The 215,293-nt window shown below is 58.5% G+C and carries 192 protein-coding genes and 1 rRNA gene; 105 read left to right on the forward strand and 88 right to left on the reverse strand.

The window, feature by feature from the left end; all coding sequences use genetic code 11:
• Positions 1-99: 99 nt before the first annotated feature.
• Positions 100-2,934, reverse strand: coding sequence for a phosphoenolpyruvate carboxylase (gene ppc / locus QN370_RS02395; protein WP_322125542.1), 2,835 nt, complete (start codon positions 2,932-2,934; stop codon positions 100-102).
• Positions 2,935-3,086: 152 nt separating this feature from the next.
• On the opposite strand from ppc, the gene hemC reads away from it, so the two are divergent.
• The 13 genes from hemC (at position 3,087) to def (ending at position 15,986) form a co-directional block, all read left to right on the forward strand.
• Positions 3,087-4,061 carry a hydroxymethylbilane synthase gene (gene hemC, locus QN370_RS02400; RefSeq protein WP_322125543.1) on the forward strand — a complete coding sequence of 325 codons (975 nt, stop codon included), beginning with the start codon at positions 3,087-3,089 and terminating at the stop codon, positions 4,059-4,061.
• The gene (locus tag QN370_RS02405) at positions 4,061-4,831 is read left to right on the forward strand and encodes a uroporphyrinogen-III synthase (RefSeq protein ID WP_322125544.1); all 771 of its coding nucleotides are present in this window, start codon (positions 4,061-4,063) and stop codon (positions 4,829-4,831) included. The genes hemC and QN370_RS02405 overlap by 1 nt, the downstream gene beginning before the upstream one ends.
• The gene (locus QN370_RS02410) at positions 4,828-5,985 is read left to right on the forward strand and encodes a uroporphyrinogen-III C-methyltransferase (RefSeq protein WP_322125545.1); all 1,158 of its coding nucleotides are present in this window, start codon (positions 4,828-4,830) and stop codon (positions 5,983-5,985) included. The genes QN370_RS02405 and QN370_RS02410 overlap by 4 nt, the downstream gene beginning before the upstream one ends.
• Positions 5,985-7,214, forward strand: coding sequence for a heme biosynthesis protein HemY (locus QN370_RS02415; protein WP_322125546.1), 1,230 nt, complete (start codon positions 5,985-5,987; stop codon positions 7,212-7,214). Before QN370_RS02410 ends, QN370_RS02415 begins: the two co-directional genes overlap by 1 nt.
• Positions 7,215-7,263: 49 nt before the next feature.
• Positions 7,264-7,812, forward strand: a complete 549-nt coding sequence (gene ppa / locus QN370_RS02420) for an inorganic diphosphatase (protein WP_322125547.1) — start codon at positions 7,264-7,266, stop codon at positions 7,810-7,812.
• Between the two features lie 366 nt (positions 7,813-8,178).
• Positions 8,179-8,559, forward strand: a complete 381-nt coding sequence (locus tag QN370_RS02425; RefSeq protein WP_322125548.1) for a collagen-like protein — start codon at positions 8,179-8,181, stop codon at positions 8,557-8,559.
• Between the two features lie 300 nt (positions 8,560-8,859).
• Positions 8,860-9,579 (forward strand): MlaE family ABC transporter permease, encoded by a 720-nt coding sequence (locus QN370_RS02430; RefSeq protein WP_322125549.1) that lies wholly within the window; start codon positions 8,860-8,862, stop codon positions 9,577-9,579.
• Positions 9,580-9,597: 18 nt separating this feature from the next.
• A complete protein-coding gene (locus tag QN370_RS02435; protein ID WP_322125550.1) occupies positions 9,598-10,530 on the forward strand; it encodes a mammalian cell entry protein in 933 nt (310 codons plus the stop codon).
• The gene (locus QN370_RS02440; protein WP_322125551.1) at positions 10,527-11,165 is read left to right on the forward strand and encodes a hypothetical protein; all 639 of its coding nucleotides are present in this window, start codon (positions 10,527-10,529) and stop codon (positions 11,163-11,165) included. Before QN370_RS02435 ends, QN370_RS02440 begins: the two co-directional genes overlap by 4 nt.
• A 271-nt stretch (positions 11,166-11,436) precedes the next feature.
• A complete protein-coding gene (locus QN370_RS02445; RefSeq protein WP_322125552.1) occupies positions 11,437-12,543 on the forward strand; it encodes a cell division protein ZipA C-terminal FtsZ-binding domain-containing protein in 1,107 nt (368 codons plus the stop codon).
• Between the two features lie 2 nt (positions 12,544-12,545).
• Positions 12,546-14,585, forward strand: coding sequence for an NAD-dependent DNA ligase LigA (gene ligA, locus QN370_RS02450; RefSeq protein ID WP_322125553.1), 2,040 nt, complete (start codon positions 12,546-12,548; stop codon positions 14,583-14,585).
• Positions 14,578-15,453, forward strand: coding sequence for a UTP--glucose-1-phosphate uridylyltransferase GalU (galU, locus tag QN370_RS02455; protein WP_322125554.1), 876 nt, complete (start codon positions 14,578-14,580; stop codon positions 15,451-15,453). Before ligA ends, galU begins: the two co-directional genes overlap by 8 nt.
• Positions 15,450-15,986: a peptide deformylase gene (def, locus tag QN370_RS02460; RefSeq protein ID WP_322125555.1), complete on the forward strand. Its 537-nt coding sequence runs from the start codon at positions 15,450-15,452 to the stop codon at positions 15,984-15,986. The genes galU and def overlap by 4 nt, the downstream gene beginning before the upstream one ends.
• Before the next feature lie 85 nt (positions 15,987-16,071).
• On the opposite strand, the gene QN370_RS02465 is transcribed toward def, so the two are convergent.
• The 8 genes from QN370_RS02465 to map all read right to left on the reverse strand — a co-directional run bounded on the left by QN370_RS02465 (position 16,072) and on the right by map (position 25,549).
• Positions 16,072-16,944, reverse strand: coding sequence for an ADP-polyphosphate phosphotransferase (locus tag QN370_RS02465; RefSeq protein ID WP_322125556.1), 873 nt, complete (start codon positions 16,942-16,944; stop codon positions 16,072-16,074).
• A gap of 90 nt (positions 16,945-17,034) precedes the next feature.
• Positions 17,035-18,177, reverse strand: coding sequence for an alpha/beta fold hydrolase (locus tag QN370_RS02470; RefSeq protein ID WP_322125557.1), 1,143 nt, complete (start codon positions 18,175-18,177; stop codon positions 17,035-17,037).
• Between the two features lie 41 nt (positions 18,178-18,218).
• Positions 18,219-19,433, reverse strand: coding sequence for an acetate/propionate family kinase (locus QN370_RS02475; RefSeq protein WP_322125558.1), 1,215 nt, complete (start codon positions 19,431-19,433; stop codon positions 18,219-18,221).
• Complete coding sequence (locus QN370_RS02480) at positions 19,426-20,376, reverse strand: bifunctional enoyl-CoA hydratase/phosphate acetyltransferase (RefSeq protein WP_322125559.1); 951 nt, start codon at positions 20,374-20,376, stop codon at positions 19,426-19,428. Before QN370_RS02480 ends, QN370_RS02475 begins: the two co-directional genes overlap by 8 nt.
• A gap of 289 nt (positions 20,377-20,665) precedes the next feature.
• Complete coding sequence (locus QN370_RS02485) at positions 20,666-21,364, reverse strand: HAD-IA family hydrolase (protein ID WP_322125560.1); 699 nt, start codon at positions 21,362-21,364, stop codon at positions 20,666-20,668.
• Between the two features lie 24 nt (positions 21,365-21,388).
• Complete coding sequence (locus QN370_RS02490; RefSeq protein WP_322125561.1) at positions 21,389-22,135, reverse strand: pseudouridine synthase; 747 nt, start codon at positions 22,133-22,135, stop codon at positions 21,389-21,391.
• 28 nt (positions 22,136-22,163) lie between these two features.
• A complete protein-coding gene (locus QN370_RS02495) occupies positions 22,164-24,716 on the reverse strand; it encodes a [protein-PII] uridylyltransferase (RefSeq protein ID WP_322125562.1) in 2,553 nt (850 codons plus the stop codon).
• A 2-nt stretch (positions 24,717-24,718) separates the two neighbouring features.
• A complete protein-coding gene (gene map / locus QN370_RS02500) occupies positions 24,719-25,549 on the reverse strand; it encodes a type I methionyl aminopeptidase (RefSeq protein ID WP_322125563.1) in 831 nt (276 codons plus the stop codon).
• A 288-nt stretch (positions 25,550-25,837) separates the two neighbouring features.
• On the opposite strand from map, the gene rpsB reads away from it, so the two are divergent.
• From rpsB to QN370_RS02580, 16 genes are all read left to right on the forward strand, one after another.
• A complete protein-coding gene (rpsB, locus tag QN370_RS02505) occupies positions 25,838-26,584 on the forward strand; it encodes a 30S ribosomal protein S2 (protein ID WP_322125564.1) in 747 nt (248 codons plus the stop codon).
• A 126-nt stretch (positions 26,585-26,710) separates the two neighbouring features.
• Positions 26,711-27,595, forward strand: coding sequence for a translation elongation factor Ts (gene tsf / locus QN370_RS02510; protein ID WP_322125565.1), 885 nt, complete (start codon positions 26,711-26,713; stop codon positions 27,593-27,595).
• Between the two features lie 304 nt (positions 27,596-27,899).
• Positions 27,900-28,616 carry a UMP kinase gene (pyrH, locus tag QN370_RS02515; RefSeq protein WP_322125566.1) on the forward strand — a complete coding sequence of 239 codons (717 nt, stop codon included), beginning with the start codon at positions 27,900-27,902 and terminating at the stop codon, positions 28,614-28,616.
• Between the two features lie 57 nt (positions 28,617-28,673).
• Positions 28,674-29,234 carry a ribosome recycling factor gene (frr, locus tag QN370_RS02520; protein WP_322125567.1) on the forward strand — a complete coding sequence of 187 codons (561 nt, stop codon included), beginning with the start codon at positions 28,674-28,676 and terminating at the stop codon, positions 29,232-29,234.
• Between the two features lie 42 nt (positions 29,235-29,276).
• A complete protein-coding gene (gene uppS, locus QN370_RS02525; protein WP_322125568.1) occupies positions 29,277-30,038 on the forward strand; it encodes a polyprenyl diphosphate synthase in 762 nt (253 codons plus the stop codon).
• Entirely contained in the window at positions 30,038-30,856 is an 819-nt protein-coding gene (locus QN370_RS02530; protein WP_322125569.1) for a phosphatidate cytidylyltransferase, read from the forward strand. Before uppS ends, QN370_RS02530 begins: the two co-directional genes overlap by 1 nt.
• Positions 30,857-30,908: 52 nt before the next feature.
• Positions 30,909-32,081, forward strand: coding sequence for a 1-deoxy-D-xylulose-5-phosphate reductoisomerase (ispC, locus tag QN370_RS02535; RefSeq protein WP_322125570.1), 1,173 nt, complete (start codon positions 30,909-30,911; stop codon positions 32,079-32,081).
• Positions 32,078-33,445, forward strand: a complete 1,368-nt coding sequence (gene rseP / locus QN370_RS02540; RefSeq protein WP_322125571.1) for an RIP metalloprotease RseP — start codon at positions 32,078-32,080, stop codon at positions 33,443-33,445. Before ispC ends, rseP begins: the two co-directional genes overlap by 4 nt.
• Before the next feature lie 54 nt (positions 33,446-33,499).
• Complete coding sequence (bamA, locus tag QN370_RS02545) at positions 33,500-35,839, forward strand: outer membrane protein assembly factor BamA (protein WP_322125572.1); 2,340 nt, start codon at positions 33,500-33,502, stop codon at positions 35,837-35,839.
• Between the two features lie 43 nt (positions 35,840-35,882).
• Positions 35,883-36,395: an OmpH family outer membrane protein gene (locus tag QN370_RS02550; protein ID WP_416172091.1), complete on the forward strand. Its 513-nt coding sequence runs from the start codon at positions 35,883-35,885 to the stop codon at positions 36,393-36,395.
• A 51-nt stretch (positions 36,396-36,446) separates the two neighbouring features.
• The gene (gene lpxD / locus QN370_RS02555; protein WP_322125573.1) at positions 36,447-37,502 is read left to right on the forward strand and encodes a UDP-3-O-(3-hydroxymyristoyl)glucosamine N-acyltransferase; all 1,056 of its coding nucleotides are present in this window, start codon (positions 36,447-36,449) and stop codon (positions 37,500-37,502) included.
• Entirely contained in the window at positions 37,495-37,965 is a 471-nt protein-coding gene (gene fabZ / locus QN370_RS02560; RefSeq protein ID WP_322125574.1) for a 3-hydroxyacyl-ACP dehydratase FabZ, read from the forward strand. Before lpxD ends, fabZ begins: the two co-directional genes overlap by 8 nt.
• Before the next feature lie 2 nt (positions 37,966-37,967).
• Positions 37,968-38,759, forward strand: a complete 792-nt coding sequence (lpxA, locus tag QN370_RS02565) for an acyl-ACP--UDP-N-acetylglucosamine O-acyltransferase (RefSeq protein ID WP_322125857.1) — start codon at positions 37,968-37,970, stop codon at positions 38,757-38,759.
• The gene (gene lpxB, locus QN370_RS02570; protein ID WP_416172092.1) at positions 38,743-39,924 is read left to right on the forward strand and encodes a lipid-A-disaccharide synthase; all 1,182 of its coding nucleotides are present in this window, start codon (positions 38,743-38,745) and stop codon (positions 39,922-39,924) included. Before lpxA ends, lpxB begins: the two co-directional genes overlap by 17 nt.
• Positions 39,925-39,954: 30 nt before the next feature.
• Positions 39,955-40,572, forward strand: a complete 618-nt coding sequence (rnhB, locus tag QN370_RS02575) for a ribonuclease HII (protein ID WP_322125575.1) — start codon at positions 39,955-39,957, stop codon at positions 40,570-40,572.
• The gene (locus QN370_RS02580) at positions 40,569-41,357 is read left to right on the forward strand and encodes an RNA methyltransferase (protein ID WP_322125576.1); all 789 of its coding nucleotides are present in this window, start codon (positions 40,569-40,571) and stop codon (positions 41,355-41,357) included. Before rnhB ends, QN370_RS02580 begins: the two co-directional genes overlap by 4 nt.
• Positions 41,358-41,496: 139 nt before the next feature.
• On the opposite strand, the gene QN370_RS02585 is transcribed toward QN370_RS02580, so the two are convergent.
• The 3 genes from QN370_RS02585 to QN370_RS02595 all read right to left on the reverse strand — a co-directional run bounded on the left by QN370_RS02585 (position 41,497) and on the right by QN370_RS02595 (position 43,170).
• Positions 41,497-41,799, reverse strand: a complete 303-nt coding sequence (locus QN370_RS02585) for a type II toxin-antitoxin system RelE/ParE family toxin (RefSeq protein WP_322125577.1) — start codon at positions 41,797-41,799, stop codon at positions 41,497-41,499.
• Positions 41,799-42,077: a type II toxin-antitoxin system ParD family antitoxin gene (locus QN370_RS02590; RefSeq protein ID WP_322125578.1), complete on the reverse strand. Its 279-nt coding sequence runs from the start codon at positions 42,075-42,077 to the stop codon at positions 41,799-41,801. Before QN370_RS02590 ends, QN370_RS02585 begins: the two co-directional genes overlap by 1 nt.
• A gap of 238 nt (positions 42,078-42,315) precedes the next feature.
• Complete coding sequence (locus tag QN370_RS02595) at positions 42,316-43,170, reverse strand: pyruvate, water dikinase regulatory protein (protein WP_322125579.1); 855 nt, start codon at positions 43,168-43,170, stop codon at positions 42,316-42,318.
• A gap of 160 nt (positions 43,171-43,330) precedes the next feature.
• On the opposite strand from QN370_RS02595, the gene ppsA reads away from it, so the two are divergent.
• The 3 genes from ppsA (at position 43,331) to QN370_RS02610 (ending at position 47,289) form a co-directional block, all read left to right on the forward strand.
• Positions 43,331-45,766 (forward strand): phosphoenolpyruvate synthase, encoded by a 2,436-nt coding sequence (gene ppsA, locus QN370_RS02600; protein ID WP_322125580.1) that lies wholly within the window; start codon positions 43,331-43,333, stop codon positions 45,764-45,766.
• A gap of 113 nt (positions 45,767-45,879) precedes the next feature.
• Complete coding sequence (locus QN370_RS02605; protein WP_322125581.1) at positions 45,880-46,359, forward strand: NfeD family protein; 480 nt, start codon at positions 45,880-45,882, stop codon at positions 46,357-46,359.
• A gap of 3 nt (positions 46,360-46,362) precedes the next feature.
• On the forward strand, positions 46,363-47,289 hold the full coding sequence (locus tag QN370_RS02610) for a stomatin-like protein (RefSeq protein WP_322125582.1): 927 nt from the start codon (positions 46,363-46,365) through the stop codon (positions 47,287-47,289).
• Between the two features lie 83 nt (positions 47,290-47,372).
• On the opposite strand, the gene smpB is transcribed toward QN370_RS02610, so the two are convergent.
• Positions 47,373-47,822, reverse strand: coding sequence for an SsrA-binding protein SmpB (smpB, locus tag QN370_RS02615; RefSeq protein ID WP_322125583.1), 450 nt, complete (start codon positions 47,820-47,822; stop codon positions 47,373-47,375).
• Between the two features lie 64 nt (positions 47,823-47,886).
• Here smpB and QN370_RS02620 point away from each other — a divergent pair, with 64 nt between their 5' ends.
• Positions 47,887-48,318, forward strand: a complete 432-nt coding sequence (locus QN370_RS02620) for a type II toxin-antitoxin system RatA family toxin (protein WP_322125584.1) — start codon at positions 47,887-47,889, stop codon at positions 48,316-48,318.
• Complete coding sequence (locus QN370_RS02625; protein WP_322125585.1) at positions 48,311-48,580, forward strand: RnfH family protein; 270 nt, start codon at positions 48,311-48,313, stop codon at positions 48,578-48,580. The genes QN370_RS02620 and QN370_RS02625 overlap by 8 nt, the downstream gene beginning before the upstream one ends.
• A 14-nt stretch (positions 48,581-48,594) precedes the next feature.
• Here QN370_RS02625 and QN370_RS02630 read toward each other — a convergent pair whose 3' ends face one another.
• Positions 48,595-49,086, reverse strand: a complete 492-nt coding sequence (locus QN370_RS02630) for a DUF4124 domain-containing protein (protein WP_322125586.1) — start codon at positions 49,084-49,086, stop codon at positions 48,595-48,597.
• A gap of 160 nt (positions 49,087-49,246) precedes the next feature.
• Here QN370_RS02630 and guaB point away from each other — a divergent pair, with 160 nt between their 5' ends.
• The 3 genes from guaB (at position 49,247) to QN370_RS02645 (ending at position 53,977) form a co-directional block, all read left to right on the forward strand.
• The gene (gene guaB, locus QN370_RS02635) at positions 49,247-50,707 is read left to right on the forward strand and encodes an IMP dehydrogenase (protein WP_322125587.1); all 1,461 of its coding nucleotides are present in this window, start codon (positions 49,247-49,249) and stop codon (positions 50,705-50,707) included.
• Positions 50,708-50,822: 115 nt separating this feature from the next.
• Positions 50,823-52,427, forward strand: coding sequence for a glutamine-hydrolyzing GMP synthase (guaA, locus tag QN370_RS02640; RefSeq protein ID WP_322125588.1), 1,605 nt, complete (start codon positions 50,823-50,825; stop codon positions 52,425-52,427).
• Between the two features lie 293 nt (positions 52,428-52,720).
• Positions 52,721-53,977: a tyrosine-type recombinase/integrase gene (locus tag QN370_RS02645; RefSeq protein WP_322125589.1), complete on the forward strand. Its 1,257-nt coding sequence runs from the start codon at positions 52,721-52,723 to the stop codon at positions 53,975-53,977.
• Here the strand turns inward: QN370_RS02645 and QN370_RS02650 are convergent.
• From QN370_RS02650 to QN370_RS02715, 14 genes are all read right to left on the reverse strand, one after another.
• Positions 53,955-54,326 carry a helix-turn-helix transcriptional regulator gene (locus QN370_RS02650; protein ID WP_322125590.1) on the reverse strand — a complete coding sequence of 124 codons (372 nt, stop codon included), beginning with the start codon at positions 54,324-54,326 and terminating at the stop codon, positions 53,955-53,957. The two genes, QN370_RS02645 and QN370_RS02650, sit on opposite strands and share 23 nt — an antisense overlap.
• A 151-nt stretch (positions 54,327-54,477) precedes the next feature.
• Positions 54,478-54,705, reverse strand: a complete 228-nt coding sequence (locus tag QN370_RS02655) for a DUF2274 domain-containing protein (protein ID WP_322118365.1) — start codon at positions 54,703-54,705, stop codon at positions 54,478-54,480.
• Complete coding sequence (locus tag QN370_RS02660) at positions 54,702-55,955, reverse strand: TrbI/VirB10 family protein (RefSeq protein ID WP_322125591.1); 1,254 nt, start codon at positions 55,953-55,955, stop codon at positions 54,702-54,704. Before QN370_RS02660 ends, QN370_RS02655 begins: the two co-directional genes overlap by 4 nt.
• A 2-nt stretch (positions 55,956-55,957) precedes the next feature.
• Positions 55,958-56,971 (reverse strand): P-type conjugative transfer protein TrbG, encoded by a 1,014-nt coding sequence (gene trbG / locus QN370_RS02665; protein WP_322125592.1) that lies wholly within the window; start codon positions 56,969-56,971, stop codon positions 55,958-55,960.
• Positions 56,968-57,675 (reverse strand): conjugal transfer protein TrbF, encoded by a 708-nt coding sequence (gene trbF, locus QN370_RS02670; protein ID WP_322118368.1) that lies wholly within the window; start codon positions 57,673-57,675, stop codon positions 56,968-56,970. Before trbF ends, trbG begins: the two co-directional genes overlap by 4 nt.
• Positions 57,676-57,700: 25 nt before the next feature.
• Positions 57,701-59,062 (reverse strand): P-type conjugative transfer protein TrbL, encoded by a 1,362-nt coding sequence (trbL, locus tag QN370_RS02675; protein ID WP_322118369.1) that lies wholly within the window; start codon positions 59,060-59,062, stop codon positions 57,701-57,703.
• A 3-nt stretch (positions 59,063-59,065) separates the two neighbouring features.
• Positions 59,066-59,329, reverse strand: a complete 264-nt coding sequence (locus QN370_RS02680; RefSeq protein WP_322125593.1) for an EexN family lipoprotein — start codon at positions 59,327-59,329, stop codon at positions 59,066-59,068.
• Between the two features lie 10 nt (positions 59,330-59,339).
• Positions 59,340-60,068, reverse strand: coding sequence for a P-type conjugative transfer protein TrbJ (trbJ, locus tag QN370_RS02685; protein WP_322125594.1), 729 nt, complete (start codon positions 60,066-60,068; stop codon positions 59,340-59,342).
• Entirely contained in the window at positions 60,065-62,503 is a 2,439-nt protein-coding gene (gene trbE, locus QN370_RS02690; RefSeq protein ID WP_322125595.1) for a conjugal transfer protein TrbE, read from the reverse strand. Before trbE ends, trbJ begins: the two co-directional genes overlap by 4 nt.
• 19 nt (positions 62,504-62,522) lie before the next feature.
• Positions 62,523-62,795 carry a VirB3 family type IV secretion system protein gene (locus QN370_RS02695; protein ID WP_300060117.1) on the reverse strand — a complete coding sequence of 91 codons (273 nt, stop codon included), beginning with the start codon at positions 62,793-62,795 and terminating at the stop codon, positions 62,523-62,525.
• Positions 62,792-63,169 (reverse strand): TrbC/VirB2 family protein, encoded by a 378-nt coding sequence (locus tag QN370_RS02700; protein ID WP_322125596.1) that lies wholly within the window; start codon positions 63,167-63,169, stop codon positions 62,792-62,794. The genes QN370_RS02695 and QN370_RS02700 overlap by 4 nt, the downstream gene beginning before the upstream one ends.
• Entirely contained in the window at positions 63,166-64,182 is a 1,017-nt protein-coding gene (gene trbB / locus QN370_RS02705) for a P-type conjugative transfer ATPase TrbB (RefSeq protein ID WP_322125597.1), read from the reverse strand. Before trbB ends, QN370_RS02700 begins: the two co-directional genes overlap by 4 nt.
• Complete coding sequence (locus QN370_RS02710; protein ID WP_322125598.1) at positions 64,179-64,661, reverse strand: CopG family transcriptional regulator; 483 nt, start codon at positions 64,659-64,661, stop codon at positions 64,179-64,181. The genes trbB and QN370_RS02710 overlap by 4 nt, the downstream gene beginning before the upstream one ends.
• A complete protein-coding gene (locus tag QN370_RS02715; protein WP_322125599.1) occupies positions 64,658-66,649 on the reverse strand; it encodes a conjugal transfer protein TraG in 1,992 nt (663 codons plus the stop codon). The genes QN370_RS02710 and QN370_RS02715 overlap by 4 nt, the downstream gene beginning before the upstream one ends.
• Positions 66,650-67,075: 426 nt before the next feature.
• On the opposite strand from QN370_RS02715, the gene mads1 reads away from it, so the two are divergent.
• From mads1 to QN370_RS02750, 7 genes are read left to right on the forward strand one after another with little or no spacing between them, the layout of a single operon-like run.
• The gene (mads1, locus tag QN370_RS02720) at positions 67,076-67,279 is read left to right on the forward strand and encodes a methylation-associated defense system helix-turn-helix domain-containing protein MAD1 (RefSeq protein WP_322125600.1); all 204 of its coding nucleotides are present in this window, start codon (positions 67,076-67,078) and stop codon (positions 67,277-67,279) included.
• Positions 67,276-70,149 carry an SNF2-related protein gene (locus tag QN370_RS02725; RefSeq protein WP_322125601.1) on the forward strand — a complete coding sequence of 958 codons (2,874 nt, stop codon included), beginning with the start codon at positions 67,276-67,278 and terminating at the stop codon, positions 70,147-70,149. The genes mads1 and QN370_RS02725 overlap by 4 nt, the downstream gene beginning before the upstream one ends.
• Entirely contained in the window at positions 70,149-71,873 is a 1,725-nt protein-coding gene (locus QN370_RS02730) for an AIPR family protein (RefSeq protein ID WP_322125602.1), read from the forward strand. The genes QN370_RS02725 and QN370_RS02730 overlap by 1 nt, the downstream gene beginning before the upstream one ends.
• Before the next feature lie 10 nt (positions 71,874-71,883).
• Positions 71,884-73,590, forward strand: a complete 1,707-nt coding sequence (locus tag QN370_RS02735; RefSeq protein WP_322125603.1) for a site-specific DNA-methyltransferase — start codon at positions 71,884-71,886, stop codon at positions 73,588-73,590.
• A complete protein-coding gene (locus QN370_RS02740) occupies positions 73,590-76,439 on the forward strand; it encodes a TrlF family AAA-like ATPase (RefSeq protein ID WP_322125604.1) in 2,850 nt (949 codons plus the stop codon). Before QN370_RS02735 ends, QN370_RS02740 begins: the two co-directional genes overlap by 1 nt.
• A complete protein-coding gene (locus tag QN370_RS02745; RefSeq protein ID WP_322125605.1) occupies positions 76,436-77,689 on the forward strand; it encodes an ATP-binding protein in 1,254 nt (417 codons plus the stop codon). Before QN370_RS02740 ends, QN370_RS02745 begins: the two co-directional genes overlap by 4 nt.
• On the forward strand, positions 77,686-80,412 hold the full coding sequence (locus QN370_RS02750) for a DEAD/DEAH box helicase (RefSeq protein WP_322125606.1): 2,727 nt from the start codon (positions 77,686-77,688) through the stop codon (positions 80,410-80,412). Before QN370_RS02745 ends, QN370_RS02750 begins: the two co-directional genes overlap by 4 nt.
• Positions 80,413-80,464: 52 nt before the next feature.
• Here QN370_RS02750 and QN370_RS02755 read toward each other — a convergent pair whose 3' ends face one another.
• The 17 genes from QN370_RS02755 to QN370_RS02835 form a co-directional block, all read right to left on the reverse strand.
• Entirely contained in the window at positions 80,465-82,420 is a 1,956-nt protein-coding gene (locus QN370_RS02755) for a DUF3363 domain-containing protein (protein ID WP_322125607.1), read from the reverse strand.
• A gap of 336 nt (positions 82,421-82,756) precedes the next feature.
• Positions 82,757-83,266, reverse strand: coding sequence for a S26 family signal peptidase (locus QN370_RS02760; RefSeq protein WP_322125608.1), 510 nt, complete (start codon positions 83,264-83,266; stop codon positions 82,757-82,759).
• Positions 83,263-83,796 carry a DUF2840 domain-containing protein gene (locus QN370_RS02765; protein WP_322125609.1) on the reverse strand — a complete coding sequence of 178 codons (534 nt, stop codon included), beginning with the start codon at positions 83,794-83,796 and terminating at the stop codon, positions 83,263-83,265. The genes QN370_RS02760 and QN370_RS02765 overlap by 4 nt, the downstream gene beginning before the upstream one ends.
• Positions 83,793-84,038, reverse strand: coding sequence for a chromosome partitioning protein ParB (locus tag QN370_RS02770; RefSeq protein ID WP_322125610.1), 246 nt, complete (start codon positions 84,036-84,038; stop codon positions 83,793-83,795). The genes QN370_RS02765 and QN370_RS02770 overlap by 4 nt, the downstream gene beginning before the upstream one ends.
• Positions 84,035-84,673 carry a ParA family partition ATPase gene (parA, locus tag QN370_RS02775; RefSeq protein ID WP_322125611.1) on the reverse strand — a complete coding sequence of 213 codons (639 nt, stop codon included), beginning with the start codon at positions 84,671-84,673 and terminating at the stop codon, positions 84,035-84,037. The genes QN370_RS02770 and parA overlap by 4 nt, the downstream gene beginning before the upstream one ends.
• Positions 84,674-84,878: 205 nt before the next feature.
• On the reverse strand, positions 84,879-85,769 hold the full coding sequence (locus tag QN370_RS02780; RefSeq protein WP_322125612.1) for a replication initiator protein A: 891 nt from the start codon (positions 85,767-85,769) through the stop codon (positions 84,879-84,881).
• Positions 85,770-85,791: 22 nt separating this feature from the next.
• Positions 85,792-86,085 (reverse strand): helix-turn-helix domain-containing protein, encoded by a 294-nt coding sequence (locus tag QN370_RS02785; protein WP_322125613.1) that lies wholly within the window; start codon positions 86,083-86,085, stop codon positions 85,792-85,794.
• 134 nt (positions 86,086-86,219) lie between these two features.
• A complete protein-coding gene (locus QN370_RS02790) occupies positions 86,220-86,966 on the reverse strand; it encodes a DUF7011 domain-containing protein (RefSeq protein ID WP_322125614.1) in 747 nt (248 codons plus the stop codon).
• A gap of 359 nt (positions 86,967-87,325) precedes the next feature.
• Positions 87,326-87,673, reverse strand: a complete 348-nt coding sequence (locus tag QN370_RS02795) for a DUF2958 domain-containing protein (RefSeq protein WP_322125615.1) — start codon at positions 87,671-87,673, stop codon at positions 87,326-87,328.
• Positions 87,674-87,980: 307 nt separating this feature from the next.
• Positions 87,981-88,325: a DUF2958 domain-containing protein gene (locus QN370_RS02800; RefSeq protein ID WP_322125616.1), complete on the reverse strand. Its 345-nt coding sequence runs from the start codon at positions 88,323-88,325 to the stop codon at positions 87,981-87,983.
• 770 nt (positions 88,326-89,095) lie between these two features.
• Positions 89,096-89,401: a DUF736 domain-containing protein gene (locus tag QN370_RS02805; RefSeq protein WP_322125617.1), complete on the reverse strand. Its 306-nt coding sequence runs from the start codon at positions 89,399-89,401 to the stop codon at positions 89,096-89,098.
• A 666-nt stretch (positions 89,402-90,067) separates the two neighbouring features.
• The gene (locus QN370_RS02810; RefSeq protein ID WP_322125618.1) at positions 90,068-92,062 is read right to left on the reverse strand and encodes a ParB/RepB/Spo0J family partition protein; all 1,995 of its coding nucleotides are present in this window, start codon (positions 92,060-92,062) and stop codon (positions 90,068-90,070) included.
• Between the two features lie 910 nt (positions 92,063-92,972).
• Positions 92,973-93,800: a DUF932 domain-containing protein gene (locus QN370_RS02815; protein WP_322125619.1), complete on the reverse strand. Its 828-nt coding sequence runs from the start codon at positions 93,798-93,800 to the stop codon at positions 92,973-92,975.
• Positions 93,801-94,369: 569 nt separating this feature from the next.
• Positions 94,370-94,876, reverse strand: a complete 507-nt coding sequence (gene radC / locus QN370_RS02820; RefSeq protein WP_322125620.1) for a RadC family protein — start codon at positions 94,874-94,876, stop codon at positions 94,370-94,372.
• A gap of 360 nt (positions 94,877-95,236) precedes the next feature.
• Entirely contained in the window at positions 95,237-96,040 is an 804-nt protein-coding gene (locus QN370_RS02825; RefSeq protein WP_322125621.1) for a hypothetical protein, read from the reverse strand.
• 120 nt (positions 96,041-96,160) lie between these two features.
• Positions 96,161-98,416, reverse strand: coding sequence for a Mov34/MPN/PAD-1 family protein (locus QN370_RS02830; protein WP_322125622.1), 2,256 nt, complete (start codon positions 98,414-98,416; stop codon positions 96,161-96,163).
• The gene (locus tag QN370_RS02835; RefSeq protein WP_322125623.1) at positions 98,413-99,606 is read right to left on the reverse strand and encodes a metallohydrolase; all 1,194 of its coding nucleotides are present in this window, start codon (positions 99,604-99,606) and stop codon (positions 98,413-98,415) included. Before QN370_RS02835 ends, QN370_RS02830 begins: the two co-directional genes overlap by 4 nt.
• 91 nt (positions 99,607-99,697) lie before the next feature.
• Here QN370_RS02835 and QN370_RS02840 point away from each other — a divergent pair, with 91 nt between their 5' ends.
• From QN370_RS02840 to QN370_RS02850, 3 genes are all read left to right on the forward strand, one after another.
• Positions 99,698-100,600: a WYL domain-containing protein gene (locus QN370_RS02840; RefSeq protein ID WP_322125624.1), complete on the forward strand. Its 903-nt coding sequence runs from the start codon at positions 99,698-99,700 to the stop codon at positions 100,598-100,600.
• A 6-nt stretch (positions 100,601-100,606) separates the two neighbouring features.
• The gene (locus QN370_RS02845; RefSeq protein WP_322125625.1) at positions 100,607-101,398 is read left to right on the forward strand and encodes a hypothetical protein; all 792 of its coding nucleotides are present in this window, start codon (positions 100,607-100,609) and stop codon (positions 101,396-101,398) included.
• A 111-nt stretch (positions 101,399-101,509) separates the two neighbouring features.
• Positions 101,510-102,472 carry a restriction endonuclease gene (locus QN370_RS02850; RefSeq protein ID WP_322125626.1) on the forward strand — a complete coding sequence of 321 codons (963 nt, stop codon included), beginning with the start codon at positions 101,510-101,512 and terminating at the stop codon, positions 102,470-102,472.
• Between the two features lie 51 nt (positions 102,473-102,523).
• Here QN370_RS02850 and QN370_RS02855 read toward each other — a convergent pair whose 3' ends face one another.
• The 5 genes from QN370_RS02855 to QN370_RS02875 all read right to left on the reverse strand — a co-directional run bounded on the left by QN370_RS02855 (position 102,524) and on the right by QN370_RS02875 (position 106,536).
• A complete protein-coding gene (locus QN370_RS02855) occupies positions 102,524-103,546 on the reverse strand; it encodes a nucleotidyl transferase AbiEii/AbiGii toxin family protein (protein ID WP_322125627.1) in 1,023 nt (340 codons plus the stop codon).
• A complete protein-coding gene (locus tag QN370_RS02860; protein ID WP_322125628.1) occupies positions 103,539-104,135 on the reverse strand; it encodes a DUF6088 family protein in 597 nt (198 codons plus the stop codon). The genes QN370_RS02855 and QN370_RS02860 overlap by 8 nt, the downstream gene beginning before the upstream one ends.
• A 153-nt stretch (positions 104,136-104,288) precedes the next feature.
• Positions 104,289-105,125: a type IV toxin-antitoxin system AbiEi family antitoxin domain-containing protein gene (locus QN370_RS02865; protein WP_323581665.1), complete on the reverse strand. Its 837-nt coding sequence runs from the start codon at positions 105,123-105,125 to the stop codon at positions 104,289-104,291.
• Positions 105,126-105,212: 87 nt separating this feature from the next.
• On the reverse strand, positions 105,213-105,917 hold the full coding sequence (locus tag QN370_RS02870) for a hypothetical protein (RefSeq protein ID WP_322125630.1): 705 nt from the start codon (positions 105,915-105,917) through the stop codon (positions 105,213-105,215).
• Between the two features lie 4 nt (positions 105,918-105,921).
• Positions 105,922-106,536, reverse strand: a complete 615-nt coding sequence (locus QN370_RS02875) for a carboxymuconolactone decarboxylase family protein (RefSeq protein ID WP_322125631.1) — start codon at positions 106,534-106,536, stop codon at positions 105,922-105,924.
• A gap of 251 nt (positions 106,537-106,787) precedes the next feature.
• Here QN370_RS02875 and queE point away from each other — a divergent pair, with 251 nt between their 5' ends.
• The 5 genes from queE (at position 106,788) to QN370_RS02900 (ending at position 110,934) form a co-directional block, all read left to right on the forward strand.
• Positions 106,788-107,423 (forward strand): 7-carboxy-7-deazaguanine synthase, encoded by a 636-nt coding sequence (queE, locus tag QN370_RS02880; RefSeq protein ID WP_322125859.1) that lies wholly within the window; start codon positions 106,788-106,790, stop codon positions 107,421-107,423.
• 4 nt (positions 107,424-107,427) lie between these two features.
• On the forward strand, positions 107,428-107,874 hold the full coding sequence (gene queD, locus QN370_RS02885; protein ID WP_322125632.1) for a 6-carboxytetrahydropterin synthase QueD: 447 nt from the start codon (positions 107,428-107,430) through the stop codon (positions 107,872-107,874).
• A complete protein-coding gene (tadA, locus tag QN370_RS02890) occupies positions 107,867-108,352 on the forward strand; it encodes a tRNA adenosine(34) deaminase TadA (RefSeq protein ID WP_322125633.1) in 486 nt (161 codons plus the stop codon). The genes queD and tadA overlap by 8 nt, the downstream gene beginning before the upstream one ends.
• Positions 108,345-109,259 carry a muramoyltetrapeptide carboxypeptidase gene (ldcA, locus tag QN370_RS02895; RefSeq protein ID WP_322125634.1) on the forward strand — a complete coding sequence of 305 codons (915 nt, stop codon included), beginning with the start codon at positions 108,345-108,347 and terminating at the stop codon, positions 109,257-109,259. The genes tadA and ldcA overlap by 8 nt, the downstream gene beginning before the upstream one ends.
• A gap of 70 nt (positions 109,260-109,329) precedes the next feature.
• The gene (locus tag QN370_RS02900; protein WP_322125635.1) at positions 109,330-110,934 is read left to right on the forward strand and encodes an ABC-F family ATPase; all 1,605 of its coding nucleotides are present in this window, start codon (positions 109,330-109,332) and stop codon (positions 110,932-110,934) included.
• 79 nt (positions 110,935-111,013) lie between these two features.
• On the opposite strand, the gene QN370_RS02905 is transcribed toward QN370_RS02900, so the two are convergent.
• Positions 111,014-111,628 (reverse strand): alternative oxidase, encoded by a 615-nt coding sequence (locus QN370_RS02905; protein WP_322125636.1) that lies wholly within the window; start codon positions 111,626-111,628, stop codon positions 111,014-111,016.
• Between the two features lie 260 nt (positions 111,629-111,888).
• Between QN370_RS02905 and nadA the strand changes: the two genes are divergently transcribed.
• The 3 genes from nadA to QN370_RS02920 all read left to right on the forward strand — a co-directional run bounded on the left by nadA (position 111,889) and on the right by QN370_RS02920 (position 114,590).
• Positions 111,889-113,028: a quinolinate synthase NadA gene (gene nadA / locus QN370_RS02910; protein ID WP_322125637.1), complete on the forward strand. Its 1,140-nt coding sequence runs from the start codon at positions 111,889-111,891 to the stop codon at positions 113,026-113,028.
• Positions 113,025-113,888, forward strand: a complete 864-nt coding sequence (gene nadC / locus QN370_RS02915; protein WP_322125638.1) for a carboxylating nicotinate-nucleotide diphosphorylase — start codon at positions 113,025-113,027, stop codon at positions 113,886-113,888. Before nadA ends, nadC begins: the two co-directional genes overlap by 4 nt.
• Before the next feature lie 201 nt (positions 113,889-114,089).
• Positions 114,090-114,590 (forward strand): hypothetical protein, encoded by a 501-nt coding sequence (locus QN370_RS02920; protein WP_322125639.1) that lies wholly within the window; start codon positions 114,090-114,092, stop codon positions 114,588-114,590.
• A 513-nt stretch (positions 114,591-115,103) separates the two neighbouring features.
• On the opposite strand, the gene nadB is transcribed toward QN370_RS02920, so the two are convergent.
• The 3 genes from nadB to QN370_RS02935 form a co-directional block, all read right to left on the reverse strand.
• Positions 115,104-116,705: an L-aspartate oxidase gene (gene nadB, locus QN370_RS02925; protein ID WP_322125640.1), complete on the reverse strand. Its 1,602-nt coding sequence runs from the start codon at positions 116,703-116,705 to the stop codon at positions 115,104-115,106.
• 72 nt (positions 116,706-116,777) lie between these two features.
• Positions 116,778-117,992, reverse strand: coding sequence for a formate-dependent phosphoribosylglycinamide formyltransferase (gene purT / locus QN370_RS02930; RefSeq protein ID WP_322125641.1), 1,215 nt, complete (start codon positions 117,990-117,992; stop codon positions 116,778-116,780).
• Positions 117,993-118,625: 633 nt separating this feature from the next.
• Positions 118,626-120,290: an MFS transporter gene (locus QN370_RS02935; RefSeq protein ID WP_322125642.1), complete on the reverse strand. Its 1,665-nt coding sequence runs from the start codon at positions 120,288-120,290 to the stop codon at positions 118,626-118,628.
• Between the two features lie 241 nt (positions 120,291-120,531).
• Here QN370_RS02935 and QN370_RS02940 point away from each other — a divergent pair, with 241 nt between their 5' ends.
• The 9 genes from QN370_RS02940 to QN370_RS02980 all read left to right on the forward strand — a co-directional run bounded on the left by QN370_RS02940 (position 120,532) and on the right by QN370_RS02980 (position 129,422).
• On the forward strand, positions 120,532-121,710 hold the full coding sequence (locus QN370_RS02940) for an acetyl-CoA C-acyltransferase (protein WP_322125643.1): 1,179 nt from the start codon (positions 120,532-120,534) through the stop codon (positions 121,708-121,710).
• Positions 121,711-121,783: 73 nt separating this feature from the next.
• Positions 121,784-123,598, forward strand: coding sequence for an acyl-CoA dehydrogenase (locus QN370_RS02945; protein ID WP_322125644.1), 1,815 nt, complete (start codon positions 121,784-121,786; stop codon positions 123,596-123,598).
• An 11-nt stretch (positions 123,599-123,609) separates the two neighbouring features.
• On the forward strand, positions 123,610-123,936 hold the full coding sequence (locus QN370_RS02950) for a Dabb family protein (protein WP_322125645.1): 327 nt from the start codon (positions 123,610-123,612) through the stop codon (positions 123,934-123,936).
• Positions 123,937-123,979: 43 nt separating this feature from the next.
• A complete protein-coding gene (locus QN370_RS02955; protein WP_322125646.1) occupies positions 123,980-124,759 on the forward strand; it encodes an SDR family oxidoreductase in 780 nt (259 codons plus the stop codon).
• Positions 124,759-125,202, forward strand: coding sequence for a PaaI family thioesterase (locus QN370_RS02960; RefSeq protein WP_322125647.1), 444 nt, complete (start codon positions 124,759-124,761; stop codon positions 125,200-125,202). The genes QN370_RS02955 and QN370_RS02960 overlap by 1 nt, the downstream gene beginning before the upstream one ends.
• Positions 125,203-125,216: 14 nt before the next feature.
• Positions 125,217-126,233, forward strand: coding sequence for an NADP-dependent oxidoreductase (locus QN370_RS02965; protein ID WP_322125648.1), 1,017 nt, complete (start codon positions 125,217-125,219; stop codon positions 126,231-126,233).
• 37 nt (positions 126,234-126,270) lie between these two features.
• Positions 126,271-127,179 carry an SDR family oxidoreductase gene (locus QN370_RS02970; protein WP_322125649.1) on the forward strand — a complete coding sequence of 303 codons (909 nt, stop codon included), beginning with the start codon at positions 126,271-126,273 and terminating at the stop codon, positions 127,177-127,179.
• A gap of 2 nt (positions 127,180-127,181) precedes the next feature.
• Positions 127,182-128,081 (forward strand): alpha/beta hydrolase, encoded by a 900-nt coding sequence (locus tag QN370_RS02975; RefSeq protein ID WP_322125650.1) that lies wholly within the window; start codon positions 127,182-127,184, stop codon positions 128,079-128,081.
• A gap of 90 nt (positions 128,082-128,171) precedes the next feature.
• Positions 128,172-129,422 (forward strand): HD-GYP domain-containing protein, encoded by a 1,251-nt coding sequence (locus tag QN370_RS02980; RefSeq protein ID WP_322125651.1) that lies wholly within the window; start codon positions 128,172-128,174, stop codon positions 129,420-129,422.
• Between the two features lie 4 nt (positions 129,423-129,426).
• Here the strand turns inward: QN370_RS02980 and QN370_RS02985 are convergent, their stop codons facing one another.
• The 8 genes from QN370_RS02985 to QN370_RS03020 all read right to left on the reverse strand — a co-directional run bounded on the left by QN370_RS02985 (position 129,427) and on the right by QN370_RS03020 (position 138,998).
• On the reverse strand, positions 129,427-129,840 hold the full coding sequence (locus QN370_RS02985) for a hypothetical protein (protein WP_322125652.1): 414 nt from the start codon (positions 129,838-129,840) through the stop codon (positions 129,427-129,429).
• 83 nt (positions 129,841-129,923) lie between these two features.
• Entirely contained in the window at positions 129,924-130,664 is a 741-nt protein-coding gene (locus tag QN370_RS02990; protein WP_322125653.1) for a hypothetical protein, read from the reverse strand.
• A 194-nt stretch (positions 130,665-130,858) separates the two neighbouring features.
• The gene (locus QN370_RS02995) at positions 130,859-134,578 is read right to left on the reverse strand and encodes an AAA family ATPase (RefSeq protein WP_322125654.1); all 3,720 of its coding nucleotides are present in this window, start codon (positions 134,576-134,578) and stop codon (positions 130,859-130,861) included.
• A complete protein-coding gene (locus QN370_RS03000; protein WP_322125860.1) occupies positions 134,575-135,819 on the reverse strand; it encodes an exonuclease SbcCD subunit D C-terminal domain-containing protein in 1,245 nt (414 codons plus the stop codon). The genes QN370_RS02995 and QN370_RS03000 overlap by 4 nt, the downstream gene beginning before the upstream one ends.
• 112 nt (positions 135,820-135,931) lie before the next feature.
• Entirely contained in the window at positions 135,932-136,786 is an 855-nt protein-coding gene (locus tag QN370_RS03005) for a hypothetical protein (RefSeq protein ID WP_322125655.1), read from the reverse strand.
• A 170-nt stretch (positions 136,787-136,956) separates the two neighbouring features.
• Positions 136,957-137,682 carry an NRDE family protein gene (locus QN370_RS03010; RefSeq protein WP_322125656.1) on the reverse strand — a complete coding sequence of 242 codons (726 nt, stop codon included), beginning with the start codon at positions 137,680-137,682 and terminating at the stop codon, positions 136,957-136,959.
• Positions 137,673-137,960: a DUF4936 family protein gene (locus tag QN370_RS03015; protein ID WP_322125657.1), complete on the reverse strand. Its 288-nt coding sequence runs from the start codon at positions 137,958-137,960 to the stop codon at positions 137,673-137,675. The genes QN370_RS03010 and QN370_RS03015 overlap by 10 nt, the downstream gene beginning before the upstream one ends.
• A gap of 21 nt (positions 137,961-137,981) precedes the next feature.
• The gene (locus tag QN370_RS03020) at positions 137,982-138,998 is read right to left on the reverse strand and encodes a folate-binding protein (protein ID WP_322125658.1); all 1,017 of its coding nucleotides are present in this window, start codon (positions 138,996-138,998) and stop codon (positions 137,982-137,984) included.
• 99 nt (positions 138,999-139,097) lie between these two features.
• Here QN370_RS03020 and mltG point away from each other — a divergent pair, with 99 nt between their 5' ends.
• The 7 genes from mltG (at position 139,098) to QN370_RS03055 (ending at position 144,226) form a co-directional block, all read left to right on the forward strand.
• The gene (gene mltG / locus QN370_RS03025) at positions 139,098-140,087 is read left to right on the forward strand and encodes an endolytic transglycosylase MltG (protein ID WP_322125659.1); all 990 of its coding nucleotides are present in this window, start codon (positions 139,098-139,100) and stop codon (positions 140,085-140,087) included.
• A gap of 10 nt (positions 140,088-140,097) precedes the next feature.
• Complete coding sequence (gene tmk, locus QN370_RS03030) at positions 140,098-140,715, forward strand: dTMP kinase (RefSeq protein ID WP_322125660.1); 618 nt, start codon at positions 140,098-140,100, stop codon at positions 140,713-140,715.
• Between the two features lie 54 nt (positions 140,716-140,769).
• On the forward strand, positions 140,770-141,810 hold the full coding sequence (locus QN370_RS03035; RefSeq protein WP_322125661.1) for a DNA polymerase III subunit delta': 1,041 nt from the start codon (positions 140,770-140,772) through the stop codon (positions 141,808-141,810).
• A gap of 12 nt (positions 141,811-141,822) precedes the next feature.
• Positions 141,823-142,194 carry a PilZ domain-containing protein gene (locus QN370_RS03040; RefSeq protein WP_322125662.1) on the forward strand — a complete coding sequence of 124 codons (372 nt, stop codon included), beginning with the start codon at positions 141,823-141,825 and terminating at the stop codon, positions 142,192-142,194.
• 69 nt (positions 142,195-142,263) lie between these two features.
• Positions 142,264-142,764: an N-acetyltransferase family protein gene (locus QN370_RS03045; RefSeq protein WP_322125663.1), complete on the forward strand. Its 501-nt coding sequence runs from the start codon at positions 142,264-142,266 to the stop codon at positions 142,762-142,764.
• A gap of 29 nt (positions 142,765-142,793) precedes the next feature.
• Positions 142,794-143,573 (forward strand): TatD family hydrolase, encoded by a 780-nt coding sequence (locus QN370_RS03050; RefSeq protein WP_322125664.1) that lies wholly within the window; start codon positions 142,794-142,796, stop codon positions 143,571-143,573.
• Positions 143,570-144,226: an ankyrin repeat domain-containing protein gene (locus QN370_RS03055; protein WP_322125665.1), complete on the forward strand. Its 657-nt coding sequence runs from the start codon at positions 143,570-143,572 to the stop codon at positions 144,224-144,226. Before QN370_RS03050 ends, QN370_RS03055 begins: the two co-directional genes overlap by 4 nt.
• Positions 144,227-144,272: 46 nt before the next feature.
• Here the strand turns inward: QN370_RS03055 and QN370_RS03060 are convergent, their stop codons facing one another.
• A complete protein-coding gene (locus QN370_RS03060) occupies positions 144,273-145,886 on the reverse strand; it encodes an NAD(P)/FAD-dependent oxidoreductase (RefSeq protein WP_322125666.1) in 1,614 nt (537 codons plus the stop codon).
• 294 nt (positions 145,887-146,180) lie between these two features.
• On the opposite strand from QN370_RS03060, the gene QN370_RS03065 reads away from it, so the two are divergent.
• From QN370_RS03065 to QN370_RS03090, 6 genes are all read left to right on the forward strand, one after another.
• Positions 146,181-148,259, forward strand: coding sequence for a 3-hydroxyacyl-CoA dehydrogenase NAD-binding domain-containing protein (locus tag QN370_RS03065; RefSeq protein ID WP_322125667.1), 2,079 nt, complete (start codon positions 146,181-146,183; stop codon positions 148,257-148,259).
• 154 nt (positions 148,260-148,413) lie between these two features.
• Positions 148,414-148,614 carry a YjfB family protein gene (locus tag QN370_RS03070; protein ID WP_322125668.1) on the forward strand — a complete coding sequence of 67 codons (201 nt, stop codon included), beginning with the start codon at positions 148,414-148,416 and terminating at the stop codon, positions 148,612-148,614.
• A 578-nt stretch (positions 148,615-149,192) separates the two neighbouring features.
• Positions 149,193-150,560 carry a group II intron reverse transcriptase/maturase gene (ltrA, locus tag QN370_RS03075; RefSeq protein ID WP_322125669.1) on the forward strand — a complete coding sequence of 456 codons (1,368 nt, stop codon included), beginning with the start codon at positions 149,193-149,195 and terminating at the stop codon, positions 150,558-150,560.
• Between the two features lie 393 nt (positions 150,561-150,953).
• Positions 150,954-151,244: a nucleotidyltransferase family protein gene (locus QN370_RS03080; protein WP_322125670.1), complete on the forward strand. Its 291-nt coding sequence runs from the start codon at positions 150,954-150,956 to the stop codon at positions 151,242-151,244.
• Positions 151,241-151,609 carry a DUF86 domain-containing protein gene (locus tag QN370_RS03085; protein ID WP_322125671.1) on the forward strand — a complete coding sequence of 123 codons (369 nt, stop codon included), beginning with the start codon at positions 151,241-151,243 and terminating at the stop codon, positions 151,607-151,609. Before QN370_RS03080 ends, QN370_RS03085 begins: the two co-directional genes overlap by 4 nt.
• Before the next feature lie 531 nt (positions 151,610-152,140).
• The gene (locus tag QN370_RS03090; RefSeq protein ID WP_416172093.1) at positions 152,141-154,411 is read left to right on the forward strand and encodes a penicillin-binding protein 1A; all 2,271 of its coding nucleotides are present in this window, start codon (positions 152,141-152,143) and stop codon (positions 154,409-154,411) included.
• Here the strand turns inward: QN370_RS03090 and QN370_RS03095 are convergent.
• Complete coding sequence (locus QN370_RS03095) at positions 154,399-155,640, reverse strand: TIGR03862 family flavoprotein (RefSeq protein ID WP_322125672.1); 1,242 nt, start codon at positions 155,638-155,640, stop codon at positions 154,399-154,401. The genes QN370_RS03090 and QN370_RS03095 overlap by 13 nt on opposite strands.
• Position 155,641: 1 nt before the next feature.
• Positions 155,642-156,538, reverse strand: coding sequence for an EamA family transporter RarD (gene rarD / locus QN370_RS03100; protein WP_322125673.1), 897 nt, complete (start codon positions 156,536-156,538; stop codon positions 155,642-155,644).
• 156 nt (positions 156,539-156,694) lie between these two features.
• Between rarD and QN370_RS03105 the strand changes: the two genes are divergently transcribed.
• Positions 156,695-157,420, forward strand: a complete 726-nt coding sequence (locus QN370_RS03105; RefSeq protein ID WP_322125674.1) for an RNA pseudouridine synthase — start codon at positions 156,695-156,697, stop codon at positions 157,418-157,420.
• A 190-nt stretch (positions 157,421-157,610) separates the two neighbouring features.
• Here QN370_RS03105 and QN370_RS03110 read toward each other — a convergent pair whose 3' ends face one another.
• Positions 157,611-159,860 carry a YgiQ family radical SAM protein gene (locus tag QN370_RS03110; RefSeq protein WP_416172094.1) on the reverse strand — a complete coding sequence of 750 codons (2,250 nt, stop codon included), beginning with the start codon at positions 159,858-159,860 and terminating at the stop codon, positions 157,611-157,613.
• A gap of 240 nt (positions 159,861-160,100) precedes the next feature.
• On the opposite strand from QN370_RS03110, the gene QN370_RS03115 reads away from it, so the two are divergent.
• Positions 160,101-161,150, forward strand: a complete 1,050-nt coding sequence (locus QN370_RS03115; RefSeq protein ID WP_322125675.1) for an ABC transporter substrate-binding protein — start codon at positions 160,101-160,103, stop codon at positions 161,148-161,150.
• Positions 161,151-161,155: 5 nt separating this feature from the next.
• Positions 161,156-162,895, forward strand: a complete 1,740-nt coding sequence (locus QN370_RS03120; RefSeq protein WP_322125676.1) for a diguanylate cyclase domain-containing protein — start codon at positions 161,156-161,158, stop codon at positions 162,893-162,895.
• Between the two features lie 61 nt (positions 162,896-162,956).
• Here QN370_RS03120 and QN370_RS03125 read toward each other — a convergent pair whose 3' ends face one another.
• Positions 162,957-163,868: a Tim44 domain-containing protein gene (locus QN370_RS03125; RefSeq protein ID WP_322125677.1), complete on the reverse strand. Its 912-nt coding sequence runs from the start codon at positions 163,866-163,868 to the stop codon at positions 162,957-162,959.
• 577 nt (positions 163,869-164,445) lie between these two features.
• Here QN370_RS03125 and QN370_RS03130 point away from each other — a divergent pair.
• Positions 164,446-165,960, forward strand: coding sequence for a glycosyltransferase family 39 protein (locus tag QN370_RS03130; protein ID WP_322125678.1), 1,515 nt, complete (start codon positions 164,446-164,448; stop codon positions 165,958-165,960).
• Between the two features lie 130 nt (positions 165,961-166,090).
• Here the strand turns inward: QN370_RS03130 and lexA are convergent, their stop codons facing one another.
• Positions 166,091-166,753 carry a transcriptional repressor LexA gene (gene lexA / locus QN370_RS03135; RefSeq protein ID WP_322125679.1) on the reverse strand — a complete coding sequence of 221 codons (663 nt, stop codon included), beginning with the start codon at positions 166,751-166,753 and terminating at the stop codon, positions 166,091-166,093.
• Between the two features lie 220 nt (positions 166,754-166,973).
• Between lexA and rpsF the strand changes: the two genes are divergently transcribed.
• The 7 genes from rpsF to QN370_RS03170 all read left to right on the forward strand — a co-directional run bounded on the left by rpsF (position 166,974) and on the right by QN370_RS03170 (position 171,788).
• Positions 166,974-167,342, forward strand: a complete 369-nt coding sequence (rpsF, locus tag QN370_RS03140; protein WP_009667710.1) for a 30S ribosomal protein S6 — start codon at positions 166,974-166,976, stop codon at positions 167,340-167,342.
• 15 nt (positions 167,343-167,357) lie between these two features.
• Complete coding sequence (gene priB, locus QN370_RS03145) at positions 167,358-167,678, forward strand: primosomal replication protein N (protein ID WP_322125680.1); 321 nt, start codon at positions 167,358-167,360, stop codon at positions 167,676-167,678.
• Entirely contained in the window at positions 167,665-167,955 is a 291-nt protein-coding gene (gene rpsR, locus QN370_RS03150) for a 30S ribosomal protein S18 (protein ID WP_009667708.1), read from the forward strand. Before priB ends, rpsR begins: the two co-directional genes overlap by 14 nt.
• 37 nt (positions 167,956-167,992) lie before the next feature.
• A complete protein-coding gene (gene rplI / locus QN370_RS03155) occupies positions 167,993-168,445 on the forward strand; it encodes a 50S ribosomal protein L9 (protein ID WP_322125681.1) in 453 nt (150 codons plus the stop codon).
• Positions 168,446-168,576: 131 nt separating this feature from the next.
• Complete coding sequence (locus QN370_RS03160) at positions 168,577-170,088, forward strand: replicative DNA helicase (protein ID WP_416172095.1); 1,512 nt, start codon at positions 168,577-168,579, stop codon at positions 170,086-170,088.
• A gap of 21 nt (positions 170,089-170,109) precedes the next feature.
• Positions 170,110-170,736: a DUF47 domain-containing protein gene (locus QN370_RS03165; protein WP_322125682.1), complete on the forward strand. Its 627-nt coding sequence runs from the start codon at positions 170,110-170,112 to the stop codon at positions 170,734-170,736.
• 44 nt (positions 170,737-170,780) lie between these two features.
• Entirely contained in the window at positions 170,781-171,788 is a 1,008-nt protein-coding gene (locus tag QN370_RS03170; RefSeq protein ID WP_322125683.1) for an inorganic phosphate transporter, read from the forward strand.
• Between the two features lie 35 nt (positions 171,789-171,823).
• Here the strand turns inward: QN370_RS03170 and QN370_RS03175 are convergent, their stop codons facing one another.
• The 4 genes from QN370_RS03175 to QN370_RS03190 all read right to left on the reverse strand — a co-directional run bounded on the left by QN370_RS03175 (position 171,824) and on the right by QN370_RS03190 (position 178,732).
• Positions 171,824-172,987 carry an ice-binding family protein gene (locus QN370_RS03175; protein ID WP_322125684.1) on the reverse strand — a complete coding sequence of 388 codons (1,164 nt, stop codon included), beginning with the start codon at positions 172,985-172,987 and terminating at the stop codon, positions 171,824-171,826.
• A gap of 278 nt (positions 172,988-173,265) precedes the next feature.
• Positions 173,266-175,695 (reverse strand): ice-binding family protein, encoded by a 2,430-nt coding sequence (locus QN370_RS03180; RefSeq protein WP_322125685.1) that lies wholly within the window; start codon positions 175,693-175,695, stop codon positions 173,266-173,268.
• 101 nt (positions 175,696-175,796) lie between these two features.
• Entirely contained in the window at positions 175,797-177,026 is a 1,230-nt protein-coding gene (locus QN370_RS03185; protein ID WP_322125686.1) for a type II secretion system F family protein, read from the reverse strand.
• Positions 177,026-178,732 (reverse strand): GspE/PulE family protein, encoded by a 1,707-nt coding sequence (locus tag QN370_RS03190; protein WP_322125687.1) that lies wholly within the window; start codon positions 178,730-178,732, stop codon positions 177,026-177,028. Before QN370_RS03190 ends, QN370_RS03185 begins: the two co-directional genes overlap by 1 nt.
• 477 nt (positions 178,733-179,209) lie before the next feature.
• Between QN370_RS03190 and QN370_RS03195 the strand changes: the two genes are divergently transcribed.
• The 11 genes from QN370_RS03195 (at position 179,210) to QN370_RS03245 (ending at position 187,330) form a co-directional block, all read left to right on the forward strand.
• Positions 179,210-179,653: a type II secretion system protein gene (locus QN370_RS03195; RefSeq protein ID WP_322125688.1), complete on the forward strand. Its 444-nt coding sequence runs from the start codon at positions 179,210-179,212 to the stop codon at positions 179,651-179,653.
• A gap of 17 nt (positions 179,654-179,670) precedes the next feature.
• A complete protein-coding gene (locus tag QN370_RS03200) occupies positions 179,671-180,171 on the forward strand; it encodes a type II secretion system protein (RefSeq protein WP_322125689.1) in 501 nt (166 codons plus the stop codon).
• The gene (locus QN370_RS03205) at positions 180,161-180,748 is read left to right on the forward strand and encodes a type IV pilus modification PilV family protein (RefSeq protein ID WP_322125690.1); all 588 of its coding nucleotides are present in this window, start codon (positions 180,161-180,163) and stop codon (positions 180,746-180,748) included. The genes QN370_RS03200 and QN370_RS03205 overlap by 11 nt, the downstream gene beginning before the upstream one ends.
• Positions 180,735-181,571 carry a PilW family protein gene (locus tag QN370_RS03210; protein ID WP_322125691.1) on the forward strand — a complete coding sequence of 279 codons (837 nt, stop codon included), beginning with the start codon at positions 180,735-180,737 and terminating at the stop codon, positions 181,569-181,571. Before QN370_RS03205 ends, QN370_RS03210 begins: the two co-directional genes overlap by 14 nt.
• Positions 181,552-182,001: a PilX N-terminal domain-containing pilus assembly protein gene (locus QN370_RS03215; RefSeq protein WP_322125692.1), complete on the forward strand. Its 450-nt coding sequence runs from the start codon at positions 181,552-181,554 to the stop codon at positions 181,999-182,001. Before QN370_RS03210 ends, QN370_RS03215 begins: the two co-directional genes overlap by 20 nt.
• Positions 182,002-183,027, forward strand: a complete 1,026-nt coding sequence (locus QN370_RS03220; protein ID WP_322125693.1) for an agglutinin biogenesis protein MshI — start codon at positions 182,002-182,004, stop codon at positions 183,025-183,027. It begins immediately after the preceding gene.
• On the forward strand, positions 183,024-183,695 hold the full coding sequence (locus QN370_RS03225; RefSeq protein WP_322125694.1) for a PilN domain-containing protein: 672 nt from the start codon (positions 183,024-183,026) through the stop codon (positions 183,693-183,695). The genes QN370_RS03220 and QN370_RS03225 overlap by 4 nt, the downstream gene beginning before the upstream one ends.
• Positions 183,695-184,360 carry an MSHA biogenesis protein MshJ gene (locus tag QN370_RS03230; RefSeq protein ID WP_322125695.1) on the forward strand — a complete coding sequence of 222 codons (666 nt, stop codon included), beginning with the start codon at positions 183,695-183,697 and terminating at the stop codon, positions 184,358-184,360. Before QN370_RS03225 ends, QN370_RS03230 begins: the two co-directional genes overlap by 1 nt.
• Complete coding sequence (locus tag QN370_RS03235; protein WP_322125696.1) at positions 184,345-184,749, forward strand: MSHA biogenesis protein MshK; 405 nt, start codon at positions 184,345-184,347, stop codon at positions 184,747-184,749. Before QN370_RS03230 ends, QN370_RS03235 begins: the two co-directional genes overlap by 16 nt.
• On the forward strand, positions 184,746-186,476 hold the full coding sequence (gene mshL, locus QN370_RS03240) for a pilus (MSHA type) biogenesis protein MshL (protein WP_322125697.1): 1,731 nt from the start codon (positions 184,746-184,748) through the stop codon (positions 186,474-186,476). The genes QN370_RS03235 and mshL overlap by 4 nt, the downstream gene beginning before the upstream one ends.
• A gap of 179 nt (positions 186,477-186,655) precedes the next feature.
• Positions 186,656-187,330, forward strand: a complete 675-nt coding sequence (locus QN370_RS03245; protein WP_322125698.1) for a tetratricopeptide repeat protein — start codon at positions 186,656-186,658, stop codon at positions 187,328-187,330.
• A 61-nt stretch (positions 187,331-187,391) separates the two neighbouring features.
• Here QN370_RS03245 and QN370_RS03250 read toward each other — a convergent pair whose 3' ends face one another.
• The 10 genes from QN370_RS03250 to QN370_RS03295 form a co-directional block, all read right to left on the reverse strand.
• Positions 187,392-189,083: a PhoH family protein gene (locus tag QN370_RS03250; protein WP_322125699.1), complete on the reverse strand. Its 1,692-nt coding sequence runs from the start codon at positions 189,081-189,083 to the stop codon at positions 187,392-187,394.
• Positions 189,084-189,313: 230 nt separating this feature from the next.
• Complete coding sequence (locus tag QN370_RS03255; protein ID WP_322125700.1) at positions 189,314-189,790, reverse strand: peroxiredoxin; 477 nt, start codon at positions 189,788-189,790, stop codon at positions 189,314-189,316.
• A gap of 53 nt (positions 189,791-189,843) precedes the next feature.
• Positions 189,844-190,785 (reverse strand): polysaccharide deacetylase family protein, encoded by a 942-nt coding sequence (locus QN370_RS03260; protein ID WP_322125701.1) that lies wholly within the window; start codon positions 190,783-190,785, stop codon positions 189,844-189,846.
• 6 nt (positions 190,786-190,791) lie between these two features.
• A complete protein-coding gene (locus tag QN370_RS03265; RefSeq protein ID WP_322125702.1) occupies positions 190,792-191,844 on the reverse strand; it encodes a bifunctional UDP-4-keto-pentose/UDP-xylose synthase in 1,053 nt (350 codons plus the stop codon).
• 36 nt (positions 191,845-191,880) lie between these two features.
• Positions 191,881-192,789, reverse strand: coding sequence for a formyltransferase (locus tag QN370_RS03270; protein ID WP_322125703.1), 909 nt, complete (start codon positions 192,787-192,789; stop codon positions 191,881-191,883).
• A complete protein-coding gene (locus QN370_RS03275) occupies positions 192,789-193,766 on the reverse strand; it encodes a glycosyltransferase (protein ID WP_322125704.1) in 978 nt (325 codons plus the stop codon). The genes QN370_RS03270 and QN370_RS03275 overlap by 1 nt, the downstream gene beginning before the upstream one ends.
• Before the next feature lie 15 nt (positions 193,767-193,781).
• Positions 193,782-194,915: a DegT/DnrJ/EryC1/StrS family aminotransferase gene (locus tag QN370_RS03280; protein WP_416172096.1), complete on the reverse strand. Its 1,134-nt coding sequence runs from the start codon at positions 194,913-194,915 to the stop codon at positions 193,782-193,784.
• Between the two features lie 63 nt (positions 194,916-194,978).
• Positions 194,979-195,350, reverse strand: coding sequence for an EamA family transporter (locus tag QN370_RS03285; protein ID WP_322125865.1), 372 nt, complete (start codon positions 195,348-195,350; stop codon positions 194,979-194,981).
• Positions 195,351-195,363: 13 nt separating this feature from the next.
• Positions 195,364-197,022 carry a glycosyltransferase family 39 protein gene (locus QN370_RS03290; RefSeq protein WP_322125705.1) on the reverse strand — a complete coding sequence of 553 codons (1,659 nt, stop codon included), beginning with the start codon at positions 197,020-197,022 and terminating at the stop codon, positions 195,364-195,366.
• The gene (locus QN370_RS03295; RefSeq protein ID WP_322125706.1) at positions 197,022-197,405 is read right to left on the reverse strand and encodes an Mth938-like domain-containing protein; all 384 of its coding nucleotides are present in this window, start codon (positions 197,403-197,405) and stop codon (positions 197,022-197,024) included. Before QN370_RS03295 ends, QN370_RS03290 begins: the two co-directional genes overlap by 1 nt.
• Before the next feature lie 203 nt (positions 197,406-197,608).
• Here QN370_RS03295 and QN370_RS03300 point away from each other — a divergent pair, with 203 nt between their 5' ends.
• Both QN370_RS03300 and QN370_RS03305 read left to right on the forward strand, forming a co-directional pair.
• Positions 197,609-198,838, forward strand: a complete 1,230-nt coding sequence (locus QN370_RS03300) for a pyridoxal phosphate-dependent aminotransferase (RefSeq protein WP_322125707.1) — start codon at positions 197,609-197,611, stop codon at positions 198,836-198,838.
• A gap of 45 nt (positions 198,839-198,883) precedes the next feature.
• A complete protein-coding gene (locus QN370_RS03305) occupies positions 198,884-200,194 on the forward strand; it encodes a homoserine dehydrogenase (protein ID WP_322125708.1) in 1,311 nt (436 codons plus the stop codon).
• 140 nt (positions 200,195-200,334) lie between these two features.
• Here QN370_RS03305 and dbpA read toward each other — a convergent pair whose 3' ends face one another.
• Genes dbpA through QN370_RS03320 form a run of 3 tightly spaced genes read right to left on the reverse strand, consistent with a single transcriptional unit; the run spans position 200,335 to position 204,466 of the window.
• Positions 200,335-201,726, reverse strand: coding sequence for an ATP-dependent RNA helicase DbpA (dbpA, locus tag QN370_RS03310; protein ID WP_322125709.1), 1,392 nt, complete (start codon positions 201,724-201,726; stop codon positions 200,335-200,337).
• A complete protein-coding gene (locus QN370_RS03315) occupies positions 201,726-202,205 on the reverse strand; it encodes a DUF1854 domain-containing protein (RefSeq protein WP_322125710.1) in 480 nt (159 codons plus the stop codon). Before QN370_RS03315 ends, dbpA begins: the two co-directional genes overlap by 1 nt.
• The gene (locus QN370_RS03320; RefSeq protein ID WP_322125711.1) at positions 202,202-204,466 is read right to left on the reverse strand and encodes an ABC transporter transmembrane domain-containing protein; all 2,265 of its coding nucleotides are present in this window, start codon (positions 204,464-204,466) and stop codon (positions 202,202-202,204) included. The genes QN370_RS03315 and QN370_RS03320 overlap by 4 nt, the downstream gene beginning before the upstream one ends.
• Before the next feature lie 368 nt (positions 204,467-204,834).
• On the opposite strand from QN370_RS03320, the gene cphA (QN370_RS03325) reads away from it, so the two are divergent.
• On the forward strand, positions 204,835-207,009 hold the full coding sequence (cphA, locus tag QN370_RS03325) for a cyanophycin synthetase (RefSeq protein WP_322125712.1): 2,175 nt from the start codon (positions 204,835-204,837) through the stop codon (positions 207,007-207,009).
• A 48-nt stretch (positions 207,010-207,057) separates the two neighbouring features.
• The gene (gene cphA, locus QN370_RS03330; protein ID WP_322125713.1) at positions 207,058-209,628 is read left to right on the forward strand and encodes a cyanophycin synthetase; all 2,571 of its coding nucleotides are present in this window, start codon (positions 207,058-207,060) and stop codon (positions 209,626-209,628) included.
• Positions 209,629-209,632: 4 nt separating this feature from the next.
• Here cphA (QN370_RS03330) and QN370_RS03335 read toward each other — a convergent pair whose 3' ends face one another.
• Positions 209,633-210,799: a methyltransferase gene (locus QN370_RS03335; protein WP_416172097.1), complete on the reverse strand. Its 1,167-nt coding sequence runs from the start codon at positions 210,797-210,799 to the stop codon at positions 209,633-209,635.
• Positions 210,800-210,950: 151 nt separating this feature from the next.
• Between QN370_RS03335 and QN370_RS03340 the strand changes: the two genes are divergently transcribed.
• Positions 210,951-212,111 carry an SLC13 family permease gene (locus tag QN370_RS03340; protein WP_322125714.1) on the forward strand — a complete coding sequence of 387 codons (1,161 nt, stop codon included), beginning with the start codon at positions 210,951-210,953 and terminating at the stop codon, positions 212,109-212,111.
• Positions 212,112-212,195: 84 nt separating this feature from the next.
• Here QN370_RS03340 and QN370_RS03345 read toward each other — a convergent pair whose 3' ends face one another.
• Positions 212,196-214,184, reverse strand: a complete 1,989-nt coding sequence (locus QN370_RS03345) for a TonB-dependent receptor (RefSeq protein ID WP_322125715.1) — start codon at positions 214,182-214,184, stop codon at positions 212,196-212,198.
• A 71-nt stretch (positions 214,185-214,255) separates the two neighbouring features.
• Positions 214,256-214,606, reverse strand: a complete 351-nt coding sequence (locus QN370_RS03350) for a hypothetical protein (protein ID WP_322125716.1) — start codon at positions 214,604-214,606, stop codon at positions 214,256-214,258.
• 619 nt (positions 214,607-215,225) lie between these two features.
• Here QN370_RS03350 and QN370_RS03355 point away from each other — a divergent pair.
• Positions 215,226-215,293: ribosomal RNA gene (locus QN370_RS03355) — 16S ribosomal RNA — on the forward strand; the annotation flags it as partial.

Below are 215,293 nucleotides of genomic sequence, written 5' to 3' on the forward strand. Positions count from 1 at the left end.
AAAGCGCTGGTGTGGATACCTAGAATTTTCCCACGACGATTCATGCCGTGGGTTGAAGTCCGACAAACTGCTAGGCCAGCAGGCATCGTTGTGGCAGCGTCAGCCAGTGTTACGCAAGCCTGCAGCGATGCCGTTGATCGACAGGTGGATGCCGCGCCGGACCCGTTCGTCCGGCTGTTGTTCGCCCTCAGTCGCCGCGCGGTGACGCTTGATCAGCTCGACTTGCAAATGATTGAGCGGATCGAGGTAGGCAAAGCGATTCTTGATGGACCGCGCCAACAAGGGATTGCCAGCCAATCGTTCACTGGTGCCGGTAATCTCGGACAGACAGGCAATGGTGCGGCGGTGTTCGTCGGTGATGCGTTTAAAAATGCTGTTGCGCAGTTTTTTGTCGGCCACCAGTTCGGCGTAACGCGAAGCCAGCGCGAGGTCGGTTTTCGATAGCACCATGTCCATGTTCGACAGCAGCGCGGCAAAAAATGGCCAGTCGCGGTTCATTGCCCGCAGCGTGGTCAGTTTTGCAGCGCGGCTTTTTTCTTCGGAGGATTCATCAAGCCAGTCCGATACAGCGCTACCAAAGCCATACCAGCCGGGCAGCAGCAAGCGGCATTGCCCCCACGAGAATCCCCATGGAATAGCGCGCAAGTCTTCGATGCGGCGAGTTGCCTTGCGCGAGGCCGGGCGTGAACCGATATTGAGCTCGGCAATTTCGGCGATCGGCGTGGCTTCAAAAAAGTAGTCCGTGAAGCCAGGGGTTTCATAAACGAGGTGGCGATAAGCGCGGTAAGCCCGTTCGGATAATTGCTCCATGACGGTCTCGAAACCGGCACTTTTTTTGGCGCGCTTCGCGTCGTTGACCTGCGGCATCAGGCTCGCTTCAAGGGTTGCCGCGACCAGCAGTTCGAGGTTGCGCCGGCCGATTTCCGGATTGGAAAATTTTGACGCAATGATTTCACCTTGCTCGGTCAGCCGGATCTGGCCGTTCACGGTGCCGGCGGGTTGCGCCAGGATCGCTTCGTAGCTCGGGCCGCCGCCGCGACCGACGGTGCCGCCGCGACCGTGGAACAGGCGTAGCTTGACACCGGCCCGATCAAACACCTGCACCAGCTGGGTTTCCGTTTTATAGAGCTCCCAGGTCGAGGTCAGAAAACCGCCATCCTTGTTGGAATCCGAATAGCCCAGCATGACTTCCTGGATCTGGTGCTGGCGCGCAATCAATCCGGCCACGATGGGCAGCGCCATCCACTGTTCCATGATGCTGGCGGCCAGGCGCAGATCGGGGATGGTTTCAAAGAGCGGGATGACCATCAGGTCGAGTTCTGCTCTTTCTGCGCCATCGGCACCAATGCGCAGCAAGCCGGTTTCCTTTTGGAGCAGCAGCAGTTCCAGCAGGTCAGAGACGGTTTCCGTGTGCGAGATGATGTAGTTGCGAATGGCGCGTGCGCCATAGCGTTCACGGATCGAGCGGGCCGTGCGCAGGATGGTCAGCTCAGAGCTGGTTTCAGCCGAGTAGGTCTGGTACGGCGAAGTCAGCAGGCGGGGTTGTGCCAGTTCGGCCAGCAGCAGGGTGATCTTCTGGAGTTCATCGAGGGCTGCGTAGTCAGCTTCGACGCGGGCGCTGGCAAATAATTCGGCGAGCACCCGTTCATGGACGTCCGAACTCTGGCGCATGTCGAGCGTGGCCAGATGAAAGCCGAAGATGTCGGCAGCGCGTTTGAGGACTGCCAGTCGCGGTTTGATCAGGCATTCGCCATGGTGACTGGCCAGCGAATCGGCCAGTATCTGCAGGTCGGCGACGAACTCACAGGCTGCTCCGTAAGGCGTTGCCTGAGCCACTTCCTTGCGCAGGATAGTGGTCGTGCCGAGTGCGCGTGCGGTAGCGGCCAGGCGCGCATAGATAGCGACCAGCGCCCGCCGGTACGGCTCGTCGGTGCGGTGGACCGAGCGGTCCGGCGACGCATCGGCGAGCGCTTGCAGGGCCGGACTGACACCGACCAGCAAGGTCGAGATCGACAGTTCTGCGCCGAGGGCATGGGCTTCTTCAAGGTAAAAATCGAGAATGGTGGTGGACTGGCGTTTGAGCGCGTGTTCCATCGTGCCGGCATTGACGTTCGGATTGCCGTCACGGTCGCCACCTATCCAGCTGCCCATTTGTACGTAGGTGGGAGTGTCTGACGTCTTGGCAGCCTTGGCCGGAAACTGCCGTGCCACTTCCTCATCGATATCGTCATACAGACCCGGCAGTTCGCGCAGGAAGGTAATCCGGTAATACGACAGCGCATTGTCGATCTCGTCGGCGACCGTCAGTTTGGAGTAGCGCAACATGCGGGTTTGCCACAGCGTTGCGATGCGGGCGTGCAGCGACTCGGTGTTGCGGTTGCTTTCGCGTGGCGTCAGCGCCAGGTCGCGCTGGGCCAGCAGGCGTGCGATATCGTGTTCGGCGTCGAGGATGCTTTTGCGCTGGACTTCGGTCGGATGGGCCGTCAGGACTGGCGAAATGAGCGCTTCCTTGAAAAATTCCCGCACGGTGGCACCGGTCACGCCGGCATTGTCGAGTCGTGCCAGTGCGAAGCCGACGCTACCTTGTTGCGGAGCCGAACCGGCCATCTGATGGGCACGGCGACGCCGGTTGCGGTGCTGATCTTCGGCAATGTTGGCCAGGTGCGAAAAATACGAAAACGCCCTGACGACCGAGATGGTCTGCTCGCGCGTCAATTTTTTCAGCATCTTGTTGAGGTCGGCACCGGATTGCGGATCGTCCTCGCGGCGAAAGCGCACCGCAGTCTGGCGTACCGTCTCGACTACTTCAAAGACCGCATCGCCTTCCTGGCTGCGCAAGACATCGCCGAGCAAGCGGCCAAGCAGGCGGATATCTTCTTTCAAAGGGGCGTCTTTGTCGTCGTCAGGAGGGGTAGTGCGGGCGTGTTTGGCCATGTGGTAGGCAATCGGCGTTGTCAATGAGGCGGTGAATGATGGCGTGCCGCAGCGGGAAACAGCAGCGTCGCATGATAAACTTTGCGCCGTCGAATTAGCCCGAACCGGTACCTTTACTGGTACTGCTGTGCATCAAATAACTGAAAGAAAACGTGTCGATAGTGTCTCCTCCAGCAAAGCTTGTGATTGCGTCTCGTGAAAGTCGGCTCGCCATGTGGCAGGCCGAGCATGTCCGCGATCGGCTCGTCGCATTATATCCGCAGTGTGTTGTCGAAATTCTTGGTATGACCACCCGTGGTGACCAGATCCTTGATCGCACCTTGTCCAAGGTGGGCGGCAAAGGACTGTTCGTCAAGGAACTCGAAGTCGCCATCGCCGAAGGGCGCGCTGACCTGGCGGTCCATTCGCTCAAGGATGTGCCGATGGAGTTGCCGGAGGGCTTCGTGCTCGCGGCCATGCTCGAACGCGGCAATGCGCGCGATGCGTTTGTGTCGAACGACTACGCCTCGCTCGACGCCTTGCCCGCTGGCGCGGTGGTCGGGACCAGCAGTCTGCGTCGCCAGGCACTCATTGCTGCGCGTTTTCCGCATCTGGTGATCAAGCCGTTGCGCGGTAATCTCGATACGCGGCTGGGCAAGCTTGATCGCGGCGAGTATGCCGCCATTATTCTGGCGGCTGCCGGCCTGGAACGACTGGGCATCCCGCAACGTATCCGCGTCGTGCTGGAGCCAGAGCAAAGTCTGCCTGCACCGGGCCAGGGTGCGATGGCCATCGAGATCAAGTCCGGACGTGCTGACCTGATCGCGTTATTGGCACCGCTCGATCACCTCGCGACATCCCGGGCAGTGCAGGCCGAGCGGACTTTGTCACGCGCCTTTGGTGGGAGTTGCCAAATTCCGCTGGCAGCGTATGCGACCGTTGCGGGGGATCAACTGCATTTGCGTGCCATGGTTGCGACCCCCGACGGTGTGCGGGTCGCCAGTGCCGAAGCGCATGGACCGGCAAGCGATCCGGACGCACTTGGCCAGCAAGTAGCGCAGGCGCTGCGCGGTCAGGACGCAGAAGCGATTCTGGCGATCTGCAAGGCTGAAGCTGCCATCGAAGGCAGCGAGCTGATCGCGCCGTAATGTTGCGCAAGCTCGTCATTACCCGTCCTCTGGCGCAGTCACTCGGGCTCGCGCAGGTGCTGCGTGACGGCGGTCGCGAGGTCGTCATTCTGCCTTTGCTGGATATTCTTCCGTTGCCGGATGAGGCAGCACTGCAAGCCGTGCTGGCGCAACTGGAGTCATTCGCGCTGGTTGCGTTTGTCAGCCCGAATGCCATCGATGCGGCGTTTGCCCAGGTGGCAACCTGGCCCGTATCGGTGCCACTGGCGGTGATGGGTGAGGGGAGTCGGCGTGCGCTGGCGCGGCATGGCGTGACGGCCGGTCCCTATCAGATCACCAGTCCGCTCGATACGCAGCGCACGGATTCACAGACCTTGCTGCAGGCGCTGGACTTGCCACGCCTGCAGGGGCAGCGCGTACTGATCATCCGTGGCGATGGTGGCCGGGAATTGCTTGCCGATGCGATGCGCGACGCCGGCATCGACGTGCAGCAGGTCGCGGCCTATCGCCGCGTCGCGCCACGGCTCGATGCGGCGCTGAGGCAGCGTCTGACGGATCTGCTGGCACAAGACTGTGACTGGATTATCACCAGCTCCGAAGCACTGCAGGTCTTGATGGGCTTTGTGCAGCAAGTCGACGCTGAAACAGGTGTTGGAAAAATACAACATAAAAACGTGTTTGTACCACACCGCCGGATCGCAGAAACAGCGGTTTCATTAGGTTTTCGTTATGTTTTCCTGACAGGATCGGGCGACGAAGGCCTGCTTACCGCGTTACAATCGCGGCCATGAACGATACGCCAACCTCAAACACGCCCGGCGTGATGCCAACTGCCCCGACTGCGCCGACTGCGCACGATCGTGGCGACACTCCCCATTTGCCGTTGCCGCGACCCGCATCGTCGCAATGGCTGCTGTATGCGCTCATTGCGCTGTTGGCAGTATTGCTGGTGGCCCAGTGGTGGTCGTGGCGTTCGGAGATGCATATTCTGCGGACCGAATCGGCGCAGCGGCTGCAAGCTGGCGACAACAGCAACAGCGAAACCAAAGGTATCGTCAAGTCGCTGCAGGATGGCACCCGCGAGTTGCAAAGCAAGGTCGGCGTGCTTGAGAATCGTCAGAGCGAAGCACAGAGCCAGCAATTGTCGCTGGAGCAGCTCTATCAGGATTTGTCGAAAAATCGCGATGACTGGGCGCTGGCGGAGATCGAGCAGGTGTTGTCGACGGCCAGCCAGCAGTTGCAGCTTGCCGGCAATGTGCAGGGTGCGCTGATCGCATTGCAAAACGCCGACCGCAGTCTGTCACGCTCTGACAAACCACAATTCATTACCATCCGCCGGGCCATTGCCCGTGATATCGACCGATTGAAGTCATTGCCTTCGCTCGACCTGACGGGCATCGCGCTGCGCCTCGATAGCGTGATTGGCCAAATTGACAGCATGCCGCTGTTGTCGGATGAAAAACCAGCGGTGCTCGCTGCCGCCCCAAAAAACAACCGGCGCGTAGCAGTTCGCACCGAGCAGATGGCCAAACCAGCGACAGGGCACGGTAACCAGCCTGCCGAGTGGCCTGAAGACTTACGCAATAAATGGAACAGTTTGACGAGCGAAATGTGGACCGAGGTCAGCCAGCTGATCCGGGTGCGCAGTGTCGAGACTTCAGATGCGTTGCTGCTGTCACCGACTCAAGCCTACTACGCGCGTGAGAACCTCAAGCTCCGGTTACTCAATGCCCGTCTGGCCTTGTTGTCGCGCAATGAAGGCGCATTCCGCAGCGACATGATTGCGTCGCAGGATACGATCACGAAGTACTTCGACACCCGTGCACGCCAGACCCAGAATACCCAGGCCCTGCTCAGGCAAATCCAGACCAGCAACCTGTCGATCGAGATGCCGACGCTGTCCGAAAGCCTCAACGCCGTGCGTAATTACAAAGCCAAACCATAGTGCGCCTCCTACTTCGTCTCCTGTTGCTGTTCGCGATGGCCGTTGGCCTGGCGGTGGCGTCGCGTTTCAATCCGGGCAATGTGGTGCTCTTTTATCCGCCTTACCGAATCGACCTGTCGCTCAACTTTTTCCTGCTGCTGCTGGCATTGCTGTTCTGGCTCTGTTTCCTGCTGCTTGATGCGTTGTCGATCACCCAGAAGATGCCGTCGCGCGTGGCAGCCTACCGACGTGAAAAGCGTGCGCGCGAAGGTCACCAGGCACTGCGTGATTCCCTCAAAGCCTTGTTCGAGGGACGCTTCGGACATGCCGAAAAAGCAGCAATCAGAGCCGGTGATTCGCCTGAAAATGCCGGATTGGCGGCGCTGATCGGCGCGCGTGCAGCGCATCGCATGCAGCAGACGGCCCGCCGCGATGAGTGGCTTCACCGGATTGTTGAGGACACTGGGCTGCGCACGGCACGCCTGATGACGATGCTGGAGTTACTGGTTGACGAGCACAAGCCGGAACGGGCATTGGAGGCAGTCAGCGAGTTGAACGCCAGCGGAACGCGCCACATTCATGTACTCAGGCTGGCGCTAAAAGCAAGTCACCAGGCCCGCGACTGGCCGGAAGTGCTGCGACTGGTCCGAACTCTGGACAAGAACAATGCCTTGCATCCCGTGGCGTCACGTCGCCTGCGTGAACTTGCTTACGATAATTTGTTATCGGATCGCAGCAATGACGCCGAATCGATTCGCCGTATGTGGGCGGTTGTGCCGGCATCGGATCGTACGGCACCGCTCGTTGCGGTGCGTGCGGCCGAAGCATTTGGCAGCCGTGGGCTGGCTGATGAGGCCCGTTCGATCATCGAACGGGCGCTGGCGGTCGAATGGGATGAGCGCCTGATCAAGGCTTATCGTGATGTTGCTGCGGTGGAAAGTACCGCAACCTTGCTGGCCCAGATTGAACACTGCGAGGCATGGGTGCTTCAGCGGCCCACTGATCCTGACCTGGCGCTGACGTTGGGTACGCTCTGTCTGAAGCAGAAACTGTGGGGTAAAGCCCAACGGCATCTGGAGCAGGCGCTGTCGAATGCCAGCGAGACGGAGACGACTCGTACCAGTCACTTGAAGCTGGCCCAGTTGCATGAGTCGCTCAATCATGCCGAACAGGCTGCTGCGCATTACAGACAGTGCGCGCTGTCCGGATTACTGGACCAGACGCGTCATCCGGTTGCCAGCACTTCCTGACGTATCGGTTTCGTTTTCCAATTGAATTTCCCTACCACTGAAAGTGCACATGAGCTTGAATAACGTATCCGCCGGACGCGACCTGCCCAACGACTTCAACGTCATCATTGAAATCCCGATGAATGCCGATCCGATCAAATATGAAGTCGACAAGGAATCCGGCGCGATTTTTGTTGATCGCTTCATGGGCACGGCGATGCACTATCCGTGCAACTACGGTTATGTTCCACGGACGATTTCGGATGATGGTGATCCGGTTGATGTTCTGGTGATCACACCGTTCCCGCTTTTCCCTGGCGTTGTCGTGCGCTGCCGCGCGATCGGCGTGCTGAAAATGTCCGATGAAGCCGGTGGTGACGCCAAAGTCCTCGCGGTGCCGGTCGATAAAGTGCTGTCGATCTATACCCACTGGCAAAAGCCGGAAGACATGAATGAATTGCGCTTGAACCAGATCCAGCACTTTTTTGAGCATTACAAGGATCTGGAAAAAGGCAAGTGGGTGAAGATTGAAGGATGGGCCGGCCCTGATGAAGCAAAGGCAGAAATCATGTCCGGTGTCGCTGCGTATCAGAAATCACTGGACACACCAGCCGTCTGATTGCGGCGGCTGCGGCCGCACTCGTTGTAAATAAAGCCCCGCGCTCAATGAGCCCGGGGCTTTTTTATTGATGCGCAGGCGATGGCGTTGGTGCCAAACGTTGATCGGCTGATCGGCTGCATGACCAGCTAACTGGTAAGTGAACGTAATAATTCCGGGGTAAGCGCGGTACCGAACCGAGCAGCGTTCGTGATGCGGGTAGCCTTCAGTTCATTCGCAGACGAGCTCTGGCTACCACCCGGAGCCTGGCTTGCCATAGCGCTGGCTTGATTTGCCCGCATTCACTGCTGTTGCCGGAGACCGATCATTTCTGGACGGCTGCCCACAATACCGTGTGTAGTTTCCGTTAAAAAAAAGGAAAACATCATGATGTATTCAAAACAACTTGTCGTTATCGCCGCAATGCTTGCCCTTGGTGGTTGCATCACATTGCCAGCTGGCCCGGCGGGTCCGCAAGGTGAGCCAGGTTACACCGGTGCAACCGGAAATACTGGCGCAACTGGCTACACCGGCGCAACCGGCTATACCGGTGCAACCGGAAACACAGGCGCAACCGGCTACACCGGTGCAACCGGCAATACCGGAGCAACGGGTTATACGGGTGATACCGGTGCGACGGGTGCAACCGGCTACACCGGCGCGACAGGCAGCACCGGCGCAACGGGTAATGCAGGTGCGCGTGGCGCGGCAGGTGCCCGCGCCACACCAAGTGGCGACACTGTGGTCATCGTGCCCGGCCAACGTTAATCGTTAGAGCAGCCTCGCGTCGCAGAAGAATCCCCGTCAGGAGCAACGCCCCTGTCGGAGATTCTTTTCGTGCACGCGGTGTCTTAGGCTGACACAGGAGGCAGCAAAGCAGAGGCAGATAACGGGATCGTCGTGCCACGGCATGATCGATCAGTTCGACGTGACAAGCAGATTGGCATTGACCGCTTTCGCGTCCATGCGGTGCGTTATCATTCGGGCATGCGACTACATTCATTTCTGATCATGAAGCCGGAGACGTGGGGACCAGTCTTTCTGAGCACGTTACTGAGTTGGTGGGCCATGTTTCACCTCGGCGCGATCGCACTGGTCATGGCTTTTTCGCCGTCAACTTACTACCGCGCAAACAGAGCCGTCACCTCCCGATTCATCTACGCGAGTACCTGGCAAGTGCTGCTGTGGTTCACCCTGCTCAGTGCGCTGGTGTGCCAGGTGGTCATCCGCATTGTGGTCGTGACCGCGATCAGTTACGGCTTGTCCCAGTACGCGCTCGAAATGGTCGTGCGAGTGCTGGTTCTGGAATTGATTCCGCTGTCAGCGGCCATGTTTGTCGCGTTGCGCTCGGGGCTGGCATTCAATGCCAGTACAGCGCTGCCAACGCCAGTCGAGTCGGCCAATCTGTCGCGCGTGGACTTCAAGCGCTTGCGCAGCGAAGTGGTGCCGCAAGTCGTCGCGGGCGCATTCGCCGTCGTCAGCCTGGCGATGGTGAGCAGCGTCATCGTTCTGGTGCTGGCCTATGTCAATGTATACGGTTTGTTGCCTTGGGGACTGGTCGATTACACCCGGACCGTAGGACGTGTTTTTGATCCCATCGTGACGATCGGTTTTGCGCTGAAAACGGTACTCTTCGGGATGGCCGTCGCGGTGATCCCGATGGCAGCCTTGCTGGAAGAGTCGCGCAAGCAGCAGGCGCTGGTATCGCCGGTCCAGCCCGGTGCCACCCGGTTGTTGACCGTCCTGTTGCTGATCGAAGCAGGCTCTCTTGCCTTCAAGTACAGCTGATCTAACCTTATGGAGCCCATGGAAAATCCACCCGAAACCACTGCCGTTGCCCACGTCGAATTCAAGGCGGTCGTCTTGCTGGTCGTCATGACGGCACTGATCGTCAGCTTTTTGCTGTACGTCATGTTTGCGCGTGGTGTGTTTGACAGCACCCAGCGTCTTGTGCTGATCTCGGATGATTCGGAGGGCGTTATTGTTGGCATGGATCTGACGTTTTCAGGGTTTCCGATCGGGCGGGTTCAGCGCATCGAACTGGCGCCAGATGGCAAGGCCCGTATCCTGCTCGACGTGCCACGCGATGATGCGCACTGGTTGCGCACCTCCAGTATCTTCACGATGGAACGCGGCATGGTCGGTGACACCCGCATCAGGGCATTTACCGGAATATTTACCGATCCGCCGTTGCCACCCGGTGCCGAGCGCACCGTGCTGCGCGGCGATACTGCAGCAGAAATTCCCCGCCTGGTCGCGGCGGCACGCAGCCTTCTCGATAACCTCGGCAGCATGACCAGCGAGGGCGCGCCACTCAATGCCACCCTGGCCAACGTTCAGGGTGCAACGGCAAATCTGTCAGGTAAATATGGATTGCTGGGCGGTGCACTGGGCAGCGACGACAATGCCAAAAAGCTGATCGCCACAGTCGACAACATCAATACGCTGCTGACCAAAGCCGATCAGCGCGTGTTCGGCAAGCAGGGCGTGATGGACGATGCGCAGGCGACCATCTTGCAGCTCAATGGCGTGCTGGCCGATGCCCGTGCCAGTCTGACCAAAGTCGATGCGGTACTGGCTGAAGCGCAGGCAGTCGGTGCCAATGCCCGCGTTGCCACCAACGACCTTGGCGCATTGCGTGCCGAGGTTGACACCAGCTTGCGCAAAGTGACCAGCCTGGTTGACGAAATCAATCGCAAGTGGCCATTTGCTCGCGATAACCAGATCAAACTCCCTTGAAAAAACTCGCGATAACTTTCTCTCTCCTTCTGGCCGGTTGTGCCAGCACGCCTGCGTCCCCGGACTGGCAGGGCAATGCCTACAGCGCGCTCGACAGTTTTACATCGACTTACCTGAAGGGAAACACACGGTCTGCCGAGGCCGACTTCGCGCGTGCCCGTGCTGATATCAGTAGCACTGGTCGTGCTGATTTAGTGGCCCGTGCCGAGCTGGTGCGCTGTGCCGTGCGGGTTGCCAGTCTGGAATTTGATGACTGTGCCGGCTATCAGCCGTTCGCTGCTGACGCCGGTAAAGCCGAACGCAGTTATGCGGCTTATCTGACTGCGCGCTGGCAAGATGTCGATGCGGCGTTATTGCCGCCGCAGCATCGGGCAATGGTTGGCTCGTCGGCCACTTCGGTGAGCACAATCGACGATCCGCTGGCACGCCTGATCGCGGCGGGTGCGTTGCTGCAAGCTGGCCGGTTGTCGCCGGCAGACACGATCAGCGCGACGGAGTCGGCGTCCGCGCAAGGATGGCGCCGTCCGCTGCTGGCGTGGCTGGGTGTGCAACTCAGGAGCGCGCAGGAAGCCGGAGATTCGGAGGGAGTGACACGCTTGCAGAGACGCATCAATCTGATCTCGGCATCGTTGTGAGGGCTGGTGAGCTTGTCCGTCACCGACCCGAATCGACCACCTCATTTCTTGGCTCGCTTGACAACTTCAGGTATCAACACTTACCCTAAGCGCCATTCTGGAAGACCTTGGTTCACACTCTGTTAGAGTGAGAAAAATCGTTTTTCCTTCACTGTTTGCCCTGACTTTCAAAGACACCCGTGCCACTTTTTTTCAGCGTAATACCTTTTACCGATTTCCCATTCAGGCAAGGCTGTGCCATGCACCAGCCTGTCAGCGAGGCAACGACGGTATGACCGACCTACAAGCCAGTCTCATCGCCATCGGCGCCGCCATTGTCATTGCCGTGATCGGCTACAACAAGTGGCAGGAATTCAAGGCCAAGAAAAGCGTCGAGCGGGCCTTTGCCTCGACCCGGGACGATGTACTGATGACGCCTTCCTCGCGTGAGGAGGCAAGCCCTCCGGCTGTGCGGCAGGAGCCGGGATTTTTTGCTGCTGGCGAACAGTCCTCCGAGTTTGACGGGAATGCGTTGCCCGCCGCCGATGGCGTGCCGGTTGCAGAAGAAGACTTTGCCATTCCGGTTCGTGCCGCGACCACGGCGTCCGACTTGCCCGTCGACGAACTGGTCGACTGCCTCATTCCTCTGACGCTGGATCAGCCATTGCGGGGCGAAAAAATCCTGGCCGCTTTTCGTGACTTGCGCCAGGCGGGCAGCAAGCCGTTGCACACGATCGGTTTGCGCGACGGAGCCCACTGGGAAGCGATTACTCACGGTGCGCAATACAGCATGCTGCAGGTAGGTGTGCAACTGGCCAACCGGTCTTCCTCCCTCAATGAAATCGAATATTCCGAACTGGTAATGGCATTGCGTGCCGTGGCCGAAGAACTCGGTGCCGATCCGGATATTCCGGACATGAAGCACGTGATGCAAAGCGCGCGCGCACTGCATCAGTTCATTACCGAATTCGATGCGCATCTGAGTGTCAATATCCAGTCCAACAGTGAACCGTGGCTGATCAGCACCTTGCTCATCGCCCTTGAAAAGCAAGGGTTCGATGTGCGTCCCGAGGGACGGTTGGTGATGCCGGATGGCGAAGGCGACGTGCTGTTTTCGCTGTCGACCAATGTCACGCTGGCGGCCGATACGACCTCGCGCCTGACCTTGCTGCTCGATGTGCCGCGGGTGAGTCAGGCTCACAATGGTTTCGGTGCACTCACCGCATGCGCCCGTTCGCTGGCGCTCCGGATGGATGGTACGGTGGTCGATGATGGCAATCAGCCGTTATCGGAACAGGCGCTGTCAGAGATCGCCGTCCAGGTCAATGAGTTTTACGCCAACATGCTGGCGGCCGATATTCCGGCCGGGTCGCCCCGTGCGCTGCGCTTGTTTAGCTGATCATGGCCAGCGTTGTAGTGACTGATGCCGCTGCACGGGCAGCGGCGTTGCGCAGCCTGCTGGATCGCCACGCCCATGCCTACTACGTGCTGGATGCGCCGACGATTCCGGACCCCGATTACGACCTGCTGTTTCGCGAACTCGAAGCGCTCGAAGCCGCACATCCCGAGTTGGTGACTACCGATTCGCCGACGCAGCGTGTTGGTGCCCCGCCTCTGCCTGAGTTCGTTCAGGTGAGACATTCGGTGCCGATGCTGTCCTTGTCGAACGGGTTTGCCGACGACGATGTGATCGCCTTCGATCGCCGCGTGCGCGACGGCCTGCAGAGTGCCGGCGAGGTCGCGTATGCCGCTGAACTCAAGTTTGACGGACTCGCCATCAACTTGCGCTATGAAGCCGGCGTGCTGGTCGAAGCCGCCACGCGTGGCGATGGCAGCACCGGTGAAAACGTCACCGTCAACATTCGCACACTGCGCGGCATCCCGCTGCGCCTGCATACCCCGACACCGCCAGCAGTCATCGATGTACGCGGCGAAGTCTTGCTCTACAAGGCCGATTTCGCCAGCCTCAATGCGCGCCAGCGCGCCGCCGGACTCAAGGAGTTTGCCAATCCCCGCAATGCCGCCGCCGGCAGTTTGCGCCAGCTTGATTCGCGCATTACCGCGCAACGCGCGCTGCGCTTTTTTGCCTATGGCATCGGCACCCTCGACGGGGCGGAGATGCCGGCCTCGCACTCCGCTCTGCTGGACTGGTATCGCACACTCGGCATCCCGGTCTGCAACGAGCGCAAGGTCGTGCGTGGCGCGGCGGGCTTGCTCGACTTTTACCGTGATATCGGCACCCGGCGTGCCTCCTTGCCGTATGAAATCGACGGCGTGGTCTACAAGGTCGACGAGACCGCCCAGCAACAGCAACTGGGCTTTGTTGCGCGTGCTCCGCGCTACGCATTGGCCCACAAGTTTCCGGCCGAAGAAGCCAGCACCGTGGTGCAAGGTATCGATGTGCAGGTCGGTCGCACCGGCGCGATCACGCCAGTGGCACGGTTGATGCCGGTCGCCGTGGGCGGCGTGATCGTCACCAATGCCACGCTGCACAATGAAGATGAAGTACGGCGCAAGGACATCCGCATTGGCGACACCGTCATCGTCCGCCGTGCTGGCGACGTGATTCCCGAAGTCGTGGCGTTCATTGCCGACTTGCGCGGCCCGGACGTGCAGGAGTTCATCATGCCGACCGTGTGTCCGGTGTGCGGTTCGGCCATCGTCCGGCTCGACGAAGAAGCCATCGCACGCTGTTCCGGTGGCTGGATAAAATGCGCGGCGCAGCGCAAGGGCGGTTTGCTGCACTTCGTGTCACGCCGAGCGATGGATATCGAAGGCTTGGGTGAGCAACTGGTCGTGCAACTGGTCGATCGCGAAGTCATCCGCACGCCGGCCGACCTGTACAAGCTCGGTCTGGTTGGCTTGTCAGAGCTGGCACGCATGGCCGACAAGTCGGCGCGCAACGTGCTGGCGGCGCTCGAGAAATCGAAATCCACCACGCTGGCACGTTTCATTTACGCGCTCGGCATTCGTCATGTCGGCGAAGCCACCGCGAAAGAACTGGCGGCGCATTTCGGTCAGCTCGACGCCGTGATGACGGCGACCGAAGAACAATTGCTGGACGTGGCCGATGTGGGGCCGGTCGTTGCGCGTTCCATTCTTGAATTTTTTGCCGATCCGCTCAACATCGAACTGGTCGAGCAATTGCGCGCAGCCGGATTGCACTGGACCGAGCACGCAGGACGGCAAGTGGCCAGCCTGCCGCAGAGTGGCAAGACCTTCGTGCTGACCGGCACCTTGCCGACGCTGGCGCGCGATGAAGCCGCGGCACTGATCGAGGCGGCCGGCGGCAAGGTGGCCGGCTCGGTCTCGAAAAAAACCAGTTACGTCGTAGCCGGCAGCGATGCCGGCAGCAAGCTCGCCAAGGCACAGGAACTCGGCCTGGCGATACTCGATGAAGCCGGATTACTCCAACTTTTGAAAGCAGACCCTGATGCGTAAAATTAAGAAAGCCGTTTTTCCGGTTGCCGGTCTCGGCAGCCGATTTCTGCCAGCGACCAAGGCGCAACCGAAAGAGATGTTGCCCATCGTTGACAAGCCATTGATCCAGTATGCGGTCGAAGAAGCTGTCGCCGCTGGCATCACCGAAATGATCTTCATCACCGGTCGCAACAAGCGCGCCATCGAAGACCATTTCGATACGGCCTACGAACTCGAAGCCGAACTCGAAGCACACGGCAAGAATCAGCTGCTGGAGCTGGTGCAAAACGTGATCCCCAAACACATCGCGTGCATCTACATCCGTCAGTCCGCTGCCCTCGGACTTGGCCATGCCGTGCTGTGCGCGCGGCCGGTCGTCGGCAACGAACCGTTTGCCGTGCTGCTGGCAGATGACTTCATGGATGTGCCGGACGGCACGACGCCGGTGCTGGCGCAGATGACGGACATCTTTTCGCGTCAGGGCTCCAGCCTGCTGGCGGTGCAGGATGTGCCGCGTGCCGAGACCCGGCAATACGGCATTGTCAGCGTCTCGCCATTTGCGAAAATGCTTGAGCAGGTCAATGCGATCGTCGAAAAACCGGCGGCCGATGTGGCGCCGTCGACGCTGGCCGTCGTGGGCCGCTATGTGCTGACCAACGGGATTTTCGATTACCTCGAAAAGCTCGAGCAGGGTGCCGGTGGCGAACTGCAACTGACCGACGGCATCTCGGCAATGATCGAGTCCGAGCGCGTGCTGGCCTATCGCTACGAAGGCCAGCGGTATGACTGCGGCTCCAAGCTCGGTTACCTGAAAGCGTCGATGGCGATGGGACTGAAGCATCCCGAAACCGGCAAGGCTTTTACTGACTACCTGGCGAGCCTGCGATGACCGTCCGCGAAATTTTAAAAATGGGCGACCCGCGTCTGTTGCGCGTGGCCGAACCGGTAACCGAGTTCGATACACCGGCAATGCGCCTGCTGATCGCCGATATGTTCGAGACCATGCATGCGGTCAATGGTGCGGGTCTCGCCGCACCACAGATCGGCGTCAATTTGCAACTGGTGATTTATGGCTCGCGCAATAACGTGCGCTATCCGGAAGCGCCCGAAGTCCCGGAAACCATCCTGATCAATCCGGTACTCACACCGTTGTCCGAAGAGATCGTCGAGAACTGGGAAGGTTGCCTGTCGGTGCCCGGTTTGCGCGGCGTGGTGCCGCGCTGGAATGCGCTGCATTACGAAGGGCTCGACCAGTTCGGCGCAGTCATCAGCCGCGATGTCGAAGGATTCCATGCGCGCGTCGTACAGCACGAATGCGATCACCTCATCGGCATTCTGTACCCGATGCGCGTGACCGATTTCAGCCGCTTCGGTTACACCAGTGTGCTGTTTCCGGAACTTGATGGAGACGAAGACGATTGAATTCCGGTAGCTATCAAGCGGTATAAAAAATTACCGTCGACGGCACCGGACGTCGCTGGCAGATGCCGGTCATTGCGTCAGTCGGTCACTCGTTCATCAGCTGACCGCGAATCGACAGCAATTCCTTCTGACGCTTGGCATCAGTTTCGGGGTAGTTCATCTTGAGTGACTTGAGCGTATCGAGAATGACCTCCGAAATAATCAGACGGGCGTTTTCCTTGTCATCGGCCGGTATCACATACCATGGCGCATCTTTTGTGCTGGTCGCACTCAGGCAGGCTTCATAGGCGGTCATGTATTGCGGCCAGAATTGTCGCTCGGTGATGTCGGCACTACTGAATTTCCAGTTCTTCGCCGGGTCGTCGATGCGGTCAAGAAAGCGCTGGCGCTGCTCGTCCTTTGACAAGTGCAGAAAAAACTTGATGACGTGTGTGCCACTGCGATGCAGGTGTTCTTCCGAGTGGACGATCGACTCGTAGCGCTCCTCCCAGATTTTTTTCGGGTTGAGCCGGCCATCGGGAAGTCCCTGGCTACGCAGGATTTCCGGGTGCACGCGGACAATCAGTACCTCTTCGTAATAGGACCGATTGAAGATGCCGATGCGGCCGCGCTCGGGCAAGCACTGCGTGGTGCGCCACAGGAAGTCGTGCTCCAGTTCGGCCGCACTGGGGTGCTTGAAGCTGAACACCTGGCAGCCTTGCGGATTGATGCCTGACATCACGTGCTTGATGGCACCGTCCTTTCCCGCTGCATCCATTGCCTGAAAAATCAGCAGTACGGCGTAGCGGCTTGATGCATAGAGCAGCTGCTGTAATTCGCTCAGGTCCGCGACCTGTTCGGCCAGCAGCTCCTGATACTTTTCCTTCGATTTGTAGACGGGCTTGACCCGCGTCGGCCATTTGTCGAGCTTGACCGTATCGCCTTGCTGTACCCGAAAATCCTTGGTGTTGATTTTCATTGTGACCCTTTCGGTGTTTGTCGGTTGCTAGCGAGTGCCCCAGCTTACAGGCATTGATTGGCCGTAAGGGGGCGACAGCGATGACCGATGTCAGTCACGGCTTATTCCGCCTGAACGGACCCAGCGTCCAATTGCCGGCCAGTACTCGGTCAGCGTCTTGGCTCCCATGAACAAGCCGATATGACCACCCGAGGCGAGTGTCTTGACAATGTGCTCTGGTGGGGTCCCGAGATATTTTTCTGCGTCGAATACCTGCTCGGAGGTCGTGATATCGTCATCCGATCCTGCCAGCAAATAAACGGGACAGACAATATTTTTCAAGGAAAGACGTTCGCCCAAGGCAATGAACTCACCTTTTGCCAGACGATTTTCCTTGAAGATTTGCCGGATTGTTTGCAGATAATAGGCACCTGGAAGATCAATCGGACTCTCATACCAGCGCTCGAATTGTTCGGTTCGCTTGATGTAGTTTTTGTCTTCGATGTGCTGATACAGCTCGAGATACTTGCTCATGTATTGCGCTTGAGGATTCATGCTTTTCCATCCGGCGAGCATCGTTTTTCCGAGCATCACACCGCCGCCTGCGCGCACCATTTCTTCATACACGGCCATCGGCAACGTATGGGCAAGTTTCTTGATCGGGCCGTCGCCGGCATCGGTATCGATGGGCGCACCGGCCAGTACCAGCGTGCGCACCTTGTGCGGGAAGCGTGCGGCATACATCGCACTCATCCAGCCACCCTGGCAAAGCCCGATCAGATCGACAAGACCACCGAGATCATCGACGACGACGTTGATTTCGGCCAGATACTTGTCGATATCAAAGTTTTTCATTGCCGGTGTTGCGCTCTTCCAGTCGGTTACCAGCACATGCTCCAGACCGGAGGCCAGCAGGGTTTCGACCAGACTTTGCCCGATCTTGTAGTCGGCGATCGTGGAGCTGTGGCCGGCGAAGGGGGCATCGATCAGCACGGGGGGTTGCGTGAAAGGACGATTGGCCGCTGAAAAATCCCGTAGCCGCATCGTCTCCAGTTCAAGCACGATACGGTTCGACGTGGCCCACTCGGGACTATGCGGGGTGTCGATTTTTTCTGCTTCGGCGATGAAGCTCAGGTTGTGCTGAAACTGTTTCATCGCACTGATGCCAAGTTCGATGCCGGCGGCCATCGGCCAGAACAACGGAACGCTATGTTCATGGATCGGCTTGTGAATGAGGGGCGCAGGCGTCGTCATTGAATGCTTTCGGTGAAGGTCAACAGACAGGAGGTCGATGACTAGTTCGTCGTACTGGTCAGGAGAAAGGTATGGCGTGCGACCATCAACTCTTCGTTGGTTGGTATGACCCATACGGTCACGGGACTGTCCGGCATGCTGATGCACGGTCCGCCGGCTTGATTCGATACCGGGTCCAGTCGTATGCCTAGCCACGCTGATTGCGCGCAAATGCTGGCACGGATTTCCGGTGCATGCTCGCCGACTCCGGCCGTAAAGACCAGTGCATCGAGTCCGCCGATGGCGGCGGCCAGTGATCCGATTTCTCGCGTCGCACGATAGACATAGAGATCGATCGCATCGCGTGCGGCGCTGTCTTTGCTGGCCAGCAGGCAACGCATATCGTTGCTGATGCCCGATACTCCTAGCAAACCTGATTGGTGATAAAGCAGGGATTCAATCGCCTCCGTGCACATTTTCTTTTCCTGCAGCAGATACAGCAGGATGCCGGGATCAAGGGTGCCGCAGCGGGTACCCATCAACAGACCATCAAGCGCACTGAATCCCATCGTCGACGCGATGCTCTTCCCGTTAATCAGTCCGCACAGGCTGGCACCATTGCCCAGATGGGCAATGATCGTGCGCCCGCTGGCCGCGCGCGGATCAATACGGGGCAGTTCGCCGGCAATATATTCGTACGACAGCCCATGGAATCCGAAACGCTGCAGACCGTCGTCGCTTAGCGCTTTCGGCAACCCATACAGGCGGGAGATTCGGGGATTGGTGGCATGAAACCCGGTATCGAAGCAGGCCACTTGCGGCAACCCCGGATGCCGCGCCGCCAGCGCCGTGATCGGTGCCAGGTTATGCGGTTGATGCAGCGGCGCAAGCGGACTCGCGGCGTGCAATTGGGCCAGCACCTCGGCTGTGATGCGTTGCGGTGTCGTGCAGTGCAAGCCGCCATGCGCGACACGATGTCCGGCGGCCATCAGCCGGTCCGGTCCAAGAGTGGCTTCTATCCATGCGATCAGATGGCCGAGCAAGTCTTCATGCGAGACAGCGGCGTCCCATTGGTGCTCGGAAAGTCGCTGGCCGTTGCGGCTATCAGCAAAAAAATGCGGTGTCGTCCCGATGTTTTCGATTTCGCCGTGGACAAAGCAGATCAATGTTGCCTGCGTGTCTCCTGCGAGTAGCGAAAACTTGATGCTGGACGAACCGGCATTGATGACGACCAGGCATTTTCCAGAAGGCATTGCGTCGTTGATTGCATCAGGCAAGGAATACTCCTGTCGTCGTTTGCCGTTTGGCATGCACCAGTTTGACAGCCACCGCGCACGATGCCAACCGGGTTTCGGTACTGTCGGAACGACTGGTCAGTATGATCGGCACCCGCGCGCCGAGCACGATGCCTGCGGCCCTTGCACCCGCCAGATATTCCAGCTGTTTTGCCAGCATGTTGCCGGACTCCAGATCAGGCACGACCAGGACGTCAGCCACTCCCGCGACATCCGACAGCAAGCCCTTGATGCGGGCTGCTTCGAGGTTGATGGCGGTATCAAAGGCCAGCGGTCCGTCGAGGATGGCACCACTGATCTGGCCGCGTTCAGCCATTTTGCATAACGCTGCGGCATCAATCGTCGAACGTATTTTGGCATCGACGGTTTCTACCGCCGACAGGATGGCGACCCGGGGTGCTGGCAGGTCGAGTACATGGGCCAGATCAATGGCGTTCTGGATGATATGCACTTTGTCGTCGAGCGTCGGGTAAATATTGATCGCGGCATCCGTGATGAGCAGCATTTTCGGATAGGTCGAGACTTCCATCAGGTAGACGTGACTGATGCGACGCGCCGTCCGTAGCCCGGTTTCGACGAGCAGGACTTCGTGCATCATCTCGTCGGTATGCAAGCTGCCTTTCATGAGCGCGTCGCACTCGCCGGAACGACACAGGGCGACGGCGCGCGAGGCAGATTCATGGCTGTGGGCGGTGTCGATCAGGCGATAGCCGGAGATGTCGATGCCGGCCTGGTTGGCGACAGCCTGTATTTTTGCACTTGGGCCGACCAGCACCGGATCGATCAATTGCGCTTGCGCCGCTTCGACGGCACCACGCAGCGATACCTCGCTGCAGGGATGACAGACGGCCACCGATACCGGCTTGAGCGAGCGTCCCAGATCAATCAGGTTTTGAAGAGTTTGAGCTACGGCAAGCATTTGCACCTCCTTATGTTTGTGCTGGCCATAACTTGGCGCAGACCCTGTCCGGTGATGTTATTAAATGGTAACGCACAAGACTGCAGCCTACGGTCGTTAAAAATTTTGATGCAGCGCAAAAAAAGTGAAGTGACATCCGCTTGAACGCCGGGTGCAATACCCGCAGAGGGTTGTTCCGCATGCATTGATCACGGTTAATAAAACGAACGAGTTGCGGTGGTCCGCTTGGTGCAATAACCGCCGGGCATTGCACCCGACGGCAAAATTACCACCGCTCCGCTTCGATGCCTGAACGCTAGCCAGCCCGCACCAACGCACTGACCAGTGCCGGCAAGTCGGCCATGTCATCGAAAGTCGCATGGACTCCCAGCGCTTGCATGCGCAATGCCTGTCCGGCAGGAACATGCCCGCCGCCGATGTAGCCCAGCACCACCATGCCTGCGGCGACGGCGGCGCTGGCGCCGGTGATGCTGTCTTCAATCGCAATGCAGTGGCCTGGTGCTACCCCTAAGCCGGCTGCGGCGGCGAGGTAGACGGCCGGATGTGGCTTTGGAAGACCGCTGTTGTCGGGAGTGTGGATGTGCGTTCCGAATAGCGGTGCCAGTCCGGTGCGCAGCAATGCGGCGCGTACGCGTTCGCTGTGACTGTTGCTGGCCACGGCCTTCGGCAGGGTGATTGCTGCCAGCGCTGCCGCAACGCCGGGCACCAGCGACAACCGGCGGTCGCATTCGCGTTCGACATGCTCGCCGATTGCCGCCAGTTCACCCTCGGCCGCAGTCACCTGCAAGTGCGCAAACAATTGCGCCAGTACAGTGACCAGCGGCAAGCCGAGGCGAGGGCGGATCAACGCAGCCAGTTGCTCGCGGTCGGCCATGTACGGCTGCAAGGCGGTCAGCATGGTATCGAGCGCCACGGCCTCGCTGTCGATGAGCACGCCATCGCAATCACTGACCAGATGCGTGAGGGGAAGCGCGGGAACGGCGCGGTCAAACACCGGAGGTTGCCATGTTGTATGGCATCAGAAGCCTTCGTCCGTATCCAGATAACGCCATTCGCCAACCGGCAAGTCACCCAGCTTGATATTGCCGATCCGCACGCGCTTGAGACCAAGCACCTTGAGCCCGACCATGTCGCACATCCGGCGGATCTGACGCTTCTTGCCCTCGCGCAGGATGAAGCTGAGCTGGTCATCATTCTGCCAGCGCACCTTGGCCGGTAGCAGTTCCTTGCCATCCATCGTCAGCCCATGCTGCAGTTTCAGCAGCTGGTTTTCCGGCAGGCGGCCCGGTCTGTCGTATTGCACCCGGACCAGATACTCTTTTTCGACGTCGGTGGCTTCGCCGATCAGTTGCTTGGCGACGCGGCCATCCTGGGTCAGCACCAGCAAGCCGATCGAGTCGATGTCGAGTCGTCCGGCCGGGACCAGGCTGCGTAATTGCGTCGGGTGGAACTGGGTGGTGGCGCGGTCTTCGGCCCAGCGATTTTCTGGCTTGATCAACGTCACCGCTGGCTGGTAGCCGTCTTCGGCCTGACCGCTGACATAACCCATCGGCTTGTTGATCAGGATCGTCACCAGTTTGGATTGCTCGGCGGCGGCTTGCCGCTCTATCGTGACCAGTTGGCTGGGCAAAACTTTGCTGCCAAGTTCGGAGACGACTTTGCCGTCAACCCGGACCCAGCCTTTTTCGATCCAGACATCGGCTTCGCGGCGGGAGCACAAGCCCAGTTCGGACATGCGTTTGGAAAGGCGGAGTGGTTCGGTCATGGTGTTCGTCAATCAAAGTGGTGGGTGCTCAGACGCGCAGGGCGTCGAGCAAATCGGTTTCGAGCTGGATCTGGCTGCGTGCATTGTTGAGCGTCGGGCCATCGACCAGAAAGACGTCTTCGACCCGTTCGCCCAGCGTCAATATTTTGGCGGTATGCAGCGAGATCCGGTACTTGGCCAGCACGCTGGCGATTGCGTACAGCAAGCCGTTGCGGTCGTTCGCCGAGACGGTCAGCAGGTAGTACTGGCCGCGTTCATCGGCGCGCAAGTCCACCGTCGGCGTGATCGGAAACGTGCGCGACAGGCGTGACAGACGTCCGCGTTTGGGTTCCGGCAATGGCTCTGCGCTCGTGAGTAATTGCGTCAGCTCGTGCTCGATCAGACTGATGATGTCGCGGTAATTGTTGGCAAAATTCGGCTCGGTCACCAGAAAGGTATCGAGCGCGTAACCGTGCCGCGTGGTGTGAATCTTTGCATCGAGGATGCTGAAATTTTTCTGGTCGAAATAACTGCAGATGCGGGCAAACAGATCCGGCTGGTCTTTCAGATACACGGTGACCTGCAAGCCTTCGCCGATGGTCGCTAGCCGGCATTTGACCACCGGGGTCGGGCTGTCGAAGCGGCCGATCAGCGAGCGGGTCTGCCAGGCGATATCGGACGCATCATGGCGCAGGAAATACGCGACATCCAGTTGCCGCCAGAGTTGTTCGTGGACGTCGGCCGGCAAGCCGTACAGGCGCAACGTGGCGAGGGCCGCTTGCTGGCGGTTGATCAGTTCCCGATCGGCCGAGGGCGCTTCGCCGCCGAGCACACGCAACGTGATCCGGTACAGGTCTTCGAGCAGTTTGCCTTTCCATGCGTTCCAGACTTTGGGGCTGGTACCACGGATATCGGACACCGTCAGCAGGTACAGCGCCGTCAGATGTCGCTCATCGCGCACCAGTCCCGCAAAGGACTGGATGACGTCCAGGTCCGACAAGTCTTGCTTTTGCGCGGTCTGCGACATGGTCAGGTGATGCTCGACGAGGAACACGATCAGCTCGGTGTCTTCGTGCGACAAGCCATGCTCGCGACAGAATTTTTCGGCATCGACCATGCCCAGTTTGGAGTGATCACCGCCGCGTCCCTTGGCAATATCGTGAAACAGCGCCGCCACGTACAGCAGCCACGAGCGCGGAAAATTGGCGATCAGCTGGCTGCAGAACGGGTACTCATGCGAGTGCTCCGGCATCGTGAAACGGCGCACGTTGCGCACCACCATCAGGATGTGCTGATCGACCGTGTAGACATGAAACAGGTCGTGCTGCATCTGCCCGACAATGCGGCGAAAATTCGGCAGATAGCGTCCGAGGATGCTGGTCTGATTCATGTTGCGCAACGCATGCGTGATGCCTTGCGGCGAACGCAGGATGTCGAGAAACAGCTCTCGGTTGATCGGGTCGCGTCGGAACGCAGCATCGATTTTCAGACGGGCATGCCACAACGCACGCATGGTGCGCGCGGTCATGCCCTTGAGTGCCGTGTCGCGCGCCAGCAGCAGGAACACTTCGAGCATCGCCGAGGGCGTGGTTGAAAAAGTGTCTTCGTGCGTGATCTCGATGAGACCGTTGATGTCATTGAAGCGCGGGTTGATCGGCACCGCCACCGTCGGCATCGGGAATAGCTGGGCACCAATGTTCTGCAACAAGATCACGTTGAGCTGGGTTACCGCCTTGGCGGCCCAGTAATACCGTTGCATCAGATATTCGCTGGCACGACGGGTTTCGGTGGTCTTGAAATCAAAGGTCTCGGCGATGGCCGTCTGGACATCGAACACCAGCCGGTCTTCGCGTCGATGGGTCAGGATGTGCAGGCGGATACGGATGACCTTGAAAGCCCGTTCTTTTTGCAGTAGCTGGCGTGCTTCGGTGCTGGTGATCAGCCCGCGCTGCGCCAGCTTGCGCCAGGAGTCGCCGAGACCGGCGGCTTTGGCCACCCACAGGATGACTTGCAGATCGCGCAGGCCGCCGGGACTTTCCTTGCAATTTGGTTCAAGGCTGTACGGGGTGTCGTCGTATTTGGCATGGCGCTGATGCAGTTCCAGCGTCTTGGCTTCAAAAAAGGCTTGCGGGTCCATCGCCGCCGAGCAGCGTTCCTGCAAGAAGCGGAACAGCTTGCGGTTGCCGGTCACCATGCGCGCTTCCAGCAAGCTGGTCTGCACGGTGATATCGGCGGCGGACTCGCTGAGGCATTCAGGAATGGTACGGATGCTGTGGCCAATCTCGAGGCCGATATCCCACAGAGTCTGGACTAGTGCTTCCAGTTTTTCCTGCAGGGCAGGGCCGGGAGCGGATTCGAGCAGAATCAGGACATCGACATCCGAGTGAGGAAACAACTCCCCGCGACCGTAGCCGCCGACGGCAACCAGCGCGGCGCTGGCCGGCAGGTCGCACCGAAGCCAGGCTTCAGTCAAGGCCGCATCGACATTTTTGCGCAAACTGGCCAGCAGGTTATCCGGCTTGCCGTCGGCCTGAAAGAGCGCAATGGCGGCAAGCTGTTTTGCCTTGAGTTGTTCTTTCAAGGCCAGCGCAAGTGAGATCATTGTCAGGCAGCAGTAATTGCTGCGGCGGATGCCGTGATGAAGTCCGGAGGTGCAGGCATGCCTGGCGAGACGGTCAGGATTTCATAGCCTGTTTCGGTCACCAGCACCGTATGTTCCCATTGTGCCGACAAGCTGCGATCCTTGGTTTTGATGGTCCAGCCATCGCCCATTTCGCGGATCTCGCGACGGCCGGCATTGATCATCGGCTCGACCGTGAAAATCATGCCGGCTTTCAGTTCTTCCAGTGTGCCGGGACGGCCATAGTGCAGCACTTGCGGTTCTTCATGGAAGACGGTACCGATGCCGTGACCGCAGAATTCACGGACTACGCTGTAACCGGCATTTTCGGCGTGCTGCTGGATGACGTAACCGATATCGCCGAGATGCGCGCCCGGTTTGATTTTCGAGATGCCCAGCCACATGCATTCATACGTGATCAGGCCAAGACGTTTTGCCATGATCGAAGGTTCGCCGGCATAGTACATACGGCTGGTGTCGCCGTGGTAACCATCCTTGATGACGGTGATGTCGAGATTGATCACGTCGCCGTTCTTGAGTACCTTGTCGCCCGGAATGCCATGGCAGATGACATCGTTGACGGAGGTGCAGATTGCTTTCGGATACGGGGTATAGCCAGGCGGGCAGTAATTGAGCGGTGCCGGAATCGTGCCCTGAACATTGGTCATGTATTCATGACAGAGCCGGTCGATTTCGCCGGTGGTGACACCAACCTTGACGAAAGGGGCGATGTAGTCGAGCACTTCGGCGGCCAGTCGGCCGGCAACTCGCATGCCCTTGATGTCGGCTTCGGTTTTGATGGAAATGGAACTCATAATTGAACGTTGCCTTTCTCTAGCAAACCTGATGGTGAGCATGATTATAGTCGACGCGCACAGGCACCGTCCTTGCAGCGTCAGGGAATAGTTGTCAGTCTCTTGAAATTTGCCTATGTTTTCGAGTACACTCTCGGACTATCTTGCGGTATCCGCCTCGGGATAGCAGTCAAGTAGCAAAAATCGCGAGTCCGTTCCACAAGGGTGTTTGAGTTGCAGCACAGGCATCATGCGTGTTGCAAGCCAGATCACTGAGCGGACTCCAGACCCAACCCTGGAGAAAATACCATGTCAGTAACAATGCGCGAAATGCTGGAAGCCGGCGTCCACTTCGGTCACCAAACCCGTTTCTGGAATCCTAAGATGGCACCGTACATCTTTGGTCATCGCAACAAGATCCACATCGTCAACCTCGAAAAAACCCTGGCCATGTACCAGGATGCAATGAAGTACATCCAGCAATTGTCATCGAACCGCGGCACCATCCTGATGGTCGGTACCAAGCGCCAGGCACGCGAAATCGTCGCAGCCGAAGCAGCACGCGCCGGTATGCCTTACGTTGATCAGCGCTGGCTCGGCGGTATGTTGACCAACTTCAAAACCATCAAGACATCGATCAAGCGCCTGAAAGAAATGGAAGCATCGATCGCTGACGGTTCAGTTGAAAAGCTGAGCAAAAAAGAAGGCCTGATGTTTGAGCGCGAAATGATCAAGCTGCAAAAATCCATCGGCGGTATCAAGGATATGGGCGGCATTCCTGACGCCATTTTTGTTGTCGACGTCGGTTACCACAAAGGCGCGATCACCGAAGCCGCCAAGCTGGGCATCCCGGTCATCGGCGTGGTTGATACCAACCACTCGCCAGAAGGCGTCAGTTACATCATTCCAGGTAACGATGACTCGTCAAAAGCGATCATGTTGTACGCCCGCGGCGTCGCTGATGCGATTCTTGAAGGCCGTGCCAGTTCCCTGGCCGATGTCGTCGAAGCGGTCAAGACCGGCGACGATTTCGTTGAAGTGAGCGAGCAAGCCTGAGTAGTCGTTTGAATAGTTGAGCTTCATAAAAAGGGGCAAAGTCTTTTGCTCCTTTTTTTCGAGTAAATTTATGCACCATTCAATTGTGGACGCCCAATGTGGCCTCCCTTATGCCAGGAGATAGTGATGACGGTAATTACAGCAGCGATGGTGGGTGAACTGCGCGCGAAGACCGATGCGCCAATGATGGAATGCAAGAAGGCGCTGACCGAAGCCGGTGGCGATGCAGTCAAGGCAGAAGAAATTCTGCGTGTCAAACTGGGCGGCAAAGCCTCGAAAGCTGCGTCGCGTGTGACCGCCGAAGGCGTTGTCACCGCGTACATGGACGGACAAGTCGGTGCCATGGTTGAAGTCAATTGCGAAACCGACTTCGTCACCAAGAACGACGAATTCATTGCCTTGGCCAATGCCTGCGCAAAACTGGTTGCTCTGCACAACCCGGCCGACGTGGCTGCGTTGCTGGCCTTGCCACTCGATGGCAAGACCGTTGAAGAACAGCGCGCTACCCTGATTGGTCGCATTGGTGAAAACATGTCGATTCGCCGTTTTGAGCGTTTCGACACCAGCGCCAAACTGGCATCCTACCTGCACGGCACCCGGATCGGCGTCACTGTCGAATTCGATGCGGCCGATGACCAGGTCGGAAAAGATGTCGCCATGCACATCGCCGCAATGAAGCCGGTATCGCTGTCGTCGGATGAAGTGCCAGCTGACCTGATCGAAAAAGAGCGTTCGGTTGCCGCACTGAAAGCTGCCGAATCAGGCAAGCCCGCTGACATCGTGACCAAGATGGTAGAAGGTTCGATCCAGAAGTTCCTGAAGGAAGTCTCGTTGCTGAACCAGACCTTCGTCAAGAATGACAAGCAAACCATCGAACAAATGCTCAAGGCCAACAGTGCCTCGATCAAGTCGTTCAAGATGTTTGTGGTCGGCGAAGGCATTGAAAAGAAACAGGATGATTTCGCAGCCGAAGTCGCCGCGCAAGTCGCCGCTGCAACAAAGCAGGCGTAAATCAGACAGCGGGCTGCGAAGCCCGTTTTTGCTTCCTGCAACGGGCGGTGTGTCCGTTGCAGGGAACGCCAGACAAAGAAGGCTGGACTGGTCTGTCACTGATGGTTAATAGTGTCGGTCAGCGCAGGTCGTCAGGTTTTTTTGTCAGGCGCTCCCGGAGCCAGTCAGTGGTTCCACCCGTCGGATGTGATCGTGCTGACAGCGGACTGGATTTTCCATCAGTTTGGACTGAAAATGGCGCGTAACCAGATTCGCTTACCCACCCAGTGAGATCGCTTGCGAGAGCACAACAGGAGTTCTGTTCATGACCCAACCAGCTTATAAGCGCGTGTTGTTGAAGCTTTCCGGCGAGGCCCTGATGGGCGACGATGCCTACGGCATCAACCGCGCAACCATCGAGCGCATGGTGGCCGATGTCGCCGAAGTAGCGGCGCTCGGCGTCGAGCTTGCCATTGTTATCGGTGGCGGTAACATCTTCCGTGGTGTTGCACCCGGTGCCCAGGGGATGGACCGGGCGACGGCCGATTACATGGGCATGCTGGCCACGGTCATGAACTCGCTGGCATTGGCCGATGCAATGCGTCAGGCTGGCATCGTCGCACGCGTGATGTCGGCGATCAGCATCGAGCAGGTCGTCGAGCCTTACGTCCGTCCGAAAGCATTGCAATACCTTGAAGAAGGCAAGATCGTCGTCTTCGCGGCCGGTACCGGCAATCCGTTTTTTACGACCGATACGGCGGCTGCGCTGCGTGGTTCCGAAATCGGTGCCCAGATCGTGCTGAAAGCGACGAAAGTCGATGGCGTCTACAGCGCTGATCCGAAAAAGGATCCGAGCGCCACGCGTTACACGACGATTACGTTCGACGAGGCGATTTCCAAGCATTTGCAAGTGATGGATGCGACCGCTTTTGCGCTGTGCCGTGACCAGAAACTGCCGATCAAGGTGTTCTCGATCACCAAGCCGGGTGCGCTCAAACGCGTCATCATGGGTGCTGACGAAGGCACGCTGGTCCATCTCTGATCCGTACCGAACATTTCCCGATCCCACTCATTCCCTTAGCAAGCACAGGAGAACCGCATGACTATCGCTGACGTCAAAAAAAATACCGATCAACGCATGCACAAGTCGATCGATACCCTGAAAACGGATCTCGCCAAGGTCCGTACCGGCCGTGCCCACGTCGGTATGCTCGATCACATCATGGTGGATTACTACGGCAATCCGACCCAGCTGACCCAGGTAGCCAATGTCACGCTGGTTGATGCCCGCACCCTCGGTGTTCAGCCTTGGGAAAAGAAAATGGTATCGGTCGTCGAAAAAGCCATTCGCGACGCCGACCTCGGCCTGAACCCGTCAACCCAGGGCGACCTGATTCGCGTGCCAACGCCAGCACTGACCGAAGAGCGCCGCAAGGAAATGGTCAAGCTGGTCAAGAGCGAAGCAGAAGATGCCAAGATTGCGATCCGCAATATTCGTCGTGATGCCAACGAGAGCCTGAAGAAAATCCTCAAGGACAAGGAATGCTCGGAAGACGATGAGCGTCGTGCCCAGGACGAAGTCCAGAAACTGACCGACAAGTTTGTTGCTGAAATCGACAAGCTGGTTGTCGACAAGGAAAAGGAAGTGCTGACGGTATAGCCCGCAGCCTGCCAGATTCTTTTTTTTACTTCCAAGTGAGCCATGACGACGCATCTCAGTTCCACTGCAGCGGTTCCTCTGGTTTCCGTGACTCCCCGCCACATTGCCATCATCATGGACGGCAATGGGCGCTGGGCTACCAAGCGCTTTTTGCCGCGTGTGACCGGTCACGTCAAGGGCGTGGAAGCAGTGCGTCGCACGGTCGAGGCCTGTGCGCGTGGCGGCGTCGAGTACCTGACCCTGTTCGCATTCAGTTCCGAAAACTGGCGTCGGCCGGCTGACGAAGTGTCGCTGCTGATGCGGCTGTTTGTCACTGCGCTCGATCGCGAAGTCGCCAAGATGCACGCCAACGGGATTCGTCTGAAAGTGGTTGGCGACTTGAGTCGTTTCGATGACAAGTTGCGCGGCATGATCAACAGCGCAGAGCGGCGCACCGCTGGCAATACCGGTCTTACCGTGACGATTTGCGCCAATTACGGCGGGCGCTGGGACATCATGCAGGCAATGAACCAGCTGGTGGCCGAGCAGCCTGGTCGCACTGATTTCAACGAAGACGATCTTGTTCCATTTCTGTCAATGGCCTATGCTCCGGAGCCAGATCTGTTCATCCGCACCGGGGGAGAGGAACGCGTGTCGAACTTCCTGTTGTGGCAACTGGCCTATTCCGAAATGTATTTCACTGACAGCTATTGGCCCGATTTCGACGCTGCCGCATTGCAGCTGGCCATCACGTCGTACCAGCAGCGCGAGCGTCGTTTCGGTCGTACCAGCGAACAGCTGGTTGAGCAGAAAAAGGCGTCCTAATGCTCAAGACCCGTGTCATCACAGCAGTGGCCTTGCTGGCCATGTTGCTGCTTGTCGTGCTGTCGAAATCTCCCGAATTGTTCTTGCTGATGATGGCTGCATTTTTTGCGGCAGCCAGCTGGGAAGCACTGCGGCTGTTTGGTAGCAAGCGCGCACTTGTCGGTGCGGTTTTATGGACGATGCTGTTCCTGTTCCTGATGCTCAACGCACGCTTCGTCAATCAGAAAGTCTTCTTCGGACTCTGCGTAGCGCTGTGGGCGATCCGCTTCATGCCCTCTCTGAAGCTAGGTTTGCCGGCACTGGACGGGTTCGGCAATCGCCTGCTGTGTCTGGTCTACGGCATCGCCCTGCTGGGCTGTTTTCTGGCGGTCGCGGTGCTGTATAGCTGGTCACCGCTGTACCTGTTTTCAGTGATGACGCTGGTCTGGATCGCTGATATCGGTGCCTATTTTTCAGGCAAGGCATTCGGCAAACACAAGCTCGCCCCATCGATTTCTCCTGGCAAGACCTGGGAAGGTGCCGCTGGCGGTTGCCTCGCGGTCATCGTGCTGGCGAGCAGTTCGGTATTTGTTCCCGCGCTAGCCGATACCTTTGCTGTGCACGTACAAACCAGTTGGGGCTGGGCCGGGCTGGTTGGCGTGCTGGTCGTCTTTGTTGGTGCCAGTATTGTGGGTGATTTGTTTGAATCCCAGCTCAAGCGGCGCGCCGACATGAAAGACAGCAGCAACCTGCTGCCTGGTCACGGCGGCGTGCTTGACCGCATTGATGCGTTATTGCCGACGCTGCCGCTGGCGGTGCTGATTGGTTACTGGCTCTGAGCGGCGCTGGTGTACCGACGCTGTTGACCATAACGACTTACCGAAGGAACGGATGCAAAACATAACGCTACTCGGAGCCACGGGTTCAATCGGGATTTCCACCCTTGACGTCATCGCGCGCCATCCGGATCGTTACCGAATCCACGCATTGACGGCGCACACCAAAGTCGTTGAACTGGCCGGACTGTGCGCGCGTTTCCGTCCCGATGTCGCGGTCGTTGGTACGGCGGCGGCGGCGCAGGAACTGTCTGCGCTGCTCAAATCCGATGGCGTCAGCACCGAAGTCAGCTATGGCGAAGCGGCGCTCTGCGCAGTCGCCAGCGGTGCCGGTTGCGATACCGTGATGGCGGCGATCGTCGGTGCCGCAGGTCTCGCGCCGACACTGGCAGCAGCCCGCGCCGGCAAAAAAATTCTGCTCGCCAATAAGGAAGCATTAGTGATGTCGGGCCAATTGTTCATGGATGCGATCGCGGCCAGCGGTGCGATCTTGCTGCCGATCGACAGCGAACACAATGCGATCTTTCAATGCCTGCCGCAACCTTACCAGCGCAATCTCGACCACCATGGCATCGCCCGGATTGTGCTGACGGCGTCGGGCGGCCCGTTCCTTGATCGCGCTGTCGAGACACTCGATTTGGTCACGCCGGATGAAGCCGTGGCCCATCCGAACTGGGTCATGGGTCGCAAGATCTCGGTCGACTCGGCGACGATGATGAACAAGGGACTGGAAGTGATCGAAGCGCACTGGCTGTTTGGTGCCACACATGATCGCATCGAGGTCGTCATCCATCCGCAAAGCGTGATCCATTCGATGGTGTCGTATCTGGACGGGTCGGTCCTGGCACAACTGGGCAATCCCGACATGCGTACGCCGATTGCCCATGCACTGGCCTATCCGGAACGCATCAGTTCCGGTGTCGCACCGCTGGACTTGACACAGCTGGCGAAGTTGGAATTCCGTCAGCCCGACTTGCTGCGTTTTCCTTGCCTGAAGCTGGCGTATGATGCCCTGGCCACGGGAGGCAGCGCGCCCGCGGTACTCAATGCCGCCAATGAGGTGGCTGTCGAGGCATTCCTCGACGGGCGCATCGGGTTCCGCCAGATTGACCAGTTGATCGACCGGGTCATGCATGCCGCTTCATTCGAGGCGGTCGCGGACATCGCCGGTCTGCTCGATCAGGACCGGCACGCCCGCCAACTGGCTAACTCTTTCCTGACATCATGAGCTTTCTACAAACTCTCCTCGCCTTCATGGTCGCGCTTGGTTCACTGGTCATCATCCATGAACTCGGCCATTACTCGGTTGCACGTTTGTGCGGCGTCAAGGTATTGCGCTTTTCAGTGGGCATGGGAAAAGTAATTTATTCGCGCAAATTCGGGCCGGACCAGACGGAGTGGGCCGTCTCGATATTGCCACTTGGCGGTTACGTCAAGATGCTCGACAAGCGCGAGCAGCCCGATGTCCAGCTCAGTGCCGAAGACCTCAAGCGAGAATTCACCAACCAGTCAGTCTGGCGACGCATCGCCATCGTGGCCGCCGGGCCTGCTGCGAATTTCCTGATGGCGATCCTGATTTTTGCCGGGCTGTATGTGTACGGTGTGCCGGAACCTGCGGCACGCCTGCGTGCGCCGGCCGAGCAGACGGTCGCTTTTCAGGCGGGTGTGCGGGGCGGCGAGCTGGTCACGGCGATCAATGGCAAACCAGTACAGGGCTGGTCCGATCTGCGCTGGCAACTGGTGCAACTGTCGATCGAAAAAACGTCGGCAAAACTGGAGCTCGAACGCGCCAATGCGGGTCCATCCGGTGGCAAGCGTTTCAGCACCGCGACGATTCCTTCCAGCGCATTGGGTGCCGATGATCTTGAGGGCGACTTCGTCGGCAAGCTGGGTCTGGCTTTGGCGCGCTCGCAAGCCACGCTCGGTCATGTCGAATCCGGTGGCGCGGGCCAGCAAGCCGGCCTGCAACCGGGCGATCGAATCCTTGCTGCCGATGGCAAGGCGATCGCTGATGGCGACGCCTTCGTCAATCTGGTTCGCGCCTCTCCGGCGATGGCATTGAACCTGACGCTCCTGCGCGCCGGCGAACAACTGTCGGTGAACGTGACACCCGCCAGCATCGTTCGTGACGGCAAGGCGATCGGCCAGATCAAGGTCGAGATCGCCAGTGGCATCGAGATGGTGACCTTGCGCGCCGCGCCGCTGCAAGCCGTATCCCAGGCAGTCGTGCGAACCTGGGATAGCGCCATCCTGCAACTCAAGATGTTGGGCAAAGTGATTACGGGCGAGGCCTCCATCAAGAATATTTCAGGTCCGATCACGATTGCTGACTATGCCGGCCAAACTGCGCGGATCGGTCTGATCACCTATTTGGGATTCATTGCTGCCATCAGCATTGGTCTGGGAGTGATGAATCTGCTGCCGATCCCGGTTTTGGATGGGGGTCTTTTGATGTACTATTCGGTGGAAGTTTTGACCGGTCGACCTGTATCCGAGCGGGTAGGGCAGCTCGGTCAGCGTCTTGGGATAGGCCTGTTGATGACGTTAATGATGGTTGCTGTCTTCAACGATATCGTCCGTCTGGTTTCCTGATCCGACACGTCCTGCCAAGAGTATTGAACTCTGTATTGAACACAACCATAGCCAATGAAATTACATTCCGCGCTCTACGCCCTGCCAGCCTCACCTCGTCGCCTCATCGCCCTTGCTGCGTTTGCCCTGTGTTCCGGGCAGGCATTGGCAGTCGCACCATTCATCGTCAAGGATATTCGTGTCGAAGGCATCCAGCGTACCGAAGCCGGTACGGTGTTCAGCTATCTGCCGGTGCGTGTCGGTGAAACCTTCAGTGATGACAAAGGCTCGGCCGCCATCAAGGCGCTGTATGCCACCGGCTTCTTCAAGGATGTGCGTATCGAGGCGGAGGGCGATGTGCTTGTCGTGCTGGTCGAAGAGCGGCCAGCGATTGCCGCTGTCGACTTTACCGGCATCAAGGAATTCGACAAGGACCAGCTCAACAAGGCACTCAAGGACATCGGTCTGGGCGAATCGCGCACGTACGACAAGGCACTCGTCGATCGCGCTGAACAGGAACTCAAGCGTCAGTACCTCGGCCGCGGCTTGTATGGTGTGCTGGTCACCACCACCGTGACACCGGTCGAACGCAACCGCGTCAACATCACGTTTGCCGTCGACGAAGGCGAGACCGCTCGTATTCGCCAGATCAACGTGGTCGGTAACAAGGCGTTCGGCGATAGCGAAATCCGCAGTCGCATTGCCTTGAGCACCCCGGGCTGGTTCACCTGGTACACCAAGTCGGATCAGTATTCCAAGCAAAAGCTGACCGGCGACATCGAAGCACTGAAGTCGTTTTACCTCAATCGTGGCTATCTTGAATTCCAGGTCGAGTCGACCCAGGTCTCGATCACCCCCGACAAAAAAGACATCTACATCACGATCAACATCAGCGAAGGCGAGAAGTACACGGTGTCGTCGCTCAAGATCGAAGGGGAAACATTCGGTCGCGAAGAAGAGCTGCGCGGCTTGATGACGCTGAAGGCAGGCGAACTGTATGCCGGTGACAAGCTGACCGAAAGCGTCAAGAAAATTTCGGAACGGATGGGTAACTTTGGCTACGCATTCGCCAACGTCAACGCCAATCCGCAAATTGATCGGGCAAAAAAAGAAGTCGCCTTCACGATTCTGATCGATCCCGGCAAGCGGGTCTATGTGCGCCGGATCAGCATTGCGGGCAATACCAAAACGCGCGATGAAGTGGTCCGTCGTGAATTCCGTCAGTTTGAAAACTCGTGGTATGACGGCCAGAAAATCCGTCTGTCGCGTGACCGGGTTGACCGCCTTGGCTATTTCAAGGAAGTGACCATTGACACGCCCGAAGTGTCCGGCACGACCGACCAGGTCGATATCAATATGGCCGTCGTTGAAAAGCCAACCGGTAACATCCTGATCGGTGCCGGTTTTTCGAGCAGCGAGAAATTGACGCTGACCGGTTCGATCCAGCAAGCCAACGCGTTCGGCAGCGGCACCACCGTAGGTCTCGATGTAAACACCAGCAAGCGCAATCGCACCATCGCGCTATCGCAATCGGATCCGTACTTCACCGACGACGGCATCAGTCGCAGCTACGAAACCTTCCTGCGCACAACGCGTCCACCGGATATCAATACCGGCGACTACCGGGTTCAGCAGCTTGGTGCCAACATCAAATTCGGCGTACCGTTTTCGGAACTGGATACGGTGTTTTTCGGTGCCGGTCTGGAACGTACCCGGGTCGAAACTTTTACCGGCGATCCGCTGCACAACGACAGTCCCGAGCTCTACAAGACCTACGTGCGTAACTTCGGTGATGGCACGAACGCCACCACCAACAGTGTTCCGCTGACCATCGCATGGCAGCGTGACAGCCGCGACAGTGCGTTGTCGCCATCGGCCGGCCGCTACCAGCGCGCCAATCTTGAAATTGCACCGCTTGGCGATCTGAAATATTTCCGGGCGATTTATCAGCATCAGTATTTCCAGCCGCTGTTCCGTTTCATCACGTTGGCGACCAATGCCGAGCTCGACTATGGTCGCGGCTATGGCGGCAAAGCCTATCCGATTTTCAAGAACTTCTATGCCGGTGGTATCGGTTCGGTGCGCGGTTATGACAGCTCGTCACTCGGACCAAAAGCGCTCAACGGCGACCCGCTGGGTGGCGCGTCGCGGGTCATCCTGAATGCTGAATTGCAGTTCCCGTTCCCGGGATCGGGTGCCGATCGCAGTTTGCGGTGGTACACCTTCCTCGATGGCGGTAACGTCTTTGCTGACCAGCAAAAAATTCAGGCGTCGGAGTTGCGCTATTCGGTGGGTATCGGTATCAGTTGGGTTTCACCGGTTGGTCCGCTGCGCTTGAGTTACGGTAAGCCGCTCAATGCAAAACCGGATGACCGTCAGCAAAGTTTCCAGTTCCAACTTGGCCAGGGTTTCTGACCGGACATTGGCATCATCCATTTTTGCATTGCGGAGAATCCCTTTGAAGTTACCGACACCATTGTTCACCGCCCTTCGTCTTGCTGTCATCGCAACAGTGTGTCTGGCATCGCAGGCGCAGGCACAGGAATCCCGGATCGGCTTCGTCAACACCGAACGCATTTTTCGGGAAGCAACACCGGCGAAGGCGGCTCAGGTCAAGATCGATCAGGAGTTTTCCAAGCGTGACAAAGAGCTGCAGGAAGTCGCTGCACGACTCAAGACAATGTCCGACAAGCTTGACAAGGATGTCGCCTTGATAGCCGAGCCGGAGCGTTCAAAGCGTCAGCGCGAACTGACCGATCTCGACAAGGATTTTCAGCGCAAGCAGCGTGAATTCCGCGAAGACCTGAACCAGCGCAAGAACGAAGAACTGGCTTCGGTACTCGAACGCACGACGCGCGTCATCAAGCAGATTGCCGAAGCCGAAAAATATGACATCGTGTTTCAGGACGCGGTCTACGCCAGTCCGCGCATCGACATCACCGACAAGGTGCTGAAAGCCCTGAACAAATAACAGGCAGCAAAGATCACGCATTCGAAACAGTATTTTTCAGGAAAGGCCGCCATGCCCATGTACCTGGTTGACCTGGTCGCCCGGTTGGGCGGCCAATTAATCGGTGACGCCGGACTGCGCATCAGCGGTATCGCGCCGCTCGATGATGCCAGCAACGAGCACATCACTTTTCTTACCAATCCCAAGTTGCGCGCCAGCGCTGCCACCACGCAGGCCGCTGCGATGATCCTGTCACCGGCGGCCCACGCGTTGCTGGGCAGTGAATTTGCCGGCAGCCGTATCGTCACCGACAATCCCTATGCGTACTTCGCCCGCGTGGCGCAGTTGTTTGCCGCGCTTGATGCAACGCCATTTCTGGCTGGCATTCACGCGAGCGCGTGCGTCGATCCTTCGGCGCATGTCGCGGCGAGCGCGCACGTCGGACCACACGTCGTCATCGAAGCCGATGCCGTCATTGGCGAGCAAGTCATTCTCGAAGCCGGTTGCTTCATTGGGCGTGGCGCACACATTGGTGCCGGCACGCACTTTCATGCACGGGTAACGTTCCAGGCACGCTGCCAGATCGGTGCCCGCGGCATTATTCATTCGGGCGCAGTGATCGGTGCCGATGGCTTCGGTTTTGCCAATGAAGGCGGGGCCTGGATCAAGATCCCGCAGACCGGCCGTGTACTGATTGCCGAGGATGTCGAAATCGGTGCCAACACCTGCATCGACCGTGGTGCGCTGGCCGACACGATCATCGAAGAGGGCGTCAAGCTCGACAACCAGATCCAGATTGGCCACAACTGCCACATCGGTGCGCACACGGCGATGGCCGGTTGCGTCGGGGTTGCCGGCAGCGCCGTCATCGGAAAATACTGCACGTTCGGTGGTGCCGCGATGGTGCTCGGCCACTTGACAATTGCCGACAAAGTCCATATTTCGTCAGGCAGTCTGGTCACGCGTTCGATCTCGGAAGCGGGCCAGTACACCGGTTTTTACCCACTGGCAAAAAACGCCGAATGGGAAAAAACTGCCGTTATCGTGCGTAATTTGGGCACGATGCGTGAGAAAATTCGCACTCTTGAAAAAACCGTCAAATCGCTGACAGAAAAGAATAATGAATAGCCTCGATATCAATCAGATCAAACTCTACCTGCCGCACCGTTATCCGATGTTGCTGGTCGACCGGGTACTGACCTGGGAATCCGGCAAGACCATCACCGCGATCAAGAACGTTACCGCCAATGAAGAGTTCTTCAATGGCCATTTTCCGCACAAGCCGGTCATGCCTGGCGTGCTGATGATCGAAGCGCTGGCGCAGACCGCTGCGTTGCTGTCGTTCCTGTCGCTGGGACAAAAGCCCGATGAAAACAGCATCGTGTATTTCCTCGGTATCGACGGTGCGCGCTTCAAGCGCCCGGTGGTGCCTGGTGACCAGATCCGCATGGATGTCGAGATCGTCCGTCATACCCGTGGCATCTGGAAGTACAAGGCCCGCGCCACCGTTGATGGTCAGCTTGCGGTCGAAGCCGAGCTGATGTGCACGATGCGTAATACCAACGATGATGTCGCACCGGTGACCGGCTAATGATCACGCGGATTCATCCGACGGCGCTCATTGATGCCCATGCCGTGCTCGACAGCACGGTTGAAGTGGGCGCGTATTCGATCATCGGTCCGGGTGTGGAGATCGGTGCCGGTACCAAAATCGGTCCGCACGTGGTCATTGACGGCCACACCCGCATCGGTGTCGACAACACGTTTTTCCAGTTTTCATCGATCGGTGCCGCGCCACAGGACAAGAAGTATGCAGGCGAACCCACCCGGCTGGAGATCGGTGACCGCAACGTCATCCGCGAATTCTGTACCTTCAATATCGGTACTGCGCAGGATGTGGGCGTCACCCGTCTTGGCAACGATAACTGGATGATGGCCTATGTCCATCTGGCGCACGACTGCCAGATCGGCAACCACACGATCTTTGCCAACAACGCGCAACTGGCCGGACACGTGCAGGTCGGTGACTGGGCCATCATGGGTGGCTTCTCGAATGTCCACCAGTTCTGCAAGGTCGGCGCGCATGCGATGGTCGGCATGAGTACCAGCCTGACACAGGATGTGCCACCGTTCGTCATGTTGTCCGGCAATCCCGCTGCCGCGCACGGCATCAATATCGAAGGTCTCAAGCGCCGCGGTTTCAGTCGCGAGCAAATCAGTACGATCCGCCACGCGTACAAGCTGATTTATAAATCCGGCTTGACGATGGAGGAGGCAAAACAGGCGCTGCTGGCCGAAGAAGCCAACGTCGCTGCTGACTGTTTGCCGTCACTGGTCCTGCTGCGCCAATTCCTTGAAAATACCAGCCGTGGCATCGTCCGCTGATCCTTCCGGCACCGTCATTGCGATGGTCGCCGGTGAAAGTTCGGGAGACTTGCTGGCCAGTCGCTTGCTCGCCGGATTGCGTCCGCAATTGCCGGAAGCGCGGATGCACGGTATCGGCGGTCCGCATATGGCCGAGTATGGTTTTACCAGCGACTGGCCGATGGAAAAACTGTCGGTGCGCGGCCTGTTTGAAGTGCTGGCGCATTATCGCGAGATCACCACGATCCGCAATTCGCTGCGTGCCGGGCTGATGGCCGAACGGCCGTCGGTCTTCATCGGTGTCGATGCGCCGGATTTCAATCTCGGACTGGAAACCGATCTGAAAAAAGCCGGCATCCCGACCATGCATTTCATCAGCCCGTCGATCTGGGCCTGGCGCGGTGGTCGCATCAAGAAAATCGAAAAGGCGGTCTCGCACATGCTGGTGGTGTTTCCGTTCGAGGAAGCGATCTATCGCAATGCCGGCATTGACGCCACCTATGTCGGCCATCCGCTCGCCGAAATCATTCCGATGACGCCCGATGTGGTCGCTGCGCGCACCGCGCTGAAGTTGCCACTGAGCGCGACTGTCGTTGCCATCATGCCGGGCAGCCGGATGTCGGAACTCAAATACAATGCCGCCGCTTTCGTGGCGACGGCAAGCTTGCTGCAGGAGCGTGATCCGATGATCCGCTTTGTGGCACCGATGGCGGGGCTGGCGCAGGGTCGGTACTTTACCGAATTGGTCGATGCGGCTGGCTTGTCCGAAGTGCCGATCCAGTTGCTCTACGATCAGTCGCATGTCGCGATGGCCGCCGCTGATGTCGTGCTGGTTGCCTCCGGCACCGCCTCGCTGGAAGTCGCGCTGTTCAAAAAGCCGATGGTGATTGCCTACAAGATGTTGCGCGCATCATGGGAAATCATGCGTCACATGGGTTACCAGCCGTGGGTCGGTCTGCCCAATATCCTCGCGCAGGAATTCGTCGTGCCGGAGCTGCTGCAGCAGGCAGCGACACCACAGGCGATGGCCGATGCATTGTGGCAGCAACTCAATGACGTCAATGGCCGCGCGAGACTGGTCGAGCGCTTTACCGAGATGCACCATGCGCTGCTGCGCGATACCTCGCGTGAAAGTGCCAATGCGGTGCTGGCGCTGATCGATCAGTCGCGGACCAGCCTATCCTGAATTTCCTCAATCTCCTGACTGTTGGCTACCTTGACTAATACCGCTGCTTCACTTGCGTTGTACGACTACCCCGGCGAACTGGTGTGCGGTGTCGATGAAGCCGGCCGTGGTCCGCTGGCCGGCCCGGTCTTTGCGGCGGCGGTCATCCTCGATCCGGCCCATCCGATTCGCGGCTTGCGCGACTCCAAGAAACTCACCGAAGCCCGCCGTGATGCGCTGGCCATCGAGATCAAGGCGCATGCGCTGGCCTGGTCGATTGCCGAATGTTCGCATCAGGAAATCGACGAGATCAATATTTTGCAAGCATCGTTGCTGGCGATGAAGCGGGCGGTCGACACCTTGTCGAGCGCACCGACGCTGGCGCTCATCGATGGCAACCGTTGTCCCGTGATGACGGTGCGTGCCATCGCGATTGTTGGCGGCGATGACAAGGTCGATGCGATCTCGGCCGCCTCCATTCTCGCCAAGACCGCGCGTGACGCGGCGCTGGTGGTGCTGCATGCCGCGTATCCCGATTATGCGTTTGATCGCCACAAGGGCTATCCCACGGCACTGCATCTGGAACGCTTGCGATTGCACGGCGTCTCGCCGGTGCACCGACGCTCGTACGCGCCGGTGCGGCGCTTGCTGGCGGAGGGCGACGCATGAAGCCGATCAGTTCACGCGACAACCCGCTCTACAAGGAATTGAAACAACTGGCCACCAGTTCGCAAGCGCGCCGCAAGGCGGGTCGCACGCTGCTCGATGGTGTGCATCTGTGCGAAGCTTATTTGCAGCATCTGGGTATGCCGCAACTGTGCGTCGTCAGTCAGACTGCAACCGTCAATCAGGAAGTGGTGCCGCTACTGATGCAATGCGAAGCCGGGCGGGTGCAATGCATCGTCCTGCCCGATCCGCTGTATCAGGCCATCAGCCAGGTCGAACATGGCGTGGGATTACTGTTCGTTGTCGAGACGCCGCAACTGGTCATGCCGGTCGCGCTCGCTGGCTCCGCCGTCTTGCTCGATAACTTGCAAGACCCCGGCAACATGGGGTCCATCCTGCGCAGCGCAGCTGCAGCCGGGATCGAATACGTATTCTGCAGTCCCGGTACTGCATTCGCGTGGTCGCCAAAAGTACTGCGTGCCGGCATGGGTGCGCACTTCCTGCTGAAGATATTCGAGAACGTCGACCTTGCCGAGGTCGTGCGTCATGCCACTGTCCCGGTGCTGGCCACCAGCTCCCATGTGCCGCAGCGGGTCTATGACATTGACCTGACGCAACCGGTCGCCTGGTTGTTCGGCCATGAAGGGCAGGGCGTCGAACAGTCCTTGCTGGCACTGGCCACGCATCAGGTAGCCATTCCGCATCTCGGCGCGATGGAGTCGTTGAATGTCGCGGCGTGTGCGGCGGTGTGCTTTTTCGAGCAGGTCAGGCAGCGGGGCGCGCAATGACTTTGCTGCTGGGTCCGCATGCAGCACACCCGCAACGTCATGTGGATTTCTAGTTGCCGGGTTGGTGGGTACCAGTCGCCGGTTAGCACCGTCGCTGCATCAAGGGATTGCTTGAGCGTGTTGAAGTGGATGCACAGTGCTACTTTTTCAATGCCTCTTCGTAGTTCTGCCCGCCGTAAAAAATACCAATTATCGTGATGACTCTCCCATCGATATCGAAAGCAATGACTGTCCGTTTTTTGTAATGAGTGACGCGCAGGCCGGGTCTCACCTCGTTAAGTTCCCTGCCTCGATAGGGGAAGGTGGCCAGGCTTTCGCAATAGGACACGATGTTGCCGGTGTAGCGCTCGGCTGTTGCAGGTGAGGCTGCAACAGCGATATATCTAAACAGGGCGACAAGTTGTTGTCGTGCTTCTGGCGTGAAGATAACGACATGATCCATTAACGTTCGGGGTTAGCTTTCTTTAGTTCCAAAGCCAGGCTTTCTCGAACTTCGCCAACCGTGATGGCACGTGTCGGATCCGCTTTGATAGCGTCATATGCCGGACCAGCTTCGTTGTCCAGCCATAGATCGATTGCCCGGTCGCGGGCCATCAGCGTTCTTAATCCGTCTCGAATGACGTCGCCCTCCGTTTCATATTCGCCAGTGGCAACCTTGGATTTGATCGCGTCGGCCATGTCGCTCGGTAACGTGATGCTGAAGTGTTGTGCTGTTCCCATTTTCGACCTCAAAAAAATCTCGGAATTTCATCCTACTGCGGTTCGTTAGTTGGATCTAGTATTTTGCCGGATGGCGCATTGATCTTGCTGGCGTCGTCAGGCAAACGTCGCCGCGCATCCCGGACAAAACTGACCTCGGCCAGCCGTGTTGCGCGGCATTCTCCACGCACCTTCCCCTGCGGTCCCAGCGTCACCTGTGAGATCAGGTCCTGCAAGGGCGGTAGGTGACCCCAGTAGATCAGTAGGCGCGCTTGTCCGATTTGATTTCCTGCAAGATCATCGTCGCAATTTCTTCGATCGACTTGGCAGTTGATGACATCCAGCGAATACCTTCGCGCCGCATCATTGCTTCAGCCTCATTGATTTCGTAGCGGCAGTTTTCGATCGCGGCATATTTGCTTCCCGGACGGCGTTCATTGCGCACTTCCGACAGGCGGTCCGGCGCAATCGACAAGCCAAAAATCTTGGCCTTGTAAGGCAGCAAACCGCTTGGCAGCTTGCCACGCTCAAAGTCTTCCGGGATCAGTGGATAGTTGGCCGCCTTGACGCCGTATTGCATGGCCAGATATAACGTGGTCGGTGTCTTGCCGGAACGCGAGACGCCGACCAGGATCACGTCAGCCATGGCCAGGTTTTTGTGCGACTGGCCATCATCATGCGCCAGCGAAAAATTGATCGCCTCGATGCGGTTCTTGTAATCGTCGGAGTCGGCGATGTTGTGGCTGCGTCCGACCGTGTGGGTCGATTTCGCTCCCAGCTCCAGTTCCAGCGGCTTGACGAAGGTCTGGATCAGGTCCATGACCATGCCGTTCGATTGCGCAATGATTGTTGACAGCTCGGGCTTGATCAGCGTGGAAAAAATGATGGGGCGTTTGCCCTCGAGCTTGAAGGCTTCGTTGACCCGCTGCGCGGCAGCGTGTGCTTTTTCGACGGTGTCGATGAAGGGCATCCGGATCTGGCGAAAACGCAGTTCAAACTGGGTCAGCACTGCATGGCCAAAAGTTTCAGCAGTAATCCCGGTACCGTCCGAAACAAAAAAGACGGTGCGGTCGATTGCGCGGAGCTGTTGCGGCGTGAGATCGGGTGAGTTCATGGTTATTTGAGTACGAGAAAAGCAGGTTGCTGAAGTCAAATCCGATGGCAGCGGTTAAAATGGCCGCCAAACTTGTCACCGGTTGGCCGAAAGAAAAAAACAAAGTGTAAAGGCCAACGCGACGCACGTGCAGATTTCTTATCATCAAGTAGAGGTTGTCATGACTAACGCAGCACAAACCGGAGCAACTGCAGATACGAGTTACGTCGTTTCTTTTGAAAATTTGCGCATGACGGATGTCGATTCGGTCGGCGGGAAAAATTCCTCATTGGGCGAAATGATCAGCCAGCTTGCTGGCGCCGGTGTCCGGGTTCCGGGTGGCTTTGCCACGACGGCCCAGGCCTTCCGTGATTTTCTTTCTTACAGCGACAACGGCGGCGCACCGCTGGCCCAGCGCATCGCCGACCGTCTGGTCGATCTGGATATCGATGATGTCCGCGCACTGGCACAGGCCGGCACCGAGATCCGTTCATGGATCGTCGAGACGCCATTCCAGCCGCGTCTGCAAGCCGAGATCGATACGTTCTACCAGCAACTCGTGGCCGACTCGAGCAGCGAAATGTCGTTTGCCGTGCGCTCATCGGCCACCGCCGAAGACTTGCCCGATGCGTCGTTCGCCGGTCAGCAGGAAACTTTCCTGAACGTGGTCGGCATCGACAACGTGCTCGAAGCAATGAAGCACGTGTTCGCATCGCTGTACAACGATCGCGCAATTTCGTACCGCGTCCACAAGGGTTTTACCCACGCTGAAGTCGCGTTGTCGGCAGGCGTGCAGCGCATGGTGCGTTCCGACCTCGGTGCTGCCGGTGTGATGTTTACGCTCGATACCGAATCCGGTTTCCGTGACGTCGTGTTCATCACGTCAAGCTACGGTCTCGGTGAAACCGTCGTGCAGGGTGCCGTCAACCCGGACGAATTCTATGTGCACAAGCCAATGCTGGAAATGGGCAAACTGCCTATTATCCGCCGCAACATCGGATCAAAACTGATCAAGATGGAATTTACCGGCGAAGCGAAAGCTGGCCGCTCGGTCAAGACCGTTGACGTCCCCATCGAAATGCGCAATCGCTATTCGCTGGATGACAATGAAATCGTCGAGCTGTCGAAGTACGCGGTCATTATCGAAAAGCACTACGGCCGCCCGATGGACATCGAGTGGGGCAAAGACGGTCGCGACGGCAAGCTGTACATCCTGCAGGCGCGTCCTGAAACCGTGAAATCGCAGCAAAAAGCGACCGACGCTCAACAGCGTTTCAAGCTCAAGGGCAGCAGCACGGTGCTGGTCCACGGTCGTGCAATCGGCCAGAAAATTGGTGCCGGTCCGGTTCGCGTAATTCACGATGCCGCCGACATGGAACGTGTCCAGCCGGGCGACGTGCTGGTTGCCGACATGACCGACCCGAACTGGGAGCCGGTCATGAAGCGCGCTGCCGCCATCGTCACCAATCGTGGTGGCCGCACCTGTCATGCCGCGATCATCGCGCGTGAACTGGGCGTGCCTGCCGTGGTTGGTTGCGGTGACGCGACCGAGATTCTGAAGGACGGTACGTTCGTCACGGTCTCTTGTGCCGAAGGTGACGAAGGCAAAATTTATGACGGCTTGCTCGAAACCGAAATCACCGAAGTGCTGCGCGGCGAACTGCCGAAGCTGCCACTGAAGATCATGATGAACGTCGGCAATCCTCAACTGGCTTTTGACTTCCAGTCGATCCCGAACAACGGTGTTGGTCTCGCGCGTCTTGAGTTCATCATCAACAACAACATCGGCGTGCATCCGAAAGCGATTCTCGAGTATCCGAATATTGATGCCGACCTGAAGAAGGCCGTCGAGTCCGTTGCGCGTGGTCATGCTTCACCGAAGGCGTTTTATGTCGACAAGCTGGCCGAAGGCATGGCGACCATTGCTGCCGCTTTCTGGCCTAAGCCAGTTATCGTGCGCTTGTCCGACTTCAAGTCGAACGAGTACAAGAAGCTGATCGGCGGTTCGCGTTACGAGCCCGATGAAGAAAACCCGATGCTGGGTTTCCGCGGCGCGGCACGGTATCTGTCGGCGGATTTTGCCGAGTCGTTCGAGATGGAATGCCTGGCCATGAAACGCGTGCGTAACGACATGGGCCTGACCAACGTCGAAATCATGGTGCCGTTCGTGCGTACGCTCGGACAAGCTGAAAAAGTCGTCAGCCTGCTCGGCAAGAATGGCCTCAAGCGCGGTGAAAATGGTTTGCGCCTGATCATGATGTGCGAAGTGCCATCGAACGCGATTCTGGCTGAGCAGTTTCTTGAGTACTTCGACGGTTTCTCGATCGGCTCGAACGACCTGACCCAGCTGACCCTGGGTCTGGATCGTGACTCCGGCATGGAATTGCTGGCGGCCGATTTTGACGAACGTGATCCTGCGGTGCGTGCGTTGTTGTCGAAAGCGATTGCGGCGTGTCGCGCAGCGGGCAAGTACATCGGTATCTGCGGTCAGGGGCCTTCGGACCATCCTGATTTCGCCGAATGGCTGATGCTCGAAGGTATTGAATCGATCTCCCTCAACCCTGATTCGGTCATCGATACCTGGCAAAAACTGGCAGCGCTGAACAAGCCGGCCTGAAAAGCGCAGTCATCGTCAAATTAAAGCAGCTACCGATTTCGGAAAATGCCTCAATATGACAGTTAACCCCGGAGCTTTGCGGCTACCGGGGTTTTTTTTCGGAGGGAACAATCATGACGCAATGGATTATGTGGATGGCTGTCGCAGGCGTGCTGGTTACGCTGGAAATATTTTCTGGTACGTTTTATTTGCTAATGATTGCTGTCGGTGCGGCAGCTGGTGCGATTGCAGCCTATGCCGGTCTGGACACGCCGGTGCAATTTCTGGTCGCTGGCGTAGTGGGGGTGGGTGCGACGATTGCGCTCAATCGCAGCAAGCTGGGCAAGGGCAGTCGCGTTGTTGCGGCGCGCGACCCCAACATCAATCTTGACGTCGGACAAATGATCACGATCGACCAGTGGCAGCATCCTGTCGGTGGTCGCTCGACTGCGCGGGCACGGTATCGCGGCGCGCTGTGGGATGTTGAATACATCGGCGCCGGTGTTGCGCAAGCTGGCGTGCACGAGATCAGAGAAATTCGCGGCAGCTGTCTGCTCGTCGCAATGCCTTCGGAAAAGAATCATTCACAAGCGCTTTCACAACCAAAGAGGTAATCCATGGAATTGAGTTTCGGCAGCGTCTCCCTGATCCTTTTCATTCTGGCGGTGGTCTTCGTCATGAAGACCATCAATATCGTTCCGCAGCAGCACGCGCTGGTCATCGAACGACTAGGCAGGTACCACGCGACACTCGCGCCGGGTTTGCATATTGTGATTCCGTTCATTGATCGGGTCGCCTACAAGCACATCCTGAAAGAGATCCCGCTCGATGTGCCGCCGCAGGTTTGTATCACCAAGGACAATACGCAGTTGCAGGTCGACGGCGTCCTGTATTTTCAGGTCACCGATCCCAAGCTGGCATCGTATGGTTCGTCGAATTACCTTCTTGCGATTACCCAGTTGGCGCAAACCACGCTGCGGTCGGTGATTGGCAAGATGGAGCTCGACAAGACCTTCGAGGAGCGCGAACAAATCAACATCGCGATCGTCAATGCCATCGATGAATCAGCTGCGAACTGGGGCGTGAAAGTCATGCGCTACGAGATCAAGGACTTGACTCCGCCGAAAGAAATCTTGCTCGCGATGCAGGCACAAATTACGGCCGAGCGGGAAAAGCGGGCGCTGATTGCGGCATCGGAAGGTCGCCGGCAAGAGCAGATCAATATTGCTGATGGCGAACGTCAAGCACAAATTGCCAGGTCCCAAGGCGACCAGCAGGCATCGATCAATCGCGCCCAGGGACAGGCCGCCGCGATCGTGGCGCTGGCCGAAGCCAATGCCGACGCGTTACGCCAAACCTCGTCGGCGATTCTGGAGCCCGGTGGTTCCGATGCGGTCAATCTGAGGGTGGCAGAGCAGTATGTAGCGGCGTTTTCGCAACTGGCCAAAACCAACAATTCGATCATCGTACCGGCCAATCTCAGCGACATCAGTGGCCTCATTGCCGGCGCGATGCAGGTAGTGAAATCGCAGCAGAAGGTTTGACAGGTTCAGTTTCAGGGGGCCGCCTCAAGGCGTGCGGTGCAATAACCGAAGGGCATTGCACCGACTAAGCTCACACCATCCGACTAGCGGCGATGCGTCTTCATTGCCTGCGCGACTTCGCGCTGACCATCGCGGTCACGCTCGGTGGCGCGTTTGTCGTGCTGCTTCTTGCCTTTGGCAAGACCCACTTCAAGCTTGATGCGCCCGCCTACGTAATGCAGGTTGATGGGTACGAGCGTGTAGCCGGAGCGCTCGACCTTGATGATCATCTTCTTGATTTCAGCGGCATGCAGCAGTAACTTGCGGGTGCGCGTCGCTTCCGGATGAACGTGCGTCGATGTCGAGGTCAGGGCACTGATGTGCGCACCGAACAGGAACACTTCATTACCGCGTACGATGACGTACGCTTCCTTGAGCTGCACGCGGCCGGCACGAATCGATTTGGCTTCCCAGCCTTGCAGCGAGAGTCCGGCTTCGAAACGCTCTTCGACAAAGTAATCGTGGAATGCTTTTCTGTTATCAACTATGGTCATGAGGTAAAGATCGGTGCGGTCGGTTAGAATTTCGGACTATTGAATTTATCAAACGGATCAAATAATGGCAGTCGTGCACAAATCCGTTTTGCTGGGCTACAGCGCCGAACAAATGTTCGCACTGGTAGACAAGGTCGAAGACTATCCCATATTTCTGCCATGGTGTGGTGGCGTTGAAGTGCGCTCGCGGGAAGGCAACAAGCTGACAGCAACCCTGAGCATCAATTATCACGGCATCCGGCAAACTTTTACTACCGAAAATACCAATCAGCCACCGTTCCTGATGACGATGAAACTGGTCGATGGTCCGTTCAAATTGCTCGACGGAACCTGGACCTTCAAGTCATTGCGCAGCGATGCCTGCAAGATCGATTTCGAGCTGCACTATGAGTTTTCAAACCGGTTGATCGAGGGTGTCATCGGGCCGGTCTTCAGTATCATCGCCAACAGTTTTGTCGATTCATTTTGCAAGCGTGCCGAGGTGGTCTATGGCTGAATCGCTGATGCCGGTGCAGGTCTGCTATGCATCGCCCATCGAGCAACGGCTGGTGTCACTCAATGTCCCCGTTGACACCACCATCGCCGAAGCGGTGCGCTTGGCGATGCCGGATATCGATCTTGGCCAGCATCGGGTCGGTATTTTCAGCAAACTGAAAACGCCGCAAACCGTGTTGCGCGAGCACGATCGGGTGGAGCTGTACCGGCCGTTGCTGGCCGATCCCAAAGAGTCCCGGCGCAAGCGGGCCAAGTCAGGCTGAGCACGCACCTGTGCCTAGCGGCAATCGCTGACTAACTTCCGGACAGTGCGCATTTCGGCTTCACGCTGTTCATCGTTCATCGTGTAACGCTCTCCGTTCTTGTCGACGCTGCTGATACGCATGCCGTCTTCCAGAGTGCGTTGATACGCCTTGGCTCTCCCGCAATTGGCTGTTTTTTCTGCTGCAGCGGTTTTGTCGTCGCTCGCTTTTTTGTCGATGTCAGCTTGTTCCATCCGGCGTTTCCGGAAATCTGCATTGCGCTCTGCGGTGCTCAATGGTGCGACTGGCTTATCTGTGTCCGGGTCGTCGGAAGTCGTTTCAGTTCGGGTAGGCAGCTCTGCTACGGGCTCTTTCAGGATAGCTGTGCGTGGTATCGATGCCGGTGGCGGTCTGTCGGAAAATTGTTTGGTTCCTTTGGCATCGAGCCACACATACTGCGCTGACACGGACCCTGACATCAGCAGGACCACCGTGACGGCGAGTGATTTTAGCGAGAACAGGTTCATGTTTTCCTCTTGTTGAGATGGATCAACTGATAGTCACGATTTCGCCATGCTTTGGCGTGGCTGTCAATGCGTTGCGGGTCGCTTGTTGATGGACGGTATTGAAACAACGACTTCGAGAGGGATGTCTGTATAATTCGATTTTGCGCCAATAGGAAATACTATGCGTCTTCTTCAAAAGGCACTCACATTCGATGATGTGCTGCTCGTCCCGGCTTACTCGAATATCCTCCCCAAAGACACGATTCTGCAGACGCGCTTGTCCCGCAACATCATGCTCAATATTCCATTGCTCTCCGCAGCGATGGACACAGTGACCGAATCCCGCCTGGCAATTGCGATGGCGCAAGAAGGCGGAATCGGCATCATCCACAAGAACCTGACCCCGCGCGAGCAGGCCCGTGAAGTGTCCCGGGTCAAGCGCTTTGAATCCGGCGTGGTGCGCGACCCCATCACGATCCCGCCGAACATGAAGATACGCGATGTCATTTCGCTGTCGGCGCAGCACGGGATCAGCGGATTTCCGGTGGTCGAAGGCAAGATGGTCATCGGCATCATCACCAACCGCGACCTGCGTTTTGAAGAAGAACTCGATGCAGAAGTGCGCGCCAAAATGACGGTGCGTGAAAAGCTGGTGTTCGTCAAAGACGGTGCCGAGTTGTCCGAAGCCAAACGCCTGATGAACAAGCACCGGCTCGAACGTGTGCTGGTGGTCAACGATGACTTTGAATTGCGCGGCCTGATCACCGTCAAGGACATCCAGAAATCGACCGAACATCCGTTCGCCTGCAAGGACGAACACGGCAAATTGCGCGTCGGTGCGGCTGTTGGCGTTGGTGCCGATAACGACGAGCGCATCGAGTTGCTCGCTGCTGCTGGCGTTGATGTGGTTGTTGTTGATACCGCGCATGGTCATTCGCAAGGCGTGCTGGATCGGGTCAAATGGGTCAAAACTAATTTCCCGCATATTGATGTCATCGGCGGCAACATCGCCACGGCAGCGGCGGCAAAAGCATTGGCCGACTACGGTGCCGATGGCGTGAAGGTCGGCATCGGTCCGGGTTCTATCTGTACCACCCGCATCGTCGCGGGTGTCGGCGTGCCGCAGATTTCAGCGATCTCGAATGTCTCCCAGGCGCTCAAGGGCACCGGCATTCCGTGCATCGCCGACGGTGGCATCCGCTTCTCGGGGGATATCTCGAAAGCGCTGGCTGCCGGGGCGTCCAGCGTGATGATGGGCAGCATGTTCGCCGGGACCGAAGAAGCGCCGGGCGAAGTGATCCTGTTCCAGGGGCGCAGCTACAAGTCGTATCGCGGCATGGGCAGTCTGGCGGCAATGGCCGATGGGTCGGCGGACCGGTATTTTCAGGATGCCGGCAGCGGCAACGACAAGTTCGTTCCAGAGGGCATCGAAGGCCGGGTCGCCTACAAGGGCAGCGTGCTGGCCATCCTGTATCAGCTGGTTGGTGGCGTGCGTTCATCGATGGGTTACTGCGGTTGCGCCACGATCGAAGAGCTGCGCGAAAAAGCCGAGTTCGTCGAAATCACCTCGGCCGGCATGCGCGAGTCGCACGTTCATGATGTCCAGATCACCAAGGAAGCGCCGAATTATCGCGCCGAATAACTGATCGCTATTGTTGATCGTCGTTGTTGATCGTCGTAGTCATTCGGCAGGGCTGGCGGATTTCCGTGCAGCCCTGCTGACATTTTATTGATGCTTTTTTTAAATCGACCAAGCCATGCATTCCAAAATTCTGATCCTCGATTTCGGTTCCCAGGTAACCCAGCTGATTGCGCGTCGCGTGCGCGATGCGGGCGTGTTTTCTGAAGTTTTTCCGTACGACGTCAGCGATGAGTTCGTGCGCAATTACGGTGCCGCTGGCGTAATCCTGTCGGGTGGTCCGAACTCGGTGACCGAAGGCGATACGCCGCGCGTTCCGCAAGCCGTCTTTGAACTGGGTGTGCCGGTATTCGGTATTTGCTATGGCATGCAGGCGATGGCCGAGCAGCTCGGTGGCAAGGTCGAAAACGGGTCGGTGCGCGAGTTTGGTTACGCCGAAGTACGTGCCCGCGGCCACACGGCGCTGTTCGATGGCATCAGCGATTTCACCACGGCAGAAGGTCACGGCATGCTCAAAGTCTGGATGAGTCATGGCGACAAGGTCACCGAAATGCCGGCCGGCTTCAAGTTGATGGCATCGACCGACAGCTGCCCGATTGCCGCGATCGCCGATGAAACGCGACATTTTTATGCGGTGCAATTCCATCCGGAAGTCACGCACACGCTGCAGGGAAAAGCCATCATCGGCCGTTTCGTGCACGATATTTGCGGCTGCAAATCGGACTGGAACATGCCTGATTACATCGAGGAAGCCGTAGCATCGATCCGTCAGCAAGTCGGTAATGATGAAGTCATCCTCGGCTTGTCCGGCGGGGTCGACAGCAGCGTTGCGGCCGCACTGATCCATCGCGCCATCGGTGACAAGCTGACCTGCGTGTTTGTCGATCATGGCTTGCTGCGCCTGAACGAAGGCGACATGGTCATGGAGATGTTCGCCAACAATCTGGGCGTCAAGGTCATCCGTATCGATGCCACTGATCAGTTCATGGGGCATCTCGCTGGCGTCACGGACCCGGAACTCAAGCGCAAAATTATTGGCCGCGAATTTGTCGAAGTCTTCCAGGTCGAATCGGCCAAACTGAAAGAGGCCAAGTGGCTGGCACAGGGCACGATTTATCCGGACGTGATTGAAAGTGCCGGCAAGGGCAAAAAGGGACACACGATCAAGAGTCACCACAATGTTGGCGGCTTGCCCGATACGCTGAACCTGAAATTGCTCGAGCCATTGCGCGAACTGTTCAAGGATGAAGTGCGCGCGCTGGGCGTAGCGCTCGGCTTGCCTCCGACGATGGTGTATCGCCATCCGTTTCCGGGTCCGGGCTTGGGCGTGCGCATCCTCGGTGAAGTCAAGAAGGAATACGCTGACTTGCTGCGTCGCGCCGATGCGATTTTCATCGAAGAACTGCGCGCATGCACGCTCGACCTGCCGGCCGGAATCGACCAGCAAGGCATCGTCAACAACTGGTACGAAGGCACCAGCCAGGCGTTTGCCGTATTCCTGCCAGTGAAGTCGGTGGGTGTCATGGGCGATGGCCGCACCTATGAATACGTGGTCGCCTTGCGCGCAGTACAAACGCAGGACTTCATGACCGCGCACTGGGCGCATTTGCCGCACGAACTGCTTGGGCGCGTATCGAACCGGATCATCAACGAAGTGCGTGGCATCAACCGCGTGGTCTACGATATTTCGGGCAAGCCGCCGGCGACGATTGAGTGGGAATGATTTTAGGTCTTTCGGCAGCTTTCGCGGACTATCGGAAAAGTCACTTAACTTATTGATTTATATAAGTTTAAATCGCGAAAGCTATCGGCAACTATTGACGGCAAGCGAATCTTTTTGTCGGTAATCCTGACGGTAATGAAAGCTAGGCAAGCCATCTAAAAATATTTACCGTCTGACTGTTTTCGGCGTTGACGGTAAAAAATAAGAGAAAGAGCTAGTATTCATGCGGGTTTCAGAGCATTCTGTGTCTTTTGAGTCGTTGACGGTAAAATTGCCGTTCTCAGGAGGACACCATGCTGACCGATACCGCACTGAAGAATCTCAAACCCAAGGATGCACCCTACAAGGTGACGGACAGGGATGGCATGTATGTGACGGTCTCGACGGCGGGTACCGTCACGTTCCGTTATGACTACCGGATCAATAGCAGGCGCGAAACGCTGACGATTGGCCGCTATGGGCCAGGCGGTCTGTCGCTGGCCCGTGCACGCGAAAAGTGCATCGACGCGAAGCGGGCGGTTTCGGAAGGACAGTCCCCGGCGCAGGAAAAGCAGCGAGAGAAGAGGCGCCTTTCGGACGCCAAAACCTTCCAGGAATTTACCGACGAGTGGTACGAGGGTGCGCGGATGGCCGACAGCACGCGGTCGATGCGCAAGAGCATCCTTGACCGGGACATCCTGCCTGTGTTCAAGAGCCGCTTGCTGAGCGAGATCAGTCCTGATGACCTGCGCGATCTGTGCGACAAGGTGAAGGGGAGGGGAGCACCAGCAACGGCAATCCATGTCCGCGACATCATCAAGCAAATCTACGGTTTTGCCATCTTGCACGGCGAGAAGGTGGCCAACCCTGCCGACGACGTTGGACCATCGTCGATCGCTACTTTCGTGGCACGGGATCGAGCGCTGTCGCCGTCCGAGATACGCATCATGCTCAAGCAGTTGGAGTACGTCGCTTCGTACCCGACCATCAAACTGGGTCTGCGGCTTATCTTGCTCACGCTGGTGCGCAAAGGCGAACTGATCCACGCGACATGGGATGAGATCGACTTCGAGAATGCACTGTGGACTATCCCAAAAGCCCGCATGAAGGCCGGCAAGGCCCACAACATCTATCTGTCGCAGCAGGCGCTCGACATCATGATCGCACTGCGCACCTGCGCCGGTGGCTCAAGATACCTGTTGCCTTCGCGCTATGACGGCGACAAGTGTATGTCGAACGCCACGCTGAACCGTGTCGGGCAGATAGTCGTGGAGCGGTCGAAAGCGAAGGGTCTGCCAATCGAAAATTTCACTGTGCATGACCTGCGCCGCACCGGTTCGACCATCCTCAACGAGTTGGGCTTCAACAGTGACTGGATCGAGAAGTGTCTTGCCCACGAAGATGGCCGTTCATCACGCGGCATCTACAACAAGGCTGAATACGCCGAGCAGCGCCGCCACATGCTGCAAGAGTGGGCCGATATGGTTGACGCCTGGGTGGCCGGCGAATCGCATACCCCGACCTTGCTGCCCCCGTCGATGAAGATCATCACGACACAGGCGTTGCTTTGACGGGGCGGTGCTTGCGCTGACGCACGTCCGGCGAGGGGGCTCGTTTTATCTGCGCGCTGTCGGAAGCTTGGCGGCGCGCATCAAGCCATGCCTCTACCTCCGTCAAATCCCACACCACGCAGCGTGCGGTTAGATTGAACCTGCGCGGAAATTCACCGCGCCGTTCCATGTCGTAGATCGTGGTGTCGGCCAGAGGCACGATTTGTCGCAACTCGGGACGGCGGATCGTGCGTCGGAAGGGCAAGATATTCGGCGCGATCAGTCGTGGTAGCGGCATGCCGCGTAGGTCGTTTGCATCAGAGTCGTTGTTCGACCTCGCGGCCTGCAAACTTCGATCTGCTTTGTTCATGATCTTCTCCATCAGCAGGGCAGTTGCTGCGTGCATTGCAACGGCCGATATAAATACGGTCCTGTGATGGTGATCTTTCCGGCATCTATTGAAAACTCGCTCAGGCGTGCATGAGCGTATTCTGATTGCGCTCACGCGGCGCGGTTGTGAATCACTTCGCCGTGATCTTCTTGAAGCCGCGATCCCGCGCCATGAACGCTTCGAGCATGTGCGGGATCAGCGTCGTGGCATCAATCGGCTCGCCGTAGGTCTGAGCATGTTGCGTGGCGTAGCGTTCCAAGTCGGTCTTCAACGCGGTGGTGAGCGCAATGGTGATTTTGACTGTCTCAGTCTTGGTCGGCAGCGGCCCCAGCCGCAGCTTGTTGGTGGTCGTACTCATTGCGACGATCCCCTTTGGAAGAACAGCGGCTGGTACGGCCGCAAGATCAGATCCTTGTTCACCATGACCCGCATCGGGAAGCCGGGCCGGATAGTGAGCGTCGGCTGGATGCTCACATTGCGTTTGGTGATCTCCTGACCGACCTGGTTCACTGTGTCCTGCCCGCTCTGGCGCGTGGCAATGATGATTTTGCTATCGCTGCCGGTGCGATCAGGCGCAGCCAACTCAGCACCCACGCCGAGCAGCGTGGACAACGCAGCACCGGCGAGGATGCGATCCCAATGCCAATCGACGCCATCTTCCAGTCCGGCATAGCCCGCTGGGTCGATGCCGGGCAGGCGGTCGAGCGAAATGGATGAGGTATCGGGCAGGATCAACCGCGTCCACACAAGTAACACGCGCCGCTGACCGAATGACACCTGGCTGTCGTAGCGGCCGATCAGGCGTGAGCCCTGCGGAATCAGCAGGAAGCGACCTGTGGCCGTGTCGTAGACCGCCTCGGTGACGTTGGCGATGACCTGCCCCGGCAGATCGGAATTGATGCCCGTCACCAGCGCTGCCGGAATGATGGTGCCCGCCATCACCTGGTAGGGAGAGGCTGGCAGTTGCAAGCTGGCCGGATTACGGGTTGCGGTGTCGCCGCCATTGGCGACAAACGCCTGCTTCTGATCCTGCCGGTTTTGCACCGCCGTCGGGTCGGTCGGTTGCGCGGATGCGGCCGCAGGCGCCATCGGATTGAATGGCTGGTTGCCAGATACCGACTCGGGCATGGCCGAATTCGCAGTAGGCGACGGCGCTGCTTTCACCGCACCGCTGCGAAAGAAAACCCCCGAATGTGCCGCCTCATCGGCATCACCTGGCTGCGCAATGCGTCCAGCCTGCGCGGGCGCTCCCGCATTACGCTGCGCCACTATGGCCGGACCCAGGTCGCCCGGCAATGGTTCGCCCAAAACGGGCACCGGCTTGGCAGCCACCGGCACCTTGGAATAGTCCTTGGGCAACTGGTCGAGGTTCTCGGCATGCGAGACACGGTCCACGTTGTACAGTTCGGCTGCCGCGTTGCGCTCGCGCTTGTGCGATTGCAGCGACCACAGTGTGCCGCCCAACACGACCGCACCCAGCGTTCCCGCAAGGACGGCCAGCATGCGCCGGTTCAGTCGCGTGACCGGGCGCGGCGAAGCGCGCAGAGCCATGGTGTCCGGGTCAGCCTTGTTCGACCCAGTTGGTGGTGGCGTGGCGGGCGTGCTCATGCTCAATGCCTCCGTGCCGCGCTGCTCACACCATCGGTGCGCTCTATGCGAACAACGGCGGCCTTGTCAGCGCCCAGCCGCAATTCGGCCGCACCGAACAACCGATCCACCACGTAGTACGGTGAGCGGAAGCGGTAGTTCACGAGCTGGCCATCCCCCTGCGTTCCGATCACGAACAGCGGCGGCAACTCGCCCTGCGCGATGCCGGCGGGGAACTGGATGTAGACCCGCTCGCCGTCGTCGAAGGCGCGCAGCGGCTTCCACGGTGGGCTGTCGCCGGAAATCGCGTAGCGGAATTTGATCTGCTCCAGCGGCAAGCCTGAGTCCACCGGCGCAGCCGTCTGAGCTTGCTGCGCTTGCTTTTGCAAGGCCAGCAGGCGGTCTTTCGGGTAGTCCCACGATGCGGACGCCATCCATGCCTGCGGCGTCGAAGACAGTTCAAGCAGGTAGGTGCGGCGATTGGTGGTGATGACCAGGTTCGTCTTCAGCCCGATGCGCGTTGGCTTTACGAGAATGTTTACACGCAGGCTGGCGCCCGCACCGCTGGCCGTGTCGCCGACGATCCAGCGCACGGTGTCACCGGCCGAGACCGTTACCAGCTCTTCGCCCTGCTGCAAGGCGATGACGGTGACGCGGCCCGGACTGGTGTAGACCTGATACAGCGCGCCGTCCGCATAAGGCCAGACCTGGATGGCGTTGATATAACCCTCCCGGCTCGGTGCCACGCGCGCTTCGGCATTGGCGCGCGCCACGCGGGTTTTCTCATCAGGTGATTCAGTTGCCGGTTTGTCCTCGGGTACGTTCCGCAAGGATTTCAACTGCTCGGGCAGCGGCAGCGGTTTTGGCACCTCGACTATCTCGATGGGTTTGGGCGGTTCGGCCAAAACGTGCGCCGCCATAGATTCATCTAACGTGATGTCAGGTGGCGGCTGTCCATGCGTGGCGCAGCCTGTGACGGTTGCCAAGGTGGCACTCAGGATCAACGGAAAAGCGACAATGCGGATTTGTGTTTTCATGGTTTCTTCACTCCTTCAGTTGCGTCGAGTTCACGGCTCCAGGACAGGCCGTTGACATAGATTCCCAGCGGGTTTTTGCGCAGTCGCTCTTCGGTGCGCGGCGGCTGCAGCACCACGGACAGCATGGCGGTCCAGCGCTCGGTGCCCGAGGGCGAACCGTTCGCGTAGTTGCGCTCGATCCAGCGCACCTGAAACGAGGATTCGCTGGCGCGAACCACACTGGTGATTTCCACCGCCGTCGAGGTCTGGCCGATGCGCGCGAACGGATCGTTGGTGCGTGCGTAGTCGTTCAGCGTAGCCGCACCTTTGTCCGTCGTGTAGTCGTAGGCTTCGAGCCAGTTTTGGCGGACAACGATCGGATCGATCGACAGCGAGCGCACGTCGGTGACGAAGCGCGCCAGGTGGTAGGCAATCTGCGCGTCGTTCGGCTTGTACGGCGTGGCCGCTTCGCCGACCGCGCGTACCTGACCACCGGCGGCCACCTCCACCACATACGGCGTGACGATGGATTGCGCTGAGCGCCACACCAGACCGCCCGCCATCAGCAATGCCAGCGACAGACAGCCGAAGGCCATCAGCCGCCAGTTCTTCGCCTGCACGCGGGCGCTGCCGATACGCTGATCCCAGACCTGCGCAGCGGCTTGGTAGGGAGTGACAGGCGCGGGCGTTTCCGAGTAGCGCACCTGTGGTCGTTTGAATAGCATGAATTCTTCTCCTCAAGGGTTGGCGTCAAGTGCTGGATTCATCGCGCAGGCTCGGGCTGGCGCCGCTGCCACCGTGGTCGCCCGCGCGCAACGTGTGCGCCGCCGTCGAGACCGCACTGCTTGCTTGCTGTTTGCGCCGCATTTGTTTGGCCCAAGCGGGCTCGCCCGCAGGGGGCTTGGCGTCAGTCGATTCGGCTGATTCGGGTGCACCGGCTGCTGCCGCAGGCGCAGCAGCCTCCGCGACGAAATTCGCTACGCGGTCCTTGACCGCCTTCGCACCGGCTGCGACGCGCTGGCCGACAGCACCGGCACCGCTCTTGGCCACATTGGCGAGGCCCGCGCCGGCAGCGCGAACACCGCTACTACCCGATGCCGCAGCACCGGCCTGGTAAGCGGATTTCGCACCGCTTGCCATTGAACTGGTTGCACGTCCGGCCGAAGCGGCGCTGCCGATGGCCGCGCGCGCGGCACCCGGTGCCATGCGCGCACCTGCCGCGACCGCTGCGCCACCTGATGCGATAGCGGCACCACCGGCCACTGCCAAACCAGCGACACCCAGCGCCGTTCCGGCCGCAGCGCCAGCGCCGAGCTGTGGTGCGCCCGACACCAGCCCGGTCGCAATCCCCGGCCCGAAGATTCCCAGTCCCAGCATCGCCAGCGAGGCCAGCATGATGGTCAGCGCCAGGTCGATGGATGGCTCAGTGCCGGGCGGCACCTGAAACTGTGCAAACAGTCCTGTGCCGATGCCCACAATGACTGCGAGCACCAGTACCTTGATGCCAGACGACACGACGTTGCCCAATACCCGCTCGGCCAGAAATGCCGTCTTGTTCCATAGCGCAAACGGCACTAGCACGAAGCCCGCGAGTGTCGTCAGTTTGAATTCGATCAGCGTGACGAAGAGCTGCACCGCCAACACGAAGAAGCTGATGATCACTACCAGCCAGGCGAGGAACAACACCGAGATGACATCGAGGTGCGCGAACACTTCCGGGAAGCCGGTCATGTCGCTGATCTGCGCCATGATGGGCCGCGCTGCATCGACGCCGACTTTGGCTAGTACACCCGGTCGTAGAAACTGCGCTTGCGTCAGTGTGGAACCCGACGCCACCAGCCCGAGACCGGCAAAGGAGCGGAACAGAATGCCCGCCAGATTGTTGAAATTGCCGATGATGAATGCGAAGGCACCGACGTACAGCGTCTTTTTGATCAGCTTGCCAATGACCTCTTCGCCGCCCATGGCCCAGAACAGTCCGGCCAGCGTCATGTCGATCACCACCAGCGTGGCGGTGAGGAACGCCACCTCGCCATGCAGCAATCCGAAACCCGAGTCGATATAGCGCGAGAAAACATCAAGGAAATGGTCGATGACCGACAAGTCGTTCATGGCTTAGTCCTTCGGTGTGGGCGGTGGCGTAGCTGGTGGCGCAGGCGTGTACGGTGTGCCGCTGCCCATGAAGCGCCGCCGCGTGGCCTCGGCGGCCATCGTGCATAGCGCATCGCCTACCTTCGCGTGGTCGGCTTTGCACTGAGCGCGGACATCCTTCAGTCGTTCGGGATTGGCCATCAGCGATTCGACGGACTCGGTGGGGACCGGCTTGCTGCACGCGGCCAGTAGCAATGTGCAGGCGGTAACGGTGAGAAGGGTTTTCATGGTCGAGTCCTCATGGGTTGTAGTAGTTGATCGTGGTCGGCGTGTAGAGAGTGCCATCGCCCTGGAAGCGACGGCGCACTTCACGCGCACGCTCTTGGACTGCGACCTGCCGTGCTTGTTCCAGCGCGGTGGCCCGGTCCTGCGTGATCTGGAGCTGCTGCGCCTGGATGGCTTGGCGGGATTGCAGGGCCAGCAATTGGTTCGTCGCCTGCGTGGCCTGCAGCGCGCCAACGGCGGACTGGCTGCGGTTCACGAGATCAGTCAAGGTCTGCTCGTCGGATGCAAAATTCTGTACAGCCTGCGACTGCACCTGGGTCGCGGTGCGCAGCGCCTCCAACGAATTGCGCCAGCGCGTGCGGGCGTCGGTTGACATCTGACTACCCGACGTGGAGGCGGTATAGGCATTGGGATAGAGCCGCGCGAACTCGGTTTCCATCTGCGACAGGTTGAAGGCAAGCCCCTGCGCCTGTTGCAGGAGCTGGTTCGTCGCCGACAGTGCTGCACGTAGCTGATTAAGTGCGCTGAAGTCCAGACTGGTCAGATTCTTGGCGTCGTTCATCAGCATCTGCGCCTCGTTCTGGAGCTGCTTGATCTGGTTGTTGATCTGCTCCAACGCGCGGGCGGCTGTCATGATGTTCTGCACGAGGTTGGTCGGATCGATCACGACCCACTGCGCTTGCGCAGCAGGCATGGTGCCCACCAGAATGGTGGTGGCGATGGCAAGCAAGGTTTTCTTCATGGCTGCTTCTCCTGGGATGTGAAGGGGAACGACGGATAAGAGGGAATCAGGTCTGCGGCCCAGTCGAGGCCGCGATGGCGTAGCCAGGCGGCTGCGAAGTCCGCAGGCGGCAATGACGCGGAAACGGTGTCGATAGCGCGTTGGTCTTCGGGCTTGGCCGCGCCAGCAAATGCCAGCGCCACCGGCCCAAGCCCCAAATCAAAGACCCGGTTGCCGAGGCGCGACTGGTAGTAGTAATCGCGCTTGGGCTGGGCGGTCGCCACAATATTGATCTGCCGCGCATTGAGGCCGAAGCCTTCGTAGATAACGCGAATCTGCGGCTCGGTTGCCTGTGGGTTGGGCAAGAAGATACGGTTCACGCAACTCTCGATGATGGCTGGCGCAATACTCGAATCTTTGATGTCCGCCAGCGATTGCGTGGCGAAGATCACCGACACATTCTTTTTGCGCAGTGTCTTCAGCCACTGGCGAATGCGCGCGGCGAACACCGGGTCATCGAGGAACAGCCATGCCTCATCAAGGATCAACAGTGTTGGGGCGCCGTCAAGGCGTTCCTCGAAGCGCGCGAACAGGTAGCGCAGCACGGCCAGCGCAGCCGCCTTGCTGTGCATCAGCTCTTCCATCTCGAAGCACTGCACGTCGGCGAAACCCAGCCGGTCATGGTCGGCATCGAGCAGCTTGCCGTGCGCGCCACCCAGCACATAGGGTTGCAGGGCTTGCCGCAGCGCGTTCGATTGCAGCAGCACAGACAAGCCGGTCATGGTGCGCTGATCGAGCGGCGCGCTGGCGAGACTGTTCAGTGCCGACCACACGGCGTCCTTCACGTCCGGCCCAACGGCCACGCCTTCATGAATCAAGCGTCCTTCGACCCACTCGGCCGCCCAAGCGCGGTAACTGTCCTGATCGATGCGGGCCAGCGGCTGGAAGGCGATAGCACCGTCTGCGCCCAAGTCATAGTGCTCGCCACCGAGCCCGAGCACGGTGGCGCGAATCGAACGCCCCATGTCGAACGCGAAGATGCGCGAACCGGCATAGCGGCGGAACTGCATGGCCAAAGTGGCCAGCAGCACCGACTTGCCCATGCCGATGGGGCCGACCACCAGCGTGTTGCCCACGTCGCCGATGTGCGTGACTAGCCGGAACGGCGTCGCGCCATCGGTGCGGGTCACGATCAGCGGCGGGCCGTCAAGATGCGCATTACGCTCTTGACCGGCCCACACTGCCGACACCGGCAGCATGTGGGCCAGATTCAAGGTCGAGACAATGGGCTGGCGCACGTTGGCGTAGGCGTGTCCCGGAATCGACGACAGCCACGCATCGACCGCGTTCAAGGTTTCGGGGATCGTCACGAAGCCGCGACCCTGGATAGTCCGCTCCACCGCGCGCAACTTTTCGTCAGCGGCCGTCGCATCGATATCGAGTACCGTCACGGTGGCGGTGACGTAGCCGAACGACACCTGGTCACTGCCCAGTTCCTGCAATGCTGCATCGGCATCCGCTGCCTTGTTCGAGGCATCGGAATCCACCAGCGGGCTTTCCTGTTGAAAGATGGTTTCGCGTAGCAGCGCGACGATGTTCTTGCGCTTGGAGAACCACTGGCGGCGCAGCCGCGTCAGTTCCTTCTCCGCCTCGGCCTTGTCCATGCACAGGAAGCGGGTGCTCGAACGGTAGGCAAAGCCCAGGCGGTTGAGGTCATCAAGCAGGCCGGGCCAGGTCGAGGTCGGGAAACCCCGCACTGATGCCACGCGCAGGTGCTGGTTCCCGAGCATCGGTGCCAGCCCGCCCGTCAGCGGTTCGTCGGCCAACAGCGCATCCAGGTGCATCGGCACTTCGGGCACGGCCACCGAATGGCGGCGCGTGGACACACAGGCATGCAGGTAGGTCAAGGTCTGGCCATCGTCGAGCCAGGTGATCTCCGGCATGACCCCTTCGAGCAAACCGAAGAAGCGTTCGGTCTCCGAGACGAAGCCCTCCAGTCGTTCGCGCCAGTCCACGCCTTCGACCTTGCTGTTCTCATAAAGCAGCTTGGCGGCGCGGGCCGTTGATTCCTCGGGCGGCAAGTACAGAAGCGTCAGGTGGTACGTGCTCTCGAAGTGGCTATCGGCTTCCTCAAAAACGGCGCGGCGCTCTTCATCGACTAGCCAGGACAGCGGCTCGGGAAATACTGACTGCGGGTAGTCGGCCGCTTCGCGCCGTTCGGCCTCCACGAACAGCGCCCAGCCGGAACCGAACCGGCGCAACGCGTTGTTCAAGCGCGCCGCTGTGGCGATCAGTTCGCCCTGCGTCGCGCTGTCCAGGTCCGGCCCGCGAAACCGCGCCGTGCGCTGGAACGAGCCGTCCTTGTTAAGTACGACACCCGGCGCGACCAGCCCGGCCCAGGGCAACCAGTCTGCCAGTAGGGCCGGGCGTGTGCGGTATTCGGCAAGATGCATCATGGCGTGTTCTCCGTGGGTCTCATACGTCCAACAACATGCGGTGCTTGATGTGTCGCGCGAACACCGCCATGAACTGCGCGTCCAGCCGCGCGCCCCACACGGCCAGCGAGTGCCCGACGATCCACAGCGCAAGACCGGGGAGCCAGAGCTGCAATCCGAGACCGACCGCAGCGGCCAGCGTGCCGTTGGCAATCGCCACCGTGCGCGGCGCGCCGCCCAGCAAAATGGGTTCGGTCAACGAACGGTGCAGCGGCACTTCAAAGCCAGGTGCGTCAGCAGGCAGCGCGTTCATGCGATCACCGCTCCACCGGCGAAGCTGAAGAAGGTCAGGAAGAACGAGGACGCGGCAAACGCGATCGACAGGCCGAAGACGATCTGCACCAGCTTGCGGAAGCCGCCACTGGTGTCGCCAAACGCTAGCGTCAGGCCGGTGGTAATGATGATGATCACCGCGATGATGCGGGCCACCGGCCCCTGGATGGACTCCAGTACCGATTGCAGCGGTGCCTCCCACGGCATGTTCGAGCCCGCTGCGTGCGCAGGCAGCGCCACGCACAGCAACAGCGCCGCCATGACGATGATCTGCATACCGACCTGAAGGCGGGCGTTGTGCAGAAGCGGATTTACGGAAGTGTTTGAAGTGTTTGAAATGTGCAAAGGTGTCATGACAGTTCTCCGGGTGTTGATGAAAGTGAGGGGAAGGAAGGCATCAGCTCCGCGCTGAGTTGGTAACCGTGGCTGTCGAAGCCGGTGACGCGGGCGATTTCCTGCACGCGGCGCGCATTGCCGCGACCGGCGATGTAGACGATGACGTTCACGGCCTCGGCGATCAGGGCGCGTGGTGCGGTCACGGCAACTTCGAGAATCAGTTGTTCCAGCCGCAGTAACGCACCCGCTGCGGAACCGGCATGGACGGTCGCGATGCCGCCCGGATGGCCGGTGCCCCAAGCCTTGAGCAGGTCGAGCGCTTCGGCGCCGCGCACCTCGCCCACGACGATCCGGTCCGGCCGCAACCGCAGGGTCGAGCGCACCAGCTCGGCCATGGTCACGACACCGGCGCGGGTGCGCAGCGGGACGTGGTCGAGTGCCGTGCATTGCAGTTCCACCGTGTCTTCGAGCACGATCACGCGGTCGCCGGTGGCGGCGATCTCGTCGAGCAGGGCATTGGCCAGCGTGGTCTTGCCAGTGCTGGTGCCACCCGCAATCAGGATGTTCTGGCGCTCGCGCACGGCTGTCCGCAGGAAGGCCGCCTGCGCCTCGGTCAGGATGCCATCGGCCACGTAGGTGTCGAGCCGGATCAGGTTGACCGCGCGCTTGCGCAGCGCGAAGACCGGCCCCGGTGTCACGGGCGGTAGCGCGCCCTCGAAACGTTCGCCCGTTTCCGGTAGTTCGGCGGATAGCAGCGGCTTGCCCGCATGCACTTCGGCACGCACATGGGCGGCGACCAGTCGGATGATCCGTTCGCCGTCGGCGGGCGTGAGGCTGACGCCCAGCGGTTCGCGCCCACTGCTCAGTCGATCGATCCAAAGCGAACCGTCGGGGTTCAGCATGACTTCCACCACGTCCGGGTCGTTCAAGGCCTTGGCGATGTCCGGCCCCATGGCCGTGCGCAGCATGCGCACGCGACGTTCCAGTGCCAGCGAGGCCGACAAGCCTTGATCGCGCGGCGGGTTGCTCATGGTGCTCCCGCAGCTTCATCGGCAGGCGCTGCGGCGGGAACGTTGTCCTGCTGGCCGAAGAACTGGCTGGGGTCGGGCTGGATTTCCTCCACCACGTCCTTGACCAGGCTGCGCCCACGCAGCAAATGCCGACCGAGTTGTTCGATAAACTGCTCGAAGCGCGCGCGGCCCTGAGCGCGCGCCGCTTCCTGATGCGCTTCCGGCACGGGGGTGCTGACGGTCAGGAAGTAACGCACGTAGAGCGCCAGTGTCTCGATCAGGATGTTCTGATCCCGCTCCAGTTTGTCGAGCTGGCGGGATAGTCGATCCAATCGCTTGGCGATGGCCGCTTCGCGCTGGTCGCCGGAGTCGGGCGACAGGAACGAGGCCAGCGCGGCGGCGATGATTGAGGACTTGGACAAGCCCTTCATGGTCGCCAGCTCGTCGAGCCGCTTGGCGTGCTCGTGCTCGATGAAAAGGTTCAGACGTGTGCGGCTCATAGGGATATCCCGTCATCAGGGTCAAGTGCGGCTAGCCGCGCCGTGCGTAGCAGGCGTGGATCGAGTTGGGTGGGCAGCGACAAGTCGTCGTCATCGAACAGGCCCAAGTCGTCCATTGCGTGTTCTGGTTCCGGCGTGAATACGACTTCGGACAGTTCCGGCTGCTGCTGGTGGCCACCGTCGTCGATGGCCCTGCCGTGTGCGGGGATGGCCAAGCCGGAAGTCGGTGCGGCGGGGGCGGGTATCGCCAGCCCGGTCCAATCGTCCGGCCGCAATGGCGGTGCGTCGGCGTAGTGCCCGAGTTGCAATGGCGGTGGCGGTTGCATGCGCGTCTTGAAATTTGCATCCAGGTAGTAGCGAATTTTTTGCGCCTTGATTGGTGGATGACCGGACACCATCACCACCTCGTCGTCGGGCGGCAGTTGCATGACCTCGCCGGGCGTGAGTAGTGGTCGTGCCGTCTCTTGCCGCGATACCATCAAGTGACCGAGCCACGGGGCCAGCCGGTGGCCCGCGTAGTTGCGCTGCGCACGCAATTCGGTTGCGGTGCCCAATGCTTCGGAAATACGTTTGGCCGTGCGTTCGTCGTTGGTGGCGAAAGCGATGCGCACATGGCAGTTATCGAGGATCGAATGGTTTTGGCCATAGGCCTTGTCGATCTGGTTGAGCGACTGCGCAATGAGAAAGGCACGCAGGCCGTAGCCGGCCATGAAGGCCAGCGCACTCTCGAAGAAGTCGAGCCGACCCAGTGCCGGAAACTCGTCGAGCATCAGCAGCAACTTGTGGCGTCGGGCAATGCCGTCCGAACCATCAAGCGACTCGGTCAGGCGTCGGCCGATCTGGTTGAGAATCAAGCGGATCAACGGCTTGGTGCGGCTAATGTCGGAGGGCGGCACCACCAGGTATAGCGACACCGGGTGATCGGCATCAATCAGGTCGGCGATGCGCCAGTCGCAGCGTGAGGTGACTTCGGCCACCGTAGGGTCGCGGTACAGGCCCAAGAAACTCATCGCGGTGGACAGCACACCGGATCGTTCGTTTTCGCTCTTGTTCATTACCTCGCGCGCCGCTGATGCGACAACCGGGTGCGTTGTTTCGCCCAGGTGCCGTGTCGTCATCATCCGGTGCAGCGTCACCTCGAACGGGCAGGCCGGATCGGACAGAAAATTGGCGACGCCACGCAGCGTTTTGTCTTCGCTGGCGTAGAGCACATGCAGAATCGCGCCGACCAGCAGTGCGTGCGAAGTCTTCTCCCAATGGTTGCGCCGCTCCAGCGCGCCTTCGGGATCGACCAGAATGTCGGCGATGTTCTGCACGTCGCGCACTTCGTGCATGCCGCGCCGTACTTCGAGCAGCGGGTTGTAGGCGGCCGAGCGCGCGTCGGTCGGGTTGAACAGCAAGCAGTGCGAGAAGCGTGAGCGCCAGCCGGCCGTCAAGGTCCAGTTCTCGCCCTTGATGTCGTGGATCACGGCGGAGCCGGGCCACGAAAGCATCGTCGGCACCACCAGGCCGACACCTTTGCCGGAGCGGGTGGGCGCGAAGGCCATCACATGCTCGGAACCTTCGTGGCGCAGGTAATCGTCATCTTTGCGGCCCAGGAAAACGCCGGCAGGGCCGGTCAGCCCAGAACTGCGGATTTCAGCGGGCAGCGCCCAGCGCGCCGAACCGTAGGTCGTGACCAGCTTGGATTGCCGTGCGCGCCACACCGACATGGTGACGGCCACCATGGCACCGGCTAAGCCGCTGCACGCGGCAATGGCACCGCCGCGCATGAAGATGTCAGGTGCATAGGCATCAAAAAAGTACCACCACTCGAACAGCCGCCACGGGTGATAGATCGGCGTGCCAAACAGGTCGAACCATGGCGCGCCGAGGCGCATCTGGTATCCCAGTGCCGCCGCCGTCCACTGGGTGGCGCTCCATAGCCCCAGCAAAGTGGTGGCGAAAACCATTGTGATCTGGCCAATCAGCACGCCGGTCGGCACCATGCGCTACCCCTCTTGTGATTTCTCGATTCAGTCCATTTCGATGGGCCATCAGCGCGGTACACGCGAATCAGAATCGGCCAATCGTTACGGTTCGATACGGCACCGATACGGCACCGTTTTAAGCATCACAAGTTTGGGGGCGCCGCGACTATGAGCAAACCTGCTCTGGCGAAAGTCGGCTAAGAGGGGAGTACAGCGATGATTATTCCTGTCACTTGCACGAATCGCGAAGCCTATGGTGTGGCATTTCGCAGTCGAGCCGTCGTCTGTAGTGACCACATTTGGCGCACGGCCCTGTCGCCGCAGCACTTGAATCGTCATGCGCGGCTTGTATGACTGACTCTAGCCAGTTATAGGCTTGATGCGGTAAAATTAGCCATACTTGGCAAGCAGAATTCATTGTAGGCCAGCATTGCGGAAGAAACAATGACCGACACAGATGGCGAAATCCTTACGCTCGACGAAGTTGCTGCCTACTTGAAAGCTGGCAAGCGGACAGTCTACCGGCTCGCCCAGAAGGGTGAGATTCCGGCATTCAAGCTTGGTGGAACGTGGCGTTTCCGTCGCTCAGAGCTTGATCTCTGGATTGCCGAGAGCATCAATAAGAAGAAGCAACCGGAGGCCAATTGACAACGCAACAACTACTCACGCCCTACCAAAGCCAATATTACGCGTGGCTGCTGACCCGTCGCGCGGCGAGTGACACAGTGGAATCGCTGGCATCCACCCTGGTGGACTCGCAGGTTGACCTCAATCCGCATCAGGTCGAGGCGGCACTGTTTGCCTGCAAGAATCCCCTTTCTCGTGGTGTCATCCTGGCCGATGAAGTTGGGCTCGGGAAAACTATCGAAGCTGGTCTCGTCATCTCTCAGCGTTGGGCCGAGCGCCGCCGCCGCATCTTAATCATTGTTCCGGCCAACCTGCGCAAACAGTGGCATCAGGAACTTCAAGACAAGTTCGGGTTGCAAGCCCTGATTCTGGAAGCCAAGAACTACAACACCATCCGCAAGCAAGAGCGCCAAAACCCGTTCCTGATGCCCATGGGGCCAGTGATCTGTTCTTACCAATTCGCAAAATCCAAAGCGGTAGACGTCAAGGAGATCGAGTGGGACTTGGTGGTCATGGATGAAGCGCATCGGATGCGTAACGTCTATAAGACCAGCAATGTCATTGCCAAGGCACTGAAAGAAGCGCTGGCACACGTTCACTCAAAAGTATTATTAACAGCGACTCCGCTGCAGAACTCGCTGTTGGAACTCTACGGTCTGGTGAGCATGATCGATGACCGCGTCTTTGGCGATCTTGATAGCTTTCGCACTCAATTCAGTCAGCCAAACAAAGAACAGGCATTTGCCGGATTGCGCGCCCGCATTGCCCCAATTTGCAAGCGTACACTCCGGCGGGACGTGCAGCAGTATGTGGCTTACACCGCGCGGCGCGCCATCGTTGAAGAGTTCACACCCTCGACGGAGGAAAAAGAGCTTTCCAGTCTCGTGGCGGATTACCTGCGTCGCCCCAATCTGAAGGCGCTGCCGGACGGTCAGCGCCAATTGATATCGCTGGTGCTCTGGAAGCTACTCGCTTCCTCAACCCACGCTATTGCTGGTGCCCTTGAAACAATGGCTAAGCGCCTGCAAGCGGTACTCGATGAAACCCCGGACGTTCCTGCACTGGTCGATCAGTTAGACGAAGACTATGAGTCGCTCGACGAGACTGCTGAAGAGTGGACCGAAAGCGATGACGGCAACGAAACGTACAACAGGAACGAACGCAATGCCGTCACCCAAGAAATCGCCGAGCTTCGTCACTTCAAGACGCTGGCCACCAACATCCGCGACAACTCTAAGGGCAACGCGCTGCTGACCGCACTTGAGAGAGCGTTTGCCGAGCTAGACCGGTTGGGCGCAGCCAAGAAGGCGATCATTTTTACCGAGTCCAGAAAGACTCAGGATTACCTGCTGTCCTTGTTGGCGGATACCCATTATGGCGATGGCATCGTTCTTTTCAACGGCACGAACAGTGACCCGCGCGCACAAACTGTTTACAAGGACTGGCTAAAGCGCCACGAAGGGTCGGACAAGATTAGCGGCTCCAAAACCGCCGATACGCGCGCAGCGTTGGTCGAGCATTTCCAGGAACGTGGCACGGTCATGATTGCGACCGAGGCTGGCGCCGAAGGTATCAATTTGCAGTTCTGCTCTTTGGTTATCAACTACGACCTGCCGTGGAATCCGCAGCGCATCGAACAGCGTATCGGTCGTTGCCATCGGTATGGACAGAAACACGATGTTGTGGTGGTCAATTTCGTCGATCGCAGCAACGAAGCAGACGCCCGCGTGTATGAACTGCTGGCGCAGAAATTCCAACTGTTTGAAGGTGTCTTCGGGGCCAGCGACGAGGTGCTCGGCGCGATCGGCTCTGGCGTGGACTTTGAACGCCGTATCGCTGACATCTACCAGAACTGCCGCGATCCAGATGCGATCAAAGCCAGCTTCAAGCAGTTGCAGCTTGACTTGTCGGGTGAGATATCTGAGGCGATGGTCAAGACCCGGCGACTGCTTTTGGAGAACTTTGACGAAGAGGTACAGGACAAGCTCCGGGTCCGCGCCGAAGACAGCCGCGCCGCATTGAATCGCTACGAGCGGATGTTGATGGACTTGACCAGGGCCGAACTCAGTGAGCATGCTGAATTTGACCAAGACGGATTCACGTTGAAGCGCTCCCCCGGCGTCGAACTCGATGGCATTGATCTAGGGCGTTACGAGCTGCCTCGTCGTAGCGGCGAGTCCCACCTCTATCGTCTCAGCCATCCGCTCGCTTTATGGATCACCGAACAAGCCAAGACCCGGCAACTGTCCGGCGCACGCCTCGCCTTCGACTATGACGGTTATGGCATCCAAGTCAGTACGCTGATAGCCTATCGAGGTCAAACCGGCTGGCTTACCGTCAAACTGCTCTCCGTTGACACACTGGGTCAACAGGAACAGCACTTGATCGTGGCGGCCACCACCGCCGATGGCGTTGCGTTGGCAGAAGATGATCCGGAAAAATTGCTGCGCTTCCCGGCGCACGTGAGACCACTAGGACTGTTCGCCGCTGGAGATACAGCGCTGTCTGCTGACATGGAAACACGCAAGTTGCAATTACTACGCGAAATCAACCAAAGAAACCTGGGCTACTTCGAGCAAGAGGTCGAAAAGCTTGACGCTTGGGCCGACGATTTGAAGCTGGGTCTGGAACAATCGATTAAAGAGATTGATCGAGAGATCAAGGAAATTCGCAGAACTGCGGCCACGGCCCCAACGCTTGATGAAAAGCTGAGCTGGCAAAAGCGCCAGCGCGAACTAGAGGGAAAGCGCAACAAGCTCCGCCGTGAACTTTTTGCTCGGCAGGATGAAATTGAAGCTCAGCGCAATGACTTGATTTCCTCCCTCGAACTGCAACTGCAACAGCAAGTTCAGGAAGAATCTCTTTTCACGATTGAGTGGGAGCTGGTTTGATGGCAACTCAAATACCAATCCCACTCGAACTGACTCTTTTTACCGGAGCATTGGATGCAGAGTTTGGCACTTTGATTGTCGGTACAGGTAACAGCGCGGTCGAGCAGAAACGGAATTTCTATTCAAAAGCCGTTGCCGCTTACGTGCTTACGCATGAGGCGGGTGCCACGCCGCAGCAGGCGGCAGTCGCGAACATTGATGGTGGGCTGGACCATGGCATTGACTCGGTTTTCATTGGCCCGGACAACACACTATGGTTGATTCAGTCTAAATACATTGCAGTTGGTCGTGGCGAACCTGAATTGGGCGACGTTGCAAAATTCCGCGATGGCGTGACCGACTTAATTCATGGTCGATTCGAACGATTCAATCAAGCTCTCAACGCAAAGGTTCCGGATATCCAGCGCGCCCTGAGTCAGGATGAATGCAGAATTCGCGTTGTCCTCGCGTACAGCGGCACCGCCATTTCAGAGGATCGCCGACACATATTCGGTGATCTGGAACGGGCATTCAATGGAACTAATCCGGGATTTTTGCGCTGCTTTGCATATGGGCTCACCACGCTGCACGACATCCAGCTCGCGGCGAATGCCTTGGCGCCGATTGAATCCGAGATTGAATTAAATGATTTCGGTCACGTTCCCGGCCCCTACCGCGCCTTCTATGGTCGTCTTTCAGCAAAGCGATTGGCCGAGCTTGGGGTCGAGCATAGTGATGCCCTGGTTGAGCGCAATATTCGCCGCTTCAAGGGCTCCACAGATGTAAATGATGGGCTGACTGCAACCTTAAAAGACGAGCCGCATCATTTCTTCTATTTTAATAATGGCGTCACGTTTTTATGTGAATCCATGAGTGAAATTCATCCACGTGATACCCATCGTCAAAAAGGGTTATTTCGCGCACGAGGAATTTCGATTATCAATGGTGCGCAGACAGTTGGAGCAATTGCAAAAGAGCCAATCGCTCACTACGAAGCCCATCCCGCTGAAGTTCTCGCCACTTTTGTGTGCCTTGAGAATACCCCGGATGCGTTCGGCGACCGGGTAACGCAGTACCGAAATCGGCAGAATGCTGTCGATCTTCAAGACTTCGCTGCACTGGACGAAAAGCAGTCGAGTTGGAGACAGACACTTTTGATGACGGGCATTGAATACCTATTCAAACATGGTGACGACGACTCGCCACTATCGCTAACGGTTTTTAGCGTGCAAGAGGCGGCGCTTGCTCTGGCATGCTGCCAGACGAGTAATGATTGGGCCGATTTTGTCGTTGCTGCAAAAACAGATCGCAAGCGCTTATTTCGCAAACCCGCCTTCGTCGGCGATGCCGCACCGTTGTCCGATGCTTACTCACGCTTGTTTACCGACTCGCTGACAGCTCGTGAGCTGTGGCGATCGGTCCAGATCAGTCGATTTGCACAAAGAACCATCAAGGCGCGGGCCAATGGTGAGCCCGCCGAAGGGAAAGAAATATTGCAGCAAGGGGTTTGGCTTGCCTTACATATTCTGTCGATCAAGACGCAACTGCAAATCGGCGAGTCACTCACTTTGACTCCGCAGGAGGAGCTACGGCTTTCAGTAGCCATTGACGCCATTGCCAACCAACTTGTGCTCAGCACAACGTCGCAGCAATGGGGAAAGCAGACTCGCAGCGTGTTCGAAAGCAAGACGGACTGCCACACGGTCAAGCGCCTGATGATGCCAGCGCTGACGCAACCACTATGAGAACGAGATCATGAGTAAACAAAAATTAGAACTCACCTGGATCGGCAAGGAAAAGCGCCCACGACTGGAGCCGCGCATCCTGCTGGAAGATCAAGAAAAATCCTACCACGCTAAGCATCGCGTTTCCGATAGCGACATCTTCGACAACCGCCTGATCTTCGGTGACAACCTGCTGGCATTGAAGGCGTTGGAGGCTGAGTTTTCAGGCAAGGTGAAATGCGTTTTCATCGACCCGCCTTACAACACCGGCAGCGCCTTTACCCATTACGACGACGGGCTGGAACATTCGATTTGGCTGGGGTTGATGCGTGATCGGTTGGAGGTAATTCGGCGGTTGCTTTCCGAGGACGGTTCGTTATGGATCACGATTGACGATAACGAGGCGCACTACCTCAAGGTGTTGTGTGATGAGGTGTTTGGGCGGCCGAACTTCGTCGCGAACTGCCTGTGGCAGAAAGTCTATAGCGAACGTATGGACGCTCGTGGATTCAGTGTTTCACACGATCACTTGCTTGTATATCAAAAGACAGAGAAATTTTTCCCTCGCCAGCTTCCAAAGGATCAGAATGCCGCGCAGTTTGGATTCTTCGACGAATCTGCGAATAAATATTATCGGCGACGGTCTCTGAGAAAGGAAGGCTCGGAATCTTTGCGCCACGATCGACCGACCATGTGGTATGAAATTTCCGCTCCGGACGGTTCAGTTATTTGGCCAGTCAAGCCCGATGGAACTGAAGGCCGTTGGCGCTGGAAAAAAGAAAACGTTTCTGCGAACAAGGATCAATTGGAGTTCATCCAGAAGGAAGGACGTTGGGAAGTTTATGTAAAGCAGTACATCGAAGATAGTCCGACGAGGCCTCCTGCAACATTTTGGCCAAATGAAGAGGTCGGACACAACCACGAGGCCAAGTTGGAGGTACGCGCTTTTAATCGCCAAGATGTCTTTGATACCCCAAAGCCAGAGCGATTACTCAAAAGGGTCTTCGAGATTGCCACTAATCCCGATGATCTCGTCCTTGATTCTTTTGCCGGTTCCGGGACTACGGGTGCCGTTGCCCACAAGATGGGCCGTCGCTGGCTCATGATTGAACTGGGCGAACACTGCCATACGCACATTATCCCGCGTTTGCAAAAGGTCATCGACGGTGAAGATCCAGGTGGTATCAGTCAAGTCATGGACTGGCAAGGCGGCGGTGGCTTCCGCTACTACAAACTTGCGCCCAGTCTGATTGTCAATGATCGCTGGGGGAATCCGGTGGTCAATCCCGAATACAACGCTGCCCATTTGGCCGAGGCCCTATGCAAGCTGGAAGGTTTCAATTACGCACCATCCGAATCGCAGTGGTGGCAGCATGGGCATTCCAGTGAGCGCGACTTCATCTACGTCACGACGCAGAACCTGTCGGCCGGTCAGTTGCAGGCGTTGTCGGATGAGGTAGGTGGCGCACAAAGTCTATTGGTTTGCTGCGCAGCATTCCACGGCATAACGGCTGCCAAGGCCACCGAACGTTGGCCGAATCTATCGTTGAAGAAGATTCCTAAGATGGTGTTGGCTCGCTGCGAATGGAGTCATGACGATTACAGCCTGAACGTGGCGAATCTGCCGATGGCGAAAGTTGAAAAATCAGAACCTGCCGTTGAAGCCATCACAGGAAAGCCGTCGAAGAACAAGAAAACCGCATCAGGACAGGGCGGACTGTTTGAGGAGAATGTGTGATGAGTGAGCAAAAGTATCCAGGTTCGCGCTGGTGGAAGTTTGACTTTCATAACCACACGCCCGCCTCAAGTGATTTTGATGCGACCGAAATCGCCACGTTACAACCACGTGATTGGTTATTGGCGTACATGCGCAAAGGTATCGATTGTGTTGCGGTAACTGATCACAACAACAGTGGCTGGATCGAGAGGCTACAAACTGCCTTGCGCGACATGGCAAAGGAAGACCCTGCACCGCCCGGATATTATCCGCTTGTGCTATTTCCCGGTGTCGAGGTTACAAGTTGCGATTCGCTTCATATCTTGGCGGTGTTTGGCCCCGAGGTGGAAAAATCCGTCCTGGATGGTTTGCTGGTCGGGAAGCTGTCTATTTCAAATGCAGGCAAGCCTACTGCGGAACTCATGGTTAGCGAAAGTGCCAGTACGGTCATTGATTGCATCCATGCGCTAAATGGATTGGCAATTGCCGCGCATGTCGAGAGGGACAACGGCCTATTGCAAGGCGTCACTGGCGCTACCGGGAAATTTGATCCTAAAAAGGCGGGCCGTCTTATTGATGATGTGTTGCCCAAGCTGGATGGGCTGGAATTTCAAAGCCTTGATTGCGCTGCTTATCGCCATTTTGAACAACGCATCGCTAAACTTGCGCATGTATCCGGCTCGGATTCGCCGCATGTGAGTACCAATGCTGGCAGTCGTTTTACGTGGGTCAAGATGTCCACGCCAAGCTTCGATGGCTTGCGTTTAGCTTTACTTGATCCGGAATCAGCACTACGGCGCAGTGATGAAAAAGCCGATGATCCTCAGCCGCTTCCGGAACAATGGATTGAATCGATTACGTTAGAAAATATGCACTTGCGACGCAATGGTCACGGCCCGCTGACCTTGCGTTTTAACCCCGCCTACAACGCGATCATCGGAGGACGTGGTAGCGGTAAATCGACGGTGCTGGAGTGTTTGCGATTGGGACTAGCCCGAGAAGGTGAATTGCGGCAGCTTGGGGAAGATTCCGAGATTTGGAAAACCTTTGACGGATTCCGGCGTGAATATGTCCACAAAGACAGACCCGGCATGATGCTGCCGGAGACAAAGATTTGCGTCGAGGTGGTAAAAGGCACGAAAGAATCAAGCCAGCGTTTCAAATTTGTATGGAGCAAGCAGGCAGATGGTCGCTTTGCAACGCAGGTCATGCGTTGGGATCAAGACGCTTGGCAAGAAACAGGCTTGGGTGAGCAGCAAGCTAGTGCAGTATTCCCGGTAAAAATCTTTAGCCAAAAGCAAATTCTGGCATTGGCGAATAATCCTCAAGCGTTGTTGGAACATATCGACAACTCTATTCGCGAACAAAAAAAGGCTTGGTTGCTGCAGTTTGATGGGCTCAAATCTGCACTGCTGGCAGCCCGCCTTCGTGTACGCACATTGAAGAAAGAGTTGGCGAAAAAACCCGCGCTTGAACTTGAGTACAAGGAGGCTAGCCGTAAGGCTAGGGTTTTTACAAATGCCAACTTTGGGCCTTTACTAAAAGCCTATCAACGCGCCACTCAGCAACAGAGGGCTATGGATGACTTTTATCAATTACTAACGAACGATATCGCTGGATTGCAGACAGGTGTTGAACAGGCTGCAAATTTAGCCAGTACCGAGTTGACAGAGTTTTTAGCTGAGACCCCAGCGGAAATAGCTGCCCGTGATAGCGCCATCGTGGTGAAAAAAGAATTGGTTAAGAAGTACGAACAGATTGTTTCGACCGTGGCTGCAATGCAAGAGCAACTGAAGGCTGCACAAGTTGTACAAGCTTCAGGTGGTTGGCATCAAGAGAATCTGGCGCATATGCAGGCCTATCAGAATGAAACGGAGCGCTTAAAGGCAGAAGGTATCAATAGTGCAAAAGATGCTGGACTTGCTGTCGCAAGTGAAGAGAAGCTACGTAAACAGCTAGAGCTGATCAAGAAATTTGAGGCTGAACTTGAGTCGGCAGAAAATTCGGTAGAACTAGCGGCACAAGCATTGATTGATTGCCGAGAAGAACTGACGCAGTCGCGAGAAGCCCTAATCACACGGTTACTCGAACAGAATGACATGCTCAAGGTCAGCTTGCGCAGTATGGCAAGCACAAGGAGCGAGGTCGGTCGCTTGCGGGAAATATTGAGGCTCGGAACCGGAGATGCTTTTGCGGCTGCTATTTGGCAGGAGCGAGAAGGTGAAAATTCAAGCGGCGTCTTGTGGGATATGGTGAACGTGGTGGATAGCAAGCTCATCGCGGGCAGGCTTGCCGAACTCAAGCAAGCGCTTGAGGAAATGAATGAGAAACGGCATAACAGCGTGATTCTGAATACCACGTTTAGGGCAGATCTGGTGCGCCGTATCGAGGGATTACCTCCAGAAGTTTTCGACGAACTTGCTTGTTGGTTTCCGGAAGACGAAGTCGCCTTGGCTTATCGCCCCAGAAGCGATGCGTCCTATAAAAATATTAATCAGGCATCGGCCGGACAGAAAACCGCCGCGATGTTGTCCTTCTTACTTATTCACGGCGATGAACCCCTGTTGCTCGATCAGCCGGAAGATGATCTTGATAATGCGCTCGTCTCTGCGCTGGTCGTTGAGCAACTGCGAAAGAACAAAATACATAGACAGCTTTTGGTGGTGACGCACAATGCCAACATTGTTGTGAATGCGGATGCTGAATTAGTAATGACAATGGATTTCGATGGGCAAATTAATTTGGCGTCTGCCGGTGGTTTGCAAGAAACCGTTGTGAGAAAAGATATCTGTCGCGTGATGGAAGGTGGCGAAGAGGCCTTCCGCCAGCGTTACAAGCGCATTCTGGAGGATTTGGAGATGGGACCATGACAACCGTAAACGAATGGCTGCAACGAATTCGGCTGGGCGAGGACTCGACGCTTGAATTGAAACGCGTCGTGATGCGCAGCGAGACTAAAGTTGACGGTCCGCATCCCGACGGTTTGGCAGATGAACTTGCCGCCATGGGCAATGCGCAAGGCGGTACGCTGATACTGGGTGTAGATGACAAAACTAAGCAAGTGCTAGGCATTGCTTACCCAGCATTGGATACCGTTGAAAAATGGTTGGCTGAAATTTGCCAGGCACTGATTAAGCCAGCCCTTGACGTTGCGACGCAACATATCGAATTGCCCGATGAAACTGGACAATTGCAGCCTGTCATCGTGGTAACAGTGCCGCGCAGTCTCATGGTGCATAAAAGTCCAAACGGCTATTTCAAGCGCGTAGCACACGCAAAGCGTGAGATGGCGCCGGACGTTCTTGCCCGATTATTTCAACAACGTAGTCAGTCCCGCCTGATTCGCTTCGACGAGCAGGCGGTGCCGGGATCATCCGTTGACTTAGCTGATCCACTATTGATTCAATCATTCCTGCGTGACGGTGAAGGCGCTGCTGAAATTCAATTACAACGTTTGCACCTGACTGCAAATGACGACGGCTTCCAGCGTCTAAGTGTCGCTGGCGTTTTGCTATGCACAGTTAAACCGACACGCTGGCTGGCTTCTGCATATGTCCAAGCGGTGGCTTACAGCGGGACCATCAATGATCCTAACGACCAGTTGGATGCGAAAGATTTCGATGGTCCGCTTGACCGTCAAATCTGGGATGCCTTCAATTTCGTACGGCTCAATATGAAAGTACCTGCGCTCAAGGAACTGGGGCGAGTCGATTACCCTCAATACAGTCTGCGCGCAGTTTTTGAAGCGTTGGTCAATGCGGTAGCGCACCGGGATTACTCCGTATCTGCTGGGCGAATTCGTCTGCATTTATTTAGAGATCGCTTTGAATTGTATTCGCCCGGTACATTGCCTAACTCTATGACGGTCGAGGCAATGCAAGTGATGTCGATGCCGCGTAACGAAGTTATCTCCAGTTTGTTCGCGCGTTATTTTCCTGTTCGTGAAGATGGATTGGGGCGCGAGTTTTTGATGGATCGACGCGGCTCAGGGGTGGACGTGATTATGGCCGAGAGTGAGCGTTTGTCAGGCAAGAAGCCCGTTCATGAAAACATTGCGGACATGGAGTTGCGTCTGACAATCTATGCGGCGGAGTTACCCAATACGGAAGGTACGGCATGAACGCACGGGTATTGAATCATATTAGCGGTCGTCTATCTCTTCGCCTGCCTCAGTCCGAATCTCTCTCTCGCTTGGTGCGGGCGCTCGCCGCATCGCCGGAACTGCTTGGCCACGAGCGCGACGTGTCCGCCGTATTGGCCAGCCTCAAGGCGGATTTTCCGACGTTGGAGGACTTCGAGCGAGAGTTTCCATCGCTATGCTTTGCGCTTGCAACAGGTGTCGGCAAGACTCGCCTGATGGGGGCGTTCATCTCCTATCTGCATCTTGCACACGGTATCAATAACTTCTTCGTTCTGGCCCCCAACCTCACGATCTATAACAAGCTTATTGCCGATTTCACCCCAAATACGCCGAAGTACGTTTTCAAGGGAATTGGTGAGTTTGCTATCAACGCTCCTCGTGTCATTACGGGGGATAACTACGACCAGCAGAACATTGCGGGCGGCGAGCTGTTCGGCGAAATCCGCGTCAACATCTTCAATATTTCCAAAATAAATTCTGAGGTACGTGGCGGCAAGGAGCCGCGCATCAAACGGATGAAGGAGGTTCTGGGCGATAGCTACTTCAATCATCTAGCGAGTCTGCCCGACCTCGTCCTGTTAATGGATGAATCGCACCGCTATCGCGCTAGTGCTGGCGTACGGTCAATCAATGATTTGAAACCGCTGTTTGGTCTGGAACTTACCGCGACACCGTTTGTGGAAGCAGGTAGCGGCAAAACCGTTCCGTTCAAAAACGTGGTGATGGACTACCCGCTGGCGCGGGCGATGGAAGACGGATTCGTGAAAGAACCGGCGGTCGTCACCCAACGCAATTTTGACGCTAAAGCCCACACGCCAGAGGAAATTGAAAAAACCAAGCTGGAAGATGGCGTGCGTTTGCATGAGACCACCAAAGTAGAACTGCTGACTTACGCACGCGAAAACGGCGTCAAAGTCGTGAAACCTTTCATGCTTGTCATTGCGCGTGATACTACGCACGCGGGGCAATTGTTGGCGCTTCTGGAGTCGCAGGCGTTTTACGAGGGGCGCTATCTGGGCAAGGTGATTCAGGTGGATTCCAGCCGCACCGGCGCGGAAGAGGAAGAAATGATCAGTCGCTTGCTGGCCGTGGAAAGCGTGGATGAGCCAACGGAAATTGTGATTCACGTCAACATGCTGAAAGAAGGCTGGGACGTCACCAACCTCTACACCATCGTACCCCTGCGTGCGGCCAATGCACGCACGCTTATTGAACAGTCTATCGGCCGTGGCCTGCGCTTACCTTACGGCAAGCGGACAGGCGTCGCGGCGGTGGATCGCCTGAACATCGTCGCTCACGACAAGTTTCAAGAAATCATCGATGACGCGAACCGCGCTGATTCACCGATTCGCCTCAAGCAGGTCATCCTTGATGCACCGAGCGCTGACGACAAGAAAGTCAGTGTTCAGGTTGGCTCGGGGGCAATGACTCGTTTGGGATTGGCGGATGCACCGGCAATCATGGTCGCGCCTGCGGGGGCTGGTTCGGCTATAGGATCAGGTCAAGCAACAACGCCGCCTCCACCAGTGTTCGCCACGGATTCAGAACGCCATGCGGCGCGTTTCGTGATGGAGGTGATCGGCACATACGAGGTCAAGCGCGACCTGGTGCCGACCAGCAATGCGCTGCTCAGACCGGAAGTGCAGCGCGAGATTCTTGCCGAGGTCACCGAGCGTCTGAGACCATTGCAAGGGAGCTTGATCGCGGAAGATGCCAAGATCGATTTGGCCGCCGTGGTGGCGAGAACTACCGAGATCGTGGTGCAGCAGACCATCGACATTCCCCGTATTGCAGTGGTGCCTACAGGTGATGTCACCACGGGTTTTCATCCATTCAAACTGGATATTGATCAGTTGCATTTGCAGCCGGGCGAACGCGAGATCGTCGGCCAGATGCTACGTACCAATGAACAATTCACCTTGGCGTCGGAAGTCGGATTGAAGGAGGCGCGGCCGGAGGACTATATTGTCCATGCCCTGGTGGACTTTGATGATATCGACTACTTCACTCACGCCGATTTGCTCTACGACCTCGCAGGGCAACTGGTGCAGCATCTGTTGGGCTATCTTTCCGAAGACGAAACCCGTAGCGTGCTGGATCGGGATCGGCGGCTGATTGCAAGGGAAATCCACGCGCAGATGATGGCGCACTTCTGGGAGCAGGCGACTTCGTATGAGGTGCAGGTCAGTCGTGGTTTCACTGAATTAAAACAATGCAACTACACCGCCACGGCGGGCCAGACGGCACATCACTTCCGGGAAACGCTTGTCGAGATGAGCCGCATCAAGCAGATGCTTTTCGGCGGCTTTGAGCGTTGCCTATATCCGTTGCAGAAATTCGACTCGGACACTGAACGTCGTTTCTGCGTCATCCTTGAGCGGGATGCGTTGAAGTGGTTCAAGCCGGCGAAGGGACAGTTTCAGATTTACTACAAGCTCGGCACCGAGCAGCCGGAGTACGTTCCTGACTTTGTTGCCGAAACGGATTCGACCATCTACATGGTGGAAACCAAGGCTCGTACCGACGTTAACACGCAGGAGGTGCAAGCCAAGGCGGATTCAGCGGCGCGTTGGTGCAAGCATGCGTCAGACCATGCCGTCGAGGTTGGCACCAAACCGTGGAAGTACCTGCTGTTACCACACGATGAGATTACCGAGTCGAAGCGGCTGTCGGATTATCTGCGCTTTGAAGTGAAGAGGTAGTCGCGCATGAGGTGCGAGCAATGGTGGCCACCATTTCATAGTGGCCCTGCGCCTACCGGCCAAGTTTTCGTCCCATATCCCAGGTGACCGATGACCCTCGGACGACTGCAGCCACTTGCTGCCCCAACCGCTGCTCAACTACCGGCCGCCACGGCACCAGGCTGAAACCCATGCCGTCGTCCAGCATCGCGAAGCGGCCGCTGGCGAGCTGGACTGAGCGGCGGTAGATGCCGTTTGCACGCTCGCCATCGCGCAGCGGGCGGTGGGCCAGCCCGGTCTCCTGCTGGATCACTTTGCCCGCAGCAGCCAATTCTTGGTTGCGCAAGGTGGATAGCAAGTTGCGCGCTAAAACCACGCGCGAGCCGCGCCGCTCGGCCAAGCCCTGCTCGACGAGGAAACCTATTCGGCCTTGCAACGCATCCCGCACCTTGACGCCGAAGCCCCGTGGCGACAGTTCTTTCGTGTCGCCCACCATTTGATGGTCCAACCATGTTGCGCCTTGGGCGCGTACTTGCTGTTCGATAGACAGGTGCGAACGCAATTCGATAGTGCCCCCTGCGGCGCGCTGCGCATCGTGCGCTTGCGTGCGTGACAAGAAGTCAGGCGGTATGCGCCAAACGCCGTCGGTCATGCGCTCCACGGCTCCAGAGCTGCGCAGCGCTTCGAGTCGGCGCACGTGGGCATCGACCGCAGTTTGCGGATCTGCGGCACCTTCCTGTCGAAGCTGCACAAGATGGTCAGCGCTGCGGTAGAGACCTTCACGCGCGATTCCGGCGATGTTGCGGTCTACCGCTCGTTCCCGTTCGGCGGGCTTCACTTCCACGATGCCACCCATCGGCAGTGCGGCCAGGTCCGCGCCAACCGGCAGGCGGACGTAGTGCGCGCGGCCGTCGATGCCATCCACCACCAGATAGCCCCGGTCATTGAGTTCGTCGGCCAGACCCTTGGCGGCGATGCGGCCCAATACTGGTGTTGTCGGCGTAGTTTCCAGTACCAACTCCCGCTGCTCGCCCCGCAAGGCCTTGTGCATCGTGCGCAGGATGTCGCCGCGCTCGCCCATCGTGGTCAATGTCTGTTGCATGTTCGGGGATAGCCGCCAGTGGTTCGCGTCAATACGCTCGGCCAGTTCCATCGCCTCCAGCCGCTGCAACCGGGCGCGCAGAACGGTTTGGTGCTGTCGGTCGTTGGGCCGCTGGGTCAGGTCTACGATATCCGCGCTGGCCTCCCGCAACAGCGTCCGGTCCAGGCTCGTCAGCCGCTCCTGCTCGACTTCACGTAGCTGCCCCTGTCGGATATCCAATTCGGTGCGCGGCCCTAGCCATTCGGTCGCCAGTTCGCTGGCGCGCATGCGCATGCCGTGCGCCATATAGTCCGGCGCAATCACCAGGTCTTGACCTTTTCCTCGACCATTCCCGGCGTGCCCGCGCAGCACGATGTGCGTATGCGGGTTATCCGTATCCCAGTGATCGACAGCCACCCAGTCCAGTTTCGTTTCCAGGTCGGTGGTCATACGTTGCATGAACTCGCGCGTGTAACCGCGCAGGTCTTCCAGTTCCCCGGCATCCTCCACCGAGACGATGAAACGGAACTGATGGCGGTCGCCTTTGCCGCGTTCCTCGAAGGCCTTGAGGTCAGCCGTGTCGGTCTCGGCGCCGTAGGCCTGACCTCGCTCTCCATCGCGCGTCACGCCGTCGCGCTCGATGTAGCGCAGGTGCGTCGATACGGAATTGGCGCCAACCTTCTTCAGCACCACAAAACGAGACTTGATGATCACCCGCCGCGCGTTGGCTCCCAGCGTGCGGCCAGCCATGCCCGACGCTACGCGGCCCCGTCCGAAGGTCGATGCGGGACGCGCTCCGCGCCCGCCCGAGGACTTCCCACCGGCCTTCGAGACCTGCTTCAGGACTTTCGACACAAAGCGCTGCGCGCGCTGGCCGCTTTGCGATCCATCCGGGCGCTTAGGTGCGCCCGGCTTGATGCGCAAACGGTCCTCGTCACGCGAGGCCATGACACCAGCTCCATCGTAGGGTGGCGTACCGCATCGAAGACGGCACGCGGGAAAGCGGGAGCCCATCCGGCTTTGTGCTCCGCGACGGCACGCTGGCTGCAAGCCACCGTGCCGTGCCAAACCCACGTGCAGACTGGCCTTGCGACACGGTACGTGCCGCCCCTTTTATCTTGCCCTCCGCCTTACCCGATCGCTGACGCGACCGGCCCCGACGGTCTGGCTGCGATTGTCTGCACGGGTGAAGCACCTCAGCCGCAGGCCGTGGTGCAAACGATGTGCAGCGAGACTGCACGAAGAATGGTGCGCAGCGCTGCACGTTCATGGCCTGTTTCATGTTCACCACGTCCATAAGGGCTGCGCGCTGCCGATCACGGCGGAGACAGCCACGGGACCGAAATACCGGCTGTCAAACGATGCCGGATTGGTTGCACTGAGCAGGAACAGCTCGCCATCGTGAAGCCCCCGACATTGTTGCCATGCCGACAGTGGACGGCCACGGCCATCTGTTGCATGGACGCTGGCCACCGCCACGCCGTCGATGCGAACGATGCGCTTCTCGATGCACACCTGCTGCGGTGACATCGCGCCGATGCGTTTGAGCAGCGGAACGTGCTCAGGCAGGTAGCCACGCTGCGCAGCCAGCGTGGCGGTGTCTGCCGGAAGCCGGACAAGCACGAAGCTGCCGACGTGCAGCGATTCGGGCGGGCCGATGCGATACCAGCCAGGCGGTACGCTGTCGCTGGGGTTGTAGACGATGCGCGCCAGTGATGTGTGCAGCGACGGCCAGGCAAGCGCAGCGATGCCTAGGCTGGTGAGCAGCCCGACTACAACGCGACGGGCGTTCATCGCAGCACCTCGCCTGCAAGGTAAGCGGCATGCCGTTCGACCGTGTAAGCCGTCAACGGCAGGCGCGCAGACAACCGGTTGCCCAATGTGCGCCAGTACGCAGGCGACACCGCTACCGGATTGATGCCAAGCGTTTCGATGGCGTCGATCTGCGGCAGGACTGACTGCACTTGCTGTTCGCCTTCGGCGTGCAGCAACAGGCGCGCACCAGGTTGGATGCCGGCGATGCGCTGCACCGCATCGAGTGGCGTGCAGGTTTGCAGCACCATGAGTTGCCAGCGCGTCGTGCCGTAGTCGTTGGACTCCCAGCGCACGCGGCAGAACAGGGCGGCAGGTAGGAACAGCGCGCAGCGCCGCCAGCGGTCCAGGCGCAGCTCACGAACGGGATGGCCGAAGCGCAGATAGAGGTTGATCCGACGTTCGACGAACGCCAGGGACACGCGCGTCAGCGGCGTGTTATTCGTGGCGTTTGAAAATACGGGAAGTGGTATGGGTGGCGCGTTGCTGGCCACCTGCGGTATTGCACTCATGATTGCTTCTCCGGGAATTCATGTTCCAGCAGACCGCGCAGCATCTCGGCCACCGTGATGCCGCGTGTAAAGGCGTCAACCTTGATGCGGGCGCGTAGCGCCGGCGTCACGTCGATGGTCAGGCGGGCCGTATAGAGATCGGCTTTGCCGATGTCCGCACCGTCGCCTTGGCGTACCCATGCATCGGCATGCGGGTCGGCAGGCGGACGGGCACCAATGGCTACCCGTTTGCTGTTCTTCATCGCCCCATCCTCAACACTTCAGCGGCGAGCGCCGCGATCTCGCGTGCGGCGACGCTGTCTGCGTCGAGTTCGCGGGCGAGTCGGCCGGCGGCCACGCTGTCGGCGAACACGATGCGTTGCCGAACCTCCGACAACAACGAAGGTAGCGGTTGATCGGCGAGCGCACCGCGTGCCTCGCGTCCGATCACTGTGGTGCTGACGCGCCGGTTGATGACGAAGGCCGCGCGCAGCGCTGGCCGAAACACCTGCGCTTCGCGGATCAACGACACCATCTCGGCGCTGGCCCACACGTCGTAAGGACTGGGTTGCACGGGAATCAGCACCAGGTCCGCCGCGAGCAGCGCGGAGCGCGCGAGGGCGGCGATCCGGGGCGGGCCATCGATCACGATGTGATCGCAGCGCTTGGCGAGTTCTGACGCCTCCTGATGCAGTGTTTCCCTGGCCAGACCGACTGCACCGAACAACCTGGGAAGATTGTTCTGGCTACGGCGCTGTGTCCAATCGAGTGCCGAACCTTGGGGATCGGCATCGATCAGGATTACTGCGCTGCCTTGCGTTGCCAGCTCACCGGCGATGTGTGTGGCGAGGGTTGTCTTGCCGACCCCGCCTTTCTGGTTCAACAGTGCGATGATCATGATGTGCTGCCTCCTGCCCGCCGACTTGTCCACAGCGCGCGGGGGCTTCTTATCGTTAGTTTTATAGATTCAAAGTTAGAACCTAAGTTAGGAAAGGCCGAAACCCGCGCTGCGCAAGGCTTTGCGACGCGTTCGCACTCCTGATAGCACGACAGCACTGCGCCTGATAGCACGAGGATTCCCACTCCCGATAGCACGAGCGTATTCACCGTTTGTCCACAGGCTTTGCACCGGCATTGAAGCTGCCACCGGGGCGCAGCGGTGCCGTGGACGGCACGGCGCGGAAGGTCAGCACCTCCGGCCCGTGCCTGGGACGCAGGACGGCGAGCGTGTAACCGGGCAAGGGTTGCCGCGCCACGATGCAACGCAGGTCGTAGGCGAAGTCGGTAAAGCGCGCCATGCTCCCGGACTTGCGGTGCAGGTGCGGGAAGTCGAAGCGCCAGCCTTCGCGCTGCCAGCCGCCGTGTTTGCGCACCAGGCGGTACAGCCAGCGCTCGATACCGCCGGTCAGGCGGAAGTAGTTGGCGTCGATGGTTAGCACCAGGCTCTCTTCGAACACACCGGCATAGAACCAGTCCGGCAGGATCAGCTCGATGCCCAGCGGCCGGCCTTGGCCGTCCGCACGTTCCTTCCATTCGTTGATCCACGAGAAGCGGTGCAGGCGCCGCGCATTGGCTTGGCGAATCGATGTGGCGACGCTGGTGGACTGCAAGCGGTCCAGCGCAGCCTTGAGGCGCTGGTAGTCGCGCAGCGACGTGCCGCGACCGATAAAGCGCAGAATCTCGTAGGGTGTGGCCGCCATGAGACGTGACGAACGCAACCCCGCATCGCGCGCCTCGACGATCTGGCTGGCGGCCCAGATCAGGATGTCGGCATCCCATATCGTCGCCAGGCCATGCTCGGCCGTGCCTTCGACCCGCACGGTCACGCTGTTGGTGCGGAAGTCGATCGGTACCGTGCGTTTGGTCTTGGCCAGTGAAAAGAATGGGTAGGCCATCAGGTCTTGCGCGTCGCGTGCCGGCAGCTCGCCGGAGAAGGCATGGAACAGTTCGAGTTGCTCGCGCTGTGGGGTGTCCCCGATGCGCCCGATGGCCATTGGTAACGGTGTCCATCGCCGATCACCGCGCGCCGGGACGGCGCGCGGTGTGTTGTTCGGCATATTCGGGGTCGGATGTCATCTCAAAGCTGCGTGCATCGGCCCAGGTTTCGAGGTCGATGACGGCGTACATTACGCGCCGACCGAATTTGCGAAAGCGCGGCCCGCCGCCGATGACGCGCTGCTTTTCCAGCGTGCGCGGCGACAGCCGCAGGAATTCGGCGGCTTCGTTGTTGGTTAGGTAACGCGCCGGCTGCTGGGCGGCGGTGGGTGTGGCTGCGGGTACGTGCTGCGGCGGTAGCGGTTCGGGTCTCATGGCATGTGCCTCCATCGGTCAAGATCGCCGACGAAGCAATCGCCGCCGGATGGAAGCAGTTTCCGGAAAGTCAGGCGTGTTGTGCAGGGACGTTTTGCGCCCCCGCGCGAACGTCCCTGTGCAGCCTTGCCGAATTAGAGTAGGCGGTGGTATCCACCATCCATGAGCGTTTGCCCGCGCCGGATCATGCGGCGGACCTGGGCGCGCAGATCGCCGTCGTCGTACCAGCGCTCCGTAACGGCGGCGATGCCGAACAACACTTCGGCCACGCCGCGCTGCGAAGCGCCGGCCAGCGTGCCATCGAGCGCCTGCAGGGTGCGCATGTGGAGCATTGACGCGCGGCCCGGTCGGCCGGTGGCGATTGCAGTGAGGTGCAGCTTTGCGGTGTCAAGCAACGCCAGCTCGGCTTCAATTACGCGCCAGCGCTCGGAGAGCTTGCAACCGGCGCGAACGGCATAGGCGTAAGCCATGCCGTCTTCCAGCGTGGGAGATATCGCCATGCGCAGCATGCGATTGACGATCTGAGTGGTCAGCACTAGGCGCTTGCCGTCGTGCATCAGGTGTTTGCGGCCGGGGAAGCGCCAAAGCTGGAACAGCAGCGCATCGGCCGTGGGATCGGCATCGGGATAGACCTGGACTACCGAGGATGGATCAGGGAACCAATCGGGGTACGCGTCGCGTGCATCGCGCGCGGGGTCTTCCAGCAGGCGCAAGCCCCAGTGAAGCGCATCGTGCTGCGGTCGGCGTCGGTGACGTTGCCAGGCGCGCCGGTATTCCGGGTTGCGCCGCAGGTATTCCCAAGCCAGCGCGGGGCCGTCCAGGTGCAGGACATACAGATATGCCGCACTGGGATGCCAGTGAATCGTGCTCAAATCTGCCATGGCGCAAACTCCTCTCGGGTAGAAGGAACTTAATCGCCATGGGGATACGGCGGGCAAGACCACGTCGGTCTTCGACCGCTACGAGTCAACAAGGTTGTCAATTGATGAGAACAAGGGGCCGTCCCATCGTCAGCCTGCGTCAGCAAACGTGCCCCGTCCGCAGATCAGCGTGCCGCCCCGCAGCAGCCGGTAAGATGGCCGACAACATGCCGGGCAATCGCACCGCACCCCGCGTAAATAGCACGCCTGTGGAGTCTCCGCAAAATAGCCCGTCTGGGCGATTCAATCTGTGCGGTGCCGCACTCAGTGCGGGTCTGTCTGGCTGTGTGATGCCGCATCGCGCTGGCAAGCAAGGACGATCAGTCGTTGATCGATCCGTCGGCCTGGGCCAGTTTGGCGTACTCAGAAAGCCGCCGCCGTGGCGTGAAATGCAAATCGCGGACAACGGCCAGGTTCTGTGGCCCGCGAATGCCTTCCAGGACGGATAAGCGCACATGGCCGAGTTCGGGCGCACCTATACCGAGGTCGATCAGGCCGAAAGCGGTGTCGCCGTCGGCGGGACTGAGTTCGGTCAAGAGCCAGGTCGCATGCGCGTCCAGGGTGAACAGCTTGACAACCGGCAGCGGGTCGCGCTTCTCGCCACGCGCGGCGGCAGCGCCGTTGTCTAGCAGTTGAACACGGTGATCGTCGGTGATGAGTGGTTTCATGGTCGCTGGCGCAAGTGGTTACGTTCAACGGAACATTAGTTTTGCGCAAACGCGCCGATGCGTCAAAGTCTGAATGGTCAAGTGTGCTTATGCGTCACATTGCCATAGCGGATTCCACCGAATCCGTGGGCACACGTATTGGCAATTACGTAAGTACGGAAACCATGATTTCCGTAGATGCGTCTTCCAGAATAGGCACGCCCACCACAAGTTCAAGCAGGAAAACCATAAATGAGCGCCAATCCTGGCCCAGAGCGAAAAATAGGCAACTAAAGGGCGCTGCCCTGCGGCAGCGCCCGTATGGCGGTTACGTCACGATACGCTCCGCGCGGCGCGCTTCTTGCGCATAGGCACTGATTGCCTTGGTGGCAACGAAGTGCAGATCCCGCTCAATCGGAAGACCAAGACGGCCGCGCACCGATTGCAACTCGGCCAGACTCACATAGCCCAGTTCCGGGAAGCCTTGCCCCAGGTCGCAGAGTCCGAAGGCATGGTCGTGGTCGTCCGGGTCGATCTCGGTGAGCAGCCAGGTCGCACTCGCGTCAGGGGTGAACAGCTTGACGACGGGCGGTGGGTCGAAGTCGCCGTTGTCGAGGGATTGCTGGCCGTTGGCCAGCAATTGCGCACGCAGTGTTTCGGTGATGAGGTTCATGATGGCAACTCCTTGAATGGACGCTCCCGATCGGAGCGCTGCGTGTCTGGCGCACGCGCATAGCGCGGCCGTCACACCCCCAACACGGGCGAAGCTGGCGCGGGCCGGGGGTTGACGGGCGTGCGGCGTGCGCCAAGCTGCGCTGCCTGTCCGGTCGGTGATGCGGCCATGTGCTACAGGATCAGTGTCGTCATGAAGGGCGGCAACGCTGCGGTGAAAAGCGATTGTCATCAGACCAGGTTCGATGGCGCATGCGGTCTTGCATGCCGATCAGGCGCAGCCTGTTCGGCGCATTGCGAGGGGTGCCAAGCACAGCGCGGCGGGGATGGGCGTCGAGCCGATCCCTGGAGGGCAAGCGTAGCGCGCAGCGACATCAGGCGCGAAGGCGTCAGCGATGGAAGCCGAAGGGCCGAGACGCCATCGGCGGCTTGATGCGCAGCACGACAGCGTGGCCCGGCATCGCCGGGGACGCACGATGGACTTCAATGCTGGCGCACAAGGATTCGTGGAACCGGAAATGTGTCGTTGCCAAAACTCATGAAAACGTAGAACCGGTTTTACGCCTCCCCGTAAAACTACAGAACCGAAAATCCGTAGAAGCGGCTTTGTGCTCAAGCACGAATACGGAAGTGCGGTTCCACACAATTCCGTACTCCGCCAATCAGCGATTCTGTGCATCAAATGAGTCGGCCCGCGCTGCGATGCGCGGGCCGCTGATGGTGAACGCAAAAACGCGCCCCGCTGCAAGAACGGGGCGCTAAGGGCGATGATCAGTCGCCCTTGCTGCGCGACCAGATCAGATTGTGCGCGCCGACCTCGCCTTCGACCAGGCGGGCATAGATGGTCGCCGGGAACGACGGGTCATCCAGGGTTGCCGACAGGTAGGGCCGCTCCGCCTTGCTGACTTTCTTCCACGCCGCGCCGATCTCGAAGTTGCCGGCGACGATGCGGTAGTCCGGGGCGTTGTCGCTCTCCTTGGTGTTGGGAACGAATTTGACCTTGACGTTGAGCGTCAGGGTGCGAACCGTGCCGGTGAAGCTGTCGTTTTGTGCGGTAAAGATGCCGATGTTTGCCATGATGATTTCCTTTCGGTGAATCAAGGTCGCGCCCATCGCGGCCTTGTCGGTGATCCAAAGGGCGAGGTACGGGCGGGCTGCACCGCAAAGCGGCCGCAACGCAGTGGAGGACCGGGAGGCGCGGCGATTTTGTTGCGTGAGGAAGGCACACCGTGCCGGGGAAAATCGTTGCGCCGGACGGTTGCAGCCATGAAGCCCGAGGCGCAGCCGCTGCCGCGCCAGGATTCACGACAAGTCAAGGCCGCCGTTGGGTGCGATCCTCACCGGAAGGCAGCATGGCTCCGGCATCTCAGCATAGGCGCTGCGCCGGCACGCACCCATTCATCATCAAGGTCATTTCCGAATCACCAAGGATGAACGCTCCCGCGCACTGGCGCGGGCTTGATCGATTGCGGTGTGGATGGTTCTGGGCAAGGTGGACGGCCTGCCGGTGAGCCGCCGTCGTTTCTGGCGACGCTGCCCGGCAGCGTCGGGGTTGGTGCGTCATTGCACAAGCGCGCGCAGCGAAGCTGTCGCACTCCGGCGTCCCGCCTGTGCGGCGGGGCGCGTTTTTGGGAATTGGTTTGGGTTGTCGGCTGTTAAAACGCGCGCGGCATACCTGCCGCGCGCGACGCGCAAAAAATACCCCGGCGGAAACTCGCCGGGGTATCTTGCTTATTCGCTTACTTATTCACTTGCTGACTCGTCCGTCTCAGCATCCGGGAGCGTTTCTGCTGGTGCCTCCTGTACCGCTGCCCGCAACATCACCGGCAACCAACCCGTGCCCACCGCCAGCCGTTCCGCTTCGCTGGCCAAGTCGTTTTTCTTGAGCTTGGCGAGCCGCGCCACATGCTCCGGCGCGAAAACCTGCACGGCCTCGATGGTTTTGGCCTTTGATACATGGACGAAGTAGCCTTCGGCGGTCGGTGTCCACCATGGGTGCATGTCGAGGCCTACCGCCTGCGCCAATGCCGTTGCAGGCAATGTATCTTCGCGTGGCGTCACCGCGCCCACCGTCGCAGCCACGCATACCGCCAGCAGCGACAGCAGTTCAGGCTGGGGCAGCGCCAGCAGTTCAGCGAACAGTGCGTCCGGGTCACTGGGTAGCCGTGCCGCCCACGCCTGCCGCACTTCCCGCAAGCCGATCAGGGCGGGCGACTGCGCCACGTCCGGCGCAAATGTATCAAGTCCATCTTGCGGCGAAGCGCTGATGTTGATCGGCGAATCGTCCGAGCGGTAGCCATCGACCACCACACGCAACGCGAGGCGATGCACCACGGCCACCAGTGCCACCTGTGGATGGCGGGCGACTTCCGCTTGCAGCGCCGCCGTGCGGTGTGCGCTCAAGCGCCGCGCCAGCTTTTCGGAAATGTTCGGCGTGGTCGGTTGCTGCGCCTCGCCTTCGCTATCACCACCAGCTTGCATGCCTTGCCGTTCCTGCGCCCGCAATGCCTTGGCCTCGGCCTCACGCAACAGGCCGCGATGGATGGCGATTTCGCCCGCATGATCGATAGCCACGATAGCCCCGGCCATCGTCAGCACCTCGGGTGCAAACGCCAACAGCGATTGCTCGATGATGTCGAGTTCCGCGCCAAGTTTGTCGCTTTCCTCGTAGAGGGCAGATGCTTCTTCTTCCGCGATGTCCTCGGCATCGTCGGCATTCAGCTTGTCGTCGATGGCCTGTTGCCGCGATTGCAGCTTGGCGATGCGCTTAGCCTCGCTCTTGTTCGGCGTGCGCCGGTCACGGCGGGCACGCTGGAAGCCGTGCATTTCCGCCGATGTGATGCGCGGCACCGTTTCGACCCATGCCCAACCCTCCGCACGGGCACTGTCCGCAGCGGCTGCAAGTTTGTCTCGCGCCAAGGTATCCAGCAATGCCGCATCGGAAAGAAACACGCCCCGTGTATCGTCCGAGAAAAGGTCGCGCCGCACACCACCGCCTGCGGCCTCGTAAGCGTCGATGCCGACGAATTTCGCCAGCGCATCACGCGTGGCGTCGATTTCGCGTTCGGTCAGGTGTTCGCGCAGCGCCTGCGCGCTACGCTGCCACTGCGGCGCGTCATAGAACGCTGCCTCCTGTGCGCCGTGGTCGTCGGTGATGGCGAGCGCCATCAACTGGTCGAGTGTGACAGTATCGGCGCGATAGTCGGCCAGCAGACGCGGCGAGACATTCGCCAGCTTCAAACGGCGCTGCACCACAAGCGGTGTCACACCAAAATCAGCGGCAATATCTTCGACAGGCCGACCTTCGGCCACCAACGCGGCGAACGCCTCGAACTGCTCGCCGGGGTGCATGGCTTCGCGCTGCACGTTCTCGGTCAGGCTCACGGTACGTGCCGACGCATCCGGCACCAGTAGGCAAGGCACTTCATGGGTCTTGGCAAGCTTGCGCCGCTTCGCCAGCAGCTTCAACGCAGCCAGACGCCGCTTGCCTGCGACCACTTCGTAATGCTCACCATCGCTTGATGCGGTGACAGTGAGATTTTGCAGCAGACCGACGCGGGCAATGCTTGATGCAAGCTCGGGAATCGACGCGCCGCCGCTCTTGCGCACATTGCGGCTCGAAGGCCGCAACTGCGACAGCGGAATCAGCAGCAGGTCGTATGCCGCAATGGTAGCGGCGGCAGGGGTAAAAACTGCCGCATGCAGTGCTTGGGTTTCTTGGTGGGTAATGGTGTTCATGGTGATAGCTCCTATCCCTCGCGGGACGTTGAAAAAAATGGATGTAGAAAAATTCGTTGTCGATTTCACGGTGTCGATGTCTGCATGCGCTGCCTCCTGTGGTTTTCAAAACTGACCGGATTCCAAGATTCGGAGCCCGGTGTTGGCTTTGGTTGGTTCGGCGCAGAGACCTGGGTCGGTCCCTGTTTGCCGCCGTCTTTCCTGAGTTCATCGCCCGCGAAAAACCGGGCCAGCAAGGGCGTGGCTGTCAAGGATGAAGCGCAGGGTTGGCGCGGCCCGCAGCCGTAGGCGAGGACTCGGCCCTGCGCGCCTTGACTGCCAGGCACTGCGGGCTACGGTCGCGGGAAAAAGCGATGGACTTGGGGAAAGACGAACAGCGGCCGATGGGCCAGGGGCTGCGCTGAAACCAACGCCGCGCGGCAAGCGCCACTGCGTGCCAAAGGCACGCCTAGATGGATGGTTGACCGATCAGGTGCCACCTGTTCGGCGGCATTGCAGGGGCGCCAAACACAGTGCGGCGGGGATGGGCTGCACAGCCGATCCCCTGGAGGGCAAACGCAGTGCGCAGGCGTCAGCCGACCCCAGGGAGGGAACGATGGAAGCCCGAGAGGGGCGAGACGCTATGGCGGCTCGATGCCACGCACGACAGCGCGGCCCGGCCATGCCGGGAGACGCAAAGACAATTCAGGCAGGATTGCCGAACTACCCAATGCGAAGCATCTGGCACCTAGCGGTTGGTTCTCCATGCCAACGATGGCGAATACCTGCAGCCATCGAGTGGTCGCGTAGCGACCGCCGCCGCCGCGCGCCCAGACGGAACGGATGGGCGCGCGGCGGCCTGGCCGTCCGCCGTTGCCCCGTGTGCCTCCAATGTCGAGGGGGCATTGCGCCCCCTCGTTGATTCAGCCGGTCAAGCCTTGAGCCGCTTCATGCCTTCGGCCAGCATCCACAAAGCCCGGTTGATCTTGACGTTCTGGTCAATGCCTTGGATGGGCCGGGTGCTGTGCTTGCGTCCGGTGGCGGTGCGTCCGTGCAACCCGCCTTGCGTCAAATTCTCCTGTACGCGGTTATAAGCGCTCCACAAGTCGGGCCGGTCATCATCGCGGCGGCGCGGCGTCAATAGCTGCGATTCGGTGATGGGCGCGGGCGTGGTCGGGTCGTCGTACTTGAGAGACAGCGCCGCATGGGCAAACACTTCTGCTTCGCCCCGGTCTAGCGTAATGGCGCGCATTTCGTCGCGGCGTTCGCGCACAAGGTCGAATCCATCCAGCACGTCAAACGCACCTTCGATCACTTGCCCGACCACATCGCCTTTATGCGGAATGCGCAAATCGGCCACGGTATCGCCGCACACCAATCCGTTTTTGCAGACGAAGCGGAACATGCCCGCCAACATTTGGTAGCTGCTGGTGCCATCGTGCGAGTTCAGCAAAATGATTTCGTTGGCCTCCGCGCCATTGATCTGGTCGGCATGGCGCAGCCGCACCATATGCTTGGTATGCTCGCGCTTGCCTTCATCGCGTACACGGGTCTGGCAAACCATAAAGGGCTGGAATCCTTCCTTGCGCAGTTCGGACAACACCGCGCCGGTTGCTATGTAGCGGTAACGATCAGAGCGGCTTTCGTGCTTGTCCTCGGCAAAGATGGACGGCGCCACGGTGCGGATTTGGTCATCCGACAGCGGATGATCGGCGCGCAGCACGGGGGAGCGGGAAGCGAAACGGGAACTGAGTTGCATGGTCTTTCTCCTGTGATTGAAGCTGTGGTTTCAAAGCTGACCGGATTCCAAGATTTGGAGCCCGTTGTGGCTTTGGTTGGTTCGGCGCAGAGACCTGGGCCGGTCCCTGTTTGCCGCCGTCTTTCCTGAGTTCATCGCCCGCGAAAAACCGGGTCTGCGAGGGATTGGCCGTCAAGGACGAAGCGCAGGGTTGGTGCGGCCCGCAGTGCAGCGAGGACTCGGCCCTGCGCGCCTTGACGGCCAGGCACCGCAGGCTAAGGTCGCGGGAGAAAGCGATGAACTTGGGGAAAGACGAACAGCGGTCGATGGGCCAGGGGATGCGCTGAAACCAACGCCGCGCGGCGAGCGCCCCTGCGTGCAGCAAGCACGCCTGACTGGAAGTGGGCAAAGCGCGTGGCGCGCAATCGACGTTGTGTGCTGGCCGATCAGGCGCAGCCTGTTCGGCGGTCCTGTGGGGCGCCAAGCCTGCGCGGCGGGGTGGGCGTCAGCCGACCCCTGGAGGCAAGCGCAGCGCGCAGCCGTTCTGCACGTCAAGGACGCAGCAAAAAAGGGGGCGATGCCCCCTCGGGCTACAACAGCCCGCGTTCCGCCATAGACAGGATGTCGCCACCAGCGACGATCAAGTGATCCAGCACGCGCACGTCCACCAGCGCCAGTGCCGACTTCAGTGCCTGCGTGAGCATCTCGTCGGCGCGCGACGGTTGGGTTGAACCGCTCGGATGGTTATGCACCAGCAGTAACGCAGCGCTGTTCCTGGCCAGGGACTCCTTGACCACCTCGCGCGGATACACCGATGTCTGGCTCACCGTACCGCGAAACATCTCGACGTATTCGATGACACGGTTCTGTGCATCCAGATGGATGACGGCGAACACCTCGTGCTCCAGCGCGCCCAGCTTCACCCGCAGGAAGTCGCGCACCACCTGCGGCGAGTTCAGGACTTCGCAGTCGCGCATTTGTCCTGCGAGTACACGCTGCGCCGCCTGCAACACCTCGTCGGCGTTGGCAGGACGGTAGTCGCCCGTAACATCGCGAACGAGAAGGGAAGAATTGAGAGAATGAGTAAGTTGCAACATGATCGTGCTCCAGTCCGAATCGGGCGGAATTGCCTGGAACCGAAGGAACACGCCGCAGCGCAAGCAGTCAGGGGTCGAAGACGGCCGCATGGACGCCAGCGTGCAGGGCACGCGCAGCCCTTGACGGCGAGAACGGCGTGGTACATTGAACGGAACAGCAAGACCACCCCACACACTCCACCGCCTTAACGGCAAGCGGCGCGCGCAGGCCCAAAGGGCCGGAGGCGTCAGGGATCAATGCCGAATGGCCGTGACTCGGCACGAGGCGCGGGGCAACGCCCGCGAGCCCGACGGCGGCAACGCCGGGACGCGTGAAATCAAATATCAATATTTACGCTACTGCAAATATGACCTCGGTACCTACCCTCGCTTTTCCGTATCGAACGCGTACCAACCATTGTCGAAAACTGTGATCTGTATCCAGCCGTCGCGCCGCGTCGTGAGCACGTGTCTCCTCTTGTTGGTCGTTCTGACAGGTATCCCGCGCCCTATCACCGCGCGGTAGTCTGGCACCGTCTGTTGAGTCTCATGTTCAATGGGCTTATCTGAAATGATCACAGCATCGGGGCGGCAGTAGTTGAATAGTTCAGGACAGAAACCGTTCTCGCGCCCGTGATGAGATGCCACGAGGAAGTCAAGGTTGTGCAGCTCGGCGCAAAAATCTGGACGCTGCAGCAATGCCCTCCAGCCAGGCTTCTCCAAGTCGCCGGGAAATAGTATCTTCACACCTGCGTACTGAATGAAGATCACCAGGCTGAGATCGTTCGTGCTCTGGAAAGCAGGATAGTTGTTCCAAAAGGTGGTCGCTGTGATGCCGCCCATGTAGGCGTTGAATGGTTCGGTCACGGGCTGGTTGTAGACCTCGCAGGCAGACGTGTACCGCTGCGCATCGTTGGTGAGCGGCCCGCTCTGCCGCTTGAGTCGTCTCATATCTTCGCCGGTGTAGCTGGGGTTGCGGAGCAGCGTCGTCACCGCGATATTCTGGTCCCGTAACCCTTGCAAGTCGTCCATGTGATCCTGGTCAGCATTCGTGATGAACAAGTAGTCCAGCGTTGAGCGCCCCAAACCGTTGCGAATGCAGTTGCTGGGATTCCAGCCAACCGTGCTTCCCGAATCAATCATCGCGATGCGGCCATCGCGACCGTCATGGTGGTGGGTCAGCATGGCGCACGCGCCGTGGGCGACATCCCAGATTCGCAGAACCATCTGACCAGGCATAGCTCCTCCTTCTTTAAACTTGGTTTTTGCGCAGGTGCGGCGAAGTGTTGGCTATCCCGCTCTTCGTTACCACCGGTCTACGGCGCAGGTGAATCCCGTGGGCGTCCAGACCAGCGATACCGCCGGCAGGCCGCCGGCGTTCTCTGCGATGTTGCGCAACGTCTCACGGTCGATGCCCGAATGAGGCCCGCCTTGTGGGTGGCTGTGCCAGGTTCCGATGAAGGCGAGATAGCCAACAGAATTTCCATGCGCCTCGCGCAAACCATGGACCAAACCATCTGTGCCGAGAACGAAACGCGCAGGCTCCCTGATGCTGTCCGGCGGCGCGTTGACAATGCCAGCGATGGTGATGGTGCGATTCTCGTGAGAGATTCGACCAAGTAAGGCGCCTCCGGTTTCCTTCGGACTCCAGTGGATGGCATCAGCGTGGATGGCTTGAACCACTGGATGCAATACACGAATCTTCCAGCCTCCGTCGTCTACCACGTCCAGCACGGTAGTGGGACCGAGTGCCGTACTGATCCAAGACATTCCAACGCCCGAAGCGTCGACGACACCGACACAAAGCCTGGCCTCCACCGGAAGGCCGTCCACCAGCCAACGTTCCAGTTGCAGGCCCACCATCGCTGCCGCGCGCGAAACGGTGGCGTCGGACATTGGCGCCGTCAGCGAACGGCAGTTGTCCCCGACAAATACGCGTGTGGGGTCGGAACCGTCCCCAGCTACGCCCGCCCGAAGCGCAATCTCGTGTCGGCAGTGTTCGAACAGGAAGGCGGTCAGGTCATCGACACGGCCTGAGCGGCTACATCCCTCCAGCAGAACCACGGCACAGCGTCCCTGGCCATACAGCGCCACGCGCGCCAAGCGCGCGGCGGATTCGTTCATTGCAACCGATAACGTTTCTGATGCAAGTACCTTGAGCGATGCCGTCGCATCTACGATCAGCGCGCCATCCTGGGGAACTGCTCTGCTGAACTGAACAGGATCGGCAAAGACAGCAACCGCATCCACATCGAAGGCGCGTGTCTGGACATGCGACAAGGCCTCGAACGCTGTCTTCATCAGCGTCACCTTGCATGGGGGCGCTAGGACCGAAATAGGCTCGACAAGTGCGTGTCGTGCCGCGTTGTGAGGTGACATAGATTCGTTGTCGACAAACGTCATCGCGCCGAACCCAGCACGTCCGAGGTGTAACGCGATCTTCGAACCGAGGCTTCCGCAGCCGAGTATCACCAGCGGCTTCGAAGTGTCCGCGGATGCCAGGCCGGATGTTCGGGCCAATAGCTGGGGCGAAAGCGCATGCGCGTGAAAAGCAGGATGTACCGTCGCCTTATGTTCGAAGGGCGTTTGTGCGGAGTATTCATAGCGAACAACATATGGCAGCACCTCGGTGCTCCTGCCGGGTGAGCCGACAAGCGACACTGGTCGCTGCACAACAAGGACCACGATCGCATACAAGCCATGTGTCCATGTCCGTGGATCTTGCTGCATATCCAAAATGGAACGGCTGTAATAGCTATCCAGACCCTGCGCCAGTGAGGTCCGGTCGATACCCAGTTCGGCCGTCCGCTCAAGAAGCGTGTTGATATCAACGACTGTCTCCGGTTGATAGTGTCCGACTATGTGAGGCTGGCCCCGCACTACTGGCGCACGACAAATGAAAGCTGACGCGTGACCGCGACCCCATTTTCCCAACTGGTCATCATGGACCACTTGATCGAAGACGGGATCGATCTGTGCGGTTAGCTCGGTGTTGAGGATCGCGTACAAGCCGCCGTCCATTGTTACGTAGCCCGCGTTGACTAACAAGATGGAGCCGTCGGCAGGCGCTGAGGCTGCGACACGTTCCGCGCTGAATACAACGTTTGATGGGCAACTGTCGCGGCGCGTAGGCTCCCATCCCTGCTCCAGATCGATCAGCGTACCAGCCGCTGCCTGGTGCAGCCAATTGATCAATTGATCGACGATGGCGTCCAGACCAAACCGATGCAGCAACTCGTCCAGTGATCCCTCAAACAGGCACGGCGAAACAAGCTGCCCAGCCCGATGAGGGTTGATGTGCGGCAGGTTGAGCGGAAAATCCTTGCGCAGGAAGACGCGCGGTGCCGAGAGGGGGCAGTCATTGTCGAAAAATAGCGAACAGGTCTCGATGGCACGAACGCCCGTGGCGGATACGCCGTCCTGGCGGCATCTGCTCGGCAATTCGACTTCTACGTCAACTTCGATCACCGTGGCCGTGCCCGACGAGCACGGCTCACTGACTCGGGCGAGTCCCCGGTGCCGATTTAGTTGATGGATAGCGTCGGCAACGGCACCTGTCATCGCGTTCCGTGCGGCATTGGCGTGCGCGCCGAAGTGATCACAGCGGCAGCCTTCGACCCGGTTTCTTTTTTGGAAGGAGGCTGAACACCCTGGGAGGTCACGGTGAAAACGAGCGGCTCCACCGCCTTGGCGTTAGGGTATTCGCCCGTGCAGTAAAACGCGCCTTTCGCGTCGTTCACGATCGCCACATACTCGCGCTTCGCACGGATACACGGCGGATCGCTATCGTCGTCGGCAATCGGTTTGCAACTTGCCACCACGATCGCTCCATTTCGGGTTTGCGATAGCGCACTTCGAGCATCCGCGTCGATCTGAACTTTCTCGCCAAGTTTGGACCAACTGTCATAGGAAAGCGAATGCCAGGAGCAATGGTGCGGCGCCTGCATGAGATCGTACTCAAGCACCTCTGGTTCGTCCTTGTGGCGTGCCCACTGGCGATTCCAAATGAATACTTCGGCATCGCCGCCTGTCAGGAATTTCGCGCCGTCGGGGGTCTGCGCATCGGCGGCAAGTGTGATATTCATAATCACGCTAGATTGATTTTTGACGAGACACTCTTCCTCTTCTTCATCGTCTTGCGCATCCAGCGGGGCCAAGAGGTAGGCCGAGAAGAATGCGGACTGCTTACCGTTGATCGTTGAAAAACTTTCATCCACTTTCTTCAAGATAGGGCTCAGGTCATCGGTCTTGCCGTCGATGTCTTCACCCATGATCAGAATGCGGTCGCCATCGCCCACCGCGAAGCTCTTGTCACGGTTCATCTTGACGCGCCGCCGCGCCTCCGAACTAAACGCGGTAGCGTCGGCACCCAACGTGTGCGTTTTGCTCGCGCGGCGAAAGACAATGGGTGAAGACCAGACCTCACGAATCACGATCTTTTTGCCCTTGTAGTCTTTCTTGTCATCCGGGTAGTCGCCGAGCGGCCCAAGATGGAAGTGCTGCGTCAAACCCCGACAATGGTCCTGGTCCGGATGACTCAACAAGAAGGCATCGACATAGGGCCGGCCGTTCACATCTTTCTTCAGCCGGTCCCGCAGGTCTTTGGCCACATCGCGCGCCTCGCCGTCGGGGTCGTCGGCGTCCTGTCGGATGTTTACGTCGATCAGCAACGTCGTGGCATCGGTATCGCCGAACTTGATGAGGGTCATGTCGCCGTTGTCGACAGGGAAGAAGGTGAGGGTGGTAGGCATAAGTATTTCCAGTAGACGGCCAAAGAATTATCGCGTATATTTAATATACGCTTATTTTTTAGATCAGTCTACTTTTTATATCCATAAACTCATGCAAGAGAAACCCACTACCGACCTTGACCTTATTGTTCCTAAAGGAACGACCTGGGGCCTAGAACGTCGGCTCCAGTTCATCGACTTTCGTCTGCGCTGGGAGAGGCGTATTAACCGAATAGATCTGACTGAATATTTTGGCCTGTCGATTCCACAAGCCTCACTCGACATAGCCAAGTACACCGAGCTGGCGCCGACAAACTTGGCCTATGATAAAAGCTCGAAAACCTATGTCGCAACGCAAGACTTCCGTGCGCTCTATCAGAGTAGCGCGGCGCGGCGCTATTTGTCGGAGTTACTTGCGACGAAGACAGGCATCATGGAGCCAGCTACTAGCTTCATCGGATCGCCTCCCGAGATTGACTGGGCGCCTTCGCCATGGCGCACGATCAACGAGCAGACGGTGGAGGCACTGGTCAAAGCGATACGGGAAAAGGTGGCCGTCCGCGTCAGTTACCAGTCGATGACTTCCTTGGATGAGTCCGAACGCCTGCTCTCGCCGCATGCACTAGGCAACGACGGCTTTCGTTGGCATGTGCGGGCCTATTGTCACAAGCGTCAGCGCTTCAGCGATTTTGTGCTCGCTCGCATCCTCAATATAGTGGGATTTGAGTCAAGCGATGCAGATCCTAGTATGGACTCGCAATGGCAGACGGTGCTGACACTGGTACTTGCGCCGCATCCGGATTTGCCGCCTGCTAAGAAGCGGGTTCTGGAATTGGACTACGGCATGGAAGAAGGGCAGGTACTACTTCCGTGTCGGCAGGCTTTTCTGTACTACACGCTCAGGCGCCTCGGTCTACAAACCAACGAGGCTCCAGACCCTCTCGCACAGCAGATCACTCTGAAAAACCGCGCCGCAATTCAGCCTTACATCGATGCTTTGACGGCCCAAACCTAATCCACCATGACAGCCATTCTCGAACTCATCAAAGACCCGTACGAACGCAAAGCACGGGTGATACCTGGTCTGCTGGTCGCGCTGCCGTTGCTTGTGCCACTATTGTGCGTCTACGGCGCGAAGCATCCTGTACTCACTGGCGTTATTGGTTTGCTTGGGGGGTGTGGTGCCATCTATGCCTTGGCCAGCGTGGCGCGTGGCCGAGGCAAAAAGCTGGAAGAAACGTTGGTGAAAGAATGGGGTGGAATGCCGACCACCATTGCGTTGCGCCACCGCGATACGTTCCTGGACAGCATCAGCAAGCAGCGTTATCACGCTGTTATTGTGGCCAAGTTGGGCATCGTCATGCCGACTGCGCAGGAGGAGATGGCAGACCCGGCCAAGGCTGACGATATTTATATCGGAGCTACCAGGCGGCTTCGCGAACTCACGCGTGGCGACAAACAGCTCTTGCTCAAGGAGAACATCGCCTATGGTTTTCACCGCAACATGGTTGCGATGAAGCCGGTCGGGATGCTCGCATGTATCTTCGGCGTCGTCTACGGGCTACTGATCGCGAAAGCCCTGCAAGTCATTCCGCCACATTTTGCACCAGTCAACCTCGCGGACCCCGGTCTTGCTGCCGGTTTGACGCTCCTCATCTCCCTCGCGTTGCTTGTGGCGTGGGCCTTCTATTTCGATAAGGAAGCCGTTCGCCGTATGGGGTTCGTGTATGCGGAGCGCCTGTTTGAATGTCTGTCGTCGCTACCTTCCGCAGCTCCGCGGAAGCGTACCTCAAAGCCGGCAGCCACAAGTTGATCAGTACGTCTCGGGGGCTGATCCTGACGATATCGGTTAGACAGTATAGGTAACCGCTTAGTGCTGCTCGTTCACGATCAGATCCACGACAATTAAAACCGGAGATCCAGTATGCCCTTTACTTTTACCAAGACCGTTCACCCCATCAGCTTTTCCGATTTGTCCGGCCAGGAATTTGAACGTCTTGTGTTTGCCACCCTCCTGAGAATGTACGCTTGGCATACGCTCGATTGGACCGGCCAGACCGGTAGCGACGGCGGCCGTGACATCGTAGGCACTCGCGATGACGACTACGGCAATAGGATAACAGTCGTTGTGGCCTGCGCAAACTGGAAATCGTTCACGAGCACGAAGGGAAATTCCGACATCGACAAAATAGTGGATGGGCTTGGTGAGAATCCCCATGAGGTCATCGTCGTTGCCGGTAAATCGGTAAGTGCTGCCACCAAGGAAAAATGCCAAGCCCACGCCAAGAGCAGGGGGATTACGGTTTCCGAAGTGTGGTCCGGTTCCGAATTCGAAGAACGTCTGCGCTTCCACGCCGATTCGGTCTTTCAGCGGTTCTTCAGCGGCGAGGAACTTCCGGACGAAGCCTCTGCTTTACGGACCTTCGTTCAGCAACTCGATCCGACAACAGAGCGAGAAGCCGGGGAGCTTATTGCGCGGCTTTTCGACAGGCCAGCCTTCAGTACGCCAATTCGCAGCGAAAGCAACCTGCCGGCGTTCAGGCAGGCGATTGGAGATACGATTGGCGCGCTGAATACCGGTATTTGGCGTGATCGGGAGGGCGCGATCATCACGAGGATTTCAACCCGCCAGTCGTTCACGAGCGTTACCGTTAAGGATGCACTCGCGGAGTGCGTAACCGCGTTGACCGGGCTCAGGGTGATTTTCGATGAGGGGCTTCGAAACAATCACATCCAGCCGTGCCAATGCGGGAAAGCCGACTGTCCGACGTTCATGATTGAGCACGAGTACTGCGAACGGTTGGAAAACGAGCGTAGCAGAGTTCTTAATTATGCGGACGTAGCTCTTTCAGGACTTGGATCGAAAAAGCTATCTCGTCACGCATAGAACAGGCCGAACGAAACCAATGTCTCCTTCGTATCTCATGTCAATTGAATTTCATTGTGGTGGTTGTTTTGCATTGGCCCTCTGCTGGATCGCTTGGCATCGCTCCATCAGTGCTTCGAATGGCTCAGCGTCATCGAGGAATAAGCCGTCATCGACCATGTGCTGATAGTCGGTAGCCAATTTAGCCAACGCGCCGTCATCAGGTACAAGCTGGAGTCCACCTGCGACCGCTGCGTGATAGTCGATGGCATCGCCGTGCGTGTTTTTTTCTGCAAAGAACACGCTCTTGTGGTCGGCAACGGCGCGTGCAAGAGCTTTGTCCGCGATAGCTGCGGCGGCGAAGCCGGCAGCGTCCAGCCTCGTCACGTCGTGCCAGTGACGCGCGAAGCGATCACCACCGCGAAACTCGCCCTGCGCGCAAAAAACGTGAATCGCCGTAGACTTCTCCCAGAAGGTACGCTCGGCGCGCATCACCTGTGGTAGCGCGCTGGGAAACTCCACCCCTTGCAGATACGCGGCCGCATCGCAGCGGATTGCGCGTGGTTCGCTGGGCTCGCCAGTCGAGCGGGCGCCGAACTCCAACATGACGGCGGGCGCGACATAGCCGGTGCCGGTGGCCAGCGGTGTGTAGTCGATGAACACTTTATCGCCCTCGGCCCGCACGGTTGCCGGCAAGCCGTTTTCCTCAAGATCGTGCTTGAGACGCGGCACGATCTCGGCACCGACCCAGTCCGACAGGCGCGCACGAATCTCCTTGCTCCACTTTTTCTCCTGGCTCTTGCTGACCGGCAGCGGCGCATTCGCTTCACCCACCAGATCGGCGGCGATGGTACGGATGTCGTAAGTCAGGTCCACGTCTTCGGAGAAGCGCCGGATGACGCCATAGGCCTTTGACAAGGACGTGCCACCCTTGAATACCAAGTGGTCAGCGTAAGGGCCGGCAAAGAGGTGCCGCAGCGACCAGACCACCCAGATGTCTTTTTCCAGCAGATGGGGCAGCAGGCCCGATGTGTTCGCTGCGAGGTCGAGCGCCTCCAGGCGTTCGGCGGTTGAGAGCTGGAAGAATTCAGCCATAGGCCACCAGGGCGCTGATCTCTTGGGCCATCCACGTCGGCAGGCGCGACCGCGCCGAAGCGACTTCTTTAAGTTCGGACGGTGGCAGTTTGGCGCGCAGCTTCTGGATCGCTTCCCCGGCTTTTTCCGGGCCTAGCCAAGCCAGTGCCCGCACCACCTCGCCTGCAGCTCGCCCAGGGAAAATCAGTTGCCAAATTGGCGCGTGTCGGAACTCGATCATCTGCGCACCCAATTTCAAGCGGCGGCTGGGGCCGGACGTGAGATAGACCGCTCGCATTGGGACTTGCGTGGTCAGGCCTAGCGCGTTGGCGGCGGCGGCACCGTGCGACACGATGGTTTCCCCGCGCTGGTTTGCCAAGCCTTCGACCATCTTGACGGCCGACGGTGCGCGGGTGCCGAAGCGGCTTTCGACGGGCAGGACATAGATGCCGCGACCGGCGCGCAATAGGGCGCCGCGCTGCACAAGGCGGGACAATACTTGATCCACGGCTGCACGACGACCCAGGTGCAACAGTTCTTTGGCGACCAAAGGCGTGCCCTCCGGCGCTCCGGTGGCGTGTTCCAAGATTTGTTTGGCGAGGGTCTGCATGGCGATATCTCCTGATATGGAAGAAGTATGACGCTATTTCTGACACTTTTCAAGTCCCAAAGCTCGGGACAGTAAAGTCGAACGAAGGAATGCGCCGCCTGCCAGCACTCATAAGCGTGTTCGAGATCAGGGCAATATTGCGTTGTGGAATCATTAGCCAAGCCTTACGGTATCGAGTTCTTCAGGAGTCACGTTGAGCTGGAGCCGCCAACGTGAGAGGAATGCCCCTTCGGGGGGGAGCAGTGGATCAAGGCGCTGGTACGTTGCCGTCAGCATGCTGTGCAATGGTTCCAGTGCCGGCGCATCGGCTAGGCCATAGTGTTCCAGCAGGTAGCCGAGGCGTCGCACGACGGCGCCGACGCCGAGGCGTCGTGCGTAGTCCACCAGCCGTTCGACTTTCAGTACGTCCCGCTTCATCCACAAGCCCTTGGCAACTTCGGTAATGCCACCGACAAATGCCGGGTGTCGGAGCCCGTCGATGATCGTGCGCTCCATGTCGCTGATCATCACGAAGCGCTCCTTGTCGATCCAGTGCTTCGTGACCCCGAATTCTTGTTCCGCAGTGATGTGGATAAACCGAAAGTCATAGCCGCCGACCGTCTGCGGACGCACGCGCCGCGTACATGACACATACACGGTGAAGTTCGACTGCGTCACCATGCGGTGCAGTTCAAGCGCTGTACCGTGCGACAGGAAGTAGGGCGCGGCACCGGCGAGTTCACGCGCGATCAGGTACGGGCTGTCGATGTGCTCAGTGGCCCGGCCGAGTTCGAAGGGGACGAGGTTGTACAAACCGGGCTTCAGTCGCGTCACCAAGCCTCGCTGTTTAGCCTTGTGCACGAGATTTCGGGCCGCAGCAGCCGACAGGCCGGTGATCGAACCCACATCCGCCAAAGTGAACGTAGACCGGCGCAGTTCATTCAGCTCAATGAGGAGTTGCGCTGCCCGTGAGCCTAGCGTCTTTGTTTGCAAGTGATAGTTTGTGCTCAATTTGCGCCTCTAAAAGAAACGTAATGCGCAATAAATATAACATTACGATATCTGGCGGCAAGCTTGTCTCCCCACGGGGAAACGAATTCAGCGTAAAATGTAACGATAAGAATTCAATGGCGAAAGTCGCCATGGGACGCACCAAGAGTGAGTTGTTGGCGCAGGCGTGCCGTTGACCTTGGATTTCATGGTTTGGAACACTCTCGATGTATAGCGTTTGGTCATGAGAAATCGTTGCTTTATACTTGTTCCTTGAGAGGAAAAACGTAGGACGCAGTGGCTTCGATGGACTTCCAGCTCCTGTCGATAGTTGACGATTGATGTGGAAGAGTAGTCGCCGCACAAACCGAGTGCATCTCCCGCGCCAGTCAAAGCGTTTGTTTTTTGACGGTAAATATGACGGTAAATTAGATGTCCCATACAGAGAAAGCCTGTATTCATGCGGGTTTTCAGGCCTTGGAAACAATTGAGTGGGAATGAGGTTGGGGACCAACGCCAGATAGCAGTGTGTCTTCGAGCCCCTGATGTTTCAGGGGTTTTTTGCGTTTCGGGCAATGACGTCACCAGGAAGGCCAGATCGAACATGTCCGCCATCGTAGTACGACTAATTTGATTAGTCATTTGGACGGCGGTTTTGTCGCTGATACACTGCGCCCAAAATATTCCTCCCTGAACATCACCCAAGGAAAAGTCATTACGTCGTGAAGCCAGCTTACGTCGAACGCACGACGAACTCACGTCGAATACTGCGCGGCCCACCGCGCGCAGCAAGTCACTTTTCAATATGTTCAATCCATTATTCCGGGAAGCGCGGCATTTTCTTTGCATACTGCGGAGCTACGTATTGCGCCACGTTAAGCTGCATGGCCAAAAGCGTGTAATACGCGTTGATGCCGGTCAGATCGACCACACCCTTTTTGCCAAATCGCTTGTCTGCTCGGGCGAAGGTGGCATCGGACACGCGCTTGTTCTTGTGCAGTTCAGTCGAGAAATCATAGACAATTTCTTCATCTTCGGTCATGCCGGTCGGACGACGGCCATCGCCGATTGCATCCGCAACGCTTGCCTTGATGCCGGCTTTAAGTGCAATCGGGTAGTGATAATTCCATTCAAAATCTTGCGACCATTCGCGTGCAGTGACCAGAATCACCAATTCACTGAGCATATTGCCCAGTGCTGAGTTGAAGCGCAGATAGTCGCCAGTAGAACGGGCCAGCGTCATCACCTGCGGGCTATGCATCAACGGCTCGAATGGACCAAAGACCGGCATTTTTCGCGCAGTCATAAAATCATCCGCTGCCTTTTTTTGTTCCGCAGTATAGTTTTCTGGCGCAATGATCGGCAAACGATCCGTTGCGTGAGCGCCGGTTGCCAGAAGGGTGAGCAATAAAGTCGAATAAAGCAATTTCATATCAGTCTCCAGATTTTTCTCACTGAAGAAAAATTCTCCAGTTAATTTTGCTGCGGAACAATATCATAAGAAAAGTTTGTGAAAAAACACTTTGGGTGTGGATGATCGACGAGTTCAAGCGCGGTCCGGATTAACATCGCAACATGGCGCGCTTGCGCTTCCCGCCCTTCCCAATGCAATCTCGGGCACTCGGTTATACTTGCGCGCCCTTGAAGTCCAGTAGTGAATCGATCCAAAGCGAGGCCAGTGCAGTGACGTACAGCGTGAAAGAAATCTTCTACACCTTGCAGGGCGAGGGCACCCATGCCGGTCGTCCGGCGGTGTTTTGCCGCTTTGCCGGGTGCAATCTCTGGAGTGGTCGCGAGAGCGACCGGGCCACTGCGGTTTGCCAGTTCTGTGATACCGATTTTGTCGGCACCGATGGTGTGATGGGCGGCAAGTTCGCCGATGCCGCATCATTGGCCTCCACCGTCAACGGGCTGTGGCCGGCTGATTATCCGGCCAGCAAATTCATCGTCATCACTGGCGGCGAACCGATGCTGCAACTTGATATCGCGCTGATCGACGCCTTGCACGCGCAAGGTTTCATGATCGCCATCGAGACCAACGGGACCTTGCCGGTGCCGCCCGAAGTCGACTGGATTTGCGTGAGCCCGAAGATGGGCAGCAAGCTGGTCCAGCGCAGCGGCAACGAATTGAAAGTCGTCATTCCGCAGCTCGGACAAGACCTGCTGATGTATGAATCGCTGGATTTCGAACACTTTTATTTACAGCCGATGGATAGTCCGACGGCTGCCCGCAATACCGAACGCGCCATTGAACATTGCAAGCGCCACCCGAAGTGGAAGCTGAGCGTGCAAACCCATAAAATTTTACAGATACCGTAACGCCATGCTGACCATCACCCGCAAACTAGAATTCGACGCCGGCCACCGGATCCCCGACCACAAGAGCCAGTGCCGCAACCTGCACGGCCATCGCTACACGCTTGAAATCACGCTCACCGGAGGCGTTGTTGCCGCTGATGGCGCGTCCGACAATGGCATGATCATGGACTTCTCGGACGTCAAGACACTGGCCAAGCAAGCACTGGTCGATGTCTGGGACCACGCTTTTCTGGTCTACGAGAAGGACGACGCCGTGCGCGCCTTCCTCGACAGCCTGCCGGACCACAAGACCGTCGTATTGCCGCTGGTGCCAACGGTCGAGAATCTGGCCAGTATCGCTTTCGATATCCTCAAGGCGACCTATACCGACAATTTCGGTACCGGCCTGACGCTGCACAAGATCAAGCTCTACGAAACACCAAATTGCTGGGCTGAAGTCATCCATGGATGACACGGTCTTCATGCGCCTCGCCATGGACCAGGCGCACAATGCCTGGGCCCTGGGCGAGGTGCCGGTCGGCGCGATTCTAGTGAAAGACGGGCAGGTCGTCGCGACCGGCTTCAACCAGTCGATCGGCACGCATGATCCGACTGCGCATGCCGAGATCATGGCCTTGCGCGCCGGTGCCACGCTGCTGGGCAATTACCGGTTGCCCGGTTGCGAATTGTTTGTCACGCTGGAACCCTGCGCGATGTGTGCCGGAGCGATGATGCATGCGCGGCTTGCGCGTGTGGTCTACGGTGCGAGTGATCCGAAGACCGGTTGTTGCGGTTCGGTGCTCGACCTGTTCGGGCAAGAGAAATTGAATCACCATACCGGCCTGGTCGGTGGCGTACTGGCCGACGAATGCAGCGCGCTGCTGAAGGATTTTTTTGCCGAACGACGGCTTGCCCAAAAGCCGCTTTCCACCGGAGTTGCCAGTGAATGAGTCAACCGGAATCGCCCTGATTGCACCAAGCGGGTATGCCGCTGACACCGACGCCATTGAGCGCGCCATCGTCGGGTTGCAGCAGCAGGGCTACCGCGTGATCCGCCACTATGCTGCCGAGGAAAGGGAAGAGCGCTTCGCTGCCAGCGATGCCGTGCGCATCGCGCATCTGCATGCGGCCGCCAGCGACCCGGATGTCGAGATCGTGCTCTCCCTGCGCGGTGGTTACGGTTTGTCGCGCATCCTGCCGCAACTCGACTGGCCAATGCTGGCGGCAAGCGGCAAGCGCTTTGTCGGTCATAGCGATTTCACCGCTTTCCAGTTGGGCTTGCTGACGCAAACCGGTGCCGTCAGTTTTGCCGGACCAATGCTGTGCGACGACTTCACGCGTGAGCCGGCGAGCGCGTTCACGCACGCGCATTTCTGGCAGTGCCTGACCAGTCCTCAAACAGTCCTTCGCGTGGAGCAGGACGACAGCCCCGCCGTCAACACGGCTGGCATTCTGTGGGGCGGCAATCTGGCGATGGTCGCGCATCTGGTTGGCTCGCCTTACCTGCCACGCATCGAGGGCGGCATCCTGTTCCTTGAAGATATCAACGAGCATCCATTCCGGGTCGAGCGGATGCTGCTGCAATTGCTCCATGCGGGCGTGCTGGCAACCCAGAGCGCCATCGTGCTGGGTGATTTTTCGGGCTATCGCCTGAGCGACATCGACAACGGGTTTTGCTTCGCCTCGATGCTGGCACGCTTGCGCGCCACCTTGCCGATGCCGGTGCTGACCGGCCTGCCATTCGGCCACATCGTCGACAAGGTCACCTTGCCAGTGGGTGCGCCGGCCACGTTGCGCGGCGGCGCGCAGGGCTGGACCTTGTCCGTGGCCGGTTATCCGTTTTTGCCGCAGCGATAGCGCAAATCTGCTCGCTGCGCAATGGTAAAATGCGGGCCACATTTCAAATACGTTCGTAAGGATTTAATCAGTGCTCTCTACCGCTAACATCACGATGCAGTTCGGCGCCAAGCCATTATTTGAAAACATTTCCGTCAAGTTCGGCGATGGCAACCGTTACGGCCTGATCGGCGCGAACGGCTGCGGCAAATCCACCTTCATGAAAATCCTTGGCGGCGACCTCGATTCGTCAGCGGGTAACGTCATGCTCGACACCAACGAACGCCTCGGTAAATTGCGCCAGGATCAGTTCGCTTTCGAGGAAATGCGCGTACTCGATGTCGTCATGATGGGGCACACCGAAATGTGGGCAGCGATGGCCGAGCGTGACGCGATCTACGCGAACCCGGACGCCACCGACGACGATTACATGAAAGCCGCCGACCTCGAAGCGCGCTTTGCCGAATACGATGGCTACACGGCCGAAGCCCGTGCCGGCGAATTGCTGCTCGGCGTGGGCGTATCGATTGACCAGCATCAAGGCCCGATGAGCAACGTCGCCCCCGGCTGGAAATTGCGCGTCTTGCTGGCCCAGGCACTGTTCTCGAATCCGGACATCCTGCTGCTCGACGAACCAACCAACAACCTCGACATCAACACGATCCGCTGGCTTGAAGATGTGCTCAACGAGCGCAACTCGACCATGATCATCATTTCGCATGATCGCCATTTTCTGAACCAGGTCTGCACCCACGTTGCCGACATGGATTACGGCACGCTGAAAGTCTATCCGGGCAATTACGACGACTACATGTTCGCGTCGTCGCAAGCCCGCGCGCAGCAGTTGTCGGTCAACGCGAAAGCCAAGGACAAGGTCGCCGAACTGCAAGAGTTCGTACGTCGTTTCTCGGCCAACAAATCGAAAGCCCGCCAGGCCACCTCGCGCGCCAAGATGATCGACAAGATCAAGGTCGAAGACCTCAAGCCATCGAGCCGGGCCAATCCGTTCGTGCGTTTTGACGGCGAAAAGAAACTGCATCGTCAGGCCGTCGAGATCGCCGGTTTGTCAAAGACCTACGACCGCACCCTCTTCAAGAAATTCGACATCATGGTCGAAGCGGGCGAGCGTATCGCCATCATTGGTGCCAACGGTGCCGGTAAAACTACCTTGTTGCGTTGCATGGGCGGTGCGGAGTTGTGCGGACTCGATGGCGATGCTGGCAGCAAGATCAAATGGGCCGAGCATGCGAACGTCGGCTACATGCCGCAGGATCCGACCGAAGACTTTGCGACCGACAAGACATTGACCGAATGGATCGATCAGTGGACCAAGGAAGGCGATGACGATCAGGCCGTGCGCTCGATTCTCGGCCGCTTGCTGTTTGGCGGCGACGATGTGAAGAAGCCGGTCAAGGTACTGTCGGGTGGCGAAAAAGGTCGCATGATGTTTGGCAAGCTGATGCTGGGCCGGCATAACGTCTTGCTGATGGATGAGCCGACCAACCACATGGACATGGAATCGATCGAGTCGCTCAACGTCGCGCTGGAAAAATATACCGGCACGCTGATCTTCGTCTCGCATGACCGCGAATTCGTCCAGTCGCTGGCCACGCGCATTCTCGAAGTCAAGGAAAACGAAATCGTCGATTATCAGGGAACGTACGAAAATTATCTGGCTAGCCAGGGTATTGACTAACGCGTTGTCCGGATCGGTCAACACGTAAAAACGGAGCGCAGCGCGCTCCGGTTTTACGTGTGCGCAATGTGCGCCCGGATCAGCTCAGCTCGTCGGCAAACCGATGATTGACATCACGGTGACCGGCCTCGTCAGCACGCACGGCGATGACGACATCACGCAGGCGGGCATCAGGTGGCAGCTTCCAGTATTTGATGGCAATGGCCGGTGCCGGGATGTTCTCGTGCTCGCCGTTGTCGATGCCCGCCAGGTACTCGGTGTAGCTGTAAAACGCTTCTTCTTCAAAATAGCCGACGATGCGGTGTGCGGTCCTGGCCGAGAACAGGTAGATGAAAAAGTACAAGTTGTAAAACACCAGTTGCGTCACAAAAATCACCAGTCGTTCAAAGCCGGTTGGCTTGGCGATTTCAATGAAGGTCATCAAGTGCATCCGCTCGTTTTCGGCTTCGTCGAGCAGCGTGTGGACCCAGCCGTTGTCGTCTTTGATCAAACGCAAGGCTTTCAGATGCTGAAGCAAGCCGCCGACCATGCCGGGTACGGCAGCGACAGTTTCCAGTACCACTGCACGGTGGCCATACCGTTTGGCAAAAAACACGTCTGCCAGAAAGCGCAGGAACTTGGTAAATCTAAAGGCGAAGCGGTCGGACAAACCGCGTGGGTCGTGATGGATAGTGGTGTCTGCAGTGGCGCTCATGGGCTTTCCTGGTGGGTGGGCTGATCAGGAGGCGACGAACTATGGTCGCGACCTGCCTGATTCGGATTGCAGGATAGCATCGGGTTGGTTGACTCGTTGCCGGTCCAGCCCACATAGCGTGAGTGATATTTGCGATACCGTTCGGCATTTCGCCCGGTGCCGCGCCGGTGAGCCTGCAGCAATTGGTGCCATCCCGGGCAAAGCCCATTAAAATGCGGTGGTCCTCTCTTTTCTCGCCCCTCTTTTTTATCGTCGAATCCATGCCTACGCCAGCCATCCAGACCATCGAATTTGAACGCCCGCAAATGCAATCGGGCACCAGTTGCAGCGCGCAAGCCTGGGCCCGCGTGCCAGTCACGCCGACACCTGCCGAAAAAGTCGCCTTGAAAGAACGCATCAAGCGCCTGCTGATCGAAAAACAGGCCGTGCTGGTGGCCCATTATTACGTCGATGCCGACTTGCAGGATCTGGCCGAAGAAACCGGTGGCTGCGTTTCGGACTCACTCGAAATGGCGCGCTTCGGACGCGACCATCCGGCCAAAACACTGGTGGTCGCCGGCGTCCGGTTCATGGGCGAAACCGCCAAAATTCTCAGTCCGGAAAAGACCGTGCTGATGCCCGACCTCGATGCCACCTGTTCGCTTGATCTGGGTTGCCCGGCCGATGAATTTGCCGCTTTTTGCGATGCCCATCCGGACCGCACCGTGGTGGTCTATGCCAACACCAGTGCCGCCGTGAAGGCCAGAGCCGACTGGATGGTGACCTCCTCGATCGGGCTCGACATCGTCGCGCACCTGCACGCACAGGGCAAAAAAATCCTGTGGGCACCGGACAAACATCTTGGCGGCTATATCCAGAAACAGACGGGTGCCGACATGCTGTTGTGGCAGGGATCGTGCCTCGTGCATGACGAGTTCAAGGGCGTCGAACTGGAATTGCTGATCAGCGAACATCCGGAGGCGATGGTGCTGGTCCATCCCGAGTCACCCGCTGCGGTGGTGGCGCTGGCTGATGTGGTCGGCTCAACCTCGCAACTGATCGCCGCGACATTGACACCGGGCGTCGAGTCCTTCATCGTCGCCACCGACAACGGCATCCTGCACAAGATGCGTTTGGCTGCTCCCGGCAAGACCTTCATCGAAGCGCCGACCGCCGGCAATAGTGCGACGTGCAAGAGCTGTGCGCATTGTCCGTGGATGGCCATGAATGGTTTGCAGAATCTGGCTGACGTTCTTGAATCGTTGGGTAACACGATCGATGTCGATCCTGTCATCAGCACCAAGGCCAAAGTCTGCATCGACCGCATGCTTGATTTTGCCGCGCAAAAGAAAGCCAACGTGCGGCCGTCTGCCGACCTCGCGCAGGAACAGCAACTTTTTTCAGGGATTGGACCAGCATGAGTAACCTCGTCAATCCGTTCGCGCCTTTCGAGCCTGCGCTGGTCGCCGCGCTGAACGCTAATGTTGCGCTGGCACTGGAAGAAGATGTCGGCAGCGGTGACGTCACCGGCTTGCTGGTACCCGACGAGGCAATCGTGCAAGCGCGTGTGATCGTGCGCGAGGTAGCGGTGCTGTGCGGCGCACCGTGGTTCGAGGCGGTGATGACGCAACTGGATGCGCGCATCCGTATCGACTGGCATTACAACGAAGGCGAATTGATGCGGGCTGACAGCGTGGTTTGCCAGATCGAAGCACCGGCGCGGGCGTTGCTGACGGGCGAACGCAGCGCACTGAATTTCTTGCAGATGATGTCCGGCGTAGCCAGCCAGACCCGGCGCTACGTCCATCTGGTCGCCGGTACCCCCGCCGGTATTCTTGATACCCGCAAGACCTTGCCCGGCCTGCGGCTCGCGCAAAAATATGCGGTGCGGGTCGGTGGCGGGGCGAACCAGCGACTGGCCTTGTATGACGGCATCCTGATCAAGGAAAACCATATTGCCGCTGCAGGTGGCGTGCGGCTGGCGATGGAAAAAGCCTTTGCGTTGAACGCCGGCGTGACGATACAGATCGAGGTCGAATCGATCGATCAGTTGAAGGAAGCGCTGGCGGCGGGTGCGCGCTCGGTATTGCTGGATAATTTTTCGCTGGAGCAGATGCGTGAAGCTGTCGTGCTCACCTCCGGCGCTGCATTGCTGGAGGCGTCGGGCGGGATCAATTTTGATACCGTGCGTGCGATTAGCGAAACCGGTGTGGACCGGATCTCGATTGGTAGTCTGACCAAGGATGTACGGGCGACGGATTATTCGTTGCGGATTATCTAGTGCATTCGGTGCAATGCCCTTCGGTTATTGCACCCTACCTGACTGCGCTATCTAGCCGATATCGTGGTGCTCCTCACTCGACGCTACTCGTCCAGTAGCGACCGCTGAGCAACCCGGGAGAAATCCTTGGTGAGCTATTTTTTCCTAATGGTGTGGGCATCCCTCGATCAACCATCTGCACATCTATGCCATGATGGCACCATGAAAATACTCTTGCGTTTATTCGGACTTCTTCATGGCTTGATGGCGTGTCTGTTTGCCTGCGCTGCGCTCATGCTGATTGCCATTGCTGCCCATATGGGATGGTTGGCCGTCGTGGGTACTTGGGACCGGGCTGCAGCGCAGGCAGTTATCGGGGCGCTAGGGATATTGACAGTCGCCGTCGTCGCTCTGCAAATCGCCGAAACGATCATTGAAGAAGAGGTCATTCGCGACGCCGACATCAGCGCTCCGACCAGGGTTCGCCGATTTTTGTCACGGTTCCTGGTGGTCATTGTGGTGTCGCTGTCCATTGAAGGCTTGGTCGCCACCTTCAAAGCGCAAGAAGATCCCATACAACTCATGTACGCCGCCAGCATGTTGGTGGGAGTCGGCGTGCTGCTGGCTTCGTGGGGACTATTCATATACCTCAACCGCTCGGCCGAGGAATTGGAACCGGGGGCAATGGAAGATGCAAAGCGCGAAGACCACAAGGTTGGGTAGCGTTCCTATTTCATCCGCCACGCAGAACCGAATCCCAGTCGCGTCATTGCCCATCGTGTTCACGATCGGCGAGTGCTACACGCGAGACGAGATTCATGATGTACTCGGCGGTAGCAAGGTGTCCTGTCTGCCAAGCGTAGATGGCAGGTTGGTCGCAGCTTGCCTGACTTTGAAGTTCAGTCCAGCAGCACCAGCAGTGGTGCTGTGTGGTCAAGGTCCCAAAACCACTCCTGCTAGCCGGCACTTTGCGTTACAGCGCGAAAAACTTCCGATATTCATCAAAGAAGCCGCTGGCCGATGGCAGTTTCGCGGTGATTTTCGGGTGGTGGAGTTTTTAGTGCGCGGACCCCGCTTTGAAGAATTCATCGCCGGCTCGGGTCGTTCGTTGGCAAGCGTGTCCTATGTCGTATTACTGCGGCCAGACTAGCGTTCCCGTTGACCTTTTTGATTGTGCGGTGCCGGAGCGTTGGGTGCAATGCCCTTCGGTTATTGCACCCTACTTGACTGGTGGCGTTAGCGCCAGTCCGGCGACAGCACCGTCGGCAGCGCCTTCGGCAAGGTATCCGGAAAGTCCCGGCTGAAATGCAGGCCGCGACTTTCGCGCCGTGACAGCGCGCTGTGCACGATCAGCGACGCCACCTCGACGAGGTTGCGCAATTCCAGCAAGTCGCGCGTGATCCGGAAGTGCGCGTAGTACTCGTCGATTTCTTCCTTGAGCAAACGAATCCGGTGCTGGGCGCGTTCGAGCCGCTTGGTCGTACGCACGATGCCAACGTAATTCCACATGAAGCGGCGCAGCTCGTCCCAGTTGTGCGACAGCACGACTTGTTCGTCAGCATTGTTGACGCGGCTTTCATCCCAGGCGGGCAGCGGGATTTCTGTGCGGGCCGGTTGCTGTTCGATGAATTGCGCCGCGGCGCGACCGAGCACGATGCATTCGAGCAGTGAATTGCTGGCCAGCCGGTTGGCACCATGCAGGCCGGTGTAGGACGTCTCGCCTACGGCGTACAAGCCCGGCAAGTCAGTGCGTCCGGACAGGTCCGTGACCACGCCGCCGCAGGTGTAATGCGCAGCCGGTACGACCGGGATCGGCTCTTTGGTGATGTCGATACCCAGTTCCAGGCAGCGCGCCAGGATGGTCGGAAAATGCTCTAGCAAAAATTCCGGTGACTTGTGGCTGATGTCGAGGTCGACGTAATCGAGGCCACGTTTTTTCATTTCGGCGTCGATGGCGCGCGCAACGATATCGCGCGGTGCGAGTTCGGCGCGCTCGTCCTGTTCCAGCATGAAACGCGTACCAGCGGCGTCCCCGGCGGCAGCGGGCAATTTCAGCATGCCGCCTTCGCCGCGTACGGCTTCGGTGATCAGGAATGATTTCGCATACGGGTGGTACAAACAGGTCGGATGGAACTGGATGAATTCCATGTTGGCGACGCGGCAACCTGCGCGCCAGGCCATCGCGATGCCGTCACCTGTCGCGGTGTCCGGATTGGTCGTGTACAGGTAGACCTTGCCGGCACCGCCAGTGGCCAGCACCGTGTGGTCGGCCGCAATCGTGCTGACCTTGCCGCTCTTGACGTCCTGCACGTACAGGCCGAGGCAATGCGGTTCTTCGCCGCCGCCGGGCAGCTTGTTCGACTTGATCACGTCGATGGCGTAGTGATGTTCGAGCAGCGTGATGTTCGGATTGTTGCGCACGATCTGTTCGAGCGTGACTTGCACCGCATGGCCGGTCGCATCGGCCGCGTGGATGATGCGGCGCTGGCTGTGGCCGCCCTCGCGCGTCAGGTGAAAACCCAGTTCGGCGGTGTCGTCACGGGTGAATGGCACTCCTTGTTCGATCAGCCATTCGATCGCTTCGCGGCCATGTTCGATGATGAAGCGGGTCGCGCTTTCATCGCACAACCCGGCACCGGCCACCAGTGTGTCGGCGACATGTTCGGCGTAGCTGTCACCGGAGTCGAGCACTGCGGCAATGCCGCCCTGGGCCCAGTTACTGGCCCCGTCGAGCAGTTCGCGCTTGGAGATGACAACGACCTTGCGGGTTTTTGCGAGGTGCAAGGCGACGGACAATCCGGCCAGTCCGCTGCCGACGATGGCGACATCAAATTTCATGGTGATTATTTTTGTTCGTTGAAAGGAGTACCGACTATAGGTTATTTTTGCATTGCCGTTTGGCGGGGCCTGTCAGGCTTCGGGCAGGACCGGAATCACCTTGGCAGCAGCCGCTTTGGCGTTGTTGCGCGCCGTCTCGATATCGGCAGCGACAGCCAGCGCGACACCCATGCGCCGGTGCGCAAAGGACTCCGGCTTGCCGAACAGGCGGATGTCGGTGCCGGGGATGCGCAACGCATTGGCGACACCATCGAAGCCGATGCCTTTGGCATCATGACGGCCATAAATCACTGCCGATGCACCTGGTGCTTTTAACGCGACATTGACGGGCAGGCCGAGGATGGCCTTGGCGTGGATTTCAAATTCACTCTGCACCTGGCTGGCCATGGTGACCATGCCGGTGTCATGCGGACGCGGGCTGACTTCCGAGAACCAGACCTGGTCGCCCTTGACGAACAGCTCAACGCCGAACAGGCCGCGTCCGCCAAGGTTGTCGGTGACCGCCTTGGCAATGGCTTGCGCATTGACCAGCGCCGTCGACGCCATCGGGTGCGGCTGCCAGCTTTCGACGTAATCGCCATTGACCTGGATATGACCGATCGGCTCGCAGAAGGACGTGATGACGACGCCGTGTTCATCGAGCGAGCGCACGGTCAGCAGGGTGATTTCGTACTCGAAATCGATGAAGCCCTCGACAATGACCCGACCGGCATCAACGCGGCTACCGGCCGCAGCGTAATCCCAGGCGGCCGCAACTTCATCGGGGCCATCAAGCTTCGATTGGCCTTTGCCGGACGACGACATGACCGGCTTGATGATGCACGGAAAACCGATCTCGGCACACGCCGCCTGCAGCTCGGCCTTGCTGTCGGCGAAGCGATACGGCGAGGTCGGCAAGTGCAATTCTTCGGCAGCGAGACGGCGGATGCCTTCGCGATTCATCGTCAGCCAGGCAGCGCGTGCGGTCGGGATCACCGTCACTTCGCCGGCTTGTTCGAGTTCCATCAGGCGGGTGGTGGCGATGGCTTCGATTTCGGGGACGACCAGATCCGGTTTTTCCAGCGCGATCAGCGCAGCCAATGCGTCGCCGTCGGCCATGTTGATCACGTGCGCGCGGTGGGCAACTTGCTGGCCGGGGGCATCGGCATAGCGGTCAACGGCGATGACTTCGACGCCCAGTCGTTGCAACGCAATGATGACTTCCTTGCCCAGTTCGCCGGACCCGAGCAGCATGACTTTGGTGGCGTTGGACGAGAGCGGGGTGCCGAAGCGGACAGGAGTTTTCATGGAGCGTGCCAGTGTGGGAAAAGTGACCCGCATGATACCGCCTGCATCGGATTGATTGGGTTTTCGGGAATAAAAAGTGGGAGATATTTTGCTGGGAAATGGTGGTTGTGAGTAGTACGAGGATGTGGGACCGTCGTCGGTGTACATGGTGCAATACCCTCCGTTTATGGCAACTTACGGATGGATGTCGGTGCGCCACCCGCTCATTCTCGTAGGGTGCAATAACCGAAGGGCATTGCACCAAATGCACTGGTCGAGGTATTCAATACCCTTACCTGCCACGGTCATCGGATGCTGAAACATTAGGCACTCCGCCACGACCTAGCCGGGGACGGCCCGGCAGCCGGTTACTTCTTTTTGCTTCGCCAAAAAGAAGTAACCAAGAAAAAGGCGACCGCGAGGCGGCTGCCCTTCGGGTTCCCAAAAACGGTAGTCAGTCAAGGGGAGGGTCGCAAACTCGCTTCGCTCAGACATGCGCCCCTCTTATCCCTTGCCTGACTACCGTTTTTGGCAGCTGCCTCAATGCGGAACACGTCAAAGGCTACTTCAACGTCAACGTCAAAACCAACGTCAAAACCAACGTCAAAACCACAATACAAGGGTGCAATAACCGAAGGGCATTGCACCGCCTCCTCAGCGATCCTCCGCATACATATCCTTCCCCCTGGTTTCCTTGACGAACAACATGCCAACGACAAAACAGGCACCCGCAATCACGACCGGATACCAGAGACCGTAATAAATGTCGCCCTTGTAAGCCACCAGCGCAAAGGCGGTGGTTGGCAACAAGCCGCCGAACCAGCCGTTTCCGAGGTGATACGGCAGCGACATCGCGCTGGTGCGAATCCGGGTCGGGAACATTTCGACGAGCATCGCGGCGATCGGGCCGTAGACCATCGTTACGTAAATCATCAGGATCGTCAGCAACAGCAGCACCATCGGCGTATTTATCTGGTCGGGGTCGGCTCGGGATGGATAGCCGGCCGCCTTGATCGCTTCACCGACTTCCTTCTTGAAAGCCTTTTCCCTGGCCGCCGCGTCGTCTGGCGACAGGATATCGACGTCATATCCCTCAATGATTTTGTTGCCGATGGTGATCGAGGCCAGCGAACCGGACGGACCGGCGACGTTGCGATAATTGACCGAGGCATTGGCCAGCACGGTGCGCGACCGATCACAGGACGAGGTAAATTTTTTGGTGTCGGTCGGGTTGAACAGGAACTGGCAGGTCGACGGGTCGGCGGTGACGACGACCGGCGAATTGATCAGTGCGGATTCGAGTGCCGGATTGGCGTAGTGGGTCAGTCCATGAAAAAGCGGAAAAGTGGTCAATGCCGCAATCAGCATGCCGCCCATGATGATTGGCTTGCGACCTATCCTGTCCGACAGTGATCCGAAGATCAGGAAGAACGGTGTGCCGATCAGCAGGGCAGCGGCGATCAGGATGTTCGCCGTCGAGCTATCGACCTTCAGCGTTTGCGTCAAAAAAAACAGCGCATAGAACTGGCCGGTGTACCAGACCACGGCTTGTCCGGCAGTCAGGCCGATCAGCGCGAAAATCACGGTCTTCAGGTTTTTCCACTGACCGAAGGCTTCCGCCAGCGGTGTCTTCGAGTCCTTGCCTTCGGCTTTCATGCGCGTGAAGGCGGGTGATTCGTCCATCGACAACCGAATCCAGACCGACACCGCCAGCAGAAAGACGGAGAGCAGAAATGGTACGCGCCAGCCCCATTGTGCAAAGGCAGTTTCGCCAACTGCGGTGCGCGTGCCGAGGATCACCAGCAGCGACAGGAACAGGCCCAGCGTGGCGGTGCTCTGGATCCAGGCGGTAAATGCACCGCGCCGGTCGTCGGGCGCATGCTCGGCCACATACGTCGCTGCACCACCATATTCGCCGCCCAGCGCAAGGCCCTGCACGATGCGCAGCGTGACCAGGACGATGGGCGCGGCAATGCCGATAGCGGCATAGTTCGGCAAAATACCCACCAGAAAAGTCGACGCACCCATCAGTACGATCGTGATCAGAAAAGTCGTTTTGCGACCGATCAGGTCGCCGAGACGGCCGAATACCAGCGCGCCGAACGGCCGCACGATAAAGCCGGCAGCAAACACCATCAACGCAAAAATGAATGCGGTGTTGTCGTCCGTGCCGGCAAAAAATTGCCTGGCGATGATGACCGCAAGCGCGCCATACAGATAAAAGTCATACCACTCGAAGAGGGAGCCCAGCGACGCCGCAAAAATGACTTTACGCTGCTTCGGAGTGATCTTGCGCGATGCCGGCGCTGCTCTAGCCATATGGTCTCCTGATGGTCTGTTTTGTCTCGTCATGCGCCCGCCGGTGGCACATGAACGGATACTGCCGGGTAGTGGCATCGCAGTGTGCGATGTCAAACTTACGGGATTCTTGCGGCCGGGTTTTCACTTTTACTGCCACGGAATAATTTGCGAACGACCGTACTTAATCATGCTATTCTCGATTCCCGTTGCAGTACCAATCGCACCGACAGCCCGCTTCCATCCCTTTCAGGAGACCTAAATGACCGACGCAGTCATCGTATCTACCGCACGTACCGCTCTTGCCAAATCCTGGAAAGGCGCGTTCAACATGACCCACGGCGCCACGCTGGGCGGTCACGCACTCAAGCACGCGATCGCGCGCGCCGGCATCGATGCCGGTGAAGTCGAAGACGTCATCATCGGTTGTGCGACTCCTGAAGGTGCCACCGGCAGCAACATCGCGCGCCAGATTGCCTTGCGTGCCGGCTGTCCGATCACCACTGGAGGCATGACCATCAACCGCTTCTGCTCGTCGGGCCTGCAAACCATCGCCACCGCAGCACAGCGCATCATTGCCGGCGAAGGCGATATCTACGCTGCCGGCGGTGTCGAGTCGATCTCCTGCGTGCAACAGGAAGCCAACACCCACATGCTGCGCGAAGTCTGGCTGCAGCAAAACAAGCCGGAGCTGTACTGGCCGATGCTGCAAACCGCCGAGACCGTCGCCAAGCGCTACCACATCAGCCGCGAGCGCCAGGACACCTACGGCGCACAAAGCCAGCAGCGTGCGCATGCCGCCCTGCTGGCCGGCAAGTTCGATGCAGAGATCGCCCCGATGACCACCATCATGGGCGTCGCCGACAAGGCCACCGGCATGCTGGTCAGCCGCGAAGTGACGATCTCGGCCGATGAAGGTATCCGTGCAGACACGACCTATGAAGCCGTCTCGAAGATCCGCAGCGCGGTCCCCGGCGGCGTGATTTCGGCGGGCAATGCCAGCCAGTTTTCGGATGGTGCTTCCGTCGCCATCCTCATGAACAGCCAAGTCGCCGAAGCGCGCGGGCTGACCCCGCTGGGCATTTATCGCGGCTTTGCAATCGCCGGTTGCGAGCCGGACGAAATGGGTATCGGCCCGGTCTATGCGATTCCGAAGTTGCTGAAAAAAGCTGGCCTGAAAGTCGAGGACATCGGCTTGTGGGAACTCAATGAAGCCTTCGCCGTGCAAGTGCTGTATTGCGCCGACACGCTCGGCATTCCGCTTGATCGCCTCAATGTCAACGGCGGTGCGATTGCAGTTGGTCATCCGTACGGCGTGTCGGGTGCCCGCCTGACCGGTCATGCGCTGATCGAAGGCAAACGTCGTGGCGTCAAGTATGTCGTCGTGACGATGTGCATCGGTGGCGGGCAGGGCGCGGCGGGATTGTTTGAAGTGATTTAAGGCGGTCTTGTAAAACCCTGTTCAATTGCAGGCGATTCGATCGCGTGCAATTGATTCCTTGCCGGAGCCTCAGATGCAATCCAAGATTTTGTCCCGTCGCGATCTCGATTTTTTGCTCTACGAATGGCTGCATGTCGAGACACTGACCGAGCGTGAACGTTTCGCTGACCACTCGGCCGATACCTTCAACGCGGCCATCGACACCTGCGAACGCATCGCTGTCGATCTGTTCGCGCCCCACAATAAAAAGAGTGACCAGAACGAACCGCATTTCGATGGCACCGCCGTGCACATGATTGGTGATGTCAAGGTCGCGCTCGATGCCTTTAGCGCAGCCGGCCTGATGGCCGCTGGTCAGGATTTCGACAACGGCGGCATGCAGCTGCCGTGCGTGGTCGAGAAAGCCGGCTTCGCGTATTTCAAGGGGGCCAATGTCGGCACCTCGTCGTATCCGTTTCTCACCATCGGCAATGCCAACACGCTGATGAAATGCGGCACGCCCGAGCAGATCGACACCTTCGTCAAGCCGATGCTGACCGGCCGGTTTTTTGGCACGATGTGCCTGTCCGAACCGCAGGCCGGTTCCAGCCTGTCGGACATCGTCACCCGCGCTGAACCGCAAGCCGACGGCAGCTATCGCCTGACCGGTAACAAGATGTGGATCTCGGCCGGCGAACACGAACTGGCAGAAAACATCGTCCATCTCGTGCTGGCGAAAGTGCCCGGTCCGGATGGCAAACTGATCCCCGGCGTAAAAGGCATTTCACTGTTCATCGTGCCAAAGATACTGGTCAATGCCGATGGCACTTTGGGCGAGCGCAACGATGTCGTGCTGGCCGGTCTGAATCACAAGATGGGGTATCGCGGCACCACCAATTGCCTGCTCAATTTTGGCGAAGGCAAGTTCACGCCGCAGGGCAAGGCGGGCGCGATTGGCTATCTGGTCGGGACCGTCCACAAGGGCCTGGCCAACATGTTCCACATGATGAACGAGGCGCGCATCGGCGTTGGTCTCGGTGCGGTCATGCTGGGCTATACCGGTTATCTGCACGCGCTCGACTACGCCCGCAATCGTCCGCAAGGTCGCGCGCCGCAAGCCAAGGACCCGGCCATGCCGCAGTTGCCGATCATCGAACACACCGATGTGCGGCGCATGTTGCTGGCGCAAAAATCGTATGTGGAAGGCGGCCTGGCGCTGGCGCTGTACTGCTCGAAACTGGTCGATGACGAGCGCACTGCCGCGCCGGATGAGCGCACTCGTGCAACGCTGCTGCTCGATATCCTGACGCCGATCGCCAAGTCCTGGCCGTCGCAATGGTGCCTCGAAGCGAACAACCTGGCCATTCAGGTTCATGGCGGGTACGGCTACACCCGCGAGTACAACGTCGAACAGTTTTATCGCGACAACCGGCTCAATCCGATTCATGAAGGCACCCACGGGATTCAGGGACTGGACCTGCTCGGGCGCAAAGTGGCGATGCAGGACGGCGCGGCCTTGCACGCACTGTGTGCCGAAATCAAACAGACGGTCGAGCGTGCGACCGCCGAGCCAGCACTGGCTGTTCAGGCTGGCGCACTGCAAGCCGCATGGCAGCGCATCGTCACCGTTACCGCGACGCTGCATGCCGCCGGCGACCTGAACCGGACGCTGGCTAATGCCTCGCTGTACCTCGAAGCATTTGGTCACGCCGTGGTCGCCTGGATCTGGCTGGAACAGGCATTGCTGGCTGTTGATAAAGAGCAGTCGCACGACGCCGATTTCTACCGGGGTAAACTGCAGGCCTGCCTGTACTTTTACCAATGGGAGCTGCCAAAGATCAATGCGCAACTCGATCTGCTGGCCAGCCTCGACACGACCACGCTCGACATGCAGGATGCGTGGTTCTAGGAAAGAAAAAAATGATCAAGCACATCGTCATGTGGACCCTCAAGGACGAAGCCGAAGGCGCCGACAAGGCCACCAATTTGCTGAAAATGCAGGCGCTGCTGGAAAGCTGCAAGGAACTGGTGCCCGGCATTCTCAAGTTCGAGGTCTCGCTGGCCCAGCCGGGTCTCGAATGCACGTGCGACATCTTGCTGTATTCCGAATTCGACAGCGTCCATTCGCTCGATGATTACCAGTCCCATCCGCTGCATGTCGCGACCAAGCCGTTCATCGGTGCGGTGCGCGCCACGCGGCACTGCATGGATGTGCTGGTGGAAGTCGCCGTGACTTCCTCCCTCTGACCTCAGATTTTATTAGCCATCACCATAACAATACGGAGACCGCATGCGCACACCCCAGCAACTGTTCAACCTCGACGGCAAAACCGCACTGGTCACCGGCGGTTCGCGCGGCCTCGGCCTGCAAATTGCCGAAGCCCTTGGCGAGCAGGGCGCGACCATCGTCCTGTCGGCGCGCAAGCAGACCGAACTCGATGACGCCGTCGCCCATCTGAAAAGCCTGGGCATCAACGCCTCTGCCATTGCTGCCGATCTGTCGCAGGAAGCGGCTGTCGAGGCGCTGGTTACCGAGACGCTGAACCGCCTTGGCCATATTGATATCCTGGTCAACAACGCCGGTGCGACCTGGGGTGCGCCAGCCGAAGACCATCCGGTCGAGGCCTGGGACAAGGTCATGAACCTCAATATCCGCAGCATCTTTTTGCTCTCGCAAGCCGTCGGCAAGCGCTCGATGATTCCGCGTCGCTATGGCCGCATCATCAACGTCGCCTCGATCGCCGGTTTGTCCGGCAATCCACCCGGCATGCAGACCATTGCCTACAACACGTCCAAAGGAGCGGTGGTCAACTTCACCCGCACGCTGGCGGGCGAATGGGGCGGGCATGGCATTACCGTCAATGCGCTGGCACCGGGATTTTTTCCGTCGAAAATGACCAAGGGTTTGCTGGCCACGCTGGGCAAGGAAGAAATGGCCAGCCACGCGCCGCTCAACCGGCTCGGTGACGACGAAGACCTCAAGGGTGCGGCGGTCCTGTTTGCCTCCGACGCCGGCAAGCACATCACCGGCCAGATTCTGGCGGTCGATGGTGGCGTGTCGGCGATCTGATGGACTGGACGGTTGCCAGGCCGTTTCCGAACGAGATCCCGTTTTTGAACGAAATGGGGGTCGAGTTTCTCGGTGCGATGGACGGCGAAGCCCGCGTCGCGCTGACCCTCGGCACCCGTCACATGAATAGCTGGCAAGTCGGTCATGGCGGCGTCACGATGACCTTGCTCGATGTCGTCATGGCGCTGGCCGGTCGCTCGCTGGACCCGGCTGCCAGCGGTGCCGTCACCGTCGACATGCACACCAGTTTTTTGCAACCGGCTGGCCATCCGGGTAGCCGCATCATTGCCATCGGCCGGGCCAGCCATTGCGCCACCACACTCGTCTTTTGCGAAGGTGAACTCCGCAACGGTGACCTGCTGGTAGCCCGCGCGATGGGTACTTTCAAATTCCTCAAGCAGCGCGCCGCCGGCCGCAAGCTTGATCACACATTCATTCCCTGAACAAGGAGTCCAGCATGACCACTACCACGACTACCACAACTACCACCCGTCAGATCGTCCTCGCATCCCGTCCTGCCGGCAATGTGACTGCTGACAATTTCCGGCTTGAAGAAGTCGCTGTGCCGGTCATCACCGATGGCCAGGTGCTGATCCGCAATCACTATCTGTCGCTCGACCCGTACATGCGCGGTCGCATGGAAGACAGCAAGAGTTACGCCGAACCGCAGGCTCTGGGCACCGTCATGATAGGTGGCACCGTCGGCGAAATCGTCGAGAGCAAGAACCCGAAATTCGCGGTTGGCGACAAGGTCGTGGGCGGCTCCGGCTGGGCCGAAATGACGGTCTCCGATGGCCAGGCATTGCGCAAGGTCGATACCACCCATATCCCGCTGTCGGCGTATCTCGGTTCGGTCGGCATGCCCGGCATGACCGCCTGGCTTGGCCTGACCCAGATCATGCAACCGAAGGCGGGCGAAACCATCGTCGTCTCGGCGGCCAGCGGTGCGGTCGGCAGCGTGGTCGGTCAGCTCGCCAAACTGCGCGGCTGCCGCGCCGTCGGCATTGCCGGTGGTCCCGAAAAATGTGCGTACGTGGTCAAGGAACTCGGCTTCGATGCCTGCGTCGACTACAAGTCGCCGAGCTTTGCCGCCGATCTGGCCGCCGCGACGCCGGACGGCATCGATGCGATTTTTGAAAACGTCGGCGGCGTGGTCTTCGATACCGCTCTGGCGCGCATGAATGCGTTCGGCCGGATTGCAGTCTGCGGCCTGATCGCGGGCTACAACGGCGAACCGATGGTGCTCAATAATGTGCGCATGATCCTGACGATGCGCCTGACGATACGCGGCTTCATCGTCTCCGAGCACATCGACCTGTGGCCTGAAGGCTTGAAAGAACTCGGCATGCTGGTCGCCACCGGCAAGCTGAAATTCCGCGAATCGATTGCAGAAGGATTGGCGGCCGCACCGGAAGCGTTCATGGGTCTGCTCAAGGGCAAGAACTTCGGCAAGCAGCTGGTCAAGCTGATCTGATTTTTTTTCCTTTCACTCAAAAAATCACGGAGACAGCATGAAAAATTTTACCAATCGTGTAGCCGTCATCACCGGTGGTGCCAGCGGCTTCGGCCGCGAATTTGCGCTGATCGGCGCACGTCTGGGCATGAAGCTGGTGCTCGCTGATGTGCAGCAGGATGCACTCGATCGCGTCAAGGCCGAACTCGAAGCGCTCGGTGCCGAGGTGCTGGCAGTGCGCTGCGACGTGCGTCACGCCAACGAAATCCAGGCGCTGGCCGATGCGACGATGGCGCGTTTTGGCGCCGTCCATCTGCTGTTCAATAACGCCGGTGTCGGCTCGGGCGGGCTGGTCTGGGAAAACACCCAGGCCGACTGGGAGTGGGTCCTTGGTGTAAACCTGTGGGGCGTGATCCACGGCGTGCGCATCTTCACGCCATTGATGCTCGCTTGCGCCAAGAGCGATCCAGACTACGAAGGCCACATCGTCAATACCGCGTCGATGGCTGGTTTGCTCAATGCGCCGACGATGGGGGTCTATAACGTTTCCAAGCATGCGGTGGTGTCGCTGACCGAATCGCTGTATCAGGACTTGCGGTTAGTCGATGCGCCAATCAGCGCGTCGGTGCTGTGCCCGTATTTCGTGCCGACCGGGATTTCGCAATCGCATCGCAACCGGCCTGATGATGTCGCCATGAGTGCGCGTCCTACAGTGAGCCAACTGGCGGCGCAGGCGATGTCGGACAAGGCGGTCAATTCCGGCAAGGTCACGGCGGCTGAGGTTGCCGAGATGACGTTCGCGGCGATTGGCAGCGATCAGTTCTATGTGTATTCGCATCCGCAAGCGCTTGGTCATGTGCAAAAACGGATGGAAGACATCATCACCCAGACCAATCCGGGTGACCCGTATGCCGGTGCCGAGCATGTGCGTGACATGCTGCAGGCGAAACTGAAAGCAGGAGCGTAATCATGGCGGCCGCGATCCGCGACAACCAGTTTGCTGCGCTCGACAATGGCACGCGCCTGCATTACGCCAGCGCCGGCCAGCCGGGCCAGCCGCTGATCCTGTTCGTGCATGGCTTCCCGGAATTCTGGGGTGAGTGGGAAGCGCAATTGCACGAGTTTGGCAGCACGCATTTTGCGGTCGCGCCGGATTTACGCGGCTTCAATTTATCGGACATGCCACCCGATCTGTCGTCGTACAAGGCGCGCCATATCGTCGATGACCTGCGGCTGCTGATCGGTCACCTCGGGTATGAGCAATGCATTCTGGTCGCGCATGACTGGGGTGGGGCGATTGCCTGGAACCTGGCGATCGCCTTGCCGCAGTTGCTGCACAAGCTGATCATTATCAATTCGCCGCATCCGTACCTGTTCATGCAGGCGTTGGCAACCGATGCGCATCAGAAAGCGTCCAGCGATTACATGAACTGGCTGCGTGCCGAGGGGTCCGAGGCAGCGCTGGAGAAAAACGACTTCGCGTTGCTGGACGGTTTTTTCAATGGCATGGGTCAGCCACCGGCGTTGTGGTTTACCGACGCAGTCAGGGAGCGCTATCACGCCTGCTGGCGGCACGGCTTGCGCGGCGGCGTCAACTATTACCGCGCTTCGCCATTGCATCCACCGACGCCGGATCATCCGGGACCGTTGAAACTGACGCTGGACCCGGCGGCCTTTCGTGTGTCGGTGTCCACTCGCGTGATCTGGGGCGAGACCGATTTTGCCTTGCCCAAAACACTGCTGGACGGGCTTGATCAGTTCATCGCAGATTTGCAGATCGAACGCGTGGCCGATGCCTCGCACTGGATCGTCCACGAGCAACCGGTGCTGGTCAACCGGTTGCTGCGGCAGTTTGTCGCTGAGAGGTAAGTCATCGAGGGGACTATAATTTCCGCTTGATCGCTGGTACTTGGTACTATTGCTCACCCCCTTTATTCGATGATGAGTCAGTGTGAGAGCATGTTAAAAAAACTTCCCGTTGGCGCACTTGTGCCAGGCATGTATATCCACGAACTGTGTGCGTCCTGGCTCGAAACACCTTTTTTCAAAAAATCGTTTTTGCTGGAAGATGCGATGATGCTGGCAAAAATCAGCAAGAGCAGCATCGAAGAAGCCTGGATCGACACCGACAAGGGCGACGATGTGCCCTCGCCACATGCCTGTGCTGTGGACGAGGAAAGTCTGGTTGCGGTGGTTCCCCCGCTGGTCATTGACACCCCGGCCGCGCCAATGGCTTACCGTCATGTCACACGCGTTTCGATGGCCGAAGAGGTCGGGCGCGCGACGAGCATTGTCAACAAGTCGCGCGAAGCCGTCTTGTCGATGTTCACCGAAGCGCGCATGGGCAAGGCGATCGATGCCCAGAACGCGATGTCGCTGGTCGAGGAAATTGCCGCCTCGATCATGCGCAATCCCGGTGCCCTGATCGGCCTGGCCCGCCTCAAGACGGCCGATGATTACACCTACATGCATTCGGTCGCGGTCTGTGCGCTGATGATTGCTCTTGCCAGCCAGCTCAAGCTGGATGACGCGACCACGCGCGAACTCGGGCTGGCCGGGCTATTGCACGACATCGGCAAGATGGCCGTGCCATCGACGATTCTGAACAAACCCGGCAAGCTCACCGATGACGAGTTTGTTTCAGTCAAACAGCATCCTGCCGCGGGGTACGCGATGCTGCTGGAGGCGACTGGTATCGGCCCGATTGCCCTTGATGTCTGCCTGCATCACCACGAAAAAATGAACGGCAGCGGTTATCCGCACCGGCTCAAAGGCGATCAGATCAGCCTTCATGCGCGCATGGGTGCGGTGTGCGATGTCTATGATGCGATTACATCGAACCGGCCCTACAAGCAAGGCTGGTGTCCGTCCGAATCGCTGAGCAAGATGGCTGAATGGAGTGATGGCCATTTCGACCCGGTCGTGTTTCAGGCGTTCGTACGCAGCATCGGCATTTATCCGGTTGGCACGCTGGTGCGGATGGCGTCGGGACAGCTGGGTGTGGTCGTTGAGCAGCAGGATGGCAAGTTGCTGTTGCCGAAGGTGCGCGTGTTTTATAGCGTCAAGACGATGAGTCACATCACGCCAGTTTTGCTGGACCTGGCTGCAGCCAATAGCAGCGACAAAATTGTTGCGCGGGAAGAGGCCAGCAAGTGGGGCCTCACTGATATCAATCGCTACTGGCTGGGCGACGACGCGAGCAACACCTGACCTGTCACAGCATCGGCATGCGCAACAAGGCCACGATCGGGTCGCGGGTTTCGCTCTGATAGGTCGATGCGTCGGTCATGTCCCACTCGTCATTCTTGCGATTCAACATTCCGGAAATAATGATGTCGCGCGCAAACTTGCGACGATCCGCTGCAGCCGACGTTGACGAACGGGACGCTGTGGCGAGTGCACGCACATCCGTCACGCCGGTTTGGCGTCCTAATGTTTGCAGCGGTTCGGTCTGGCCGAGCGCGGCGATCAGGTCATTGACCGCCTGGTCGAGCAAGGCGTGCGCCTGCTTCTGGATGGCACGCAAGACAGGAATCCTGGCCGGATCGGCGACCAGGGCAGCGAAGGCGACCGGGTCGAACGGGGCTTCGGCCGTGTCGGGTTGGTCAGGGTTATCGGCGTTGTCCATGGGAGCAGTCTCGTGAAGGGAATCGATAGTCGGGTGCGCCTGTGCGGATCATGTCGTTGGTGGCTGGATGGGATTGCTGCCTGTCACGCAGGGTGAGGTCCGAGGCTCTGGCTGAACGGAACGGTGCCATGATGTCCGGCCGCGGCCGTTCCGGTATGGCCGGCCTGATTTTCTTGCGCGGCGGTCTCGGTATGACAGGTATGGCAGGTCTGATTTTCTGCCTCCGTGTCGTCGGTATCGCTGGCCTCATCCGGTTTTTTCCCTATTAATTGGTGCATTTGGTAAACCGCAGCGGCACCTACCAGCATAGGGAGCAAAGGCGATCCCATGACCATGCCAATGCAACTGACCGCCAGGCCAATTGCGCCAATCGGATTGGCTGCCAGAGCGAAACCGGCGACGCCTGCAGCGGCATACAGCCCCCCTTTTCCTATTGCCTCCCATGGGGCGTTGTTGAAAGCGTTTTTGATGGCACCTGCCATTTTTTTCAGTTTGCCCTGTGCCGTTGGCGCGGTGCTGTTCGCGGTGGATGGATGTGCGCCGCTGGTTGCTGCCTGAAGCTTGAGTTCGAGCTCGGCTATTTTTTTATGCGCTTCACTGAGTTGTTCGGACACCGTTTCGTGCACGGCTGGCGACATGCTGCGTATTTCTTCAGTTATTTTTGGGTTGCTTGGCGCAAAGTTGTCCGGCGCCTTTTTTGTTGTTTGCCCAGGCGATGACGCGTTCTCCGGTTTATTGGTAACCGGGCGCAAATCAATACGGTCAGTGGCAGCGCCGCGAGAGAGGGGAGTGGTTCTTGGAAGCGTGGTTGAAATAGGGTTCATCAAAGAATCCTCGAGGCTGGTGATCCGATCAGAAATAGCGCGTCCTAGTTGAGTCGCCACACTTCACCGCAAAGTTCCATCCGCTCGCAGGGTGCAATGCCCTCCGATTATTGCAACCTACCTGTTTGGTCGTGGCGGTGCGCATGATGTTTTGGGGCGTGGCCAACCTTTAAAAAAAACCGGCTGTTGTGTCATCACCCCACCGCGATGCGACTGCTTCCTCCGGCCATGCGTTCTACCAGGACCTTGGTCGCAATCCGCTCGGTCATTTCCTGCACATGCGAAATCACGCCAACCTTGCGGCCCATTGCCTGCAAACCATCGAGCGCGTCCATGGCTACCCGCAGAGTTTCGGCATCGAGACTGCCGAAGCCTTCGTCGATGAATAGCGATTCGACCCGGACCCGGTTCGATGACAGCGAGGCCAGTCCCAGCGCCAGTGCCAGCGAGACGAGAAACGATTCACCGCCCGACAGCGAGTGGACTGAGCGGAGTTCATCGCCCATGTCCTGGTCGATCACGATCAACCCCAGCGAGTCGGGCAGGCGTTGCAGACGGTAGCGCTTTGCCAGTGATTGCAGATGGCGATTGGCGTAACCGAGCAAGACATCGAGCGTGGTTTGCTGCGCGACGTTGCGTAACTTTTTGCCGTCTGCCGAGCCGATCAGGTCGTTCAATTGGGCCCAGACGCGACAGGTGGCTTCTTGTGCGGCCAGCGCGTCGAGCAAGCCGGTGGCGGCGAGGCGTCGTGCTTGGTCCTGGCGCAGCGAGAGGTGCAGTTCGGTGGCGCTGGCGTGGGCGAGCTGGCGCTCGGCGGTCAGTGTTTGCTGGAGTAGTTGCAAGGCGTCCTGTGATTCTTCGGCGTCGGCAAGCGGGCGCTGTTGCCGGTGGAGGGCGCGCTGTTCATGGCGATCGCGCAGCATGGCGGCGGCTTGCTGGACCGCGCTGTCGAGCGTGTGCAGCGCAGTTCGCAGGGCGGCAATCTGCTCGGTTGACTGCAATAATCGTGCTCGCAATTGAATTGCGTCCAATGCAATCGTGTCATCGAGATGCGCCAGCCAGGCATCGAGGCGTAGCGTGGCGGCGTGCGCTTCCTGCTCGTGCGTGCCCAGTCGTGTAGTGGCTTGCGCCAGCGCTTCGGTGTGACGCGCCAGCGTTTGCCGCACGGTGCTGCTGGCGTCCGACGCGTGCAGCAGTGCGGCGCGAGCCGTGGTGATCGCACTGGCAAGACGGGTTTCGATTGCGCGCACCGGCTGGCCGTCGAACAGCATGCGGCGCTCGGTTTTCAGTGCGTCGATCGTTTCGGTACCGGATCGGTAGACGCTGTGACAGCGTTGCTGCTCGGCCTCGGCCGTGGTTGCGCTGGCCGACAGGGTGGCCAGTTCGGTGGTCAGCGCGGCGCACTGCGCGGTCAGTTGATCGCTGGCGCTGCGGCGCTCTTGCCACAAGCGCACGGCGTTGGCGCAGCCAACATGAAAATCTTCCGGTGCCGCTTGCCATGCGGTACGCCAGTTGGCTTGCAAGGCAAAAACCGCGTCGAGCTGATCGAGCGCGTGGTCGAGTCGCTGTCGTGCCTGCGACAATTGCGTGCTGGCGACGTGCTGCCCGGCATGCAGCGCGTCGAGTCGGGTGCTGGCTGCGTTGGCCGCATCCTTGCAGGTAGCGTGGGCAGCGACGGCTTGCTCGAACGCGGCTTGCGCCACATGACGCAGGTGGTCAAGACGTTGCAGTTCGGCGTCGTGCACACCGATTGCCGCCAGCTCGGTATCGAGTGCGCTCTGTTCGTTATCGAACCAAGTCGATGCCGCCGACGTTCTCAGTGCAAGTGCGACCGGATGGGCGGCCCAGTCGCGTTGCAGCTGGTCGAGCAGTTGTCGCAGTTGCTGCAGCTCCGGCGCGATGGACAAAAGATGCTGGCGCTGTGCGCCGGCTTGCGCGCTCAGGGTCGCCTGCGCGTGCCGGGCCTGCTGGTGCTGTTGGCGGCACACGGCGACATCGGCGTGCAGTTTTTCCAGCAGCGCATGCAGCGGCGCATTGGCCTGCACATACGGATGATCGGTCGCGCCGCAGACCGGGCAGGGCGCGTCATCGGTCAATGCCGCACGCAGACTTTCGACACTGGCAGTGCAGGCAGCCTCGGCATGTTTGAGCGCTCGTTCAGCTTGCTCCATTGCTGCAGCCAGCGCCGTGCTGCGCGTGTCGGCTTGGGCGGCGCCGGCTTCGGCGTCGATGGCGGTTTGCAGGCTGGTGCGGCATTGGTTCTCGAGTACTTGTGCGCGGGCCTGCTGTTCGCTCAGCGTGCGCCAGAGTTGCTCGCCGCTGCGCCAGCGCTCGCGGCGCAGCGCGAGCTGGTCCTTGCGGGTCTGCCATGCCGCAAGGTCGATCGCGCCATGCTGTTGCACGGCCAGTTGACGCGCTTGTGTGGTGTCGGCCAGTTGCTGCGCTGCCTGCGCGAGGGCGCTGGCGGTGCGCGCTTGCACGGTGGTTTGCTGCGCCTGATCCGCCGCCAGCGTGGCCAGCAGTTGCCCGTTGCGCTGCACTTCGGCATCGCTGTGCGTGGCCTGGCCGAGCAGCAAATCGGCGCGCGACCAGTCTTGCGCCAGTGCCTGCCACTGTGCGTTCTGGTCCAGCCACAATGCGTGTTCCTGCTGCGCTTGGCGGGCGGCGTCGATCTGGCCTTGCCGGCTCTGGACTAGCAGACGCGCCTGCCCGGCGTTGCGGGTCGCCTCGCTGTGAGCCTGTTGTGCGCGCTCTTGCGCAGGCAGTAGCGCATCGATGCGGGCATCGAGCGACTTGGCCTGATCGAGTATCGGCGCGGCGACTTGCTGCGCCTGCTCGGCGGTTACGAGCGCCGCTTGTGCTTGCGTCAGCAACTCGTCAGACCGCACCTGCTCAAGCGTGGCGTTGTCCACTGATGCACGGCTGGTCGTGATCGCCAGTCGGTCCTGTTCGACAGCGCTTGCCAGCCGGTCGATGTCGTTGACCAGACTGCGTGCCGGCTGGATGGTATCGAGCAATTGCAGTTCGGCGCGACGCGGTGCCGCCGCGTGCTGCGCGTCGATATCCTGCTGCCACTGCGCCTGTGCGCGCTCTTCGGCCAGGCGCAATTTGTCGTCGTCCTGATACCAGCGCAGGCGCGTGGTCGCAGCGGCGAGTTGCACGTCGAGTGCAGTCAGCGCCGCATCGGCGACGGCACTATCCGCATCGAGCTTGCTGCGTGCTTCGTCGTCCAGCGGGCGCTGGTCGTCCAGCCTGTCCGTGACGCGCTGCATGGCGGCTTGCTCGTCGCGATTGCGGCCAAATGCGCGCTGCGACAGCGTGCTGTAAATCGCACTGCCGGTCAGCGTTTCGAGCAGTTCGCCGCGCTCGTTGTCGTCGGCTTTCAGGAAGGCCGAGAATTCGTTTTGCGCCAGCAGCACGGCGCGCGTGAACTGCTCGAACGACAGGCCGATCCGCACGACGATCTCGCTCAGGACTTCCTTGTTGGTGCCGCCCAGTAGTTGCAGATCGGGCAGGCGCTGCAGGGTCATCGTGGTTTTCTGCAGGCTGCCGCTGGTCTTGCCACGCGCGCGCCGCACGCTCCAGCGGGCGCGGTAGTGCTGCGCATCATTGCCGATGAAATCGACTTCGGCATGGCCTTCGGCGCAGCCGCGCCGCAGCAGGTTGCGGGGATCCTGCTGCGTGACATTGGCGTCGCCGACATCGGGCAGGTTGCGGTTGCCCGCCTTGATCAGGCGCGGCGTGTCTTCATACAGCGCCATGCACAGCGCATCGAGCAATGTGCTCTTGCCGGCACCGGTCGGTCCCGAGATCGCAAACAGGCCGGCTGATTTCAGTGGCTCCTGTTCAAAATCGACGGCAAAGTCGCCCGCCAGCGAAGCCAGATTGCGACCGCGAATCGCGAGGATTTTCATGCGCCGTCTCCGGTTGCAGCGAGCAGCAGTTCGGCAAACGCGGCTTGCAAGGGTGCCGGTGTGTCGGTGTCATATTTGCTGCGGTACAGACGATTGAAAATGTCTTCGGGTTGCAGGCGATCGAGTTCATCGACCGACATCGCGGGCGCGCCGGCAGTGGTGGAGGCCGCCATGCTGGTGTCGATGCGGGCCAGACGCACCGGCTTGCCGTCGAGCACGGCTTCGATGGTCGCCCGCAAACCCGGTTCGGGTGCATCGAGACGCACACGCACTTCCAGATACGGCATCTGTTGCAGGTCATCGGTGGCGGGCAGATCGAGCGCGGCCAGCGCGATGAGCACCTCGGCGAGCGGTGCCGGTTGCTTCGGAATACGCAGCAGTTCGACGGCACGCGGAATAGGTAACGTGGTGATGGCGGCGACGCGTTCGCCATCGAGGTCGACCCGCAATACCTGATGCGGATAGCCGATCTCGGCAAATGACATCGGCAGCGGACTGCCGCAATAGCGCAGGTGATCCTGTTTGGCGACCCGCTGCGCCAGATGCAAATGGCCCAGCGCGGCATAGGCAATGGCCGCATCGAAGATGCCGGCCGACAGTGCTTCGGTGCCGCCGATGACGATGCGGCGCTCGGAATCTTCCGAGACATCGCCACCGATCATGTGGCAGTGGCCTAGCGCGATGATGGCCTGACCGGGCTGGCGCAAAGTCAGTGCATGGTCGAGTACTTGCCGGTACAACAGCGCGATGCCGGCCATGTACGGATCGCTCTCGCCATCGCCCTCAACGCGCGGTACGTCGCCGGGTCGCAGGAATGGAATCGCGAGGCACCATGCTGCAATGTCGCCGGCACGGTTTTTCAGCGGCACCACGAGGCGGGCGACATCGATGCTGCCATCGGCATGACGCGGCACAAAGCCGATGACGCTGGCGTCGAGGCTGGCCAGCAGTGGCGCAGGCGCTTCGAGCCGGCCCGGCGAATCATGGTTGCCCGCGATGAGGACGATGTTCAGATGCGGGATGCGCTGTTTGGCTTGCTGCAGGAAACGATACAACTGTTTTTGCGAGGCGGCCGACGGATTGGCATTGTCGAATACATCGCCGCAGATCAGCAAGCCCTCGGCCTGTTCGGTCTCCAGCGTATCGATCAGCCAGTCGAGGAAGTGCTGGTGTTCGGCACCGCGTTCAAAGTGATGCAGGGTCTGGCCCAGATGCCAGTCCGAGGTGTGGATGAAGCGCAAGGTGAAGCCCTCTCGTCGCAATCGGAACAACGGCTGCGCCGGGGTGGCTCAGCCGCCGGAGAGTATAGCGGTGGTTGGTTGGCGGTGGCCAGCAGAAGGGGTGGGTTCGTCATCAGGATGGATAATGCTGTGCCATTGCTATCGGTTTGTCAGGTTGATTAACGGGCCTGGCGTGCGGTGGCTGTGTGGGAACGGCGGGAAGCGGTGGCGGGAGTGGAGTCGTCGGCACATGCGGAAGTGGCGACGGTTGCTCTTGTACTTCGATATCCTCCTCCTCCTCGTCCAGTTTGGAATCCAGCTTTTCTTCCTCGCGCTGTTTGCGCAAGTCAGCCTGAAATTCCCTGACAGGCTTCGCCATTTCTGCAGCGACGGCAAGTCCGAATAAAGCCCCGAACAGGAGTATCGGCGGGAAGGCTGACATCAGGGTGATGGCACTGACGGCCACCAAGCCGAACACCATCGCCCCGGCGATCGTGCCGGCCCGTCCTGAAAAGGCATTGCTTATTGCCTCGGACATGGTGGTCTTTTTGCCGGGTGTCGGTTTGACATTGACTGGCGCAGGGGCGCTTTGCTGTTCAGGCGGGCCAGGATTATGTTCCTCTTGTGTGGGAGGGGACATCGTCACGTGATCGGCGGCATCAGGCACATCAGACACATCGGGCACATCAGGCGCTTGTACTTGAACTTTATTGTTCAGTTTGCTGACAGCCTCGGTACTTTTCTTTTTGATTTCAGCTTGTAATGTGGCAAAGAGTGCCTCGATTTTCGCTTGCAGATTCGCGTTGAGCTTATCGACTTTTTGGGCCGTCTTATTTGAATCGGGAATGGCGGCTATGGGATCGTTGCTCTCTGATCGCAGAGGCGATAGGGGTGAAGGAAGCTCCGATGATTCCGGCGCTGCGCCTGGCATTGCCGTCCAACCGAGGGCTGGATTGGGTGCGCCAGTGTTAATGCCTGAGTTCCTCATTTGTCTGATGCTCCATGCAATGCCCCTCTCCCGGGACGCGGCTGACGAAAGTGTCTTCGTTGAGTAACCGCCGCCCGCACCGCAGTTCCGTGACGCGCAAAAAAATCCGGCCGCGTCGCACTGGGCGAGACGGCCGGATTGTTTCAGAGAACGCTTGGTTGGTTAGCGCCTCAGCAAATAACCCGCTCGCTCAGCGAGGCCCTATCGGTGGTATCGAGTCGGGCAATGGTCGACGAGCGGGTGCCATAGTCCGGGGTCTCGATGCATACCGCGGACAACGCACGTTCCAGTTCGAGCGGTAGTCCGGTGTGCGGCAAGCGGCAGTCGGACGCCTGGCGGGTGTCTGTCAGCATTTCAAAAAACGCTTCATCGGTCGCGCCCTGGCACAGCAGACTGGCAAACTCGGCCTTGGTGCGGACTACTTTCGGCCACGGTGTATCGAGGCGGGCATTCGACAGACCATAGATTCCCGGCGTAATCGGTTGCCCGTTGCGCACATCGTCGGCCGCCCGGTTTGAATACCAGATCAGTTCATGCTGGTCACCTACCAGCAGGTTAAAGCCGTTGTAGTCGTCACTGGCCTGCGCCAGTTGCGCGACGTAGGCTTGCGCAGTCATGGTTCCGGTCAGAAAATCAGCCGCCAGTTCGCCACGAGATCTGGCACCATCGCGGTCATCACCCGGAGCGCGGACATTGGTCAGGGCGGCGAAGCGCCCGGTCTGGGTAATGCCCATCCAGGTGCCGCCGCCTTGCAGGTCGCGCCCGGCAAAAACCAGCGGGCTGTCGCTCCACCATCCGGCGGCTGCTGCGGGACGGTTGTGATATTCGTCGCGGTTGCCGGTTGCGATCAGTGGCATGCCGGGAACCACATGCCAGGCAAAAGTAATCAGGCACATACCGTCACCTCCACGAATTGCTCGACGTGACGATGTCCCTGGGCCATCGCGGTGACGCCTTCTTCGGCCGCGGCGCGTTCGATGACATCCTCGAAACCCGTCGGGACGGCAAGGTAAATTTCCATCCAGGTTTGCAGACCGTTTTTTTCTTCCGGTCGGCGGCGCAACTGGGAACGAATATCGTAGCCAGCGTTGAGTCGCTGCTGCAAGCTGTCGACCCGCTGTCGGGCCAGTGCCGCATCATCGGTGCGGATTGAGTAATAGACGTAGATATCCATGGCAATGCGTGTCTCCATTGATCAAACGGTGTCAGGCAGTGCGTAAGGCAGGGCAGTGAAGTGCAGAGCAGGGCCTTGCGCGCCCAGATGGACGGTGTCGGTGTCCAGAGTGGCGGTCTTGATTTCAACCAGGCAGTGAAACAGGCCGGCCTGGTCGCGTGCGGCATTGACGATCATGCCGCATGGTTGTTCGAGGTCGCCTGCGGCAAATACTTCCATGCCGGCGGCGACTTCCGGTGCATTGACCGAGGCTGGCAGCATGCGGCGCTTGAGCTTGCCCAGATACTGGCTGCGCGCGACGATTTCCTGGCCGGGGTAGCAGCCTTTGCGGAAATTGACACCGCCGAGGGCTTCCAGATTGACCATTTGCGGGACAAATCTTTCCTGGGTGGCCAGCGTGATGTGCGGTACAGCGGCGAGGATTTCGGTCAAGCGCCAGTGTTCGATACCGGCTTGATGCAGGGTTGTTTTCAATTGCGGCCACGCGGCGATGGCTGTCTCCGGTGTCGTGATCCATTGATAGCGCGCCATCGCGCCAGCCTCAGCCAGACGGATCAGCGTGCCAGCGGCGGTCTCGACCTTCGCGTAGGGCGCGGCCGGCAGTAGCGGAAACCAGCTTGCCAGTGCGGGTCCAACAGCGTTACCGCCAAGTCCGATGACGGCGTGCGCTTCGGTGACGTCGGTGCTTTTTGCCTTGGCGCGCAGGACGAACATTTGCAGGCGCTTCTGGATGGCAGGCTGGATGTCGCGTGCCAGTTCAAGAATGATCGCGCTGGCGCTGCGCCACATCAGGAAGGACGCCAGCAGGCGGCCTTTCGGTGTGCAGTAACCGGCCAGGCGGGCCTCGTCCGTACCGAGGTGCTCGACATCATTGGTCAGTTGGTTATGCAGAAAATTGGCGGCATCATCGCCTTCGAAGGCGATCAGGCCGAGGTCGGTCAATGCAGAAAAGAAGCTGTCGGACGCCGTGTCGGGCCGAGCCGCGGGCGCGTCGGACAGCGGGTTTTCCTGCTCGATGAATTGGTGCCAGGTGGTCATGGATTCCCTTATAAAGTCCGTAAGGTTCTGGGTTATGCGCTTATCATTCAGGGTTGATTATAGATGCGGGGATGACATCGTGTCGGAACCCGGAAACTGATGCGATTTCTGAAGACACTATTTTGGCTGTTCATCGTGGCGATATTGGGTGCGGCGGGGGGCTTTGCTTACTGGGCAGCGCAACCTGTTTTGGCACCGGGACAACTTGCGATGGATTTCGCCATCGAACCCGGCAGCAGCCTGCGCAGCGTCGCGGATCAAATTGCGGCCCGGCAAATTCCGTTGCAACCTTTGCTGTTTGAAGCACTGGTGCGGTTGACCGGCAAGGAGGGCCAGATCAAGGCTGGTCACTATGCAATCAAGCCCGGAACGACGCCGCAGCGATTGATCGGGCAACTGGTGCGTGGCGAATTTGCGCAGGAGTCGCTGGTCGTCATCGAGGGCTGGACATTCCGCCAGATGCGTCAGGCCGTGGCCGATAATCCCGCTCTGAAACACGATACGCTAGCGCTGACTGACAAGGAATTACTCGCCAAAGTCACGACCGAGTTCAACGTACCGGAAGGGCTTTTTTTTCCTGATACCTACTTGTACGCCAAAGGCGCGAGTGACCTGCAGGTCTACCGGCAGGCGCATGCCGAACTGCTGAAACGGCTAGAGCAGGCCTGGGCGCAACGCGACCTGACGCTGCCGTACAAGACACCTTACGAGGCGCTAACGATGGCCTCGATCATCGAAAAAGAAACCGGGCAGAAAGCCGAGCGCGGGCTCATTGCCGGCGTGTTCGTCAATCGCCTGAAGAAGGGCATGCTGCTGCAAACCGATCCGACCGTCATCTATGGCATGGGCGACAAATTCAAGGGCAATATTCGCAAGCGTGATCTGCTGACAGACACCCCGTTCAACACGTATTTGCGGGTGGGTTTGCCGCCGTCGCCGATCGCCTTGCCGGGTAATGACGCATTGCGTGCGGCGCTTCGGCCGGAGCGCACCGATGCGCTGTACTTTGTGGCGCGGGGCGATGGCACCAGTGTTTTTTCCAGTAACCTGCCCGACCACAATCGCGCAGTCAACCGCTATCAGCGTTAGAAATTATCCGATGTCCTCTCCCATCAAACCCAGATTCATTACCTTTGAAGGCATCGACGGTGCCGGCAAGTCCAGTCATATCAGCTTCGTGGTCGACTTGCTGGTGGCGCGCGGGATTCGCGTGACGAGTACACGCGAGCCCGGCGGCACAGCACTTGGCGAGCAATTGCGCACGGTGCTGCTGCACCAGAAGATGCACCTCGAAACCGAAGCGCTGCTGATGTTTGCCAGTCGTCGCGAGCATCTTGCGCAAGTCATCGAACCGGCACTGGCACGCGGCGACTGGGTGATTTCGGATCGGTTCACCGATGCGACCTTTGCTTATCAGGGCGGCGGGCGGCATTTGTCGCGGGCCAAGCTGGAGCAGCTCGAACAGTGGGTCCATCCGCATGTGCAACCGGACCTGACCTTGCTGTTCGATGTACCGCTCGATGTGGCGCGCCGACGACTCGATGCGACCCGTTCGCTGGACAAGTTCGAGCAGGAGCAAGAGGATTTTTTTGCCGGTGTGCGCGGCGAATATTTACGCCGCGCCGCGCAGTTTCCGGCGCGGTTCCGGATCATCGATTCGACGCAATCGATGGACGCGGTGCGCCAGGACTTGGCGGCAATCGTTGCCCATTTGTGAAACTGAACAGGAAAGTGTTTGCTTGATGATGTGCTCCACGCGACAAGACAACCCATGGCGATGACGATCTACCCGTGGCAACAGGATGCCTGGCAGCAGTTGCACGCACTGCGCGGTCGGCTGCCGCACGCCATTCTCTTGCATGGAAACAGAGGCGTCGGCAAGACTGATTTCGCCGAAGCGTACGCGGCATCGCTGTTGTGCGAGAGTCCGCTGGCCGATGGTCGTGCATGCGGGTCGTGCCTGTCGTGCGGCTGGTTCGGGCACTATGCCCATCCCGATTACCGGCGCGTACGGCCGGAAATACTGGACGGTGGCGATGTCGCCGATGACAGCGAAGATGTCGATGCCGGTGATGAAAAGAAAACCGCCAAGTCCAGCAAAACGCCGTCGAAGGAAATCCGCATCGAACAGATCCGCGCGCTGGCCGATTTCATGAATATCTCGACCCATCGCAGCGGCAAACGCGTGGTGCTGCTGTATCCGGCCGAAGCCTTGAACACGATCTCGGCCAATGCGCTGCTCAAAACGCTGGAAGAGCCGCCGCCGGATACGGTCTTCCTGATGGTCTCGAACAGCCTGGACCGGTTGCTGCCAACTATCCTGTCGCGCTGTCGCCAGTTTGCGTTGCCGACGCCATCGACGGCGGTGGCGCTGGCCTGGCTAGCGCAACAGCAGGTCAGGGATGGCGACATGTGGCTGGCCGAACAGGGCGGTGCACCGCTGGCGGCGCGTGAACTGGCGCAGGCGGGTTCGCATGATCATCAGGATGAATTGCTGGGAATGCTGGCACGGCCATCGGTCGAGGCGGCGCTGAAAGTGGCCGAGAAATTGCAGAAAACACCCGTGGTGGAACTCGTCGTGTGCTTGCAACGCTGGTTGCACGATATGTTTTCAGTCAAGCTCAGCGGTAAAGTCCGCTATTATCCACGCAGGCGCGATGAACTTATTGCACTGGGGGCCAGGGTGGCGCTGCCGGACTTGTTAAAAGCCATCGACCTGACCCGCGAGCGTCGTGCGATTGCACAGCACCCGTTGGCAGCCAGATTGTTCATCGAGGATATGTTGCTCGACTATTCGCATCTCTTTTCTTAGGACGCTTTGTTCATGGCAGAACTTCCCGCAGCAGCGACAGGTGTCGGTAGGCCATCGGTCCTGTCATTGGCGATCAAGGAAAAATCCGCGCTGTATGCGGCGTATATGCCGTTCCTGACGAATGCCGGGATCTTCGTGCCAACCAACAAAACCTACCGACTCGGTGATGAAATCTACCTGATCCTCAGCCTGATGGATGACCCGAGCAAATACCCGATTGCCGGCAAGGTTGCCTGGATCACGCCAGCCGGTGCCAACAACAACAAGGCGCAGGGCATCGGCGTGCATTTGCCGGCTGACGATAGCGGCGTGCGCGTCCGCCAGCGCATCGAAGAATTACTTGGCGCGGCACTCGGTTCGTCGCGCGCTACACACACGCTGTAACCCGCACGCTGTAACCCACACGCTGTAAATCCAGTTCGCTGTCCACCAGTCTTTAGGAACCATCTGCCGATGTCACTGACTCACCGTCTTGCCATGATTGCCGACCTGCCTGTCATCGTCGCCATTTACAACAGTACTGTCGCCTCGCGTGAAGTCACCGCCGACACCGACCCGATCACGGTTGAATCGCGCCTGGCGTGGTTTGCCGAGCACGATCCGCAGCGACGTCCGCTGTGGGTGGTCGAGGACAGTCGCGGTCATGTGATTGGCTGGCTGTCGTATTCCAATTTTTATGGCCGTCCAGCCTATTCCGGCACGGCCGAACTGTCGATTTACATCGATGAAGCAGCGCGTGGCAAAGGCCTGGGACGCTACCTGCTGACCGAAGCGATTGCGTTCGCACCACGCATCGCGGTGCACACCTTGCTGGGATTTATCTTTGGCCACAACGTGGCGAGCCTGGCCTTGTTCGATCGCTTCGGTTTTGCGCGCTGGGCAGAGATGCCCGGCGTGGCAACGCTCGACGGGATTGAGCGCGACTTGATCATCGTCGGCAAGCGGGTCGGCTGAGGTCGGAACGAGACGGGTACAATCGCGCCATGTATATCGACTCCCACTGCCATATCAACTTCCCCGAACTGGCCGCCCGCCTGCCGGAAATTTTCGACAAGATGGCCGAGAACAAGGTCACGCATGCGTTATGCGTCTCGGTTGATCTGCCCGACTTTCCGCAGGTGCTTGATCTGGCCGATCGCTATGACCATATTTACGCCTCGGTTGGTGTGCATCCCGATTATGTCGACACGCCCGAGCCGAGCGTCGAGCAACTCGTGGCGCTATCCAACCATCCGAAGATCGTCGCCATCGGCGAAACCGGGCTGGATTATTTTCGACTGACCGGTGATCTGGAGTGGCAGCGTGAACGCTTCCGGGTGCATATCCGCGCATCGCGGGCGACTGGCAAACCACTCATCATCCACACCCGCGCGTCCTCCGAGGACACCATCCGCATCATGCAAGAAGAGGGTGCCGGGACCAATGCCGGCGGAGCGGGCGGCGTCATGCACTGCTTTACCGAATCGCTGGCCGTGGCCGAGGCGGCCATTGCGATGGGCTTCTATATTTCATTTTCCGGCATCGTGACGTTCAAGAGCGCCCGGGAATTGCAGGCCGTCGCGCTAGCCGTGCCGCTGGAAAACATGCTGATCGAAACCGATTCGCCGTATCTGGCACCGGTGCCGCATCGCGGCAAGATGAACGAGCCGGGTCTGGTGCGCCATGTCGCCGAATTTATCGCCAGCTTGAAAGGCGTACCGGTCGAGCAAGTAGCGCGACAGACTACCGAGAATTTTTTCAAGCTGTTTGGAATGGCGCGATGAAACAGTGGCATCGACGGGAGTGGCTTGGCTTGCTGCTGGTAGCAGTGATCTTGCCGGTATCGGCAGGTTCCTACGAGGAGTTTTTTTTCGCAGTTCGGAATAACAATGGCAGCAAGGTCAGCGACTTGCTGCAGCGCGGTTTCGATCCCAACTCGGTTGACCCGGAGCGGGGCGAGACGGGACTGATGATCGCCTTGCGCAGTGACAGCACGCGGGTCGTCGAGGTATTGCTGAAGGCACCCAACGTCGATCTGGAGATGCGTGCACGCAATGGCGATACCGCGTTGATGACGGCAGCTTACAAGGCCGATATTGCCGCCGTACAAGCGCTGCTGGACCACAAGGCCGAAGTCAATCGACCCGGCTGGACGGCGCTGCATTATGCGGCTGCGGTGGGTGCCAATGACATCGTGCAATTGCTGCTGGACCGCTATGCGTATATCGATGCCGAGTCACCGAACAAGACCACGCCGATCATGATGGCGGCGCGCAGCGGCCATATTCTCACCGTCAAGTTGTTGCTCGACGAAGGTGCCGATGTGACGCTCAAGAATGATGCCGGCATGACCGCCATCGACCTTGCCAGAAAATTCGAGCATGCCGATATCGCCGAGGGGCTCGACTGGCGCATCAAGCGCGCTGCGAAACGCTAAGGCAGGTACGCTACTCGATTGTGGCCGACCTGCTAATTTCGTCGCGTTATTGTGGCTGGCGAGCCATGATACTTAACGCTACCGCTTCGGCGACCTTGATGCCATCGACCGCCGCGGACAGGATGCCGCCGGCGTAACCTGCACCCTCTCCGGCAGGAAACAGGCCGACCGTATTGATGCTCTGGCAGTCATGCTCGTTGCGCTTGATACGGATCGGTGACGAGGTCCGCGTCTCGACGCCGGTCAGCACCGCATCCTGCATCGCGAAGCCGTGGATCTGCTTGTCGAATTCGGGCAAGGCTTCGCGGATCGCGTCGATCGCATAACGCGGCAGCGCGGTATTGAGATCGCCCAATTGCACACCTGGCGTATAGGACGGCGTCACGGCACCCAGCGCTACCGATGGGCGATCGGCAATGAAGTCACCGACCAGCTGGCCGGGAGCACTGTAATTGCGGCCGCCCAGTTCGTAGGCTTGCGATTCCCAATGCCGCTGGAATTCTAGTCCGGCCAATGGTCCGCCCGGATAATCGGCGGGCGTGATGCCGACCACGATCCCGCTGTTGGCGTTGCGCTCGTTGCGCGAATACTGGCTCATGCCGTTGGTGACGACGCGTCCCGGTTCGGAGGCAGCGGCCACTACGGTGCCGCCGGGGCACATGCAGAAGCTGTAGACCGAGCGGCCGTTGCTGGCGTGATGGACCAGCTTGTAATCGGCTGCGCCGAGTACCGGGTGTCCGGCATTGGGCCCAAGCCGGCTGCGGTCGATTACCGATTGTGGATGCTCGATGCGAAAGCCGACCGAAAAGGCTTTGGCTTCGATGTAGACGCCGCATCGATCCAGCATTTCAAAGGTGTCACGCGCGCTGTGACCGATGGCCAGCACGATGTGGTCGCTGAGCAGCGTGGTGCCATCGGACAGGGTCAGGCCCTGTATCTGTCCATTCTCGATGAGCAAGTCATCGACCCGGCTCTGGAATCGGAATTCACCACCCAGACCCTCGATGGTGGCGCGCATTTCCTCGACCATCTTGACCAGCCGGAAGGTGCCGATGTGGGGCTTGCTGACGAAGACGATTTCCGGTGGCGCACCGGCCTTGACGAATTCCATCAGCACCTTGCGCCCGAAATGTTTTGAATCCTTGATCTGGCTGTACAGCTTGCCATCCGAAAAAGTCCCGGCGCCGCCTTCGCCGAACTGCACGTTCGATTCCGGATGCAGCTCGCGTTTGCGCCACAGGCCGAAGGTATCCTTGGTCCGCTCGCGCACTGACTTGCCGCGTTCGAGGATGATCGGCTTGAAGCCCATTTGCGCGAGGATCAACCCGGCAAACAAACCGCAGGGGCCAGTGCCGATGACCAGCGGGCGCGTGCGCAGGTGGGCGGGTGCGGTAGCGACAAAATGGTAGCTGGTGTCGGGTGCGGGCATCACGAGCCGGTTGCCGCCGACGCGTTGCAGCACGGCCGGTTCATCGGTGACTTCCACATCCAGCGAATAAATCATCAGGATGGCGTTTTTCTTGCGGGCGTCATAACTGCGTTTGAAGACGCTGATACGGACCAACTCCTCAGCCGTGATGCCCAGTCGCGCCAGCACCGCATCTTGCAGGGCGGTCTCGGGATGGTCGAGCGGAAGTTGGATTTCGTTCAGTCGCAGCATGGGGCAGGGTCTTCGTAGGTGTTCGCCAAAGCGGGGCCGTATTTTACCGCAGGACATGCGGTCTCGCGGCAGGACAGCGCGTGTCGTCTCCACGCATTGGCATTGAAAGACCAAACCTCCGCCAATCGGGCAAGCGGCATTGTCCGAGGCAAGGCAAAAAATCCCTTGTCAAAAAATAAGACGACCGTTCTTTTCAGGGTATAGTGCAAGGCGAAAAAGACGGACAGTTAGCTGCAAGCATTCCGGATTGCCTGCCGGGATTGCCCCAACGACACCCAACTACAAGGAAGAGACATGACAGCTCAATACCAGGTCCATGGCGCGGTTGCCATCATTACCCTCGACAATCCTCCGGTCAACGGACTGGGTCTGTCGACCCGCACGGCAGTCGTTGCCGGCGTGCAGAAAGCCCTCGCCGATGCAGCCGTCAAGGCCATCATTCTCACTGGTGCCGGCAAGGCTTTTTCCGGTGGCGCTGATATCAAGGAATTCAATTCGCCAAGCGCGTTTGCCGAGCCATCGTTACATACCCTGATCGAGGTCGTCGAGTCCGCCAGCAAGCCGGTCATCGCCGCGATCCATAGCGTGTGCATGGGCGGCGGGCTGGAGCTGGCGCTGGGTTGTCATTACCGCGTCGCGAGTCCGGGTGCGCAGATCGCGCTGCCGGAAGTCAAGCTCGGCATCTTGCCGGGCGCGGGTGGCACGCAACGTTTGCCACGGGCAGTTGGTCTCGAACTGGCGCTGAACATGATCGTCTCGGGCACCCCGATCGCCTCCGAAAAACTGGCGCACACCGCATTGTTCAGCAAGCTCATTGATGGCGATCTGATGGAAGGTGCGCTGGCCTTCGCCGACAGTGTTGCCGATGCCCGGCCGCTGCCAAAAGTGCGTGACGTCAAGGTCGACTATCCGAACTACGAAGCCTTCCTGCAGTTCTCCCGCAATACCGTCAAGGCCATGTCGGGACCGTATCCGGCACCGCTGAAATGCGTCGAGGCGGTGGCCGCTTCGGTCACGATGAAATTTGATGATGGCATCAAGTTTGAACGTAACCTGTTCATCGAACTGGTCCAGACCACCGAATCGAAAGCGCTGCGCCATGCCTTCTTCGGCGAACGTGCTGCCAGCAAAATCCCGGATGTGCCGGCCGATACACCGGTGCGTGCAATCAAGTCGGCTGCCGTGATCGGTGCCGGCACAATGGGGGGCGGCATTGCGATGAACTTTGTCAATGCCGGTATTCCGGTGATGCTGCTCGAGACCAGGCAGGAAGCGCTCGACAAGGGCATTGCGACGATTCGCAAGAACTACGAAAACACGATGAAGAAGGGCAAGCTGACGCAAGAGAAATTTGACCAGCGCGTCGGCATGATCAGCGGCACGCTGAACTACGCCGATATCGGTCAGGCCGACATCGTCGTTGAAGCCGTCTTTGAAGACATGGGCGTCAAGGAAACCGTGTTCCGCAAGCTTGATGAAGTCATGAAGCAAGGCGCGATTCTGGCCTCGAACACCTCGACGCTCGATGTCGACCAGATCGCCTCGTTCACGAAGCGCCCGCAAGATGTGATCGGTACCCACTTTTTCAGTCCGGCCAACGTCATGAAGCTGCTCGAAATCGTGCGCGGCAAGGCCACCGCCAAGGACGTGCTGGCGACCACGCTGGCGCTGTCGAAGAAGATCAAGAAGACCGGTGTGGTCTCGGGTGTCTGTGACGGTTTTATCGGCAACCGGATGATCGAGCAATACAGCCGTCAGGCCGGATTCCTGATCGAAGAGGGCGCGTTGCCGGAGCAAGTCGACAAGGCGGTCGAGAAGTTCGGCTTTGCGATGGGACCGTTCCGCATGGGCGATCTGGCCGGCAATGATATCGGCTGGTATATCCGCAAGCGGCGTTACGTTGAAAAGCCAGAGATCATTTATTCAAAGACCGCCGATCTGCTGTGCGAACTGGGTCGCTATGGTCAGAAGACCGGTGCCGGCTGGTACGACTACAAGGCTGGCGATCGCAAGGCGTATGCCTCGTCGCTCGTCAACGACATGATCATCCAGCACTCGGCCGACATCGGTGTCGAGCGCCGCAAGATCAGCGATCAGGAAATCATCGAGCGGCTGGTGTACTCGCTGGTCAATGAAGCGGCGCATATCCTCGAAGAAGGGATCGCGATGCGCGCCTCGGATATCGACATGGTCTATCTGACCGGTTATGGCTTCCCGGTGTTTCGTGGCGGACCGATGTTTTACGCGGATACGGTCGGCTTGCCGAACGTGCTGATGGCGATGGAAAAGCTGGCCAAGGGTCGACACGGTGATGCCTGGGCTCCGGCTCCATTGCTGGTAAAACTGGCTGCTGAAGGCAAGACATTTAACTGACACTAGGTGCACTGTCCGAAAAGCATCGCCGCGGCGATGCTTTTTAACTTCAGGTAGATAGTCGTGAATGACTGAAAAAATTGTGGCCTGACGGTTAAAGTCGTGGAGTGCGCGTGCCGTTATCGTGTTAGTGCAGTAATTACCGGAGAGCATCATGAACGTTAGTTCCACAGCCAGTCTGTCCACGAATTTGTCCACGGAGAAAACCCAGCAGGCCATCGGTATCGCGGTCCTCAAAAGAGCGCTTGATAATGATGCGTCCACCGCTAGCGCCTTACTCGATGCCTTGCCGGCCGTACCTACCACCAGCAATTTGCCATCCAATCTGGGGCGCAATATCAATACGACGGCCTGATAGGTTCTGCGAGAAACGTATCCCTCGAAATTGTTTTTGATTAAAACCAGATGCAGTGCCAATGGCCACCCTGTATGCCCTGACAGGAATGCTTCCAAAGTTGGTAAAAGCGAAGTGTCAGTTTCCAGCCTTGTTGATGCTCAAAATGCCTCGTTGATCGGGGCATTTTTATTCCTGGTGCGCCCAGCATGGGCGCACTCCTGCGGGTGAAAGTCCCGCCGTAAGCTGACCACAGCGAACGAAGTGAAGCGCAACTGCACGAGGGTGACCGAGTGTGGAAAGGAAGCGTGGAGCATAAATCATGAGCCGATGGACAAGAACCGCATAGAAGGCGCTGCCGATCAGGGCGAGCGGGCCGGAAACCGCGAAGCTCTTGTGGTCAAGGATCAGGCGGCGTAGATGCGGCGGTTGTGTGATGAAGGAGTGCGGCCCTTACCTGGGGACGCCCCGCCTTGTGCCTGAAAGGGCGACGATGTGAGTCGGAGCGGGGTCTCAGCAGAGGTCATAGTAGTCGGAGGTAGCGCCGGAGAGGCTCAACCCCGCCGACGAAGGACCGAACGAGTAGGAGTGATTCCGATATGTCGATGCAGAAAGCAACGCGTCAGATGCCCGCCAATGCGGGGCGGGAGGCCGATGGGCGCGGTGAAGCCATGCCTGATGCCTCCAGCGACGAAGCGTTCTGCCCGCGACATGCAACCGGAGGCACGGGGTCAGCGCTGCTGCAAGCGGCGCTGACGACAGAGAACCTGCGGCGGGCGTTCAAGCGTGTGCGTGCCAACAAGGGAGCGGCTGGCGTGGATGGACTGGATATCAACCAGACCTCGCGCCATCTGGCGACTGCGTGGCCGGACATCCGGGAACAACTGCTGGCAGGGACGTATCGGCCTAGTCCGGTGCGTCGGGTGACGATCCCGAAACCTGATGGTGGCGAGCGTGAGCTTGGCATTCCGACGGTGACGGATCGCCTCATCCAGCAAGCACTGCTACAGGTGCTGCAACCGATACTTGACCCCACTTTTAGCGAGCATAGCTACGGCTTTCGTCCGGGAAGGCGTGCGCAAGACGCGGTGTTAGCCGCTCAAGCGTATGTCCAATCCGGTCTGCGTGTCGTGGTTGATGTTGACTTGTCGAAATTCTTCGACAGGGTCAATCATGACATCCTGATCGACCGTCTGCGCAAACGCCTCGACGACGCAGGAGTGATCCGGCTGGTCCGTGCGTATCTGAACAGCGGCATCATGGAGGGTGGCGTGGTGCAATCACGCCGCGAGGGAACGCCGCAGGGCGGTCCCTTGAGTCCGCTACTGGCCAACGTGATGCTCGATGAAGTGGACAAGGAACTAGAACGGCGCGGCCATCGCTTCGCGCGCTACGCCGACGATGCGAACGTGTATGTGCGCAGCGTGCGGGCGGGTGCGCGAGTGATGGCGCTGCTACGGCGCTGTTATGCCAAGTTGCACCTCGTGGTCAACGAAAGCAAGAGTGCTGTGGCCAGCGTCTTCGGTCGCAAGTTTCTCGGTTATAGCCTCTGGGTGGCGCGTGGGGGCGAAGTCAAACGCAAGGTGGCCAAGAAGCCCCTGGAAACGTTTAAACAACGGATTCGGGAGCTGACCGGCCGTTCCGCCGGGCGCAGTATGGCCCAAACGATACAGCGACTTCGTTCCTATATGCTGGGGTGGAAAGGCTACTTCAATCTGGCGCAGACTCCCAGGGTCTGGCGGAGACTTGATGAATGGCTGCGTCACAGGCTGCGGGCTATCCAGCTCAAGCACTGGAAACGTGGAACAACCATGTATCGGGAACTGCTGAACCTTGGGGCGGCACCGTCGGTGGCAAAACAAGTGGCGGTCAATAGCCGCCGCTGGTGGCGCAACAGCGATAGATTGCTGAAAACAGTGATGACTATCGGCTATTTCGACCGACTGGGAGTACCTCGCCTGTCTTGACCTCAACGACTCGAACCGCCCGGTGCGGACCCGCATGCCGGGTGGTGTGGCAGGGGACCGGCCAGTTATACTGACCGCCCCTATGCCGATTGTTCGCCGCTTACATCCCAGTGAGAGATATAAACAGGTCGGCGCAACAGTGACTGAGTAAAATGGCGAGAGTTTGGTCAGGCCAACATCGTCTTTTTGCTGAAGTAAGTTCAACTGTAGCTTTTCGCCATGTCACCTTGGCCACGCGGCACAAAATTGCATAGAATTTGTGCAGATGTGTGATTGACTACGGACATAAAACTATTTTGTTAAGTGAAATTGACAGTTTCTGACCGAGTAATCGATCCAATCTACTGTCACCAGTGATGGTGGCTGATGGTCTTACAGCGACGAAGGAAAATCATGAAACCATCTGACGCACTAATTCAACACAGAGAAAAAATAAGGGCGATAATTTTCGCTCATCACGGTTTAAATCCGCGTGTTTTCGGTTCTACCGTTCGAGGCGAAGATACAGAAAAAAGTGATCTGGATATATTAATTGATCCAATGCCAGAAACGACTTTTTTTGATATTGGTGCCATGCGCCGAGAACTTCGATTACTGCTAGGTGTCGCTGTAGATATTCTCACGCCAAGGGGACTTCCCGAAAAAATCCGGATCGAGGTGCTATCTGAAGCCGTAGCAATATGAGTCACAAAAAGCTGCTGATCAGCGATTTTTTGGGACACATTCAAGAGTCAATTGAGCGTATTCAACGATATACCTGTGATCTCGATGAGAGCGGTTTTTTATCTAATAGTTTAGTTCAAGATGGCGTGATTCGGAATTTTGAAATTATCGGTGAAGCTAGCCGAAATATTGAACGTAATTATCCAGATTTTGCTGCTGAGCATTCCTACCTGCCGTTGATTGATGCTTACGATATGCGTAATGCACTCTCTCACGGATATTTTAATGTTGATCTTGAAGTCGTGTTCAGGACCGTTGAACGAGATTTGCCGCAATTACACATCCAAATTGTTCACTTAATTAGTATGTTGAATCAAACGCCATAAGTCCAAATATTCATAATAATTGCCGATTTATTGATAATCACAATTTGCCTTTATTACTGTAATCGTCTGCACGGCGATATCTTAGTGTTCGTCGTCTTTTGCTCCATCTTCACCGCTCAGTTGTTCATGAAATCCGCAGTAGTCAAGGACAAAGCACCTCTGCCAAGCCGCTGGTCCCACCCGTCTAGCGAGTGCATCACCGCCTCCGATTCGATGTCATCTCAGAACACCGTTCGGTTTTTGAGGCAGGAATAGATCGCGAGCCCAATTTGGCTTCATGCTGTATGAAAAGGTAACGATCGCGGATGGCATAAAAAACTGGTCTATACTTTTGTCCTTCGGAGGTCGAACCTTAATCCGTATCGATTCCTTTTCACTGCTTTCCTACCTGACCGGCACTCCCACCGTGTCCATATCACCTTGACCCGACCCGCTCCCGGACGTTCTCCGAAACGCACTTCCCGATCCTTAAAATACAAACTGCTTATCGCCTTTCTAGGCCTGTGCGGGCTGGGAGCACTGACTGTTTCCTTGCTTCTCGGCTATGCGTTTCTGATCATCGCTCCCAACATGCCCTCGCTCGACAGAGTGACCGACTACAAGCCGAAGATTCCGCTGCGTGTCTTCACTGCCGACAACGTGCTGATCGGTGAGTTCGGGGAAGAGCATCGTAATTTTCTGCCGATCAAACAGATTCCGGTGCAGATGAAAAATGCGGTGCTGGCAATCGAGGATAGCCGGTTCTACGAGCATGGCGGCGTCGATTTCGTGGGTCTGCTGCGCGCCGTCGTCAATGACCTCGGCGGCGGTTCGGCGCAGGGTGCATCGACCATCACGATGCAGGTCGCACGTAATTTTTTCCTGACCCGCGACAAGACGCTGAGCCGCAAGATGAACGAGATCATGCTGTCTTACAAAATCGAACGGACCTTGTCGAAAGACCAGATCCTCGAGTTGTACTTGAATGAAATCTATCTTGGCCAGCGTTCCTATGGTTTTGGCAGTGCGGCAAAAACGTATTTTGGCAAGCAGCTGGAGCAACTCAGCGTCGCGCAGTTCGCGATGCTGGCAGGTTTGCCGAAAGCGCCTTCGGCCTATAACCCGGTCGTCAATCCCAAGCGTGCCCATCTTCGTCAGCAATACATCTTGCAACGCATGCGTGAGCTCAACTTCATCACGGCAGAGCAATATCAGCAAGCCGTGGACGAAGACATCAAGGTTCGCCCTTCCGGCAAGTCCTACGCGATTCATGCCGAGTACGCCGCTGAAATGGTGCGCAAGATCATGTTTGCGGAGTACAAGGACGATATTTACACGAGTGGTTTTGATGTGGTGACCACCTTGCGGTCCAAGGATCAGGATGCCGCGTACCAGGCCTTGCGGCGCGGTGTGATGAATTACGAACGTCGTCATGGCTATCGTGGTCCGGAAGCCGTGATCACGCTGCCGTCGGACGACGAAGAGCGTCAGGATGCCATCGATGCCGTGCTGGACAAACATCCGGACAGCGATGAATTGCGCGCTGCGGTGGTAACGGCCGCGTCGCCAAAACTGGTCCGCGCGACCCTGCTGTCGGGTGACAGCATCGAACTCAGCGGCGACGGCTTGCGCTTCGCTGCGGCCGGACTCAATACCAAATCGGCGGCAGCCTTGCGCATCGTTCCGGGTTCGGTGATTCGCATCAGTGAGGATGACAAACAGCGCTGGAGCATCGTCCAGTTACCCAATGTCTCCGCCGCATTCGTTGCGCTCGATCCGCAAAGCGGTGCCTACCGTGCGCTGGTGGGTGGCTTCGATTTCAATCTGAACAAGTTCGATCACGTCACGCAGGCATGGCGACAACCGGGTTCGAGTATCAAGCCATTCATTTATTCGGCGGCACTGGAAAAAGGTTTTGGTCCCGGCACGCTGATCAACGATGCGCCACTCTCCATTCCCGCCGTAGGCGGCACGCCATTATGGGAGCCGCAAAATGACGACAACGTCTACGATGGCCCGGTCACGATGCGCATGGCGCTGGCCAAGTCGAAGAACGTGGTCTCGGTCCGCGTGCTGCAGGCCATCACCGCCCAGGCGGCGCGGGACCACATGGGACGCTTTGGATTTGATGTCAACAAGCAGCCCAATAATCTGACGCTGGCACTGGGAACAGGGCTGGTCACGCCCGGTCAGATGGCCGGCGCTTACGCGGTGTTTGCCAACGGTGGTTATCAGGTCTCGCCTTATCTGATCCAGACGGTGACCGATGCACGCGGCAAGTTGTTATCGCAGGCCAAGCCGGTACTGGTGGGCGAGGAGTCAGTCCGGGTAATCGATGCCCGCAATGCGTTCATCATGGACAGCATGCTGCGCGACGTGACGCGTTACGGCACGGGTGCCGCCGCCTCTCGACTCGGACGCACCGACCTGGCAGGCAAGACCGGCACCACGAACGATTCCATTGATGGCTGGTTTGCCGGTTACGGCGGTGACATGGTCGCGGTCGCCTGGATGGGATATGACAATCCGAAGTCGCTGGGTAGTCGCGAATTCGGTTCGACGCTGGCATTGCCGGTCTGGATGAGCTTCATGCAGTCCGAGTTACGCGGCAAACCGATGGCGCTGCAAGGTGTGCCGGGAGGCCTCAATCGTGACTATGGCGATTGGGCTTATAACGAATATGCGCAGGGTGGCGGAGTGCGCTCGCTCGGTCTCGACGAGCCGGGAGCCACGCCACCCCCGTTTGAAACAGGTATCTTCGGCGAGCGGATCATCCCGCCCGATCCGTCAGCAACCCGCATGAAAGAGCTTTACGGTTTCTGATCCAGCCATTGCAAGACACCGCGCGCCGCATGGCGTCCGGTGCCGAAGCAAGCGGTGAGCAGGTAGCCGCCAGTCGGCGCTTCCCAGTCGAGCATTTCGCCTGCGCAAAATACGCCAGGTACTGCCTGCGTCATCAAGCCGGCATCCAGTCCTTCAAAGCGCACGCCACCGGCACTGCTGATGGCTTCGTCGATCGGACGGACTGCTGTCAGTGTTAGCGGTAATGACTTGATTGCGCCAGCCAGTGCCAGCGGATTGGCGAATGCTGGTTTTTCCAGCAGTTCGCGCAGCAACCCCATCTTGACTCCCGTCAGTCCGACCCGGCTTTGCAGGTGACTGGCCAGCGAGCGCGATCCGCGCGGATGATCGACTTCCGCCAGGACCCGGTCGGCATCCTTGCCCGGTGTCAGATCAAGTCGAATCGTGACCGAACCGTTGGCGTTAATCTGGTCGCGCAAGGTCGCTGAAATCGCATAAACCAGACTGCCTTCGATGCCATTGGCGCTGATCATGCATTCGCCGGCGCGGCTGTGCGCGACACCCGCTCCATCGGTCCAGTGGATGACGATGGACTTCAGCGGATGACCGGCGAATTTTTCCGTGAAGTGGGGTGTCCAGCCGACATCGAAGCCACAGTTGGACGCTTGCAGCGGAGCGACGGCGATCCCTCTTTCGCCCAGCCACGGCACCCAGGCGCCGGTCGAACCGAGACGCTTCCAGCTGCCGCCACCGAGTGCCAGCACGACCGCGTCCGGCTGGCAGGTCAGCACACCGTCCGGATGATCAAATACCAGTGCGCCATCGGCATCCCAGCCGCGCCACGTATGGCGCATATGAAAGCGCACACCCGCGTCGCGCAAGCGATGCAGCCAGGCGCGCAGGAGCGGCGCGGCTTTCATGTCAACCGGAAAAATGCGTCCCGACGAGCCAACAAAGGTCGCAATCCCGAGGCCATCGCACCACGCGCGCAATGTCGTGGCATCGAATGCATCGAGCATGGGTTGCAGGGCAGGGCCGCGTTCGGCATAACGGGACTGGAACGCCGGCGCGGGTTCGGCGTGCGTCAGGTTCAGGCCACCTTTTCCGGCGAGCAGGAATTTGCGGCCGACCGAGGGCATGGCATCGTACAGATCGACGCGGACACCGGCCGCGACCAGCGTTTCAGCGGCCATCAAACCGGCTGGCCCGCCACCGATGACGACGGCGTGGTGTGCTTGGGAAGGAGGCATGTCAGCTTTCAGTCGTTACAGGGAAGTTGCGAACGCGCCAGGCGCGCCAGACGCCTTCGCCGGAGTAGACGACCAGCGCCGACCAGATCGCTGCAAAACCAATGAGCCGATCGCCGCTAAACGGTTCGTTGTAGAGCAGGACGCCGAGCGCCAGTTGCAAGCTGGGACCGATGTATTGCAGCAGGCCCAGCGTTGACATCGGGATCCGGCGCGCGCCAGCGGCAAACAACAGCAATGGAATCGCGGTGATCGGACCGGCTGCCATTAACAGCCATTGCGATTGCGTGGACGCGTCGAGGAAAGCGTTCTGCTGATGCAGAGTCAGCCACGCCAGCGCGGCCAGTGCAAACGGAAACAGCAGCAAGGTTTCCAGCGACAAGCCTTCGAGCGGCCCGAGTTTTGCCGTCTTGCGCATCAGCCCGTAAAAGCCGAAAGTCACCGCCAGCGTCAGCCCGATCCACGGTGGCTGGCCGGTGATCCACGTCAGCCAGGCAACGCCGCACGCGGCCAGTGCGACGGCCACCCACTGGACGCCGCGCAGGCGTTCGCCCAGCACGACATAACCGAGCAGCACGTTGACCAGCGGATTAATGAAATAGCCCAGGCTGGAATCAATGATGCGGCCACTATTGACGGCCCAGATATAAACGAACCAGTTAGTCGACAGCAGTACGGCGCTGAGCATGAAGGCCCCCAGCACCTTGGGTTGACGCAGGGCGTCGCCCAGCCATGACCATTGCTTGCGCCAGACCAGTACGCACAACAGGAATAGCAGCGACCAGACCATCCGGTGCAACATGATTTGTGTCGGGGCAATACTTTGCAGGGCTTTGAAGTACAGCGGAAGCAAGCCCCAGATCACGTAGGCGGTAGCGGCGTAGAGCATGCCTTTGCGCATGGATGAAAGTCTCGATAAGAAGGAGCGCGCGGCAATGCGGGCAGGGGCGCAATTATGCCACCGTAGACGCCTCTCCGGTCGCAATACTGGTTGTGGTCGTCCAGGCTTAGCCCGGTACAATGCGGTTCCATTTTTAACCGCTGAACCGAGCTTCTTATGACAGACACAATCCGCCTGGCCAAACGCGTTGCCGAAGAACTTGGCTGCTCCCGCACCGAGGCCGAGCAGTTCATTGAAGGTGGCTGGATTACGGTGGATGGCGTGCTGACCGAAGAAGCGGGCGCGCGGGTGGTTGCAGCGCAGGTCATCGCGTTGTTGCCCGATGCCGTGCCGGCACCGCTGGATCCGGTGACGATCCTGCTGCACAAGCCGGCAGGGCTGCGCACCATTGACGCGATTGATCCGGAGCAAGGCTGGATCACGCCTGCAACGATCGGCCCGGATGATCGTTCCGGCCTGCGTTTTTTGCGTCGTCACACCAGGGCACTGACGCTGACGAATCCGCTCGAAGACAGCGCCAGCGGTTTGCTGGTGCTGACACAGGACTGGCGCGTCGAACGTGCGCTGGTGCAGGAAGCCAATCGTATCGAGCAGGAGTTCGTCGTTGAGGTAATCGGGACGCTCGACGCCGCCGCAATGGAATTGCTGCAGCATGGCCTGAAATGGAATGGCAAGCCGATGACCTCAATGAAAGTAAGCTGGCAAAGCGAGCACACATTGCGCTTCGCGATCAAGGCCGCCGAGCGGGGGCAGATTCCGTACCTCTGCGAGAAGGTCGGTTTGCAGGTGGTGTCGATCAAGCGACTACGCATCGGACGCATGTCGATGGCAGCGCTGCCGGTGGGGCAGTGGCGGTATTTGCTCGGGTATGAACGGTTCTGAGAGCGGTGTCATCCCGTATGGTGCAATAACCGCAGGGCATTGCACCAAATGTACCGATCAACTTCGCCAGGACCAATAAACACCCAACCACAAGCAACGGGCCTTCGGGTCCCGTTCGTTACCGTCGTCGGACGGCGCGCGGGTCATAGTCCGCGGTGCAATGCCCTTCGGTTATTGCACCCTGCGATTTTTATTTTCGGCCGGTTCTGGCGACGGCGACCGGGCTCTTGCGAAGCGGCTTGGCCTGTGCACTTGGCGTGCGTGTGACGGCACCACCATCACGCGGTTTGTTTTGACCGAACTTTCTCGCTAATTTGTCCGGGCTGGGTGTTTCGCGCCGATGCTCGATGGCCATCAAGCCCGGTGTCGGTGCCGAGTGACGCGGCACCAGATGCTTCTCACCGCTGCCGATCAGGTCGGAACGCCCCATCCGCTGTAACGCTTCACGGATGATTTCCCAGTTATCAGGGTCGTGGTAGCGCAGGAATGCCTTGTGCAATTTACGGACTTTGCCGGTACGAACTGTCTCGACGGTTTCCGAGTCGGCTGTGACCTTACGCAGCGGGTTCTTACGGGTGTGATACATCGTCGTGGCCAGCGCCATCGGCGTTGGCATGAACGATTGCACCTTGTCCAGTCGGAAGTTGTTCTTCTTCAGCCAAAGCGACAGGTTCAGCATGTCTTCATCGGTGGTGCCCGGATGGGCGGCGATGAAGTACGGAATCAGGTATTGCTCCTTGCCGGCTTCTTTCGAGTATTTCTCGAACAATTCCTTGAACTGGTCGTAGGCACCCATGCCCGGCTTCATCATCTTCGAGAGCGGGCCTTCTTCGGAATGCTCGGGTGCGATTTTCAGCAAGCCGCCGACGTGGTGGGTGACGAGTTCCTTCACATATTCGGGCGAACGTACGGCGAGGTCGTAGCGCACGCCGGAGCTGATCAGGATTTTCTTGATGCCGGGAATCGCGCGCGCCTTGCGATACAGCTGGATCAGCTTGCTGTGGTCGGTGCCGAGGTTCGAGCAGATGGTCGGATAGACACACGACAGACGCCGGCACGATTCCTCGATACTTTTTTCCTTGCAGGCCAGCCGGTACATGTTGGCGGTCGGTCCACCCATGTCGGAAATGTTGCCGGTGAACCCTTTGGTCTTGTCGCGGATCAGTTCGATTTCGCGCAGGATCGATGGCTCGGAGCGGCTCTGGATGATGCGGCCTTCGTGTTCGGTAATCGAGCAGAAGGTGCAGCCGCCGAAGCAACCGCGCATGATGTTGACTGAAAACCGGATCATGTCCCACGCCGGGATCTTGGCCTTGCCATAGCTCGGGTGCGGCGCGCGGGCATAGTTCATGTCGTAGACGCCGTCCATCTCGTCCATCGCCAGCGGCAATGGTGGCGGATTGAGCCAGACATCGCGTTCGCCATGGGCCTGGACCATCGCACGGGCATTGCCGGGATTCGATTCGAGATGGAAGACCCGCGAGGCGTGGGCGTACAGTACCGGATCATCCTTGATGGCGTCATAGCCGGGCAGACGGATGACGGTCTTGTTGCGGATTTCTTTCTGAGCCGCTTGGCGCTCTTCGCGACTCAGGATCAGGATCGGCTTGGCGACGATGGTCGGCTCGGCGTTGGCGGTGCCGCAGCTGGTCGGTTCCTTGGTTTTCATTTCGTACGGATCGGGATGCGCTTCGACGCGGCCCGGGGTATCGACCCGCGTCGAGTTGGCTTCGGTCCAGTCATCAGCCGGCAACCAGCCACGCGAGACCATGAATGCCGTACCGCGCAGGTCGCGGATTTCCTTGATCGGTTCGCCGGCAGCGAGGCGATGTGTCAGGTCGACCAGCGCCCGTTCGGCATTGCCGAACAGCAGGATGTCGGCCTTAGAATCTGGCAGCACCGAGCGGCGCACTTTGTCCGACCAGTAATCGTAATGGGCGATGCGACGCAGGCTGGCCTCGATGCTGCCGATGACGACGTTGATCTCGGGATACGCTTCGCGCACGCGCTGGGCATAGACCACCAGGGCGCGATCGGGCCGTTTGTTTGCTTCGCCATGCGGTGTGTAGGCGTCATCCGTACGGATCTTGCGATCGGATGTATACCGATTGACCATTGAATCCATGTTGCCGGCCGTGACGCCAAAATACAGGTTGGGCCTGCCAAGTGCGCGGAAGGCATCGACGGACAACCAGTCAGGTTGCGCAATGATACCGACGCGAAAGCCCTGTGCTTCCAGCAAGCGACCGATCAAGGCCATGCCGAAGCTGGGGTGATCGATATAGGCATCCCCGGTCACCAGAATCACATCGCAGGAGTCCCATCCCAGAACGTCCATTTCTGCGCGCGACATCGGCAGGAAAGGGGCGGGTTTGCCAAGCGCGGGACGGTTGGCAACGCGGTGGGCGGGATAGGCGAACAGGTTTTTCGGGGATTCCATAAGCGTTGCGTCCGCAGGTGAGGCGGGTTGAGGTCCATGTTGGGAATCGCGCAGTATGACAGCTTTAACCTGACCCGCGTTGACGGTCATGCGCAGACCGGCGAATAACTCACTTTGTTGCTTGACGGTTTTGTTATGTTAGGTTCTACTTCCGGCACGCAGAGTGGGTCATGTCGACGGTTCTATTACTCCTCACGGCTTTACCAGGTTGCCACCATCGTTCGTCTTGGACTCCTTTGTATGACATTTTCACTTTCACATGTTCGGTTGCTGTGCCTGGTCCTGGTGCTGAGCTGCGTCCAGTTTGGCGGAAGCGTTCATGCCGAGTCGATATTGCGCGTGCTGGCCTGGCCAGGCTATGCGGATGCCGATGTGGTGACCGCGTTTGAAAAAAAAACGGGCGCACGCGTTGAGGTTACGTTCGTCAACACCGATGACGAACTCTGGACCAGGCTGTCAAGAAACAATGGCGGTGATTTCGATGTCTTTGCAGTCAACACCGCGGAGCTGCAGCGTTACATCGACAAGGGTTTGAGTGCGCCACTGAACCTGGCCGAGATTCCCAATCAGGCCCGCCAGTTACCCCGGTTTCGTTACACCTCTTCCATCCCGGGCCTGATGCGCGGCCAGCACCTCTACGCCATACCGTTCACCTTTGCCGAGATGGGATTGATCTACAACCGCAAACTGGTGACGCAGGAGCCGGTATCGATGGAGGCGATGTGGGACCCGCGCTATCGCGGCAAGGTCCTGGCTTACAGTGGCAGTGTGCACAATTTTTCCATCGCCGCGATGATTGACGGCAGCAAGAATCCGTTTAACTTGACTGCGGAGGAGTTACGCGCTGCCAGCCGGAGACTTGTCGGGTTGCGCCGCAATGTGCTGGGGTTCTATTCGTCGCCGGAAGAAGCGGTCAAGTTGTATCTGGAGAACGATGTGGCATTGGTGTTTGCAAACTTTGGCACGCAGCAAGTTCAGGCTTTACGCGATGCCGGTGCCGACGTCGGTTACGCGGTGCCGAAGCAAGGTGCACTGGCATGGCTGGATTGCTGGTCGATCACGGTGCGAGCCCGCTCCCCCCGACTGGCGGCGAAATGGATCGATGCGACTTTGCAAGCCGACGCCAGTACCCGTTTCAGCGAACGACACGGTCTTGCCAACACGGTGACGATGACTTCGTTGAGCAACTCGGGCGACAAACTGGTCTGGCTGCAACCACCCGAAGATGCGGATCAACGGCATGCGCTCTGGACCCGCATTATGTCGGGTGACATCTTGCGGAAGTTTTGATCATCATGCGTCTCGGAGTCGGATTTAAATTAGGTATCTGGTTAGCCCTGTTCGGTATTTTGTCGACAGCGCTGACGGGCTACTACGCCTACTCGAAAAGCAGAGAATTGCTGATTGCCGCGGCGGAAGACAAGTTGTTGACCGCCACCGATGTGTTGGGGCAGCGCTTTCTCGACTCGCTGATACCGATTACCGAAGACCTCAGCATGATCGTCTCGCTACCTGCATTGACGGCATTGGCCGATGGCGTCGCCGGAGCGGACCTTGAAAAACGTCATCATGCCAAGCTCGAAGAGGTCTTCGCCAGCATGCTCAAGTCGCGCGTCGATTACGTCCAACTGCGCGTTATCGGCGTGGCGGACTTTGGCAGGGAGTTAATCCGGACTGACAGAACAGGCAACGGAATTGAGGCGGTGAATAACGACGACTTGCAGGAGAAGGGGCACTTTCCCTATCTGTTTGAAGCCGTCAAGATGCGTGCCGGAGAATTTTATTTTTCAAAGATTAATCTCAATCGCGAGCGGCATTGGCAAGATGGATTCGATACGCCGACCTTGCGGATTGCCACGCAAGTGCGGGGCGCAGATGGCAAAGTATTCGGTATTGTCATCGTCAATGTTGATCTCAATCGTCTTTTCAGCCGGCTGCGCAGCAACCTGCCACGCAATATTGATCTTGTTCTGACCAACGACGAGGGCGACTATCTGATTCATCCGGACCAACGCAAGACTTTTGGCTTTGACCGCGGTCGGCGCATCCTGATTCAGGACGATATTGCCGACATCAAGTCCCTGCTCGAACCAGGGCCGGTAGGACATCTGCTGACACGCTCGAACATGGGTTCGAAAGAGGTCGCCAATGCGGGCGCGTTCGTCAGGGTACCCTTTGGTAGTGCAAGCCAGCCTTACTTTGTCCTGTTGGGACTGCAAACACCCCTCGGTCTCGTTTTGCGCGACAGCGAATTACTGGGAGTGACCATCATCCAGATTACCGTGTTGTGCAGCCTGGCTGCTGCCTGCCTGTCTTTCTTGCTGTCGTTTGTGCTGGCCAAACCGTTGAATGCGATGGCAACGGCAGTCAAGCAATTCGAGGTCGGCAAGGTGATTGTCAGTTTGCCGACCGAACGGGACGATGAAATTGGCTATCTGGCACGCAGCTTTCAGCTAATGAGCAATCGGCTCAGCAGTCAGGTGAGCGACCTGCAGGAACGCGAACACCATTTGCAGCATCTGGCACATCACGATCAATTGACGGGCTTGCCCAACCGGGCCATGTTTCAGCAGGCACTGGACGCGATGATCAATAAGGCTAGCGTTGAAGACAGCCGGTTTTGCCTGATGTTCATCGATCTTGACAAGTTCAAGCAGATCAACGACCAGCTCGGCCACGTCGTGGGCGACCAGGCGCTGCAACTGGCCGCATTGCGGATGCGGGCATCAGTGCGCAATGAAGATATCGTTGCGCGCCTGGGCGGCGATGAATTTACCATTCTGGTTAGCGACTTCCGGCACGAGTCCGATGTGACTGCCATGGCACTCAAACTGATCCATGTCTTTGATCAGACGTTTGTTGTCGATGGCCATGAGTTCGACATGACGTGCAGCATCGGCATCAGCATGTTTCCGCAGGATGGCAAGGATGCCGATCAGTTGCTCAATGCCGCGGATGCCGCGATGTACCGCGCCAAGCTGGGCAAGCGCAGCATGCTGGAATGGTTTAGCGATCTGTCGGGTAACGCGACCTGAAGATAAGTCATAAAAAAAGCCGCTCGTATCAGCGAGCGGCTTGAAAGGTAACGCAGTTACGTCAGTTCAGTTGCTGAATACCTGCCAGCACCCAGCCACCCTGACCATTGCGTGGCTTCGACAGATTCCAGACTTCGCTGAACGGTTGCGCAGGTGCGGTATCCGATTCTTTGATCAGGCCCGAAAACTTGACGCTGGCCAGATGGTCGTCATCGACGATTTCCATGCCCAGCAATTCTGCATCGAGTTGCACGACGTCGGTGTGGCTACCGGACGGCCCACGTTCCTGAATCTGCAAGCGCAGTTCGGCGAACATTTCTGGTGTGGTGAACTCACGCAGGTCGTTGATGTTGGCACTGTCCCAAGCTGATTGCAGGCGCACGAAATACGTCTTGGTGTGACGCAAAAAACCGTTCGTATCGAAATCTGCCGGTACGCCCCACGGGGCCTGGTCGCTGCCCTGAACATTCTGAGCCGTTGCGCCACCAAAACCGCCGCCGAAAGAGTTGTCCTCAGCCTGTGCATTACGCGAGCCAATCTCCGGAGTGAATCCGGTTTTAGCTGTGCCGGCATAAGCCGGCTGTGTCGCGTCCTGTCCGGATTGGCGCTTGACCATCCGGTAGATGAAGAAGCCCGCCGCCGCCAGCAAGCCCACCATCAGCATGGTGCTGATCATGCTGGCCATTGCTCCGCCCAGGCCCATGCTTGATAACAGCGCTCCTAGCCCAAGGCCAAGCAACGCCCCGCCTAGCATGCCGCGCCATGGACTGGCTGGTTTTGGCGGAACGGCTGCCGGCGAGCCCGGCCGGGCCGTGGTGTTGGCGGCCGACTGCGATGGTGCCTGGCGGTTGACGTTTTGCGACTGTTTGCCAAATGATCCGCCTCCACCCATCCGTTTTTGCGCCTCGGCTTCAGTCGCGGTAACGGCCAGTGATGTCATGACAATCATCATGGCCACAAAAAATTTCTTCATGATTCCTCCGGAAAAATAATGTGCTGTGAAGTACGGTCACAGCAGCCGTGTTTGAACTCCGGGGGGATTGTAGTGCGCGGTATGTTTTTGAAAAAGGGAAGATAAGGGAACTACTTGTTCTGATAAACGTATTTTATGCAGTCGTCTCATGCCCTTTGCGCAAGCGACTTTTGAGCGGCGACCTTTCGATGCCGTTTTGAATTGGCTTGGCATGATATCCAGCAACGAATTGTGTGGATGGGATGGTGCAAAATTGGTAGAGTCCGGCCTACTTCCCATGTAGTAACAACATAATTCCGTCACCGTTAAGGTTACGATGCCCTTTTCATTATTTCTTCGACCTGTGCCGACGGCCTTCATCCCGACTTCGTTCACGACGTCTAGTGCACGGTCATTGGTGACAAGCCTGCAGATGAACAATTTGTTGCCTTACGTATTGGTCGTGATGGTGTTCATTTTTTTGGGTTTGACCGGTCACGACCCATGGAAAGCGGATGAGGCTTATGTTTTCGGAGTGATTCACACGATCCTGGAGACAGGTAATTGGCTGATCCCTACTATTGCGGGTGAGCCCTTCATGGAAAAACCTCCTCTGTACTACTGGGTGGCGGCGGTGTGCGTCTATCTGCTCGGGGGCTGGATGGATCAACCTGATGCCGCGCGCATGGCGTCTGGTTTATTCATGACGATCAGTGCGTTCGCTATCGGGTCTGCAACGCATGCATGGTGGGGCAAAGGCGCGGGACGTTATGCGCCGCTGCTGTTGCTCGGCTGTCTGGGCACTTTGACGCAAACGCACATGATGATGCCGGACGTGCCACTGCTGACCGGTTTTGCCCTGTCGGCCTGGGGTTTGTCACGCATTCTGTCGCTGCCGAAGACGGGAGGGGTGTTGCTAGGCCTAGGCGTTGGTGTCACTTTTTTGTCCAAAGGCATACTTGGACCGGCAGTCATCGGCATGACTACACTGATGTTGCCAGTGTGTTTTAACGAGTGGCGCAACGGGCGGTATGCGCGCGGCCTCGTCGTTGCCTTTTTTGTCGCCTTACCCATGTTGTCCATTTGGCCGTTTCTTCTGCACGACCGCTCGCCTGGCCTGTTCATGGTCTGGTTCTGGGAAAACAACTTTGGCCGTTACTTTGGTTTCTCGGGCGTGCGTTCAGGCACGGAGCATCCGAAAGGATTCTGGCTGCAAACGTTACCGTGGTTCACGTTTCCTGCATTGCCACTGGCATTGTTTGCGCTATGGCGTCAGCGATTCGTGGCATTGACTCATCCGGCAATGCAATATGGACTGATCTCCACCCTGGTGATGTTGCTGGTACTGTCTTTTTCCGAGTCAGTCCGTGCCGTGTACGCCTTGCCGCTACTGGTTCCGCTAGCGATACTGGCAGCACCAGCGGTTTCGCATATTCCACAGCTGGCAGACTGGGCGTGGACGAAAATCAGTCAATGGTTATTCGGGCTGCTGGCCGCAGTAATCTGGCTGGGATGGGCCATCATGATGGCAACCGACGCAACCCCTGCCTGGCCGAGGCTGCTGCGCGTCTTGCCGTCCGACTTCATTCCGACGTTTGATCTGCCGATTTTTTTGATGGCGCTGACGCTAACCTGTGTTGCCTGGTGTGCGTGTCGTTGGTTTCGACGGTATCCGGCCTATGGGCTGACCACTTGGTTTACAGGGATGACGCTGACGTGGGCTTTACTGACAACGCTGTGGATGCCGTGGCTGGACTATGCAAAAAGCTATCAGCGCGTGTTCTCGGCAATTCCGTGGCCGTCCTCGGTCGATTGCGTTACCAGTATCGGCATGGGGGAAAGCGAGCGTGCAATGCTGAACTATGTGGCCCATCGCATTACGATCCGGCGTGAACTGTTCCCTGCGACTAAATGCCGTGCGCTCTTGATGCAAGGTTTTGTCGCAAGCGGCCCCGGAGAAGTTGACTTGTCTGTCTGGGAGCCCGTCTGGGACGGTGCACGGCCTGGAGATGAGTGGCAGCGTTTCTGGTTGTTCCGTAACCGCGTGGACGCTCCCATGCCGGACATCGCCAGCATCAAGTTCGACAAGAAGCTGGCATTGGAAGCGCGCTGATAGCGTCAACGTGCATTTGTGAGGGAGCGATCTCCAGTCCTTCTTGCACTGGGCGGTGCTTGCCGATCTCGACGCGTTACCCGCGATGCAGATGCTCCGGTCAATGCAAGAAGCCGTGCTCAATCCTGATTCAGTTCCAGCTGCGCAGCAATCCGACCGCCAATCCTTCCAGTGAAAAATCATCCCGTTCAGGGTCAATGCGGATAGCTGCGAAGTCGGGATTCTCCGGCAGCAGTTCGATCATTTCACCGGTCTTGTGATAGCGCTTGACCGTGACATCGTCGCCAAGGCGTGCCACGACAATCTGCCCGTTGCGGGCACTGTCGGATTTTTTGACGGCAATCAGGTCCCCGTCGATGATGCCGGCATCGCGCATCGACATGCCGCGGACCTTCAGCAGGTAATCAGGCTTGGCAGTAAACAGGGAGGGGTCGACCTGATAGGTTGCTTCGACATGTTCCAGCGCCAGGATAGGTGACCCTGCCGCAACCCGTCCGACTAACGGCAAACTCAGTTGCATCAACGCAGGGTGCGGCAGCACAAGTTGATGGTTATGTCGCTCGGTGGCCAGTTCGACGGCTGACTTGATCAGCCTGATGCCACGCGATGTGCCCGGTGAAATTTCAATCGCGCCTTTTCGTGCCAGTGCTTGCAAATGTTCTTCGGCAGCATTGACCGAGCGAAAGCCAAGTTCCCTGGCGATTTCTGCGCGTGTCGGAGGAAATCCGGTATTGGTGATGGCGTCACGGATCAGGTTCAGGATCTGTTCCTGCCGCGCGGTAAGTTTGATCATGATGATGACAGCGTCGCTGTGTGGATAAACAGGCTGTAGTTTTATACAGTGAGCGGTCAAATGCAAGTCATTACAGGGTTGGCATCAACCATTTCCGGGCAAACGGGCGTAATCATTGAGTTTTGTCAGCTTTGCGGGTATCCTTGCCGACTTTCCTCTTCCCACACTCGTCTTGACGCCGGGGTGGGCGTTATTTTCAATCCGTCCAACAGGAGATTGCATGCGTCATTATGAAATAGTATTTATCGTCCATCCGGATCAGAGCGAGCAAGTGCCCGCCATGATCGAGCGCTACAAGGCTGTCGTTGCAGCCCACAGTGGCGTTGTTCACCGCGTTGAAGATTGGGGTCGTCGTCAGATGGCTTACCTGATCCAGAAGCTCGCCAAAGCACACTATGTTTGCATGAACATCGAATGCGACAACGAGACCCTGGTCGAAATCGAAACCGGTTTCAAATTCAATGATGCAGTCCTGCGTCACCTGACCGTCAAGCTGAAGAAAGCCGAAACCGCTCCTTCGCCAATGATGAAGGCAGTACAAAAGGAAGATGCGGCCAAAAGCCATCGTTCCGAGGCACCTGCAGCGTAATTGTTACCAGGAAGAGTGAATCAGCTTCAGTTTGTTGCCAGTATCGCCGAGCGTGAATTGATGCGCTACACACCGGCAGGCATCCCGATCGTGTCCGCGAAATTGCAGCACGCCTCGAAGCAAACCGAAGCCAGGGTAGAACGACAAGTCGAGTTCGAGATTTCCGCCATTGCAGCAGGCGAAATTTCAGGCCGGTTTGATCAAGCCCCATTGGGTGCGTTGTTCCACTTCACCGGTTTCCTGGCGCGCAAGAACCGCAACAGTAAAAGTCTCGTGTTTCACATCATTGATTTCGAACCAACCTCAGATACAGGAGCCTCAAATGGCATTCGGTAAAAAATTCGACAAGAACAAGCTCAAGCTTAAAGAAAAACGCAAACAACAGAACCCATTGTTCAAGCGTAAGAAATTCTGCCGCTTCACCGCTGCACACGTGGAACAGGTCGACTACAAAGACGTCGATACGCTCAAGGATTTCGTTCAGGAAAACGGCAAGATCATGCCAGCACGCCTGACCGGTACCCGCGCTCACTATCAACGTCAAGTCGATACCGCAATCAAGCGCGCACGTTTCCTCGCGCTGTTGCCGTACACCGACCTGCATCACGCGTAACTGACGCAAACGTCAATTACCCAATTCGGAGAAAAATATGCAAATCATTTTGTTAGAAAAAGTCGTCAACCTTGGCAATCTTGGCGAAGTCGTCAAGGTCAAGGATGGTTATGCCCGTAACTTCCTGATCCCGCAACGCATGGCGCGTCGTGCGACCACCAGCGCTGTCGCTGAATTTGAAGTCAAGCGTGCAGAACTGGAAAAAATCGCTGCCGAGAAATTGGTCGAAGCCCAAGCCCATGGTGAGAAACTGGCCGGCATGACCGTTCAGATCTCGCAAAAGTCGGGTGTCGATGGTCGTCTGTTTGGTTCGGTAACCAATGCAGACATCGCCGATGCACTGACCAAGCAAGGTTTCGCTGTCGAGAAATCGCAAGTGCGCCTGTCAACAGGCCCATTGAAGACAACTGGTGATCATCCGATCCTGGTCGCCTTGCACACCGATGTGCTGGTTGAAGTAATTGTTTCCGTACTGGGTCAGCACGCTTAATTCTTGAGTGCAGTGCCTTGCAGAGAAGCCGGATTCGTCCGGCTTTTTTTATGCCTGTCAGAATCGTTGTCGCCGTAATATTGCAAGAATGCAGCCCGGGTCCGGCTTGCCCAGCAGGTATAATCCGGGTCATGAACAAACGTGAACGCTCCGACGCCCGCCCTGATTCAGGGCCTGAATCCCGTGGTGAATCTCGCCCTGAATCTCGCTCTGAATCTCGCTCTGAATCTCGCTCTGAATCTCGCTCTGATTTTCGTTCCGGTTCGCGCCCGGATATCCAGCTCGACGCGCTACGTGTCCCCCCGCATTCAATCGAAGCCGAGCAGTCCGTTTTGGGCGGTTTGTTGCTCGACAACGCGGCCTGGGACAGGATTGCCGACTTTATTCATCAGGACGATTTCTATCGGTATGACCACCGTCTGATCTTTCAGCACATCGTCAAGCTGATCAACGGGTCCCGACCAGCCGACGTGATTACGGTGTTCGAGTCGCTCACCGGCACCGGCAAGGCAGAAGAAGTCGGTGGCCTGTCTTATCTGAATGCGCTGGCGCAGAACACGCCATCGGCTGCCAACATTCGGCGTTATGCCGAGATCGTGCGTGACCGTGGTGTGCTGCGCAAGCTGATCACCGTGGCCGATGAGATTTCCGGCCAGGCGTTCAATCCGCAAGGCAAGGAAGTCAAGCAGATGCTCGATGAAGCCGAGTCCAAGATCTTCGCGATTGCCGAAGAAGGCTCGCGTGGCGCACAGGGCTTCCAGGAAATCCAGCCGCTGCTGACCCAGGTTGTCGAGCGTATCGACGAGCTTTATAACCGCGACAACCAGAGCGATATCACCGGCGTGCCAACCGGTTTTGCCGACCTCGACAAGATGACCTCCGGCCTGCAACCGGGCGACCTGATCATCGTCGCCGGTCGTCCGTCGATGGGCAAGACCGCGTTCTCGATCAACATCGGTGAGAACGTCGCGATCGACACCGGCTTGCCGGTCGCCGTGTTCTCGATGGAGATGGGCGGCACCCAGTTGGCGATGCGGATGCTCGGTTCGGTTGGTCGCCTCGACCAGCACCGTCTGCGCACGGGAAAACTGGCCGACGAAGACTGGCCGCGCCTGACCCATGCGATCCAGAAGATGAATGATGCCCAGCTCTACATCGACGAAACGCCAGCCTTGAATTCGATCGAATTGCGCGCGCGTTCACGGCGGCTGTCGCGCCAGTGCGGCAAGCTGGGTCTGATCATCATCGACTACCTGCAACTGATGTCAGGAAACACCGCCGGCGAAAACCGCGCGACCGAGATTTCCGAGATTTCTCGAAGTCTGAAAGGCCTGGCCAAGGAATTGAATTGCCCGGTGATTGCGCTCTCCCAGCTCAACCGATCGCTGGAACAACGGCCCAACAAGCGGCCGGTCATGTCCGACTTGCGCGAATCCGGTGCCATCGAGCAGGACGCCGACGTGATTCTGTTTATCTATCGTGATGAAGTCTACAATCCCGACTCGCCCGACAAGGGCACCGCTGAAATCATTATTGGCAAACAGCGTAACGGGCCGATCGGCAGTATCCGTCTGACCTTCCAGGGGCAGTACACCAAGTTCGACAACTACACCGGCAATGCGCCGCTGTACGGTGGCGACTAAACCCTTTTTGAGAGACAGACCATGTTCGGACGACTGATGCCCTCTGAGGGCAAGTTCTTTGAGTTGTTCAACCAGCACGCAGAGTTGTGCGTCAAGGGTGCCCGCGAAATGGTTGGTCTGATGACCAATTTCGATGACCTCGACATCCGCGTGCATGCGATCGAAGCGATCGAGAAAGAGGCCGACAAGGTCACGCACAACACGATTGAAATGCTGCACAAGACCTTCGTCACACCGCTTGATCGTGATGACATCCATCAGTTGATCACCCGCATGGATGACATCCTCGACTTGCTCGAGGATGCGGCCCAGACCATCTCGCTCTATGACATCAAGGCCATCACGCCGGAAGCCAAACGGCTGGCCGAACTGTGCCTGAGCTGCGCGGAAAAAGTGCAGGCTGCGGTAGCACTGCTGCCCAATATGAATAACTCGCGCGCGATCATGGACTTGTGTACCGAGATCGACCGGCTCGAATCGGATGCGGACCACGTCATGCGTGCCGCGATGTCGAAACTGTTTCGCGACGAGCCGGACGTGCGCAACCTGATCAAGCTGAAAGCGATCTACGAAATCCTCGAGACCGTCACCGACCGTTGCGAAGACGTCGCCAATATCATTGAAGGCATCGTCCTCGAAAACGCCTGATTGGTCCGGCTGTTCGATGATGATTCGCTTTTAGAAAAGACTGCATGCAGACCCTCCAGATCAGTATCACTACGCTCGCCTTCCTGGTTGCTTTAGCCTTGCTGTTCGGCTTCATGAATGGCTTTAATGACGCTGCCAATGCGATTGCCACCGTCGTGTCGACGGGTGTCCTGAAGCCGCAGCAAGCGGTGGCAATGGCGGCGATTTTTAATTTCATTGCCATCCTGGTGTTTCATTTGCAGGTGGCAGGGACAGTGGGGAAGGGCACGATCGAGCCGTCGGTCGTCGATCACTACGTGGTGTTTGGCGCACTGGCGGGAGCGATCACGTGGAGTTTCCTCACCTGGTATAACGGGATTCCGTCGTCGTCGTCGCACGCGCTGATCGGCGGACTGATCGGTGCCGCCGTGGCCAAGGCTGGTACCGGTGCACTGATCGGGTCCGGACTGATCAAAACCATTGTATTCGTCGTGTTGTCGCCGCTGCTGGGATTTGTGTTCGGTTCGATCACGCTGCTGCTGGTGTCGTGGGTGTTCGTCAGGTCAACGCCGCGCCGGGCCGACAAATGGTTCCGACGTCTGCAACTGTGTTCGGCAGCGCTGTTTAGCCTGGGTCATGGCGGCAATGATGCGCAAAAATCCATGGGCATCATCTGGATGCTGCTCATTACCTCCGGCTACTCTGCCAGCACCGACGCGTTGCCGTGGTGGGTCGTCGTCAGTTGCTACTGTGCGATCAGTTTCGGTACGTTGTTTGGTGGATGGCGCATCGTCAAGACCATGGGACAGCGCATTACCAAGCTCAAGCCGGTGGGCGGCTTTTGTGCCGAAAGTAGCGGAGCGCTACTGCTTCTTGGAGCGACTGCAATGGGAATCCCGATCTCGACGACGCATACGATTACCGGTGCGATTATCGGTGTCGGTTCCGCTCAAAAAATGTCGGCGGTACGCTGGGTTGTCGCCGGTAACATCATCTGGGCCTGGATCTTCACGATACCGGCGTCGGCATTCATAGCGGCGGTAGCGTGGTGGATCGGGACCCAGATACTGTAGTTAGCATATCAAATCGGTGTTTTAAACAAGTGCTGTCACACCTCTTTTTTTTCTGTGAGCCAGATATTTTTCGCGCGGCGCTTTCTCAGACTCAGGAGACAGGTGCCAGCCAACAGCATTGCGTAAGTGGACGGCTCCGGCACCGCTGAGGTTGTTGGCACGTAACTTGGCTTGCCGTCCTTGCTAATATCGATGACACCTTTGCTGACGCATCCTGCTGAACCAATAACAGCACTGGCACCAGCCGAAACATAAGAGCGTGACAGCAACTGCCCGCAAAATGCGTCGCTGCCGCTAACGAGGGCATTGGCACCGACACTGATGTAGTCCTGCGCCAGAACTGTCCCGATGAATTCGGAACTTGCGCCAAGGCTGGCATAGCCCCCGGTATTCCAGATAACGGCGCTGCCGGGACCGGCATTGATCATGTCCACCTTTGTCGATGCCCCAGTGACCAGAATGTTGGCGATATTAAACACCCAGAGCTGGTTCGGTTTGTTTTGCCCGTCCAGAGTGAGGGTAGTTCCTGCCGTCGTCGACAGACTTGCCGCGCTATAGACACCAGACATCAGCGTTGTATTCGTGACCATGGTTGGGGCGAGTTTTAATCCGCCGCCCAGGTTGTTCAGCATTCGTTGTGTCGTCTCGATCTGAGCCGCATCAGCAACGACTCTTTCGTTGATGACCGCCGTCAGATTCGGTATTGCCGGCGATAACGACAGAGTCATTTTCAACGGAACGATGGCAGATGCAGCGACACTAATCACGCCAACAGCACCGACGTATTTGTCGACGATGGCATTGGCACCTATGCTAGCCGCACCGCCTGCAACCACATGGCCGGCGACGACCGATGTGTCGCCCGTCGTGGCAACGCCATTGGTAGTCACGTTCCCGCCTACGTAAGCATTAGCACCGATGGTTGCTGCGCCACTCGAGAGAATGTCGGAGCCCACGCTAGCGCCTGCACCGATTGTCGCGAGTCCGCCGCTAGTGAGATAACCGCCCACCGACGCCTTGCCTGCACCGATCGTCGCCGCACCCACCGACACGAGGTTTCCGGTGATGCTGGCATTTGCGCCGACCGTTGACACGTCACCCGACAGGAGACTGCCATAGACGATGGAATTAGCTCCTGTCGTGGCATAAATATCGGCGAATACCGACATGGTTTGCAAATCAGCATTCAGGATCGGCACAGCTGACGCGGTCAACGGCGCGAAACACAGCGCGATCAGTACGGGAAGTGCTAGTGGGGCAGACGTCATGATGGGGATGTTCTCTTGTTTTATGTCTAACTTTGTCGGTGACCAGTTGTAGACATACGTAACTTACCATTGCATTTTGGAAATGTATAAATAAATCGAGATGCAATTGTTAACAATTGCAAAAACGGTCCTGGCTGGCGCGATGGGTGCAAAGACTTGAAAAGTTTTCTTTCAAGACGTCGATGCCGGATGGTCGCGGACGGCAGTGATCAGTACATTTCCCGAAAAAAAATGACAGGACCAGCCTTGTAGACACCGATCCTTGCGCGTGCCATTGTGCTCGGCAGCCAGGCAACTCCTCCAATGCGGAGGTCGACGCTGCCGGTTCTTCCCGGGCCCGGAGCCGCGAGGCGGATGTCGGTCACGCCGTTCATCATCCTGAAGTCGGCGGGAGTCGCCGCCAGGGTGACTGCGGCATTGCAGGTGTTTCCGCTCAGCAGACTTTTCGTGCAATTGCTCAACATAACATTGCTTCTAAGAAATCTGCTGTTGTTATCCGTCGTACTGTTGATGTAGCCACTGTCACCCAGGTATTGCGCGTGGACACGCATTGGCAAAGGTAATAGTTCCGAACCATAGTTGTTGGCAATAAGCAGACGGCCACTGACGACCAACAATCCGCCTTCGATCGAGAGCGGACCGCGCAACGATGTCACGCCATCGTTATCTCTGACACGCAGAAAAATGGCAGTCGGTTTCGCCACGCCGGAGATGTCGGCTGGATACGACGAAGCAAAACTGTAAGCGAGCGTTGAGGGTGTGGCTGCGCCGTTGGTAAATGCCGTGGCTGGCAACGTGCTGTTCATCAGCGCATTGCCAGCAGGGGACGCAGGCGGATTTTGCTGGTCGCTGTCTCCTGCCGTGCGCCAGGCACTGAGCATAGCCGGACGCGCAAACAGGTCGGCGTAATTGCGGGTCAGTTGACCAGAAAGACTGCGTGCGGTAACGGTTATCCCGAACGGTTGTCCCGCATAAATAAATCCGGCCAACGGACACGTCAATCCGGTCGGGCAAGCCATCGGTGCTCCGTCAAGGATGACAGTATCGAAATGATCAGGCACAAAACGGCCGACGTTGTCGCTCAAGCCACTGACTGACAAACCATCCGGGCCGCTCCCCGTGCCGAGGTAACCGTCCGCCAGGCGGACATTGAGCCGGATAATACCGACCTCGCTCCAGGTCAGATCGGTAGCGCGGGCACTCCCCCCTGAAAACGTACCCAGGCTTCCGCCTAGTGCCGGCAATGTCCCGTTGGCCGGTGCGACTAGCGTCGCGGTGAGCAAGACATCTTGCGGCAAGGCTTCCCGGCCAAAATTCGGAGTTGGGTTCCCAATCTGGTTCAATGCCGTCACGCTTGCCGAGAATGCACCTCCGGCAGCCATGAACACGGAGCCGTTGGCATCTGCCGCGGCAGGATTGACCCGGCTGGTAGCCGCACTTTGCGCAATCTGATTCATTGAAAAGCGGGTCGGGGCAACAATGAAGCTATTGCTTCCTGTAAAAATGGCCGCGCCACCGGATTGGTAACTGGCGTCGAGTCTGAGCTTGCCGGCATCGGCGTAAATGAGTGTGGTGCTGGCCACGCCGGCCGAATTGAAGTTGAGGGGCAAGGCGACGCCGCTGTCCGAGCAGGGCTGGTTGGCGCTGGCGGCTAGCGCGACATTGGCACCGAGACGGACAGCAAGTGTGCCACGGGACGGATCGAGATAACTGCATCGGAACACGACGGTTCTGGTGAGGTTGACTGGCGCTGCCGCGCAAGGCACGGAAGCATCACTGGCGTTGACCATGCTGAGGGAAATGGTCTGTGCTGTCTCGGCACGGTGATTCGGTACCGTGAACAGCAGACGGCACGCCGCTGTGGTTGAATCGGGCAATGGTCGCTCTGGAGGCGGCGAGACTGGCGTATCCTGACCACCGTTAAGTCCATTCGTGCCCTCATTGCCGCTTCCTGTGCACGAGGTACTGTTGACCGTATCCGAGATCATCGTTACCGCTGCATTGAGTGCCAGTGCCCGGCCGCAGGTGATGGTGGCATTCCCATTTAAAGTAATACTGGTCACTGCCAGCAGGTTGCCGGCGAACGTGGACGGCGTATCAAGTGTTGCCGACGAACCCACTACCCAGTAGACGCTGGCTCCGGTGCCGGTATTGACCACCTTGACGATCGAACCCGGGGACGTGATCAGCGTGGTGGACATCAGGAATACCCACCGTGCTGCGGTGTTGCCGCCACCATCGAGAATCAATGTGCGTGTCAGATTGGTCGCGCCAGCGGCAACCGTGTACACGCCGGGCCCCAGAATCATGTCATCAAGATTGGCTGCAAGCGGTATGCCCGGACCGAGTTGTTGCAGCATGCCGATCGCGGTGCCAAGTTGGTCATGGGCATTGCCTGCCACCGGACCGGCCGAATAAGTTGTGCCCTGGACCACACCCGGGCCGAATCCTGTGATGGCAGTGCCTGGACTGACACCCGCATCGCCAGTCAATACCGTCATGCCGGTGCTGGTAACCGTCGTGGCAGCCAGGACGGAAAATCCAGCCAGTACCGGTGGCAATATCGGTGCGGCATGGACGGGTAGGGCGCAGACAAATACGCTTAGCGCAACGGCGTAGGTAAAACACATTTTGGACATGGATGACAATTTTCGGGAAGGGCAAGGGTGATAAAGGACGAGAAATAAAGGACAAGAAATACAGGACGACAAATACAGGACGAGAAATACAGGACGAGAAATTATTTCTTCATTGCGACATTGCCGAGGTCCCATATCGGCAGGAAGATGCCCAACGCCAGGATCAGAACCAGGCCGCCGAGTGCGACGATGAGGATGGGTTCGATTTTTGCCGACAGGGTTTTTAGTTCGTAGCTGACCTCGCGCTCGTACATATCGGCGATTTCATTCATTAACTTGTCCAGTTCACCGGTTTCTTCGCCGACAGAAATCATCTGAAGTACGATCGGCGTGAAGACACTGGCAGCTGCTGCGGCACGATAAATGCTCTCGCCGCGTTCGACGCTTTCACGCATTTTTTCCACGCGGCGGGCGATATACGTGTTGTCAACCGTATGGGCAACCACTTTAAGCCCGGCGACGATAGGGACACCGCTTTGGCTGGACATGGCAAAACTGCGCGCGAAACGGGCCAGTGCACTTTTTCTGGTGATGGTACCGATCAGCGGAATGCGTAGTTTGAAACGATCCCATTGAAGCAAGCCCGCCGAGGTGCGCAGGACAGCGCGGAGGCCAGCCCCGGCGATCGCCATGATCGCCAGCATGAACGGCCAATAATGTATGACCCAATCCGAACTGGTAATTAACAAGCGCGTCATCAGTGGTAACTCGGCGTGAAAGCCGGCATACACCTTGGAAAACGCAGGAATGACGAAGAGGTCGATCACGCCGATGGCGACGATGATCGCGGTCACGACAAAAGACGGATAACGCATGGCCGCTGTCACTCGCTGCTTCATGTCGCGTTCAAATTCGAGATGATCGAACAGCCGCAGGAAAATCTCATCGAGCCGTCCGGTCATTTCCCCGACTCGCACCATGCTGGTGTAAAACACGGAAAACACGTCCGGATGGCGGCGCATCGCAAACGAGAGTTCGCGTCCTGCATCGAGCGATTCGCGAATGTCGACCAGTACCCGTGCAAAAGAGGGATTGATTGCACTTTCTTCCAGCCCCGCAAGACTGCGCATGATTGGCACGCCCGCTTTCAACAAGGTATGGAATTGTCGGCTAAACAGTTGCACATCCATCGTTGAGATGGCCGGTCTGCGCAAGCGCGCCCACAATCCGGGGGCATGCTGACCGCGAACCCGGCTCGTCCTGACAATATCGATGGGAGTAAGTTTCATACCAAACAAAAGACTGGCCACGGCATTGCCGTCATCGGCATCGAGCGTTCCTTCTTCAAGCATGCCATTAGCATGGCGCGCTTTGTAAGCATAGAGCGCCATCAGCTATCGCTCCGTTTGCTGCCGATGAACATCGCTTCGCTGACCGTGGTTTTGCCAGCGCTCGCCAGGGCGATCACGTGGCTACTCAACGATTCACCGGCCATTTGATGCGCGGCGATCTGGCGGAACAGCCCGGCATCGTTATTCTGTGTGGCAGCCACAAGCTCGTCGCTCATTTCAAGCATTTCATAGACCCCGGCGCGCCCGTGGAAGCCGGTGTTGTTGCAGTGCGAGCAGCCGCGGCCGCGGTAGTAGCGGAAGCCATCGACGCTGGCCCCGAGTGCGCGTGTCAGCCAGGCGCGTTCGTTGGCGAGCAAGGTGTGGTCTTCCCGGCAGCTGTCGCAAATGACGCGTACCAGTCGCTGTGCAACAACCGCTTGTAACGCACTGCCGACCATGTAGCCGGGCACTCCCATGTCGAGCAAGCGTATTGGTGTGCTCATCGCATCATTCGTATGCAGTGTGGAGAGCACCAGATGTCCGGTCATCGCGGCACGCAGGCTGATCTGCGCCGTTTCGGTATCGCGAATTTCGCCGACCAGCACCACATCCGGATCCTGGCGCAATGCGGAACGTAAGACCCGGGCAAAGCTCAGGTCGATCTTGTCATTGACCTGGACTTGATTGACACCGTGCAGTCGATATTCGACCGGGTCTTCGACCGTGATGAGCTTGCGCTCCATGATGTTGAGTTCGGCAAGCGCGCCATACAGCGTGGTGGTCTTGCCGCTGCCGGTCGGACCGGTCACCAGCACCAGTCCGTTTGGTCGCTGGATGATATTGCGAAAGCGCGCCAGCATCGCTGTCGGCATGCCAATGCGATCGAGGTCGAGGATGCCGTCACGTTGATTGAGCAGGCGCATCACCACGGATTCGCCGTACTGCGTCGGCATCGTTGAAATACGGACATCGATCTGGTGCTGCTTGACCTTGATCGTGAAACGGCCGTCGTGCGGAACGCGCTTTTCTGAAATGTCGAGATGCGCAACGAGCTTGAGCCGCAGCGCTAACGGTGCTGCGATACGGATGTCCGCTTCGGTTTGCAGATGCAGCACGCCGTCGATGCGAAAACGGATGTGCAAGCGCTTTTCCTGCGGTTCGATGTGGATATCGGACGCGCCAACCATCGTGGCGTCATCGAAGACAGACTGCAGCAACTTGACGACGGGTGCATCTTCCAGGCCTGTCGTGGTGCCGATCTCGCCGAAATCGACCGGATTATCGTCGAGGTCCTGCTCCAGTTCGCGTGCCAGTCCCGAAATTTCGCCTGTGCGGCGATAGAGGCGATCGATCATTTCCAGCAGTTCGCGCTCATTGACGACGGCCAGCGTGATGTCGCGTTTGAGAAGTCGCGTGATCTCGTCGTACGCAAACAGATCGGTTGGATCTGCCATGCCAATGAGGACGTGATCACTCTCTTCGCGCAGGGCGATGGCACGAAATCGACGTGCCTGTATTTCGGGCAACAGCGCTAGCGTCTCCGGCCGGATCACGATGCCCCTGAGCTGGATATGCGCAATGTTGAACTGACTTGCGAGCGCGTCGCACAAGGCTTCCTCACCGACCAGTCCGCTGTCGATAAACACGCGGCCCAGCTTGCCTCCCGTGCGTCGCTGGCGCTGCAGCGCAATCTGCAACTGGCCTTCGGAGATAAGTTTCTGATTCAGGAGGATTTCACCGAGTCGAATATTGGCAGGTTTTGTCATGAAGATTTTCTTGTTGGCGACTTATTCAGATGGCGAGTTACAAGATCGGTTGGCGAGTAGTAAAAGGAGCCGCTGGCTTTGAATAAAGACATGAAGTTTTTCTCGGATGCCATGGATTACGGCGCTTTACCGGTGGAGTAGGAACTCTCTCCGGAGAGAATGTTGGTCACTTAAATACTGGCAAGTAAAAAAGATAGATCAATAAGTAGATTCCGTAACTCCATAATTAAATGACATATTTATTTTTAGCAAGTGTACTATCGGCCAACAGTAACTTGCGAGTAAATGTTAAGTACTGCAAAAAATAAATCATATTTTTAATAGTAGGTATTTATTACTTACTATCAGTTTCAACGTCATTCAAATAAAGCTTTTTAAAAGAGTAATTGAATAAATATACTTAATGCATATTATTTAATTCGACATCTATTCCCATTTCGGCAATAGAAAATTGATTTACCTGATAAAGGGCAGCAAATGCATATCAACAAAAAGCAGTCTGGTTTTACTCTGATCGAGCTTGTGATGGTGATCGTTATCCTCGGCATCCTCGCAGCGGTAGCGCTGCCAAAATTTGTTTCGCTGGGAGCAGATGCGCGAATTGGCGTGATGAAATCCGTGGAAGGGTCGATGCGGTCGGCAAATGCAATGATTTATGCGAAGGCAGCGGCCGCTAGCCTGTCGGGTGCGACCGGGATCATCACGAATAACGGTGTGGCGATCAATGTTGCCTACGGCTATGCAGCGACGGCGACCGATCTTGCAGCGGCGATGGATTTGATACCGGCGACTGATTTTACGCTGGCTGCCACGACCATTACCCATGCCGGTGCAGTCACGCCGGCTGGTTGCCTGATTACCTACGTTCCTGCAGCAGCGACCACGGCACCAACCTACACACTGACCAGCACCGGCTGTTAAAGCGTACATCGACAAGAATGCCACCGGCTCTCTCAATCAATCCGGTCATTGTCGAAGCGCTCCCAGGGCAGCGTGCGGGCAGCGCGGGATTTACGCTGGTTGAAATGCTGATGGTGATCGTGATTATGGGCATTCTTGCCGCATTCGTGGCACCGCGGATAACGCAAAGCCCCGAGTTTGCAGCACGCGGTTTCGCCGATCAGGTGAAAGCAACTTTGCGCTATGCGCAAAAGTCGGCGATCGCTCAGCATCGGTATGTGTGCGTCGCCTTTTCGGTCAACAGCATCGGACTGACGGTCAACGCGGTACCGACTTGTCCGGGTACCGGGTTGGCGTCGGCTGACGGGAGTGCGGTGACGCGGGTAGAGGCTTTGCATGACGGCGGTTTCGCGGCGATTCCATCAGACTTTTATTTCGACGCGCTAGGGCGACCGGGGACAGACACGGCGCAGCGTCTGCGGATTGTCGGGATGGCCGACGTGATCGTGATTGAAGCAGAGACCGGTTATGTGCACTGAGGCTGTTCGCGGCAAACAGGCCGGATTGACGCTCATCGAATTGCTCATGTTCATCGTCATTGTTGGCATCGGGCTGGCAGGCATCTTGTCCGTGATCAACCTGACCACCGGTGCCAGTGCGGATCCGTTAATCCAGAAACAATCGCTGGCCATTGCCGAATCGCTGATGGATGAAATCACCTTGCAACCTTTTACACTTTGCGCCTCCGATGATCCGTCTTCGGCAACAGCAACGACGGCCAAGGACTGTGCCGTATCCGGCCAGAACGGCGGTGCATCGCCAGTCAAGTCACGTTACAGCACTTCGGCCCCGTTTAACCATGTCGCCGATTACGACGGTTTCAGCATGAACGCCTCCAACGGTGGTATCCGCAACATCGCCAACGAGCCTACCGGCCAGGCTGGCTATGCGGTAACGGTCGCGGTGCGTGGACAAGGATTGCCGTCGGTGTTGGCAGCGCCGGCAATTGCTCAGGACGCGTCCCTTCTGATTGCCTTGACGGTGATGGGGCCGGACGGTCAGTCGGTTGTGCTGGAAAGCTTTCGCACCCGGTATGCGCCCAATGCGTTGCCGTAGCGCGATGCGAACGCCAGCGGGTCGTTCCCAACGGGGTTTTACGCTGATCGAGGCCATCATGGTGATCGTGGTGACCGGGATCATCGCGGGATCGGTAGCGATCTTCATTCGCATACCGGTGCAGAGTTATTTCGATCTGGAGCGACGCGCCGAGATGACCGATTCCGCCGATACGGCGTTGCGTCGTATGGGCAGGGAGATACGTTTGTCGTTACCGAACAGTGTCAGAGTGAGTGCAGATGGCTATGCCGTTGAGTTCTTGCACACCCATTCCGGAGGGCGGTACCGCGTTGCCACCACAGCGTCCGGGGGCGGTAACATTCTTGATTTCAATCGGCCTGACACGTCTTTTGACGTCCTCGGCCCACCCGTCGCGCTGGCACCCGGCGACCAGGTCGTCATCTACAACCTTGGCGTGCCCGGCGCAGATGCCTATGAAGACCCGCATGCTGGCGTGCCGCATGTACGTCGTGCCTATGCCGGGCCAGCCGGTAATCAGTCGTCAGTGGTAGTGAGCACCGACAGCGTATTTCCGTTTGATTCACCCGGACATCGTTTTCAGGTGGTCGATACGCCTGTGACCTATCGTTGTCGCGGCGGCATCCTGTCGCGCTATGCCGGCTACCCGATCAGTCAGGTCCAGCCTGATCCGCCCGTCGGCGGTATCGTGTCCATGCTGGCCGAGCATGTCAGCGACTGCAGTTTCATGTATGCCCCGGGGGCGATGGAACACAACGGACTGGTAGCAATGCGTCTGGACATCACCAGCAAAGATGAAACGCTCACGCTGTATCACGAAGTGCATGTCAGCAATGTACCGTGATCATCCGGTTCCCGAACGCGGTTTTGCCCTGCTTGCAGCGATTGTTTTGCTGGTGTTGCTATCGACCATCGGCGTGTTCATGGTGACGCTGTCGACAGTCCAGCACACCACGGCCAGCCAGGACTTCCAGGGAAGTCGCGCGTATCAGGCCGCCCGCAGCGGGGTTGAGTGGAGCATGTACCAGGCGCTGCAAAACAGGCAGTGTGCCGACCAGTCCGATCTGATCCTGCCAGCAGTCACGCTGGCGAACTTTACTGTCCACCTGCGCTGTTTATCGCACAGCTACGAAGAAGGGGATCAACAGATCACGGTCTACCAGATCACCGCGATCGCGCAGTCGGGCGTCGCTGGTAGCAGCAGCTACGTCGAGCGCCAGTTGTCGTCGACGCTGAGCCTCTGTTTGCTTGACGGAGTACTTTGTGCGGACTGAATGGCCGACCCCGATACGACACGGGCATCCCTGTACCTGTCAAACAATAACAGTCCTTGTGAAAGCTTCACCATGAAGATGTTTGGTTTTCCCCGCAAAAAGAGTCCTGGCTGGTTTGCCATCAGCTGCCAGCTTGATGGCGTGGTGGTCGTGCACATGACCCGGGCGGCGGAAGGCTTGCCGGTGGTGCGTGCGATTCGCTTCATCGAGATTGGGATGACCACACTGGCGTCGGTACTTGGTCAGGTTGCGCGGCAATGCCAGTTGCAAGGTGCCCGCTGGACGCATCTGCTCGCCATTGGTGAATACCAGATGTTGACGGTCGACTTGCCCAACGTGCCGGCGGAGGAGCGCAAGCTGGCGGTGCGCTGGGTGGTCAAGGACATGCTTGAACAAGCGGTCGCCGACACCACACTGGATGCACTGGCGATTCCCGTTGATCCGAACGGCGCGGGCCACAACGCCACCATGTTCGTCATCGCGGCGAGCAACCGCTTTATCGAACATCGCCAGGGCTTGTTTGACAAAGCCGATATCGGGTTGGCTGCGATCGACGTGCCTGAATTAGCACAACGCAATATTTCTGCATTGCTTGAGCCGGAAGGGCAGGCACTGGCGCTGTTGTCGTTTGGAGCCGACGGCGGACTTGTCACGATTACTTTTCGCAAGGAGCTCTACCTGTCGCGGCGCATGGATATCACGCTGCTGCAATTGCAGCAGGACGATCCGGAACAATTACTCGCCGCGCATGAACGGATCGCGCTCGATTTGCAGCGTTCTCTGGATCATTTTTACCGACAGCATCATGCGATCCGTCTGTCCGGATTGGTCCTTTGCCTGGCCGGTGCGCACGCTACAAGATTACAGAGCCATCTGCAATCGAGCTTGTCTACGTCGGTGGGGACCTTGTCGCTCGAGTCCATCGTTGATCTGAGCTTGACGCCGGAACTGAGTATGCCGGACATGCAGCAGCGCTATTTGATGGTGCTCGGTGCCGCCTTGCGTCAAGACGAGAAGTCGGCATGAGTCAGCAAATCAACCTGTTCAATCCAGCCTATTCGCGGTCGCGAAAAAACCTGTCGGCTGTGCTGATGCTCCAGGTGCTGGGTGCGATCGTGGTGGTGGCGTTGCTCGTTACAGCCTTGTTGCCGATGCTTTTTTTCAGTCTGGAAAAACAGGCACGTGAGGCGACGTCAGCGCGGGAAGTCGTGGAAGCCCGGTTGCTGAAATTACGCAAGGACGATACGGCCGGCGTACGCGACCGTCTTCTTGATGACAGGATACGGACAGTCAGCAGCGAGATCCGCTCGATGCAACAAATCATCGATGCGTTGGGTAAGGATTTGAGCAGCGATACCAATGGCTATTCGTCGACTCTGCAGGCGTTTGCGCGTCATGGCGTCGATGGATTGTGGTTGACCGGGTTGAGTGTGGCCGGTAACGGTCATGACATGCGGTTGCAGGGAAGGGCGTTGCAACCCGAGCTGGTCGCCGTCTATCTGGCAAACTTGAAGAGGGCACCGATTCTCAAAGGCGTTACTTTCTCGACGCTGGACATCGCCTCCGGTACCGGTATCGGCTATGTGGAATTTGATTTGCGCTCGACGGGCATGCCCGAGAACAGCGCGATAGCACTGCCGCCCGGACTGGTCCCTTTTCCGACCTCGCTAACTCCCTCAGGAGCAAAACCATAATGAGAGCCGTTCTGCAACGGTTGCGCCGTGCTGTCGATACGCTGAGCCTGCGCGAGCGCGGCGTCCTTTTTTTGGGTGCCTTGCTGGCGCTGGCGCTGAGCGGAAAAATTTTCCTGTTTGATCCGCAGTACGCGCGCCAGCAAAAACTACACGATCAGATTCGCGCCGATACGGCAAAAACGGCTGTCATGCATGCCGAAATCACCCATCAAATGCAAGGTCGGGTCAGTGCTGCGGACGCCGTCAAGCAAGCGATGCTCGCTGCGTTGCAAGGTCAGTCGCAGGGCTTGCGGGGCGAGCTATCCGATATCAACCGCCTGCTGGTCAAGCCGGATGACATGGCGGCTTTGCTGGGCGACATCCTGATGCGCCATCAGCGTTTGCGACTGGTGTCGTTCACGACACTCCCCGCGACCAACCTGCTTGCTGGCCTGACCAGCGCGGCAAGCACGCCGGCGAATCCTGGTGACATTTACAAGCACCGCGTCGAGCTCGTCGTGCAAGGAAATTATCTCGACATGCTGACCTATATGGTCGCACTGGAAGCCATACCGTCCCGCCTGTTCTGGGCCAAGGCGGTGCTGCATGTCGATACGTACCCCGAGGCGACGCTCACCCTCAGCCTCTTCACGCTGAGTCTGGACAAAAAATGGTTAAGCCTGTGAGGCGCGCCTGCTTCGTGCTGGCCTGCCTGTGCAGCGCATCCTGTGGTGCCATCGCCCAGGCATTGACTGATCCGACCCGGCCACCAGCGGCGATGATGCGCCGTGCGGAAGGGCACGCCGCATCCGATTCGGCGACCGCGCTGCGTACCGCCACACTCCAATCGATTCTGATTTCACCTGCGCGGCGGGTTGCCATCATCAGTGGCGTCACCGTCGCCTTGCATGAACGTTTTGGCGACGCCGTACTGGTCGCCATCGGCGAGTCGGAAGTGACCTTGCGCAGCGGCAGAACCGAAACAATTCTCAAGCTTTATCCCGATGCGCTCAAGCTGACCGACCACCCGGTTACCGCTTCACCACCTTCCCTACAGGTCCGTCATTCATCATGAACAAGTTATTTTCCTGCGCGCTGATCATTGCCTTGAGCGGTTGCGCATCGCCATTGCCAAAGCGCGAGACCTACGACCTGATGAATGCCGAAATGGCCCGGGCGGTTGCGACGCGAGCTGTCGCTGCTCACCCTGACGACGTGGCCGCTGCCTTGATGCCGCCGCTCGTCAGTGCGCCGTCGCTGCCACCTCGTGGTGTCGAGGAGCGCTTCAATCTGTCGTTTAACAATGTTCCGGCAAGCCAGTTTTTCCGCTCCATTGTTACCGGCACACGCTACAGCATGCTGGTTCATCCGGAGGTCGTCGGGTTCATTTCCGCGAACCTGAAAGATGTCACGCTGTTCGACGTGCTCGAGGCGGTACGCGAACTGTACGGGTACGAATACAAGGTCGACGGCAACCGTATCTACGTTAAACCGCTGAGCATTCAGACCAGTATTTTTCAGGTCAATTACCTCAGCAGTAACCGCAAGGGCAGTTCCAGCATCCGCGTCACTTCCGGTTCGGTCAGCGATGTCACGGCAGGCAACAGCGCCACGCCGTACGCGCCGGCAGCGACCCAGAAAAGTGGCAGCCACGGCATCGACAGCAGCAACATCAACACCACCTCGACCAGCGATTTCTGGGCCGAGCTCAAGGGCGCGCTCGACGCGATTGTCGGCCAGCGCGAAGGGCGCAGCGTCGTCATCAGTCCGCTCTCCGGCGTGGTCGTGATCCGGGCCATGCCGGACGAATTACGCAATGTTGCGACCTTCCTGAAGGCGACCCAGTTGTCGGTCGACCGTCAGGTAATTCTGGAAGCCAAGATCATGGAGGTCGAACTGAACGACAGTTTCCAGTCCGGTATCAACTGGGCGGCCTTCGCACCGGCGACCGCGGGTCGCAACAGCCGCGCAACGCTGGGTTTTGTCGCGCCGGGTGGCAGCCTGTCGCCAGTATCTGCCAATGGCGGATCCGCCACTGCGCTGGCCGGTGGCGTCAATGCGCTCAATGGCATCGCCGGTACCACGGCCACTGTGGCCAATGCGGCGGCCGGTTCGTTGTTCGGACTGGCATTCCAGAGCGCCAATTTCGCGGCGCTGATCTCGTTCCTCGAGTCGCAAGGCAACGTGCATGTGCTGTCGAGTCCGCGCATCGCCACGATGAACAACCAGAAGGCCGTGCTCAAAGTGGGTACCGATGAATTTTTCGTCACCAAGCTGATCACGACGCCGGGTACCAGTTCCGGTAACACGACCACCGGCACGACCACGACGGTCGATGTGCAGCCGTTCTTTTCGGGAGTATCGCTGGACGTGACACCGCAGATCGATGACAGCGGCAACATCACGCTGCATGTCCATCCGTCGGTCAGCAAGGTAACGACGGTCGACAAGATCATTAACCTGGGTAACAACAATGGCACGCTGAGTTTGCCGCTGGCCTCAAGTGCGATCTCTGAAACCGATAGCGTTGTTCGTGGTCAGGATGGCCGCATCATCGCTATCGGCGGCCTGATGCGGCAGTCGTCCTCGAACGATCGGTCGCAAATTCCGGGTGCGGGCGATGCGCCTGTGATCGGTGGACTCTTCCGAAGCACAGGGCAGATCATGCAAAAACGTGAACTGGTGATCCTGATCAAACCGACCGTCATCTATAGCGACAATAACTGGTCTCAAGATATGCTCGACACCCAGCAGCGCATGCAGAGCCTGGTGCCGCACGAAAGTGCTGGTGGGCGCCAATGACGAAGTTGCACCGGTCAGGCGATTCAAACCCAGTGACGGTGTGGCAGCGAATAGGGATGGCCGCGATGTGTTACGCCATCCCCTTGGCGGCGTCCCTTGTGCCGTCGACGTCTCGTGCAATACCGCCCGCGATCTTTGCAGCGATGCCTGTTCCCGTCGTGCAGGATCGGCAACTTCGCATGAGTACGGCGCTCAATTTACCTGCCACAGAGTTGCGCACCAAGAGCAGTACAACGGTACCTTCAGTTCCTGAGCCAGCCCTTCTGGAGAAACAGTTCACGAGGCAGCAGCGTGCTGACAATGCGTATCGAAGCGCAATTGGTCTGATCGAGACGGGTCGTGGTTCACAGGCAATGGTGATCCTGGAACCTTTGTTACTGGACAATCCTGCTAACAGTGCGGCCCGCCTGTTGCTGGCTGGCCTGTTGATCGAAAATAATCGGTTGAACGAAGCCCGTTGGCGATTGCAGGCAGGGTTGGAAATCGAGCCGCTTCATCTCGAGATGTCGATGATGCTGGCACGTTTGCAGGTCAGTTACGGAAACGTCGAGGAAGCTATTCGCACCTTGCAAAAAGTGGCGGCAGTGTCAAACGGGCAAGCTGGTTATCTGAGCTTTCTTGCTGCTTTGTTGCAGCGGGAGTCGCGCTACCGTGTGTCAGCAGAACACTACGCGCAAGCATTGCGGATCGAACCGCAGAACGGACTCTGGTGGATGGGTTACGGCATTGCGCTGCAGGCCGATAATCAACGCGAAGCAGCGTTGGAAGCCTTTCGTCTGGCTCGAGATTCGCCCGGATTGTCCGTTCAACTCAGGGCTTTTGTCGACCAAAGCATCTCCCAGATTTTGCGTTAAGCAAAAAAAACGGCATCCGAACTTCCGGATGCCGTTTTGCCTTGCGCAGCGAATTGAACCGTTACAGCACTTCACTCGCGTGATCAGCTAACCGTGAGCGCTCGCCACGCGCCAGCGTCACATGCCCGCTATGCGCCCAGCCCTTGAAGCGATCGACCACATACGTCAGGCCGCTCGATCCTTCGGTCAGGTACGGCGTATCAATCTGCGCGATGTTACCGAGGCAAATGATCTTGGTGCCGGGACCGGCGCGGGTGACCAGAGTTTTCATTTGCTTGGGCGTCAGGTTTTGCGCTTCGTCGATGATCAGGAACTTGTTGACGAAAGTACGACCGCGCATGAAGTTCAGCGACTTGATCTTGATGCGTGAGCGGATCAGGTCTTGCGTGGCGGCACGGCCCCATTCACCGGCATCCGAATCGGACTTGTTGAGTACTTCGAGGTTGTCGTCGAAGGCACCCATCCATGGCGACATTTTTTCCTCTTCGGTGCCCGGCAGGAAACCGATATCTTCACCCACCGGCACCGTCACGCGGGTGACGATGATCTCGTTGTAGAGTTTGGTTTCGAGTACTTGTGCAAGGCCAGCGGCGAGGGCCAGCAAGGTCTTGCCGGTACCGGCCTGACCGAGCAGGGTGACGAAATCGCATTCCGGATTCATCAGCAGGTTGAGCGCAAAGTTCTGTTCACGATTGCGTGCAGTGACACCCCAGACGTTGTTTTTGTTGTGGCCATAGTCGCGCAGTGTTTGCAGCACGGCGGTCTTGCCGTTGATCTCGCGGACCTTGCCGTAGAACGCCGGTTCGCCGTTCATCGGCTCCATGTACACGAACTGGTTCATCAGCATCGCCGGGACCAGCGGACCGGTCAGCCGGTAGAACGTCGTGCCGGTACCGTTCTTGTTCTCTTGCCAGGACTCGATCCCTTTGCCGTGCTTGTTCCAGAAATCATCCGGTAAATGCAGGATGCCCGAGTACAGCAGATCGGTGTCTTCGAGCACATGGTCGTTGAAGTATTCTTCGGCTGGCAGACCGAGTGCACAGGCCTTGATGCGCATGTTGATGTCTTTCGACACCAGCACGATGGCCCGGCCCGGAAATTGGGCTTCGAGTGCGCGCACCACACCAAGGATCTGGTTGTCCGCCTTGCCGACCGGCAGGCCTTCGGGCAACACGATGTTTTGTAACTTGGTCTGGAAGAACAGGCGACCCCTGGCATCCTTGTTGCCGAGCTTCGACAACGGAATGCCATCCTCGATGCTGCCCCCATCCATGTTGCCGACCAGTGCATCGAGCGAGCGTGATACTTGCCTCGCATTGCGCGCCACTTCGGTCATGCCTTTTTTGTGATCGTCGAGTTCTTCGAGCGTCATCATTGGCAGATAGACGTCGTGTTCCTCGAAGCGGAACAACGAGCTTGGATCATGCATCAGCACATTGGTGTCGAGCACGAACAGCTTCGTGACGCCACTCTTGTCGGCGCGGCGGCTGATTACTGATTTGGGCTTGGCGATGGCACCTTTGGCTGGCTTGAGAGCACTCACCTTGGCTTTGACTGCCGGTGTCGCAGGCAGGGCCGGAACAACGGGTGCCTGCGGTGTGCGAGCAGTCGGGCGCGTCAGGGCTTCCATTTTGCGTGGGGTGGTCACGGTCGGCATCGTGAACGGCTTGACGATCGTTGATTTGTCCGCTTTGGGGTAATCCGTTGGCGACAGCAGGGCAGCGGGTTTAGTCGGTAATTTTGGCAGTGGCATCAGGACCTCGATCTAAATACGGTTGAGCGATACGCATGCCTTGGGGCATGGCGAACGGGGTCTAACGGTAGTAACAGCGGTAACGGAAAACGTAAGGATAACGGCAAGCGAACAAGGTGCAGGCGAACAAAGTACAAAAAGCCGTTTGAGGCCGGGATGGTGGTCCTGGTCTCAAACGGCTTTCGAAAAGCGGATTCTTTAGTTGAATTCAATGGGTGTCGGTTCTCGGTCTAGGCTAAGGCCTTCACAAATTCCAGTACATCATCGACGTGTCCGGGGACCTTTACTCCACGCCATTCTTTCACCAATTCGCCGGCACCGTCAATGATAAATGTGCTGCGTTCGACGCCGCGCACAGTCTTGCCGTACATGCTTTTTGATTTCATCACCTCGAACTGCAGGCACACGACTTCGTCAGGATCGGAGATCAGCTCGAACGGCATGCCGAGCTTGGCCTTGAAACCTTCGTGCGAGCGCAGACTGTCACGGCTGATGCCGAACACGATGGCATTGGCGGCTTCAAACTCCGGATACAGATCGCGAAAACGCATGCTCTCGGCGGTGCATCCCGGTGTGTTGTCCTTCGGGTAAAAAAACAGGATGACGGTCTTGCCAGCGTGGTCGGACAAGCGGAACGGCTGCGTCCCGGTAACCAGTGCGGAAAAATCTTCAACGATCTTGGTTGCTACAGAGGGGCTATCAGCCACGTGATTCTCCTGGTCGTTTCATGGTGTGTGTCAGCATTGCAGCGGGTCGGCGTTCAGGCAGCTTGCAGCAACAAATCACCCGATCGACCGGGCAAGGTGCCCCATGCAATCGGATTGACCGGCAAGTCGCGCTGGCCAATGGCCTGGTGGTAGTCGGTCATTGCAGCCAGTTCATAACCCTGCGCGCGCCATCCGCTAAGTAACTGGTCGAATATGGGGGCTAGTTTTTGTCCTTCAAGCTCTGCATGCAAGGTGTAGACGTGATCGCGTGGCGACGCGGTCAGGCGCAACAGCACGGCGGCAATATTGGCCGTCGTCACCAGTTCGCCCCCAATGGTCCGGCCCAGCAGTTCATCAAGGGTCGGCAATGTGGTTGGCATCTGGATACACGACAAGGTCTCGCCATCGATGCTGAGCCGGTGCGGTCCGGCATCGGCATGCGACAGACTGCCATCGTCACGGAGTGGCGCGCGCTCGTCGGACGCATAGGCAATGCCGAAGGCATCGAGCTGCCTGAACGCATGCGGATTCATTTGCCAGCCGGCGGCACCGTGGGTCTGTGGCGCATAGCCGAAGACATCGGTGAAGCGATCATACGAGCGCTGCATCAGACCTTGCGTCCACGTTGCATCCTGCTGGCGCACATGGTCTTGCCAGACCACATGATCCCAGGTGTGGATGCCGCATTCAAAGCCGGCCTGATGCACTGCACGCAATTGATTTGCACACAATTGACCGATATCCGGTGCGGGCAGCAGCACGCCGTACATCAGGGTTTTCAGGCCATAGTGTTCCAGCACCGACGTGCGCGATACCTTCTGAAAAAAGCCGGGCCGAAACGCCCGCCGCATGGCCCAGCCGGTGTGATCCGGGCCCAGCGAAAACAGAAAGGTGGCGCGCGCATCATGTTTTTGCAACGTGCGCACCAGGTTCGGCACGCCTTCGCGGGTACCGCGAAAGGTGTCGACATCAATCTTGAGTGTGATCAGAGGCAAGGAATATCAATCCATCAGTGCGCGGGCAGCGGCGACTTGTCCGCGGTAAGCGTCAAAAATATTACGCAAGGTATCGGCCATCGTGGTGGTCGGATTCCAGTCCAGTTCTTCGCAGGTGTTGGTGATTTTTGGCACGCGGTTCTGCACATCCTGATAGCCCTTGCCGTAGTACGCCGCCGAGGTGGTTTCGATCAGTTCGACCTTCTTGGCTGAGTCGGCGTATTCCGGATAATCGGCGGCCAACGTCAGCATCATCGCGGCGAGGTCGCGGATCGAGTAGTTGTTGACCGGGTTGCCGATGTTGTAGATCTTGCCGGTGGCGATGCCATCCTTGTTGGCGATGATCTTGATGAGCGCGTCAATGCCGTCGTCGATATACGTGAAGGCGCGCTTTTGCTCGCCGCCATCGACCAGTGAAATATTCTCGCCGCGCACGATATGGCCAAAGAATTGCGTGACCACGCGTGAGCTGCCTTCTTTTGGCGTGTGGATCGAATCGAGTCCGGCGCCGATCCAGTTGAACGGACGGAACAGCGTGAAGTTCAGGCCTTCCATGCCATAGCCCCAGATCACGCGATCCATCAGCTGCTTCGAGCACGAATAAATCCAGCGCGGTTTGTTGATCGGGCCGCAGATCAGTTCGGATTCTTCCGGATCGAATTCGTCGTCGTGGCACATGCCATAGACTTCCGAGGTCGACGGGAACACCAGATGCTTGCCGTATTTGGCAGCCGAGCGAACGATTGGCAGGTTGGCTTCAAAATCCAGTTCGAACACGCGCAACGGTTGCTTGACATAAGTTGAGGGCGTGGCGATCGCTACCAGTGGCAGGATCACGTCGCATTTCTTGATGTGGTATTCGACCCATTCCTTGTTGATCGTGATGTCGCCTTCAAAGAAATGCATGCGGGAGGTGAAGTCCGGATTGTCCAGCAGATCGGTGATGCGGTCGCTCATCATGTCCATGCCATAGACGTGCCAGTCGGTGGTTTCGAGAATACGCTTGGACAGATGGTGGCCAATGAAACCATTGACGCCGAGGATGAGGACTTTTTTCATGAGGATGCTTTCGTAGATATTATTTAATTCGATTATTCAGTGCGTCTCGCCGGACAGGTGTTGCTGCAATTGCGCCGGCGTGAGCGGGACGTCGTCGACCAGCAGTGTTGAAATTTCCAGTGCGCGAGCGTCGCCACAAATTCCCAGCATGCGATTATCCACTACCGCCAGCCCCGGCGGCAATCCGGCGAAGGTCTGCGTCGACAGCCGCGCCTTGCCGATCACACAGGTGACGCCATCGAGCATGGTCCAGGCACCCGGATAGGGCGGTGCTACGGCGCGATGCAGATTGTAGACTTGCTGCGCTGATTGCTGCCAGTCGATGCGGCCATCGGCGGGTGTGCGTCCGCCAAAATAACTGCCCTGCGCGATGTCGTTGGGCAGGCGCGGGATGCGACCGGCCAGCATTGCCGGCAGCACATCCCAGAGTGTTTTTTCGGCGGCGACGACGACCTTGCCGAACACTTCATACGCGGTATCGTCGGGCAGGATCGGGACGCTGGTCTGCGCGACGATGGCTCCCGCGTCCGGCTTGGCAGCCATCTCATGGAGCGTCGCGCCGGTGTGGTCTTCGCCATGCAGCACGGCCCAGTTGATCGGCACGCGGCCACGGTATTTTGGCAGCAGCGAGCCGTGCATGTTGAATGCGCCCGTGCGTGCCAGCGCCAGCAACGGCACCGGCAACATATGGCGGTAATAAAAACTGAAGATGAAATCCGGAGCGATGGCACGGACCTGTTCAAGCAGGGCAGGGCTGGCCGGATCATTCGGCATGGTCACCGGAATGCCGTGTTCGGCGCACAGCGCGGCGACCGATTCAAACCAGATGGTCTCGGCCGGATTGTCCTGATGCGTGACGACCAGTGCGATCTCGACGCCGCGTGCCAGCAAGACCTGCAGGCAGCGCACGCCGACATTGTGATAGGCAAAGACGACCGCGCGCATCAATGCCCCTGCTGCACGGAGACCACTTTGGCCGGGTGGTGATCAGGGCTTTCCTGCAAGATCGCCTGGATCACGTAACGCGGACGTCCGCGTACCTGTTCGTAAATGCGGCCAACATATTCACCGACCAGACCGATGCCAAACAGGATCACGCCGATCATGAAGAACACAATCGCGAACAGCGTAAAGACTCCCTCGACTTCGGCACCGAGGGCGAAGCGGCGCACCAGCAAGATCAGCACCAGCACTGCCGAGAGCATCGACAGGCCGATACCGAAGATCGAAAACATTTGCAGCGGCATCAGCGAGAATCCGGTGATCAGGTCGAAGTTCAGCCGGATCAGGCTGTAAAGCGAATACTTCGATTCGCCGGCCGAGCGTTCTTCGTGTTCGACGGTGATTTCCGTCGGACGGCGCGCAAACGTGTAGGCCAGTGCCGGCACGAAGGTATTGACTTCGTTGCACTGGTTGATCAGGTCGATGACGTTGCGGCCGTAGGCGCGCAGCATGTTGCCCTGGTCGGTCATCTGGATGCGCGTCAGTGTTTCGCGCAACCGGTTCATGGCGCGCGAGGCATAGGTGCGGAACGCCGAGTCCTGCCGGTCACGCCGGATCGAGCCGACATAGTCGAAGCCTTCGCGCATCTTGCTGACAAGGTTGCCGATTTCTTCGGGCGGATTTTGCAAGTCGGCGTCGAGCGTGACGGTGATCTCGCCACGAGTGGCCTGAAAGCCCGCCAGGATGGCCATGTGCTGGCCGTAATTGCCATTGAACAGGACAACGCGGGTGACGTCAGGACGCAAACGGAACTGGTCGGCGAGCAGTGCGGCCGAGGCGTCGCGGCTGCCATCGTTGACGAAGATGACTTCGTAGCTGTAGCCGAGCGCATCGAGAGCCGGATACAGGCGCGCAAATAATTTGGCGATGCCGGATTCTTCGTTGTAGATCGGGATAACGACGGACAGTTGTGGTTTCATCAGTGACGAGTAAGGTTAGAGAAGGACAGAGAATACGGCAGCGACAGCGCGTTCGACATCGCTCTCGTTCATCGTGGCAAACATCGGCAGGGAGACGATGCGCTGGCCAACCCGTTCGGCGACCGGGAACATGCCTTCGGCAAAGCCGCGAGCGCGGTACAGCGACAGCAAGTGGATAGCCGGATAGTGATAGCCGATGCCGATGTGCAGCGCCATCATCCGTTCCATGAAATCGGCGCGGGTGAGGCGTTCGGGCAGTACCAGCTGGAACATGTGCCAGTTTGAATTCTCGAAGTCGGCCACCGGCAACTGGGCTCCGGTGCGCGCTTCAAAGTCGCTGCCAAACAGCGTGAAGTAATGGCGTGCCAGACGACGGCGCGTCGCGGTGATCGTATCGATGTGGGCGAACTGGCCCAGACCAATGGTGGCTGCGATATCGGTCATGTTGAATTTGCCGCCGAGGACATCGACATCGAGGCCATCGAAACCGGTGCGGGTGACGCCTTGCAGCCGGTATTTTTCGGCCAGCCGAGCTTCGGCGGCATCGTTGACGACCAGGCATCCGCCTTCGGAAGTGGTGATGTTCTTGTTGGCCTGAAAGCTGAACGAGACGAAGTCGCCGAAGGCACCGATGCGCTGGCCGTTCCAGCTTGAAGCGATCGCTTGGGCAGCATCTTCGATCACGCGCAGATGGTGTTTTTTCGCGATCGCATACAGGCGGTCCATGTCGACCGGCAGACCGGACAGATAGACCGGAATGATCGCGCGGGTGCGCGGCGTGATGGCGGCTTCGACCAGATCGAGGTCGATGTTGCGGGTGACCGGATCGATATCGGCAAACACCGGCGTGGCACCGACTTCAAGGATCACGTTGGCAGTCGCAACCCACGAGATCGGCGTCGTGATGACTTCGTCGCCGGGACCGATGCCAGCGATGCGCAGCGCGATCTCCATCGTGCAGGTGCCGGAATTGAACGTGCGTACCAGTCGCCCGCCGAAGTAGGCCGAGAGTTGTGCTTCGAAGGCCTGGACTTTGGGTCCGCTGGTGAGCCAGCCTGAACGCAGCACATCGCCCACGGCGGCAATGGTGGCTTCATCAATGGTGGGCCTCGAAAAAGGCAGGAACGGCGGGGTCACGGGAGAGGTCATGGTATGCGAGTGCCTATAAAAACGGGTTGCGCCGGCAAGCCAGGCGCCAAGGTGAAACGACTACTACGAACGTGCCAGCAGGATCACGCCAACGATGATCACGCCGATGCCGAGGATTCGCTGCATTGACACCATCTCGCCGAGGAAATACCACGCCCCCACGGCATTGATGATGTAGCCCAGCGAGAGCATCGGATAGGCGATCGTCACATCCACGCGCGAGAGCCCGATAATCCAGACCAGCACCGACACCACATAACAGGTCAGGCCACCGAGTATAGGCAATTGCGTGGCCAGCTTGACGCCGGTCGGGAACCAGTTCTCGGCGGTCAGATGGATGGCACCGACCGCGTTGGTACCAGCCTTGAGCAGCAATTGCGCAATGGCATTGAGACAGATGCCGGTCAGGATAAAACCGAAGGTGGGAAGATTCATCATGCAGGGGCGATCAGGGCTGGGGCTGGTTGGAAACAATGACCCGGCGCGGATCGCTGGCGATGACACGCATCGGTACGTTTTTTTGCTTGAGGTCGCGATAGGTGTCAGGTTGCATGATCGCGATCTCGCGTGCGCTGGTGCCGTAGCGGCTGGTCCATTGCGCGATGAAGACGCTCAGTTCGGGAATCCACAATTCCGGTTGCTGGCTCAGGCCGAACTCCATTTCGTCAGGATGGGCGACCAGTGTCATCGTCCGCTCCAGATAGAACGGCAGCGCCTGCTCGTAACGGTTGACCAGATACATGTGCGTCTGCGGTGTCATCTCGGCGCTCACTGCCGGCACCAGGTCGATGCCTGCGGCAAAGCGTCCGAGCGGATCATGACCGAGCATCAGGCATTGGCCGGCCAGAAATCCGGCGATGGCGATTATCAGCACCGAGCGTTCGGTATGGCGGCGTGCCAGCAAGGCCAGCACCCCGCCGACGGCAGCGATGGCGGCGCCAGCGGCGACCCACGGCACATACGCGGTGTAGAGCGGTATCTCGAAAGCCGAGTCGGTCAGCTGCGGGATGCGGTGGGCCAGTGCCAGACCAATCAGTCCGATCAGGAGCAGGATGCCGCCGTTGATGGCCAGTACGCGTTGCGTGACGTGGCGCAAATAACAGCCAATCAGCAAGGCAATGGCCGGAAAGATCGGCAGAATGTAGGATGGCAATTTGGAACTCGACACGCTGAAAAAGAAAAAGATGAACGCAGCCCAGACCAGCAGCATTTTTTCAGGCTGGAAGCCGCTGCCGCGTTGGCGCACGCCTTGCCAGAGACCCTGCGCCAGCATGCCCAGCCACGGCACCATACCGAGTAGTAGCAGTGGCACGAAATAATAGAGAGGACCGGCGCGGTGATGGATCTTGCTGAAGAAACGCTGGAAGTGCTCGTGGATAAAAAAGAATTGCAGGAATTCCGGATTGTCGAGCGACACCAGCACAAACCACGGCGTCGTGATGACAAAAAAGACCACCAGGCCCCAGCCCGCATGCAACCGTTTCCAGATCATCCAGTCGCGCGACACAAAGGTGTAGATAAACAGCACGGCACCCGGCAAGACAACACCGATCAGTCCCTTCGACATCACCGCCAGCGCCATGCCGGCCCAGCACACCAGCATGCCGTTGCGTTGCTCGGCGCGCGAAGCGTCATTGTGCTGCGCCACCAGCAGGCCGCACAGCGCCAATGTCATCATTGCCGACAAGCCCATATCGAGCGTGTTGATGTGGCCCAGCATCGCCCACAGCAGACTCGAGGCAAGCACCAGCGCCGCATCGAAACCGACCCGGCCGCCAAATACTTTACGGCCGGTGCAAGCGACAGCGGCAATGCCGATCAGCCCGCACAGGCCAGTCCAGAAACGCGCTTGCCATTCACCGAGGCCGAACAGCTCGAAGGTCAGCGCCGTCACCCAGACTTGCAATGGCGGCTTTTCAAAATACTTGATGCCGTTCAGGCGGGTCGTGACCCAGTCACCGGTGGCCACCATTTCGCGCGCCATTTCGGCGTAGCGACCTTCATCGGTCGGCACCAGGATGCGCGCGTCGAGCGCATAAAACCAGATGATGCAAAACAGCAGCGCAAGGGTCCAGACAAACGCACGGGACTTGTACAGATCGGTCATCAGTGGGCAGGCGCTTCAAAAATCAGTGCCAGCGCCACCTTGCGGCCTTCTGCCATCAGGATATTGTAGGTGCGGCAGGCGGCCTTGTTATCCATGCATTCGACACCGATGCGGCGCTCGGTCAGCGACGCACTCAGGCGCGGATGAATAAAACGCTGATGTAATCCGGTGCCAAGGATGACGACATCCGGCTGCAGCGAATTGATGTGATCAAAGTGTTCGGTCGTGAGCGCCTCGAAGGCCGACACCGGCCAGTCGATGGGTGCCATTTCGGGCATAACCAGCAAGCTGGTCGTGTGGTGACTCATGTTGATATCGACGCCATCGGCATCGTACGAAGTCACGGTCTGATATTGCTGGGTGGTAGTGTGGTGAAGCTTCATGCGGTGCAGCCCCGGCGGAAGGTTAACGTTCGGAGGGTGCATTGTAGCGGCAGTCGTGGCATAAATGTGCCGCTGTGTGCTTGCCGCTGCACCCAATGTCCGGATAGTCCGGTGTTAAGGATTGATAAATGACGGCGCATTCGGCAAAATAGCTTTTTTTCGCAATGCAACAAACACTGTCACCCGTTGAAGGAACCGTTATCGTGCGACCGATTCAGAAATCCAGAAAACTGGCAGACGTCTGTTATGACATCCGTGGTCCCGTGCTGGAAAAAGCCAAGCAGATGGAAGACGAAGGCCACAAGATCATCAAGCTCAACATCGGCAATCTGGCCGTGTTCGGTTTCGATGCCCCCGATGAAATCGTGCAGGACATGATTCGCAACATGCAGAACGCGTCGGGCTATACCGATTCCAAAGGCTTGTTCGCGCCGCGCAAGGCGATCATGCACTACACGCAGCAAAAGAACATCGCCGGCGTGACCATCGAGGATGTGTACCTGGGTAATGGCGCGTCCGAGCTGATCGTCATGAGCATGAATGCGCTACTCAATACCGGCGACGAAGTGCTGGTGCCAGCGCCGGATTATCCGCTGTGGACGGCAGCGGTCAGCCTGTCGGGCGGCAATCCGGTGCATTACATCTGCGACGAGCAGGCCGGCTGGTTTCCCGATATCGAAGACATCAAGCGCAAGATCAACGCCAACACCCGCGCCATCGTCGTCATCAATCCGAACAATCCTACCGGTGCGCTGTATCCCGACGCGCTGCTGCTGCAGATCGTCGAGCTGGCACGCCAGCATCAGTTGATCATTTTTGCCGACGAGATTTACGACAAGGTGCTCTACGACGGTGCCACGCATACGTCACTGGCCTCGCTGGCTGACGACGTGCTGTTCATCACCTTCAACGGTCTGTCGAAAAACTATCGTTCCTGCGGCTACCGTGCCGGCTGGATGGTCGTCTCGGGCCAGAAAAAACATGCCCGCGATTACATTGAGGGCCTCAACATGCTGACCTCGATGCGCCTGTGCGCGAACGCGCCGGGGCAGTATGCGATCCAGACTGCGCTGGGCGGTTACCAGAGCATCAACGACCTGGTCGGTCCGGGCGGGCGCTTGCTGCGCCAGCGCGATCTGGCGCACAAGTTGCTGACAGCCATACCGGGCGTGACCTGCGTCAAGCCGAAGTCGGCGCTGTACATGTTCCCGCGTCTTGATCCGGCAATGTATCCGATTGCCAATGATCAGGATTTTGCTTACCAGTTGCTGGCCGAGGAGCGTGTACTGATCGTACAGGGCACCGGTTTCAACTGCCCGACGCCCGACCATTTCCGGGTCGTTTTTCTACCCAATACCGATGACCTGACGGACGCGATGGGACGCATTGCGCGTTTCCTCGACGGCTATCGAAAAAGCCACGGCACTTCCTAATCCAACAAGGCCGGCGATGGCGCCGGCAGCACCATGAGCACAATTATGAAATCCATCAAAGTAGGTTTGCTTGGCATCGGCACCGTCGGTGCCGGCACTTTCAATGTTCTCAAGCGCAATGCCGAAGAAATTAGCCGGCGTGCCGGTCGCCGCATCGAAATCACGATGGTGGCCGACCTCAATGTCGAGCGCGCCCGCGCGATGACCAACAATGAATGTGAAGTCGTCGACGATGCCAGCCTGATCGTCAACCATCCCGAGATTGACATCGTCATCGAGCTGATCGGCGGCTACGGTATTGCCAAAAGCCTGGTCCTGCAAGCCATCGCCAACGGCAAGCATGTGGTGACCGCCAACAAGGCCTTGCTGGCGCTGCATGGCAACGAGATCTTCAAGGCGGCGCAGGAAAAAGGTGTCATCGTCGCGTTTGAAGCGGCCGTCGCCGGCGGCATTCCGATCATCAAGTCACTGCGTGAAGGCCTCACGGCCAACCGTATCCAGTGGATCGCCGGCATCATCAACGGCACCACCAATTTCATCCTCTCCGAGATGCGCGAGAAGGGCATCGACTTCAATACCGCGCTGCTCGAAGCCCAGCAGCTCGGCTATGCCGAAGCCGACCCGACCTTCGACATCGAAGGCATCGACGCGGCGCACAAGGTCACGCTGATGGCGTCGATCGCGTTCGGTATTCCGGTGCAGTTCGACAAGGCCCACGTCGAAGGCATCACGCATTTGCAGGCGATCGACATCAGCTACGCCGAACAGCTCGGCTACCGGATCAAGCTGCTGGGCATCACCAAGCGCACGCCGCTGGGTATCGAGTTACGCGTCCACCCGACGCTGATCCCGGCCAAGCGTCTGATCGCCAATGTCGAAGGTGCGATGAATGCGGTGGTGGTGCAGGGCGATGCGGTCGGTGCGACGCTGTATTACGGCAAGGGTGCCGGTGCCGAACCAACTGCTTCGGCTGTCATCGCCGACCTGGTCGACATCACGCGCCTGTTCACGGCCGAGCCGGGCCATCGGGTACCGCATCTGGCGTTCCAGCCAGATGCGATGACCGACACGCCGATCCTGCCGATGTCCGAGATCACGACCAGCTATTACCTGCGCATGCATGTGGCCGACAAGCTTGGCGTACTCGCGGCGGTCACGCGCATCCTGGCCGATTCGGACATCTCGATCGACGCGATGCTGCAAAAAGAACCGGCCGAAGGCGAGACCCAGACCGACATCATCATGCTGACGCACCAGACCCAGGAGAAGTGCGTCGATGTCGCCATCGCCCGGATCGAGGCGCTGGCGACGGTGATCGGGAAAGTGACGCGGATACGGCTGGAGGAGCTGGAGTAACTGCCGCACCGTCAGGTCGACGGCGGCCACGTCTGCGCTGTCGGCGATTTGACGTGGTTATTGCACCCGACGATTATTTGGGCTGTTTCGTTCGCGTGGAGTCGATCTCGTCGTGCCACGCGACTGACTTGCCGACAAACTCAAATAAATCGCATCTTGAAATTGCGCCCCTTGATATTGCCGCTTTCAAGTTTGGCAAACGCCTTTTTCGCAATGCGCCGGTCCAGCGCCACGTAGGTCATGAATTCAAACACATTGATCTTGCCGACCTGTTCCTTGGTCAGCCCGGCGTCGCCGGTCAGCGCACCCAGCAGATCGCCCGGGCGTAGCTTGTCTTTTTTGCCGCCCATGATCAACAGCGTCACCATCGGTGCTTCCAGTGCCGGGCCGGGGGCGACTTCGAGGTCGGCCAGGTCGAACCAGCTGACCGGTCCGTGCTGGTAGTCCTCGATCAGTTTTACCCACTTCTTTTCATTCGGGGCGCACAGGCTGAGCGCCAGTCCGCGTGCCGCGCCGCGACCAGTTCGACCAACCCGGTGGATATGCACTTCGGTATCTTTCGAGACATCGACATTGATCACCATTTCGAGACTCTGGATATCGAGTCCGCGCGCCGCCACGTCAGTAGCGACCAGTACCGAACAGCTGCCGTTGGCAAACAGCACCAGGATTTCGTCGCGCTCGCGCTGTTCGAGTTCACCGTACAAGGCCATCGCACTGAAACCTTGCGCCCGCAATTCATCGGCGAGTTCGCGGCAATGGATCTTGGTATTGCAGAAGGCTAGCGCCGAGGCCGGTTTGTAATTGTTGAGCAGGCGGCCGACGGCATCATTGCGGTCGTCGTAGCCGACTTCATAAAAACGCTGCTCGATGCGGTTGTCATCATGCTGTGCCTCTACCGTAATTTCGGTCGGGTCGCGCAGGAACGGCGCACTCGATTTGCGGATGTCGTCCGGATAGGTGGCTGAAAAAAGCAGCGTCTGGCGCCGCGCCGGACAGGCCGAGACGATGCCGGAAATTTCTTCGTAAAAGCCCATGTCGACCATGCGGTCGGCTTCGTCGAGCACCAGCGTCTGCACGGTTGACAGGTCGATGCTGCCGCGCCCGATGTGGTCGCGCAGTCGGCCTGGCGTGCCGACGATGATATGCGCGCCATGTTCGAGCGAAGCAATTTGCGGGCGCATCGGTGCACCGCCGCACAAGGTCAGGATTTTGGTGTTGTCGGCAAAACGGGCCAGTCGGCGCAATTCGTTCGAGACCTGATCGGCCAGTTCGCGGGTCGGGCAAATGACCAGCGCCTGAATCGCAAACCAGGTCGGATTGAGACGTTGCAAAATGCCGATGCCAAACGCAGCGGTCTTGCCGCTACCGGTCTTGGCTTGCGCGATCAGGTCGCGCCGGTCGAGGATCACCGGCAGGCTCTTGGCCTGGATTGGCGTCATTTCGTGATAGCCGAGCGAGTCGAGATTGGCCAGCATCGATGGCGAGAGCGCCAGCGTGGAAAAAGAATTGGAAGTGGAAGCAGCAGTCATTACAGGAACCGATCAAGAATTTTGCGCGACAGCTTGTCCATCGTGTGCATGTCGCGAATAAGGAAATGGATGCCGTGGCTATCGGAGATCAGCAGCGATGCAGCATCGACGCGGCGGATATCTTCTTCGCCGCGCAACACAAAACGGGTCGCGCCGCGATCAGTCTCAACCGACCAGGTGCACGGCGTGGCATAGCTGCTCACTTCGAGGATGGCGCTGATTTCGGGCATGAATTCGCGTCCGCTCAGTTCGTCTTCGACGAGGGTGCGGATCGCTGCTGGCAGCGTATCGAGCCGGTCGATCCAGCCGACTTCGCGGCCATCGGTGCTGACCAGTGCGATGCCGTCGTCGGGGGCCTGGATCGGGAAGGCCCGCACTGGCGCGACGCCTTCATGCGTCTGACCGGCGGCATCGACGAGCACCAGCTTGCCGAATGCATTGCGACTCAGGCTGAAGGTGGTTGGCAAGGGTTCATTCATGCGGCTTCTCCCATCGTGTTGGCGGCATTGCGCGCTTGTGCTTCATAGAGCCGGAAATACGCACCTTCGCGCGCCATCAAGTCATCGTGACTGCCGACCTCGACGACTTCGCCGCGATCAAGCACCACCAGCCGGTCGGCTTTGTGCAGCGTCGATAACCGGTGGGCGATGGCGATCGTGGTGCGGCCATGAACCAGATTGTCGAGCGCCTTCTGGATTTCTTTTTCGGTTTCGGAGTCGACCGATGAGGTGGCTTCGTCGAGGATCAGAATGCGCGGATTGATCAGCAGTGCACGGGCAATCGAGATGCGCTGGCGTTCGCCACCGGACAAGCCCTGGCCGCGTTCGCCGACCATCGAATCGTAGCCTTGCGGCAGCCGCAGGATAAATTCGTGAGCATGCGCGGCGCGGGCCGCAGCGATGATGTCAGCGCGGCTGGCATCCGGTTTGCCATACGCGATGTTGTCGCTGATGGTGCCGAAGAACAGGAATGGCTCTTGCAGGACCAGTCCGATATTGCGTCTGAAATCAGCGACCGCATACGAGCGGATGTCGATGCCGTCGACCAGAATGGCGCCTTCGGTGACATCGTAAAAACGGCAGATCAAATTGACCAGCGTGCTCTTGCCGGAACCGCTGTGGCCGACCAGTCCGATCATTTCGCCCGGCTTGATGCTCAGGTTGATGTTGCGGTTGACCGAGCGATTGCCGTAGCGAAAACCGACATCGCGCAAGTCGATGCTGCCTTCAACGCGGCCGACCTTGACCGGATTGGCTGGCTCGGGAACGCTCGATACATGATCGAGGATGTCGAAGATGCGCTTGGCGGCCGAGGCCGATTTCTGGGTGACCGAGACGATGCGGCTCATCGAATCCAGTCGGCCATAAAAGCGGCTGATGTAAGCGATGAAGGCGGTCAGCACGCCGACCGTGATTTCGCCACGCGAGACTTGCCAGATGCCGAAGCCCCACACCACCAGCAAACCCATTTCGGTCAGCAGCGACACCGTCGGTGAAAACAGCGACCAGATTTTATTGAGTCGGTCGTTGACGGCCAGGTTGTGCTTGTTGGCTTCCTTGAAGCGGTTTGCTTCGCGCTGCTCTTGCGCAAAGGCCTTGACCACGCGGATGCCGGGAATGGTATCGGCCAGCACGTTGGTTACCTCGGACCAGACCCGGTCAATTTTTTCAAAGCCGGTGCGCAGGCGGTCGCGCACGATATGAATCATCCATGCAATGAAAGGCAGCGGCAGCAGCGTCACGAGTGCCAGCCACGGGTTGATCGAAAACAGGATCGCTGCGGTCATGATGATCATCAGCACATCGGTGGCGAAGTCGAGCAGGTGCAGCGACAGGAACACGCAGATGCGGTCGCTTTCGCTGCCGATGCGCGACATCAGGTCGCCGGTGCGTTTGCCACCGAAATATTCCAGCGACAGGCGCAGCAGATGGTCATAGGTCGAGGTGCGCAGGTCGGCACCGATGCGCTCCGACACCAGTGCCAGCACGTAGGTTTTGGCCCAGCTGAGCGCCCACGCAACAAGGGCTGAACCGAATAATCCCAGCAGGTAGATGGTCACCAGTTTCTGGTCGATCTGCTGGCCGTTCTGGTACGGAATCAGCACGTTGTCCATCAGCGGAATGGTCAGGTAGGGCGGGATCATGTGGGCCGCCGTTCCGAGTAGTGTCAAAATAAAACCGAGCAGTAGCTGGCCGCGATAAGGCTTGGCAAAGCGCCAGAGCCGGAACAGTGTCCAGGTCGATGGCGGGGTGTGGATGACTTTCGTGCAGATCGGGCAGACGTCCTGGTCCGGTTCCAGCGGTGCCTTGCAGCTCGGACAGACGCTCAGGTCCTCGATATCAACGGCGACACCGCTGACATGGCTGTCGCGCTGCGCCGCGAACTGGTCGATGAGCCGCATTGCCAGCAAATTCTGACCAAGGGTAAAACGCCAGCTGGCCAGCCGGCCCGTTTCGTCGGCAATGTCGAGGTGACCCACGCCGGCGTGATCGTGGTGAATCAGGTGCAGGCCGGCATGAAAGCGCCAGTGGCGCCAGTCGGATTCGCCGGGTGCGCGGGCGAGCACGCGCTGGTCGGTGACTACCACTAGTCCCTTGGCAAAACGCAGGCGGGCATCGAGATCGACTTCGACTGCCGCCACCATCACTTCGCCCGGTAGTAATTGGGCCAGTGTCTCCGTGCGCCATGCAGCCGGAATATCCTGGTGGGGTGTGTCGATCAGTGAAGCAACTGTGTTCATCGTGCGGAAACTCCGGGTCGGAAAGGCAGCGCAATGACGCCGGCCTCCCCGAAAAAAGGATGGAATGGTCAGGCAAAAGCCGACCGAAATTTATCTTGGTAGCAATAAAATGCCCGTTTTCCCGTTTGTTACGGGTTACGACGCCACTTATTTGCGGTATTCTGTCGCGGGCGATAATCTGATGGAAACTTGACCAATCAGACGGAGAACAATGCGGCTGGCAGTATACCGCAATGAATTCCTGATTTGCCCATGCCGGTGGCAGCATTTGACTGCGCCGTCTAACCAAGCGAAAAATGTGCGTTGCGTCCGACGCATCCGGTGTAGTTTTCGCTGACCGCAGCGCACTGGCAACCTGACCAAGACAGATGACCCAAAAGAAAGATATTGAAGTGCTTCGCGTGACGCATTTGCGCGGACCTAGCATTTGGACCTACCGACCGTGTATTGAAGTCTGGGTCGACATCGGTGCGCTGGAAGATTTTCCTTCCAACCTGATTCCGGGGTTGTACGAGCGGCTCAGCACCTTGTTGCCGGGACTGATAGAGCATCGCTGCGGCGTGGGTGTGCGTGGTGGGTTTCTGCAGCGCTTGCGCGACGGCACCTATGCGGCGCACATACTGGAGCATGTTGTTCTCGAGCTGCAAACGCTGGCGGGCATGCAAACCGGTTTTGGCAAGGCGCGCGAAACATCGCAGCGCGGAATTTACAAGGTCGCTTTCCGAACCCGCGAAGAACAGGTTGGCCGTGCCGCGCTGGCGGCCGGACGCGACCTGGTGATGGCGCTCATCGAAGACCGTCCGTACGATTTGCCGGCCACGCTGGCAGTATTGAGCGACATGGTCGACACCCGTTGCCTCGGACCGAGCACCGCTCACATTGTCGATGCGGCCACTGCGCGTCAGATTCCGTCGTCGCGTCTGACCGATGGCAATCTGGTCCAGCTGGGTTACGGCATTCACCAGCGACGGATCTGGACGGCAGAGACTGATCAGACCAGTGCCGTGGCGGAAAGCATTTCCCGCGACAAGGATCTGACCAAGGTGTTGTTGAGTGCGTGTGGCGTGCCGGTTCCGGAAGGCCGCATGGTCAACAGTGCTGCTGAAGCGTGGGAAGCCGCCGAAGAAATCGGCTTGCCGGTGGCAATAAAGCCTTATGACGGCAATCACGGACGTGGCGTGTCGCTCGACCTGGATAATCAGGCCGTGGTCGAAGCAGCCTATGAACTGGCGTACCAGGCCAACGGCGGTACGGTCATTGTTGAACAATTCATTCCCGGGAACGAACATCGGCTGCTGGTAGTCGGCGGCAAAGTCGTCGCCGCTGCGGCGGGCGAAGCGGCCTGGGTGATTGGCGATGGCCGTGGCACGATCGTCGAACTGGTCAACGAGCAACTCAACGCCGATCCCCGACGTGGCGAAACCGAGGAGTTCCCGCTCAACACAATCAAGCCGGACACCAGTGCAGAAATACTCCTCGAACTGGAACGTCAGGGATTGACTCCGTTCGACGTGCTTGCGCAAGGGCAGCGGGCACTGATCCAGCGTAACGGTAATGTGGCCTTTGACGTCACCGACAAGGTGCACCCGGAAGTGGCCGAGATGGCCGCACTGGCTGCGCGTATTGTCGGTCTGGACGTGGCCGGTATCGATCTGGTAGCGCAGGATATTTCCCGACCGCTATCGTCGCAGCGTGGCGCAATCATTGAAGTCAATGCCGGGCCGGGCTTGCTGTCGCACTTGAAGCCAGCCAGTGGCATGCCGCGCGATGTCGGTGCGGCGATTGTTAATCACTTGTTTGCACCGCAAGACAGTGGCCGGATACCGCTCGTCGGTATCGCCGGCACCAAGGGTACGACGCTGATCGCACGTCTGGTGGCATGGATTATTCAGATCAGCGGCAAGAATGTTGGCCTCGCTTGTGCCGAGGGCTTGTATCTGGACAGCCGGAAAATCGTCAAGGCCGGTAGTGTCAACTGGGAAGCCGGCCAGCGCTTGTTGATCAATCGTTCGGTGGAAGCTGCGGTGTTTGAAAACTCGGCCCGTGCGATCCTGTCCGAAGGACTGGCTTACGATCGATGCGCTGTCGGTGTCGTGACCGACCTCGATGGTCATGCAGAACTCGGCGAGTTTTACATCACTGAACCTGATCAGATGAGCGCGATATTACGTACCCAGGTTGATGTCATTCTGCCTGGCGGCGCGGCCGTCCTGAATGCCGGCGACCCGCGCGTGGTCGATATGGCACCGCTGTGCGATGGCGAAGTGGTCTTCTACGGTCTGAGTCCGGAATTGGCGACAATTATTTCTCATAAGAAATCTGGCGGACGCGTCATCTTTTTGCGTGATGGAAACGTTGTACTTTCCGTCGGGTCCGAAGAAATGGCTTTGTTGTCATTGTCATCACTTAAAGCGCGCAAGGCGGCACAACCGGAAGTGATTCTTGCGGCAGTCGCCGCGGCATGGGCACTGGGTATCAGCCCTGAACTCATCGGTGGTGGCTTGAGAACGTTTGAATCGAATCCCCACCAGACCAACTACTGAGATTGACGCCTCGACGTCAGCCTTAATCAAGGACAGGAAATCTGCTTTATGGAAGTTTCAAGAATCCGGGCTTTACGCGGTCCGAATCTCTGGAGTCAGCACACCGCGATCCAGGCGATCGTCGTGTGTAACGAGCAAGAGTGCTCGATTGATGCTTTGCCTGATTTTGAAGTGCGCCTGCGCGCGCTGTTTCCGGCCATGGATCAGTTACAGCCGAGCGGCCATCAGGACGAAGTCGTGCTGGCCCGTGTGCTCGAACTGGCAGCGCTGGGTTTGCAGGCCCAGGCCGGTTGTCCCGTGACTTTCAGTCGTACTACACAGACACTGGAGCCTGGCACTTACCAGGTCGTGGTCGAATACAGCGAAGAAGCGGTCGGCCGATTGGCGATGACGCTGGCCCAGGCACTGTGCGAAGCGGCACTCAAGGACACCGATTTTGATCTCGCCGATGCGCTCCATCAGTTGCGCGAGCTCGATGAAACTTTCCGTCTGGGACCAAGCACCGGCGCGATTGTCGAAGCTGCCGTTGCCCGCAATATTCCTTTCCGTCGTCTCACTGATGGAAGTCTTGTCTTGTTTGGCTGGGGTAGTCGCCAGCGTCGCATTCAGGCCGCCGAGATGGATACCACCAGTGCGATTGCCGAATCGATTGCTCAGGACAAGGATCTCACCAAAAAATTATTAAGTGCCGCTGGCGTTCCCGTGCCAAACGGACGCGCGGTCCGTGATGTCGATGATGCATGGGCTGCCGCACTTGAAATCGGCCTGCCTGTTGTCGTCAAGCCGCTCGATGGCAATCAGGGTAAGGGCGTCACGGTCAATGTTACAAGCCGCGAGCAGCTCGCTGCCGCGTACGCAACGGCGACGGAGTTTCGTGATGCGATTCTGGTCGAGCGCTACTTGCCCGGTAACGATTTTCGCTTGCTGGTGGTGGGCGACAAACTCGTCGCTGCAGCGCGCCGCGATCCACCGCAGGTCGTCGGTGACGGGCTGATGTCCGTCCGCCAGCTGGTCGACCAGGTCAATCTGGATCCGCGTCGCGGTTCAGGACATGCGACCTCGCTGACCAAAATTCGCTTCGATGACATTGCGTTGGCCAGTCTCGCCAAACAAGGCTATGACGCCGAATCCGTACCGCCAAAAGGCCGGCGCGTGGTCTTGCGTAACAACGCCAACTTGTCGACCGGTGGTTCGGCCACCGATGTCACCGACGATGTCCATCCCGAATTTGCCGCGCGCGCGATCGCTGCTGCGCGTATGGTCGGACTCGATATTTGCGGCGTCGATATCGTCTGCGATAACGTTCTGAAACCGATGGAAGAGCAGGGCGGTGGTGTGGTTGAAGTCAATGCCGCACCTGGCTTGCGGATGCATTTGTCGCCGTCCTTCGGCAAGGGCCGTCCGGTTGGCGATGCCATCATTGCAGAGATGTTCAAGCGCGGTGACGATGGCCGAATTCCGGTCGTGGCTGTTACCGGCACCAACGGCAAAACCACCACCGTTCGTCTGATTGCCCACTTGATGGCGCAGAGCGGTTTGCGCGTCGGCATGACCAATACCGACGGTGTCTACATTCAAGGCCGGCGCATTGATAGCGGTGACTGTAGTGGTCCCCGCAGCGCCCGCAATGTGCTGTTGCATCCCGATGTCGATGCCGCCGTGTTTGAAACGGCCCGCGGTGGCGTGCTGCGTGAAGGACTGGCGTTCGATCGCTGTCAGGTGGCGGTGGTGACCAATATCGGTACCGGCGACCATCTTGGTCTGAACTACATCACTACGGTTGAAGACCTGGCCGTTCTCAAACGCGTGATTGTCCAGAATGTGGCCAGCACCGGGGTTGCCGTTCTGAACGCGACAGATCCGATCGTCGCCCGCATGGCAGGTAATTGCACGGGTTCGGTGACGTTCTTCGGTAGCGATCGCCGTCACCCGGTGATGGCCACGCATCGGGCCCAGGGACGCCGTGTTGTCTTCATCGACAATGACATGCTGGTGGCGGCCGAAGGCGAGATCGAACACCGGATCGCGTTATCCCAGATCCCGATCACACACGGCGGCTCCATCGGCTTTCAAGTCGAGAACGTGATGGCGTCGGTGGCTGCCGGTTGGGGTGTCGGTCTGGACTGGGACGTCATGCGTGCCGGTCTGAAATCATTTGCCAACGACAGCGACAATGCGCCTGGACGTTTCAATGTGTTCGCGTACCGTGGCGCGACACTCATTGCGGACTATGGCCACAATCCCGATGCCATCCTGGCGCTGGTGCAGGCGGTTGAATGCATGCCGTCGAAACGCCGCTCGGTCGTCATTAGTGGTGCTGGCGACCGGCGCGATGAAGACATTCGTCAGCAAACCGAAATCCTGGGGGCGGCATTTGATGACGTCTTGTTGTATCAGGATCAGTGCCAGCGCGGGCGTGCCGATGGCGAGGTCGTGGCGCTGCTGCGAGCTGGCCTGGCGGGAGCGGCGCGCACTACCGTCATTGATGAAATCCAGGGTGAATTTGTCGCGATCGACAAAGCCCTTGAACGTCTCGCCCCGGGAGACCTGTGCCTGATTCTGGTGGATCAGGTCGAGGAATCGCTAGCACACATTGCGGGCTTGATCGCCCGCGGTTGAGATATTAGACGGTGCCGGCCTTGCTGGCACCGAGTCGCCACAGCGAGGTGAGTTCGGCACTGCGGGCGGCATGCAGTGGGTCGCTCGCGTCGCTCGCACGCGGGTGAATCGGCCGGACGTCCTTGCGTCCGAGTACGGTCAGTCCTGCTGCTGCTATCCATTCCAGCAATTCGGATCGTGAACGCAAACCCAGGTGCTCGGCCAGATCCGACAGGATCAGCCAACCTTCTCCATTGACTTCAAGATGCGCCGTCAGTCCAGCCAGGAAACCGCGCAGCATGCGGCTGTCCGGATCGTACATCGCATATTCGATGGGCGAGCTGGGCCGGGCCGGAAGCCACGGTGGATTGCAGACGATCAGGTCGGCACGGCCAGGTGGAAACAGGTCGGCGCGGATCACGTCGATCGTCGCATCCAGACCGAGGCGGGTGATGTTTTCCTGCGCACAGGCCAGGGCACGCGAGTCCTGGTCGGTGCCGATGACATGCTGCATGCCGCGCTGTGCCAGTACTGCCGCGAGCACGCCGGTTCCGGTGCCGATGTCGAAGGCCATTTTTTTCGAGGGTAACGGCGTCTCCGCAACCAGCCCGACATATTCGCCGCGTACCGGAGCGAAGACGCCGTAGTGCGGATGGATCCGGTTGTCCAGCGCGGCAATTTCCACTCCGGATTTGCGCCATTCGTGCGCGCCGATCAGTCCCAGCAATTCCCGCAGCGATACCACATAGGGTTCCCTGGCGATGCCATAGGCTTCGTTGCATGCTGCTTGAACATCGGGTGCCCGGCGCAGCGGCAGCGTGTGGTCACTGTCGAATGGCATCAGTAGCATGGCCAATGTGCGGGCGCGCTGGGACTGTGCCTGACGATGAAAATTGAAGGCCTCGAGCGGGGTGTTGGCGGTCTTGTGCGTTTTCCGGTCACACCGACGCGCCATGGCCTGCAGCAGTTGACGGGCATTCTGGAAGTCGCCACGCCACAGCATGGCGGTACCTTCACAGGCCAGTCGGTAGGCGGCATCGGCGTTCGTGCGGTCATCGGCGATGACCACACGTCGGGGGCTGGGCATGCCACTTTCGGAACGCCACTGTGCCGAGCAGGGCAGGTCGTTTTCTATCCAGTGGAGTAAGGCAGGATCAGAAGCCAATTGCGTGGCGGGGATGGGTGTTGGCATTGCGGATCACGATCAGAAAAAAGAAAGGCAGGAAGCACCAAGCCCGCATTTTATGCCAGCCCATTCCTGCGCGGTAAAGCATGCGCACATTATGACAAGGAGCGTGGCTCAGGTATGCTTCGCAAAATTTACCATCGTATCAAGGAGCGGCATGGCCAGCACGGATCAATCGACAGACGGAAAGCAGGGACTGGCGCGATTCGGTCTGGTTGGTGCTGGCGTGAAAAATCTCTTCAAGGATGGATTTTTTCTGCTCTTGCTGGCAGTGCTGGTGGTGCTCAGTGTCTGGTCGCCCGATCTGATTGCCAGTTATCCGGCGCTGGTTGACTGGCCTACGATTGCCGCCCTGACCGGCTTGCTGGCACTGACAAAGGGACTGGAGCTCAGTGGCGCACTGGACCACGCCGGGCGCTGGCTCACTGCACGCATGACCAGCGAGCGTGCGGTCGCACTCTGTCTCGTGATGACGGCTGCATTGTTGTCGATGGTGCTGACCAATGATGTGGCTTTGTTCGTCGTGGTTCCGCTGACGCTTGGCGTCTGTCGGCTCACCGGCATGCCGCTTAGCCGGCTCGTGATTCTTGAAGCGCTGGCGGTCAATGCCGGTTCAGCACTGACACCGATTGGTAATCCGCAAAATCTCTTTTTATGGCAACTTTCGGGCGTGTCCTTCATCGAGTTCGTACTGCAGATGTTGCCGTTGGTCGTGATGCTGATGGCGTTGTTGCTGATGCTGACATGGGCATTATTTCGCAGCCACCCGATCAAACCGGGTCAAGCTGGGCAGGTTGCGCCGCTCGATAGTCGCTTGTTCTGGTGCTCGCTGGTGTTGTATGCGCCGTTCTTGCTGCTGACCGATCTGCGTCACGCCGAACTGGCGGCGATGATTGTGCTACTGGTTTATCTGCTGTTGCGTCGCGCCGTGTTGACGCGTATCGATTGGGGTTTGCTGCTGGTATTCGTGCTGATGTTTATCGACCTGCGTTTGCTATCGGGGCTGGCCATCGTTCGGGATGCGATGCAGTCGCTTGGACTGGAGCAACCGCGTCATGTGTATCTGGCGGCGATCGCTGCGTCACAGTTGATCAGCAATGTTCCTGCCGCGATTGCGCTGGTCGACTATTCTCGCGACTGGCGCGTCATTGCCTATGGTGTCAATGTAGGTGGTTTCGGTTTGGTGATCGGCTCAATGGCCAATCTGATTGCGTTGCGGATGTGCGGCGAGCGCAAGGCATGGCTGGAATTTCACTGGTACGCGATACCATTTCTGGGTGTCGCGATGGCGCTGGGCTATGTGCTTCTATTTAGCTAGCCACAACGCGGGTCGGCGTGTGCCACATCATTGTGACGGGAGGGCTCTGAAAAAGACGCCAGTTCCCGTCACAAATAGTCCGGCTTAGAACTGCGTCCGCAAGCCCACGATCAGGTTGCGACCAGGTAGCGGTGCCACCTCTTTCAGGATAGAGGTTGACAGACGGATGTCCTGGTTGAGCAGATTTTTGACATTGGCAAACCAGGTGACATCACTGTCGCCGACCTTCCAGGTGTACGACAAATTGGCATCGAGCAGCGTGTAGGCAGGCGTGTCGGTCGTTTCAAACGTGGCGAGCCGGTTCTGCGATTGCGCACGGATCACCGACGCACCGCTGCGCCACGCACCGGTTTTGTAACCGATATCGGCACCGAAGCGGGACGCTGGTTGCAGTGGCAGACTGCCGGCCTCATCAAGTGACCCGCGCGATGTGTCGGCGAAGGCGCGCAAGGAGACGCCGTTACCGTGGGCGTTATAGGTGATTTCGGCCTCTGCCCCGCGAATCGTTGCCGCAGCCTGACTGAAGATGCGCTCCTTCAATGTGCCGCCCGGATTGCCTTCGTCGTTGACCAGATTGCCAGCAATCTGACCATAGACAAAATTCTTTGCTTTGGTCTGGAATACATTTGTTTTCCAGCGGATCAATCCGGTATTTTTTTGCAGTGTCAGCTCGATGTTGCGCGAGGACTCTTTGGCAAAGTTGGGGTTGCCGATGTCAAAGGTGGCTGTCGAATCATGCGGGCCGGCGGAGTACAACTCGTCTGCGGTGGGTGCACGTTGGGCGATCGAACCTGTTGCGCCGGCACCGTATCCAGGCAGGAAGGTCCACAATCCACCGAGTGCGTAAGAAGCCAGGTCGAAACTGCGTGCAATATTGCTGACCGGCGCGCGCTTGACTGACTCAAGGCGCAGACCTGCATTCATGCGCACTGGTCCGAATTCGCGTTCTTCCACCAGAAATGCGGCAGTCGATGTCGAGCGCGTGACCGGCACCGTATCGGGACCGCCGCTGCCCGCATTCAATGCTGAAAAATTAGTGTTGTCGGTCTGGACCCCGAACGTGCCATGGAATCCGGCAATCGGTGCGTGCGTCAACTCCGCCCGGGTTTCCAGTGCGCGGTTGGCGAAGTTGGTCTGGGGGACATTCGCCAGGTTGAGCTCACTGTGTTTGTAATCGGTGTAGCCCATTTTGAACTTGAAGCTGTCGAACCCGGAAAACGGTGCGTTGACCAATGTATCGATGTCGTAGCGACGTTGTTTCTGATCGATTTGCGCACCTTCGAGCGTAGGAATTCCGTACAGATTGCTTACCTCTGCAGCGGATATCCCGACATGTCCCCAGCTTTGGATATAAGAAGCGCCAACACCAACACTGTTCTGCCGTGCAAATGACAAGGGCAAGGTGCCGATGGCACTTGTCGAATCCCCCTGAAGACGGTTGCCGGGAATGCTGTAATCGTTGGCGTTGCGCACGCTACCGTCGACGTGCAGTCCAATCGGTCCGACGGCGGCGTCGGCCGAGACCGACGCATTTTTTGCCTGGTCAACCGTGCCGTAGCGAACTTCGGCTTGTCCTGTGGGTACGGTTGCCAATGTGGTCGGGATCCGTTCGTTGACAACATTGACCAGTCCGCCAATTGCGCCGGACCCGTACAGTAACGCTGCCGGCCCGCGCAGGATTTCAATTTGTTTGGCAGTAGGTCCATCGGTGGCGACGGCATGGTCATTCGATAGTCCTGAGACATCCGACACGGCCATGCCGTTTTGCAGGATTTTTACTCTGGAACCGTCGAGGCCCCGAATGATGGGCCTTGACGCTCCGGCTCCAAACGCGGATGTGGATACGCCGAGTTCGCCGGAAAGGGTGTCACCCAAGGACCCTCCAAGTTTGTCGCGTAGTTCGTCACCGGCGAGGACTTTGGCTGGAGACAATATCTGATCTCCATCATTGGAAGAAAAAGGACTTGCGGTGACGACGACCGACTGGATTTTTGGCTCGGTAGTTTGGGCGTAGGAAAGTGTGGCAAGTGCAGACAAAACTGCGCCTGCCAATAAAGTGCGTTGAGCGTGCATGGTGATTCCTGAATGGATGGCTTAAAAGCGTGCTCGATAAGGGCATTGGCCCGTCGACACGCAAAATTTGCTCAGTAAGACAAATCAGGAATCGGTGGTGCGCGGGAGTGGAAGTGTGCGGTGAACGGAGTAGATCTTGAAGCGAAGGCGATCCACAGTGCGAGTGCATGCAGGTTAGGCAAGACCGGTATCGCTACCGAGGCGGTACAGATTCCGGCGGACAGTGTTGCGGCATCAAAGGCGGCGCAAGAGTGACTTGAGTCACCCAGGTGAGCGACCAGTTGAAAGATAAAAGACGTGTCCGCCGACAGGCTGGCGCTCGCGGTCGTCACCCCGTTATGCTCTACCCTGTGCATTTGCCCTAGCCACTGCGCAAATAACAAGGCCACTACCAGCGCGGTAATGGTCTTGAAATTGGTCATTCTTGCGTTCAGTGGGCGGAGGGATCGTGTTGACGACATGATTCCAAGTTGTGTGTAATTTTTGATGAGTGAGGTTAGCATAGACCTACCACGTTGTTTTGCGCCACCTCATGTTATTGCTCGAGAACGCAGTATTTCAAAATCACCCTGTCGAATTTTTCCCAGATCGTGTCGCTTGTTCTCATCTTGCAAATTGGGTCGGCAATAAGTTTTGCCGGGTGTTTTGGAGCATGGGTGCGCGGCTTGGCGAATCAACTAAATTATTTACCCGGAAAGCTTGCAAGCGAGGTTGGTAATGGCTATAGTTCGCCTCCTGCTTCGGCGACATCGAAGCGCAGACAAACAAAACGCTTTGTCAGCAGCGCGAAACACGGCACGGTCGGTGAAGTTAATCGAAGTGCAGTTCGGAGTGCAGGAAGTTCTTTAACAATTAACAGTTGATAAGTGTGGGCACTTGGTGGAAGTGCACTGTAGTGACTTAGGTTGCTACGGAGTCTTTACATATAGCAAGTGCTCACGAAGAAATATAGGAAAGATCGCAAGATTGATCCTGTCAGTATTTTGAGTGAGCGACCGGTCAGCAATGACCATGTCAGAGATGACATAAAACACAGAGATTAAACTGAAGAGTTTGATCCTGGCTCAGATTGAACGCTGGCGGCATGCCTTACACATGCAAGTCGAACG

The organism is Actimicrobium sp. CCI2.3 (assembly GCF_035019065.1).
GTDB lineage: Bacteria > Pseudomonadota > Gammaproteobacteria > Burkholderiales > Burkholderiaceae_D > Actimicrobium.

What these genes read in the sequence shown, in the direction of transcription:
- ppc (WP_322125542.1), bottom strand. Translation starts at nt 2,934, where the DNA reads ATGGCCAAACACGCCCGCACTACCCCTCCTGACGACGACAAAGACGCC.
- QN370_RS02405 (WP_322125544.1), top strand. Translation starts at nt 4,061, where the DNA reads ATGTTGCGCAAGCTCGTCATTACCCGTCCTCTGGCGCAGTCACTCGGG.
- QN370_RS02410 (WP_322125545.1), top strand. Translation starts at nt 4,828, where the DNA reads ATGAACGATACGCCAACCTCAAACACGCCCGGCGTGATGCCAACTGCC.
- ppa (WP_322125547.1), top strand. Translation starts at nt 7,264, where the DNA reads ATGAGCTTGAATAACGTATCCGCCGGACGCGACCTGCCCAACGACTTC.
- QN370_RS02425 (WP_322125548.1), top strand. Translation starts at nt 8,179, where the DNA reads ATGATGTATTCAAAACAACTTGTCGTTATCGCCGCAATGCTTGCCCTT.
- QN370_RS02430 (WP_322125549.1), top strand. Translation starts at nt 8,860, where the DNA reads ATGTTTCACCTCGGCGCGATCGCACTGGTCATGGCTTTTTCGCCGTCA.
- QN370_RS02435 (WP_322125550.1), top strand. Translation starts at nt 9,598, where the DNA reads ATGGAAAATCCACCCGAAACCACTGCCGTTGCCCACGTCGAATTCAAG.
- QN370_RS02445 (WP_322125552.1), top strand. Translation starts at nt 11,437, where the DNA reads ATGACCGACCTACAAGCCAGTCTCATCGCCATCGGCGCCGCCATTGTC.
- ligA (WP_322125553.1), top strand. Translation starts at nt 12,546, where the DNA reads ATGGCCAGCGTTGTAGTGACTGATGCCGCTGCACGGGCAGCGGCGTTG.
- galU (WP_322125554.1), top strand. Translation starts at nt 14,578, where the DNA reads ATGCGTAAAATTAAGAAAGCCGTTTTTCCGGTTGCCGGTCTCGGCAGC.
- def (WP_322125555.1), top strand. Translation starts at nt 15,450, where the DNA reads ATGACCGTCCGCGAAATTTTAAAAATGGGCGACCCGCGTCTGTTGCGC.
- QN370_RS02465 (WP_322125556.1), bottom strand. Translation starts at nt 16,944, where the DNA reads ATGAAAATCAACACCAAGGATTTTCGGGTACAGCAAGGCGATACGGTC.
- QN370_RS02470 (WP_322125557.1), bottom strand. Translation starts at nt 18,177, where the DNA reads ATGACGACGCCTGCGCCCCTCATTCACAAGCCGATCCATGAACATAGC.
- QN370_RS02490 (WP_322125561.1), bottom strand. Translation starts at nt 22,135, where the DNA reads ATGACCGAACCACTCCGCCTTTCCAAACGCATGTCCGAACTGGGCTTG.
- QN370_RS02495 (WP_322125562.1), bottom strand. Translation starts at nt 24,716, where the DNA reads ATGATCTCACTTGCGCTGGCCTTGAAAGAACAACTCAAGGCAAAACAG.
- map (WP_322125563.1), bottom strand. Translation starts at nt 25,549, where the DNA reads ATGAGTTCCATTTCCATCAAAACCGAAGCCGACATCAAGGGCATGCGA.
- rpsB (WP_322125564.1), top strand. Translation starts at nt 25,838, where the DNA reads ATGTCAGTAACAATGCGCGAAATGCTGGAAGCCGGCGTCCACTTCGGT.
- tsf (WP_322125565.1), top strand. Translation starts at nt 26,711, where the DNA reads ATGACGGTAATTACAGCAGCGATGGTGGGTGAACTGCGCGCGAAGACC.
- pyrH (WP_322125566.1), top strand. Translation starts at nt 27,900, where the DNA reads ATGACCCAACCAGCTTATAAGCGCGTGTTGTTGAAGCTTTCCGGCGAG.
- frr (WP_322125567.1), top strand. Translation starts at nt 28,674, where the DNA reads ATGACTATCGCTGACGTCAAAAAAAATACCGATCAACGCATGCACAAG.
- uppS (WP_322125568.1), top strand. Translation starts at nt 29,277, where the DNA reads ATGACGACGCATCTCAGTTCCACTGCAGCGGTTCCTCTGGTTTCCGTG.
- QN370_RS02530 (WP_322125569.1), top strand. Translation starts at nt 30,038, where the DNA reads ATGCTCAAGACCCGTGTCATCACAGCAGTGGCCTTGCTGGCCATGTTG.
- ispC (WP_322125570.1), top strand. Translation starts at nt 30,909, where the DNA reads ATGCAAAACATAACGCTACTCGGAGCCACGGGTTCAATCGGGATTTCC.
- rseP (WP_322125571.1), top strand. Translation starts at nt 32,078, where the DNA reads ATGAGCTTTCTACAAACTCTCCTCGCCTTCATGGTCGCGCTTGGTTCA.
- bamA (WP_322125572.1), top strand. Translation starts at nt 33,500, where the DNA reads ATGAAATTACATTCCGCGCTCTACGCCCTGCCAGCCTCACCTCGTCGC.
- lpxD (WP_322125573.1), top strand. Translation starts at nt 36,447, where the DNA reads ATGCCCATGTACCTGGTTGACCTGGTCGCCCGGTTGGGCGGCCAATTA.
- fabZ (WP_322125574.1), top strand. Translation starts at nt 37,495, where the DNA reads ATGAATAGCCTCGATATCAATCAGATCAAACTCTACCTGCCGCACCGT.
- QN370_RS02580 (WP_322125576.1), top strand. Translation starts at nt 40,569, where the DNA reads ATGAAGCCGATCAGTTCACGCGACAACCCGCTCTACAAGGAATTGAAA.
- QN370_RS02585 (WP_322125577.1), bottom strand. Translation starts at nt 41,799, where the DNA reads ATGGATCATGTCGTTATCTTCACGCCAGAAGCACGACAACAACTTGTC.
- QN370_RS02590 (WP_322125578.1), bottom strand. Translation starts at nt 42,077, where the DNA reads ATGGGAACAGCACAACACTTCAGCATCACGTTACCGAGCGACATGGCC.
- QN370_RS02595 (WP_322125579.1), bottom strand. Translation starts at nt 43,170, where the DNA reads ATGAACTCACCCGATCTCACGCCGCAACAGCTCCGCGCAATCGACCGC.
- ppsA (WP_322125580.1), top strand. Translation starts at nt 43,331, where the DNA reads ATGACTAACGCAGCACAAACCGGAGCAACTGCAGATACGAGTTACGTC.
- QN370_RS02605 (WP_322125581.1), top strand. Translation starts at nt 45,880, where the DNA reads ATGACGCAATGGATTATGTGGATGGCTGTCGCAGGCGTGCTGGTTACG.
- QN370_RS02610 (WP_322125582.1), top strand. Translation starts at nt 46,363, where the DNA reads ATGGAATTGAGTTTCGGCAGCGTCTCCCTGATCCTTTTCATTCTGGCG.
- smpB (WP_322125583.1), bottom strand. Translation starts at nt 47,822, where the DNA reads ATGACCATAGTTGATAACAGAAAAGCATTCCACGATTACTTTGTCGAA.
- QN370_RS02620 (WP_322125584.1), top strand. Translation starts at nt 47,887, where the DNA reads ATGGCAGTCGTGCACAAATCCGTTTTGCTGGGCTACAGCGCCGAACAA.
- QN370_RS02625 (WP_322125585.1), top strand. Translation starts at nt 48,311, where the DNA reads ATGGCTGAATCGCTGATGCCGGTGCAGGTCTGCTATGCATCGCCCATC.
- QN370_RS02630 (WP_322125586.1), bottom strand. Translation starts at nt 49,086, where the DNA reads ATGAACCTGTTCTCGCTAAAATCACTCGCCGTCACGGTGGTCCTGCTG.
- guaB (WP_322125587.1), top strand. Translation starts at nt 49,247, where the DNA reads ATGCGTCTTCTTCAAAAGGCACTCACATTCGATGATGTGCTGCTCGTC.
- guaA (WP_322125588.1), top strand. Translation starts at nt 50,823, where the DNA reads ATGCATTCCAAAATTCTGATCCTCGATTTCGGTTCCCAGGTAACCCAG.
- QN370_RS02645 (WP_322125589.1), top strand. Translation starts at nt 52,721, where the DNA reads ATGCTGACCGATACCGCACTGAAGAATCTCAAACCCAAGGATGCACCC.
- QN370_RS02650 (WP_322125590.1), bottom strand. Translation starts at nt 54,326, where the DNA reads ATGAACAAAGCAGATCGAAGTTTGCAGGCCGCGAGGTCGAACAACGAC.
- QN370_RS02655 (WP_322118365.1), bottom strand. Translation starts at nt 54,705, where the DNA reads ATGAGTACGACCACCAACAAGCTGCGGCTGGGGCCGCTGCCGACCAAG.
- QN370_RS02660 (WP_322125591.1), bottom strand. Translation starts at nt 55,955, where the DNA reads ATGAGCACGCCCGCCACGCCACCACCAACTGGGTCGAACAAGGCTGAC.
- trbG (WP_322125592.1), bottom strand. Translation starts at nt 56,971, where the DNA reads ATGAAAACACAAATCCGCATTGTCGCTTTTCCGTTGATCCTGAGTGCC.
- trbF (WP_322118368.1), bottom strand. Translation starts at nt 57,675, where the DNA reads ATGCTATTCAAACGACCACAGGTGCGCTACTCGGAAACGCCCGCGCCT.
- trbL (WP_322118369.1), bottom strand. Translation starts at nt 59,062, where the DNA reads ATGAACGACTTGTCGGTCATCGACCATTTCCTTGATGTTTTCTCGCGC.
- QN370_RS02680 (WP_322125593.1), bottom strand. Translation starts at nt 59,329, where the DNA reads ATGAAAACCCTTCTCACCGTTACCGCCTGCACATTGCTACTGGCCGCG.
- trbJ (WP_322125594.1), bottom strand. Translation starts at nt 60,068, where the DNA reads ATGAAGAAAACCTTGCTTGCCATCGCCACCACCATTCTGGTGGGCACC.
- trbE (WP_322125595.1), bottom strand. Translation starts at nt 62,503, where the DNA reads ATGATGCATCTTGCCGAATACCGCACACGCCCGGCCCTACTGGCAGAC.
- QN370_RS02695 (WP_300060117.1), bottom strand. Translation starts at nt 62,795, where the DNA reads ATGAACGCGCTGCCTGCTGACGCACCTGGCTTTGAAGTGCCGCTGCAC.
- QN370_RS02700 (WP_322125596.1), bottom strand. Translation starts at nt 63,169, where the DNA reads ATGACACCTTTGCACATTTCAAACACTTCAAACACTTCCGTAAATCCG.
- trbB (WP_322125597.1), bottom strand. Translation starts at nt 64,182, where the DNA reads ATGAGCAACCCGCCGCGCGATCAAGGCTTGTCGGCCTCGCTGGCACTG.
- QN370_RS02710 (WP_322125598.1), bottom strand. Translation starts at nt 64,661, where the DNA reads ATGAGCCGCACACGTCTGAACCTTTTCATCGAGCACGAGCACGCCAAG.
- QN370_RS02715 (WP_322125599.1), bottom strand. Translation starts at nt 66,649, where the DNA reads ATGGTGCCGACCGGCGTGCTGATTGGCCAGATCACAATGGTTTTCGCC.
- mads1 (WP_322125600.1), top strand. Translation starts at nt 67,076, where the DNA reads ATGACCGACACAGATGGCGAAATCCTTACGCTCGACGAAGTTGCTGCC.
- QN370_RS02730 (WP_322125602.1), top strand. Translation starts at nt 70,149, where the DNA reads ATGGCAACTCAAATACCAATCCCACTCGAACTGACTCTTTTTACCGGA.
- QN370_RS02735 (WP_322125603.1), top strand. Translation starts at nt 71,884, where the DNA reads ATGAGTAAACAAAAATTAGAACTCACCTGGATCGGCAAGGAAAAGCGC.
- QN370_RS02740 (WP_322125604.1), top strand. Translation starts at nt 73,590, where the DNA reads ATGAGTGAGCAAAAGTATCCAGGTTCGCGCTGGTGGAAGTTTGACTTT.
- QN370_RS02745 (WP_322125605.1), top strand. Translation starts at nt 76,436, where the DNA reads ATGACAACCGTAAACGAATGGCTGCAACGAATTCGGCTGGGCGAGGAC.
- QN370_RS02750 (WP_322125606.1), top strand. Translation starts at nt 77,686, where the DNA reads ATGAACGCACGGGTATTGAATCATATTAGCGGTCGTCTATCTCTTCGC.
- QN370_RS02755 (WP_322125607.1), bottom strand. Translation starts at nt 82,420, where the DNA reads ATGGCCTCGCGTGACGAGGACCGTTTGCGCATCAAGCCGGGCGCACCT.
- QN370_RS02760 (WP_322125608.1), bottom strand. Translation starts at nt 83,266, where the DNA reads ATGAACGCCCGTCGCGTTGTAGTCGGGCTGCTCACCAGCCTAGGCATC.
- QN370_RS02765 (WP_322125609.1), bottom strand. Translation starts at nt 83,796, where the DNA reads ATGAGTGCAATACCGCAGGTGGCCAGCAACGCGCCACCCATACCACTT.
- QN370_RS02770 (WP_322125610.1), bottom strand. Translation starts at nt 84,038, where the DNA reads ATGAAGAACAGCAAACGGGTAGCCATTGGTGCCCGTCCGCCTGCCGAC.
- parA (WP_322125611.1), bottom strand. Translation starts at nt 84,673, where the DNA reads ATGATCATCGCACTGTTGAACCAGAAAGGCGGGGTCGGCAAGACAACC.
- QN370_RS02780 (WP_322125612.1), bottom strand. Translation starts at nt 85,769, where the DNA reads ATGGCCATCGGGCGCATCGGGGACACCCCACAGCGCGAGCAACTCGAA.
- QN370_RS02785 (WP_322125613.1), bottom strand. Translation starts at nt 86,085, where the DNA reads ATGAGACCCGAACCGCTACCGCCGCAGCACGTACCCGCAGCCACACCC.
- QN370_RS02790 (WP_322125614.1), bottom strand. Translation starts at nt 86,966, where the DNA reads ATGGCAGATTTGAGCACGATTCACTGGCATCCCAGTGCGGCATATCTG.
- QN370_RS02795 (WP_322125615.1), bottom strand. Translation starts at nt 87,673, where the DNA reads ATGAAACCACTCATCACCGACGATCACCGTGTTCAACTGCTAGACAAC.
- QN370_RS02800 (WP_322125616.1), bottom strand. Translation starts at nt 88,325, where the DNA reads ATGAACCTCATCACCGAAACACTGCGTGCGCAATTGCTGGCCAACGGC.
- QN370_RS02805 (WP_322125617.1), bottom strand. Translation starts at nt 89,401, where the DNA reads ATGGCAAACATCGGCATCTTTACCGCACAAAACGACAGCTTCACCGGC.
- QN370_RS02810 (WP_322125618.1), bottom strand. Translation starts at nt 92,062, where the DNA reads ATGAACACCATTACCCACCAAGAAACCCAAGCACTGCATGCGGCAGTT.
- QN370_RS02815 (WP_322125619.1), bottom strand. Translation starts at nt 93,800, where the DNA reads ATGCAACTCAGTTCCCGTTTCGCTTCCCGCTCCCCCGTGCTGCGCGCC.
- radC (WP_322125620.1), bottom strand. Translation starts at nt 94,876, where the DNA reads ATGTTGCAACTTACTCATTCTCTCAATTCTTCCCTTCTCGTTCGCGAT.
- QN370_RS02825 (WP_322125621.1), bottom strand. Translation starts at nt 96,040, where the DNA reads ATGCTGACCCACCACCATGACGGTCGCGATGGCCGCATCGCGATGATT.
- QN370_RS02830 (WP_322125622.1), bottom strand. Translation starts at nt 98,416, where the DNA reads ATGACAGGTGCCGTTGCCGACGCTATCCATCAACTAAATCGGCACCGG.
- QN370_RS02835 (WP_322125623.1), bottom strand. Translation starts at nt 99,606, where the DNA reads ATGCCTACCACCCTCACCTTCTTCCCTGTCGACAACGGCGACATGACC.
- QN370_RS02840 (WP_322125624.1), top strand. Translation starts at nt 99,698, where the DNA reads ATGCAAGAGAAACCCACTACCGACCTTGACCTTATTGTTCCTAAAGGA.
- QN370_RS02845 (WP_322125625.1), top strand. Translation starts at nt 100,607, where the DNA reads ATGACAGCCATTCTCGAACTCATCAAAGACCCGTACGAACGCAAAGCA.
- QN370_RS02850 (WP_322125626.1), top strand. Translation starts at nt 101,510, where the DNA reads ATGCCCTTTACTTTTACCAAGACCGTTCACCCCATCAGCTTTTCCGAT.
- QN370_RS02855 (WP_322125627.1), bottom strand. Translation starts at nt 103,546, where the DNA reads ATGGCTGAATTCTTCCAGCTCTCAACCGCCGAACGCCTGGAGGCGCTC.
- QN370_RS02860 (WP_322125628.1), bottom strand. Translation starts at nt 104,135, where the DNA reads ATGCAGACCCTCGCCAAACAAATCTTGGAACACGCCACCGGAGCGCCG.
- QN370_RS02875 (WP_322125631.1), bottom strand. Translation starts at nt 106,536, where the DNA reads ATGAAATTGCTTTATTCGACTTTATTGCTCACCCTTCTGGCAACCGGC.
- queD (WP_322125632.1), top strand. Translation starts at nt 107,428, where the DNA reads ATGCTGACCATCACCCGCAAACTAGAATTCGACGCCGGCCACCGGATC.
- tadA (WP_322125633.1), top strand. Translation starts at nt 107,867, where the DNA reads ATGGATGACACGGTCTTCATGCGCCTCGCCATGGACCAGGCGCACAAT.
- QN370_RS02905 (WP_322125636.1), bottom strand. Translation starts at nt 111,628, where the DNA reads ATGAGCGCCACTGCAGACACCACTATCCATCACGACCCACGCGGTTTG.
- nadA (WP_322125637.1), top strand. Translation starts at nt 111,889, where the DNA reads ATGCCTACGCCAGCCATCCAGACCATCGAATTTGAACGCCCGCAAATG.
- nadC (WP_322125638.1), top strand. Translation starts at nt 113,025, where the DNA reads ATGAGTAACCTCGTCAATCCGTTCGCGCCTTTCGAGCCTGCGCTGGTC.
- QN370_RS02920 (WP_322125639.1), top strand. Translation starts at nt 114,090, where the DNA reads ATGAAAATACTCTTGCGTTTATTCGGACTTCTTCATGGCTTGATGGCG.
- nadB (WP_322125640.1), bottom strand. Translation starts at nt 116,705, where the DNA reads ATGAAATTTGATGTCGCCATCGTCGGCAGCGGACTGGCCGGATTGTCC.
- purT (WP_322125641.1), bottom strand. Translation starts at nt 117,992, where the DNA reads ATGAAAACTCCTGTCCGCTTCGGCACCCCGCTCTCGTCCAACGCCACC.
- QN370_RS02935 (WP_322125642.1), bottom strand. Translation starts at nt 120,290, where the DNA reads ATGGCTAGAGCAGCGCCGGCATCGCGCAAGATCACTCCGAAGCAGCGT.
- QN370_RS02940 (WP_322125643.1), top strand. Translation starts at nt 120,532, where the DNA reads ATGACCGACGCAGTCATCGTATCTACCGCACGTACCGCTCTTGCCAAA.
- QN370_RS02945 (WP_322125644.1), top strand. Translation starts at nt 121,784, where the DNA reads ATGCAATCCAAGATTTTGTCCCGTCGCGATCTCGATTTTTTGCTCTAC.
- QN370_RS02950 (WP_322125645.1), top strand. Translation starts at nt 123,610, where the DNA reads ATGATCAAGCACATCGTCATGTGGACCCTCAAGGACGAAGCCGAAGGC.
- QN370_RS02955 (WP_322125646.1), top strand. Translation starts at nt 123,980, where the DNA reads ATGCGCACACCCCAGCAACTGTTCAACCTCGACGGCAAAACCGCACTG.
- QN370_RS02960 (WP_322125647.1), top strand. Translation starts at nt 124,759, where the DNA reads ATGGACTGGACGGTTGCCAGGCCGTTTCCGAACGAGATCCCGTTTTTG.
- QN370_RS02965 (WP_322125648.1), top strand. Translation starts at nt 125,217, where the DNA reads ATGACCACTACCACGACTACCACAACTACCACCCGTCAGATCGTCCTC.
- QN370_RS02970 (WP_322125649.1), top strand. Translation starts at nt 126,271, where the DNA reads ATGAAAAATTTTACCAATCGTGTAGCCGTCATCACCGGTGGTGCCAGC.
- QN370_RS02975 (WP_322125650.1), top strand. Translation starts at nt 127,182, where the DNA reads ATGGCGGCCGCGATCCGCGACAACCAGTTTGCTGCGCTCGACAATGGC.
- QN370_RS02980 (WP_322125651.1), top strand. Translation starts at nt 128,172, where the DNA reads ATGTTAAAAAAACTTCCCGTTGGCGCACTTGTGCCAGGCATGTATATC.
- QN370_RS02985 (WP_322125652.1), bottom strand. Translation starts at nt 129,840, where the DNA reads ATGGACAACGCCGATAACCCTGACCAACCCGACACGGCCGAAGCCCCG.
- QN370_RS02990 (WP_322125653.1), bottom strand. Translation starts at nt 130,664, where the DNA reads ATGAACCCTATTTCAACCACGCTTCCAAGAACCACTCCCCTCTCTCGC.
- QN370_RS02995 (WP_322125654.1), bottom strand. Translation starts at nt 134,578, where the DNA reads ATGAAAATCCTCGCGATTCGCGGTCGCAATCTGGCTTCGCTGGCGGGC.
- QN370_RS03005 (WP_322125655.1), bottom strand. Translation starts at nt 136,786, where the DNA reads ATGAGGAACTCAGGCATTAACACTGGCGCACCCAATCCAGCCCTCGGT.
- QN370_RS03010 (WP_322125656.1), bottom strand. Translation starts at nt 137,682, where the DNA reads ATGTGCCTGATTACTTTTGCCTGGCATGTGGTTCCCGGCATGCCACTG.
- QN370_RS03015 (WP_322125657.1), bottom strand. Translation starts at nt 137,960, where the DNA reads ATGGATATCTACGTCTATTACTCAATCCGCACCGATGATGCGGCACTG.
- QN370_RS03020 (WP_322125658.1), bottom strand. Translation starts at nt 138,998, where the DNA reads ATGACCACCTGGCACCAATTCATCGAGCAGGAAAACCCGCTGTCCGAC.
- mltG (WP_322125659.1), top strand. Translation starts at nt 139,098, where the DNA reads ATGCGATTTCTGAAGACACTATTTTGGCTGTTCATCGTGGCGATATTG.
- tmk (WP_322125660.1), top strand. Translation starts at nt 140,098, where the DNA reads ATGTCCTCTCCCATCAAACCCAGATTCATTACCTTTGAAGGCATCGAC.
- QN370_RS03035 (WP_322125661.1), top strand. Translation starts at nt 140,770, where the DNA reads ATGGCGATGACGATCTACCCGTGGCAACAGGATGCCTGGCAGCAGTTG.
- QN370_RS03040 (WP_322125662.1), top strand. Translation starts at nt 141,823, where the DNA reads ATGGCAGAACTTCCCGCAGCAGCGACAGGTGTCGGTAGGCCATCGGTC.
- QN370_RS03045 (WP_322125663.1), top strand. Translation starts at nt 142,264, where the DNA reads ATGTCACTGACTCACCGTCTTGCCATGATTGCCGACCTGCCTGTCATC.
- QN370_RS03050 (WP_322125664.1), top strand. Translation starts at nt 142,794, where the DNA reads ATGTATATCGACTCCCACTGCCATATCAACTTCCCCGAACTGGCCGCC.
- QN370_RS03055 (WP_322125665.1), top strand. Translation starts at nt 143,570, where the DNA reads ATGAAACAGTGGCATCGACGGGAGTGGCTTGGCTTGCTGCTGGTAGCA.
- QN370_RS03060 (WP_322125666.1), bottom strand. Translation starts at nt 145,886, where the DNA reads ATGCTGCGACTGAACGAAATCCAACTTCCGCTCGACCATCCCGAGACC.
- QN370_RS03065 (WP_322125667.1), top strand. Translation starts at nt 146,181, where the DNA reads ATGACAGCTCAATACCAGGTCCATGGCGCGGTTGCCATCATTACCCTC.
- QN370_RS03070 (WP_322125668.1), top strand. Translation starts at nt 148,414, where the DNA reads ATGAACGTTAGTTCCACAGCCAGTCTGTCCACGAATTTGTCCACGGAG.
- ltrA (WP_322125669.1), top strand. Translation starts at nt 149,193, where the DNA reads ATGTCGATGCAGAAAGCAACGCGTCAGATGCCCGCCAATGCGGGGCGG.
- QN370_RS03080 (WP_322125670.1), top strand. Translation starts at nt 150,954, where the DNA reads ATGAAACCATCTGACGCACTAATTCAACACAGAGAAAAAATAAGGGCG.
- QN370_RS03085 (WP_322125671.1), top strand. Translation starts at nt 151,241, where the DNA reads ATGAGTCACAAAAAGCTGCTGATCAGCGATTTTTTGGGACACATTCAA.
- QN370_RS03095 (WP_322125672.1), bottom strand. Translation starts at nt 155,640, where the DNA reads ATGCCTCCTTCCCAAGCACACCACGCCGTCGTCATCGGTGGCGGGCCA.
- rarD (WP_322125673.1), bottom strand. Translation starts at nt 156,538, where the DNA reads ATGCGCAAAGGCATGCTCTACGCCGCTACCGCCTACGTGATCTGGGGC.
- QN370_RS03105 (WP_322125674.1), top strand. Translation starts at nt 156,695, where the DNA reads ATGACAGACACAATCCGCCTGGCCAAACGCGTTGCCGAAGAACTTGGC.
- QN370_RS03110 (WP_416172094.1), bottom strand. Translation starts at nt 159,860, where the DNA reads ATGGAATCCCCGAAAAACCTGTTCGCCTATCCCGCCCACCGCGTTGCC.
- QN370_RS03115 (WP_322125675.1), top strand. Translation starts at nt 160,101, where the DNA reads ATGACATTTTCACTTTCACATGTTCGGTTGCTGTGCCTGGTCCTGGTG.
- QN370_RS03120 (WP_322125676.1), top strand. Translation starts at nt 161,156, where the DNA reads ATGCGTCTCGGAGTCGGATTTAAATTAGGTATCTGGTTAGCCCTGTTC.
- QN370_RS03125 (WP_322125677.1), bottom strand. Translation starts at nt 163,868, where the DNA reads ATGAAGAAATTTTTTGTGGCCATGATGATTGTCATGACATCACTGGCC.
- QN370_RS03130 (WP_322125678.1), top strand. Translation starts at nt 164,446, where the DNA reads ATGGAAAAACCTCCTCTGTACTACTGGGTGGCGGCGGTGTGCGTCTAT.
- lexA (WP_322125679.1), bottom strand. Translation starts at nt 166,753, where the DNA reads ATGATCAAACTTACCGCGCGGCAGGAACAGATCCTGAACCTGATCCGT.
- rpsF (WP_009667710.1), top strand. Translation starts at nt 166,974, where the DNA reads ATGCGTCATTATGAAATAGTATTTATCGTCCATCCGGATCAGAGCGAG.
- rpsR (WP_009667708.1), top strand. Translation starts at nt 167,665, where the DNA reads ATGGCATTCGGTAAAAAATTCGACAAGAACAAGCTCAAGCTTAAAGAA.
- rplI (WP_322125681.1), top strand. Translation starts at nt 167,993, where the DNA reads ATGCAAATCATTTTGTTAGAAAAAGTCGTCAACCTTGGCAATCTTGGC.
- QN370_RS03160 (WP_416172095.1), top strand. Translation starts at nt 168,577, where the DNA reads ATGAACAAACGTGAACGCTCCGACGCCCGCCCTGATTCAGGGCCTGAA.
- QN370_RS03165 (WP_322125682.1), top strand. Translation starts at nt 170,110, where the DNA reads ATGTTCGGACGACTGATGCCCTCTGAGGGCAAGTTCTTTGAGTTGTTC.
- QN370_RS03170 (WP_322125683.1), top strand. Translation starts at nt 170,781, where the DNA reads ATGCAGACCCTCCAGATCAGTATCACTACGCTCGCCTTCCTGGTTGCT.
- QN370_RS03180 (WP_322125685.1), bottom strand. Translation starts at nt 175,695, where the DNA reads ATGTCCAAAATGTGTTTTACCTACGCCGTTGCGCTAAGCGTATTTGTC.
- QN370_RS03185 (WP_322125686.1), bottom strand. Translation starts at nt 177,026, where the DNA reads ATGGCGCTCTATGCTTACAAAGCGCGCCATGCTAATGGCATGCTTGAA.
- QN370_RS03190 (WP_322125687.1), bottom strand. Translation starts at nt 178,732, where the DNA reads ATGACAAAACCTGCCAATATTCGACTCGGTGAAATCCTCCTGAATCAG.
- QN370_RS03195 (WP_322125688.1), top strand. Translation starts at nt 179,210, where the DNA reads ATGCATATCAACAAAAAGCAGTCTGGTTTTACTCTGATCGAGCTTGTG.
- QN370_RS03200 (WP_322125689.1), top strand. Translation starts at nt 179,671, where the DNA reads ATGCCACCGGCTCTCTCAATCAATCCGGTCATTGTCGAAGCGCTCCCA.
- QN370_RS03205 (WP_322125690.1), top strand. Translation starts at nt 180,161, where the DNA reads ATGTGCACTGAGGCTGTTCGCGGCAAACAGGCCGGATTGACGCTCATC.
- QN370_RS03210 (WP_322125691.1), top strand. Translation starts at nt 180,735, where the DNA reads ATGCGTTGCCGTAGCGCGATGCGAACGCCAGCGGGTCGTTCCCAACGG.
- QN370_RS03215 (WP_322125692.1), top strand. Translation starts at nt 181,552, where the DNA reads ATGTCAGCAATGTACCGTGATCATCCGGTTCCCGAACGCGGTTTTGCC.
- QN370_RS03220 (WP_322125693.1), top strand. Translation starts at nt 182,002, where the DNA reads ATGGCCGACCCCGATACGACACGGGCATCCCTGTACCTGTCAAACAAT.
- QN370_RS03225 (WP_322125694.1), top strand. Translation starts at nt 183,024, where the DNA reads ATGAGTCAGCAAATCAACCTGTTCAATCCAGCCTATTCGCGGTCGCGA.
- QN370_RS03230 (WP_322125695.1), top strand. Translation starts at nt 183,695, where the DNA reads ATGAGAGCCGTTCTGCAACGGTTGCGCCGTGCTGTCGATACGCTGAGC.
- QN370_RS03235 (WP_322125696.1), top strand. Translation starts at nt 184,345, where the DNA reads ATGGTTAAGCCTGTGAGGCGCGCCTGCTTCGTGCTGGCCTGCCTGTGC.
- mshL (WP_322125697.1), top strand. Translation starts at nt 184,746, where the DNA reads ATGAACAAGTTATTTTCCTGCGCGCTGATCATTGCCTTGAGCGGTTGC.
- QN370_RS03245 (WP_322125698.1), top strand. Translation starts at nt 186,656, where the DNA reads ATGAGTACGGCGCTCAATTTACCTGCCACAGAGTTGCGCACCAAGAGC.
- QN370_RS03250 (WP_322125699.1), bottom strand. Translation starts at nt 189,083, where the DNA reads ATGCCACTGCCAAAATTACCGACTAAACCCGCTGCCCTGCTGTCGCCA.
- QN370_RS03265 (WP_322125702.1), bottom strand. Translation starts at nt 191,844, where the DNA reads ATGAAAAAAGTCCTCATCCTCGGCGTCAATGGTTTCATTGGCCACCAT.
- QN370_RS03270 (WP_322125703.1), bottom strand. Translation starts at nt 192,789, where the DNA reads ATGCGCGCGGTCGTCTTTGCCTATCACAATGTCGGCGTGCGCTGCCTG.
- QN370_RS03275 (WP_322125704.1), bottom strand. Translation starts at nt 193,766, where the DNA reads ATGAAACCACAACTGTCCGTCGTTATCCCGATCTACAACGAAGAATCC.
- QN370_RS03280 (WP_416172096.1), bottom strand. Translation starts at nt 194,915, where the DNA reads ATGACCTCTCCCGTGACCCCGCCGTTCCTGCCTTTTTCGAGGCCCACC.
- QN370_RS03285 (WP_322125865.1), bottom strand. Translation starts at nt 195,350, where the DNA reads ATGAATCTTCCCACCTTCGGTTTTATCCTGACCGGCATCTGTCTCAAT.
- QN370_RS03290 (WP_322125705.1), bottom strand. Translation starts at nt 197,022, where the DNA reads ATGACCGATCTGTACAAGTCCCGTGCGTTTGTCTGGACCCTTGCGCTG.
- QN370_RS03295 (WP_322125706.1), bottom strand. Translation starts at nt 197,405, where the DNA reads ATGAAGCTTCACCACACTACCACCCAGCAATATCAGACCGTGACTTCG.
- QN370_RS03305 (WP_322125708.1), top strand. Translation starts at nt 198,884, where the DNA reads ATGAAATCCATCAAAGTAGGTTTGCTTGGCATCGGCACCGTCGGTGCC.
- dbpA (WP_322125709.1), bottom strand. Translation starts at nt 201,726, where the DNA reads ATGACTGCTGCTTCCACTTCCAATTCTTTTTCCACGCTGGCGCTCTCG.
- QN370_RS03315 (WP_322125710.1), bottom strand. Translation starts at nt 202,205, where the DNA reads ATGAATGAACCCTTGCCAACCACCTTCAGCCTGAGTCGCAATGCATTC.
- QN370_RS03320 (WP_322125711.1), bottom strand. Translation starts at nt 204,466, where the DNA reads ATGAACACAGTTGCTTCACTGATCGACACACCCCACCAGGATATTCCG.
- cphA (WP_322125712.1), top strand. Translation starts at nt 204,835, where the DNA reads ATGACCCAAAAGAAAGATATTGAAGTGCTTCGCGTGACGCATTTGCGC.
- cphA (WP_322125713.1), top strand. Translation starts at nt 207,058, where the DNA reads ATGGAAGTTTCAAGAATCCGGGCTTTACGCGGTCCGAATCTCTGGAGT.
- QN370_RS03335 (WP_416172097.1), bottom strand. Translation starts at nt 210,799, where the DNA reads ATGCCAACACCCATCCCCGCCACGCAATTGGCTTCTGATCCTGCCTTA.
- QN370_RS03340 (WP_322125714.1), top strand. Translation starts at nt 210,951, where the DNA reads ATGGCCAGCACGGATCAATCGACAGACGGAAAGCAGGGACTGGCGCGA.
- QN370_RS03345 (WP_322125715.1), bottom strand. Translation starts at nt 214,184, where the DNA reads ATGCACGCTCAACGCACTTTATTGGCAGGCGCAGTTTTGTCTGCACTT.
- QN370_RS03350 (WP_322125716.1), bottom strand. Translation starts at nt 214,606, where the DNA reads ATGACCAATTTCAAGACCATTACCGCGCTGGTAGTGGCCTTGTTATTT.